The 228,673-nt window shown below is 66.4% G+C and carries 208 protein-coding genes, 2 tRNA genes, 3 pseudogenes and 2 riboswitches (1 of these 215 only partly in view); of the genes and pseudogenes, 111 read left to right on the top strand and 102 right to left on the bottom strand.

The window, feature by feature from the left end; translation table 11 throughout:
* Positions 1–152 precede the first annotated feature (152 nt).
* The 3 genes from AL755_RS21050 to AL755_RS21040 all read left to right on the top strand — a co-directional run bounded on the left by AL755_RS21050 (position 153) and on the right by AL755_RS21040 (position 2,455).
* On the top strand, positions 153–632 hold the full coding sequence (locus tag AL755_RS21050; protein WP_054012685.1) for a GNAT family N-acetyltransferase: 480 nt from the start codon (positions 153–155) through the stop codon (positions 630–632).
* A 17-nt stretch (positions 633–649) separates the two neighbouring features.
* Complete coding sequence (locus AL755_RS21045) at positions 650–1,312, top strand: GNAT family N-acetyltransferase (RefSeq protein ID WP_054012684.1); 663 nt, start codon at positions 650–652, stop codon at positions 1,310–1,312.
* Between the two features lie 114 nt (positions 1,313–1,426).
* Positions 1,427–2,455 (top strand): LacI family DNA-binding transcriptional regulator, encoded by a 1,029-nt coding sequence (locus tag AL755_RS21040; RefSeq protein ID WP_054012683.1) that lies wholly within the window; start codon positions 1,427–1,429, stop codon positions 2,453–2,455.
* Here the strand turns inward: AL755_RS21040 and AL755_RS21035 are convergent.
* Genes AL755_RS21035 through AL755_RS21020 form a run of 4 tightly spaced genes read right to left on the bottom strand, consistent with a single transcriptional unit; the run spans position 2,452 to position 9,951 of the window.
* Positions 2,452–3,930, bottom strand: a complete 1,479-nt coding sequence (locus AL755_RS21035) for a beta-N-acetylhexosaminidase (RefSeq protein WP_054012682.1) — start codon at positions 3,928–3,930, stop codon at positions 2,452–2,454. The two genes, AL755_RS21040 and AL755_RS21035, sit on opposite strands and share 4 nt — an antisense overlap.
* 2 nt (positions 3,931–3,932) lie before the next feature.
* The gene (locus AL755_RS21030; protein ID WP_054012681.1) at positions 3,933–5,516 is read right to left on the bottom strand and encodes a beta-N-acetylhexosaminidase; all 1,584 of its coding nucleotides are present in this window, start codon (positions 5,514–5,516) and stop codon (positions 3,933–3,935) included.
* Positions 5,513–6,856, bottom strand: a complete 1,344-nt coding sequence (locus AL755_RS21025) for a glycoside hydrolase 5 family protein (RefSeq protein ID WP_202813539.1) — start codon at positions 6,854–6,856, stop codon at positions 5,513–5,515. Before AL755_RS21025 ends, AL755_RS21030 begins: the two co-directional genes overlap by 4 nt.
* On the bottom strand, positions 6,853–9,951 hold the full coding sequence (locus AL755_RS21020; RefSeq protein ID WP_054012680.1) for an alpha-mannosidase: 3,099 nt from the start codon (positions 9,949–9,951) through the stop codon (positions 6,853–6,855). Before AL755_RS21020 ends, AL755_RS21025 begins: the two co-directional genes overlap by 4 nt.
* 303 nt (positions 9,952–10,254) lie before the next feature.
* Between AL755_RS21020 and AL755_RS21015 the strand changes: the two genes are divergently transcribed.
* Genes AL755_RS21015 through AL755_RS20990 form a run of 6 tightly spaced genes read left to right on the top strand, consistent with a single transcriptional unit; the run spans position 10,255 to position 17,707 of the window.
* Positions 10,255–11,328, top strand: a complete 1,074-nt coding sequence (locus AL755_RS21015) for an ABC transporter permease (protein ID WP_054012679.1) — start codon at positions 10,255–10,257, stop codon at positions 11,326–11,328.
* A 3-nt stretch (positions 11,329–11,331) separates the two neighbouring features.
* Entirely contained in the window at positions 11,332–12,258 is a 927-nt protein-coding gene (locus tag AL755_RS21010) for an ABC transporter permease (RefSeq protein WP_054012678.1), read from the top strand.
* The gene (locus tag AL755_RS21005) at positions 12,255–13,310 is read left to right on the top strand and encodes an ABC transporter ATP-binding protein (protein ID WP_054012677.1); all 1,056 of its coding nucleotides are present in this window, start codon (positions 12,255–12,257) and stop codon (positions 13,308–13,310) included. The genes AL755_RS21010 and AL755_RS21005 overlap by 4 nt, the downstream gene beginning before the upstream one ends.
* On the top strand, positions 13,303–14,334 hold the full coding sequence (locus AL755_RS21000) for an ABC transporter ATP-binding protein (protein WP_054012676.1): 1,032 nt from the start codon (positions 13,303–13,305) through the stop codon (positions 14,332–14,334). The genes AL755_RS21005 and AL755_RS21000 overlap by 8 nt, the downstream gene beginning before the upstream one ends.
* 52 nt (positions 14,335–14,386) lie before the next feature.
* Entirely contained in the window at positions 14,387–16,042 is a 1,656-nt protein-coding gene (locus AL755_RS20995) for an ABC transporter substrate-binding protein (RefSeq protein ID WP_054012675.1), read from the top strand.
* Between the two features lie 9 nt (positions 16,043–16,051).
* Positions 16,052–17,707 carry an ABC transporter substrate-binding protein gene (locus AL755_RS20990; RefSeq protein WP_054012674.1) on the top strand — a complete coding sequence of 552 codons (1,656 nt, stop codon included), beginning with the start codon at positions 16,052–16,054 and terminating at the stop codon, positions 17,705–17,707.
* A 75-nt stretch (positions 17,708–17,782) separates the two neighbouring features.
* On the opposite strand, the gene AL755_RS23365 is transcribed toward AL755_RS20990, so the two are convergent.
* Positions 17,783–19,015 carry an ROK family transcriptional regulator gene (locus tag AL755_RS23365; protein ID WP_054012673.1) on the bottom strand — a complete coding sequence of 411 codons (1,233 nt, stop codon included), beginning with the start codon at positions 19,013–19,015 and terminating at the stop codon, positions 17,783–17,785.
* Positions 19,016–19,250: 235 nt separating this feature from the next.
* Between AL755_RS23365 and AL755_RS20980 the strand changes: the two genes are divergently transcribed.
* Positions 19,251–20,561, top strand: coding sequence for a glycoside hydrolase family 125 protein (locus AL755_RS20980; protein ID WP_237762569.1), 1,311 nt, complete (start codon positions 19,251–19,253; stop codon positions 20,559–20,561).
* Between the two features lie 706 nt (positions 20,562–21,267).
* Here the strand turns inward: AL755_RS20980 and AL755_RS20975 are convergent.
* Positions 21,268–22,140, bottom strand: coding sequence for a glycosyl hydrolase family 18 protein (locus tag AL755_RS20975; protein ID WP_054012672.1), 873 nt, complete (start codon positions 22,138–22,140; stop codon positions 21,268–21,270).
* Positions 22,141–22,313: 173 nt separating this feature from the next.
* Between AL755_RS20975 and AL755_RS20970 the strand changes: the two genes are divergently transcribed.
* Genes AL755_RS20970 through AL755_RS20960 form a run of 3 tightly spaced genes read left to right on the top strand, consistent with a single transcriptional unit; the run spans position 22,314 to position 28,463 of the window.
* Positions 22,314–25,532, top strand: coding sequence for a GH92 family glycosyl hydrolase (locus tag AL755_RS20970; RefSeq protein ID WP_054012671.1), 3,219 nt, complete (start codon positions 22,314–22,316; stop codon positions 25,530–25,532).
* A gap of 34 nt (positions 25,533–25,566) precedes the next feature.
* Positions 25,567–27,309, top strand: coding sequence for an ABC transporter ATP-binding protein (locus AL755_RS20965; RefSeq protein WP_054012670.1), 1,743 nt, complete (start codon positions 25,567–25,569; stop codon positions 27,307–27,309).
* A gap of 35 nt (positions 27,310–27,344) precedes the next feature.
* Complete coding sequence (locus tag AL755_RS20960) at positions 27,345–28,463, top strand: serine hydrolase domain-containing protein (protein ID WP_054012669.1); 1,119 nt, start codon at positions 27,345–27,347, stop codon at positions 28,461–28,463.
* Positions 28,464–28,496: 33 nt separating this feature from the next.
* Here the strand turns inward: AL755_RS20960 and AL755_RS20955 are convergent, their stop codons facing one another.
* The 7 genes from AL755_RS20955 to AL755_RS20925 are packed head-to-tail and all read right to left on the bottom strand — an operon-like array spanning position 28,497 to position 34,305.
* On the bottom strand, positions 28,497–29,051 hold the full coding sequence (locus AL755_RS20955) for a dihydrofolate reductase family protein (protein WP_054012668.1): 555 nt from the start codon (positions 29,049–29,051) through the stop codon (positions 28,497–28,499).
* Between the two features lie 22 nt (positions 29,052–29,073).
* Positions 29,074–30,465 (bottom strand): dihydrolipoyl dehydrogenase family protein, encoded by a 1,392-nt coding sequence (locus AL755_RS20950; RefSeq protein ID WP_237762568.1) that lies wholly within the window; start codon positions 30,463–30,465, stop codon positions 29,074–29,076.
* Between the two features lies 1 nt (position 30,466).
* Entirely contained in the window at positions 30,467–30,763 is a 297-nt protein-coding gene (locus AL755_RS20945) for a DUF427 domain-containing protein (protein WP_054012667.1), read from the bottom strand.
* Between the two features lie 11 nt (positions 30,764–30,774).
* The gene (locus tag AL755_RS20940) at positions 30,775–31,734 is read right to left on the bottom strand and encodes an ABC transporter substrate-binding protein (protein ID WP_054013236.1); all 960 of its coding nucleotides are present in this window, start codon (positions 31,732–31,734) and stop codon (positions 30,775–30,777) included.
* Entirely contained in the window at positions 31,734–32,498 is a 765-nt protein-coding gene (locus AL755_RS20935; protein WP_054012666.1) for an ABC transporter permease, read from the bottom strand. The genes AL755_RS20940 and AL755_RS20935 overlap by 1 nt, the downstream gene beginning before the upstream one ends.
* Positions 32,495–33,193 carry an ABC transporter permease gene (locus AL755_RS20930; protein WP_054012665.1) on the bottom strand — a complete coding sequence of 233 codons (699 nt, stop codon included), beginning with the start codon at positions 33,191–33,193 and terminating at the stop codon, positions 32,495–32,497. Before AL755_RS20930 ends, AL755_RS20935 begins: the two co-directional genes overlap by 4 nt.
* A complete protein-coding gene (locus AL755_RS20925) occupies positions 33,193–34,305 on the bottom strand; it encodes an ABC transporter ATP-binding protein (RefSeq protein WP_054013235.1) in 1,113 nt (370 codons plus the stop codon). Before AL755_RS20925 ends, AL755_RS20930 begins: the two co-directional genes overlap by 1 nt.
* A gap of 286 nt (positions 34,306–34,591) precedes the next feature.
* On the opposite strand from AL755_RS20925, the gene AL755_RS20920 reads away from it, so the two are divergent.
* Positions 34,592–35,611 carry a glutathione S-transferase family protein gene (locus AL755_RS20920; RefSeq protein ID WP_054012664.1) on the top strand — a complete coding sequence of 340 codons (1,020 nt, stop codon included), beginning with the start codon at positions 34,592–34,594 and terminating at the stop codon, positions 35,609–35,611.
* Complete coding sequence (locus AL755_RS20915) at positions 35,604–36,878, top strand: CynX/NimT family MFS transporter (RefSeq protein ID WP_054012663.1); 1,275 nt, start codon at positions 35,604–35,606, stop codon at positions 36,876–36,878. Before AL755_RS20920 ends, AL755_RS20915 begins: the two co-directional genes overlap by 8 nt.
* 91 nt (positions 36,879–36,969) lie before the next feature.
* Here the strand turns inward: AL755_RS20915 and AL755_RS20910 are convergent, their stop codons facing one another.
* Positions 36,970–37,605 (bottom strand): NADPH-dependent F420 reductase, encoded by a 636-nt coding sequence (locus AL755_RS20910; protein ID WP_054012662.1) that lies wholly within the window; start codon positions 37,603–37,605, stop codon positions 36,970–36,972.
* 140 nt (positions 37,606–37,745) lie between these two features.
* Between AL755_RS20910 and AL755_RS20905 the strand changes: the two genes are divergently transcribed.
* From AL755_RS20905 to AL755_RS20870, 8 genes are all read left to right on the top strand, one after another.
* Complete coding sequence (locus AL755_RS20905; protein WP_054013234.1) at positions 37,746–38,237, top strand: MarR family winged helix-turn-helix transcriptional regulator; 492 nt, start codon at positions 37,746–37,748, stop codon at positions 38,235–38,237.
* 205 nt (positions 38,238–38,442) lie between these two features.
* Positions 38,443–39,468, top strand: a complete 1,026-nt coding sequence (locus tag AL755_RS20900) for an ABC transporter substrate-binding protein (protein ID WP_054013233.1) — start codon at positions 38,443–38,445, stop codon at positions 39,466–39,468.
* A gap of 12 nt (positions 39,469–39,480) precedes the next feature.
* The gene (locus tag AL755_RS20895) at positions 39,481–40,596 is read left to right on the top strand and encodes a FecCD family ABC transporter permease (protein WP_082369472.1); all 1,116 of its coding nucleotides are present in this window, start codon (positions 39,481–39,483) and stop codon (positions 40,594–40,596) included.
* Entirely contained in the window at positions 40,593–41,657 is a 1,065-nt protein-coding gene (locus AL755_RS20890; protein ID WP_445290485.1) for a FecCD family ABC transporter permease, read from the top strand. The genes AL755_RS20895 and AL755_RS20890 overlap by 4 nt, the downstream gene beginning before the upstream one ends.
* A 1-nt stretch (position 41,658) precedes the next feature.
* On the top strand, positions 41,659–42,552 hold the full coding sequence (locus tag AL755_RS20885; RefSeq protein ID WP_054012661.1) for an ABC transporter ATP-binding protein: 894 nt from the start codon (positions 41,659–41,661) through the stop codon (positions 42,550–42,552).
* On the top strand, positions 42,549–43,535 hold the full coding sequence (locus AL755_RS20880) for a siderophore-interacting protein (protein ID WP_054012660.1): 987 nt from the start codon (positions 42,549–42,551) through the stop codon (positions 43,533–43,535). The genes AL755_RS20885 and AL755_RS20880 overlap by 4 nt, the downstream gene beginning before the upstream one ends.
* A 104-nt stretch (positions 43,536–43,639) precedes the next feature.
* On the top strand, positions 43,640–44,059 hold the full coding sequence (locus AL755_RS20875) for a VOC family protein (protein ID WP_054012659.1): 420 nt from the start codon (positions 43,640–43,642) through the stop codon (positions 44,057–44,059).
* Between the two features lie 131 nt (positions 44,060–44,190).
* Positions 44,191–45,396, top strand: a complete 1,206-nt coding sequence (locus AL755_RS20870; protein WP_054012658.1) for a metal-dependent hydrolase family protein — start codon at positions 44,191–44,193, stop codon at positions 45,394–45,396.
* A gap of 27 nt (positions 45,397–45,423) precedes the next feature.
* On the opposite strand, the gene AL755_RS20865 is transcribed toward AL755_RS20870, so the two are convergent.
* Both AL755_RS20865 and AL755_RS20860 read right to left on the bottom strand, forming a co-directional pair.
* Positions 45,424–45,657, bottom strand: a complete 234-nt coding sequence (locus AL755_RS20865; RefSeq protein ID WP_054012657.1) for a hypothetical protein — start codon at positions 45,655–45,657, stop codon at positions 45,424–45,426.
* A 187-nt stretch (positions 45,658–45,844) separates the two neighbouring features.
* Positions 45,845–46,309, bottom strand: coding sequence for a MarR family winged helix-turn-helix transcriptional regulator (locus tag AL755_RS20860; RefSeq protein ID WP_054012656.1), 465 nt, complete (start codon positions 46,307–46,309; stop codon positions 45,845–45,847).
* 101 nt (positions 46,310–46,410) lie between these two features.
* Between AL755_RS20860 and AL755_RS20855 the strand changes: the two genes are divergently transcribed.
* Positions 46,411–48,303: an ABC transporter ATP-binding protein gene (locus tag AL755_RS20855; protein WP_237762567.1), complete on the top strand. Its 1,893-nt coding sequence runs from the start codon at positions 46,411–46,413 to the stop codon at positions 48,301–48,303.
* 14 nt (positions 48,304–48,317) lie between these two features.
* Here AL755_RS20855 and AL755_RS20850 read toward each other — a convergent pair whose 3' ends face one another.
* Positions 48,318–49,757, bottom strand: coding sequence for an MFS transporter (locus tag AL755_RS20850; RefSeq protein ID WP_054012655.1), 1,440 nt, complete (start codon positions 49,755–49,757; stop codon positions 48,318–48,320).
* A 104-nt stretch (positions 49,758–49,861) separates the two neighbouring features.
* On the opposite strand from AL755_RS20850, the gene AL755_RS20845 reads away from it, so the two are divergent.
* From AL755_RS20845 to AL755_RS20815, 7 genes are all read left to right on the top strand, one after another.
* Complete coding sequence (locus AL755_RS20845) at positions 49,862–50,647, top strand: SGNH/GDSL hydrolase family protein (protein ID WP_054012654.1); 786 nt, start codon at positions 49,862–49,864, stop codon at positions 50,645–50,647.
* 391 nt (positions 50,648–51,038) lie between these two features.
* On the top strand, positions 51,039–51,275 hold the full coding sequence (gene rpmB / locus AL755_RS20840; RefSeq protein WP_054012653.1) for a 50S ribosomal protein L28: 237 nt from the start codon (positions 51,039–51,041) through the stop codon (positions 51,273–51,275).
* On the top strand, positions 51,275–51,442 hold the full coding sequence (rpmG, locus tag AL755_RS20835; RefSeq protein WP_044574616.1) for a 50S ribosomal protein L33: 168 nt from the start codon (positions 51,275–51,277) through the stop codon (positions 51,440–51,442). The genes rpmB and rpmG overlap by 1 nt, the downstream gene beginning before the upstream one ends.
* Before the next feature lie 4 nt (positions 51,443–51,446).
* Entirely contained in the window at positions 51,447–51,752 is a 306-nt protein-coding gene (rpsN, locus tag AL755_RS20830; RefSeq protein WP_038465689.1) for a 30S ribosomal protein S14, read from the top strand.
* 234 nt (positions 51,753–51,986) lie between these two features.
* Positions 51,987–52,274, top strand: coding sequence for an HU family DNA-binding protein (locus AL755_RS20825; RefSeq protein WP_054012652.1), 288 nt, complete (start codon positions 51,987–51,989; stop codon positions 52,272–52,274).
* Between the two features lie 141 nt (positions 52,275–52,415).
* Positions 52,416–54,635, top strand: a complete 2,220-nt coding sequence (locus AL755_RS20820) for a cytochrome c oxidase assembly protein (protein WP_054012651.1) — start codon at positions 52,416–52,418, stop codon at positions 54,633–54,635.
* Complete coding sequence (locus tag AL755_RS20815; RefSeq protein WP_054012650.1) at positions 54,635–56,566, top strand: NHL domain-containing thioredoxin family protein; 1,932 nt, start codon at positions 54,635–54,637, stop codon at positions 56,564–56,566. The genes AL755_RS20820 and AL755_RS20815 overlap by 1 nt, the downstream gene beginning before the upstream one ends.
* A gap of 84 nt (positions 56,567–56,650) precedes the next feature.
* Here AL755_RS20815 and AL755_RS20810 read toward each other — a convergent pair whose 3' ends face one another.
* The 4 genes from AL755_RS20810 to AL755_RS20795 all read right to left on the bottom strand — a co-directional run bounded on the left by AL755_RS20810 (position 56,651) and on the right by AL755_RS20795 (position 62,248).
* Positions 56,651–57,637: a hypothetical protein gene (locus AL755_RS20810; RefSeq protein WP_054012649.1), complete on the bottom strand. Its 987-nt coding sequence runs from the start codon at positions 57,635–57,637 to the stop codon at positions 56,651–56,653.
* A gap of 59 nt (positions 57,638–57,696) precedes the next feature.
* Positions 57,697–59,283 (bottom strand): helicase HerA-like domain-containing protein, encoded by a 1,587-nt coding sequence (locus tag AL755_RS20805; protein ID WP_054012648.1) that lies wholly within the window; start codon positions 59,281–59,283, stop codon positions 57,697–57,699.
* 101 nt (positions 59,284–59,384) lie between these two features.
* Positions 59,385–61,205: an HNH endonuclease signature motif containing protein gene (locus AL755_RS20800; RefSeq protein WP_054012647.1), complete on the bottom strand. Its 1,821-nt coding sequence runs from the start codon at positions 61,203–61,205 to the stop codon at positions 59,385–59,387.
* Positions 61,206–61,318: 113 nt separating this feature from the next.
* Positions 61,319–62,248 carry an AEC family transporter gene (locus AL755_RS20795; protein ID WP_054013229.1) on the bottom strand — a complete coding sequence of 310 codons (930 nt, stop codon included), beginning with the start codon at positions 62,246–62,248 and terminating at the stop codon, positions 61,319–61,321.
* A 98-nt stretch (positions 62,249–62,346) separates the two neighbouring features.
* On the opposite strand from AL755_RS20795, the gene AL755_RS20790 reads away from it, so the two are divergent.
* Positions 62,347–63,273, top strand: coding sequence for an NAD-dependent epimerase/dehydratase family protein (locus tag AL755_RS20790; protein WP_237762566.1), 927 nt, complete (start codon positions 62,347–62,349; stop codon positions 63,271–63,273).
* 28 nt (positions 63,274–63,301) lie between these two features.
* Here the strand turns inward: AL755_RS20790 and AL755_RS20785 are convergent, their stop codons facing one another.
* The gene (locus AL755_RS20785; RefSeq protein ID WP_054012646.1) at positions 63,302–63,736 is read right to left on the bottom strand and encodes a MarR family winged helix-turn-helix transcriptional regulator; all 435 of its coding nucleotides are present in this window, start codon (positions 63,734–63,736) and stop codon (positions 63,302–63,304) included.
* A gap of 51 nt (positions 63,737–63,787) precedes the next feature.
* Between AL755_RS20785 and AL755_RS20780 the strand changes: the two genes are divergently transcribed.
* Positions 63,788–65,191 (top strand): DHA2 family efflux MFS transporter permease subunit, encoded by a 1,404-nt coding sequence (locus AL755_RS20780; RefSeq protein WP_054012645.1) that lies wholly within the window; start codon positions 63,788–63,790, stop codon positions 65,189–65,191.
* Here AL755_RS20780 and panD read toward each other — a convergent pair.
* The gene (gene panD / locus AL755_RS20775) at positions 65,188–65,598 is read right to left on the bottom strand and encodes an aspartate 1-decarboxylase (protein ID WP_082369471.1); all 411 of its coding nucleotides are present in this window, start codon (positions 65,596–65,598) and stop codon (positions 65,188–65,190) included. The two genes, AL755_RS20780 and panD, sit on opposite strands and share 4 nt — an antisense overlap.
* 60 nt (positions 65,599–65,658) lie before the next feature.
* Positions 65,659–66,534 (bottom strand): LysR substrate-binding domain-containing protein, encoded by an 876-nt coding sequence (locus AL755_RS20770; RefSeq protein ID WP_054012643.1) that lies wholly within the window; start codon positions 66,532–66,534, stop codon positions 65,659–65,661.
* Between the two features lie 127 nt (positions 66,535–66,661).
* On the opposite strand from AL755_RS20770, the gene AL755_RS20765 reads away from it, so the two are divergent.
* On the top strand, positions 66,662–68,020 hold the full coding sequence (locus tag AL755_RS20765; RefSeq protein WP_054012642.1) for an MFS transporter: 1,359 nt from the start codon (positions 66,662–66,664) through the stop codon (positions 68,018–68,020).
* 85 nt (positions 68,021–68,105) lie between these two features.
* Positions 68,106–69,200, top strand: a complete 1,095-nt coding sequence (locus AL755_RS20760) for a fatty acid desaturase family protein (RefSeq protein WP_054012641.1) — start codon at positions 68,106–68,108, stop codon at positions 69,198–69,200.
* Positions 69,201–69,222: 22 nt separating this feature from the next.
* Here the strand turns inward: AL755_RS20760 and AL755_RS20755 are convergent, their stop codons facing one another.
* The 5 genes from AL755_RS20755 to AL755_RS20735 all read right to left on the bottom strand — a co-directional run bounded on the left by AL755_RS20755 (position 69,223) and on the right by AL755_RS20735 (position 72,849).
* On the bottom strand, positions 69,223–70,395 hold the full coding sequence (locus AL755_RS20755; protein ID WP_054012640.1) for a N(5)-(carboxyethyl)ornithine synthase: 1,173 nt from the start codon (positions 70,393–70,395) through the stop codon (positions 69,223–69,225).
* Positions 70,396–70,567: 172 nt separating this feature from the next.
* Positions 70,568–70,638 (bottom strand) — tRNA-Gly (locus tag AL755_RS20750).
* 107 nt (positions 70,639–70,745) lie between these two features.
* On the bottom strand, positions 70,746–71,036 hold the full coding sequence (locus tag AL755_RS20745) for an SHOCT domain-containing protein (RefSeq protein WP_054012639.1): 291 nt from the start codon (positions 71,034–71,036) through the stop codon (positions 70,746–70,748).
* 132 nt (positions 71,037–71,168) lie between these two features.
* Positions 71,169–72,356 (bottom strand): cation:proton antiporter, encoded by a 1,188-nt coding sequence (locus tag AL755_RS20740; protein WP_054012638.1) that lies wholly within the window; start codon positions 72,354–72,356, stop codon positions 71,169–71,171.
* Between the two features lie 7 nt (positions 72,357–72,363).
* Positions 72,364–72,849 (bottom strand): cation:proton antiporter regulatory subunit, encoded by a 486-nt coding sequence (locus AL755_RS20735; RefSeq protein ID WP_054012637.1) that lies wholly within the window; start codon positions 72,847–72,849, stop codon positions 72,364–72,366.
* Positions 72,850–72,973: 124 nt separating this feature from the next.
* On the opposite strand from AL755_RS20735, the gene dcd reads away from it, so the two are divergent.
* Positions 72,974–73,549 carry a dCTP deaminase gene (dcd, locus tag AL755_RS20730; protein WP_054012636.1) on the top strand — a complete coding sequence of 192 codons (576 nt, stop codon included), beginning with the start codon at positions 72,974–72,976 and terminating at the stop codon, positions 73,547–73,549.
* Between the two features lie 69 nt (positions 73,550–73,618).
* On the opposite strand, the gene AL755_RS20725 is transcribed toward dcd, so the two are convergent.
* Positions 73,619–74,950: an MFS transporter gene (locus AL755_RS20725; protein WP_054012635.1), complete on the bottom strand. Its 1,332-nt coding sequence runs from the start codon at positions 74,948–74,950 to the stop codon at positions 73,619–73,621.
* Between the two features lie 203 nt (positions 74,951–75,153).
* On the opposite strand from AL755_RS20725, the gene AL755_RS20720 reads away from it, so the two are divergent.
* From AL755_RS20720 to mnhG, 6 genes are read left to right on the top strand one after another with little or no spacing between them, the layout of a single operon-like run.
* Positions 75,154–78,135: a Na+/H+ antiporter subunit A gene (locus AL755_RS20720; RefSeq protein WP_054012634.1), complete on the top strand. Its 2,982-nt coding sequence runs from the start codon at positions 75,154–75,156 to the stop codon at positions 78,133–78,135.
* Positions 78,132–78,656 (top strand): Na(+)/H(+) antiporter subunit C, encoded by a 525-nt coding sequence (locus tag AL755_RS20715; protein ID WP_082369469.1) that lies wholly within the window; start codon positions 78,132–78,134, stop codon positions 78,654–78,656. Before AL755_RS20720 ends, AL755_RS20715 begins: the two co-directional genes overlap by 4 nt.
* Positions 78,653–80,278, top strand: a complete 1,626-nt coding sequence (locus tag AL755_RS20710; protein ID WP_054012633.1) for a Na+/H+ antiporter subunit D — start codon at positions 78,653–78,655, stop codon at positions 80,276–80,278. The genes AL755_RS20715 and AL755_RS20710 overlap by 4 nt, the downstream gene beginning before the upstream one ends.
* The gene (locus AL755_RS20705) at positions 80,275–80,907 is read left to right on the top strand and encodes a Na+/H+ antiporter subunit E (protein WP_082369468.1); all 633 of its coding nucleotides are present in this window, start codon (positions 80,275–80,277) and stop codon (positions 80,905–80,907) included. Before AL755_RS20710 ends, AL755_RS20705 begins: the two co-directional genes overlap by 4 nt.
* Positions 80,908–80,912: 5 nt before the next feature.
* Positions 80,913–81,179, top strand: coding sequence for a monovalent cation/H+ antiporter complex subunit F (locus AL755_RS20700; protein ID WP_054013227.1), 267 nt, complete (start codon positions 80,913–80,915; stop codon positions 81,177–81,179).
* On the top strand, positions 81,176–81,568 hold the full coding sequence (gene mnhG, locus AL755_RS20695) for a monovalent cation/H(+) antiporter subunit G (RefSeq protein WP_054012632.1): 393 nt from the start codon (positions 81,176–81,178) through the stop codon (positions 81,566–81,568). Before AL755_RS20700 ends, mnhG begins: the two co-directional genes overlap by 4 nt.
* On the opposite strand, the gene AL755_RS20690 is transcribed toward mnhG, so the two are convergent.
* The gene (locus AL755_RS20690) at positions 81,565–81,825 is read right to left on the bottom strand and encodes a DUF4235 domain-containing protein (RefSeq protein WP_054012631.1); all 261 of its coding nucleotides are present in this window, start codon (positions 81,823–81,825) and stop codon (positions 81,565–81,567) included. The genes mnhG and AL755_RS20690 overlap by 4 nt on opposite strands.
* Positions 81,826–82,107: 282 nt before the next feature.
* On the opposite strand from AL755_RS20690, the gene AL755_RS22685 reads away from it, so the two are divergent.
* From AL755_RS22685 to AL755_RS20650, 8 genes are all read left to right on the top strand, one after another.
* Entirely contained in the window at positions 82,108–85,296 is a 3,189-nt protein-coding gene (locus AL755_RS22685) for a beta-N-acetylglucosaminidase domain-containing protein (RefSeq protein WP_107503900.1), read from the top strand.
* Positions 85,297–85,446: 150 nt separating this feature from the next.
* Positions 85,447–85,564, top strand: a riboswitch (TPP riboswitch).
* 46 nt (positions 85,565–85,610) lie between these two features.
* A complete protein-coding gene (locus AL755_RS20680) occupies positions 85,611–86,237 on the top strand; it encodes an ECF transporter S component (RefSeq protein ID WP_054012630.1) in 627 nt (208 codons plus the stop codon).
* A 2-nt stretch (positions 86,238–86,239) separates the two neighbouring features.
* The gene (locus tag AL755_RS20675; protein ID WP_082369467.1) at positions 86,240–87,817 is read left to right on the top strand and encodes an ABC transporter ATP-binding protein; all 1,578 of its coding nucleotides are present in this window, start codon (positions 86,240–86,242) and stop codon (positions 87,815–87,817) included.
* Positions 87,814–88,611, top strand: a complete 798-nt coding sequence (locus tag AL755_RS20670; RefSeq protein WP_082369466.1) for an energy-coupling factor transporter transmembrane component T family protein — start codon at positions 87,814–87,816, stop codon at positions 88,609–88,611. The genes AL755_RS20675 and AL755_RS20670 overlap by 4 nt, the downstream gene beginning before the upstream one ends.
* 226 nt (positions 88,612–88,837) lie before the next feature.
* The gene (locus AL755_RS20665; RefSeq protein ID WP_082369465.1) at positions 88,838–90,232 is read left to right on the top strand and encodes an extracellular solute-binding protein; all 1,395 of its coding nucleotides are present in this window, start codon (positions 88,838–88,840) and stop codon (positions 90,230–90,232) included.
* Positions 90,233–90,321: 89 nt separating this feature from the next.
* Positions 90,322–91,176, top strand: coding sequence for a carbohydrate ABC transporter permease (locus tag AL755_RS20660; protein ID WP_054013225.1), 855 nt, complete (start codon positions 90,322–90,324; stop codon positions 91,174–91,176).
* A gap of 11 nt (positions 91,177–91,187) precedes the next feature.
* Complete coding sequence (locus tag AL755_RS20655; RefSeq protein WP_054012628.1) at positions 91,188–92,078, top strand: carbohydrate ABC transporter permease; 891 nt, start codon at positions 91,188–91,190, stop codon at positions 92,076–92,078.
* A gap of 55 nt (positions 92,079–92,133) precedes the next feature.
* Entirely contained in the window at positions 92,134–93,402 is a 1,269-nt protein-coding gene (locus AL755_RS20650) for a glycoside hydrolase family 32 protein (RefSeq protein ID WP_054012627.1), read from the top strand.
* 30 nt (positions 93,403–93,432) lie between these two features.
* Here AL755_RS20650 and AL755_RS20645 read toward each other — a convergent pair whose 3' ends face one another.
* On the bottom strand, positions 93,433–94,494 hold the full coding sequence (locus AL755_RS20645) for a LacI family DNA-binding transcriptional regulator (RefSeq protein ID WP_054012626.1): 1,062 nt from the start codon (positions 94,492–94,494) through the stop codon (positions 93,433–93,435).
* Positions 94,495–94,751: 257 nt separating this feature from the next.
* Here AL755_RS20645 and AL755_RS20640 point away from each other — a divergent pair, with 257 nt between their 5' ends.
* Positions 94,752–96,284, top strand: coding sequence for a UDP-N-acetylglucosamine 1-carboxyvinyltransferase (locus tag AL755_RS20640; RefSeq protein ID WP_054012625.1), 1,533 nt, complete (start codon positions 94,752–94,754; stop codon positions 96,282–96,284).
* A 143-nt stretch (positions 96,285–96,427) separates the two neighbouring features.
* Here the strand turns inward: AL755_RS20640 and AL755_RS20635 are convergent, their stop codons facing one another.
* From AL755_RS20635 to AL755_RS20625, 3 genes are read right to left on the bottom strand one after another with little or no spacing between them, the layout of a single operon-like run.
* Entirely contained in the window at positions 96,428–97,639 is a 1,212-nt protein-coding gene (locus AL755_RS20635; RefSeq protein ID WP_054012624.1) for an O-succinylhomoserine sulfhydrylase, read from the bottom strand.
* A 57-nt stretch (positions 97,640–97,696) separates the two neighbouring features.
* Positions 97,697–98,089, bottom strand: a complete 393-nt coding sequence (locus AL755_RS20630; protein ID WP_054012623.1) for a rhodanese-like domain-containing protein — start codon at positions 98,087–98,089, stop codon at positions 97,697–97,699.
* Positions 98,086–98,358, bottom strand: a complete 273-nt coding sequence (locus AL755_RS20625; RefSeq protein ID WP_192841643.1) for a DUF1737 domain-containing protein — start codon at positions 98,356–98,358, stop codon at positions 98,086–98,088. The genes AL755_RS20630 and AL755_RS20625 overlap by 4 nt, the downstream gene beginning before the upstream one ends.
* Before the next feature lie 77 nt (positions 98,359–98,435).
* Positions 98,436–98,556, bottom strand: a riboswitch (SAM riboswitch).
* Positions 98,557–98,682: 126 nt separating this feature from the next.
* On the opposite strand from AL755_RS20625, the gene AL755_RS20620 reads away from it, so the two are divergent.
* A complete protein-coding gene (locus AL755_RS20620) occupies positions 98,683–99,348 on the top strand; it encodes a Pr6Pr family membrane protein (RefSeq protein ID WP_054012622.1) in 666 nt (221 codons plus the stop codon).
* A 14-nt stretch (positions 99,349–99,362) separates the two neighbouring features.
* On the opposite strand, the gene AL755_RS20615 is transcribed toward AL755_RS20620, so the two are convergent.
* Positions 99,363–100,280, bottom strand: a complete 918-nt coding sequence (locus tag AL755_RS20615) for an aminodeoxychorismate lyase (protein WP_054012621.1) — start codon at positions 100,278–100,280, stop codon at positions 99,363–99,365.
* A gap of 54 nt (positions 100,281–100,334) precedes the next feature.
* Positions 100,335–100,949 carry an HdeD family acid-resistance protein gene (locus AL755_RS20610; protein WP_054012620.1) on the bottom strand — a complete coding sequence of 205 codons (615 nt, stop codon included), beginning with the start codon at positions 100,947–100,949 and terminating at the stop codon, positions 100,335–100,337.
* Between the two features lie 128 nt (positions 100,950–101,077).
* Here AL755_RS20610 and cls point away from each other — a divergent pair, with 128 nt between their 5' ends.
* Entirely contained in the window at positions 101,078–102,589 is a 1,512-nt protein-coding gene (gene cls, locus AL755_RS20605) for a cardiolipin synthase (RefSeq protein ID WP_082369462.1), read from the top strand.
* A gap of 494 nt (positions 102,590–103,083) precedes the next feature.
* On the opposite strand, the gene pabB is transcribed toward cls, so the two are convergent.
* The 6 genes from pabB to AL755_RS20575 form a co-directional block, all read right to left on the bottom strand.
* Positions 103,084–105,174: an aminodeoxychorismate synthase component I gene (gene pabB / locus AL755_RS20600; protein WP_054012619.1), complete on the bottom strand. Its 2,091-nt coding sequence runs from the start codon at positions 105,172–105,174 to the stop codon at positions 103,084–103,086.
* Positions 105,175–105,327: 153 nt separating this feature from the next.
* Entirely contained in the window at positions 105,328–105,657 is a 330-nt protein-coding gene (locus AL755_RS20595; RefSeq protein ID WP_054012618.1) for a hypothetical protein, read from the bottom strand.
* A gap of 28 nt (positions 105,658–105,685) precedes the next feature.
* The gene (locus AL755_RS20590) at positions 105,686–106,306 is read right to left on the bottom strand and encodes a LysE family transporter (protein ID WP_054012617.1); all 621 of its coding nucleotides are present in this window, start codon (positions 106,304–106,306) and stop codon (positions 105,686–105,688) included.
* 128 nt (positions 106,307–106,434) lie between these two features.
* Positions 106,435–107,034: a TMEM175 family protein gene (locus AL755_RS20585; RefSeq protein ID WP_054012616.1), complete on the bottom strand. Its 600-nt coding sequence runs from the start codon at positions 107,032–107,034 to the stop codon at positions 106,435–106,437.
* A 34-nt stretch (positions 107,035–107,068) separates the two neighbouring features.
* Positions 107,069–107,887 carry a methyltransferase domain-containing protein gene (locus AL755_RS20580; RefSeq protein ID WP_054012615.1) on the bottom strand — a complete coding sequence of 273 codons (819 nt, stop codon included), beginning with the start codon at positions 107,885–107,887 and terminating at the stop codon, positions 107,069–107,071.
* Between the two features lie 151 nt (positions 107,888–108,038).
* A complete protein-coding gene (locus AL755_RS20575) occupies positions 108,039–108,890 on the bottom strand; it encodes a MerR family transcriptional regulator (RefSeq protein ID WP_054012614.1) in 852 nt (283 codons plus the stop codon).
* Positions 108,891–109,149: 259 nt separating this feature from the next.
* On the opposite strand from AL755_RS20575, the gene dnaK reads away from it, so the two are divergent.
* The 5 genes from dnaK (at position 109,150) to AL755_RS20550 (ending at position 115,805) form a co-directional block, all read left to right on the top strand.
* A complete protein-coding gene (gene dnaK, locus AL755_RS20570; RefSeq protein WP_054012613.1) occupies positions 109,150–111,009 on the top strand; it encodes a molecular chaperone DnaK in 1,860 nt (619 codons plus the stop codon).
* Between the two features lie 2 nt (positions 111,010–111,011).
* Positions 111,012–111,569 carry a nucleotide exchange factor GrpE gene (locus tag AL755_RS20565; protein ID WP_054012612.1) on the top strand — a complete coding sequence of 186 codons (558 nt, stop codon included), beginning with the start codon at positions 111,012–111,014 and terminating at the stop codon, positions 111,567–111,569.
* A gap of 93 nt (positions 111,570–111,662) precedes the next feature.
* Entirely contained in the window at positions 111,663–112,640 is a 978-nt protein-coding gene (locus AL755_RS20560) for a DnaJ C-terminal domain-containing protein (RefSeq protein WP_054012611.1), read from the top strand.
* A gap of 103 nt (positions 112,641–112,743) precedes the next feature.
* On the top strand, positions 112,744–113,178 hold the full coding sequence (locus tag AL755_RS20555) for a heat shock protein transcriptional repressor HspR (protein ID WP_054012610.1): 435 nt from the start codon (positions 112,744–112,746) through the stop codon (positions 113,176–113,178).
* A 227-nt stretch (positions 113,179–113,405) separates the two neighbouring features.
* Positions 113,406–115,805: a glycoside hydrolase family 38 N-terminal domain-containing protein gene (locus tag AL755_RS20550; protein WP_054012609.1), complete on the top strand. Its 2,400-nt coding sequence runs from the start codon at positions 113,406–113,408 to the stop codon at positions 115,803–115,805.
* Positions 115,806–115,849: 44 nt separating this feature from the next.
* On the opposite strand, the gene AL755_RS20545 is transcribed toward AL755_RS20550, so the two are convergent.
* From AL755_RS20545 to trmB, 3 genes are all read right to left on the bottom strand, one after another.
* The gene (locus tag AL755_RS20545; protein ID WP_054012608.1) at positions 115,850–117,208 is read right to left on the bottom strand and encodes a fibronectin type III domain-containing protein; all 1,359 of its coding nucleotides are present in this window, start codon (positions 117,206–117,208) and stop codon (positions 115,850–115,852) included.
* Between the two features lie 147 nt (positions 117,209–117,355).
* On the bottom strand, positions 117,356–120,790 hold the full coding sequence (locus tag AL755_RS20540) for a DEAD/DEAH box helicase (RefSeq protein WP_054012607.1): 3,435 nt from the start codon (positions 120,788–120,790) through the stop codon (positions 117,356–117,358).
* A 128-nt stretch (positions 120,791–120,918) separates the two neighbouring features.
* Positions 120,919–121,842 carry a tRNA (guanosine(46)-N7)-methyltransferase TrmB gene (trmB, locus tag AL755_RS20535; RefSeq protein ID WP_054012606.1) on the bottom strand — a complete coding sequence of 308 codons (924 nt, stop codon included), beginning with the start codon at positions 121,840–121,842 and terminating at the stop codon, positions 120,919–120,921.
* Between the two features lie 465 nt (positions 121,843–122,307).
* Here trmB and AL755_RS20530 point away from each other — a divergent pair, with 465 nt between their 5' ends.
* Complete coding sequence (locus AL755_RS20530; RefSeq protein ID WP_054012605.1) at positions 122,308–124,017, top strand: DEAD/DEAH box helicase; 1,710 nt, start codon at positions 122,308–122,310, stop codon at positions 124,015–124,017.
* On the opposite strand, the gene AL755_RS20525 is transcribed toward AL755_RS20530, so the two are convergent.
* Entirely contained in the window at positions 123,923–125,290 is a 1,368-nt protein-coding gene (locus AL755_RS20525) for a cation:proton antiporter domain-containing protein (protein WP_082369460.1), read from the bottom strand. The genes AL755_RS20530 and AL755_RS20525 overlap by 95 nt on opposite strands.
* Positions 125,291–125,474: 184 nt before the next feature.
* Here AL755_RS20525 and AL755_RS20520 point away from each other — a divergent pair, with 184 nt between their 5' ends.
* Positions 125,475–125,678, top strand: a complete 204-nt coding sequence (locus tag AL755_RS20520; RefSeq protein ID WP_054012604.1) for a hypothetical protein — start codon at positions 125,475–125,477, stop codon at positions 125,676–125,678.
* 49 nt (positions 125,679–125,727) lie between these two features.
* On the opposite strand, the gene AL755_RS20515 is transcribed toward AL755_RS20520, so the two are convergent.
* From AL755_RS20515 to AL755_RS20495, 5 genes are all read right to left on the bottom strand, one after another.
* Positions 125,728–126,348 (bottom strand): HutD/Ves family protein, encoded by a 621-nt coding sequence (locus AL755_RS20515; RefSeq protein WP_054012603.1) that lies wholly within the window; start codon positions 126,346–126,348, stop codon positions 125,728–125,730.
* Entirely contained in the window at positions 126,348–126,581 is a 234-nt protein-coding gene (locus tag AL755_RS20510) for a hypothetical protein (RefSeq protein WP_054012602.1), read from the bottom strand. Before AL755_RS20510 ends, AL755_RS20515 begins: the two co-directional genes overlap by 1 nt.
* A 25-nt stretch (positions 126,582–126,606) precedes the next feature.
* Complete coding sequence (locus AL755_RS20505) at positions 126,607–127,212, bottom strand: histidine phosphatase family protein (RefSeq protein ID WP_054012601.1); 606 nt, start codon at positions 127,210–127,212, stop codon at positions 126,607–126,609.
* Positions 127,213–127,327: 115 nt separating this feature from the next.
* On the bottom strand, positions 127,328–128,809 hold the full coding sequence (locus tag AL755_RS20500; RefSeq protein ID WP_054012600.1) for an amino acid permease: 1,482 nt from the start codon (positions 128,807–128,809) through the stop codon (positions 127,328–127,330).
* 87 nt (positions 128,810–128,896) lie between these two features.
* A complete protein-coding gene (locus AL755_RS20495; RefSeq protein WP_054012599.1) occupies positions 128,897–129,298 on the bottom strand; it encodes a YccF domain-containing protein in 402 nt (133 codons plus the stop codon).
* A 155-nt stretch (positions 129,299–129,453) separates the two neighbouring features.
* On the opposite strand from AL755_RS20495, the gene AL755_RS20490 reads away from it, so the two are divergent.
* Both AL755_RS20490 and AL755_RS20485 read left to right on the top strand, forming a co-directional pair.
* Entirely contained in the window at positions 129,454–130,032 is a 579-nt protein-coding gene (locus tag AL755_RS20490; RefSeq protein WP_054012598.1) for a hypothetical protein, read from the top strand.
* Complete coding sequence (locus tag AL755_RS20485) at positions 130,019–130,549, top strand: PspA/IM30 family protein (protein ID WP_150117195.1); 531 nt, start codon at positions 130,019–130,021, stop codon at positions 130,547–130,549. The genes AL755_RS20490 and AL755_RS20485 overlap by 14 nt, the downstream gene beginning before the upstream one ends.
* Here the strand turns inward: AL755_RS20485 and AL755_RS20480 are convergent.
* Genes AL755_RS20480 through AL755_RS20470 form a run of 3 tightly spaced genes read right to left on the bottom strand, consistent with a single transcriptional unit; the run spans position 130,546 to position 134,036 of the window.
* Positions 130,546–132,159 (bottom strand): sialidase family protein, encoded by a 1,614-nt coding sequence (locus tag AL755_RS20480; RefSeq protein ID WP_054012596.1) that lies wholly within the window; start codon positions 132,157–132,159, stop codon positions 130,546–130,548. The two genes, AL755_RS20485 and AL755_RS20480, sit on opposite strands and share 4 nt — an antisense overlap.
* A gap of 48 nt (positions 132,160–132,207) precedes the next feature.
* The gene (locus AL755_RS20475; protein WP_054012595.1) at positions 132,208–132,834 is read right to left on the bottom strand and encodes a response regulator transcription factor; all 627 of its coding nucleotides are present in this window, start codon (positions 132,832–132,834) and stop codon (positions 132,208–132,210) included.
* The gene (locus tag AL755_RS20470) at positions 132,831–134,036 is read right to left on the bottom strand and encodes a sensor histidine kinase (RefSeq protein ID WP_054012594.1); all 1,206 of its coding nucleotides are present in this window, start codon (positions 134,034–134,036) and stop codon (positions 132,831–132,833) included. The genes AL755_RS20475 and AL755_RS20470 overlap by 4 nt, the downstream gene beginning before the upstream one ends.
* A gap of 146 nt (positions 134,037–134,182) precedes the next feature.
* On the opposite strand from AL755_RS20470, the gene AL755_RS20465 reads away from it, so the two are divergent.
* Positions 134,183–134,656: a small multi-drug export protein gene (locus AL755_RS20465; RefSeq protein ID WP_054012593.1), complete on the top strand. Its 474-nt coding sequence runs from the start codon at positions 134,183–134,185 to the stop codon at positions 134,654–134,656.
* Between the two features lie 78 nt (positions 134,657–134,734).
* Here the strand turns inward: AL755_RS20465 and AL755_RS20460 are convergent, their stop codons facing one another.
* The 5 genes from AL755_RS20460 to AL755_RS20440 form a co-directional block, all read right to left on the bottom strand.
* Positions 134,735–135,718 (bottom strand): aldo/keto reductase, encoded by a 984-nt coding sequence (locus tag AL755_RS20460; protein WP_054012592.1) that lies wholly within the window; start codon positions 135,716–135,718, stop codon positions 134,735–134,737.
* Between the two features lie 130 nt (positions 135,719–135,848).
* Positions 135,849–136,508 (bottom strand): pentapeptide repeat-containing protein, encoded by a 660-nt coding sequence (locus AL755_RS20455; RefSeq protein ID WP_054012591.1) that lies wholly within the window; start codon positions 136,506–136,508, stop codon positions 135,849–135,851.
* Positions 136,509–136,729: 221 nt separating this feature from the next.
* Complete coding sequence (locus AL755_RS20450) at positions 136,730–137,053, bottom strand: cold shock domain-containing protein (RefSeq protein ID WP_054012590.1); 324 nt, start codon at positions 137,051–137,053, stop codon at positions 136,730–136,732.
* Between the two features lie 28 nt (positions 137,054–137,081).
* The gene (locus tag AL755_RS20445; protein ID WP_054012589.1) at positions 137,082–137,951 is read right to left on the bottom strand and encodes a DUF4031 domain-containing protein; all 870 of its coding nucleotides are present in this window, start codon (positions 137,949–137,951) and stop codon (positions 137,082–137,084) included.
* A 100-nt stretch (positions 137,952–138,051) separates the two neighbouring features.
* Positions 138,052–138,810, bottom strand: coding sequence for a MerR family transcriptional regulator (locus tag AL755_RS20440; RefSeq protein WP_054012588.1), 759 nt, complete (start codon positions 138,808–138,810; stop codon positions 138,052–138,054).
* A 160-nt stretch (positions 138,811–138,970) separates the two neighbouring features.
* On the opposite strand from AL755_RS20440, the gene clpB reads away from it, so the two are divergent.
* Positions 138,971–141,592, top strand: coding sequence for an ATP-dependent chaperone ClpB (gene clpB / locus AL755_RS20435; protein ID WP_054012587.1), 2,622 nt, complete (start codon positions 138,971–138,973; stop codon positions 141,590–141,592).
* 106 nt (positions 141,593–141,698) lie between these two features.
* Here the strand turns inward: clpB and AL755_RS20430 are convergent, their stop codons facing one another.
* The gene (locus AL755_RS20430) at positions 141,699–143,327 is read right to left on the bottom strand and encodes a septum formation family protein (protein WP_054012586.1); all 1,629 of its coding nucleotides are present in this window, start codon (positions 143,325–143,327) and stop codon (positions 141,699–141,701) included.
* Between the two features lie 324 nt (positions 143,328–143,651).
* Between AL755_RS20430 and AL755_RS22680 the strand changes: the two genes are divergently transcribed.
* A complete protein-coding gene (locus AL755_RS22680) occupies positions 143,652–143,882 on the top strand; it encodes a DUF3073 domain-containing protein (protein WP_082369458.1) in 231 nt (76 codons plus the stop codon).
* A gap of 240 nt (positions 143,883–144,122) precedes the next feature.
* Here AL755_RS22680 and purM read toward each other — a convergent pair whose 3' ends face one another.
* From purM to AL755_RS20400, 6 genes are all read right to left on the bottom strand, one after another.
* On the bottom strand, positions 144,123–145,268 hold the full coding sequence (purM, locus tag AL755_RS20425; protein ID WP_054012585.1) for a phosphoribosylformylglycinamidine cyclo-ligase: 1,146 nt from the start codon (positions 145,266–145,268) through the stop codon (positions 144,123–144,125).
* A gap of 22 nt (positions 145,269–145,290) precedes the next feature.
* On the bottom strand, positions 145,291–146,856 hold the full coding sequence (gene purF, locus AL755_RS20420) for an amidophosphoribosyltransferase (RefSeq protein WP_054012584.1): 1,566 nt from the start codon (positions 146,854–146,856) through the stop codon (positions 145,291–145,293).
* 51 nt (positions 146,857–146,907) lie between these two features.
* Positions 146,908–147,246 carry a hypothetical protein gene (locus tag AL755_RS20415; protein WP_054012583.1) on the bottom strand — a complete coding sequence of 113 codons (339 nt, stop codon included), beginning with the start codon at positions 147,244–147,246 and terminating at the stop codon, positions 146,908–146,910.
* Positions 147,247–147,280: 34 nt separating this feature from the next.
* A complete protein-coding gene (locus AL755_RS20410) occupies positions 147,281–147,634 on the bottom strand; it encodes a sterol carrier family protein (RefSeq protein ID WP_054012582.1) in 354 nt (117 codons plus the stop codon).
* 195 nt (positions 147,635–147,829) lie between these two features.
* A complete protein-coding gene (locus AL755_RS20405; protein ID WP_054012581.1) occupies positions 147,830–148,834 on the bottom strand; it encodes an asparaginase in 1,005 nt (334 codons plus the stop codon).
* A gap of 91 nt (positions 148,835–148,925) precedes the next feature.
* Positions 148,926–149,456, bottom strand: a complete 531-nt coding sequence (locus AL755_RS20400) for a hypothetical protein (protein WP_150117194.1) — start codon at positions 149,454–149,456, stop codon at positions 148,926–148,928.
* 141 nt (positions 149,457–149,597) lie between these two features.
* Between AL755_RS20400 and purD the strand changes: the two genes are divergently transcribed.
* Positions 149,598–150,890, top strand: coding sequence for a phosphoribosylamine--glycine ligase (purD, locus tag AL755_RS20395; protein WP_054012579.1), 1,293 nt, complete (start codon positions 149,598–149,600; stop codon positions 150,888–150,890).
* A gap of 14 nt (positions 150,891–150,904) precedes the next feature.
* Positions 150,905–151,858 (top strand): phosphoribosylaminoimidazolesuccinocarboxamide synthase, encoded by a 954-nt coding sequence (locus AL755_RS20390; RefSeq protein ID WP_054012578.1) that lies wholly within the window; start codon positions 150,905–150,907, stop codon positions 151,856–151,858.
* A gap of 71 nt (positions 151,859–151,929) precedes the next feature.
* On the opposite strand, the gene AL755_RS20385 is transcribed toward AL755_RS20390, so the two are convergent.
* Positions 151,930–153,183 carry a helix-turn-helix domain-containing protein gene (locus AL755_RS20385; RefSeq protein WP_054012577.1) on the bottom strand — a complete coding sequence of 418 codons (1,254 nt, stop codon included), beginning with the start codon at positions 153,181–153,183 and terminating at the stop codon, positions 151,930–151,932.
* Positions 153,184–153,463: 280 nt separating this feature from the next.
* Between AL755_RS20385 and AL755_RS20380 the strand changes: the two genes are divergently transcribed.
* Positions 153,464–154,639: an ROK family protein gene (locus AL755_RS20380; RefSeq protein WP_160318942.1), complete on the top strand. Its 1,176-nt coding sequence runs from the start codon at positions 153,464–153,466 to the stop codon at positions 154,637–154,639.
* A gap of 27 nt (positions 154,640–154,666) precedes the next feature.
* Here the strand turns inward: AL755_RS20380 and AL755_RS20375 are convergent, their stop codons facing one another.
* The 3 genes and pseudogenes from AL755_RS20375 to AL755_RS24420 all read right to left on the bottom strand — a co-directional run.
* Positions 154,667–156,676, bottom strand: a complete 2,010-nt coding sequence (locus AL755_RS20375; RefSeq protein WP_054012575.1) for a DUF6541 family protein — start codon at positions 156,674–156,676, stop codon at positions 154,667–154,669.
* Positions 156,677–156,709: 33 nt separating this feature from the next.
* The gene (locus AL755_RS20370; protein WP_337589566.1) at positions 156,710–156,985 is read right to left on the bottom strand and encodes an alkylphosphonate utilization protein; all 276 of its coding nucleotides are present in this window, start codon (positions 156,983–156,985) and stop codon (positions 156,710–156,712) included.
* Positions 156,986–157,005: 20 nt separating this feature from the next.
* A pseudogene (locus tag AL755_RS24420) lies at positions 157,006–157,065 on the bottom strand (alkylphosphonate utilization protein); the annotation flags it as partial.
* 514 nt (positions 157,066–157,579) lie between these two features.
* Here AL755_RS24420 and AL755_RS20365 point away from each other — a divergent pair.
* Positions 157,580–158,311 carry a hypothetical protein gene (locus tag AL755_RS20365; RefSeq protein ID WP_150117193.1) on the top strand — a complete coding sequence of 244 codons (732 nt, stop codon included), beginning with the start codon at positions 157,580–157,582 and terminating at the stop codon, positions 158,309–158,311.
* A gap of 157 nt (positions 158,312–158,468) precedes the next feature.
* Here AL755_RS20365 and AL755_RS20360 read toward each other — a convergent pair.
* From AL755_RS20360 to AL755_RS20340, 6 genes are all read right to left on the bottom strand, one after another.
* Positions 158,469–158,545: transfer RNA gene (locus AL755_RS20360), tRNA-Pro, on the bottom strand.
* 129 nt (positions 158,546–158,674) lie between these two features.
* Entirely contained in the window at positions 158,675–158,815 is a 141-nt protein-coding gene (locus tag AL755_RS23555) for a hypothetical protein (protein WP_160318941.1), read from the bottom strand.
* Between the two features lie 28 nt (positions 158,816–158,843).
* Positions 158,844–160,688 carry an ABC transporter ATP-binding protein gene (locus AL755_RS20355; RefSeq protein ID WP_054012573.1) on the bottom strand — a complete coding sequence of 615 codons (1,845 nt, stop codon included), beginning with the start codon at positions 160,686–160,688 and terminating at the stop codon, positions 158,844–158,846.
* A complete protein-coding gene (locus AL755_RS20350) occupies positions 160,685–162,520 on the bottom strand; it encodes an ABC transporter ATP-binding protein (RefSeq protein ID WP_054012572.1) in 1,836 nt (611 codons plus the stop codon). Before AL755_RS20350 ends, AL755_RS20355 begins: the two co-directional genes overlap by 4 nt.
* A gap of 190 nt (positions 162,521–162,710) precedes the next feature.
* A complete protein-coding gene (locus AL755_RS20345) occupies positions 162,711–163,658 on the bottom strand; it encodes a metallophosphoesterase (RefSeq protein ID WP_054012571.1) in 948 nt (315 codons plus the stop codon).
* Positions 163,659–163,671: 13 nt separating this feature from the next.
* Positions 163,672–165,864, bottom strand: coding sequence for a transglycosylase domain-containing protein (locus AL755_RS20340; RefSeq protein ID WP_160318940.1), 2,193 nt, complete (start codon positions 165,862–165,864; stop codon positions 163,672–163,674).
* Positions 165,865–165,970: 106 nt separating this feature from the next.
* On the opposite strand from AL755_RS20340, the gene AL755_RS23055 reads away from it, so the two are divergent.
* The 3 genes from AL755_RS23055 to AL755_RS20330 are packed head-to-tail and all read left to right on the top strand — an operon-like array spanning position 165,971 to position 167,542.
* On the top strand, positions 165,971–166,126 hold the full coding sequence (locus tag AL755_RS23055; protein WP_107503899.1) for a DUF4177 domain-containing protein: 156 nt from the start codon (positions 165,971–165,973) through the stop codon (positions 166,124–166,126).
* 2 nt (positions 166,127–166,128) lie between these two features.
* Positions 166,129–166,614 (top strand): RidA family protein, encoded by a 486-nt coding sequence (locus AL755_RS20335; RefSeq protein ID WP_054012569.1) that lies wholly within the window; start codon positions 166,129–166,131, stop codon positions 166,612–166,614.
* Positions 166,598–167,542 (top strand): NUDIX hydrolase, encoded by a 945-nt coding sequence (locus AL755_RS20330; protein ID WP_054012568.1) that lies wholly within the window; start codon positions 166,598–166,600, stop codon positions 167,540–167,542. Before AL755_RS20335 ends, AL755_RS20330 begins: the two co-directional genes overlap by 17 nt.
* 271 nt (positions 167,543–167,813) lie before the next feature.
* Here the strand turns inward: AL755_RS20330 and AL755_RS20325 are convergent, their stop codons facing one another.
* Positions 167,814–168,491 (bottom strand): Crp/Fnr family transcriptional regulator, encoded by a 678-nt coding sequence (locus tag AL755_RS20325; protein WP_054012567.1) that lies wholly within the window; start codon positions 168,489–168,491, stop codon positions 167,814–167,816.
* Positions 168,492–168,718: 227 nt separating this feature from the next.
* On the opposite strand from AL755_RS20325, the gene AL755_RS20320 reads away from it, so the two are divergent.
* The 7 genes from AL755_RS20320 to AL755_RS20290 all read left to right on the top strand — a co-directional run bounded on the left by AL755_RS20320 (position 168,719) and on the right by AL755_RS20290 (position 176,947).
* Positions 168,719–169,903, top strand: a complete 1,185-nt coding sequence (locus tag AL755_RS20320) for a MarP family serine protease (RefSeq protein ID WP_054012566.1) — start codon at positions 168,719–168,721, stop codon at positions 169,901–169,903.
* Positions 169,904–170,075: 172 nt separating this feature from the next.
* Positions 170,076–171,248 (top strand): ROK family transcriptional regulator, encoded by a 1,173-nt coding sequence (locus AL755_RS20315; protein ID WP_054012565.1) that lies wholly within the window; start codon positions 170,076–170,078, stop codon positions 171,246–171,248.
* Between the two features lie 167 nt (positions 171,249–171,415).
* Entirely contained in the window at positions 171,416–172,744 is a 1,329-nt protein-coding gene (locus AL755_RS20310) for an ABC transporter substrate-binding protein (protein WP_054012564.1), read from the top strand.
* The gene (locus AL755_RS20305) at positions 172,744–173,739 is read left to right on the top strand and encodes a carbohydrate ABC transporter permease (protein ID WP_237762565.1); all 996 of its coding nucleotides are present in this window, start codon (positions 172,744–172,746) and stop codon (positions 173,737–173,739) included. The genes AL755_RS20310 and AL755_RS20305 overlap by 1 nt, the downstream gene beginning before the upstream one ends.
* Before the next feature lie 3 nt (positions 173,740–173,742).
* Positions 173,743–174,621, top strand: coding sequence for a carbohydrate ABC transporter permease (locus tag AL755_RS20300; protein ID WP_107503898.1), 879 nt, complete (start codon positions 173,743–173,745; stop codon positions 174,619–174,621).
* A gap of 2 nt (positions 174,622–174,623) precedes the next feature.
* The gene (locus AL755_RS20295) at positions 174,624–175,895 is read left to right on the top strand and encodes a 6-phospho-beta-glucosidase (protein WP_054012562.1); all 1,272 of its coding nucleotides are present in this window, start codon (positions 174,624–174,626) and stop codon (positions 175,893–175,895) included.
* Complete coding sequence (locus AL755_RS20290) at positions 175,892–176,947, top strand: N-acetylglucosamine kinase (protein WP_237762564.1); 1,056 nt, start codon at positions 175,892–175,894, stop codon at positions 176,945–176,947. The genes AL755_RS20295 and AL755_RS20290 overlap by 4 nt, the downstream gene beginning before the upstream one ends.
* A gap of 51 nt (positions 176,948–176,998) precedes the next feature.
* On the opposite strand, the gene aroQ is transcribed toward AL755_RS20290, so the two are convergent.
* The 5 genes from aroQ to AL755_RS20265 form a co-directional block, all read right to left on the bottom strand.
* The gene (gene aroQ / locus AL755_RS20285; protein WP_054012561.1) at positions 176,999–177,460 is read right to left on the bottom strand and encodes a type II 3-dehydroquinate dehydratase; all 462 of its coding nucleotides are present in this window, start codon (positions 177,458–177,460) and stop codon (positions 176,999–177,001) included.
* 65 nt (positions 177,461–177,525) lie between these two features.
* Positions 177,526–178,317 (bottom strand): DeoR/GlpR family DNA-binding transcription regulator, encoded by a 792-nt coding sequence (locus tag AL755_RS20280; protein WP_054012560.1) that lies wholly within the window; start codon positions 178,315–178,317, stop codon positions 177,526–177,528.
* An 82-nt stretch (positions 178,318–178,399) separates the two neighbouring features.
* Entirely contained in the window at positions 178,400–179,329 is a 930-nt protein-coding gene (locus AL755_RS20275) for a carbohydrate ABC transporter permease (RefSeq protein ID WP_054012559.1), read from the bottom strand.
* Positions 179,329–180,303, bottom strand: coding sequence for a carbohydrate ABC transporter permease (locus AL755_RS20270; protein ID WP_054013220.1), 975 nt, complete (start codon positions 180,301–180,303; stop codon positions 179,329–179,331). The genes AL755_RS20275 and AL755_RS20270 overlap by 1 nt, the downstream gene beginning before the upstream one ends.
* A gap of 83 nt (positions 180,304–180,386) precedes the next feature.
* On the bottom strand, positions 180,387–181,709 hold the full coding sequence (locus tag AL755_RS20265; RefSeq protein ID WP_054012558.1) for an ABC transporter substrate-binding protein: 1,323 nt from the start codon (positions 181,707–181,709) through the stop codon (positions 180,387–180,389).
* A gap of 439 nt (positions 181,710–182,148) precedes the next feature.
* Between AL755_RS20265 and AL755_RS20260 the strand changes: the two genes are divergently transcribed.
* A complete protein-coding gene (locus AL755_RS20260) occupies positions 182,149–183,351 on the top strand; it encodes a Gfo/Idh/MocA family protein (RefSeq protein ID WP_054012557.1) in 1,203 nt (400 codons plus the stop codon).
* Positions 183,352–183,365: 14 nt separating this feature from the next.
* Positions 183,366–184,385, top strand: coding sequence for a LacI family DNA-binding transcriptional regulator (locus tag AL755_RS20255; RefSeq protein WP_054012556.1), 1,020 nt, complete (start codon positions 183,366–183,368; stop codon positions 184,383–184,385).
* Between the two features lie 84 nt (positions 184,386–184,469).
* Here AL755_RS20255 and acs read toward each other — a convergent pair whose 3' ends face one another.
* Positions 184,470–186,446, bottom strand: a complete 1,977-nt coding sequence (acs, locus tag AL755_RS20250) for an acetate--CoA ligase (protein WP_054012555.1) — start codon at positions 186,444–186,446, stop codon at positions 184,470–184,472.
* A 329-nt stretch (positions 186,447–186,775) separates the two neighbouring features.
* On the opposite strand from acs, the gene AL755_RS20245 reads away from it, so the two are divergent.
* Genes AL755_RS20245 through AL755_RS20235 form a run of 3 tightly spaced genes read left to right on the top strand, consistent with a single transcriptional unit; the run spans position 186,776 to position 189,723 of the window.
* Positions 186,776–188,212 (top strand): hypothetical protein, encoded by a 1,437-nt coding sequence (locus AL755_RS20245; RefSeq protein WP_054012554.1) that lies wholly within the window; start codon positions 186,776–186,778, stop codon positions 188,210–188,212.
* 3 nt (positions 188,213–188,215) lie between these two features.
* Positions 188,216–189,046 (top strand): endonuclease III, encoded by an 831-nt coding sequence (gene nth / locus AL755_RS20240; RefSeq protein WP_054012553.1) that lies wholly within the window; start codon positions 188,216–188,218, stop codon positions 189,044–189,046.
* Positions 189,043–189,723: an NUDIX hydrolase gene (locus tag AL755_RS20235; RefSeq protein ID WP_054012552.1), complete on the top strand. Its 681-nt coding sequence runs from the start codon at positions 189,043–189,045 to the stop codon at positions 189,721–189,723. The genes nth and AL755_RS20235 overlap by 4 nt, the downstream gene beginning before the upstream one ends.
* On the opposite strand, the gene AL755_RS20230 is transcribed toward AL755_RS20235, so the two are convergent.
* Positions 189,720–191,444, bottom strand: a complete 1,725-nt coding sequence (locus AL755_RS20230) for an amidohydrolase (protein WP_082369455.1) — start codon at positions 191,442–191,444, stop codon at positions 189,720–189,722. The genes AL755_RS20235 and AL755_RS20230 overlap by 4 nt on opposite strands.
* Before the next feature lie 26 nt (positions 191,445–191,470).
* Complete coding sequence (locus tag AL755_RS20225; protein WP_054012551.1) at positions 191,471–193,171, bottom strand: bifunctional 3'-5' exonuclease/DNA polymerase; 1,701 nt, start codon at positions 193,169–193,171, stop codon at positions 191,471–191,473.
* 191 nt (positions 193,172–193,362) lie between these two features.
* Here AL755_RS20225 and ssd point away from each other — a divergent pair, with 191 nt between their 5' ends.
* The 7 genes from ssd (at position 193,363) to AL755_RS20190 (ending at position 198,754) form a co-directional block, all read left to right on the top strand.
* Entirely contained in the window at positions 193,363–194,553 is a 1,191-nt protein-coding gene (gene ssd, locus AL755_RS20220) for a septum site-determining protein Ssd (RefSeq protein WP_082369454.1), read from the top strand.
* Between the two features lie 53 nt (positions 194,554–194,606).
* Complete coding sequence (locus AL755_RS20215) at positions 194,607–195,824, top strand: TadA family conjugal transfer-associated ATPase (RefSeq protein ID WP_107503897.1); 1,218 nt, start codon at positions 194,607–194,609, stop codon at positions 195,822–195,824.
* 3 nt (positions 195,825–195,827) lie between these two features.
* Positions 195,828–196,688, top strand: a complete 861-nt coding sequence (locus AL755_RS20210) for a type II secretion system F family protein (RefSeq protein ID WP_054012548.1) — start codon at positions 195,828–195,830, stop codon at positions 196,686–196,688.
* Positions 196,689–196,864: 176 nt separating this feature from the next.
* On the top strand, positions 196,865–197,281 hold the full coding sequence (locus tag AL755_RS20205) for a type II secretion system F family protein (protein ID WP_237762563.1): 417 nt from the start codon (positions 196,865–196,867) through the stop codon (positions 197,279–197,281).
* 196 nt (positions 197,282–197,477) lie between these two features.
* A complete protein-coding gene (locus AL755_RS20200) occupies positions 197,478–197,675 on the top strand; it encodes a hypothetical protein (protein ID WP_054012546.1) in 198 nt (65 codons plus the stop codon).
* Positions 197,676–197,703: 28 nt separating this feature from the next.
* On the top strand, positions 197,704–198,321 hold the full coding sequence (locus AL755_RS20195) for a hypothetical protein (RefSeq protein WP_054012545.1): 618 nt from the start codon (positions 197,704–197,706) through the stop codon (positions 198,319–198,321).
* Complete coding sequence (locus AL755_RS20190) at positions 198,290–198,754, top strand: hypothetical protein (protein WP_054012544.1); 465 nt, start codon at positions 198,290–198,292, stop codon at positions 198,752–198,754. Before AL755_RS20195 ends, AL755_RS20190 begins: the two co-directional genes overlap by 32 nt.
* 106 nt (positions 198,755–198,860) lie before the next feature.
* On the opposite strand, the gene AL755_RS20185 is transcribed toward AL755_RS20190, so the two are convergent.
* Positions 198,861–199,190: a hypothetical protein gene (locus tag AL755_RS20185; protein ID WP_054012543.1), complete on the bottom strand. Its 330-nt coding sequence runs from the start codon at positions 199,188–199,190 to the stop codon at positions 198,861–198,863.
* Between the two features lie 315 nt (positions 199,191–199,505).
* On the opposite strand from AL755_RS20185, the gene AL755_RS20180 reads away from it, so the two are divergent.
* Positions 199,506–200,213, top strand: a complete 708-nt coding sequence (locus AL755_RS20180; RefSeq protein ID WP_054012542.1) for a DUF3800 domain-containing protein — start codon at positions 199,506–199,508, stop codon at positions 200,211–200,213.
* 129 nt (positions 200,214–200,342) lie between these two features.
* Here the strand turns inward: AL755_RS20180 and AL755_RS20175 are convergent, their stop codons facing one another.
* Positions 200,343–201,011, bottom strand: coding sequence for a recombinase family protein (locus tag AL755_RS20175; RefSeq protein WP_054012541.1), 669 nt, complete (start codon positions 201,009–201,011; stop codon positions 200,343–200,345).
* A gap of 126 nt (positions 201,012–201,137) precedes the next feature.
* Between AL755_RS20175 and AL755_RS20170 the strand changes: the two genes are divergently transcribed.
* Positions 201,138–201,455 carry a hypothetical protein gene (locus AL755_RS20170; protein ID WP_054012540.1) on the top strand — a complete coding sequence of 106 codons (318 nt, stop codon included), beginning with the start codon at positions 201,138–201,140 and terminating at the stop codon, positions 201,453–201,455.
* A gap of 73 nt (positions 201,456–201,528) precedes the next feature.
* On the opposite strand, the gene AL755_RS20165 is transcribed toward AL755_RS20170, so the two are convergent.
* The 8 genes from AL755_RS20165 to AL755_RS20140 form a co-directional block, all read right to left on the bottom strand.
* Positions 201,529–201,990: a hypothetical protein gene (locus AL755_RS20165; RefSeq protein ID WP_054012539.1), complete on the bottom strand. Its 462-nt coding sequence runs from the start codon at positions 201,988–201,990 to the stop codon at positions 201,529–201,531.
* Complete coding sequence (locus AL755_RS22675) at positions 201,983–202,126, bottom strand: ribbon-helix-helix protein, CopG family (protein ID WP_160318939.1); 144 nt, start codon at positions 202,124–202,126, stop codon at positions 201,983–201,985. The genes AL755_RS20165 and AL755_RS22675 overlap by 8 nt, the downstream gene beginning before the upstream one ends.
* A 12-nt stretch (positions 202,127–202,138) precedes the next feature.
* Complete coding sequence (locus AL755_RS20160; protein WP_160318938.1) at positions 202,139–202,558, bottom strand: hypothetical protein; 420 nt, start codon at positions 202,556–202,558, stop codon at positions 202,139–202,141.
* Positions 202,559–202,839: 281 nt separating this feature from the next.
* The gene (locus tag AL755_RS20155; protein ID WP_054012537.1) at positions 202,840–203,043 is read right to left on the bottom strand and encodes a hypothetical protein; all 204 of its coding nucleotides are present in this window, start codon (positions 203,041–203,043) and stop codon (positions 202,840–202,842) included.
* Complete coding sequence (locus AL755_RS23360) at positions 203,040–203,828, bottom strand: hypothetical protein (RefSeq protein WP_150117191.1); 789 nt, start codon at positions 203,826–203,828, stop codon at positions 203,040–203,042. Before AL755_RS23360 ends, AL755_RS20155 begins: the two co-directional genes overlap by 4 nt.
* Positions 203,825–204,133, bottom strand: coding sequence for a hypothetical protein (locus AL755_RS20150; RefSeq protein ID WP_054012536.1), 309 nt, complete (start codon positions 204,131–204,133; stop codon positions 203,825–203,827). The genes AL755_RS23360 and AL755_RS20150 overlap by 4 nt, the downstream gene beginning before the upstream one ends.
* Positions 204,134–204,651: 518 nt before the next feature.
* Positions 204,652–205,107 (bottom strand): hypothetical protein, encoded by a 456-nt coding sequence (locus AL755_RS20145; protein ID WP_150117190.1) that lies wholly within the window; start codon positions 205,105–205,107, stop codon positions 204,652–204,654.
* A gap of 47 nt (positions 205,108–205,154) precedes the next feature.
* Entirely contained in the window at positions 205,155–206,603 is a 1,449-nt protein-coding gene (locus tag AL755_RS20140; protein ID WP_054012534.1) for a recombinase family protein, read from the bottom strand.
* 18 nt (positions 206,604–206,621) lie between these two features.
* Here AL755_RS20140 and AL755_RS24220 point away from each other — a divergent pair.
* The 5 genes and pseudogenes from AL755_RS24220 to AL755_RS24205 all read left to right on the top strand — a co-directional run.
* Positions 206,622–206,738 (top strand): annotated as a pseudogene (locus tag AL755_RS24220) (DUF4244 domain-containing protein); the annotation flags it as partial.
* Between the two features lie 47 nt (positions 206,739–206,785).
* A complete protein-coding gene (locus AL755_RS24325; RefSeq protein WP_054012533.1) occupies positions 206,786–207,286 on the top strand; it encodes a TadE family type IV pilus minor pilin in 501 nt (166 codons plus the stop codon).
* The gene (locus AL755_RS20130; protein ID WP_082369634.1) at positions 207,273–207,635 is read left to right on the top strand and encodes an Rv3654c family TadE-like protein; all 363 of its coding nucleotides are present in this window, start codon (positions 207,273–207,275) and stop codon (positions 207,633–207,635) included. Before AL755_RS24325 ends, AL755_RS20130 begins: the two co-directional genes overlap by 14 nt.
* A 232-nt stretch (positions 207,636–207,867) precedes the next feature.
* Positions 207,868–208,464 (top strand): DUF6318 family protein, encoded by a 597-nt coding sequence (locus AL755_RS20125; RefSeq protein ID WP_160318937.1) that lies wholly within the window; start codon positions 207,868–207,870, stop codon positions 208,462–208,464.
* Between the two features lie 200 nt (positions 208,465–208,664).
* Positions 208,665–209,357: a PKD domain-containing protein gene (locus tag AL755_RS24205; protein WP_237762562.1), complete on the top strand. Its 693-nt coding sequence runs from the start codon at positions 208,665–208,667 to the stop codon at positions 209,355–209,357.
* Here AL755_RS24205 and AL755_RS20115 read toward each other — a convergent pair.
* Positions 209,354–211,680, bottom strand: a pseudogene (locus AL755_RS20115) (DEAD/DEAH box helicase). The gene AL755_RS24205 and the pseudogene AL755_RS20115 sit on opposite strands and share 4 nt — an antisense overlap.
* Positions 211,681–211,775: 95 nt before the next feature.
* A complete protein-coding gene (locus tag AL755_RS20110; RefSeq protein WP_054012530.1) occupies positions 211,776–212,486 on the bottom strand; it encodes a GNAT family N-acetyltransferase in 711 nt (236 codons plus the stop codon).
* 97 nt (positions 212,487–212,583) lie between these two features.
* On the opposite strand from AL755_RS20110, the gene trhO reads away from it, so the two are divergent.
* Complete coding sequence (gene trhO / locus AL755_RS20105; protein ID WP_054013218.1) at positions 212,584–213,477, top strand: oxygen-dependent tRNA uridine(34) hydroxylase TrhO; 894 nt, start codon at positions 212,584–212,586, stop codon at positions 213,475–213,477.
* Positions 213,478–213,517: 40 nt separating this feature from the next.
* Here trhO and AL755_RS24200 read toward each other — a convergent pair whose 3' ends face one another.
* Positions 213,518–214,045 (bottom strand): flavin reductase family protein, encoded by a 528-nt coding sequence (locus tag AL755_RS24200; RefSeq protein WP_054012529.1) that lies wholly within the window; start codon positions 214,043–214,045, stop codon positions 213,518–213,520.
* Complete coding sequence (locus AL755_RS24195; RefSeq protein ID WP_082369449.1) at positions 214,045–214,473, bottom strand: ester cyclase; 429 nt, start codon at positions 214,471–214,473, stop codon at positions 214,045–214,047. The genes AL755_RS24200 and AL755_RS24195 overlap by 1 nt, the downstream gene beginning before the upstream one ends.
* Positions 214,474–214,772: 299 nt before the next feature.
* Between AL755_RS24195 and AL755_RS20090 the strand changes: the two genes are divergently transcribed.
* The 9 genes from AL755_RS20090 (at position 214,773) to AL755_RS20050 (ending at position 222,555) form a co-directional block, all read left to right on the top strand.
* Positions 214,773–215,906, top strand: coding sequence for an LLM class flavin-dependent oxidoreductase (locus tag AL755_RS20090; protein ID WP_337589565.1), 1,134 nt, complete (start codon positions 214,773–214,775; stop codon positions 215,904–215,906).
* On the top strand, positions 215,890–216,549 hold the full coding sequence (locus AL755_RS20085; RefSeq protein ID WP_082369448.1) for an amino acid synthesis family protein: 660 nt from the start codon (positions 215,890–215,892) through the stop codon (positions 216,547–216,549). The genes AL755_RS20090 and AL755_RS20085 overlap by 17 nt, the downstream gene beginning before the upstream one ends.
* Complete coding sequence (locus AL755_RS20080) at positions 216,546–217,097, top strand: amino acid synthesis family protein (RefSeq protein ID WP_054012526.1); 552 nt, start codon at positions 216,546–216,548, stop codon at positions 217,095–217,097. Before AL755_RS20085 ends, AL755_RS20080 begins: the two co-directional genes overlap by 4 nt.
* 3 nt (positions 217,098–217,100) lie before the next feature.
* Positions 217,101–217,832 (top strand): alpha/beta fold hydrolase, encoded by a 732-nt coding sequence (locus tag AL755_RS20075; RefSeq protein ID WP_054012525.1) that lies wholly within the window; start codon positions 217,101–217,103, stop codon positions 217,830–217,832.
* On the top strand, positions 217,822–219,309 hold the full coding sequence (locus AL755_RS20070) for an aldehyde dehydrogenase (protein WP_054012524.1): 1,488 nt from the start codon (positions 217,822–217,824) through the stop codon (positions 219,307–219,309). Before AL755_RS20075 ends, AL755_RS20070 begins: the two co-directional genes overlap by 11 nt.
* A 2-nt stretch (positions 219,310–219,311) precedes the next feature.
* Complete coding sequence (locus tag AL755_RS20065) at positions 219,312–219,512, top strand: tautomerase family protein (RefSeq protein ID WP_054012523.1); 201 nt, start codon at positions 219,312–219,314, stop codon at positions 219,510–219,512.
* 179 nt (positions 219,513–219,691) lie between these two features.
* On the top strand, positions 219,692–220,372 hold the full coding sequence (locus tag AL755_RS20060) for a GntR family transcriptional regulator (protein ID WP_054013216.1): 681 nt from the start codon (positions 219,692–219,694) through the stop codon (positions 220,370–220,372).
* Positions 220,373–220,537: 165 nt separating this feature from the next.
* Entirely contained in the window at positions 220,538–221,986 is a 1,449-nt protein-coding gene (locus tag AL755_RS20055) for a purine-cytosine permease family protein (RefSeq protein ID WP_054012522.1), read from the top strand.
* Entirely contained in the window at positions 221,986–222,555 is a 570-nt protein-coding gene (locus AL755_RS20050) for a cysteine hydrolase family protein (RefSeq protein ID WP_054012521.1), read from the top strand. Before AL755_RS20055 ends, AL755_RS20050 begins: the two co-directional genes overlap by 1 nt.
* A gap of 100 nt (positions 222,556–222,655) precedes the next feature.
* Here the strand turns inward: AL755_RS20050 and srmL are convergent, their stop codons facing one another.
* Entirely contained in the window at positions 222,656–223,789 is a 1,134-nt protein-coding gene (gene srmL / locus AL755_RS20045; RefSeq protein WP_054012520.1) for a PheS-related mystery ligase SrmL, read from the bottom strand.
* Between the two features lie 177 nt (positions 223,790–223,966).
* On the opposite strand from srmL, the gene AL755_RS20040 reads away from it, so the two are divergent.
* The gene (locus AL755_RS20040) at positions 223,967–225,613 is read left to right on the top strand and encodes a DUF7059 domain-containing protein (protein ID WP_054012519.1); all 1,647 of its coding nucleotides are present in this window, start codon (positions 223,967–223,969) and stop codon (positions 225,611–225,613) included.
* Between the two features lie 49 nt (positions 225,614–225,662).
* Here the strand turns inward: AL755_RS20040 and AL755_RS20035 are convergent, their stop codons facing one another.
* Positions 225,663–226,907 (bottom strand): MFS transporter, encoded by a 1,245-nt coding sequence (locus AL755_RS20035; protein ID WP_082369446.1) that lies wholly within the window; start codon positions 226,905–226,907, stop codon positions 225,663–225,665.
* 69 nt (positions 226,908–226,976) lie between these two features.
* Here AL755_RS20035 and AL755_RS20030 point away from each other — a divergent pair, with 69 nt between their 5' ends.
* Together AL755_RS20030 and topA are read left to right on the top strand one after the other, a co-directional pair.
* Complete coding sequence (locus AL755_RS20030) at positions 226,977–227,624, top strand: ArsR/SmtB family transcription factor (protein ID WP_054012517.1); 648 nt, start codon at positions 226,977–226,979, stop codon at positions 227,622–227,624.
* Between the two features lie 191 nt (positions 227,625–227,815).
* Positions 227,816–228,673: the beginning of a type I DNA topoisomerase gene (topA, locus tag AL755_RS20025; protein ID WP_054012516.1), read on the top strand. Its footprint extends 1,896 nt past the window's final position; 858 of the gene's 2,754 nt are visible here — the first part of the coding sequence; its start codon is at positions 227,816–227,818; its stop codon lies off the right edge, out of view.

Raw genomic sequence — 228,673 nt, 5'->3', positions numbered from 1 at the left:
CTCGTTTCCGCCGGCAGCGTCAACGAACAGTTTTCATGGCCGGCAGTGGATGTGAAACCCCGTGATGACTTGATGCTACCCGCCGGTAGCGGTGGCGGCTAGGGGTTGCGCACGGCTGCCACAGCTTCACCGGATCGAGTAAATTCGATTCCATGATTCGCATTGAGATCGACGACCCCGCCCGGGACGATGTCCGCCAATTGCTGAGCGAGCATTTGGCGGACATGTTGGGCACCTCGCCCGCCGAGAGCGTGCACGCGCTGGACCATGATGCGCTGTCCGGGCCGGACATCACGTTCTGGACGGCCCGCGAGGACGGGCTGCTCCTGGGATGCGGTGCGCTGAAGGAACTCGAGCCGCACGACGGCGAGATCAAGTCCATGCGCACCACCCCCACGGCGCGTGGCAGGGGTGTCGCCACCCTTGTGCTCACCCACATTGTTGAGGAGGCACGACGGCGGCACTACGGCCGGCTGTGGCTCGAAACGGGAAGCGACGAGTTTTTCGCGCCGGCGCGGCGGCTGTATGACCGGCACGGCTTCATTGAGTGCGCCCCGTTTGCCGACTACGTCCTCGACCCGCACAGCGTCTACATGGCCCGCCCGCTGGTGGTTCGCGCACCCTGGGCGTAGTTTCGTTAGACTGCAGGATGACCAGTCCCGCCCAGTTTTGGCCCCCTTTCGCCCTGACCCTAGTGACGCCGCGGCTGACCCTGCGCCCCATCCGTGACGAGGACATTCCGGCGGTCGTCGCCTCGGTGTTGAGCGGAATCCATCCACCCGAGGTGATGCCCTTCTCGCACCCCTGGACGCAGGCGAGTCCCGAGGACCTCCCGGCCAATTCGGCGCAGCACATCTGGCGGACCCGGGCCGAGGCCGGCAGGGACAAGTGGTCGCTGCAACTGGGTGTCTGGCACGGCGATGAATTGATCGGCTGCCAGGACTTCGGCGCCGCGGGCTTTGCCAACCTCAAGACCATCACCACGGGTTCCTGGCTGCGGCAAAGCGCCCAGGGTAAGGGGTTCGGCAAGGAGATGCGGGCGGCCGTGCTCCTCTACGCGTTCGACTGGCTGAAGGCGGAGGTGGCCGAATCCGAGGCGGCCGCCTGGAACGAGGCATCGCTGGGCGTATCCCGGTCCCTGGGCTACGAACCCAACGGCGTATTCCGGCATGCCTGGAAGCCCCATGAAATGACGGAGGTCCAGTACGTGCGCGTCACCCCGGAGACGTTCAAGCGGCCCGATTGGCTGTTGACCGTGGAGGGAAGCGAGGCCACGGCGAGGTATCTGGGCATCGGCGTGCCCGGAGAGTGACCCGGCAGGCCTTCAAGGGGCGTAACGATGTCCACATTAAGCGCTTTACCCTATAAAATGGGGAGCTGAAGATCCGCAAAATCGTTGCCGCTTTCAACCCCATCGAAGGACACCATGCCCCGGCCCACCATGCGCCAAATCGCCGAAGTCACGGGACTGTCCGAGGCCGCCGTCTCCTTTGCCCTGAACGGGAAGGCCGGGGTGTCACCGGCCACCGTGCGGCGCGTCCACGAGGCCGCCGAAAAGCTGGGCTGGCGCCGCAACGTGGCCGCGGCCGCCTTGTCCGGGGCCAAGGCCGGCGCCGTCGGCCTGGTGCTGGCGCGCAGCAACGAAGGCCTGGGCAACGACTCCTTCTTCCTGCGGCTCATCGCCGGCATTGAATCGGTCATCAACGCCGAGTCCCAGGCCCTGGTGCTGCAGATCGTCGAAACCATCCAGGAGGAGCAGGAAACGTACCAGCGCTGGTGGTCCGAACGCCGCGTGGACGGCGTGTTCGTGGTCGACCCGCGCGTGGATGATCCCCGCCCCGCCCAGTTGGGCGCCCTGGGACTGCCGGCCATTTTCATCGGGGCCTGTTCCGAAATGGGCCTGCCGGGCGTGAGCATTGACGACGGCGCCGCCATGGGCCTGATCGTTGAACACCTGTCCGGGCAGGGCCACACGCACATTGCCCACGTGGCCGGCATCAACGACCTCCTGCACACCCGCCGCCGGGTGGAGGCCTTCGCCCGCGTGTCCAAGGACCTGGGGATGCGCGCGCACAGCAGCTACCTGACTGACTACTCCCAGCACTCGGGCATCGAGGCCACCGAGGAGATCCTGGCGCTCGCCGACCGCCCCACGGCCGTCATCTACGACAACGAGGTCCTGGCGCTGGCCGGGCTGGCCACGTTCAACGAACACGGCGTGGTGGTCCCGCGCGACATGGCCGTGGTGGCCTGGGAGGACAACATCATCTGGACGGCCGTCCGTCCGCAGCTCACGGCCCTGCGCCGCGACCCGGCTGTGCTGGGTGCCAGGTCCGCCCACAGCCTGCTGGAACTCATCGCCGGCAACGTGCCCGCCGACGTCCAAATGCCGACGCCGGAACTCGTGGTGCGCGATTCAACAGTGCTCGGGGCAACCTCGAAGCAAGCCCGCTAGGCGGCCGGCGGCAGGCCCACCGGGCCGAACAGCGTGCTGAATTCCGCGTAGCTTGCCGCCGGCTTGGGTGAGCCCCACAGCTGCTGGCTCAGGGATCGGATCCAGTCGAGGGTTTGCCCGGCCACCTGTTCCTCGCTCATGGCCGGCGGGTGGTCGCACCAGATGGACATGACGGCCCCGGCCACGGGCACGGACGGGTCCAGGTCGAGGTCCGCCGCACCGCCGGCGGCCCCCATAAAGCGGTGCGGATGCCACAGTTCGTAGATGCCCTGCGCGGATTTCCGCCCCGACGCGGCCGGTACCGAATCGCTGGAGAGTACGAAGTACAGGTGGTCGCCGTTGCGGTTCACCAGCGTGTAGCCGGCGTCGTGGAGGTCCCGGGCGCTGGGGTAGGAGGTGTTCCAGCGGATCCACACCTCGACGTCGACGTCGAGGTCCAGCGCCACCCCGATTCCCGGATGGATGTGGTCGTTCCAGACCCGCGCCCGCTTCCCCTGCACCCGGAGCAGCGCATTGAGCCGGTTCAGGTACAGCACGTAGCCGTCCAGCGGCGTGGCCGGGGCGCCCGTCGCGGCCTCCGCAAAGCGGGTCAGGCTGGGGTAGCGCAGCGGGTGCCGGTGGTCCTCCGGCTCCCACGGTGCGGCAAAGAACTCGTCGCCGCCCAGGTGGAAATACGGTCCGGGGAAACGCTGCGCCCATTCCAGGACCACGTCGGCCACCAAGTCCTGTGCCTCGCTGCGGGCCACGTCGAGCTTGTCGTTCTCGACGGTCCCGTGCCGGTCGGTGATGGCAAGGTCCGGGTGGGCGGCCACGATGGCGGCCGCATGCGAGGGGGTGTCGAATTCCGGGACCACCGTGACGTGATGGGCTGCGGCGACGGCCAGGATGCCGTCAAGCTCCGCATAGGACAGGTGTTTTTCACTGACGATTTCCGGGTGGCTGGCGCATTCAAGGCCCACGCCGACGTTGTCGTTCAGGTGTAAATGCAGGTGGTTCAGCTTGAACCAGCCCATGTTTTCAATGAACCGGGCGAGCCACTGCGGGGAAAAATACTTGCGGCCCACATCCACCATGACCCCGCGCTGGGCGTAGTTGGGCCAGTCGGTCACGGTGCCGCGGACGGGCTTGCCGGTGCGCAGCCACTGCAACAGGGTGCGGGTGCCGTAGTACAGCCCGGCCTCGGTGGGTGCGGTGATGGTGAGCACCGCGCCGGCAGTCAGCCGATAAGCCTCGGCTGACTGCGCGGCCAGCGGCTCGAGCCGGAGCTCGATGTCGCCTGGTCTCGACAAGCTCGACCACCGGGGCCCCAAGCTCGACCACCGGATGCCCAGCTCGCCGGCCAGGCGCGCAGCCAGTTCCCCCAACGGGAGCGCATCCCGTGCCTGCAGCACCACACGGGTCCCGGGCGTCGGCACCCAGGCGGGGCCGGCGTCGTCGTTCCAATGCTGCACGGCAGGCACGGTTTGCAATCCCATAACTAGCTGCGGCCCGCCTTCGCCGCGATGTCCGGGCGCTCCTGCCAGGCATGCGGCCCGTCGAGCGGACGGAAGTCCACCCCGGCGGCCGAAAGCCGGTCAAGGTGCCCGTCCGCCAGGCGCTCCAGGAAGTCCGCATAATCGCGGTCCTCGCTCCAGGCCAGCTCGGCAAACGCGCTCAACCGCGGGTACGTGTTGTAGTCCCGGATCTCGCGCGTGTCCAGGTATTCCGTCCAAACCTGGGCCTGGATGCCGGTGATGGCAGCCCCCGTGGATTCGGCGGCGGCCAGCACCCTCGGCTCCAGCGGCTCAAAGTTGTACAGCTTTTCCGTGGACAGCAGGGGGCTGCAACCGCTGGGTTCGCGGGGATTGTCGTTCTCCCGGAAATCCAGGTACAGGTGCGAGCAGCAGGAAATGGTGGTGTCGTAGCCGGCGGCCAGGCTGTGCACCACGGTGTCCAGCCCGCCCCAGGCGTTGACGACGGCGGTCGTGGGCATCGTGGAGCTGACGGCCTCATGCCACACCCCGGCCCGGCGTCCCCGGCTCTCCAAATGCGCGGCGAGCTGGCCCAGGAACCAGCCGTGCAGCAGTTCCACGGACTCCAGGCCCAGATCGGCGGCGCGCTGCCGCACGGTTTCGGAGGCGTGCCAGCGCTCGTACGGGACCTCGTCGCCGCCCAGGTGGATGACGGGGGCGTCAAAAACGTCCATCACGGTGTCGAGCACGGTGCGGAAGAAGTCCAGCGTGTAATCGGAGGGGTCCAGGATGCAATCGTTCACGCCCCACCCCGTCCACACCTCCACTTCGGGTGCCCCGACGCCCAGCTGCGGGTACGCGGCAATGGCCGCCACGGAGTGCCCGGGCAGGTCGATCTCGGGAATGATCACCACGCCGCGGTCCTTCGCATACGCAACGGCCTCGCGCAGCTCGTCCAGCGAATAGCATCCGCCGTGCGGGCGGCCCTTCATGAACCGGCCGTCCTCCGTGTACACCTCCATGGTGTCCTTGCGCCAGGAGGAAACCTCGGCCAGCCGCGGGAACGCGGGGATCTCCATGCGCCAGCCCTGGTCGTCGGTCAGGTGCAGGTGCAGCGCGTTGAGCTTGTGCGCGGCGGCCAGGTCGATGAACCGCAGCAGCTCGTCCTGGGGCACGAAGTGCCGTGACACGTCCAAGTGCACGCCGCGGAACGCGAACGACGGCGCGTCCTCGATGCTCACGTTGGGAAGTTCGACGCCGGCGCCCCTCACCGGTGCGGGCGCGAACCCCCGGGAGCCGACCAGCTGGCGCAGTGTCTGGGCCGCGTTGATGACACCCTCCACGCCGGCGGCGGACACCGTGATGCCGGTGGGGTTGATGCCCAGGCGGTAGGCGCCGGCCGGAAGGGCGGCGTCCTCGGTGATGCGCAGCCACGCCTCGCCGGTGGTGGATACGGGCTGGATGCGAGCGTCGAGCCAATCCTCCAGGGAGCGCAGCAGCCAGCCGCCCACGGGGATGAAGGATTCGATGCCAAACGCCTCGGGGACGGCCGTCCAGCCGTGGTGCTCGGTCACCGATGTGGGTGCCGGGACCAGGTTCAATGCGCTCATGCTTCCACCGTTTCCGCCCAAATGTTTGCTTCGCTGACCACGGGGACATCGCCCACCCCGGCGGGCCGGGCGCCAACCGCCTCAGCCGTGACGACGTTGTTGATGCCGCGGGCGGCGAGGTAGCCGGCGTCGGCCAGCTTGGCTTCGCGCACCAGGGTGGGCTTCTCGCCGCGGGCGGCAAGTTCCAGCCAGGCCGCGAAGACTTCGCCGGAGGGATCGGTCACGGAGCGGCCAACGCCCGTTGCCTCGTCGCCGGAGTCGAAGGACAGCGCCGTGCCGCGCTGCACCGGAGCGGTGGGGTTGCGCTTTTCTTCCTGGATCATCTCGGCGAGGCGCCGGCCGGCGGGTTTGACCTTCCGGTCCGAGTCCAGCAGGCCCAGCGTGTATTCCAGTTCCGGGAAGTCGGCCAGCTTGCGGCTGACGTCGTGCGAGCACCACCAGGTGGTGCCCCACAGGTTCGGCGTATCCATGAGCGGGCGCAGGCTCGCCTCCAGGAAGTCCGCGGCCTGCTCCTTCGGCACGGCCGGGTACGGCGCGCCGATTTCCTGCAGCCAGATGGGGCGGGTGGGGGTTTCGGCCCACGAATCGGCCAGCTGCACCAGGTAGTCGGCAAACAACGTCCTGGCCGGGTGGCCGGCCGGGAACAGCCTGGACACCGAAGTGAAGACCCACGAGTGCACGGTGGTCGCATCGCCCAGCGACGCCGCATGGCGCGGGGTCACGGGGGAGGAGTCGATGAACCACACGTTGTCGTCGAAGCTGTGCTGGTGCATGCCCTGAGGCCACACCTTCTTAACCGTGTCGATGAGGGTGTTGATCCACTCGCCCATCTGGGCCGGAGTCGTTTCATGCTTTTCGGGGTGGCGGGCCACCGCGAACTGGTTGGTCTCGTTGCCCAGGGTCATGCCCAGCACGTTGGGTCGCGCAGTGACCTCGGTGGCGAGGGCCGTGACGAGTTCGGCCTGGGCGGCAATGACGTCCGGGTCGGTGAAGATGTTCCGGCGGTGCCAGCTGGTCACCCAGGACGGCAGGTAATCGTAGCTGGAGAGGTGCCCCTGCAGCCCGTCCACGGAGACGTCCAGGCCGAACTCGGCGGCGGCGTCCACCACCTTGCCCACGTCGGCAATGCCCGCCGGGCGGATCAGGGTGCGGTTGGGTTGCAGCAACGGCCACAGCGGGAAGATCCGCACGTGGTCGAGGCCGATCGAGGCGATCGACTCCAGATCGGCCTTGACGGCGTCAATGTTGAAGTCCTGCCAGGAGTGGAACCAGCTCTCGCTGGGGGTGTAGTTGACACCCCAGCGCAGCGGCGCCGTGCGAGCTGTGGGAGCGGAGCTCATTTGTTGCCTTTCTTGAGACGGAGGGTGACGATCTGGAACGGGCGGAGCACCACGGTGGCGACACCGTCGGCAAAGGTGAGCGAACCGCCGTCGTGCGGCTGCTCCAGCAGGTTGTTCTCCGCGGCGGAGACCACCTCGAAGGAGGCGTTGAGCGTGACCTTGGCGCGGGCGCCCAGAGGCTCGTACAGGCGCACGATCACATCACCGCTGCGGTCATCGGCCAGCTTGACGGCCTCAACCAACGCGGCCGCGGAACTCGTGGTGACCAAGGGCGCCACCGGGGCGCCGGTGAGGGCGCGCTCGGGCAGGTTCAGGGCGTAACCGGCGGCCACGGCGTCGGCCACGTCCGCGCCCACCACGAAGGCGTAGTTGAAGGTGTGGTTGCCCTGGTCGGTCTCGGGGTCCGGGAACTTCGGGCCGCGCAACAGGGACAGCCGGACGGTGGTGAAGGAGGAGCCGTCCCCGCCCAGATGGCGGGAGACGTCGTGGCCGTAGGTGGAATCGTTGATGACCGCGGCACCGAAACCGGGCTCGCTGACGTGGACCCAGCGGTGCGCGCACACCTCAAAGCGGGCGCTGTCCCAGGACGTGTTCTCGTGCGTGGGGCGCTGGATGTGGCCGTACTGGGTCTCGAAGCGGGCCGAATCGGCGTGCACGTCGATGGGGAACGCGGCCTTGAGCAGCGTCTCCTGTTCGTGCCAGTCGATGTCGTTGGCCACCGTGACGGTCTTCGAATCCGGGGCGATCCGCACCTGCTGGCGCACCACCGAGTTGCGGAAGGAGCGCTTGATCGAGACCACAACGGTGCCGTCGGCTTCCGTGGCGGTTTCCAGGGAATCGAGTTCGCGCACATCGGTGACGGTGTTCTTGTAGAACTCGTCGATGTCCCAGGCGTCCCACATGTTCGGGAAGTCGGCGTGCAGCTGGAGCAGGTTGGCGCCCTGGCCGGCCGGCACCACGTCGCGGTCCGCGGCCACGTCCACCATGGAGGTGGTCACGCCGTCGGCGTCGAAGCGGACGGTGATCAGGCCGTTGCCGACGACGACGTCGGAGCCGTCCCGCTCCACCGTCACGGGGGCCTTGGCTGCTGCCGCAACGCCGGCCGAGAACGCCGCCACGCCGTTGCGGGCAAACGGGGAGCCGTTGAACACGAGGTTCGCGGTGGTCGAGCTTGCCGAGACCTCGACAGGCTCGGTCACCGATGCCGCGAGTGCCTCCTGGGCGCGGGCGATGATCACGTTCAAGTCCGCGGTCATTTCCGCGTGGCGTTCGGCCGCTTCGCGGTGCACCCAGGCGATGGAGGAGCCGGGCAGGATGTCGTGGAACTGGTGCAGTAGGACCAGCTTCCAGATCCGGTCCAGTTCCTCGTACGGGTACTCGATCCGGCCGCGGGCGGCGGCCGTGGCGCTCCATAGCTCGGCCTCGCGCAGCAGGTGTTCGTTGCGGCGGTTGCCCTGCTTGGTCAGCGCCTGCGAGGTGTAGGTGCCGCGGTGCAGTTCAAGGTACAGCTCTCCCTTCCAGACGGGGGCGTTGGAGTATTCCGCCTCGGCCGCCGTGAAGAACTCCTTCGGGGTTTGGATGGTGACCTGGGCCGAGCCTTCGAGGTTCTTGGTGCGGCGGGCGTGGGCGATCTGCTCACGCGTGGGTCCGCCACCGCCGTCGCCCCAGCCAAACGGTGCCAGCGAGTGGTTGGAGGCCCCCTTGTCGCGAAAGTTGCGCACGGCGTGGGCCAGCTGGCCGCCTGAAAGGTCGGAGTTGTAGGTGTCGACGGGCGGGAAGTGGGTGAAGACGCGGGTGCCGTCGATGCCCTCCCAGTTAAAGGTGTGGTGCGGGAACTTGTTGACGGTGTTCCAGGAGATCTTCTGGGTCAGGAACCACTTGGCGCCGGCCAGCTTCACGATTTGCGGCAGCGCGGCCGAGTAGCCGAAGGAGTCGGGCAGCCAGACTTCCTCGCACTGGATGCCGAAGTTCTCGGTGAAGAACCGTTGCCCGAAGGTGAACTGGCGGGCCATGGCTTCCGAGCCCACCATGTTGGTGTCGGATTCCACCCACATGCCGCCCACGGGGATGAAGCGGCCGCCGGCCACGGCCTCCTTGACCTTGGCGAAGACCTCGGGGCGCTGTTCCTTGATCCATTCGTACTGCTGGGCGGAGGACATGGCGAACTGCATGTCGGGATATTCGGCCAGCAGGTTCACCATGTTGGAGCTGGTGCGGGCCACCTTGCGGACGGTTTCCCGCACGGGCCAGAGCCAGGCCGAGTCGATGTGGGCGTGGCCGATCGCGGTGAGCTGGTGGGCGCTGGCGTTGGCCGGCTGGGCCAGGACCTTTTCCAGCTTCTCGCGGCCGGCCGCGGCGGTGCCGGAAATGTCCTTCAGGACCACGGCGTCCAGGGCGCGTTCGATCGCGTACAGGATGTCCCAGCGGCGGGGGTCGCCCAGGTCAAGCTCGTGCTGGAGCTGGTACAGCACCTCGAGGTCCTGGACCAGTTCCCAGACGCCCTGGTTGAAGACATTGATGTCGGCGCGGGCCACCTTGTACCGGGGCTTGTCGCCGGCCGTGGACTTTTCGCCGAGCTCGGTGGGCGCAAACGGGTTGTGGTCAAGGATCAGCGGGTTGGCGGCCGCCTCAAGGTAGAAGTCGATCTGCTCGCCCCCCTTGGCGTCCTTGGTGACGGGAAGCCAGGAGTTGAAGGGGTTCAGCGCCTTGATGACGCTGCCGTCCGGGTTGTACGCCAGACCTTCGGCCTGGAATCCGGGGGAGTGGCGGTCCCAGCCTAAGTCGATGACCATTTCCACGGCCTTGCCGGCCGCCTGTGCCGGTACGACGCCGGTCACGTGGATCCAGCTCGTGCCCCAGGCCGGTCCCCACTCCTGGCCGACGGCGAACGGCTGGTAGTCCACGCCCGCTGTGCTCTTGACGGCGGCGTCTCCGCCGGGCAGTGCCACTGCGGGGTCAACGGGTTCGCCCAGGCCGCCCTCGACGTGCCACGCCGTCATCTCAAGATCGGCCAGGTGGGTGTAGATGGACGGAATGATCCGTTCCTTCAGGACTCGCTGTAACCGGTTCTCGATCAAGCTGTGGTTGTCATGCATGGGGGCTCACCTTTCGGGCGGGATCTTCGTCTCCGGGATGTTCTCTTCATCTAGAAGAAGCATATGTGTTGGTGGGCAACATCACTTAGGCGCTTAAGCTAGCATCATCAATGCAACCACTTTTTTGCTTCGTATGCCAGCGCAAAGGCAGAACTTCATTCGATTTTCGTCTAAAGAGTGTCTTCATGTTTAATCAATCGAACGAAGTAGCTGTTGTTTATTTGAAATCTAATGTAGCGTGGCTCACAGTTTGCGATTACTTGGGAGGTAAATGTGTCCGTTGATGTACAAGATCGTCCGCCCTTGGATAAGGGGGAGGGGGCCGGAGCGGACTCGCGTGTCCGGAAGCGGCCCCGCTTCTCCTACCGGTCCCGCATCCAGGGACTGCGGTACCTGGGCAAGCGGCTTCTCACATACCTGATCGTGGCCCTGATCTCGCTGGTGGCAAACTTCATGCTGCCCCGGTTCATGCCCGGCAATCCCGCCGACCAGATGATCCAAAGCATCGTCGCCAAGACCGGCAACATGCCCAGCCCCTACGCGCTGGCACAGATTTACGCCCGCTACGGTGATCCGAACCAAAACGTGTTCGTGGCGTTCTGGCACTACCTGGTCCAGACCCTCTCGGGCGACCTGGGCTTGTCCATCCAGTACTACCCGGTCCCGGTGGCCGACCTTATTGGCCGGGCCCTGCCGTGGACGCTGTACCTTGCCATCTTCTCCACCATCATCGGCTGGATCATCGGCACCTGGGCCGGCGCCAAGCTTGGCTGGAAGCCGGGCCGCAAACTTGATTCGATCATCACCCCGATCGCCATGTTCTTCAGCTCCATCCCGGCCTTCTGGCTGGGCCTGCTGCTGGTCTGGTTCATCAGCTACAAGCACGGCTGGCTGCCGCCGCAGGGCGCGTACAACGAAAGCCTGCCGATCAACCTCCTTGATCCGACCTTCCTGGCCAGCGTGGCGATCTATTCCATCCTGCCCATGGCCACCCTGGTTCTGGTGGGTTTCGCCAACTGGATGTTCACCATGCGCAACATGATGATCACCACGGTCAACGAGGACTACGTCCAGCTGGCCCGCGCAAAGGGCCTGAAGCCGAACAAGGTGCTGAAAAACTACGCCGCCCGCAACGCCCTGCTGCCCAACTTCACCGGCCTGGCCCAGTCCATCGGCGCATCGCTGACGGCGGTGATCCTGGCCGAGAGCGTGTTCATCTACCCCGGCGTGGGCTCCCTGCTCTTCGCCGCCCAGGGCACCCGCGACTACCCCGTCATGCAGGGCATCATGTTGCTCATCATCCTGGTCAGCCTGGTCTTCAACTTCATCGCCGACTCCGTTTACGTACTGCTCGATCCGCGGACCAAGGAGAAATAAGCCATGTTCGCCAGATTCATGTCACTGCGCAAGGTCCAGATCGGCCTGGTCATCATGGCCGTCTTCCTGCTCGCCGCAGCCTTCGGCCAGCCGTTCAGCGAGCACGTGCTCGGCTGGACCCCCTACATGTTTGACGAAAACGCCATGGGCCAGGCACCGTCCGCCCAACATTGGATGGGCACCACGAGCTCCGGCCAGGATGCGCTGTCCTGGCTGCTGTACGGAGCCCGCAGCTCCATGCTGGTGGGCCTGATGTCCGCCGTCATCGGCACCGCCCTCTCGGTGGTCATCGGCACGATTGCCGGTTTCTCCGGCGGCGCCGTGGACAGGTTCCTCAACGGCGTCATCCTGGTGGTCCAGAACATCCCGTCGTTCGCGATCCTGTTCATGATTGCCGGGCTGTTGCAGAACGCCAACGTGCTGCTCGTCTCCATCATCATCGGCGGGCTGGAATGGACGGGCGGCGCACGCGCCATCCGCGCCCAGGCCATGTCGCTGCGCGGCCGCGACTTCACCGCAGCCCTGCGCACCATCGGCGAACACCCGCTGCGGGTCATCATGGTCGAGGTGCTCCCGCACCTCTCGGGCATCATATCCCCCATGTTCCTGCGCCTGATCGCCGCCGGCGTCGGCATGCAGGCCTCCCTCGCCTTCCTCGGCATTGGCAGCGCCGCCCAGCCCAGCTGGGGCCTGATGATCAACTACGCCACCACCCAGAACGCCCTGTTCAACGGACAGTGGTGGTGGTTCGCGCCTCCCGGGCTCTGCCTGGCGTTGATCGGCTTCGCCACCACCATGATCAACTTCGGCCTGGACGAAGTCACCAACCCGACCCTGAGCTCCAAGCGCATGACCCTGATGCGCAGGTTCCTCAAGCAAAAGTCACGCCAGGATGCCGCAGAGCAGGCCAAGATTGGAGCACTGGTATGAAACTGGAAACCGTAGCCGAGATTGCCGAGCGCATCGCCACCTCACCGCCGCTGCTGGAGGCAAAGGGCTTGTGCGTCGACTATGTGACGGAAGTCGGAAACCTCCGCGCCTGCGACGACATCAACATCACCTTGCACCGTGGCGAAATCCTCGGCATCGCCGGCGAATCCGCTTCCGGAAAGTCCACCCTGCTGGCGGCCCTGGGCCGGCTGCAGCGGGCACCCGCGGTGACCAGCGCCGGGCAAGTGGTCTTCCACGCCAAGGGCAAGGCCCCCGTCGACCTGACGAAGCTTTCCGAAGAGCAGCTCGTGGACTACCGCTGGAGCGGCATCTCGATCGTGATGCAGAGCGCCATGGCGTGCCTGAACCCGGTCAGCCGGTTGAAGGCACAGTTCCTGGACGTCCTGCTGGCCCACGACCGCGAACTGACCAAGGCCTCCGCCACGACCCGCGCCGAGGAACTGCTGCAAATGGTGGGGATCCCCTCACACCGCATCAACGCCTTCCCGCACGAACTCTCCGGCGGCATGCAGCAGCGCGCACTCATCGCGCTGTCCCTGGCCTGCGACCCGGAACTGGTGTTGATGGATGAGCCGACCACCGCCGTCGACGTCGTCATGCAACGCCAGATCCTCTCCAAGGTCCTGGAACTGCAGGAAAAGCTGGGCTTCGCGATCGCCTTCGTCACCCACGATCTGTCCCTGCTCCTGGAAATCTCCGACCGGATCGCCATCATGTACGGCGGAAAGATCGTGGAGGTCGGCACGGCGGCGCAGCTGTACGAGGCGCCCCGGCACCCCTACACGCAGGGCCTGCGCAACGCGTTCCCCCCGCTGACCGAACCCGTCCGCAAGCTCACGGGCATTCCCGGTTCGCCGCCCAACCTGCTGAACCTGCCCCAGGGCTGTGCGTTTGCGCCGCGGTGCCCGCAGAAGATTGCCCGTTGCGAAAGCGAAATCCCGGTCCTGCTCGACATCCCCGGCGGCCGCGCTGCCTGCCACCTCGTCACCCCGGAAACCCTGTCAGTCATCAAGGAGGAACTCCATGTCTGAGACACCCGAACAAGTCCCGGTACTGGAAGCCCGCAACCTCAAATTGCACTTCGACGTCCACGTGGGCGGGGAACGCAAGACCATCAAGGCCCTGGACGGCGTCGATTTGAAGCTGTACCCCGGCCAGACCATGGCACTCGTGGGGGAGTCCGGCTCCGGCAAGACCACGATTGCCCGGGTCTTCTCGCTGATCTACAAGCAGACCGCCGGCGAGGTGCTCTTCCGCGGCACCCCGATCAAGGTCTCGCCCCGGCATGAACGCGAGTACTTCAACAACATCCAGCTGATCTTCCAGGATCCCTTCGCTTCGCTGAACTCGCTCAAGAAGATCAGCTACATCCTGGGCCGCGTGCTGAAGATCCACGGCCTGGCCAAGAGCCGCAAGGACGTGCGGGCCAAGTCACTGGAACTGCTCGAACGCGTGAGCATGTCCCCGGCCGAGGCCTACATCGACCGGTACCCCACGGACCTCTCCGGCGGCCAGCGCCAGCGCATCGCCATCGCCCGGTCCCTGGCGGTGTCCCCGAGCGTCATCCTGGCCGATGAGCCCACCTCCATGCTGGATGCCTCGATCCGCCTGGACGTGCTGAACCTGTTGTCCGATCTCCGCGAGGAGGAGGGCATGGCCGTCATGTACATCACCCATGACATTGCCAGCGCCCGCTACCTCTCCGACAGGATCTCGGTCATGTACGGCGGGGTCATTGTGGAGTCGGGGGCCACCGAAGAGGTGATCGCCAACCCCAAGCATCCGTACACGAAGCTCCTGCTGGCCGCCGCGCCGAACCCGGCGCGGTTCAAGGGATCGGGCATTGAGATCCCCAGCGAAGCCTCCGCCGGCACCGGCATGGACAACAGCAAGATGCACGGCGGCTGCCGCTTTGCCTCACGCTGCCCGGCCGTCATGGACCGGTGCCTGAGCGAGGAACCCAAGCTCCTGGAGCTGGGCGGCCGCCAATCGGCCTGCTGGCTTGTCGAGGATGAGGCCAAGGCCGCGACAATCGGGCACCTGGTCAGCAACTAGACGTTTTTAGCTTTTCAACCACTTCAACAAAATCACTTTGGAAGGAATACCCATGAAGGACTTTGGACGCAGGAATTTTCTGGGCGCGATCATTGCCGGTTCGGCATTGACCATGGTTGGCTGCAAGGGTGCGGTGGGCGGCGGCGATGCCGGCAACGGTGTCCTGACCCTGGGGGCCGACGCCGGCGCCTCGAACCAGTTCCCGGAAAACTTCAATGCCAACGGCGGCGGCGACGGCGGCCCGGGCATCGGCTTCTTCTACGAGACGCTGTTCCGGGTTTCCACCCGCAACGGCGGCAAGCTCGAGCCGGCACTGGCCGAGAAGGTCGTGTACTCCAACGGCGGAGCCACGGCCACCTACACCCTCCGCAAGGGCGTCACCTGGAGCGACGGCAAGCCGTTCACGGCCGACGACGTCGCCTTCACCTACAACTTCGTGTTCGGCACCCCCGGGCCCGACCAGTTCATCAAGGAGCCCGTCAAGGCCCTTGACCCGCTGACCGTTCAGGTGAACTACACGAGCCCGAATTACCAGCAGGACACCAACATGTCCATGTACTACCCCGTGTACCCCAAGCACATCTACGGGCAGCAGGCGGACTACGGCAAGTACGTCGACAAGAAGCCCGTTGGCACCGGCCCGGGCGTGCTCAAGTCCTTCTCCGGCCAGCAGGTCCAGATCACGCTGCGCGAGGACTACTGGGGCGGCAAGGCCAAGGGTGTCAAGGAGGTCCACATCATCCCCACCGGAACCGTGGGCAACATCCAGTCCTCGATCTCCTCCGGAAAGGTTGACTGGGCCGACGGCGGCGGTGCCGGCGTCCTGACCCAGTTCCTGGGCATGAACAAGGACAACAACTACGAATACTTCCCCGACGGCTCCTCCCGCGGCGTCATGTTCGGCTGCAACTATGCGCCGCTGAACGACCCCGCGGTCCGTCGCGCCCTGCGCGACTCGGTGGATTTGACCGCCGCCACCAAGGCCGTGGGCATTGGCTACACGGTGCCCTCGATCACCGGCCTGAACATGGAACTGTACAAGGACGCCCTGCTTCCCGAGTACGCCAAGCCCCTCACCCCGAACGTGGAGCAGGCCAAGGCGGACCTGGCCGCGGCCGGTTTCACCGTCGTCGGCGGCAACCTGACCAAGGCCGGCAAGTCGTACCCGCTGCGACTGTTCGTGAACCTGGGCCAGGCCACCGACATCGTGGTCGCTCCCATGATCATCGACCAGTGGAAGAAGAACCTCGGCATCGACGTGGCGTACATGCCCACCCCGGACACCGTGTTCCAGGCCAAGATCCACGACTACGAAATGATGGTCTGGACCACCAACCTCAACGGCTCCGCCTACAACGCGTACCAGGGCTACAGCTGGTCCAACATGAGCGAGAAGGCGCAGAAGAACGGCGCCGGCAACCAGGGCCTGTGGAAGATGCCCAAGGCCGCCAACGATGCGCTCATCGAGCTCTCCAGCGTCCCCATGGAGCAGACCGCCCAGATCAACAAGCTCCTGCAGGTCATCCAGGCCGCCGTCGCGAACGACGCTCCGTACATGTCGTACATGAGCGGCGGTTCGGGCGAAATGTGGACCACCAAGAACTGGAAGGGCTTCCCCACCATGGCGGATGCGGAGTTCAACTACCGCTCCAGCATTGGCGGCTACAACAACGTCAGCCTCACCACCGTCAACCTGACCAAGGCGTAGGGGACCGGCATGGGGGATTTTGGCCGCAGGGGTTTCCTGGGCGCGATCATTGCCGGTTCGGCGCTGACCATGGTGGGTTGCAAGGGTGCGGTGGGCGGCGGCGACGCCGGCAGCGGGGTCCTGACCCTGGGGGCCGACGCCGGCGCCTCGAACCAGTTCCCGGAGAACTTCAATGCCAACGGCGGCGGCACGGGCGGGCCGGGGATCGGCTTCTTCTACGAGACGTTGTTCCGGGTTTCCACCCGCGACGGCGGCAAGCTCGAGCCGGCGTTGGCCGAAAAGGTCGTGTACACGAACGGAGGCCGCACGGCCACCTACACCCTCCGCAAGGGCGTCACCTGGAGCGACGGCAAGCCGTTCACGGCCGACGACGTCGTCTACACGTACAACTTTGTGCTCGGCGATCCCAGCCCGGACGGGTTGGTCAGGGAGCCCGTCAAGGCCCTCGATGAGTACACGGTGCAGGTCAACTACAACCTGCCGAAGTACCAGCAGGACACCAACATGTCCATGTACTACCCGGTCTACCCGAAGCACATCTACGAAGCCCAGGGCGACCACGACAAGTACGTGGACAAGAAGCCGGTGGGCACCGGCCCGGGCGTGCTCAAGTCCTTCTCCGGCCAGCAGGTCCAGATCACCTTGCGTGATGATTACTGGGGCGGCAAGGCCAAGGGTGTCAAGGAGGTCCACATCATTCCCAGCGGTACCGTGGGCAACATCCAGTCCTCGATTTCCTCCGGCAAGGTCGACTGGGCCGACGGCGGCGGGGCGGGGGTCCTGACCCAGTTCCTGGGCATGGGCAAGGACAACCACTACGAGTACTTCCCGGACGGCTCCTCCCGCGGCGTGCTGTTTGGCTGCACCTACCCGCCCTTCACGGATGCGGCGGTGCGCCGGGCGTTCCGCGATTCGGTGGACCTGACGGCGGCCACGAAGGCCGTGGGTACCGGCTATACGGTGCCATCGGTCACCGGCCTGAATCTTGAGCTGTACAAGGACGCCCTGCTTCCCGAGTACGCCAAGCCCCTGACGCCGAACGTGGAGCAGGCCAAGGCCGATCTGGCATCGGCCGGCTGGAGTGTGGAAGGCGGGAACCTGAGCAAGGACGGCAAGTCCTACCCCGTCCGCCTGTTCGTGAACCTGGACCAGCCCACCGACATCGTGGTGGCGCCCATGATCATCGCCCAGTGGAAGAAGAACCTGGGGGTGGACGTGGCGTACATGCCCACTCCGGACACCGTGTTCCAGGCCAAGATCCACGACTACGAAATGATGGTGTGGACGGCCAACCTCAACGGCTCCGCCTACAACGCCTTCCAGGGTTACAGCTGGAAGAACCTGGAGCCTGGTCCGCAAAAGAACGGCTACGGCAACCAGGGCCTGTGGAAGATGCCCAAGGCCGGCAACGACGCGTTGGCGGCGTTGCAGGCATTGCCCCGGTCGAGCACCGCGGAGATCACCGCGCAGTTGCAGATCATCCAAAAGGCCGTTGCCGAGGGTGCCCCGTACCTGGCCTACATGAGTGGCGGATCCGGGGAGATGTGGACCACGAAGAACTTCACGGGATTCCCGACCATGAAGGATGACGCATTCGACTACCGTTCGAGCATTGGCGGCTACAACAACGTCGCCATGACGACGACGGCGCTCAAGGCGGCGTAACAAGCACCAAGAGGACTTGGGGTGGCGGCCCGTGCGGGCCGCCATCCCAAGTAGTCAGGTACCTTTCCCGAGGGGCTAGATCCCCGAGGGCACCAGCGTGCTGGTCCGCAGCACCTCGCGCAGGCTCAGCACGCCAATGCCGATCATGCCGGCGTGGGGGCCGGCCAGGGACTTTTCAATGGTCAGGTTCTTCGTGGCCAGGGGGTGGCAGCCCTCGTAGAGCTGGCTCCTGATCGCGGCCACGTACGGCTCGACCTGGGCCAGCGCCCCACCCAGCACCACATAGTCAGGATTTACGAAGTTGACGATGCTGCACAGCATTTCGCCCAGCAGGCGCCCGGCCCCGCGGATCTGCGTCGTGGCCACGGCGTCGGCGTTGTTCGCCAACTCCACCACGGCGCTCAGGTCCGCCACGTCCACGCCCGCGGCCACCAGGTCGGCAACGATTGCCGAACCGCTGGCGACCGTCTCGAGGCAGCCGAGGTTTCCGCAGCTGCAGGCCCGCTCGCCCGCCGCGCGGACCCGCACGTGCGTGATGTCGCCGGCCGTTCCGGTGGAGCCGCGGTACACGAGGCCGTCCGCGATCAGCCCGCAGCCGATCGCGGCGCCGGCCTTGATGAACAAGGTGTTGCGCGGCTTCTTGGCGTGGTCGGCGGAGGTTTGGCGCAGCGTGTGTTCGGCCAGGGCCATCATGTTGGCGTCGTTGTCGCAAAAGACGGGGACGTTGTAATGTCCGGCCAGCCAGTCCCTGATGGGGAAACGGTGCCAGCCGGGCATGCGGGCGGGGGAGTCGACGCAGCCGGCGTCGTAGTCCACGGGCCCGGGAAGGGCGATGCCCACGCCACGCAGCGTGCTGGAGCTGATGCCGGCGGCCAGTTCATCGAACAGGCCGGCGATGACGGCCAGGGATTTTTCCGGGCCCTGGGCAACGTCAAGTTCAATGGCGTCGGAGGCGAGCAATGCCCCGGAGAGGTCCATGACACCCACACGGACGTGGTGCGCGCCGAGGTCGGCCACCAGCACGTGCCCGGCCGAGTGGTTCAACTGCAGGCTTCGCGGCTTCCGACCACCCGTGGAGTTTCCGTCTCCGGTTTCCACCAGCAACCCGGCGCTGAGGAGTTCATTCACGCGCAGGGACACGGTGGACGGCGCCACCTTCAGCACGCGGGCCAGCTCGGCGCGCGAAACGGCGGATTCGGTGGCGACAAGTGCCAGCAGCTCCAACGCGGGGTCGCTGACGGATTGCTGGACCGGGGCTGCTGCGCCGCGGTTGCCGGGTCTGGCGAACGGGATGTGGTCGACGTCCATGGTGGAGCTCCTTGGATGACTTTGTATAAGAACGGATGGCACTTCATTTGAAGGAAGTTTCATCTCTAGAATACTGGGCAGTAGCTGTGAAAGTCCATGGTTTTTGGCCCTCATTACGATCCGTTTACGGCATGAGTCAAAATAAGTTTCAAATTGCCGCTGAAAGTTCACGATCTTTATTCGATCGTGCTGATATTCCTTAAAAGGTTCCAACGACGAAGTGGAGGTGGGCGTTGTGACGTCCAACGGTTTGCAGGAAAAAGTGGGGTCCGCCGCGGGCTTCCTCGAGGCGGAGTTGCTGCGCAGCGCAGCGGCCATTCGCGAGGTCACGGGCGATGAAAAGTTGTCGGAAATGTTCGTCGCCTGCATGCGCAACACCCTGGACACGACACTCACCCGGGAGCCGGACGGCACCACGTTCGTCATCACCGGCGACATCCCCGCCATGTGGCTGCGGGACTCCTCGGCCCAGATGCTCCCGTTCCTGAGGTTCGTGGAGCCCGATGGCGAACTTTACGACGTGCTTGCCGGGCTTGTCCGGCGCCAGTTTGGCTGCATCGCGCAGGATTCCTATGCGAACGCCTTCAACCAGGAGCCCAACGGCGCCTCCTATGACCCCGAGGATGCCTGCGAGGATCCCTGGATCTGGGAGCGGAAGTACGAGATCGACTCGCTCGCGTTCCCCATCCAGCTGGCACACCAGCTCTGGCGCCGCAGCAACCGCGTCGACATCTTCACGGGCCCCGTCCACGAGGCACTCAAGACCGTCGTGGCCCAGTGGCGGCTGGAGCAGGACCACGAGGCCAACTCCGCATACCGCTTTGTCCGCAACACCACGCTGGCCAGCGAGACGCTCTCCCGCGACGGCCTGGGCCCGGCAACCGCCGTCACGGGCATGACGTGGGCCGGCTTCCGGCCCAGCGATGACGCCTGCGTCTACAGCTACAACGTGCCGGGCAACCACTTCGCCAAGGCGGCGCTGCTGCAGGTGGCCGAGATCGCCCGCGAGGTGTACGCCGACCCGGAGCTGGAGGCCGGCGCACTGGCCCTGGCCGCCGAGATCGCTGCCGGCATCGCCACGCACGGCGTGGTCAACCACCCCGAATTTGGTTTCATCTACGCCTACGAGGTGGACGGACTGGGCAACGCCCTGCTGATGGACGACGCCAACATGCCCAGCCTGCTGTCCCTGCCGCTGACCGGTGGCGTGGACCTTGCGGATCCGCTGTACCAGACAACCCGGAAGTTCATCCTCAGCGAGGGCAACCCGTTCTTCCACCGCGGCACCCACGCCGAAGGGATCGGCAGCCCGCACACCCCGCCCGGCTACATTTGGCACATTGCGCTCGCCGTCCAGGGCCTGACGGCGGACACGCGGAAGGAAAAGTGGCGGATCCTCCAAATGCTCCGGGACACCGACGGCGGGACCGGATTCATGCACGAGGGATTCCTCCCGGACGACCCTTCACAGTTCACCCGGCCCTGGTTTTCCTGGGCAAACTCCATGTTCTGCGAGCTGCTGCTGGACTACTGCGAAACGGCGTAGCGAGGCTTTCGGGGGTCTCGACAGGCTCGACCACCGGTGGTCGAGCCTGTCGAGACCCGGAGTCCAGCCGCCGGGACCAGTTAGACGCTGTCGCGCAGCTCGTTGATCTGTTGAATGAGCTGCGCCGGGTCTCCTGCATACTCCGTGGCACCCTCATCGGACGCAGGCACATCGAACCGTGCAAAGAAGTCGCCCAGCGCCTCCGGCGTCACCGCGAGTACTGGACACGCTCGAGGTTGTGCTGCCCGGCTGGGTCGGAGGCCGCCTCACCCCCGGTGACGGATCCGGCATTCCCTCGGTGACTATCCGACCGACGGCCGCGGGCGGCCTTACGGTCTCCTTTACGTCACCTCCGGGAACACCAGATCCGTCACCTAGGTGCAACTTCCGGCCGCCGACGAAGCTCAATCCACGCGGCGACGGAGCCGGCGTTTTTTGTAGTCCGGCGTAAAGGAGGCCCTGAGGCCGCCCGTGCGCGCGGAACACCTCCTCGTCGACCGAGACCCGGGCCATTCCGTGCCCAACAAGCGCCTTGGCGAGGGTGGTCTTTCCCGAAACGGTCACTCCCGCCAGCAGGATTGCGACGGGCGTGCCGTTCATGGTTCTCCTTTGGGTGGCTGCGGGCCGGGTCTCGACAAGGTCGACCACCGGGGCTTGCTCGACCACCGGGGGTTGCTCGACCGCCGGTGGTTGTTCGACCGCCGGGTTACGCTGTGCGGCCGCGCTGCATGGCCGCAGCCATGGATTGCGCCCACTCCCACGGGGCTGCGACGCCGCCGGGCTCGGAGTTGAAGTACTCCCAGGCGGACATGCCGCCAAAGTCGGGGTACTTGGCGGCCAGTGAGGCCACGGTTTCGTTCAATACCGCGGGCTCCACGTATCCCTTGCCGTGCATGGGGTGCGTGGTGGTGCCGGCAACCACCTTCGACGCCGGGAAGACGCCGCGGGAGATGATGGCGTCGTATTCGCCCGTGCCGTCGAGGACGCCCCAGCCGCAGTAGAACTGTGTGTTCATCCACGCGATTTCCGCCCCGTGGCTCTTGAACAGCTCCTCGTAGTCGAAGCCGGAGAGGTTGCCGCCGCCTGACAGGGCCGTGGCCACGGGGGCCAGCGTGATCAGGAAGTCCGGGCCAAAGTCGGCGCGCAGCGCCTCGATCAGGTGTTGGGCACCTTCGAGGCTCATGTCCTCCTCGACGTCCAGGTCCAGGCCGTTGAGGCGGTACTTGGTGACCAGCTCGCGCAGGTGCGGGTAATACGTGGCAAAGTTTGCCGGCTCCAGCCGTTCAAAGCTGCCCATCGCAGCGCCGCCGAGCATGCCGATCACCGCAACGCCCTGTTCCTGCACGGCAGCCAGCTCGGCCCACATCGAATCGTTCCCGGGATGGTCCGCGGGATCGTCGTTGAGCGTGATGTCCCCGGGCTCGGCATTGACGTGGATGGCGCCAACGATGATCGCCGTCAGCGACGGGCTCCGGCGCACCAGCTCCACGGGCGAGACCAGGGTGCCGTCAACATGGTGTGTCTGGTAGTAGACCACCACGCGGGCGGGGGCGGCCGGGTCCTGGGGCAGAGCTGTCATGTGCATATTCCTTTGCGCAAGATGGTGTGTCATCCGGGTTTTCGGATGCGCAACTAATGCGCTTAAGTATAGGATGTTTATGTTGCACATCACACTTAGCGCCCACTGTTGTGACGGGACGCGGCACCGCCCTCCCGCCACCTTCGACGCACATGCCTCCCCCTAGGAATCCCATGGAATTGCTGCCCCACACAGGCCCGTCCCTTGCCCCCAGCTCCCGCCCGGACCAGGGCATGCGCACCTCCACCCCCTGGCGGTACGCCGTTTCCGCGGCGGATCCGGCCGCGAACAAGGTGGACCGCGTGGAACGCGCCGTCCTGCGCGAGGAATCGCATGTGATTGGCCCGGGCAGCACTCTCAGTTACTTCATCTTTCCGGCGTTTGCCGGAAACGATTCCCACCCCGCGGCCGGCTACGGGGCCTGTGCGGCCGCCGTCGACCTCGTCCTGGACGACGGCGCCCGGCTTTCGGACACTGCTCTGGCGGATCAATACGGTTTCGGCGCCTCCGCCCGGGCGCAGGGGGAGTCCAAGGGGCTGGTTCCCGACCAGTGGAACATCCGCACGATCGATCTGTCCCCGCTGGCCGGACGCACCGTGACCGCCATCGAGGCCGCCGTGCACCTGCCCGCGGAGCTGGTGGACGCCACGCTGGAAGGCTGGCTCGACGACGTCGAACTGCGCACCGTGGCTGCCCCGCCGGAGCACCGGCGCCCCAGCGAGCACGTGCTGACCACGCGCGGCACGCACTCCTCCGGCGGCGTATCGCGCGGCAACACCCTGCCCGCCACCGCCGTGCCGTACGGCTTCAACTTCCTCACCCCGTGCACGGACGCCCGCACCACCCAGTGGGTGTACGCCTACCACCAGCACGACGTCGCGCCCGGCGTCAGCGCATTGCAGGCCTTGAGCATTTCCCACCAGCCCAGCCCGTGGATGAACGACTACAGCGTGCTGCAGTTCATGCCCGGCAGCTCCGCCGGCACTCCCAACGCCGACCCCGCCGCCCGCGCGCTCACGTTCCGGCACGCGAACGAGGAAGCCACGGCGCACCGCTACCGCGTGGCCCTCGACAACGGCCTTGTGGCCACGGCGGCGCCCACCGACCACGCCGTCGCGCTGCGCTTTGAGTACCCCGGCGAGGACGCCACCTTGCTGTTGGACCAGTTGGACAACAACGGCTCGCTGACCATCACCACAACCAGCGACGGCCTGCCCGTGCTCAGCGGCTACGTGGACGGCAGCGAAAACTCCACGGCCCTGCGCATGTACTTCTACGCCACCGCCGACCGGCCCGTGACGGACTCCGGCATGCGCAACGGCGGCCACGGTGACGTTGCCGGCTGGGTCCGGTTCGCCCTCGGCGGGGACAGGACGGTCAACGTCAGGGCGGCCACGTCCTTCATCGGCATCGCCCAGGCCCGCCACAGCCTGGAACTGGAAATCCCGGCCGGGGACACCGTGGACGAGGTTTCCGCCCGCGCCCAACAGCTGTGGGATGACAGGTTGGGCGTAATTGCGGTCCAGGGCGCCAGCGCCGACCAGCTCACCACGCTGTACTCCAATCTGTACCGAATGTTCCTCTACCCGAATTCCGCAGCCGAAAACGCCGGCACGGCAACGGAGCCGAAATGGCAGTACGCCAGCTTCCTCAAGCCCGCGGACGCCCATGGCAGCGAATTCACGGGGGCACAGATCAACCCCGGCAGCACGTACGTGAACAACGGTTTCTGGGACACCTACCGCACGGAGTGGCCCGCCTTGTGCCTGCTGGACCCCGAGCAGGCCGGGAACATGCTGGACGGATTCGTGGAGCACTACCGCGACGGCGGCTGGACCCCGCGCTGGTCGGCCCCCGGCTACTCGGACTGCATGGTGGGCACCAGCAGCGACCTGGTGTTTGCCGACGCCGCCATCAACGGCGTGGGCAACTTTGACCTGGCCGAGGCCTACGATTCGGCGCTGCGCAACGCCACCGTACCCTCGGACGCCTCCGCCGTGGGCCGCAAGGGCCTGGACGTGGGCATCTTTGCCGGCTACATCCCCAGCGACGCCACGCACGAGGCCATGTCCTGGTCGCTGGAAAACGCCATCAGCGACTACGGCGTGGCCCGGTACTCCGAACTGCTGCTGGAGCGCGCCTCGGTGACTGATCCGCGCCGGGCCGAATACGCCGCCAATGCCGCCTACTTCGCGAACCGGGCCCGCGGCTACCGGCTGCTGTTCGACCCGGCCGTGGACTTCTTCCAGGGCCGCGACAGCGCCGGCGCCTTCAGCCACACCCCCGACACCTTCGACCCCCGCGTGTGGGGCCACGACTACACCGAAACCAACGCCTGGGGCATGGCCTTCAGCGTGCCGCAGGACGGTGCCGGCCTGGCCGAACTGTACGGCGGGCGCAAGGGGCTTGAGGCGAAGCTCGACGCATACTTCGGCACCCCGGAAACCGCCCGGCACGAATTCAAGGGCTCCTACTGGGACGTCATCCACGAGATGGTCGAGGCCCGCAACATCCGCATGGGCATGTTCGGCATCTCCAACCAGCCGGCCCACCATGCCCCGTTCATGTACGCGTTCACCGACGCCCCGCACAAGCTCCAGGCGATCACCCGCGAATCCGTGGCCCGGCTCTTCACCGGCAGCGAGATCGGCCAGGGCTACCCGGGGGATGAGGACAACGGCGAAATGTCCGCCTGGTACGTCTTTGCCGCACTCGGCTTCTACCCGCTGAGCCTGGCCTCGGGCGGCTTCATTATCACCTCCCCGCTCTACGAATCCGCCACGGTCCGGCTCGCCACGGGCACCACGATCGGCATCAAGTCGCTGAACCACGGCGCCGGGAACGTCTACATCCAGTCGCTGAGCGTCAACGGTGCCCCGTGGGAGAGCACGTTCATCGACCACGCCACCCTGGCCGCCGGCGGCACGCTGGAATTCGTCATGGGCGCCGAACCGTCCGCCTGGGGATCCGCCCCCGGGGAAGCCCCGCCGTCACTTGACGCGCCGGGCGCAAGCCGGGCACCGACGTCGGACCTCACCAGCCCGGGCGGCGCCTTCAGTGCGAGCGTGAGCGGCGCGGAATTGCTGTTCAACAACACCTCCGCCGACGCCCTTTCGATGCCCGACGGCGGCTGGGCGGCCTATGCCTTCGACGCCCCCACCGCGGTGTCCCTGTACACGGTCACGGCCGGGCCCGAACTGACGGACTGGGTCCTGGAGGGCTCCAACGACGGCGACGCCTGGAGCGTGCTTGATTCACGCAGCGGCGAAACGTTCCGGTGGGAGCGCCAAACCCGGCCGTTCCAGCTGCCCGACGCTGATTTTGCAAGCTACCGGCTGCGCGTGGCGGGCGCGGCAACGCTGTACCAGCTGGAGCTCTTCGCCGGGCTGTAAACGCACTGGTTTTGCACTATCAATGGGGGATTTGATGAAAACGTATTTGCGCAGTTCCTGGTTCATTCTCAGTCAGACGTATGCGGCGTCGCCGGGGCGGACCGTGATCACCATAGCGCTGTCGCTGGTCATGGCCGCGATTCCGGCCGCGCAGGTGCTGGCGATTGCCGCACTGGTCAATTCCCTCACGGGCGCCAACGGGCTGGGCGAAGTCATGGTGCCGTTGCTGTGGGTGGTGCTCATCGTCGGTCTGAGCGGGCCGGTGCGGGTCTCCTGCGCCAACATCCGTTCCATGGCCATGACCCGGTCGTCCGCCGCCCTCCAGACCCGGTTGGCGCGCCGGATTGCCCGCATGCGCCCCTCGGAGCTCGTGAAACCGGCCACCACCACGGCCATTGAAAAGCACAACCGGGCGATTTCCGAGCAGGTGAGCTACCAGTTTGAGGTGCTGGTGGCCGGCGTCCTGGAGCAGACGCTGGCCGTGGTGGGCGTGGTCATCACGCTCTTTGCGTTCAGCAAGCTGGCGGGTCTGCTGGTCATCCTGGTCTTGGTTCCGCCCCTGGTGTCCGCGAAAATCCTGGGCAAGGTCCAGGTTGGCATGTGGGAGGGCCTCGGCAAGCTGTTTGGCCGGGAACGCTACCTGCGCGATTTATTGGTGCGGGAGAAGACGGCCACCGAACTTTCCGGGCTGGGCACCAGCGATCGCGTCGCCGACATGGTGGAGGAGAAATGGCGCGAAGTGGTTGTGGTGCGGGACAAGATGTCCAAGGCCATGATCGCCCACGACTGGATCATCGGCATCATTTCCACCGTGCTGCTGGTGTGTGCCATGGGGGCCGTGGTGGTCGGGCTGGACTACGGCCCCGACGCCGTGGCCGGCGTGTACGGCGTCATGGCCGCCATGGGCTCGGTGGGTGCTGCGGCATACTCCCTGGGAGACACTGTACAAAACTCACCGCAAAGTGAGGAAGTTCGAGTGTTCTTCGCCGCCGGGGACAGCCGCGCGAGGCAGCGGCAGGTCATTGTCCCGACCGCCGGCCACCTGATGGGGCGGGACCTGCGGCACCGCTATTCGGGCGCCGACGACGACTCGCTGCGCGGTATCACGGTGGAGGCCCGGAACGGCGAAATCATTGCCCTGGTGGGCGTCAACGGCGCCGGAAAGACCACCACCGTGAACGCGCTGCTGGGACTTGCCGAACTCTCCGACGGCACGGTGTCCATTGACGGCCGGACCCAGGCCGAACTGTCTGAGGACGCCTGGTTGGGCCACTTCGGCCTGCTGACCCAGGAGTTTGGCCGTTACGAGATGACGGTCCGTGAATCGATCTGCCTGGGCACACCGCGCACCGATGTATCGGACGAGGAAGTGTGGGCCGCCCTGGAATCGGCCCGTGCCGCCGAGCTGGTGCGGAAGTTCCCGGACGGGCTCGACACCCAGTTGGGCGAACAGTGGGGCGGTTTGGGTGTCTCCGGCGGCCAGTGGCAACGCCTGGCCCTGGCCCGGATCTACCTGCGCAACCCCGCCATCTGGGTGCTGGACGAGCCGACGTCGGCCATCGACGCCGAGGCCGAACAGGAGATCTTCAACGAACTCCAGCGCACCCGGCACGACAGGATCACCATCGTCGTCTCGCACCGGGCCTGGACGCTGAAGGGCATGGACAGGATCTACGTGATCGACGACGGCGCCGTGGTCCAGCAGGGATCGTACGAGGAACTTATGGACGATTCGGGCCGGTTCAGCGAAATCTTTGCCGAACAACTGACCGCATGAACGGAACCCGGGCCGGCGGATCTTAGGGTGGAGTCATGACTTCACTTGCCGCAGGCTTCACCACACCCCAGTTCGCCCCCATCCGCGAGACCTTCGACGCCATGCTCGACGCCGATCCCGGCTACAGCGCGCAGCTTGCCGTTTACCGCCACGGCGTGAAGGTGGTGGACCTGGTGGGCGGGCCGGACTCGGCCGCCGACTCCCTGACGGGCGTGTTCTCCTGCTCCAAGGGCGTCTCGGCGCTCGCCTTCAGCCTGCTGGTCCAGGACGGCCTGATCGACGTCGACGCCGCGGTGGCAACGTACTGGCCCGAATTTGCCCGCCACGGCAAGGGTGGCATCACGGTTCGCCAGCTGCTCTCGCACCAGGCCGGCCTGGTGGGCGTGCAGGGCGGCTTCGCCATGGAGGACTATAACGACCTCCCGGCCGTGGCCGAAAGGCTTGCCGACATGGCGCCGCAGTGGCATCCGGGCAGCGGCACCTTTGGCTACCACGCCCTGACCATGGGGGTGTTCCTGGAGGAGCTGTGCCGCCGGGTCACGGGGGAGCGGCTGCAGGACATGTACAACCGGCGCATCCGGGTGCCGTACGCGGCCGACATGTTCCTGGGCCTGCCCGAATCCGAGGAACCGCGCTTCCGCCCCGTGAAGTACGTCGACTCCCCGGCCGCGGGCTTTGTGGATCCGGGCTCCATCGCCGGCATGTCCGGCAACGTCCAGGCCGGCCAGCTGCTGGAGCTGCCCAACATTCGCAGCGTCCGGGCCGCGGGCAGTTGCAGCGGCGCCGGGGTGGGCTCTGCAGACGGCCTGGCCCGCGTCTATGCCGGCGCCATCACGGGCATTGACGGCCTGCCCGCCTACCTGACCCCGGAAACCATCGCCATCATGGCGCAGGAACAGATCTGGGGCCTGGACAGGGTATTTTGCGACACCAGCGCCTTTGCCCTGACGTTCATGAAGCCCAACCCGCGCATGGACTTTGGCAGCGCCGAGGCGTTCGGGCACGACGGCGCCAACGCTTCCCTTGGCTTCGCCGACCCTCTTTACGGGATCGGCTTTGGCTACGTGCCCGCCTGGAACGAGGAAGGCGCCACGGGAGGCCGGGCCATGCAGCTCAGCGCCGCGGTGCGCAGGGTGGTCCTGGCCGGCGCCTAAAAGCAGTCCGGCGCCTGACCTGCCCGCGCAGGGTCACAGCATGCCGTAGCGGACATACACCGTGCCGTTGGCGAAGGTGTGCTGGTCCAGCAGCTGCAACCCGCGGCGGACGTGCGCGGGCAGGGCCGGGGCTCCGCCGCCCAGCAGATGCGGGGTGACCACCAGATGGATCTCGTCCACCAGCCCGGCCGCGATGGCCTGGCCCGCCAGCTGCGCGCCGCCCACCGTCAGGTCCGGGCCCGTGGCCTCTTTCATTAGCCGGACGGCGGCGGGGTCGAACGTGCGCTCAATCCGGGTCCTGGGGGTGGCCGCCGCGGCCAGCGTGGTGGAGTAGACCACCTTGTCGGCGCCACGCCACAGCTGCGCGAAGTCCAGCTCCTGCGGGAAGTCGGGCGGGGCGTCAAGCGTCTCCCAGACGGCCATGGCTTCGTAGAGGCGCCGCCCGTACAGGTACGTTCCGACGGGGCGCACCAGATCGGTGATGAAGCGAAACACCTCCTCGCTGGGGCTGGTCCAGTCGATGCGGCCGTCCTCATCCGCCATATAGCCGTCCAGTGAGGTATTCACGATGTAGATCAACTTTGCCATGGCAGGTCCCGTACCTTTGTGGTTATTTGATGGCGCGCACGGCCGCCTCGATGGCGCGGTGGAAGGTGGGGTACGCGTAGACCATGGTCTTCAGGGTGGCCACAGGGACGCGGGCGTGCACGGCCAGGGCCAGGGCGGAGAGCACTTCCCCGCCGTGCGGCCCCACGGAGGTGGCGCCCACCAGCACGCCGGTGGCGGAGTCCTCGATGACCTTGATGAAGCCGTCGTTCCCGCTTTTGTGGATCCAGCCGCGGGTGGAATCGGCCAGCTCGACGTACCCCGTGCGGACCGCGAGACCGGCGGCTCGGGCCTGGCGTTCGGTCAATCCGACGGCGCCCGCCTCCGGATCCGTGAACGTCACGCGCGGGACCGCATGGGATTCGGCCGTGCCGCGGTCCTCGCCCAACACGTGCCCGGCCACAATGTTCGCGTGGTACATCGACATGTGGGTGAACGCCCCGGCGCCGACGGCGTCGCCGATCAGGTACAGGTTGTGGCCCAGTTGCAGGTGGTCGTCCACGGCGGGCGGGGTCCTGCCGTCGTAGGCGATGCCGGCCTGGTCCAGCCCCAGCTTCCCCAGTTTGGAGGCGCGTCCCGTGGCGACGAGGAACTTTTCCGCGGCCAGGGTGGTGGCTCCGGGGCCGTCCAGCGCAAGGGTGAAACCGGCCGCGGAATGCTCCACGCCGGTGATGGTGGTGTTGGTCAGCACCTCGATTCCCTCGCGGGCAAACACGTGCTCCAGCAGTTCCGCGGTCTCCGGTTCCTCGCGGGATGCCAGGTGCGCGCCGCGAACCACCATGGTGACCTTGGTGCCGAAGCGGGCGAACGCCTGCGCCAGCTCCATGCCGATGGGTCCGGCGCCCCAGACGGCCAGCGATTCCGGCGCCAGGGTGGCCCGCACCGCCTCCCGGTTGGTCCAGAAGGGGGTGCCGGCCAGGCCGGGGACGGACGGGATGGCCGGGTCGGTGCCGGGATTGAGCACCACGGCGCGGCGGGCGCGGAAGGTGAGCTCCCCGCCGTCGTGCGTTGTGATGGTGACATGGCGGACGCCGGTAAGCCGGCCCGTGCCGCGCACCAGCCGCCCGCCGGCGTCGGTGAAGCGTTTCGCCGCGGCTGCGTCGTCCCAGTTGTCGGTGGCCTCGTCGCGGATGCGGGCGGCCACGGGCGCCCAGTCGGGGACCACGCTTGCGGTGCCGGCCAGCCCGGGCACGCGCCGGGCCTCGGCCAGGGCGTTGCCGGCGCGGATCATCATCTTGGACGGAACACAGCCAAAGTACGGGCATTCCCCGCCCACCAGCCCGGACTCCACCCCCACCACGGAGAGCCCGGCGGCGGCCAGTTCCCCGGCGACGGATTCGCCGCCGGGGCCCATGCCAACCACGATCGCGTCGACCACCTCAATCGCGGGAACCACCTCAGTCCCCGGGGACCTTCTCGACGACGACGCCGCGCCAAAACGCCAGGTAGTCCCGGATCTCGGCGGCCGCAGGCTTGGGGTCCGGGTAGTACCAGGCGGCGTCCGGGTTGCTTTGCCCGTTGGCCGTGACCGTGTAATAACTGGCCAAACCCTTCCACGGGCACACGCTCGTGGTGGGGGTCTCCGTCAGCAAGGTACGGTCCACCGAGTCCGGCGGAAAGTACTGGTTGCCCTCGATCTCGATGGTCTTGGCGGATTCCGCGATGACCGTGCCGTTCCAGCTTGCCCTGTACATGGATTCCTCGATTACTTGGTGATGCCCTTTTCCTTCAACCAGGCCGCCGCGGCGGCGGCCGGATCCATCTTTGCCGAGCCGCTGACCTCTTCGTTGAGGGCGATCAGGTCCTCCGTGGTGAGCAGCTTGGAGACGTTGTTCAAGGCCGTCTTGGCGGCGTCGTTGACCGTGCTGGTCTTCACGAGCGGCACCACCTGCTGGGCCAGCCAGTTGTTCTTCGGGTCCGTCAGCACCACCAAGTTGTTGTCCTTGATGGCCGGGGTGGTCGTGAAGATGTCGGCCACCTGGACCTCGTTGCTCAACAGGGCCTTGACCGTGAGGGGGCCGCCGCCGTCGTTGATCGGGGTGAACTTGGCCGGCACGCATCCGTACTTGCCCTTCAGCCCGGGCAGGCCCTCGGGGCGGGTGGCGAACTCCGGCGGTGCGGCCAGGGTCAGCTTGTCGCAGACCTTCGCCAGGTCCTCGATGGACTTCAGGTTGTACTTGGTGGCGGTGGCGGAGGTGACCACCATGGCGTCCTTGTCCTCGGCCTTGGCCGCGTCCAGGATGCCCAGCCCGGAGGGCAGCGCGGCCGGGAGGGCTGCGATGATTGCCGCCGGGTCAACCGCGGTGCTCTTAGGGTCGACGTAGCCGAGCAGGTTGCCGCTGTAGTCGGGAACCACGTCGATCGAGCCGTCCTCGACGGCCTTGACGTACACCTCGCGGGCGCCGATGTTCAGCTTGGTGGTGGTCTTGATGCCGGCCGCGTTCAGGGCGCCGGCGTAAATTTCGGCGACCGTGGCGCTTTCGGGGAAGTTGGCGGAGCCCACCACCAGCGAACCGCCGGCGGAGCCGCTGGTGTTGGAGCCGCTGCTGAGCGGGGAACTGCTGCCGCAGGCGCTCACGGCGAGCAGGACGGAGACGCCGGCGGCCACGCCAAGGAAAGAGCGGCGGACCACGGCGGTGCGGGAAAGGTTGCGCGAATGGTTCATCATGAGGTTCCTCCTTGTGCGCCGACCGTGAGGGTTTCACGGCCGGTCGGTGTGTCGTCCGGCTTGAGCCGGCTTTCTTTCAAACCCGGCGAGATGGAGAGCCGTTGCAGGGCCGCCAGGATGCCGTCGATGCCGATGGCCAGCACCGCGATCACCACGGCACCGCCCAGGACCTGGCCGTAGTCTTGCACGGACAGCCCGTCGATGATGAACCGGCCCAGCCCGCCAAGGCTGATGAATGCGACCACGGCCACCGTGGCCACGACCTGCAGCACCGCGGCCCGGAACCCGCCCAGCATGACGGGCAGGCCGTTGGGGACCTCCACGCGGAACAGGATTTGCCGTTCCGTCATGCCCACCCCGCGGGCGGCATCCACCGTCTCCCGGTTGACCGAGGAAATGCCGGCGTAGGTGCCCGTCAGGATGGGCGGCACCGCCAGGATGACGAGCGCCCAGATGGCCGGCATGAGCGAGAGCACCGAGGTGGCCATGAGGGCGAACAGGGTCATCACACCCAGGGTGGGCAGGGCGCGCAGCATGCCGGCGAGGGCGACGACGACGACGCGGCCCTTGCCCGTGTGCCCCACGTACAGCCCGATTGGCACGGCGATGGCGGCCGCGATCAGCAGCGTCAACGCCGAATAGCCCAGGTGTTCGGCGACCCTGGCCGGGATGCCCATGGCCCCCTGCCAGTTGGCCGGTTCGCTGAGCCATTGCACGCCCTGTGCGAACGGGTTGCTGGAGGTGTAGTCGGCGGCGCTCATGCGGCCTCACCCACTGCGGCGACCGGGGCCGCCGTCGTCGTTTGTGACGTTTTGCGGCGGCCGGGCGTGCGCAGCCACGGGGTCAGCAAGCGCTGCGCCAGCACCAGGGCCGTGTCCATCAGCAGGGCCAGCACCAGGGTGCCGATGATGCCGATCACGATCTCGGTGGGGAAGTCGCGTTGCAGGCCGTCGGTGAACAGGAAGCCCAGGCTGGGGACGCCCAGCAGCGCCCCGACCGTCACGAGCGAGATGTTGCTGACGGAGATCACGCGCAGCCCGGCGAAAAGCACCGGCATGGATAGCGGAAGATCGACCGTCAGGAAGCGGTGCACGGGTTTGTAGCCCATCGCGACGGCGGCCTGGCGGATGGTGTCATCCACGGAGTTCAACGCATCCAGCGTGGAGCGGACCAGCAGCGCCACGGCGTAGATGGTCAGCGCCACGATGATGTTCGTGAGGTCCAGGATCTTGGTGCCGAGAATGCTGGGCAGGATCACGAACAACGCCAGCGACGGCACCGTGTACAGCAGCGAACCGGCCGACAGGATGAACGCGGCCACGCCCTTGTTGAGCCGGGCCAGCTGCGCCAGCGGGATGGCGATGATGACGCTGAGCACCAGCGGGAGCACCGCCTGGAACAGGTGGTAGCCGGTCAGCGACATGACCATGGGGAAGTTCGCCAGGAACCAGTCCATCAGCGGCCGTCCTGGCGTGCCTGCCGGGCGGCCTCGATGGCGGCCAGCACCTCGGCGGCCTTGACCACTCCCGTGACCACGCCGTCGTCGTCCACCGTGACGCCCAGGCCGGACGGCGAGGACAATGCGGCGTCCAGGGCTCGGCGCAGCGACTCGCCCTCGTGGAACAGCGAGCCGCCGGGCACCATGGCGGCGCCGCGGCCGGGCGGAATCCAGCCCTGCGGGTGGTGTTCGGCGTTGACGGCCAGCGTCCAGCCGGCACTGCCGTCCAGGATGCTGCCGCCCAAGGTGTGCCCGGCCGTTCCGTCCGGACCGGCGGCGGGCTGGTTGATGGGCGCCGGATGGATGGGCACGGACGCGCCGGAGCTGAAGGAGAGGTGCCTGAAGCCCCTGTCCCGGCCCACGAACGCGGCCACGAAGTCATCCACGGGCGCCCGCAGGATCTCCTCCGGGGCGGCGTACTGGGCCACCCGGCCGCCCGTGGCGAAGACGGCCACCTTGTCGCCAAGGAGCGTGGCCTCGTCGATGTCGTGGGTGACGAACACGATGGTCTTGGCCAGGTCGCGTTGGAGCCGCAGCAATTCCTGCTGGAGTTCGGCCCGGACCACCGGGTCCACGGCGCTGAAGGGCTCGTCCATAAGGAGCACGGGCGGGTCCGCGGCCAGTGCGCGGGCCACGCCGACGCGCTGTTGCTGACCGCCGGAAAGCTGGTTGGGGTAGCGCCGGCCCATGGCGGCCGGGAGGCCGACGACGTCGAGCAGTTCCGCGGCACGGCGGCGGGCCTGCGCGCGCGGGACCCGGTTGAGCCGGAGCACCGTGGTCACATTGTCCGTCACGGTCCGGTGCGGCAGCAGCCCGGCGGACTGCATGACGTACCCCATGGAGCGGCGCAGGGCCGGGGCCGGGACGGAGCTGATGTCGCGGCCGTCCACCGTGATGGTGCCGCTGGAGGGCTCCACCATCCGGTTGATCATGCGCAGCGAGGTGGTCTTGCCACAGCCCGACGGGCCGACGAAGACGGTGATTTTGCCCCTGTCGATGGACAGCGAGAGATTCCCGACGGCCGGCTGGTTCCCCTGGTAGACCTTGCTGACCTGGGCGAACTCGATCATGGCAGGCTCGGGAACACCGCCGTCGGCCGGCGCATTCCCGGTGGCGGTGGCAGTTGTAATTGCAGTTTCTGGCCCGAGCATTGATGCTTCCTTACTGTTGGCGGCATATGTGCGGAACATCCAGTGACTGCTTCCCCAATGGTGCTGCGTGGAACTTTGGAACGGCGGAACCCGCAGGATCCGTGAAAGCCAAGGTAACTCGTGACCTCGATCATAAGCAGGGTATTTTTCGGCTGTAAAGCCGATTGCGCTCTAAGCCTCACAACGGCGGGTCTACGCTTAATTCATGGAAGCAGAGCCAGCGGCACAGGACGCACAGCAATACAGCACCAAGGGCATCTACGTTACGGGCAATGAGTACACCCGCGACACCCACTACATTGAAACGCGCATCACCCGGGACGGCGCCGACGGCTACCCGGTGGAGGCCGGCCGCTACCGCCTGGTGGTGGCGCGCGCCTGCCCATGGGCGCACCGTTCCACCATTGTGCGCCGGCTGCTGGGACTCGAGGACGCCATCTCGATCGGCGTGTGCGGGCCCACCCACGACGTCCGCTCCTGGACCTTTGACCTCGATCCGGGCGGCGTTGACCCCGTGCTGGGCATCGAACGCCTGCAGGAGGCCTACTTCAAGCGCACCCCTGACTATCCGCGCGGCATCACCGTCCCGGCGGTCGTCGATGTCCCGACGGGCGCCGTCGTGACCAACAACTTCCCGCAAATAACGCTGGACTTCTCCACCGAGTGGAAGGAATTCCATCGCGCGGGCGCCCCGGATCTGTACCCGGAAGCCCTGCGCGAGGAAATCGACACCGTGGCCAAGCGGATCTTCACCGAGGTCAACAACGGCGTGTACCGGTGCGGCTTTGCCGGCAGCCAGGAGGCCTACGACGCCGCCTACGACCGCCTGTTCACGGCGCTGGATTGGCTGGAGGAGCGACTCGCAACGCAGCGCTACCTGGTGGGGGACACCATCACCGAGGCCGACGTCCGGCTGTTCACCACGCTGGTCCGCTTCGACGCGGTCTACCACGGCCACTTCAAGTGCAACCGCAACAAGCTCAGTGAAATGCCCGTGCTGTGGGCCTACGCCCGGGACCTGTTCCAGACGCCCGGCTTTGGCGACACCGTGAACTTCGAGCAGATCAAGAAGCACTACTACGTGGTGCACGAGGACCTGAACCCCACCCGGATCGTGCCCAAGGGCCCGGACGCCTCCGGCTGGGTCACCCCGCACGGCCGCGAGGCCCTGGGCGGACGCCCGTTCGGCGACGGCACGGCACCCACAAGGGACGTCGATGCCTGAGATTTTGCGATCGAACCCGGGGGAACGGGCCGACATCCTGATTGACGCGGAAATCGACGAAGTCCCCGCCCCGCAACCCACCAGCATTTCCCCGGGCCTCGGCCTGGCCTACATTGCCGTGGCCCTGATCCTGTGCGGGCTGAACCTGCGCACCGTCTACTCCAGCTTCTCGGCCGTGCTGACCGAGATCACCGCGGCCACCGGCATGTCCGGGTTGGCCGTACTGCTCATGACCACGGTCCCCGTGACCTGCCTGGGCATCTTCGCACCCTTCGCGCCAAGGCTGGCCCGGCGCTTCGGCGCGGAGCGGACCCTGCTCGGGGCCATGGTGGTCCTGACCCTGGGCCTGACGGCGCGCGGATTGGGCGGCCTGCCGGCCATGTTCGCCGGTGCGCTCGCCGCGGGTGCCGCGATCGCCGTCGTCAACGTCCTTTTGCCGTCCCTCGTCAAACGCGACTTCGCCCACCGGCTGGGCCTGATGAGCGGGCTCTACACGATGTCCATCTGCGCCGCGGCGGCGCTGGGGGCCGGATTCACCCACCCCATATTTGATGCGACCGGGTCCTGGCAGTTTGCGCTCGGCTTCTGGGCGATCCCGGCCGTGATCGCGACGCTGATCTGGGCGCCGGTGGCAATCCGGCAACGGCACGTCCCGCCGGCGACGGCGGCCTCCGGGCCCAGCGTCTGGCGGTCCCGGACGGCCTGGCAGATCACCGCGTTCATGGTGCTCCAGGCCATGATGTCCTTCAGCGTGTTTGCCTGGCTGGCGCCGATCCTGCGCGACCGCGGGACCGACGGCGGCACGGCCGGGCTCATGGTGGCCGTCTCGATCGTGCTGCAGATGGGCGGGTCCCTGTTGGCACCCGCGCTCGCGGTCAAGCTGCGCCGGCAGAGCACGCTGAATGCCGCGGCCGCGCTGATGACGGGGCTGGGGTTTGCGCTGAGCATTTTCGGGCCGTTGCAGGGCATCTGGCTCTGGACCTGCCTGCTGGGCCTGGGCCAGGGAGCGCTGACGGCGCTGGCGCTGACCTCGATCATCCTGCGCACCCGCGACTCACACACCGCAGCCCACCTCTCCGGCATGATGCAGGGGGTGGGCTACGGTGTGGGGTCCGTGGGCACGCTGCTGGTGGGGCAGCTGCACCAGGCGACCGGCGGTTTTGTCGCGGCCGGGGTCATGTTCCTCGTGATCGGCTCCGGCGCCGCCGTGTTTGGCTGGCTGGCCGGACGGCCCCGGTTTGTCGAGGACGACCAGCCACGGGGTTGACGGGGTCTCGACAGGCTCGACCACCGGGGGTCTCGACAGGCTCGACCACCGGGGGCTCGCTCGCGAGCCGCCGTTCGGGAGGGCGTGGGGACTAGTCGACGATCTTCAGGCCCGTGTTCCAGTTGAACGTCTCGAAGGCCGGGTTGGCCTGGAGGGTCATGACGAGGAACTGGAAGCCCTCAAGTTCGCGTGAGCGCTTCAGGGCGCCGGCAACGATGGGGCGCATGCCGCCGTCGGCCACCAGGGATGCCACGGCGGCGGTGGAGTCGGCGTCGTCGCCGGCGATGAACACGTCCAGGGCCTGGCCGCTGGTCTCTCCGGCCACGAGGGCGCCGGCGAACGTGGTGTTGAAGGCCTTGACGACGTTGCCGGGGGTCAGGGCGCCGATTTCCTCGGCGGCCGAGCTGCCCGGTGCCACGACCAGGGAGTCGAAGGTTTCAAAGTTCACCGGGTTGGTGATGTCCACGACCGTCTTGCCGGCCAGGGTGGCGCCGTAGGCAGTGACGATTTCCTTGGCGGCGTCGAACGGGACGGCCAGCACCACGATGTCGCCGGCGGGGGCCTGGGGCAGGGTTCCGGTGGTCACGGCGCCGTTGAGCTCGGCGGCCAATGCCTGTGCCTTGGCCTCGTCGCGGCTCAGGAGCTCGACCGTGCGGCCGGCGGCGAGCGAGCGAACGGCGATGCCGCGGGCCATGTTGCCGGTGCCGATGATGGTGATGGTGCTCATGGTGTTCCTGCTTTCGTTGGGGCGCTGGAAGTCTTTACTTGAAGCTACAACTAAATGTAAACCCATTTGGTTGACGTGTCAAGCATTATTTTGGCTACCCCGCGTGGGGCCTAAATCCCGGACATGGAAAGATGTTGGGCATGAGTGAATCGGAGCCGCGCTGGCTGACGCCCAATGAACGCGCCGCATGGCTTGCCCTGCTGTCCACCACCACCCTGCTGCCCGGGGCCTTGGATGCCTCGCTGCAAAAGGCCGCCAAGCTTTCCTTGTTCGACTACAACGTCCTGGCGATGCTCTCCGAGGCTGAGGACCGCACGCTGCCCATGAGCGAATTGGCCGCCCGGACCAGTGCCTCGTTGTCCCGGCTCTCCCATGTTGTGACGAAACTGGGAGCGCGCGGACTGGTGGAACGCGCCGCCCATGCCGGCGATGCCCGGGTGACCGCGGCCAGCGTGACCGCGGACGGCGTCGAACTCATCGAGGAGTTGGCGCCACTGCACGTGGCGTCGGTGCGCGCCCTGGTCTTTGACCATTTGGATGAGCGGGACGTGGCGGATTTGGCCCGGATCGGCCGCAAGCTCATGCACGGCATGGATGCCGGGCACTGGATCCTGCGCACGCCCGCGCCCTAGGGGGAGTCTCAGGGACTCCTTGCGGGCACCATTTTTCGGCGCCGTTGCTGACATTTTTACGGAAAGTGTCAAATACCTCACAATAATGTTCTCTATTGCGTTTTCAATCCGCTAGGGTAGGTAAGGCTTGCATAACTAAGGCAAGCGTTATCTGGGGTTACCGTAAGGAAGCATTGTGGAATTTTCGCGTCGTGAAGGTCTGAAGATGGGCTTGTTTGTCTCCGTGGCGGCCATGGGCGTGGCCCTGGCCGGCTGCTCGACCGGCGCAGTGGGCGCCGAGTCTTCGGGCCAAAACACGGCGCCGGCGGACGCCTTCCCCGTCACCGTCAAACACGCTTACGGCACGACGGTCATCAAGTCCGCCCCGCAGCGGATCGCCACAGTCTCCTGGGTCAACGACGACGTCGCCATCGCCCTCGGCGTGATCCCGGTGGGCATGCCCAAGCACGCGTGGGGCGGCAACGCACAGGGGTCCACCCCGTGGAAGGACGCCGCCCTGGCCAAGGCCGGCGCCGGGATTGGCAGCGCCAAGGCGCCCGTCCAGTACTCCGAGGCCGACGGCGTGAACTTCACCGAAGTTGCCAAGGCGAATCCGGACATCATCCTGGCCGCCTACTCGGGATTGAGTAAGGAGGACTACGACAAGCTCAGCAAGATCGCCCCCGTCATCGCCTTCCCGAAGGTCGCCTACGGCACGTCCTGGCAGGATTCCACCACCATGATCGGTGCGGCCCTGGGCAAGTCCGCGCAGGCCACCGCGCTCATCACGGCCACCGAGAAGACCATCGCCGAGAAGGCCGCCAAGTACCCGCAGATCAAGGGCAAGACGTTCATCTACGGCAACCTGGAGCCCGATTCGAGCACCGGCGTCAACGTCTACACCGCCGAGGACAACCGCCCCCGCTTCCTCTCCAGCATCGGCATGGTGGAGGCCCCCGTGGTGGTGGCGGCCGAGAAGAAGGCCACCGGCTTCTACATTCCGTGGTCCGCCGAGAAGGCCAACGAACTGGCCTCCCAGGTGTTCGTCAGCTGGGTTCCCGACAACAAGACCAAGGCCGCGATCATCGCCGACCCCTTGCTCGGCCAGATCCCGGCCGTCAAGTCCGGGGCCTTCGTCGCCGACCCGGACACCACCTTGACCCTGGCCATTTCCGCCTCCTCCCCGCTGAGCCTGCCCTGGGCGCTGGATGCGTTCCTGCCCGAGCTGGGCGCCGCGGCCGACAAGGCCTAAGCCAAGCACCTCATGACGACCCGGACGGCCTCCATGGCGGCAACACAAAGTACGACGGCGGCCCCCGCCGCCGCGATCACGGCACCCAGTGTGGCACCCAGTGTGGCCGGCACAGTCACGGCCGGCCGGTTTTCCGGCCGCTCACGCGCGCTCTGGACCGTGGTTGCCGTGGCCGTGCTGGTCCTATTGGTGCTGGCATCGCTGGCCATCGGTGCCCGTTACGTGCCGCTGCCGGTGGTCCTGGACACGCTGGTCAACCCCGATCCGTCCAACGGCGACCACGCCGTGGTGCTGTCCCGGCTGGTCCGCACCGTGGCCGGCCTGGTGGTGGGCGCCTCGCTGGGCCTGGCCGGGACGTCGATGCAGGGGGTGGCCCGCAATCCGCTGGCCGATCCCGGGATCCTGGGCATCAACGCCGGCGCCTCGCTGGCCGTCGTGGCCTCCATTTTCTTCCTGGGCGCGAGCAGTGTCTCCAGCTACCTGTGGTTCGCGTTCGCGGGCAGCGCCGTGGCCGCCGTCGTCGTTTATTCGGTGGCGAGCCTGGGCCGTGACGGCGCCACCCCGGTGAAGCTGGCGCTGGCCGGCGCCGCCATGGCCGCCGGGATGGGATCGCTCATGAGCGCCATGCTGGTCACCAGCCAGGCCTCGCTGGAGCTGTTCCGGACCTGGCAGGTGGGCGCGCTGGCCGGCAAATCCTGGGATTCCGTCACCGCCGTGCTGCCATTCGTGGCCGTCGGCGCCGTGATCCTGCTCGGCACCGGAAAGCTGCTGAACAACCTGGCACTGGGCGACGACGTGGCGCGCGGCCTGGGCGTGCGGCCGGGCCTGGGCCGGGCCGTCTCCGCGATCGGGATCGTGCTGCTGTGCGGCAGCGCCACGGCGTTGGCCGGCCCCATCGGGTTCATCGGTCTCGTGGTGCCGCACATGCTGCGCGGAATCTTCGGCCCGGACTACCGGTGGCTGCTGCCGCTGTCCCTGGTGGCCGCCCCGGCCGTGCTGCTGTTCGCCGACGTGGTGGGCCGGGTCATCCTGCTGCCGGGCGAGGTACCTGCCGGGATCGTTGCCGCCCTGATGGGTGCGCCCGTGTTCATCGCCGTGGTGCGCCGCGGAAAGCGGGCGGCACTGTGAGTGCCGGGATCGCGCAGGCTGTTGAGCACGCAGCCGAACCCGCCGCCGCCGCGGCGGTGCGGGCGCTGCGCGGGCGGCCCCGCCGTCGCCGGCGCCTGGTCACCGCGGCGCTGGCCCTGCTGGTGTTCGGCCTGCTGGCCGTGAATATCCTGCTGGGCAGCTACACCGTCACCATCCCCGACTTCCTCCGGCTGCTGGCCGGCGCGCACATCCCCGGCGCCAGCTTCATCGTCATGGACAACAAGCTGCCGCAGGCCCTGACGGGGCTTTTGGCGGGGGCGTCGTTTGGCGTGGCCGGCGCCATCTTCCAGTCCATGCTGCGCAACCCGCTGGCCAGCCCCGACATCATCGGCATCAGCTACGGGGCCAGCGCCACGGCCGTCGCCGCGATCGTGATCTTCGGGATCAGCGGCGTGGGCGTGTCCCTCGCGGCCGTGATCGGCGCCCTGGTGGTGGCCCTGCTCATCACCGTGCTGGCCCGGGGCCGGGGCGGTTCCGGACTGATCCTGATCGGCATCGGCGCGGCCGCGTTCATGCAGGCCGCCGTCACGTTCATGCTGGCCCGGGCGGACATCAACAACGCCCAGGACGCCATGGTGTGGCTGACGGGCTCGCTGAACTCGGCCGACTGGGGGCGGGTCATCGTGCTGACCGTGGCCCTCGCCGTGCTGCTGCCGGTTGTCGCCTTCGCATCCCGCGGGCTGCAGGGCCTGCAACTGGGCGAGGACACCGCCGCCGGGCTCGGCTTCAACGTGCCCCGGACAAGGATCCTGCTGACGGTGCTGGGCGTCCTGCTGGCCGCCCTGCCCACCGCCGCGGCCGGCCCCATCGCATTCGTGGCCTTCCTGTCCGGGCCCATCGCCAAACGCCTCAACGGGGGAGCGCCAAGCCTGGGCCTGTCCGCCCTGGTCGGCGCCGGCATCGTGCTGGGCGCCAACTTCCTGGCCATCAACGGAATACCCGGCACGTCCCTGCCGGTGGGCGTGGTGACCGGTGCGCTGGGCGCGCCGTTCCTGCTGTGGCTGCTGATCTCGACCAACCGCAACAGCCAAGGAGGCTGACATGAGCGCAAAGACTTCCACCCCGGCATCCGCCCTGGGCGCCGAGGGAGTATCCCTCGGCTACGGCGACCGCAGGATCGTCGATTCACTGTCCGTGGAGCTGCCCGCAGGCCGGGTGACCATCATCGTCGGCGCGAACGCCTGCGGAAAATCCACCTTGCTGCGCGGCCTGGCCCGCCTGCTCAAGCCAAGTGCCGGCGTCGTCCAGCTCAACGGCACCGACATCCACAAGATGCCCACCAAGACGCTGGCCCGGGAGCTGGGCATCCTGCCGCAGACACCCACCGCACCCGACGGCATCACCGTCGCCGACCTTGTGGGCCGCGGCCGCAGCCCGCACCAGGGCTGGTTCCGGCAATGGACCGCCGACGACGACGCCGCCGTCGCCGAGGCGCTCACGGCGACCGGCACGCTGGAGCTGGCCGAGCGGAGCATCGACGAACTTTCCGGCGGGCAGCGCCAGCGCGTGTGGATCGCCATGGCACTGGCCCAGCAAACCGACATCCTGCTGCTCGACGAGCCCACCACCTACCTGGACCTGGCGCACCAGGTGGAGGTGCTCGACGTGGTGTCCGAACTCAACGCCCGGCGCGGCATCACGGTGGCCATTGTGCTGCACGATCTGAACCTTGCCGCCCGGTACGCGGACCACCTGATCGCCATGAAGGCCGGGCGGATCGTGGCGCAGGGCGAGCCGTCGGCCGTCATGACCGCGGAGCTCGTGCAGGAGGTTTTCGGACTGGAATCGGTGGTGGTGCCGGATCCGGTGGTGGGTTCGCCCATGGTGGTGCCCGTGGGGCGCCGGGCCGCGGCGTTCGCGGCGGCCGCAAAAAAGAGCGACCCGGCAGTTCCCACAATTTCGGCAATATCCGCGATGGAAGGTGTGCAGGCATGAGTGCAGCAACGATTGAACGGCCCGCCGAGGTCATCCGGCCCATCCGGGTGTTCAACGGAACCGTGGGCGCCGTGCGCCAGCTGACCCCGCATTTCCTCCGGATCACGGTGGTGGGACCCGAGCTTGAGCACTTCGGCACGAACGCCGACGGCCACACCCTGGACCTGCGGATCAAGGTCATGATCCCGGTCCCGGGGCACCCGCTGCCCGACTTTGGCGCCGTGGAGGGCGTCCTGGATGACGGCTGGTACCAAACCTGGCTGGCCATGGACCCGGACACGCGCGGCTACATGCGCACGTACACGGTCCGGGCGCTGCGCCCCGCCGTCCCGGCCTCGGGCGGCCGTGCCGCCGTGTCCGCCGAGGTGGACCTCGACTTCGTCATGCACCTCGACGGCGGCTCCGGACCGGCCGCCCTCTGGGCATCCCAAGCGCAGGTGGGGGACCCCATGGTGCTGATCGGCCCCGACGCGCGCTCCGGCGACTGCCTGGGCATCGAGTTCGATCTTGGCGCGGCGAACCGGGTGCTGCTGGTGGGCGACGAGACCGCCGTTCCGGCCATCGCCGGCATCCTGGCGACCCTGCCCGCACACGTCACGGGGCACGCCGTTTTGGAGGTCCCCGCCGCCGAGGACTTCCTGGACCTGCCCACGGAATCGGGCGTGGAGGTGCGCTGGCTGGCACGCGCCGGGGGTTCGGCCGGGGCTGCGGCGCACGGCGGGCTGATGTCCGCCGACGTCCACCGGATCATCGCGCCGTCGGCCTGCAGCCGCGGCGAGGAGCCCGACGACGTCGACATCGACGCGGACATCCTGTGGGAGACGCCGCTGATGGAACCGGGCGAGGGCTTCTACGCCTGGATTGCCGGCGAGGCCGCCGCCGTCCGGGAGCTGCGCCGCTACCTGGTGCGCGACGTCGGCGTGGACCGCAACGCCGTCGCCTTCATGGGCTACTGGCGGCTCGGCAAGGCGCAGGCATCCTGAGCCGGCACCTCCTGATACTGCACCTCCTGACAGTGCACCTCCTGACAGGGGGCATGATTCGGGGCATAATGCTGTGCATCCACACTTTTCCTAAGGAGACCGGCATGACGACTCGCCTCAACCCGTACCTTGGCTTTCGCGGCAACGCAAAGGACGCCATGGAGTTTTACCAGAGTGTCTTCGGCGGCGAATTGACGCTCAGCAGCTTCCGCGACGGCGGCGGCGGCGTCGAGGAGGCCGAGCTGGACCAGATCATGCACGGCGCGCTCCTCACCGATGGCGGCCTTTCGCTGATGGGCTCCGACACGCCCAGCCACATGGAATTCACCCCCGGCACCAACCACCAGGTCTCGCTCACCGGCGAGGATGAGGCCGAACTCCGCGGCTACTGGGACAAGCTGTCCGCCAGCGGCACCGTCACCATGCCGCTCGAGAAGGCGCCGTGGGGCGACACCTTCGGCATGTGCGTTGACGGTTACGGGATCCCCTGGCTGGTCAACATCTCGGGCGCCCCGCAGGGCTGATCCGAACGACGGCGGCTGTCACTTTTCGCGCGAAAGGTGACAGCCGCCGTCGTCGTTAAGATGGAAATGCCACAGCTTATGACCACCACCCAATCCGGACGCTGCCATCCGGGGAAACAGGAGATTCCGCCATGTCCAACGCCGCCACCGGGACGCTGACCATCACCAACGCGCTGATCTTTGACGGGTCTTCACCGGAGCTGGTGGAGGGCTCGATCGTGATGCGCGACGGCGTCATCGAGGCCGTGGGCGACGTGGCGCCGGTGGGTGAGGTGGTCGACGCCGGCGGGAAAGTGGTGGTTCCCGGGCTCATCGACGCGCACTTCCACGCCTACGCCGTGGGGCTGGGCGGCTTCGAGGTGGAAAAGGGCCCGTTGAGCTATGCGGCGCTCGTGGGTGCGCAACGCCTGGGGTCGGCGCTGAAGCGCGGCTTCACCACGGTGCGCGACGTGGCCGGCGGCGACATCGGCCTGGCCAAGGCGGTGCGCGGCGGCGTGTTCGCATCCCCGCGCTACCTGTTCACTGGCCCGGCCATGAGCCAGACCGGCGGTCACGGCGACCCCCGGGCCGAGGACCTGGACCTGTGCTTCAGCCATGGCCACATGTGCTCCGTCATCGACGGTGTGGACGATCTCCGCAAGGCCGTCCGCGACAGGTTCCGCACCGGCAGCCACGCCATCAAGATCATGACCTCCGGCGGCGTCGTCTCGCTGACCGATCCCATCCGGGTTCCGCAGTATTCGGCCGCCGAAATCCAGGCCGTCGTGGAGGAGGCGGGCCGCCGCAACAGCTATGTGGCCGCCCACGCGTACTCGCCCGAGGCCATCAGGCATTCCGTGGAGAACGGGGTGCGGACCATTGAACACGGAAACCTCATGGATCAGGAAACCGCCGAACTCATGGCCCGACACGGCAGCTACCTGGTACCCACGCTGGCCGCCTACGACGCCATGAACCGCCGCGGCGAGGCGCTGGGCCTGCACCCGGTTTCGCAGGTGAAGAACGCCGAGGTGCTCTCCGCCGGCAAGACCGCCATCGCCCTGGCGTTGGCGGCCGGGGTCAAGGTCGGCTTTGGCTCGGACTTGATGGGCGAGCTCGAGAACGACCAATTGGTGGGCGTGCGCCTGCAAAGTGAATCGGCGGGCATGTTTGAGACGTTGAAGTCCATGACATCCGTCAACGCGGAGATCATCCAGGACGCCGGGCTCGGCCGAATTGGCGCCGGGGCGCATGCCGATGTGGTGATCCTGGACGGCAACCCGTTCGACGATTCCGCCGTCCTGTGGGACGAGGCCCGCCCGCGCGTGGTCATCCAGGCCGGCCGCATCGTGGCCTAGTCCGGGTGCTGCGGGCAGGCCCCGCGCTCAGGCAGCGGGGACCAGCCAAAGGCTGAAGGTGTCGAGCGGAATGAGCTTCCGCCGCCCCGTGTCCTCGGAGATGATCCACAAGACGCGCGCCTCGGGTGCCACGTCGTCGACGAAGCCGCGGTGCACCACCATGTCGAGCACGCGTGCCTCCACCCGGTTGCCGCGAATCAGCGGCATCAGGCTTCTGACCCGGGTGGCCCGGGCGGATTCGGCTGAAACTTCCAGTGACATGGTGTGCCTCCTTGGTAGACCGTCATTTCCTGGCCGCGTATGGCCATGAAACAAGTCTGCCGGGGCAATGTTGCGCCCGTGTTGCGGGCCGGTAAGAAGTTTGTGGCGATCGTCGGTCGAGCTTGTCGAGGCCCTGGATCTCGAGGCCCTGGATCTCGACAAGCTCGATCACCGGGGCCCTCCTCGATCAGTGGCCCAGCTGTCCCAGGATCCGGGCCAGGTCCGCCTGGTCGTCGGCGCTGAGCCGGCCAAAGTATTCGTTGGCCTTCTCGCGCCGTTCCGCGCCCGCCTTCGCGAACAGTTCCTCACCCTCCGCCGTGGCCCGCACCAGGGTGGCGCGCCGGTCGGTGGGGTCCGGTTCGCGGCGCACCAGGCCCTTGGCCTCGAGCTGGTCCACCACCTCGGTGGCGGAGCGCGGGGCAATGCGGAGCCGGTCCGCCAAATCCTTCAGGCGCAGTCCGCCGCCGTCGGACAAGTTGCCGGAGCAGGCCCCGGAATAGCCGCCCCCGCGCAGCAGCGTGGACAACGCCCGCCACTGGTGCGGGGTCAGGTCCCATGGGGAGAGCTGATCGGCCCACGTGCGGCGCAGCCCGCGGAAAGCGGCATGGAAAAGTTCGCCGAGGTCGGCCGGGTCTGCTGGCTGGGATCGCATTCCACCATTCTAGCAATTTGACCGGCAACCACATAGTGAGGTAACCTCTGTATTAATTGGTGCGAGTCCCGCACCCCCGCACACCACTGGAGGTGGTGCTTGTGACGGAGAATATCCTCACTCAGAATCCCGGCCGGCCCGGCGCTCCCGGTAACGGAAATCCAAACCGCCCCGGCGCCGGAAACCGCGCCGGCGGCCGTGGCCTCGGCCGCGTCAACCCGGCGGACCGCACGCAACTGGAGCGGCAGCCCGTCAGCCTCAAGCGCGTCGCGGCCCTCTTCGCCCCGCACAAGGTGACGATCGCCGTCGTCGTGCTTTTGCTCAGCGCGTCCAGCATTGTCAGCCTGGCCCAGCCATTCTTGGTCCGCCACATCATCGACACCGCACTGCCGCACAAGGACGTGCGCCTGCTCCTGTGGCTCACCGGCGGGCTGGTTGCCGTGGCTGCCGCGACGTCCGTGATCGGCGTCCTGCAGACGTGGATGACCACCGGCATGGGCCAAACCATCATGCACAAGCTGCGCACCCAGCTGTTCACGCACCTGCAAAAGCAGTCGCTGGGCTTCTTCACCCGGACCCGCGGCGGCGAGGTGCAATCCCGGCTGAACAACGACATCACCGGCATGCAAACCGTCATCACATCCACGGCCACCGGCATCGCCTCGAACGTCACCACCACGGTCGCCACGGCCGTCGCCATGGTGGCGCTTTCCCCCAAACTTTCGCTGCTCTCGCTGATCGTGCTCCCGCCGGCCATCTGGTTCACCCGTCGCGTGGCCCTGCTGCGTCGCGACATCACGAGCACGCTGCAAAGCGAACTGGCCACCATGAACACGCAGGTCGAGGAGGGGCTGAGCATTTCCGGGGTCCGGCTCGCCAAGACGCTCGGCACCACCGGCCGCGACGCCAGCCGCTACACCACCAGCTCGGCGCGCCTCATCGATTTGGAAATGCGCTCCCAACTGGCGGGCCGCTGGCGGATGGCCGCCATGGGCATCATCTTCTCCGCCATCCCCGCGGTCATCTACCTGGCCGCCGGCCTTCCCGCCACGAGCGGCGGCATGACCATCGGCACCCTGGTCGCGTTCACGGCGCTGCAGGGCACCATCTTCCGCCCTATCATGGGCCTGATGAGCCTCGGCGTCCAGTGGGTCACGGCCATGGCCTTGTTCAGCCGCATCTTTGAATACCTCGACCTCAAACCCGAAATCACCGCACCCGCCAATCCGGCCAAGCTGGACCCGGCCACGGTGCGCGGCGAGGTCCGCTTCGAGGGTGTCCGTTTCGCGTACGACGACGGCACGGACGTCCTGCACGGCATCGACCTTGCGCTTCCCGCCGGGGAAACCACCGCCGTGGTGGGTCCCACCGGCTCCGGGAAATCGACCATGGGCTCGCTGGTCTCCCGCCTGCACGACGCCACCGCCGGGCGGATCACCATTGACGGGGTGGACGTCCGGGACATCGCCCCGGAGGACCTGACCCGCATTGTTGGGGTCGTGTCCCAGGAAACGTACCTGATCCACGACACCATCCGGGAAAACCTGCTCCTCGCCAAGCCCGACGCGGACGACGCCGAACTCTGGAGCGCGCTGGCCTCGGCCCAGATCGCCGACCTGATCGCCGGCCTGCCGGACGGGCTGGACACCATGGTGGGTGCCCGCGGGCACCGATTCTCCGGGGGAGAGCAGCAACGCCTGGCCATCGCCCGGACCATCCTGCGCAACCCGAAGGTGCTGGTCCTGGACGAGGCAACCTCGGCGCTGGACAACACCACCGAGGCCCTGGTGCAGTCGGCTCTTGACCGGCTCGCCGTGGGCCGGACCACGCTGACCATCGCGCACCGGCTCTCCACCGTGGAGAAGGCCGAACAGCTCGTGGTCCTGGCCGGCGGAACCATTGTGGAGGCGGGCTCGCCCGCCGCGCTGCAGGACGCGGACGGCGCCTATGCGCGGCTGCGCGAGTCCCGCGAGGAGGAACCGGCAGCAGTCTAGCGAGCTGGCACTGCCTAGTTCGCCGCGGCCCGCCGGGACACGACCGCAGTGGCCAGTGCGAGCAGCAGTGCCACGCCAAATGCCATGACGTAGCCGGACTCACCGAACAGGAGCAACGCCGCAAAGACCGCACCCACCACGCCCAGCGCGGCCGCCGTCGTCAGCGTTTCACTCAGCTGGAGGGCGGAGGCGTTGGTGCCTTGTTCGTGCAAGGCCGACGTCTCCAGCACCAGCACGGACTGCGTGGGGTAGGCCAGACCAATGCCGAAACCGGCGGCGATCCAGCCAAGCCAGGCGATCCACACGGGTGATCCGGGCACCAGCACGAAGGCCGAGACCAGCATGCCGGCCAGCATGAAGGCGGCACCCAGGCGCAGCGACCGGGCCGGCTTCAACCTGCCGCGGCCCGCCAGCCAGGCGCCCACGGCCCAGGTCACTCCGCCCACCGTCAGCGACAACCCGGCCAGCCAGGCGGGCAGGCCGCGCTGGTCGATCATATACAGCGGCAGGTATACATCGGCGATCGTGAACGCGGTCCCCATGAGCCCGCGCATCAGGATCAGCGACGGCAGCCCGCGGACCATCCGCCACGTCCCCCGCGGCAGCAGCTTGCTCACCGACACGCACAGCAGTACGACGGCGACCCCCAGTTCCACGGGCCACCACGGCTGGGCACGGGCGCTGGCATCGCCCAGGGCCAGCACGGACGCCGAGGCGGCAACGGCCCACAACGGCCTCCGCCAGATTGGCGGCTCGGTCTCGACGCGCTCGACCACCGAAGCGGTGATCGAGCCTGTCGAGATCCCGTGCCCGGTGGAGGCCGGCTCGGTCTCGACGCGCGCGACCACCTTGGCCGGGGCCGCTGCGCGTTCGTTCATGCCCGCGCCCCGGGTGCCCCGGTACACGATTACGGCGGCAATGACGGCCAGCACGGGCACGGTGGCGAAGACCCAGCGCCAGCCAAAGTGGTCGGTGATGATCCCGCTCAGGGCCGGGCCCACGATCGAGGGCAGCAGCCATGCTGCGGCGAGGGCGCCGAACATCTTGGGGCGCAGGTGGTTGGGGAACACGCGGGCGATCGCCACATACAGGGCCACGCCGTCGAGCCCGGTCCCCAGGCCCTGCAGGGCGCGGGCGGCCACGAGCCATTCCATGGTGGGCGCCGCGGCGGCGCAGGCCAGGCCCACCACGTAGATGGCAACGCCGGCCAGCAGCGGTTTTTGGGGTCCGGACTTATCGATCCAGATGGCCGCCAGCGTCATCGAGACGACGGAGGTGGCCATCGTGATGCCGAACGCCAGGCCGTAGAGGGCCAGGCCGTCCAGTTCCCCGGCGGCGGCCGGCATTGCGGTGGTGATGGCGGCCGCGGAATACGCCACCATGAAGGCCAAGCCGAAGAATCCAATCGTGGCGCCGCGGTACTGCGCGCTCCAGATGGTTACGGGGGCGCTCACCGGCGGGCGGAGTGGATGGCAGTCATAGGATTAGCCTAGTGACAATCCGGTGGCCGCCCATGACGCGACGGCCCGGCACCGCACGGGCGGCAAGGAGACTAGGCGTGGAATTTTCGGCACGGTACGTGGCATTGGGCGACTCGTTCACGGAGGGGCTGGGCGACACCGACGCGTCGCTGCCCAACCAGGTGCGCGGCTGGGCGGACAGGGCCGCAGAGCAGCTGGCACTGCACCACCCGGACGGGCCCGGCGCTTTCGGTTACGCCAATCTGGCGATCCGCGGCAAGAAGATGAAGCAAATCCTGAGCGAACAGGTCGATGCCGCCGTGGCCATGAATCCCACACTCGTCACCAGTTACGCGGGCATCAATGACATCCTGCGCCCCAAGGTGGACATCGACGCCATGGTGGCCGGCTACGGGGAGGCGATCGGGAAGTTGCGGGCCACGGGCGCGCGGGTGCTGATCTTCACCGGTTTTGACGCCAGCAGCTCCAAGGTCTTTGCGGGCATCCGCGGCCGTACCGCCGTCTACAACGAACTGGTCCGGGAGGTCGCCGAGCTCCACGGCGCCGAACTCGTCGACTACTGGCGTTTCCGCGAGTACAACGACTGGCGGTTGTGGGGCGTCGACCGGATGCACATGTCCACGCCCGGGCACATCAACATGGCCAACCACCTCCTGGAAACCCTCGGCGAATCCGCCCGGATCCCGATGCCCGAACTGCCGCCCATCCCGGTGCGGACCACGGCGGAAACGCTCAAGGACAATGCGGCGTGGACCAAGGAATACGTGGGTCCGTGGATCAGCCGGCGCCTGCGCGGCGTGTCCTCCGGCGACAACCTCGACGCCCGCTGGCCGGAACTGCGCTCCCCGCTGCAACAGCATTAAGCAGGCGGCACTCAGCAGGCGGCCCTAAAGAGTACGACGCCGGCCGCCGCCGGTGGGGGACGGGCGCGGAAAGGAATTCCCGGACCCTGCTTCCCTGTTCAAGGGGGCCGTGATAAAGGGCCAATTGGCGTTAAACGGCTCCCTGCAACTAGACTGGGTAGGCGCTAGGTGGCGCGGAGCGTGTGCAATTGCTCCGGTTTGCGGTGATTACCCTCCCGCGGGCCGGTAGTTAGGGGCTCAAGTTGCGTGCCTTCGAAGTTTTAGCCGGACCGGCCGTTGGTCCCATTCATCTTGAAAAAGACGAGTGGAATCATGCTGTCCAAGGGCGAACGCCGCCTAACCGCACGGTTTACATCAGTGAACCGTACCCATTTATTTACTAGGAGTGATCATGGCAGCACACTGCCAGGTGACCGGAGCCGAGCCGGGCTTTGGACATAGCATTTCGCACTCGCACCGCCGCAACAAGCGTCGGTTCGACCCGAACATTCAGAAGAAGCGCTACTGGGTTCCGTCCCTGCGTCGCAACGTGACCCTGCAGGTTTCTGCCAAGGGCATCAAGACCATCGACGTGCGCGGTATTGACTCCGTTGTTGCCTCGATCCTGGCTCGTGGGGTGAAGCTCTAATGGCAAAAGACAAGGACGTACGTCCGATCATCAAGCTGAAGAGCACCGCAGGTACCGGTTTCACGTACGTTACCCGCAAGAACCGTCGTAACACTCCGGACCGTCTGGTCCTGAAGAAGTACGATCCCAAGATCCGTCAGCACGTCGAATTCCGAGAGGAGCGCTAAGACTATGGCTAAGAAGTCCATGATCGCGAAGAACGAGCAGCGCAAGGTCATCGTCGAGCGTTACGCTGAGAAGCGCCTCGCCCTGAAGAAGGCCCTCGTTAACCCGGCCTCCACCGACGAAGAGCGCGAAGCAGCCCGCCTGGGCCTGCAGAAGCTCCCCCGCAACGCCTCGCCGGTGCGCGTTCGCAACCGCGACGCCATCGACGGCCGTCCGCGTGGAACGCTCCAGAAGTTCGGCATCTCCCGTGTACGCTTCCGCAAGATGGCGCACGCCGGCGAACTGCCCGGTATCAAGAAGTCCAGCTGGTAATCACTGATTGTCAGTACTGAAAGGGCGGTGACCGTTACGGTCACCGCCCTTTTTGCTGCCCGCGGCGTCGGCTGAGAGCGAAATAACCGGCAAAAGGCTCAAAAGTGGCCCAGAAAACGCCGGAAAGTAGCGAAATTTGCGCCGAATCCCGTGCAATAACTGGTAAGTTTCCTAGCAGTGGTTGACACGCAACCGCGTGGAATTGAATTTTCTTGATCGTCCAGGAGGACAAACATGGCTAAAAATCGTAGCGAACTGGTTGCCGAAGTTGCCGCAAAGGCTGAGACCAGCCAGACCGCAGTAAACGGCGTTCTGGATGCACTCTTCTCGGTATTCGAGAGCTCCGTTGCAGCCGGCGAAAAGATCACCATCCCGGGCTGGCTCTCCATCGAGCGCACCGACCGTGCAGCTCGCACCGGCCGCAACCCCCAGACGGGCGAGACCATCCAGATCGCAGCCGGCCACAGCGTCAAGCTGTCCGCAGGCTCGAAGCTGAAGGCTGCTGTCTCCACCAAGAAGTAGTCTTTACAAACACTTCACGTGTTGGCGGTCCGCGGTTGCGGGCCGCCTTCACGCATTTAACGGCCCACTTTCAAAGCGCGACGCCAATCCTGAGAACTCCCTGATTAGCCCTATTCCGTCCGGGTGAAAGACAATGGAGAGGTGCCACCCGTAGACTCAGCCCCCACCACAGCCCAACGCCCGGACAGCTCCGCGGCGAATCCCGGCAAACCCGGAACCTTCGCGGACGGAATTCGCAGCCGCTGGTGGTGGCTGGCCCTTGCCGCCGCGGTCCTCGGCGTCGTGGGCGCCCTGCTGTGGACGGGCGCCGCGGGCGTCACCGATCTGGCCGATCCGGGCGCCTTCACCCGGTGGGGATTGCCCGTGGCCACCACCATCCACAACATGGCACTGGCCTCGGTGGTGGGCGCCCTGGTGTTCGCCGTCGTCATCCTGCCCAAGGACCTCAAGGCGCGCCGCCCGCACAGCGGCAACCACAAGTCCCAGGCGGAAAAACGGGCGCTGATGCCCGAACATCCCGCCTTCACGCGCGTCATGGCCCTGGCCGCCGTGGCCGGCTGCGTGTGGACCATGTCCGCGATTGCCGTGCTGGTGCTGACCTATTCAAGCATTTCCGGGCTTCCGCTGGCCGCCACGAGCGACTACGCCAACCAGCTGGTCTTCTTCATGACCGAGCTCCCCGTGGGCCAGGCCTGGCTGACGGTGGTCATCGCCGCGGCCGTGGTCACCACCATGGTGTTCGGCATCCGCTCCGTCAGCGGGCTGGCAGTGCCGCTGGTCCTGGCCCTGCTCGCGTTCATCCCGCAGGCCCTCATTGGCCACTCCGCCTCCAGCGCGGACCACGACGGCGCCGTGAACTCACTGTTCCTGCACATCACCAGCGTCTCCCTCTGGCTGGGCGGCATCGTCGTCCTGGTGGTCGTCTCCGGCGTGTTGGGCAAGCTCACCGCGCCCACTCTCAAGCGCTTCTCGGCCCTGGCCATCTTTGCGTTTGTCGGGGTGTCGGGTTCGGGCGTCCTGAACGCCTCCATCCGCATCACCAACTGGCACGACCTCTTTTACTCCACCTACGGCCAGCTGATCCTGGCAAAATCCGCCGCGACCATCGTGCTCGGCGTGATCGGCTACATGCACCGCAGCTGGATCATTCCCCGCCTGTCCGGCGGCGAGAAGAGCTCGACGGCGAGGAGCACCCGCCGCCTCCTGTGGCAGTTGGTCTTCGGCGAACTGCTGATCATGGGCATCACGAGCGGACTTGCCGTGGGCCTGAGCCGCTCGGCCCCGCCGCAGTCCACCGAACTCGTCGAGGCCGCCCTGTCACCGGCCCAAACCCTCACCGGGTACGCACTGCCCCCCGAACTGACCTTCTCCCGCTGGTTCACCGAATGGCGCATGGACTGGCTGTGGGTGGCGTTTGCCCTGGTGGCCGGCACCGCATACCTCTCGGGGCTTTTGAAGCTGCGCCGCCGCGGCGACAAGTGGCCCGTGCTGCGCAGTATTTCCTGGTTCATCGGCTTGCTGGCCCTTGTCTACATCACCTCGGGCGGCACCGCCGTCTACGGCGCCGTGCTGTTTAGCGCCCACATGGTGGAGCACATGTCCCTGATGGTCATTGCCCCGCTGTTCCTTGCCCTGGGATCGCCCGTTTCGCTGGCCCTGCAGGCGTTGACGCCCCGGCGGGACGGCAGCCGCGGCATCCGGGAATGGATCCTGGTGCTGGTCCACTCCAAGTTCTCGCAGGTGGTCACCCACCCGCTGTTTGCCGCCGCCAACTTCGCCGGCAGCCTGGTGTTGTTCTACTACTCGCCCGCGTTCGACCTGGCCATGCGTTACCACGTGGGCCACGAGCTGATGATCATCCACTTCACGCTCACCGGTTACATCTTCATCATGAGCATGATCGGCAGCGACCCGCTCCCGCGCCGGGCGCCGTTCCCGCTGCGGCTCGTGCTGTTGCTGGCCACCATGGCCTTCCACGCCTTCTTCGGCGTGACCTTGATGATGGCCACCTCCCTGTTGAACGGCGAGTACTTCGGCAACATGGGCCGGGCCTGGGGCGACTCGGCGCTCGTGGACCAGCAGACGGCCGGCGGCATCGCGTGGGGCGTGGGCGAAGTGCCCACCCTGGCCATCGCCATGGGCGTGGCGTACATGTGGTCCCGATCGGACGCCCGCGAGACCAAGCGCAAGGACCGTGCGGCGGACAGGAATAAGGACGCCGACCTCAACGCTTACAATGACATGTTCGCCCAGCTGGCCGCCCGCGACGCCACGATCGACCCGGCCCGCCAAGGCGCCCGCCAGCAGACCGCCCCACCCGCCCCGGAAGCCCCGGCCGCCACCCAAGGAGAAAAGCACTAGTGGAGTCCACACTTTCAACCTCATCCACCGTGCGCGTGCGTGCCTCGGAACTGGAAGGCCGCGGCTGGTTGAACACCGGCGGCGCCGAACTGGGCCTGGAAAAGCTGCGCGGCAAGATCGTGCTGCTGGATTTCTGGACGTTCTGCTGCATTAACTGCCTCCACGTCCTCGACGAACTGCGTCCCCTGGAGGAGCTGTACAAGGACGTTCTGGTGACGGTGGGCGTGCACTCGCCGAAGTTTGAACACGAGGCCGACCCCGTGGCGCTGGCCGCGGCCGTGGAGCGTTACGACATCCACCACCCCGTCCTTGACGACCCCGAACTCCTCACCTGGCAGGCATACTCCGCCCGCGCCTGGCCCACCCTGGTGGTCGTCGACCCCGAGGGCTACATCGTGGCGCACCTTTCCGGTGAAGGCCACGCCGCCGGCCTGGCATCACTGATCCCGGAAATCATCGCCGAGCACGAGGCCAAGGGCACGCTGCATCGCGGTGACGGCCCCTACGTGGCACCCGAGCCGGTGTCCCGCGACCTGCGCTTCCCCGGCAAGGTGCTGCCCCTGCCCGGCGGCACGTTCCTGGTCTCCGACACCGGCCACCACGCCCTCGTGGAAATGGCCGCCGACCTGGCCACGGTTGTCCGCCGGATCGGTTCCGGGGCCAAGGGCTTCACCGACGGCGCCGCAACCGAGGCCGAATTCAACGAGCCCCAGGGCCTGGCCCTGCTCCCGGCCGAGCTGGCGGCGGCAGTGGGGTACGACGTCGTCGTGGCCGACTCCGTCAACCACCGCCTGCGCGGCGTCACCCTGGCCACGGGTGCCGTGCGCACCGTGGCCGGCAACGGCGTGCAGCGCCTCCTGGACGCCGGCCCCGCCCGCGTGAACGACGACGGCGCCAACGCGTCCGAGACGTTCCTGGGCAACGCGCCCCTCGACGTGGCGTTGTCCTCGCCGTGGGACGTGGCGTACTCCTCCGTGCTGAAAACCGTGGTGGTCGCCATGGCCGGCACGCACCAAATTTTCGGCTTCGACCCCGCCACCGGCGCCGTCACGATCGTGGCCGGCAACGGTTTGGAGGGCCTGCTCGACGGACCCGCCGACCAGGCCTGGTTCGCACAGTCGTCCGGCGTGACCGAGGACGCCCAGGGCAATATCTGGGTGGCCGATTCGGAAACCTCGGCGCTGCGCGTGCTCAAGTTCGCGCAGGACGGCTCCGTGACCGTGGAGACGGCGATCGGCGAGGGCCTGTTCGACTTCGGCTTCCGCGACGGCGACGCCGACCAGGCCCGCCTGCAGCACCCGCTCGGCGTTGCAGTGCTTCCCGACGGTTCCGTGGCCATCGCCGACACCTACAACGGTGCCGTGCGCCGCTACGACCCCGCTACGAAGCAGGTCAGCACGCTGGCCCGCGGCCTCGCCGAGCCGAGCGACGTGTTGCTCGACGAATCCGGCGACGTCCCGCTGCTCATCGTGGTCGAGGCCAACAAGCACCAGCTGATCCGGCTGCCGCTGCCCAAGAACGCACTTCAGGTGGACGAGGGTGCCGTGCAAACGCAGCGCCCCAAGACGCCCGTGGCGGCCGGCGAGCTCGCGCTGACCATCCGCTTCAAGGCGCCCACGGGACAAAAGCTGGACGACCGCTGGGGCGACCCCACCCAGCTGAAGGTCTCCTCCACCCCGCCGGAACTGCTGCTCGACGGCGCGGGCACCTCGGTGGGCCTGTCCAGGACGCTGCGGCTCTCCCCGGACGTCCCCGAGGGCGTGCTGCACTTTACGGCCCGCGCGGCCGCCTGCGACGGCCCCGAGGACGCCAACGGCGAGATCCCGGACCACGCAGCCTGCCACCTGTACCAGCAGGACTGGGGCATCCCGGTGCTGTTGGACGCCGACGGCGCCACGGAACTGGCGCTGGACCTTCGCGGCATGGACTGATCCCCAGCTGCCGGCCCAGAATCGGGTCAAAGATGAACGCCGGCTGCCAGGCCCACATCGCTGTGGGCTTGGCGGCCGGCGTTTTTAGTAGCTGACGACCGGGGTGACATCCACGGTGCTGCCGTCGATCGACAGCTTGGCCGTGAAGCCAAAGTCCTCGGCGGTCTTGACGTCGGAGATGAGCCCGGTGAACAGGTCTTGTTCCTGGTAGGCCACCTGGGCCTTGACGGTCAGCGGTGCCAGGACCCATTTGCCGCCGTACGGTGAAATGTTCACGTCCGGGTATTCCACGACGGTCCAGGTGACGGCCGAGGTCACGCGGTTGTCCGTGGCGGCGCTCATGGGGCAGTTGGACGGCATCAGCACGGCCTGCTTGGCACAGGCGTCGAGGTATTTGTGGATGGTGCCGTCCACCTGCGCCAGCAGCTCGCTGGTGGGTCCCGTGGCCAGTGCGACGGCGGGAACCGAGGTGAGCGGGTTGCTGACGGTGCGCGTCACGGGCGGCGCGGCAAAGAGGGCCGAACGGTATTCCACCTCGTACGAGCCGGGGTAGAACACCGTGAAGGAGTTCTTGCCGTCGGGCATGTTGACGGCGACGCCGTTGATGGAGGCCTGGTTGGCGTTGACCACCGAGACGTTGACCGTGGGCAGCGTGGTGGGGACCATGGTCCAGCTGTCAAAGAACAGCCAATGCTTGGGCCCGGGCGCCAACTTGAAATCGGTGGCCAGCGACGTTCCGCCCACCGTGTAGCTGACGTGGACGGACTTCTGGTTGTTCGCGGCATTGACGGGGTCGTCAATCTTGACGTCCTTCACGGCCTGCTGCGACTTGGCCAGCCCGGGGCCGTCGAGCACGGCGGCGTTTCCGGCCGGCACCCGGGCCTGTAAAAGTCCCAGAGCCTTGGCGCCGTTGCCGTCCTTGAGGGCGGTCAGGTAGTTCTGGACGGTCTTCTGCGGCCCGAACGACGACGAATTGACCATGGTGATGGTGACAATGGCGGCGGCGATGGCCAGCATCAGGATCAGCAGCCACGCGGCCCCAATCTTGATGAGCTGGGTCCCGTTCTTCACCCGTTCAACTGTACCGGCTCACGCGCCGGCGGCCTGAATCGCCCCCGGCGCGCGCGGTTCTAGCGGCGTTTTCGCGGCGCGGTGCCGAACATGTCCCGCATCAGGCTCCTGCCCAGCTGTGAGCCCATGGAGCGGATCATGCTCTTCACGCCGCCGCCCAGGGCCCCGCCCAGGGCGCCCATGACCTCGGAGGCCACGCCGCCGCCGTCGTTCTTGGGGGTGGGAAGCGCCACGGGAGGAGGCGGGGGCAGGGGAGTGCCCACGGCCGGACCCGTCGCGGGCGTCGGGGCCGCAGCGGGGGCCTGCAGCTTCTCGTAGGCGGAGACGGGGTCGACGGCGGTGCCGTACGTGGGCAGGAGGGCTGAGGCGGCGATGACGGCCTTGACGGCGGCATCGGTGCTGGGGCCCATGAGGGAGCCGGGTGCGCGCATGCGCGTCAGGGCGACCGGCGTGGGCGCGCCGTTCTCGTTCATGACGGTCACCACCGCCTCGCCGATGCCGGCGCTGGTGAGCACCTCCTCAAGCTCGTAGTCGCTGACCGGGAAGGTGGAAACGGTGGCCTTGAGCGCCTTGGCGTCGTCGGGCGTGAATGCGCGCAGGGCGTGTTGGACCCTGTTGGCCAGCTGGGCCAGGATGTCGCCGGGGACGTCCTTGGGGGTTTGGGTGACGAAGAAGATGCCCACACCCTTGGAACGGATCAGGCGCACGGTCTGGGTGATGGCGTTCAGGAACGCCTTGCTGGCGCCGTTGAACAGCAGGTGCGCCTCGTCAAAGAAGAACACGAGCTTGGGCTTGTCGGCGTCGCCCACCTCGGGGAGGTCGCGGAAGAGATCGGCCAGCATCCACATCAGGAAGGTGGAGAACAACAGCGGCTTGTCCTGGACGCTGGGCAGTTCCAGGCAGCTGATGACGCCGCGGCCGTCGGGCGCGGTGCGCAGCAGTTCGGCGGTGTCGAACTCGGGCATGCCGAAGAATTCGCTCATGCCCTGGGCGTCCAGCGTGATCAGGTTGCGGAGTATGACGCCGGCCGTGGCCTTGGAAAGCCCGCCCAGCTCCTCCAGGTCCGCCTTGCCTTCGTCGGAGGTCAGGAATTGGATGACGGCGCGCAGGTCCTTCAGATCATACAGTTCCAGGCTCTTGGTGTCGGCGTAGTGGAACACGAGTTGCAGGCTCGACTCCTGCGTTTCGTTCAGGCCAAGCACGCGGGCCAGCAGGATGGGCCCAAACGAGGTGAGCGTGGCCCGTACCGGCACGCCGTTGCCGGCGCCCCCGAGCGCCAGGAACTCCACCGGGAATGCCTTTGATTCCCACTGCTGGCCCAGGGCCTGGGTCCTTGCCGTGAGCTTGTCGCTGCCTTCGCCGGCCGTAGCCAGGCCGGAGAGGTCGCCCTTGATGTCCGCCATGAAAACGGGCACCCCGGCCGTGGAGAGCTGTTCGGCCATCATGTGCAGCGTGACGGTCTTGCCGGTGCCCGTGGCGCCCGCCACGAGTCCGTGCCGGTTCATCATGGCCAGGGGGAGGCCGATCTGCGCCTCCGGATGGACCGCGCCATCCACGATTGCCGCGCCAAGGGCGATGGACGAGCCGGTAAACGTGTAGCCGGCCTGGAAGGTTGCAATGATCTCTGCTGGAGTCTTGGTAGCCATAGCGAAAGAGTACCGTGCGTCACATTCGGATGGCAGGCATTTCGGCAAGGGGAATCCGGTGGCGATCCTCAAAGCTGGTTCCGACCCGTTTTATCCGGGATTCAGGCGGCGTGCGGAGACTCGTATTCGACGAGTATTTGTTCAAAGATGCTCGCTTTTACGCCGTTTGCCGGGGTGGCCGGTCCCGTCGGGGCGTCGTCGGCCGTGGTGTCCCGCAAATCGGTGGCGGCGGCGTTGTTGAGGGTTTTGTCGATGTGTCTTTTCAGCCAGGCTGGGTAGGCAGACGGCGGGATCTCCCTGGGCAGTGGCGGGTGGTACTTGCCCGACGGCGACCGCCAGCCCACGCCTCCATCCCGGGTCGACACCGGTGTCCAGCCGCGGAGCCGGATGCCGGCACGGTCGGGATCCCTGTCCGTCCGGTATCGGCCGTGTTTGTCCTTGTCATCCTTGAAATGCTTGAGCAGGTGGTGGCGTTTGCAGGCCGGCCGCTGGTTTTCCGAGGTTGAGGCGCCACCGTATTCCCACGGCGTGAGGTGGTCCGTTTCCGTGTCGAGGACCGGATTGGTGCAGTTGGGGAAGTAGCAGCTCCCCGCCGTGGCGCGCAGCACCGCCCTTTCGGACTCCCGGATCCAGTACCGCTCGGGGGCCGTGTCCAGCGGTTCGCCGCTGACCGGGTCGGTGAGGATACGCAGGAAGGTGTCGGAGCTGGCGAGGAGTTTGCGGGCCACCGTTTCCGGAATCGGCCCGTAACCGACGAGGTTCGCAGGCTGGTTGGTGTTCCCCAGCAGCCCCAGCGCCGGGACGGTGACGAGGATCTGGGCCTGCGGCATGGGCGGATCGGCGACGGCCATGCCGTCCCGAACGGCATCCAGCTGGTCCAAGTACTCCCGGAGCGGGTCCTCGGCAACCCCGTCGACCAGACCGTCCACGTAGCCGTCCGCTGCCCACAGGGTGTGGCAGCCGCCAAATCCCGTATCGGATTCAGCGCCGATTCCCGCTTCTGCCGCCAGTTCGGATTCGGCGTTCCTGGGAAGCTGCTGCCCCAGCAGGAGTGCGGCGGCGATGTCGGCGCGCAACTGCATCAGCGTCCGGTTCTCCGAGGGACCTTGCAGCTTGCGGGCCTCGCGGGTGCAATGAACCCAAATGCCCTCGGCCGCCGGGGCCGGGAGGTGCAGGGTCAGCCATGACATGCCGTCCCGCCCGGGTTCCATGCGGATGTCGCGTTTGAGGAATGCCTCCTTGGTGCGGACGGGCAGGGACTCCGGATGCGTGCTTTCCCGCAGGCGCCGGGCCTTGGACTTGAAGGCGGAGGGCGTGGTGTGGAGCGCCGCCTTGAGCAGGCGTTGCTCGAAACTCCGCAGATCCTCCGCGCTCATCCCGGGCGTCTGGGCGAGCGTGGACGTTTCGTCGACGATGATCCCGGCATGGCGCCACGACAACGCCCCCGCCGACAAGGCGTCGAGGGCCGCCGGGTGGGATTCGAGCAGTTCGGTGGAGTGGTGGGCCAGGATCGCCGCGGTGCCTTCGGGGATGCACAAAACCGTCGCAATCTCCACCCGGGCCGATACCTCGGCCATGTCGGACTGCCAGGGGTCCAGCGACAATGCGGTGCCTTCCACGGCGGCAGCGTTCATGAGCCGGTCAATCAGGGAGGCCCCGCACGCGGCGGTGGCATCCTCGAGCCGCTTGAGGGCGGACAGCGCTGCAACGGCGTCGTCGTACACGCTGCGGGCCACCAGGGCGCGTGACAAGGGCTCGGGAGTTGGTGCGGGGCAGGGTGTGTAGGGCGGCAAGCCGGCCAGAAGCGGACTGTCTGAGGTGAAGCGTTCAATCGAGGGAAGGACAATCGCAGAGAGGATCGCCGCCACATCCGCTGTGGTGTTGCCACCCCGGCTCCCGGGGTCATCGACCCGATTGCTCATACCTCCATTTTCCTAGAACATAAAGAGCATGTCAATGATCCATATTTGATTTTTCAGGTAAATGTATTCCCATCACAAGCCGGGAAATCCGCGGATTCTCGCTATGTAAGCAGTCACGATCCGAGCAGGAATGCCACCACGAACATGGCCGGAATGGCCAGGATGGTGGTGGCCAGCACGGTGTCCTTCGCCACGGCGAGGCCCACCTGGTAGCGCTGCGCCGTGACGTACACGTTTTGTGCCGTGGGCAGCGACGCGGCAACGACGACGGCGAACAGTCCCGCGCCGTCCATTCCCAGCGCAAAGTGCCCCAACAGGTAGGCAACAAGGGGGTGCAGCACCAGCTTGAAGCCCGTGGCCAACAGCGTGTCCGCTCGCCGGCCGTCCGTGGCGGCGAGCGGCTTGCTCGTGGCCAGCGACATGCCAAAGGCGATGAGGATCGCCGGAATGGCGGCCCCGCCAATCAGATGGATGGGTTCAGCCAGCAGGTTCGGCAGCTGCCAGCCCGTCGCGGCCAGGATGAGCCCGGCGACAGTGGCCAGGATCATCGGGTTGCGGAAGATCTGCAGGAAAACCCGCCAGGGGGTGGTCCGGCGACCACTCGTGAGGCTGTCCAGCAGCAACAGATAGGTGGGTGTGTAGAACGCCAGCTGGAAAATCAGCACGGGCGCTATGAGCGCCGCATTTCCCAGCACATAGGCCGCGATGGGGATGCCGAGGTTCGCGGCATTGGCTGTGGAGGAGGACATCGCCGAGAGCAGGGCTTCGGCCAGGGGTCGTTTCAGCCAGAACCTGGCCACCAGCAGGAACACCCCGCCGGTAAACACGGCGCTGGCTGCGGCCACCAAGAGGGGCTCGGCGAACACCGAAGCGAGGTTCGCCCGGCCGAGGGTTTCCACCAGAAGTGCCGGGCTTGCCACGAAGAAGGACAGCCGGCTGAGCACCTGCTGCGCATTCTCGCCCAGCACGTTGCGCCGCCCCACGAACCAGCCCACCAGGATGATGATCCAGACAACGGAGAACCCCTCGATGACCGCTAGCACGGCGGGGGTAGGCTGGGCATATTCACGGCTGGCACGTCCCAAGCTTAGGCGGGGGAGGTGCATCCGCAGCAGCCGGGCCGTCATCAAAAGGAGCAAATGTGACCTCCCGCCCCACCGAGACCCGCACCGAGACCCCCATCAGGACCCGCGGCAAGGCCCCCATTAGGACGGTTGCCGTGACGGGCGCACACGGCAAGGCCGGCCGGGCCGCCGTGGCCGAGCTTTTGACGCACGGCTACGAGGTGCTGGCCTGCGACGTTGCCGGGCCGGTGGGCCGCAACTCGGATTTGGGCTGCCCCACGATGCGTGCGGACCTGACCAGCTACGGGCAGGCGGTGCAGGCGCTCAGCGGGGCCGACGCCGTCGTACACATGGCCAACATTCCCGAGCCCGGCATGTTCCCGCCCGCCGAAACCCTCAACCGCAACACCGCCATGAACCACAACGTGTTCCTGGCCGCGCAGTCGCTGGGGCTGGCGCGCGTGGTGTGGGCCTCGAGCGAGACCACGCTTGGCCTGCCTTTTGCGGGCGACGGCGGGACCTTGCGTTATGCGCCGGTCGACGAGGCCCATTTCCCGCACCCTTCCTCGACGTACGCGCTGTCCAAGGTGCTGGGGGAGGCTGCCGCGGCACAGTTTGCGGCGTGGAGCGGCATTCCGTTCGTGGGATTGCGGCTGACGAACATCTTCACGGAGGCCGAATATTCGCGGGTGCCCGGATTCTGGGCGGACCCGATGTCCAGGGCATGGAACCTGTGGGGATATGTGGATACCCGCGATGTGGGCGCCGCCTGCCGGAACGCGATCGAGGCGGACAGTACCGGATCGGAAAACCTGATCATCGCCGCAGCGGACACCCTCATGGACGTCCCGTCGGCGGAACTGCTGGCAAAGTTCTTCCCGGAGCTGGAGCGGCGCACGGAGATCGCCGGATACGAGACACTGCTGGCCATCGACGCCGCACGCAGGGTTATTGACTATGCCCCGGCGCACTCGTGGCGGGACAGCGTGACCGGCGCCCGGTGAACAGGCTGCCCGAAATGGGCCGCCAGGGCTACGCCCGTCCGTGTTCCTGGACGATGGCGTAGGCCTCCGCCAGGAGCGCCTCCATGCGGGCCAGGGTATCCGGGTCCGCCGTGGGGAGCGCCTCGGCGAGGGTGGCAGTGATGGTCCGGGCCCCGCGTTCGGCGAAGACCTCCATGCGGGCCTGCGGGTCAATGCTCACCAGGGACTTGCGGCCGTCGTTCGGGTCCGCCTCGGTGACGAAGATTCCGCCCTCGCGCATGAGGGCGACGGTCTTGGAGACGAGGCTCTGGGCCAGCCGGGTGCGTTGGGCGATGTCCTTGATGGGGCTGGCCGGGTGGCGTGAAACGTCCTCGATGACGGCCAGTTCGCCGGCGGAAACGGGGTACTCCCCGGGGTCCGCACTGGTGGCCAGGGCGACCTCCCGGAGCCCCCGGGCCAGCCTGTACAGTTCAAATCCGCGCATGGCTGCAGACTATATGAACAAAGATGCATCTGGAGTAATGTATCTCTTGTGATGGAAATTGCACATGGGACTGCGAGGTCCCGCCAGCTTGGCGCCACGGTCCAGTTCGCATTGCAGGCGGGCCCGCTGCTGTCCATGGTGGACTCGAGCATCGTCAACGTGGCGCTTCCCTCGATCGCCCGGGAGACGGCGTCGGGCCTGGCACAGGTCCAGTGGACCGTCAGCGGCTACCTGTTGGCGCTCGGCGTGGGACTGTCGCTGACGCCGTATCTGGCGCGGAAGCTCGGCGGGAAGAACCTGTACATCGCGGCGATGGCCGGGTTCACCCTGGCGTCCCTGATGTGTGCCACGGTCCCGTCCCTGGAGCTGCTGGTCGCGGCCCGGGTGCTCCAGGGCATCTGCGGTGCGCCGCTGGTGCCGTTGGCCATGGGCATGCTGCTGGGAAATGGCCGGGGAGCCAAGTCTGTCTCACCCGTGGCGGGGGTCCTGCTGTTCGCGGCGCCCGCGTTTGGCCCGTCGTTGGGCGGACTGCTGATCGGTGCGGGTGGCTGGCGCTGGATCTTCCTGGTCAACGTGCCCATCGGCATCCTGGCCGTGGCGTCGGCGCGGCGGATTCCGGCGGAAGTGGCGCCCGCGCGGCAGGAAGGTGCCGGGTTCGACGTCGTTGGTTTCGTGTTGCTTGCGGCGGGACTCGTGGGCGTGCTCTCCGGGGTCGACGCCGGCAGCAGCCGCGGCTGGGACAACCCGCGGACCGTGTTGTTGCTGGGCGGGGGAGCGGTGTTGCTGGCCGCCTATGCGTGGCATGCCCTGCGCCGAAGCAATCCCGTGGTGGACCTCGCCGCGCTGCGCAGCCGCGGCCCCACCCTGTCGATCGTGCTGTGCGGGCTGGCTTCGGTTTCCACGTATTCGGCCATCCTGCTGGTGCCGACCTTTGCACAGGCCGTGCAGGGGCACTCGGCCGTCGCGACCGGGCTGGCCATGCTGCCGGCGGGGATCATGACGGGGCTCGGGGCGAGTCTGGGCAGCTGGCTGCAAGGCCGGATCGGCGTGCGGGTCATGGTCCTGGGCGGCCTGGCGCTGCTCGGTGGCAGCACGCTGCTGTTGCTACTGGTCACCGCGGGTACGCCGCTGGCGGTAACGGCCATCATCCTGACGGGGCGGTCGGCATCGATCGGGCTGGTCAGCACCCCGCTGCTGCTCGCCATGAGCTCGCGCCTGACCGACACCCAGGCGACCGACGCCAATACGCTGTTCAACATCGTCCAGCGGGTTGCCGGCTCCCTGGGCGTGGCGCTCGTGGCAACGCTCTACGCCTCCGGGGCGGCGTCCGTGGGGCCGGTTGCGGCGTTGCACCACGTGGGCCTGGTGCTGACCGCGCTGACGGTGGTGGCACTGCTCGGGGCGCTGTGGTTGCCGAGGAGCACGGACAGCGAAAACCCGCGTGGCGAAAACTAAAGTGCCAGGGCGGGGCGCAACAGGCCCTCGGTGACGGCCTCGGCCGGATCGGTGCCCAGCTGGACAATCCTGTTCCCGGCATCCACATGGACCACGGAGGGCACGAACTCGCGCGCTTCCGCCGTCGTCATTTGGGCATAGGTGATCAGGATGACGAGGTCGCCCACGCCCACCAGGTGCGCCGCGGCGCCATTGATGCCGATCACGCCGGAGCCGCGCTCGCCGGCAATCGTGTACGTTTCCAGGCGGGCACCATTGGTGATGTCCACAATGGAGACAAGCTCGCCCGGCAGGATGTCCGCGGCGTCCAGCAGATCCGCGTCGACGGTGACCGAGCCAACGTAGTGGAGGTCGGCGTGGGTCACGGTGGCGCGGTGGATCTTGGACTTAAACATGGTTCGGTTCATAACGGCACCAGTCTACCGCCGCCCCGCAAGCGGCCGCCGCGGATGTTACCGCCGGCGCAGTTACCTCCGGCTGAGCGGGGTGAGCTTGCGCCCCATGATGGCCTGGGTCAGCGCGTCGATCACCTCGGTGTTGGCCAGCGGGTTGCGGATCAGCGTGAAGTCGACGTCGCCCACGGCCGGCAGGTCGAAGCGGCGGGTGATGATTTTCAGGTCGTCCGGCACCAACGACGTCGGCATGACGGCGATCCCGATCCCCGCCCGCAGCGCCGCCAAGACCCCGCTGATCTGCTTGGTGGTGCACGTGACCCGCCACGTGCGTCCGGCCTCCTCCAGTGCGTCGAGCGCCAGTTTCCGGCTCAGGCTCGGTGCGGGGTAGGCGATCACGGGAACCGGCGCCCCGGGTTCCAGCACGGTCTGCTCCAGGCCCACCCAGGCGAAGGTGTCCTGCTTGACCACCTCGCCCTCCTGCGCGCCGTTGACCCACTTGACGAACACGAGGTCCAGCTGGCCGGCCTTGAGCCGGCGGTGCAGCTGGTCGCTCTGGCTGACCGTTAGTTCCAGGTTGATCTGCGGGTAGAGCTGGCGGAATTCGCGCAGGATGCGGGGGAGCCCGGTGATGGCGAGGTCGTCCGCCGTCCCAAAACGCAGCCGGCCGCGCATGGCGGCGCCGGAGAAGTACCGGCTGGCGGCGTCGTTCGCGGCCAGGATGGTGCGCGCAAAACCGGCCATGGCGTCGCCGTTGTCGGTGAGCCGGACGTCCCGGGTATCCCTGGCCACGAGGATTCGCCCGGCCGCCTGCTCCAGTTTGCGCACGTGCTGGCTCACGGTGGGCTGGCTGATGCCGAGCCGTTCCGCGGCCCGGGTGAAGTTCCGGGTTTCGGCCACGGCCAGGAAGCTTTTGAGCTGGACGGGATCGAACGTTGGGGTGTCATGCATGCTGGTGCTCCGCCTCACTATTGCAATTCGCAATGGTACTTATAATCACCATACCCTTTCGGCATGGATCGGGCGCGCCTAGGGTTTTAAGGGACGAACCCCAACCCTTCCAGCCCAGGACTACGCGTTGACGCCCCCTCCAGCAACCCAGAATGCTGCCCTGACCGCCCCGATGAACGTTGTGACCACGCGCCCGCCGTGGAACCAGACTTTTTCCTCACTCAAGATCCGCAACTACCGCATCTTCGCCTCCGCCAACCTGCTGGCCGTCATCGCCGTATGGATGCAGCGAGTGGCGCAGGACTGGATGGTGCTTGAACTCTCCGGCTCCGTCACCGCCGTCGGCATCACCGTGTTCATGCAGTTCATCCCGTCCCTGGTGCTCATGCCCTTTGGCGGCATCCTGGCGGACAGGTACTCCAAACGGCTGATCCTGATGATCAGCCAAAGCGCCGCCGGCATCCTGGCCGCCGTCATGGCCGTGCTGGCATTGACGGGACACCTGCAGGTCTGGCACATCTACGTCATCGCGTTCATCCTGGGCCTGGTGGTGGTGGCCGACCAGCCCGCCCGCCAGGTCTTCGTCAACGAACTCGTGGGCCCCGCGCAGCTGCGTAACGCGATCAGCCTGAACTCCTCGATCTTCCAGATGGGCGGCATGGTGGGTCCCGCCGTCAGCGGCATCCTGATCACGGCCGTCGGCGGAGGATGGGCGTTTGCCGTGAACACCCTGGCCTGCGCCGTCACCGTCACCTCGCTGATCTTCATCCGCCCGGGCGAGCTGGTCAGAATGGCGCCGGGGAAGCGTGGCAAGGGCCAGCTCATGGAAGGCGTCCGCTACGCGCTGAGCAAGCCCACCATCTTCTGGCCCGCGGTCATGGCCGCGTTCTTCGCCGTCTTTGGTTTGAGCCTGGCCGTGCTGATGGCCGCCTATGCCAACAACGTGTTCGACGCCGGTGCCAGCGGCTACGGCCTGCTGAACACGCTCGTTGCGCTCGGGGCCCTGGCGGGCGCTCTGGCCTCGACCCGGATCGCCACGCTGCGGCTGCGCTCGGTCATGACGGCCGCCGGCGCCTACGGCGTGGTGCTCATGATCGCCTCGCTGGCGCCGAGCATGGCCAGCTTTGGGGCCGTCATGGTGGTGGCGGGATTCTGCTCGCTGCTGTTCCTGACCGGAGCCAACCAGTTGGTGCAGATGTCCACGAACGTGCTCATCCGGGGTCGCGTCATGAGCCTGTACATCATGGTGCTCATTGGCGGCCAGGCCCTGGGCGGGCCGCTCATGGGCTGGTTTGCCGAGCATCTCGGCGTGCAGTGGGCCATGCTCATTGCCGGTGGTATGCCGACCCTGGCCGCGGGCGTGATCGCCCTGGTCCTGGCCAAGCGCGGGCAGCTGACCCTGAAGGTCAACCTGCGCAGCGCCCGGCGGCCGCTGTTCATTGTTCCCCGGCCGGTTTCGGGGGCTGCAACACCGGAGCCTTCTTAAGCCTGCGGGGCTAAAATTGAAGGACGTAAAACTTACGGTTTCCAACGCCGGCTTACTAGGTCGACCCTGATCTGCCGGTGCCACCATGCAAAACCCCATCCCTGTCTCCGCCGAACCCGGGCCGGTGTCCGGCCGGGTCGTGCACACCAATCCCGTCATCGAAAGTTATGCCGTGCTGCTGAAAACCGCACGGTCGGCGGGACTCATGCGACGGCGTCGAACCTTTTACGCATTGGTCTTCGGCATCCTGTTGCTGGTCCTCGGATCGGCGGCCACGGGGTTTGTGCTGCTCGGCAGGACCTGGTTCCAACTGCTGATCGCCGCGGTGCTGGGGATCCTGTTCACCCAGTTCGCGTTCCTGGCGCACGAGGCGGCGCACCACCAGATCTTTGCCTCGGGCCGGGCCAACGACTGGTCGGCGCGGATCCTGGGCCCCCTGCTAGTGGGCATGAGCTACGCCATGTGGGTCAAAAAGCACACGGCACACCACCAGGATCCCAACACCAAGGGCAGGGATCCGGACATCCACACCGGAATCGTCGCCTTCCATGAGGAGGGTGCGGCACAAAAACGCGGTTTCGCGGCCGTCATCACCCGCCATCAGGGCACCCTGCTGTTCCCGCTGATCCTGTTCCTGGGCTTCAGCCTGGTGCTCGATTCCGCCAAGACCTTGTTTGGCCGGCGCGGGGTGCGGTACAGGTACGTGGAGATCGCCCTGCTGGTGCTGCGTTTTGGCGGTTATATGACGGTGCTGTTCCTGCTGCTGCCGTGGGGCATGGCACTGGCGTTCGTGGGTGTCCAGATGGCGGTATTCGGGTTCTATATGGGGGCGTCCTTTGCCCCGAACCACAAGGGCATGCCGATCCTGGAGGCCGGCAGCCGCGTGGACTTCCTCACCCGCCAGGTGGTGACGAGCCGCAACATTCGCGGCGGCGTCGTCATGGACACTCTCATGGGCGGGCTGAACCGCCAGGTGGAGCACCATCTGTTCCCGGACATGGCCCGCCCCGAACTGCACCGTGCCAACGCCATGGTCCGCCGGGCGTGCGAGAACAACGGCATTGTGTTCACCGAAACCTCGCTGCTGCAGTCCTACGCAATCGTCGTGGCCTACTTGAACCGGGTGGGGCTGTCGGCCGCCGACCCGTTCGAATGCCCGCTGACCCGGCAGTACCGTTAGGGCATGGGAATTACTGCGGCCGCTACCCCTCGGCCAGCGGCAGGTGCGGGTAGCTTTCCTGGCGGCCCTGGAACTCAAGGATCGCCGGGTTGATGATCACGCCGTCGTTGATCTCGATGGCGCGCTGGATGGTGTCAGTGGCCTTCCACGCCTCGGGACCGGCGAGGACGGGCTCGATGAACGGCAGCAGCGCCTCGCTGATTTCCCAGGTGGAGGAATTCCACAGATAGCTGGGGCTGTGGTCCACGGCGTAGTAGTTGATGTTCTCGCCCACCGTGAACATCGGCTCGGTGAAACTCGTGTTGCGGGCCCAGCTAAAGCCCATGCCCTCATCGCAGGAGACATCCACGATCAGGCTGCCCGGCCGGAACGCGTCCAGATCCGCCTCGGTCAGGTACGTCATGGGCGCGTTGGGGTCCTGCAGCGTGCAGTTCACCACGATGTCGGCCTCGGCCAGGAACCAGCTCAGGGGGACATCGCCGTCCTCCGACATCACGAAGCCGGCATGCGGGGGCTCCGGTGCAAAGTCGAACTGCACCATTTCGGCGGCGTGGATGGGGGCTGCGACGGCGGCCACGCTGCGGCTCGTGAGGACCTGCACATCCTGGATGCCGAGGGCTTGCAACGCCGTCACCGCGCCGCGGGCGGTGGCGCCAAAACCAATCACCACGGCTTTCATGCGGCGCCCGTAATTTCCCGTGGACCCCGTCAGTGCCAGCGAATGAAGAACGGAGCAGTAGCCGGCGAGCTCGTTGTTCTTGTGGAAGACATGCAGGCCAAAACCGCCGTCGCTGGTCCAGTGGTTCATGGCCTCGAAAGCGATCAGGGTCAGCTTCTTGTCAATGGCCAGCTGGGTGATGGCCCTGTCCTGGACACAGTGCGGCCAGCCCCAGAGGACCTGTCCGTCCCGCAGCTCAGCCAGGTCCGAGGCCTGCGGCTTGGGCAGGAGCACTACGTCGGCCTGCGCAATGACCTGCTCACGCGGGGCCACCTGACCCACCAGCTCCGCCAGTGCGGCATCGCTGACGCCGAACTTCAGCCCGTACCCTGACTCAACCACCATCCGGTCACGGATGTCGCGCTCAATCCGGGAAAAATGTTCCGGGTGGATGGGGGCCCGGCGCTCGTCGGGTTTGCGCGAACGCCCCAAGACGCCAAGCCGCAGTTCCGGTCGCAATGCTGAATTCTCGCCCATGCCAACTCCTAGAGTGGGGCCACAATGTCCCCTTAGGGCTGACCCTACACGCATTGTCGAGGCCGCCGGTACGCCCCGGGGCGCGGAAAATACGACGCCGGCCCGGGTTGCGTTCCCTTGGGCCGAGGCAAAAAAACACCCCGCTCCAAGGGAACGGGGTGTCACAAAACGGAGCGGGCGACGGGAATCGAACCCGCGTATCGAGCTTGGGAAGCTAGCGCTCTACCATTGAGCTACGCCCGCATGAGACACCACTTGACCGCAGGCGCAAACCCGATGGCGTGGTGCTTCGTTGAAAAGTCTAGCCGATGAAAAGCCGCTGTCCGGACACCCCGGAACGTGGCGATCCGCTAGCCGATCAGGGAGGCCTTGACGGTCGCAAACTCGGCGTCGGTCAACGCACCAGAGCTGTGCAGGGCGGCCAGGCGTTCCAGTTTGCTCAGCAGGTCCTCGGCCGGCGCCGGCACGGGCTGCGCAACGGGAACGGGCTGCACGGCGGGAGCCTGGGCGGCGTTCGCCTGCTGCGCCGCCGCCGCTTTGGCGTTGACTGCGTTACTGGCCGCCGTGGCCGTGCCGGCGATGACGGCGGTCCGGGCCGCGGTGCCCAACAGGGACGGGCGGTTGCGCCTGCCAAAAGCCATGGTGTTCTCCTCAGGAAGATGGTGGGAGCGGCAATCGTCCCCATGAGCCCCATCCTAGGGCGGTGGCTCCCAACCGTCGATACCCGCCCGTGGTGAGCCACGGCGTCGAACATCCCGGCAGGCAGGGGAGGCTTAGAAGGAGGGCTCGGGTTCGGGCGACTTCTTGCCCTGGAACAGCCGCACAAACGGCTCCACATAGCGGGCGGCCACGGGGCCAAAAACGGCCATGATCAACACATACGTGGTGGCCAGGGCGGCCAACTCCGCCGGGACCGCGCCCGAGGCCACGGCCAGGCCGGCAATGACAATGGAGAACTCGCCGCGGGCAATGAGCGCCGCACCCGCACGGGCCCGGCCCATGGTGGCAATGCCCTGGGATCTGGCCGCCCACCACCCCGTTGAGACCTTGGTTGCCGCGGTCACGACGGCGAGGATCAGGGCGAAGCCCAGCACGGGCGGGATGGTCCCGGGATCGGTGTTCAGGCCAAAGAGCACGAAGAACATGGCCGCGAAGAGGTCACGCAACGGCTCCAGCACGCGGGTGGCGTTCTCGGCCGTACCGCCGGAGATGGCGATGCCGAGCAGGAACGCGCCCACGGCGGCGGAAACCTGCAGCGCCGACGCAACACCCGCCACGAGCAGGGCGGCGCCCAGCAGCTTGAGCAGGAACGATTCCCTGTCCGGGCTGTCCAGGGCACTGGAGACAATGTGGCCGTATCGCAGGGCGCCCACCAGCACGGCGGAGATGACGGCCAGCGAAATACCCAGCGCCGTCAGCCCGCCCAGGAACGACACTCCGGCCAGGACGGCGGTGAGGATGGGCAGGTACGCGGCCATGGCCAGGTCCTCGATGACCAAAATGGCCAGCACCACGGGGGTCTCCCGGTTGCCGAGCCGGCCAAGATCGCCCAACACCTTCGCGATGATGCCCGAGGAGGAGCTGTAGGTGATGCCGGCCATGACCAGTGCGCCCACGGGGCCCCAGCCAAGAATCAAGGCGACGGCCACGCCCGGCAGCATGTTCAGTACCAGGTCAAGCAGGCCCGCCATCCAGGACTGGCGCAGGCCCGTGACGAGTTCGCGGGCCGTATATTCCAAACCAAGCATCAAGAGCAGGAGGATGACGCCGATCTCGCTGGCTATGTGGGCAAAGTCCTCAATCCCGCCAAGGTTGACCAGGCCGCCCTCGCCGAAAGCCAGCCCGCCCAGCAGGTAGAGCGGCACGGGGGACATGCCAATGCGTCCGGCCAGACGCCCCAAAAAGCCCAACCCGAAAAAGACGATTCCGAGTTGAATCAGGGACAGGGTGGTCGGGTCCACTGCGCGGCTACGTTCGGGACTGCAGGATCAGGGCCGCTTCCGCAAGGCCCTCATCCGTGCCGACGATGACGGCCAGGTCCCCGGGCTCCAGGAGCTGGTCCGGGCGCGGTGAACCGATGACGTCGCCGCCGCGCAGCAACGCCACGATGGACGTGCCCGTCCGGGTGCGCATATGGGTGTCCCCGAGCGGGCGGCCGGCATACTCGGAGCCCTCGCGGATCAGGATCTGGTGCGTGGTGACGCCGGGGACGTCCTTCTGCTCCGCCGAGAGCTGGGCAATGAGCTGGGTGGCGCCAAGCAGGGCGCCCAGCGCCGAGGATTCCTCCGCGCTCAGCGGGATCGACGCCGCACACGCGTCCGGATCGTCCCGGCGGGAAATAATGAGTTCGGTCTGGCCGTCCCGATGGGTCACGACACCCATGCGGCGGCCGTTGGCGAGTCGCAGCTCCCGGCGGACTCCAATGCCGGGAAGCGGAGTCTCTTCAATATTCATGGTCCTACCTTAGTCCCAGGGCGTCTGTCGCCCACGATTGAATTCAACGCTCGCGGAGGTCAAAAAAGTCCCGTCCGGCCGCCCCGCGCCGGGTCACCAGCGGCAAGTGCGCTATTTTTAGAGGGTGCTGATCTCTGACCGCGACATACGTGCCGAAATTGACGCCAAGCGCATTGTCTTGGACCCCTACGACCCCGCCATGGTGCAGCCGTCGAGTGTCGACGTGCGCATCGACAGGTTCTTCCGGCTTTTTGACAACCACCGCTACGCGCACATCGACCCCGCGGAGGAACAGCCCGAGCTGACCCGCATGGTGGAGGTGGACCCCGACGAGGCGTTCGTCCTGCACCCCGGCGAGTTCGCACTGGCGTCCACCTACGAGACCGTCACGCTGCCGGACAACGTTGCCGCACGCCTGGAGGGCAAGTCCTCGCTGGGCCGCCTGGGCCTGCTCACGCACTCCACGGCCGGCTTCATCGACCCTGGCTTCTCGGGCCACATCACCTTGGAGCTTTCCAATGTGGCCACCCTGCCCATCAAGCTGTGGCCGGGCATGAAGATTGGCCAGCTGTGCTTCTTCCAGCTCAGCTCCCCGGCGGAGAACCCCTACGGGACCGGCCCGCACCAGAACCGCTACCAGGGCCAGCGCGGCCCCACGGCCTCACGGTCCTTCCTGAATTTCCACCGCACCAGCATCTAGGTGGACCAACGTTGAGGGGCGGAGATCCGCCCCTCAACGTTTTTAACGGTCCCTACGGACCTGGCGCTCCTAATGGCCGACGGCGCCGGCGTGCGGCGGGGCCTTGACCGGCAGCAGGAGCAGCAAACCGGCCAGCAGCACCACCAGGATGCCCAGGATGCCCCAGCGCTGGGAGTCGAAAATGCTGATGAACAGCGCGAACAGGCCCGGGGCAATGAAGGACGCGGCCCGCCCCGTGGTCGCGTAGAGCCCAAACAGCTCGCCCTCCTGGCCCTCCGGGGCCAGCCGCGCAATGTAGGCCCGCGCGGACGCCTGCGCCGGACCCACGAACAGGGTCAGGATCAGCCCGAAGACCCAGAACGCGGTCTTGCCGTGCAGGAACAACAGCGCCGTGCCGGAGCCGAGCAGGCCGATCAGCGACACCACGATGACCGATTTCGGACCGAATTTGTCGTCAAAGAACCCCGCGGACAGAGCGCCGATCGCCGCCACCACGTTGCCGGCGATCGCGAAGATCAGCACGTCGCCGGTCTTGAAGCCGAAGGAGCCCACCGCTACGACGGCGCCAAACGTGAAGATGGCGGCCAGGCCGTCGCGGAAGATGGCGCTGGAAATCAGGAAGAACAGCGTGTGCCGGGACGTCTTCGCCAGCCGCTTGATGGTCCGCCACAGTTCAAGGTAGGACCGGAAGAATCCCACGCGCGGCATGTCCGGGTTTACCGTCGACTCCGGAATCGCCAGCAGGACGGGGATGGAGAAGATGATGATCCAGATCGCGGAGAACACGGCCACGGCGCGGTAGGTCATGCCGTCGGCGCTCGTGATTCCGAAGATGCCGACGTCGGGCTTGATGAGCGTGTAGAACACGATGAGCAGGGCCACGATGCCGCCCAGGTAGCCGGCCGCCCAGCCGAAGCCGCTGATCTTGCCGATGCTGTGCTTGGTGGAGATCTGCAGCAGCATGGCGTTGTAGCTGACGCCGGCAATCTCGAAGAAGACGGTGCCGGCGGCGATCAGGATGCAGCCCAGCAGCAGGAATGATTCGTGCGGCTGCACGAAGAAGCAGGCCCCGGTCAGCAATGCCACGAGCAGGGTGTTGATGCCCAGCCACAGTTTGCGCCGGCCGCTGTGGTCGGTGCGCTGCCCGGCCACGGGCGCCAGCAGGGCGATGGCCAGGCCGGAGACGGAGAGGGTGTAGCCGAGCACGGCGGTGGCGTGTTTGGCCCCGCCGAAGGCGTCGGTGGTCAGGTACAGGGCCGTAAAGATGAACGTGGTCATGACGGCGTTGAACGCGGCCCCGCCCCAGTCCCACGCAGACCACGCAACAACCTGCCAGAGCGTGCCGGGCTTTTTGGCTGCGGTTGCGGGCGGAAGCGCGGCAGTCGGGGGATACTCAGTCATAACGCACATGCTATCCGGCTGCCGCAATACAAAGGTGAACATGAAGCAGCTGTACCGGACTACGTGATTGCCGCCACATCGGGGGTGGTATGCGCCGTGCCGCTGATGGATTTTCGCGCCCTCTTGATAGGCTGGGGTGGTCGGAATCCGACGCCTTTCTCCTGCGCTTCAGACGTCCCAGCCCGAACAATGCGGAGCCCACTGTGCTGATTGTCCTCTGTGTACATTTCATCGTGGCCATTCTCGCGCCCCTTTTGTTTTCCAGGTTGGGCCGCGCCGCCTTCTATGTGCTGGCCGCCGTCCCCGCGGGAAGCTTCATCTGGCTGCTGGCCCAGTACGGTGCCGTATATTCCCCCACGGCCATAAGTCCCGTCATCGACATCCCCTGGATCCCGGTCCTGGATCTCAACCTCACCTTCCGCATGGACCAGCTCTCGTGGCTGATGTCCCTGCTGGTGCTCGGCGTCGGCGCCCTGGTCCTGGCCTACTGTGCCCGCTATTTCAAGACGGCCGACGCCGGCCTGGGCGGCTTTGGCGCCCAGCTGCTGGCTTTCGCCGGGGTCATGTTTGGCCTGGTCACGGCCGACAACCTGATCCTCTTGTTCGTGTTCTGGGAACTGACCACGGTGCTCTCCTACCTGTTGATCGGTTACGCCCGCACCCGCATCGCGGCCCGCCGCGCCGCGCTGCAGGCGCTCATGGTGACCACCTTTGGCGGCCTGGCCATGCTGGTGGGCCTGATCATGGTGGGCGAAAGCGCCGGCACGTACAGCATCTCCGGCGTACTGGCCAAGGCCCCCGCGCTGGTGGCTGCCACAGGCACTCCCGGGATGGTCCTGGACATCGGCATCGCCCTGATCCTGGTGGGCGCCGTGACCAAGTCGGCGCTGCTGCCGTTCCACTTCTGGCTTCCCGGCGCCATGGCCGCCCCCACCCCCGTCAGTGCCTATCTGCATGCGGCGGCCATGGTGAAGGCCGGAATCTACCTCGTGGCCCGGCTGGCGCCCGGCTTCTCCGGCACCGAATACTGGCAGGTGCTGATCACCGTCCTGGGCCTGGCCACCATGCTGGTGGGCGGCTGGCGGGCCCTGCGCCAACACGACCTCAAGCTCATCCTCGCCTACGGCACCGTGAGCCAGCTCGGCTTCCTGATGCTGATCGTGGGGCTGGGCAGCAAGGAAGCCGCCCTGGCCGGCATGGCCATGGTGCTGGCGCACGGCCTGTTCAAGGCGGCCCTGTTCCTGGTGGTCGGCATCATCGACCACCAAAGCGGCACCCGCGACATCCGCAAACTCTCCGGCGTGTTCCGCAGCGCCCCCGCACTGGGCGTGGTAGCCCTGATCGGCGCCGCCTCCATGGCCGGCCTGCCCCCGCTGGCCGGCTTCGTGGCCAAAGAATCCGTGTTCGCCGCCTTTGCCGCGAACGCGAGCTACGGGCCCGCAGGCCACCTGATCGGCGTCGTGGTGCTGGCCGGTTTGGTGCTGGGCTCGATCCTGACCTTTGCCTACAGCGCCCGGTTCATGTGGGGCGGATTCGCGCGGAAGCCCGAGCTGTCCGCGACCCCGTTCAAGTCCGTGGGCTGGCTGTTCCTGGGCGCCCCGGCCCTGCTGAGCGTGCTGACGCTGGCCTACGGGCTCTTCCCCAAGCCGGTCGAAGGCTGGATTGCCCCCTACAGCGCACTGTTCCCGGCCTATGACCCGCACGCCCTGCACCTTTCGCTGTGGCACGGCTTCACGCTGCCGCTTGCGCTCAGCGCCGTGGTGGTGGTGTGCGGGCTGGCCCTGTTCCTGGCCCGCCGCCGTTTCGAGGCGTTCCAGGGGAAGCTGCCGGCCGTCGTCGACCTGGAACGTGGGTACCGGCAGTCGATCGTGGTGCTGGACCTGGTGTCGATCTGGGTCACGGGCCGCACGCAGCGCGGTTCGCTGTTCTTCTACCTCGTGGTCATCCTGGGCACCGCGATCGCCTCCATTGGCGCCGTGCTGATCCTCACGGAACAGCACTGGAGCGACAAAACATACTTCCTGGACCCCGGCTCGCCGTTCCAGCTGGTGGCCGCCGTGGTCATCCTGGTGGGCGCCGTGGCCGCGGCCCGGGCCAACAAGCGCTTCATGGCGGTCCTCATGGTCTCCGTGACCGGCTACGGAGTGGCGCTGATCTTCGCGCTGCAGGGCGCACCCGACCTTGCCCTGACGCAGATGCTCGTGGAGACCATCATCCTGGTGGCATTCGTGCTCGCCATGCGGTCGCTGCCGCCGGGCCTGCAGGAACGGCGTGCCGGCAGCCACAAGGTGCTGCGCATGATCCTGGGCCTCGGCTTCGGCGCCGTCATGGTGGTGGTGGGGATCGTGGCCATGGGCTCGCGGATCGCCGTCCCCGTCAGCCTGGAACTGCCCCAGCTCGCCTACGACGGCGGTGGCGGACTCAACGTGGTCAACGTGACCCTCGTGGACATCCGCGCCTGGGACACGTTTGGGGAAATCTCCGTCCTGGCCATCGCCGCGACCGGCGTGGCCAGCCTGATCTTCGTGCGCGGGCGGGGCCAGCGCCTGGCCCGGGCCGAAACCGTGGCCACCGGCAGCATCGGCAGGATCGGCGAGGAGGGAATGTCGCCCAGCCCCGTCGTCGAACTGGCCAAACGGTTCGCCGACGCCCCGGGCAACCCGTGGCTCGTGGCCGGGCGGACGCTGGCCCCGGAACGGCGCTCCATCATCATCGAGGTGGTGGCCCGGCTCGTGTTCCACAGCATCATCGTGCTGTCCATCTACCTGCTGCTGGCCGGGCACAACGGCACGGGCGGCGGCTTTGCCGGCGGCCTCGTGGCCGGGCTGGCCCTGACCATCCGGTACCTGGCCGGCGGCCGTTTCGAACTGGCCGAGGCCACACGGATCTCCGCCGGAACGCTGCTGGGTCTTGGCCTCGCCGCGGCCGCGCTGACCGGAATCGCGCCCCTGTTCTTTGGCGGTGAAATCTTCCAAAGCGCCATCCTCACGTTCGACCTACCCGTGTTTGGGCACGTCAAGTTCGTGACCTCGACCCTGTTCGACATTGGCGTCTACCTGGTGGTGGTGGGCCTGGTGGTCGACGTGCTGCGCAGCCTTGGCTCCGAAATCGACCAGCACGAGGAAGACGGCATCGGCGCCATCACCATGATTGAAGACGACGAACCCCTGGAGGTGGGACGGTGAGCATCAACCTCACACTGCTCCTGGTGATGGGCGTGCTCTACGCCATCGGCATCTACCTGCTGCTGGAACGCAGCCTGACCCGGGTGCTCCTTGGCCTGATGCTGCTGGCCAACGCCACCAACATGCTGCTGCTCGCGACGGGCGGATACTCCGGGCTGGCGCCGATCTTCAACAAGAACATTCCGGCAACGGAATATAACGATCCGCTGCCGCAGGCCTTCATCCTCACCTCGATCGTGATCTCTTTCGCCGTCACGGCGTTCATGCTCAGCCTGATCTACCGCTCGTGGCTGCTGAGCAGGGCCGACCACATCCAGGATGACCGTGAGGACCGCAGGGTGGCCAACCAGGCGCTCTTCGACGCCGAGGAGGATTCGGAGATCGCGGTGGAAATCTCCGATTTCCACGAAAACAACCAGCCCGCCGCGAGCCGGGAAATGATCCCCGGGATCACGTTCAAGAAACCCGCCGCAGACCGCAATCAGGCAGACCGCCCCGCCACCGGAAAGGACACCGCATGAGCATCGCATCCCTTGCCCCGCTCGCCGTCGCCCTTCCCTTCCTGGGCGCCGCGCTCGCGTTCGTGCTCATCCGCCACCCCCGCGCCCAGCGCCGGGTCAGCCTGGGCACGCTGACCATCACGCTGGCCCTGGAGGTGTGGGTGCTGGCCGTGGTGTGGAACGCCGGGCCCATAGCCGTCCACCTGGGCGGCTGGGCGCCGCCGTTCGGCATCGTCATGGTGGCCGACCAGTTCTCCTCGCTGCTGTTGGTGATCTCCTCCGCCGTGAGCCTGGCCGTGCTGGCCTACGCCTCCGGCCAGGGCGCGGCCGACGGCGAAAGCGGCCCGGTCTCCGTCTTCCATCCCACCTACCTGATCCTGGTGGCCGGCGTATCCAACGCCTTCCTGGCCGGGGACCTGTTCAACCTCTATGTGGGCTTTGAGATCCTGCTGACCGCCAGCTACGTGCTCATGACCCTGGGCGGCACGGGCTCGCGCATCCGCGCCGGCATCACCTACGTGGTGGTCAGCGTAGTGTCCTCGCTGCTGTTCCTGATCGCGATCGCCATGGTCTACGGAGCCACCGGAACCGTCACACTGGCCGACCTGGCCATCAAGCTGGGTCAGCTGGATCCGGGCACCCAACACCTGCTGCACGTGCTGCTGCTCGTGGCGTTCGGCATCAAGGCGGCCGTGTTCCCGCTGTCCTTCTGGCTTCCCGACTCCTACCCCACGGCCCCCGCGCCCGTGACGGCGGTGTTTGCCGGGCTCCTCACCAAGGTGGGCGTCTACGCGATCATCCGCACCGAGACGCTGCTGTTCCCCACCGATCATTTCAACGCCGTGTTGATGTGGGCGGCCCTCTTGACCATGCTGGTGGGCATCCTGGGCGCCGTGGCCCAGACGGACATCAAGCGAATGCTGTCCTTCACGCTCGTCAGCCATATCGGCTACATGATCTTCGGCGTGGCGCTGTCCTCGGTGATCGGGCTGGCCGCCACGGTCTTCTACGTCATCCACCACATCACGGTCCAGACCAGCCTGTTCATGGTTACGGGCCTGATCGAACGGCGCGGCGGCACCTCCGCGATCGGGCGCCTGGGCGGGCTGGCGAAACTCTCGCCGATCCTGGCCGTGCTGTACTTCATCCCGGCCATGAACCTTGCCGGCATTCCGCCGTTCTCCGGATTCCTGGGCAAACTGGGGCTGCTGCAGGCCGGCGTCGCCAACGGCACCCCGCTGGCCTACCTGCTGGTGGTGGGCGGCGTCGTGGCCAGCCTGCTGACGCTGCTGGTCATGGCGCGCGTCTGGAACAAGGTGTTTTGGCGCAGCACGGCCGACGCCGAGGACCCGGACCCCGTGCTGCTGGCCACCGCGCCGGACTCCACGGGCGGGGAAAGCATGCGCGCCCTGCGCACCAGCAAGCACGTCGACGCCACGGAAGGGCGGTTCTCCGGTGAGAATGAGGTCCCGATCCTGCCGCGCATGATGGTGTACTCCACGATGGGCCTGGTGGCCCTGGGTGTCGCCATGAGTGTCTTCGCCGGGCCGCTGTTCGACTTGAGCCAACATGCCGCCGAAAGCATGGTGGCCCGCACGCCCTACATCGAAGCCGTCCTGGGCAGCGGGGCGGGTGCCCCGTGAGTGCACGCACCAGCCCCGCAACCCGCTCGGGCCGATGGCAAAAGCTCCCGCTGATCATCTGGCTGATCTTTATCTGGGGCGCCCTGTGGCAGGACTTCAGCCTCGGCAACCTCGTGTTTGGCGCCCTCATCGCCGTGGGTGTATCCGCGGCGTTCTACCTTCCGCCGGTGGAACTGAGCGGCCGGTTCAACGTTCCCCGGGCCGTGGTGTTCGCGCTGTGGTTCCTGAAGGAGGTCACGGTGGCCAGCGTCCAGGTGTTCTACCTGGCGGCCGTCCGCGGCCCCCGGATCCGCAACGCCGTGATCGCTGTGCCGCTGCGCACCACCTCGGACTTGATGATGACGGCCGTGGGCCACGTGTTGTCGCTGATCCCGGGGTCGCTCGTGGTGGAGGTGGACCGCGGCACCTCAACGCTGTACGTGCACGCATTGAACGTGAAGAACGCCGAGGACTCGGCAAAGGTGCGGGCCGGCATCCAGGACATCGAAGCCAGGCTGATCCGCATCATGGGCACCCGGGACGAACTGGCGGCGCTGCGGACGGAATCCTCCGCACCCGGCGTCAGGCCCGGCAACGGCACTGGTCCCATCAACGGCACTAGCGGCCCCAACGGCAAGGAGGCGTCATGACAGGCATGCAGATCGTGGTGGTGATTGTCGCCGTCGTGCTGTCCCTGGCGGCGGCCGGCACCATTTACCGGATTGCGGCCGGGCCGTCCTTGTTGGACCGGGTCATCGCCGCCGACGTCCTGCTGGCGATCTTTGGCGCGGCGCTGGCCACCGAGATGGCCCTGAACCGGCACACCGACAACCTGGCCCTGTTGGTGGTGTTGAGCGTGATCGGTTTCATTGGCTCGGTCACGGTGGCACGGTTCGTGGCGCATCGGAAGGAGGAGGCATGAGCGTGGACGGCATCCTCGATGTCCTCAGCGGCGTCGCCCTGGTGCTGGGCTCGCTCATGAGCCTGGCCGCGGCGATCGGCCTGCTCCGGTTCCCGGACCTCATGAGCCGGATGCACGCCGCCACCAAGCCGCAGGTGCTGGGCTTGTTCCTGATGCTCACGGCCGTTGGCCTTCAGTTGCGGCTGTGGTCGCTGCTGCCCGTACTGCTCGTGGCCTGGCTGTTCCAGCTGCTCACGGTGCCCGTCTCGGCGCACATGGTGGGCCGTGCCGGCTACCGCACCAAGCACCGCCGCCCCGAACTGCTCAGCGTCGACGAGCTCAACGACGTGGTGGCCGCGGCGGTCGACCCGCCGCACGGGACGCCTTCGCACGGGACGCGGGGCAGCTAGACCTCTTCGGGGTGCTGGTTGAAGCGGGCGATCGCCTTTTGCGTGGTGCGCCCGGCCAGGACCTGGATGACGGCGGCCACGGCCGAGGAGACCAGGGCAAACGTCAGCGCCGAGCGCAGGCTGTTCTCAAGGTCGGTACCGTCCTTGGGGGGCTTGTTTCCGGTACTTTTTTCCCACGCGGTGTCCACGATCTTGCTGGCCACGAACCCGGCGCCGAGACTGACGCCCATGCCGAGCAACTTGAACACAATATTCACTGTTTTCTCCCCTTGCTTCGCGGCCGGATCCGGCCCTGCGTTTCCTGCTGCCAGCCTATCCGCTTGCGTGGCTTCGGCAACCGGGCTGATGGGTGTTTTCGGAGGTGGCTGCGCGCCGACCGCCGCCTCCGGCCAGCCGCAATTGAAGGTTTCTGAGTGGAACGTAATCATTTGACGCACTAACTGCCGCGTAACTAGGGTGGCAGCAACTGTCCCGCGATTTTGTGATCCATAACACGAGCTGTGCGGGCGCTTGCATTTCAACTGAGGGGAACCAGCAGCATGAGGCGTGTCATCAAGAATGCGGCCACCGGGGCCTTGGCCCTGGCGATCGTTGCGGGGGGCGGGATGATGGCATTGTCGCCGCAGTCCCTTCCGGCGGCGGAGGCCGCCCCGGCCGTTCCACAGATCCTGCCCGCACCACAGGAGATCAGCACCGACGGCGTGCCCGTCCCGCTGACCGGGACCGTCAAGGTCGCGGCCGGTGCCGGCACCGACGCCTCGGCCAAGGCCCTGCTGGCCCAGGTCATCGCGAAGGCGGGCGGCACGGCCAGCTTCGTTGACGCGGCCAACCCGGCGGGCGCCACCGTTTTCCTGGGCACGACGGCGGACAACGCCGCCCTGCCCGCCGCCCTGACCGCCGTCGGCGCCGGCAATGCCGACGCACTGGCCGCCAACGGCTACGTCATTGCCACCGGAACCGTTTCCGGCAAGCCTTCACTGGTGCTGGACGGCAAGGACGCCACTGGCACCTACTACGCCGTGCAGAGCCTGAGCCAGACCGTGAAGTCCGGCGTCGTGCCCGCCATGAAGGTCAAGGACTGGCCGCTCATGTCGATTCGCGGCGCCATCGAGGGCTTCTACGGCATCCCGTGGTCGCACCAGGCCCGGCTGGACCAGCTGGCCTTCTATGGCAAGCACAAGATGAACACCTACATCTACACGCCCAAGGACGATCCCTACCTGCGCTCCCAGTGGCGGGACCTGTACCCGCCCGCCGAACTGGCCAAGCTGAAGGAACTCGTGGACGCGGCCAACGCCAACCACGTGAACTTCACGTTCGCACTGTCCCCGGGCAACGACGTCTGCTATTCCAGCGACGACGACTATGCCAAGACCACGGCCAAGTTCGACCAGCTGCGCTCCATTGGCGTGAGCAGCTTCTACGTTGCCCTGGACGACATCCCGCTCAACCTCCGGTGCCAGTCGGACATTGACAAGTTCAAGGCGGCGGGCTTCCTGAAGCTGGCCGACGCACAGGCGTTCTACCTCAACCGGATCGTCAACGGCTATATCAAGCCGAACAACCTCCAGCCGCTGCAGACCGTGCCCACCAACTACAACGGCTCCGGCGCCGACCCCTATAAGGGCGAGTTCGGCCTCATGGTGGACAAGTCGGTGCTGATCCAGTGGACCGGCGAAGGCGTCTTCTCCGACCAGATTACCGAGGACTCCGTCACGAAGGCCTCCGTCAGCTACAACACCAGCCACCTGTACATCTGGGACAACCTGCCGGTCAACGACGGCCAGCGCGGGCGCCTGTTCCTGAACCCGGTGGAGGGCCGCGACCCCAACCTGTACAAGCACATCGACGGCATCACCTCCAACCCGATGATCGAGGCCTACGCCTCCATGATCGATCTTGCCGGCTTTGCCGACTACTCCTGGAACGGCCCCGCCTATAACGCGGCCACGACGCAGAGCTCCATCATCAGCGAACTTGCGGGCCCCGACGCCGCCGTGCGCAACGCTCTTGAGGTGTTCGTCGACCTGAACCAGAGCTGGAAGCCGTACCGCCCCACCTCCCAGACGGCACCGGCCCTCAGCGCCGACATCGCCGCCTTCTGGACCGCGTACGACGCCGGCAACACGGCCGGAATGAAGCCGCTGACCGACCGGCTGGCCGTCATCAAGGCGCTCCCGGCAACGCTGTCCGCCATGTCCATGAAGGGTTTCTACGACGACGCCAAGCCGTGGATCGACGCCGCCGCACACTGGGCCGACGCCATGGACAAGCAGATCACCATGCTCACGGGCATCAAGGCCGGCCACGGCTCCGTCGCCACGGACGCCGTCCTGGCCGCCGGCGACGCCAAGGCACAGGCGCTGGCCGCCACCGTTCCCGACCTTGACGGAAACGGCGGCATTGCCCAGAACGTCATCGTCCCGTCCGTGGGCGACGGCGTCTTCCAGACGTTCATTGACGCCGCCCAGGCACGCTACAACACCTGGTTGAACGTCACGGCAGCGCCCGCCGCCGGCAAGTACGCGGCCACGGCCAGCTCCTCGCTGGGCACCTACTCGAACAATACGGCCAACAAGATGACCGACGGCGACCCCGCCAGCCTCTGGTGGTCAAGCGCCCCGCCGGCCGTGGGCTCCTCCGTCACGGTGGACCTGGGCTCCGTGAAGACGGTGGGCAAGGTCCTGATCCAGCAGTCGGATTCGGACACCACCACCGGCGACATGATCTACCACGCCCGCGTGGAGTACTCGGAGGACGGCACCGCCTGGACTGCCGCCGGCACCTTCGACACCAAGCCGCGCATCGAGCAAAGCTTCGCCACCCCCGTACAGGCCCGCTACGTGCGCATGGTGGCCGCGGCCGTCAACTCCGGCGGCCAGTGGGTCAAGGTCCGCGAGTTCCAGGTGTTCCCGGTCATCACCGACCTGAGCAGCGACCTCGCGGGCGCCAACGGCACCGGCCCGGCCAGCGCCTTCGACGCCGACATCTCCACCGCATTCGAGGCGGCCACGGCACCCGTTGCCGATTCAAACCTGACCCGTACGCTGCCGAGCGCCCAGGCCATCAAGTCGATCGTCGTGGTGGGCCACGCCGCCGGCGAACTCCAGGTCCAGACCGGCGACGGCTGGACCACCCTGGGCACGCTGGACCCCTCGCTCAGCTTCCAGGAGGCGGCACTGACCCAGGACTCAATCACGGGTGCGCGGATCCTGTTTTCCGCAGCTGCGGCCCCGGCACTGGCCCGGGCTGCCGTTGAGAAGCCCGTGATCTACGAGCTGGGCCTGCGCACCACCGGCGTGGTGGGCAGTGATCGGCTGATTGGCGCCGCACCGGAACCGACCGAGACGGCGACGCCGACGACCGACCCGACCACGGGTCCCACGGCGACGCCGACGACCGACCCGACGACGGATCCCTCCGAGACGGCGACGCCGACCACTGACCCGACTGGCTTGGCCACGGCAACGACGGATCCGAGCAAGACGGCAACGGCGACGATGGATCCGAGCGGGTCCGCCGCCCCGACGGCCTCGGCTAGCTCAACGACGTCGGCCGCTGCCTCCTCCATGGCGCCGGCAAGCGCCGCGGCAACCACGACGGCACCTGCCGCCGGTGGAAACCTGGCCAGCACCGGCTTCAGCCTGGGTGCGGCCGGCGGCATCGCCCTGCTGCTGATGCTGGGCGGCCTGCTGCTGGTCCGGCGCCGCTCGGCACGCCAGCACTAGGCGCGCCGGTACTGGCAAAAACGGCCCGGCGCTGACCGCGTCCGGGGCGTACCCAACGGGAGTCCACCTGTCATGGTGGGCTCCCGTTGGGCGTTTGTGACCACGCCCATTCACCCCGCAGGGGGCTTCGCTGTAGACTGAAGCCGCAATTCAACACGACAGGGGAGCGTCTACCCGCCTTGGGTACCGGCGCTGAGAGTGCGGTTCGCCGCAGACCCTCGAACCTGCTCCGGCTAGTACCGGCGAAGGGAGTCGAGTTCTCTTCGGCTGCGCGGAAATACCGCCGCGGCCGCCCCTCCTGCAAAGGAGGACACATGAGCAAGTCATTCGCGGGCGCGCCCGCAAACCCCAAAGCAACACCCACCAGCACCTGGCGCGTGGTGGACATCGTGGTGGCGTCGGTACTGGCCGTCGCCGTCGGCGTCATCTTCTGGCTGTGGTCCGCCGGCTACGGCGTCATCGCCGCCGTCACGGTCGCCTTCCCGCCCCTCGGCGGGCTGTACGGCGGCGGCTGGCTCATTGCCGGCGTCATCGGCGGCCTGGTGATCCGCAAACCCGGCGCAGCCCTGTATTGCGAACTGGTCGCGGCCGTCGTCGAAAGCCTGCTGGGCACCCACTTCGGCTTCACCGTACTGCTGTCCGGGCTGGTCCAGGGCATCGGGGCGGAAGCAGCGTTCGCGCTGTTCCGCTACCGCAAGTTCTCGCTGCCGGTGGCCCTGTTCGCCGGCGCACTGGCCGGCGTGGCCATGGGCCTGAACGACTCCCTCGTCTACAACGTGGAGTGGGCGTTCGGCTGGAAGGCCGTCTACGTGGTGCTGGCCGCCATCTCCGGCGCCGTCATCGCCGGGCTACTGTCCTGGCTGGCCGTCCGCGGACTGTCCCGCACCGGAGCCCTGGCCAACCTGCCCTCCCGCGGCGCCGCCACCGAACCGGTGATGTAAGCGTGCCAGCCGCGAACCATCGCGGGGCAGTTCCGGCACGGATCACGGCCAGGGGGTGGGGCTGGCAGCACTCCGGCCGCGCCAACAAGGCCATCCACGACCTTGACCTGGACATCGCCCCGGGCGAACGCGTGCTCCTGCTGGGCCCCTCGGGCGCCGGGAAGTCAACGCTTCTGCACGCCCTGGCCGGGGTGCTGGGTGCCGACGAGGAGGCCGACGAGTTCGGCAGCCTGCTCATCGACGGCCGGCCCGTGCCCGAGTCACGGGGCCGTGCCGGGCTCATGCAGCAGGACCCCGACGCCCAGGTGGTGCTTTCCCGCGTGGGCGACGACGTCGCCTTCGGCGCCGAAAACCTCGCCGTGCCGCGGGAGGAAATTTGGCGCCGCGTGCCGGCCGCGCTGGACGCCGTGGGGCTGAAACTGCCCTTCGACCACCCCAGTTCGGCCCTGTCCGGCGGACAAAAGCAGCGCCTGGGCCTGGCCGGCATGCTGGCCATGGAGCCCGGACTGCTGCTGCTCGATGAACCCACGGCCAACCTTGACCCGGCCGGTGTGGTGGAGGTCCGCGACGCGGTCCGCCGCAGCCTCGATGCGACGGGGGCAACCCTGGTCGTCGTGGAGCACCGGGTCGCCGTCTGGCTGGACGTGGTGGACAGGATCGTGGTCCTGGCCCCGGCCGCCGCGGGAGAACCGGGCGGCGTGCTGCTGGACGGCCCGCCCGAAACCGTCCTGGCCCAGGCCGCGGGCATGCTGGCCGCGGCCGGCGTGTGGGTGCCCGGCCACGTGCCGGCCACGCGCCCCCGTGCGCCCCAACAGAAGTCCGACGCCGGTCCGCAGCTCCTGCTGGAGGCCTCGGACCTCGCCGTCTCACGGCTCAAAAGCCGGCGGCGGCACCCCGCCGCGCCCGCCGCAATCGTCCCGTCGGTGCGGATTTCGGCCGGCCGGGCGCTGAGCGTGACGGGCCCCAACGGTGCCGGCAAGTCCACGCTGGCCCTGACCCTGGCGGGTTTGCTGCCCGCCGCGGGCGGCCACCTGGCGGCAACGGAACTGCTGGCGCGCGGCGCCGGTGGCTCGCCGCTGAAGTGGCGGGGCCGGGAGCTGATTGAGCGGATCGGCACCGTATTCCAGGAGCCTGAACACCAATTTGTCACCGGCAGCGTGCGCGACGAACTGCTGTTCTCGCCGAGGCTGCTGGGCCGTGGCGGCGACGGGGTGGATGATCTGCTGGCCCGGCTGCGGTTGGAACACGTGGCCGACGCAAATCCATTCACGCTCTCCGGCGGGGAAAAACGCCGGCTCTCCGTGGCCACCGTGCTGGCCGCAAGCCCGCAGGTGCTGGTCCTGGACGAACCTACCTTTGGCCAGGACGCCAACACCTGGGCCGAGCTCGCGTCGCTGCTGACCGAGCTGCTCGACGCCGGCACGGCCGTGGTCTCCGTGACCCACGACGAGCTCTTCACCCGCGTCTTGGGCGGCGATCGGCTGGTGCTCGGCGACGCCGCCGACGGGGCGGATCCCTCCGAGCTCCTGGTTGAGGGCCCCGTTGCGGGGACCCGGCACGCCAAGGCGGTGCAGCGATGAGCGTCGACGTCATGGCCGCCCCACGGTCCACCGCCTGGCTTGCCGGGGCAAACCCGCTCGCCAAACTGGGTGCCGGGATTGCCGTGACAGTCGTGCTGCTCGTCAGCGTCGACTGGGTCTCGGCCACCGTGGCGCTGGTGCTTGAATGCCTGCTGCTGCCGCTGGCAGGACTGGGCGTGCGGACGCTCCTGCGCCGCGGCTGGCCCATCTTGTTCGCGGCGATCGTTGGCGGTTACGGGACGGCGCTGCTGGCTCCGAAGACGGGCGAAATGCTGCTGGCCCTGGGTCCGGTGACATTTACCAGCGGTTCCGTGGCGGCGGGTATTGCGATCACCCTGCGAGGCCTGGCGATTGCGCTGCCCGGCATCATGGTGCTGGCCAGCACGGACCCCACCGACCTGGCCGACGCATTGGCGCAAAAGCTGCGCCTTCCACATCGCTTCGTGCTCGGGGCGCTGGCCGCCATGCGCCTGGTGGGGTTGCTCGTGGCCGAATGGCAGACCCTGGGCATGGCCCGGCGCGCCCGCGGCGTGGGTGGCGAGCCGGGTTTCCTCAGCGGCCTAAAGGCCTCGCTGGGCCAGTCCATGGCACTGCTGGTCCAGGCCATCCGCCGGGCTTCCCGGCTGGCCGTCACCATGGAGGCCAAGGGCTTTGGCGCCGGTCCGCGTACCTGGGCCCGGGAATCGACGTTCGCGCCCCGGGACCTTGCCGTCGTGGCCGGGGGAGTGGTGATCGCCGCGGCTGCGGTGGGTGCCGCCGTCGCACTGGGCAGTTGGAACCCCGTGCTGGGCTGACCTCCTGCTGAAGGGACACCTCACCCCCAAAGACGTTGAGAGCCCAGATAATCCCCAGGATTATCTGGGCTCTCAACGTCTTTGGGCGGATTATCTGGGCCCTCAACAGCGGGGGATGGGTCTCCCCAGCGGCCGATTCCACCGTGTGAGCTGCATCATGCTTGACACGTGTTAGGTGCGTCTGTCATGCTTCCTAACACGAGTTAGGAAGTTGCGAGGAGGCAACATGAATGACGTATCAAGGCGGGCCATGCTGGGTTTGCTCGGCGTGGGTGCAGTAGGCGCCGTCGCGGCCAGCTGGCCACGGCTGACAGGGGCGGACATTCCCGGGAGGGGTACTGACGCCCTGAACGTGGCCATCCTCGGCAACGCCCAGGACGCCGCCAGCCGGACCAAGCTGGTCCAGGCGTTCAGTGCCGCCAACCCCGGCATCAAGGTGCGCATCCAGGCCATCCAAGGGGCCGACTGGGGTGACTTCTTCGCCAAGATCCTCACCATGGTCGCCGCCGGAACGTCCCCCGACGTGGTGTTGGTGGCCACGGAAGGCGCGCAGCTGTTCGCGGACCGCCTGGCGGAGCCCCTGGACGGCTATGTGAAGCGGGACCGGGCCGATCTGCAGGACTTCTTCGATGACGTCCACCCGTCGCTCGTGGAGGCGTTCATGTACCAGGGCAGCCTGTTCCAACTGCCGTTGGATTTCAACAGCGCCAATATGTACCTGAACACTTCAGCCTTCGCCAAGGCGGGCCTGGCCCGGCCGTCGGACAACTGGACGCACGACGACTTCTACAATTCGCTGACCGCCATGAAGCGGACCAGCGGCAAGCAATTCGTGCCGTACTACTGGACCAACCGCCTCTTTGGCGGCGTGGTGCCGTGGCTGTACGTCAATGACACCAGCTTCCTGAAGGAGACGCGCAGCACCGGCGGCAGCTGGCTCTGGGACTCCTTCTACGCCAAGGACCCCAGCCGCGGCATGCGCTCGGGCGGCTACCAATGGCTGGAACCCAACGCCGAGGACCCCAAGGTGGCCGAGAGCTTCGACTTCCTGCGCAACCTGGTCGCCGAGGGACTGGGCACCAGCCCGGCGCAGGGCGGCGGCAACGAGCTCGTGGCACAGTTCGCCTCCGGCCTGATCGGCACCACCCCGGCCGGCGGCTACTGGGTGGAGGGGCTCAACGAGGCCGGCATGAAGGAGGACGCCTTCGACGTGCAGTTCTTCCCGAAGTGGCGCACCCAACGCCACCAGTTCGGCACCGAGGGCTACGCCATCATGAAGACCTCCACCCGCAAGGACGAGGCCTGGGAATGGATCAAGTTCTGCGCCACCAAGGAGGCCATGGAACTTGCCATGCCCAAGCCGACCACGACGCCGGCCCGGCGCTCCATGGTCAACGAGGCGCTGTACTCGGGCAGGGGGCCGGCGCACTGGCAGGTCTTCTACGACACGCTCGACAAGTTCCCCACCTCCGGCCCCATTCCGGCACCGCCGCAACAGGCCGCCGTCGAAAGCGCGCTCATCAAGAACGTCCTGGGTGCCGTGACAGGCTCCGCCGCCAACATCCGCCCCGCCATGTCCACGCTGCAGCGGGACCTTGAGCTGGCCCTGAGGAGGAACTAATGACCGCCACCACCATCAAGGACACCACGGTGCCCGCCCTGGCACATGCCACGCAGCGCGTGCCGGGCAGGGACAAGGGGCACAGGCGGATGGCCGCACTGTTCCTGGCGCCCACCGTGATCGGCCTTGCCGTCTTCACGCTCATCCCGATCCTTGCGTCCCTGACGCTGGCGTTCTTCCGCTGGGACATCATCAGCCCGCCCCAGTTCGTAGGCGTGGACAACTTCGTCTCGATCAGCCAGGATCCCACCATCAGGACGGCGTTCCTGAACACCCTCGGCTTCGTCGTCGTCGCGGTGTCCTTGCAACTGGCCGTCTCGATCGGGTTGGCCGTGCTGATCCAGTCAAGGATGCCGTCCTGGCTGCGCACCTTCTTCCGGTCGGCATTCTTCTTCCCCCTGGTGCTGTCGGCCTCCAGCGTCTCGATCATCATGAGCTACCTGTTCAACCAGAACTTCGGCCTGGTCAACAAGGTCATCGGCCTGATCGGCATCCCGGCCGTGCCGTGGCTGACCTCGCAGGCCGGCGCCATGGTGGTGATCATCCTGGTCTACGTGTGGCAAAACTTCGGCTTCACGTTCCTGCTGATCATCGGCGGACTCAGCTCCATCCCCACCGAAATGTATGAGGCCTCCTCGATCGATGGCGCCACCGGGTGGAAGCAGTTCAAGAACATCACACTGCCGCTGCTGAGCCCCACGCTGCTGGTGGCCAGCGTCATGGCGATCATCTCGGCCCTGCAGATCTTCGACCAGCCCTACGTCATCACCCGCGGCGGCCCCGGGGACTCCACTCGCACCGCCGTCATGGTCATCTACGAGACGGCCTTCAAGCAGCTCGACTTCGGCCGCGCCTTCGCCATCGGCATCGTGTTGACACTGCTGATCCTGCTGGTCACGGCCATCCAATTCCGCCTTTCCCGACGCTTCGTGCACTACAACTAGGAACACGTGCCATGACTACGATTTCCGTGAAAGAAAGCACCGCGCAAGGGCGCACCACGCCGCCGGCCCCCCGCAGGAAGGTCCGCGCCTCCGGCCGGACCGCAAGCCGCGCCGCCGTCCTGGTGGTCGCCACCTTCCTGACCCTGGGCCCGGTGGTGTGGACGGTGCTGACCTCCATGCGCCCGCCCACCGAGTCCCTGGGCTCCGGCGGCTCCATCTTCTCCGGAGGCCTGGACTTCAGCTCCTACGCCGACGTGTTCAAGCAAGTGAACATGTGGCTGCTGATCTGGAACTCCGCCCTGGTCACGGGCATCATCGCCGTCGGCCAGATGCTCACCTCGGCGCTGGCCGGCTACGTCTTTGCCCGCATCGACTTCAAGGGCCGCGGCGTGCTGTTCAGCATCGTGCTGGCCACCATGATGGTTCCCGTGCAGGTCACGATCGTGCCCGTCTTCATGCTGATCCGCGGCATGGGCCTCTCCGACACCCTGCTCGCGCTGATCCTGCCCGCCCTGCCGACGGCGTTCGGCACGTTCCTGATGCGCCAGTTCTTCATGGGGCTACCGGGCGAGCTGGCCGAGGCCGCCGCGATCGACGGCGCATCCCCCTTGCGCACCTTCCGTTCCGTCTACCTGCCGCTGGCCTGGCCGGGGCTGGCCATCGTGGGGATCCTGGCGTTCAACTTCCACTGGAACGAGTTCTTCCGACCGCTCATCATGACCATCAGCGAGCAAAATTTCACCCTGCCGCTGGGCCTGGTCTCGCTCCAGGGCAACATGGGCACCGGCTCCGTCGCCACCGTCCTGGCCGGCGTGGTGCTGTCCATGATCCCGGCCCTGGTGGTGTTCCTGTTCGGCCAGCGGTACCTGCGCGAAGGCCTCACCGCGGGCATCAACAAATGACCACCCTCGGCTTCGTCCACTACATCAACTGCAGAACCATCAAGGAGAACCGCCTGTGAGCACCATCGACCCCGCCTTCCCGGCCCTGCACGGCCGCCCGGATCAGGGCTGGATCAACGATCCCAACGGCTGCGTCTATGTGGACAGCGTCCACCACGTCTTCTTCCAGTACAACCCGGACGCTCCGGTCCACGGCAACGTCCACTGGGGCCACGCCACCTCCACCGACCTGGTCCGCTGGACACAGCAGCCCATCGCCCTGTTCCCGCGCCAGGGTGCGGCGGATGCGGCGGGCGCCTGGTCCGGCGTCGTCGCCCTGGACGGGGACGTGCCCACGGCCTACTACTCGGGCATCGCCGAGACCGAACACGATTCCCAGGTCATGACGGCCACCTCGGACCGCAACCTCATCGAGTGGAAGCAGGAGCAGCACGGCATCATAGGCATGCCCGAGGAACCGGGCATCGGGGATGTGCGTGATCCGTTCCTGTTCACCTTCGACGGCCGCCAGTACGCCATTCAGGGTGCCGGCTACAAGGACGGCACCCCCCTGATCCTGCTGTACCGCTGCCACACCATGACCGATTGGGAGTACCTGGGCCCGCTGGTCACCGGCGGCTCCGGCGTGGCGGCGGAATGGGCGCCTGCCCAGATCTGGGAATGCCCGCAGTTGTTTGAGGTCGACGGGCAGTGGATCCTGATGCTCTCGCTGTGGAACCGCGACGACCACGCCCTGGATCGCGTCACCTACCTGACGGGCGAGCTCAGCGAGGGCGGCGTCGGGCTGAAGTTCCTGCCCACCGGCGGCGGCCTCGTGGACCACGGCCCGGACTTTTACGCACCCCAGGTGGTGGCCGGAACAGCCGCCGAGCCGCGCACGCTCATGTGGGCCTGGAGCTGGGAAAAATCAAGGTCCGACGCCGACGTCCTCGCCTCGGGCTGGGCCGGCGTGCTGACGTATGCGCGCTCGCTGGCCTTCCGCGACGGCGTGCTGCGCTCGGAGCCCGTCACCGAGGTGAAAACCCTGCGCGCCGGTGTGCTGTTCGGCGGCTTGCCCGACGGCACCGGGTCCTTCAGCGTGCCCGTCGCCGAGCGAGCCTTTGAGGTGGTATCCGGCGGCGGTGCCGAACTCGTGCTGCTGGACGGCGGTGCGGAGACCGTGGTTGCCACCCTCGGAGCGGGCCGGATCCTGGTGGACGGCTCGCTCGTGGAGGCGTTTGTGGACGGTGGCCCGGCCACCACCGTGCGGGCGTATCCCATGGAGACCTCGCACTTTGAAGTGCGGGCAACCGGCGCCGTCACGGTGCACCGGCTGGCACTTTAGCGCCCAATCCGTGGCGGTTTCCGGCTTCGGCTACGTTACCGGGGCCGCCACGGAGCCGCGCATCACCACGGGGCAGGGCAGGAGAAGCTGCGCGGGGCCGCCCTTTGCCGATGCGGCCCGGGCGGCGCCCTTGCTGCGGCCCAGATCCGCGAGCAGGAACTCCATGGCGGCCTCGCCCATCTCCCGGTGGGGCAGGGCGATCGTGGTCAGTCCGGGGACCGTGGTGCGGGCCAGCGGCTCGTCGTCGTCGTAACCCACCAGGCTCACGTCCGCCGGGACCCGCAGGCCCAGGGTGCCGCAGGCAAGCATGGCGCCCACGGCCACCCGGTCGTTGGCGCACACAATGCCCGTGGCGCGGTCCGCCCGCGGCGTGCGGCCGTCGTCGCTGAGCAAGCGGAGGGCCGCGGCGTAGCCGTCGTTGATCTCCCAGCCCGTGGGGATCGCGGCGGGGGCGGGAAGGCCGGCCGCGGACAGGGCCTCGTTGAAGCCCTGCGTGCGCCGGGCCGTCGCCACCAGCTCTCCCGTGCCGGAGAGGTAGGCGATGTCCCGGTGGCCGGCGTCGAGCAGGACCTGGGCCGCGGACCGGCCGCCGGCAACCTCATCGGGAATGATGGAGCGGATGGTCCCGGCCGGGTCGAAGCAGTTGGCCAATACGGCCGGCAGCCCCGCCATGGCCGGGTGGGAGACGTGTTCGCGCAGGCTCATGGCCGCAAAGACAAGTGCGTCGACCTGCCGGTTCACCAGCGTGGTGAAGGCGCTGTCCTCGCGGACCTCCTCGCTCTGGGTGTCGATGACGAGCAGCAGGTAGCCGGCACGGTACGCGGCATTGCTGGCGCCCTGGAGCAGCTTTCCGGCGAAGGGGCCCCCGGCGATGGAGTCGGTGACCACGCCGATCGTGTGGGTCCGTTGCGCCTGCAGGGACCGTGCCACGGCATTGGGTGTGTAGTTCAGCTCCCTGGCCGCGGCAAGGATGCGTTCCTGCTTCTCCTTGGCGATGTTGCCGTCGGCACGGCCGTTGAGGACAAAGCTGACGGCGCTGCGGGAGACGCCCGCGCGATCCGCGACGTCCTGGGAGGTGGCTTTCCGCGTCATTCGGGCTCCTAAATCGTGTGAGGCTAGCGTATCCCACCGCCCTTGCGCAGTTTGTACGGGACGCCACGAAAGCAGTACGGCGCGCGTGATGCGCCCCCGCCGCAAATCGGGGTACCGTGGAGGTGGATGCATCCGTGAATATGACCGGGGAATTGATTTATCGCATCCGGTGGTTAAATTAACCAAATATTGAGGCGAATTGCCCAACACGTCACCATATATCAGCAAAATATGCTTCTCATGATATAAAAGTTGTTATGACTCAAGTGGCTGCAGAAACTGTTGGTGTATTGGTGCGCGACGCCCGGAATGACAAGGGCTGGACGCAGCTGGAACTGGCGGCCCAATTGGGAACCAGCCAAAGCGCCGTCGCCCGCATGGAACAGGGCAAACAAAACCTGAGCCTGAAAATGATCCAGCGCATGGAATCGCTGCTGGGCCGGAGCATCGTCAACGTTGGCGGCATCCCCAAGAACACCGTCACCCACCTGCGCGTCCACGGCGGGCGTGAACTCTCCGGCAGCGTGGAGGTCAACTCCAGCAAGAACGCCGGCGTCGCCCTGCTTTGCGCCAGCCTGATCAACCGCGGCACCACCACGCTGCGCCGGCTGGCCCGCATCGAGGAAGTCAACAGGATCGTTGAGCTGCTCAGCAGCATCGGCGTGGAATGCAAGTGGCTCAACGCCAACGACCTCCAGATCCGCCGCCCCGCCCGCCTTGACCTGGGCGCCATGGACGTCGAGGCCGCCAAGCGCACCCGCTCCGTCATCATGCTGCTGGGCCCGCTGCTCGACGAGCAGGACGTCTACCGTATCCCCTACGCCGGTGGCTGCGACCTGGGCACCCGCACCGTGGAGCCGCACATGCAGGCGCTGCGCGAATTCGGCCTGGCCGTCACCGCCCACGCCGGCTTCTACCAGGTGCAGGCTCCGCAAAGCGATGCCACGGACCGCACCTTCGTGCTGACCGAGCGCGGGGACACGGTCACCGAAAACGCCATCATGGCCGCCGCGCACCGCGAGGGCGTCACCGTGATCCGCAACGCCAGCCCCAACTACATGGTCCAGGACCTCTGCTTCTACCTGCAGGGCCTGGGCGTGCAGGTGGAGGGCATCGGCTCCACCACGCTGACCATCCGCGGCAAGGCCCGGATCGACGTCGACATCGAGTACGCGCCGTCCGAGGACCCCATCGAGGCGATGAGCCTGATCACCGCCGGCATCGTCACCAAGTCCGAGGTCACGGTCAAGCGCGTACCCATCGAGTTCATGGAAATCGAACTGAAGGTCCTGGAGCAGATGGGCTTCCGCTACCTCAAGAGCGCCGAGTACGTGGCTCGCAACGGCAAGACCCGCCTCGTGGACATCACCACGCTGCCGTCCGAGCTGCGCGCCGCCCCGGACAAGATCCACCCCATGCCGTTCCCGGGCCTGAACATCGACAACCTGCCGTTCTTCGCCGTCATCGCCTCCTGCGCCGAGGGCACCACCCTCATCCACGACTGGGTGTACGAGGGCCGCGCCATCTACCTGACGGAACTGAACCGTCTGGGCGCCGGCGTGCGGTTGCTGGATCCGCACCGCATCGACATCACGGGCCCCACCGCCTGGCGCGCGGCCGAGATCGGCTGCCCGCCGGCACTGCGCCCGGCCGCCTGCATCCTGCTGGCCATGCTGGCCGCCAAGGGCACGTCCGAGCTGCGCAACATCTACGTGATCGAGCGCGGCTACGAGGACCTCGCCGAACGTCTGAACACCATTGGCGCGGAGATCGAGTACTTCCAGGACTAAAAAGTACGACGGCGGCCGGTCACCTTTCACCTGAAAGGTGACCGGCCGCCGTCGTTGCTCGAGCTGGTCGAGACTCGGGCGTGCTGGCTCGGCCGGTGATTTCGACACGCTCAATCACCGGCCGGCAAGCCCACCCCGGCCGGCTACAGGCCGGCCAGGGCCTTGCCGAGGTCGGTCCGCAGGTCCTCGAGATCCTCCAGGCCCACGGACAGGCGCAGCACGCCGTCGGAGAGGCCGATCGCGGCCCTGCCCTCGGCGCCCATGGCCCGGTGCGTGGTGGTGGCCGGGTGGGTGATGAGCGACTTTGAATCGCCCAGGTTGTTGGAGATGTCGATGACCTGCAGCGCGTTCAGGAGCGCGAACGCCGCATCCTTGGCCGTGCCGTTGGCGGGTTCGGCCAGTTCAAAGGTCAGCACGGTGCCGCCGGCCTTCATCTGCTTCTTGGCCAGCTCGTACTGCGGGTGGGAGGGCAGCAGCGGGTACTTGACCCAGCGGATCTGCGGCTGCGCCTCCAGGAATTCGCCCAGCGCCAGCGCGTTGGCGCTCGAGTGGGCCACGCGCAGGCTCATGGTCTCCAGGCCCTTCGTGAGCACCCACGCGTTGAAGGAGGACAGCGCCGGACCGGTGTGCCGCATCAGGTTCTTGACGGGACCGTCAATGAACTCCTTGGTGCCCAGGATGGCGCCGCCCAGCACCCGGCCCTGGCCGTCGATGTGCTTGGTCCCGGAGTACACGATCACGTCCGCGCCAAAGTCGCCGCAGCGCTGCAACAGGGGAGTGGCGAACACGTTGTCGGCCACCACCTTGGCGCCGGCCGCATGGGCCAGATCGCACACGGCCTGCAGGTCCACGATCTCCTGCATGGGGTTCGACGGCGACTCGAAGAACACCGCCGTGGTCGGCACGGAAAGCGCCTCGCGCCACTGCTCCAGGTCCGGGCCGTCCACGAACACGGTCTCCACGCCCCAGCGGGGGAGCAGTTCGTTCAGGATCACGAAGCAGGAGCCGAACAGCGACCGGGACGCCACCACGCGGTCCCCGGCGGCCAGCAGCGCGCCGAGGGCAGTGAAGACGGCGGACATGCCCGACGCCGTTGCGAAGCAGGCTTCGGTGCCCTCGAGCAGGCGCAGCCGCTCCTGGAACGTGGCCACCGTGGGGTTGCCATAGCGGGAGTAGACGAAGCGGTCCACCTCGCCCGTGAAGGCCTGCTCGGCGGCCTCGGCGGATTCGTAGACGAAGCCGGAGTTCAGGAACAGGGCCTCGGAGGTCTCCTGGAAGTTGCTGCGGTCCAGCCCGCCCCGGACGGCCTGGGTGTCCTCGGCCCAGCTGGCGGCGTGCTCATTAAAGTTGCTCAAGTGCTTGTGTTTCCTTAGCTTTCGCTGATGGTGGTGTGGAGGGGGCGCCGGCGGGCGTTATTTCCAGGGCAGCTTGCGGTTCTTCCAGCCGTTGACCACGCGGTCGCCGTAGGAGTCCGGGACGCCCTCAAAACCCTCAAGGACGTTGAACGCCGTGTAGCCGGCGGCCGTGGCGGCCTCGGCCGCCGCGATGGACCGGGCGCCGGAGCGGCACAGCACCACCAATGGTTTTTCGGCCGGAACGGCGGCGGCCAATTCCTCAAGGAACGCCGGGTTCGGGGCGCCGGAGGCGAGGTTCCACTGGATGAAGACCGGCTCCGTGCCCAATGCGGATACGTCCGGGACGCCGATGTGCGCCCATTCGCCCTCGGTGCGCACGTCCACCAGCACGGCGCCGTTGGCGAGTTTTTCCCAGGCGGTTTCGGGGGCGAGGTCCCCGGCGTAGCTCACGCGATTCCCTCGCCGTCGAACTCAAGATCGGCATCCAGCGCGTCCACGGCGTCGGCGACGGCGGCGTCGGAGGTGGCCACGGCTGCCGGGAGGATCACGGCCTGCGCGCAGATCACCGAGGTGCCGTTGAACGTGACGGCCGGGTTGCCGTGCAGCACATAGCCCTCGGCGAGGGCGGCGGAGATCCGTTCACAAAAGGAGCGGTCGTCGGGGCCGGTGATGAGCCGGTAGGCCAGGGGGAATCTTCTGCGGACATGTGTACTCCTCAAGTGCAGGCGGACGGCCCTGCAAGCGGGTGCTCGTTCCGTGCCCTCCGCAGCCAACACGGAGGGAGCAAAAGAGGCGCATGTCTCGCTTGCAAGCCGCGGCCGCTGGTCGCCGGGTTTGCCGAGTAGTCACCTGAGGCACCCCGCCGAAAAGAGGGTTGCCGTCCAGCAAGTCAGGGCTTGGCGCTGGAACTCGTTACTCACTTGAAAAATAACACATCCCCAGCGCCCGGCGGGCAACCATGACGGAGAATGTGGCGCAACATGACAGGCTGCATTTACATTTCAAATACGCATTTCGGGTACTCGCAATGGCAGGATGTTGCCATGACAACACGCCGCACCCTTGCCGCCCTGCGATTCCTGCTCGGTGCCGTCACCCTGATCGCCATGGGCACCCAGCTAAGCATCCACATTTCAAATGGTTTCCCGGTGGTGAACTTCTTCAGCTACTTCACGAACCTGGGGAATTTGCTGGCCGCCGTAGTGCTCATGGTGGAGGCCGTGCTGATCTGGCGCGGGAAGGAACTGGGCCCGCTGTGGCAGGTGCTGCGCTGCGTGTCGGTGGTCTGCATGGCCCTGGTGGGGATCGTCTTCAGCGCCCTGCTGCGCAACGTCGACCTCGGCTCGCTGCTGCCGTGGATCAACACGTGGATGCACTACGTGATGCCCATTGCCGTGGTGCTGGACTGGCTGGTCCAGTCCCCGCGCCTGAGGATCCCGCTGAGCCGGCTCGGCGTCGCCGTGGTCTTCCCCCTGGCGTACCTTGCCTACTCGCTGATCCGCGGCGCGGCCATCAACTGGTACGCGTACCCGTTCCTGAACCCGGCCAACGGCGGCTACGGCTCAGTCGCGGTGACCTGCGTGCTCATTGCGGTCGCGTTCATTGCCACCAGCACGGTGCTGATCCTGCTCGGCAACAAGCTCCACCCCCTGGTGCCGCCCGTGACACCCGCCCACTCCGCGCAGCGCCGGAGCGCGGCCGTCTCGTAGCGGGCCTTCGACGCCTAGTGGGTTTGGGCCAGCAGGGCCGCCAGCTCGGCGGTCAGGGCGGCCCTGACACCGGCCGTGCCGATTTCGGCGCCGTCGATCGTAGTGACGGGCGCCAGCAGCCGGATGCTCGAAATAAGCCATACGGCGTCGGCGTCGAGCAGATCCGCCGGCAGCAGCGGTCCGTAGCCCAGCTCCCAGCCGGCGTCCCTGGCTGCGGCAAACAACGCGCCCTGCGTGGTGCCGGGCAGGATCCCGCTGTCCAGGTTCGGCGTGATGAGGCGCTTGACGGGCGTGCCGTCGTCGTCCTTGATGTGCGCCAACAGGACTGACGACGTCGGCCCCTCCAGCACGTGGCCGTCGCTGCTGGTGAAGATGACGTCGTCGGCGCCCTGCTCGTGGGCGTGCCGGAGGGCGGCCATGTTGACGGCGTAGGAGAGCGTCTTGGCGCCCAGCAGGAGCCACGGCGCCCGGGCGGCGACGGTGCTGTCGTAGCCGCGGTCCAGCAGGATCACATCAAGGCCCTTGGCGCGTTGCTCGGCCAGCAGCGCCGGCACGGGCGACGCCTGCACCCACGCGGTGGGGGAGTTGGCACCCTCGGGACCGCGCGTGACGATCAGTTTCAAGATGACGTTGGTGTTGCCGTGCTCGTCCGGTTGCTGCGGCGAGGCGGTTTCAAAGGTGGCCACGGCCGTCGCGATGGCGCGGAGCCAGGCGTCGTCCGCGGGGAGGTCCAGGCTCATGGTGCGCGCGGAGGTGGCGAGCCGGTCAAGGTGCGCCTGGACCTTGCGGGGTGCGCCGTTGACGGCCAGCAGGGATTCAAAGATGCCGTCGCCGCGGGTGACGCCCTGATCGGTGGCCAACAGCACGGGGGCGTCGGCGTCGGCGATGCGCCCATCCGGGCGCGCGGGATCAATAAACACCAAAACAGTCATGCCTTAGAGCTTAGTCCCCACCCGCACCCCCAACCTTGTGCCTCCCCAAGCGCATCAGCCCAGCTGGGTCAGCACGCCGCGGCCAAAGGTGAAGGCGCGCACAAGGCCCAGCAGGCCCAGCACGATCAGCAGGATGGCCGTCATGGTCAGCAGCCACAGGGCCGACCACACCGGGACGGCCAGGATCACGACGCCGGCAATGACGCTGATGGCGCCGAACAGGATGGCCCAGGTGCGGGAAGAGCCTTTGCCGGATTCCACCATGGCCAAAACGCCTTCAATAATCCAGCCAATTCCGATGATGATGACGGTAAAGATGAGCAGCGCCTCGCCGGTGGCCGCGGAATTCTTGATGGCCACAATTCCGGCAATCATCAGGAAAACGCCAAACAAAATGTCGAGGATTCGCAATCCGGCGCTCAAACCGCTGCTAAAGATTCCCAGGCAAAGTTTCACGGCTCCCGTGATGAGGAAGTTCAGTCCCAGGAATACGGCCACTACGGCAAGGGTCTTGGACGGCCACAACAGCAGTACCACGCCCAGGATCAGGGCCACCGCGCCGCTGGCGGCAAAGGCGATCCGCAGCCAGGAGATCGCGGACTTGGTCAGTTTCACCGGGTCCAGCGCAAAAACGTCGAGTGTCGGGCCGGCAGGTTGTGTTGTACTCATGGTTTTCAGTCCCCAAATGGTGCGGTGAATATCGTTAAATCACAGACTATCCGTTGCCCGCCCGGCCCGGAATGTATTTGTGTTTCAAATGTGCACCAGTAAATGCGGCGACGGCACCCGGTAGGCTAATGGCACCCGCAACCACCCTCAAGGAGATCTGCGTGATTTGGACCGCGTTCAGCATTCCCACTTCCAGTGTCTGGCTGTCGGTGGTGATTGCGTTGGTGGACCTGGTCATCCGCGTCGTCGTCTTGGGCGTGATCCCCGGCAACCGGCGCCCCACCACGGCCATGGCGTGGCTGCTGTGCATCTTCTTCCTGCCCTACATCGGCCTGGCCCTGTTCCTGATGTTCGGCAATTTCCGGCTCTCCCGGCGCCGGCGCGAAACCCAGGCCGCCGTCAACGAACGCATCGTCGAGGGAACCCGGGAAATCGCCGCGCAGGTGCCTCCCTACGACGGGCCGTCCTGGGTCAATTCGGCCGTGGAACTCAACCGCAACCTGGGCTTCTTCCCGGCACTTGGCGCCAATTCCGTGCAATTGATCGAGGGCTATCAGGAATCCCTGGACGCCATGGCGGCGGAAATCCGCACCGCCACCGACTACGTCAACGCCGAGTTCTACATCATGAGCTCCGACGCCTGCACCGACAACCTGTTCAAGGAACTCGAGGCCGCGGCTGAACGCGGCGTGCGGGTGCGCGTGCTCTTCGACCACATCGGTTCGATCCGGGTGCCCGGTTACCGGCAGATGATCCGCCGGCTGAAGGCCAGCGAGATCCAATGGCGGCGCATGCTTCCGCTGCTGCCCGTGAAGGGCCAGTGGCGCCGCCCCGACCTGCGCAACCACCGCAAGATCCTCGTCGTCGACGGCCGCGTGGGCTTTACCGGTTCACAAAACGTCATTGAGCCCTGGTACCGGAAGAAGAAGAACCACAAGGTGGGGCGGCAGTGGGTGGAGCTCATGGCCCGGTTGGAGGGTCCCATCGTGGGCACGCTGAACGTCATGTTCGCCACCGACTGGTCCTCCGAGACTGAGGAAAACCTCGAATCCCAGCTGGCCGTGCATCACTGGGACTCGTTCACAGGCGGAGTCCTGTGCCAGGTGGTGCCCAGCGGCCCCGGCTTCGTCACGGAAAACAACCTGCGCCTGTTCAACACGCTGCTGTATTCGGCCGAACGGCGCATCACCATCTCCAGCCCCTACTTCGTGCCCGACGACTCCCTGCTCTACGCGATTACGACGGCGGCCCAGCGCGGGGTCCGCGTGGAATTGTTCGTCTCCGAATCCGGCGACCAGTTCCTGGTCCACCACGCCCAGCGCTCCTACTACGAGGCGCTGCTGAAGGCCGGGGTGCGGATCTTCCTCTACCCCAAGCCGCTGGTGCTGCACGCCAAGCACTTCACGGTCGACGAGGACGTGGCCGTGATCGGCTCCTCCAACATGGACATGCGCAGCTTCTCCCTCAACCTTGAAGTGTCGGTCATGATGATCGACCAGGCCGTCGTCAACGAGATGCACCGCGTCGAGGAACAATACCGTGCCGTCTCCCGCGAACTGCTCCTGGACGAGTGGATCAACCGGCCCGTCCTGGCCCGCTACATCGACAACGTCGCCCGGCTCACCGCCACGCTGCAGTAATCCCCGCCCGGTGGTCGAGCTTGTCGAGACCCCGGCTGGCTCTCGCGAGGTGGGCGGCGCCGAAAACTGATTCCAGTGCCGAGAACTGCATTCATGCGCGGCATGCCGTGCACAGAAGCAGTTTTCGGTGAGGAAATCAGTTCTCGAGAGCCGGTGGAGGCGGTGTTTTCGTAGCCGACGTAAAGGAGACCCTAAGGCCGCCCGCGGCCGTGGGTCGGATAGTCGGCGAGAAAATGCCGGTTCCGGTGGCGGCGATCCACAGCCGGCTGCCACAGGGCGTCGACCGCCGACTCCGGGAAGGCGGAGTCGACGGCAATGGCTCCGCCCACGCCGAGGCAGAGGTGCGTGTCACCGTCGAAATCGATGGTGCACCTCCTGCGGGTTCCAGAGACTGGTCTGAACCGGCGGTGCAGCTCCTGTGACCTTGAGCGTTGCGAGCCCGCAGAAGCTGCACCGCCAATCCGCTGGAGCAGTGGCGGGCCGCAGCCGGACAGCTACTCCGGGAAGGCGGAGCCGAGGGTCGAGAGCACGCCGTAGGCCTTCGCCTGGATTTCCTGCCACTCGGCGTCGTCGTCGGAGTCGGCGGTGATGGCCCCGCCCACGCCGAGGGAGAGGTGCGTGCCGCCGTCGTCGGCGTCGGTGAGGACCAGGGTGCGGATCGTGACGGAAAGGTCCATGGCCGCGTTGAGCGAGAAGTAGCCGATCCCGCCGGAGTAGATGCCGCGCGGCCCCGCCTCCAGCTGGTCGAGGATGGCCATGGTGCTGATCTTGGGGGCGCCCGTCATGGAACCGGCCGGGAACGCGGCGGCCAGGGCTTGCGCGCGGGAACTGCCCGGGGCCAGCTGCGCCTCGATGGTGCTGACCAGCTGGTGCACGGTGGCGTAGCTTTCGATCCGGCACAACCGCGGCACCGTGAGCGTCTCGGGGAGGGCAAAGCGGCTGAGGTCGTTGCGCAGCAGGTCAACGATCATCACGTTTTCCGCCCGGTCCTTCGGCGACGCCGCGAGGTCCGCCATGAGGGCGGCATCCACGGCCGGATCGGCGTCCCGGCGCCGGGTGCCCTTGATCGGCTCGGCCCGCATCAGCCCGGCGGAGTCAATGCGCAGGAACCTCTCGGGGGAGGTGCTGCACACCGCCACGGGCCCGAAACGCAGGAAAGCGGCAAACGGCGCGGGGCTGCGGCGGCGCAGCGCCCGGTAACAATCCCACGCGTCGACGGGCTCGGCCGTGTGCGCCCGAAGCTGCGTGGTCAGGCAGACCTCGTAGGAGTTCCCCTCCCAAATCTCGTTCAGGGCCGCGGCAATCATGGCCTTGTAGCGGGCCTCGCCGTCGAGCACGGTGAACGTCGGAGCCGGAAGCGCGGGCGCCGCCGGGGCCGTCAGTTGGGGCAGCACGTCCCGGACCTGGGCCGTCCATGCGGCGGCCTCGTCCCGGCTCGCCGGGTGGTTGGCCTCGGCCAGCGTGAGCAGGAACAGGCACTTTTCCTGATGGTCGACGACGACGGCCCGGCCGGCAAACAGCAGCGCGGCGGTCGGCGGGGCACCGGGACCGGCGGGCGGTGCCGACACTGCGCCGCCCGTCTCGCCCTTGAGCTCGTAACCCAGCCAGCCAAGCCAGCCCAGCGTGAAGTCGCCCGGGTAGTGCTCGGGTGCGCGCACGGCCTTCCGGCCCCAGACGCTGTCCAGCCAGCGGAAGAACGGGGCGCGGATATGGGTGGTGACCTGCCCTGAGCGCAGCGTGGTCAGGCCCGCGGTGTGGGCGGCCGTGCGGCCAAACCAGCCACCGGCGTCGGCCATGATGGAAAACCGTGACCTGCCCGGCGGCAGATCGGACGCAGCCAACCCGGATTCTGAAGCCTGGCCGCTCGTGTCCGCGATGGAGCTGTCCAGCCACACGGCGTCCGGCGACTCTGCGTACAGGGCGGCGAAAAGTGCCGGCCCGTCCGGATAGGCGTCGACGCGCTCGGCAGAGAATTCCAGGCCGCGGCGGCGGGCCAGCTCCGGCGCCAGCAGGTGTTCCAGGGCCGGCAGCTCGGCCAGCGCCGAGAGGACCAGCTCCGGTGCGGCCGCCACCCCCCGCGAGCCGTCCACCACAATGTCGGGCACGGCCGCCGAGCCGTCGTCGGCAAAAAGCGTCTCCTCCTGCGCCGCCCACCGGTCCCAAAACGGCGCATAGGTGTCGCCGTCGCGGTCCAGGGCGCGCTTCTTCCGGGCGGGGGTCGGTGCGTCCACCCGGATGGTCGCGTCAAGGAAGGGCAGGGCGTCGGGATGGGCGGCACCCACACCCTCCACCAGCACGACGTCGGCCGCGGCGGTGGTGCGGGAGTCGCCGTCGTTCCCGGTGGCCCAATCCCATGCGGTCCATGTGGCGGGCAGGCCGCGGTGCAGAGGCGTCAGGACGGTGTCGACGTAGCGGCGCACGCCGTCGGCCAGGCCGTCCCAGCCGGGGTAGATGTCCTCGAGGTGGAACAGCGCCACGGTGCGGTGGCGGCGCAGCAGGGCGGCCAATTCCAGGGCCACGGTGGTCTTGCCCGCGCCGGAGCGGCCGTCGACGGCGATGATGACGGGCCGCGGAGCGTCAGCCACGCAGGTGGTCCATGGCGCCCGGCGCGATCCGGTGGAGGGAAGTCATGGTGCAATTCTATCGACGGCGGCGGGCCGGCCGCGGCGGTTGCGGATCGGAACGCCGGCAGGAACGCCGGCAGGAACCCCGGCAGGAACCCCGGGATGAACGCCGGTTTAGAACGGCGGGTGGCCGTGGACCTGGATGTACTTGCGGTACCAGGGCAGCCGGATGGCGGCGATCACGATCAGCCACACGCCAAGGCCCGCCGCGACGGCGAAGAGGAGCCAGCCGGTGACGGCCGCTCCGACGTCGGCCGCCGTCAGCAGGGCCGCAACGCCCAGGGCCAGCAGGACCAGCCCGTAGATGAGTGCGCCGAGGGGACGCTTGACGCCGGGCAGGGCCAGGGAGCCGCCGGTGCGCCCGCGGCTCATCCAGGGCATCGGCTCGCGCAGATCGGCCTCGCGTTGGGCGGGTTGCGGCTGTTGGAAGCCGGGAGTCGTCATGGGGAAAGTGTAGCGAGGGCGGGCCGGGTCAGATGAACGCGAGCAGGATGCCCACGCCGATGAACAGCAGGCCAAAGATCCGGTTCAGGATGAGCTGGCCGCGCTCGCTGGTGGTCAGGTGCTTGAGCTGTTTGGCGCCGGCGGCAAAGATGAGCCACATGACGATGATGTCGATGACCACCACGGTGGCCGTCAGGACCACGTATTGCGGCACCAGGGGCCGGTCGGTGCGGATGAACTGCGGCATGAACGCCAGGAAGAACACGATGGCCTTGGGGTTGAGCAGGTTCACCCAAAAGCCGCGTCGGAACATGGAAAAGCCGTGCTCCTGGACGGCCTCGGACTCACCGGCGTCGGGGTGTTCGGCCTTGGCCAGCAGTTTCCGCACGCCCAGGTAGACCAAATAGGCGGCGCCCGCGTATCGGATCAGGTGGAACAGGAACGGCGAGCTGGAGACCAGGATGCCCACGCCGGCCGCCACGATGATGACGTGGATGACAAGGGCCAGCTGTTGGCCGAGGATGCCCCAGATGGAGCGCTTGAATCCGCTGGTCAGCGCGTTGGACATGGTGTTGATGGCGCCCGCGCCGGGGGTCAGGCTGATCATTGCGCCGGCGCCGGCAAGGGCCAGCCATAAGGAGAAATCCACCCGCCAAGCATACGGGGGCGCGGCCGTCCCTTTGAGGTCCAATTCCCGCTTACCGGCCCTTTCCGGGCTTATAGGGTGGCAGGGAACCACCTATGAGCCCGGAAAGCGCCGTTATGCGATCAAACCGCCTACGATGCCGGGCTGCCTGCGGCGCCGTCGCGGATGGCCCGTTCCAGGCGGCGGTCCGGGACCAGCCAGATGGCGGCCACCACGGTGTAGGCGGCCAGGCCAATAAACGGGGACACGAACGTCAGGGCGCAGCCGGCCACGTAGATGAACGGGGAAAGCCGTCCCTTGGTGTTCCTTCCAAGAGCGGTGGCCAGCGGTCCGTCCGGGCCCTGTTGGCGGACGAATCCCGTTTGCAGGATCGTGTACGCGATCGCAGCCAGCATCAGGTTCACGCCGTAGATGAACACCGGGACCATGGCGAAGCCGGATTCGTCCATCCACCGGGTCATGAACGGCACCAGTGACAGCCAAAAAAGCAGGTGCAGATTGGCCCAGAGGATGCCGCCGGTCACCTCGTTGGCCAGCTTGATCATGTGGTGGTGGTTGTTCCAGTAGATGCCGATGTAGATGAAGCTCAGCAGGTAGCTCAGCAGGGTCGGGAAGATGCTCGCCAGTCCCGCCCAATCGGCGGTGGCCGGCGTCTTGAACTCGAGCACCATGATGGTGATGATGATCGCCAGCACGCCGTCGCTGAGTGCTTCAAGCCGGTTCTTGTCCATCCGGGCCTTTCGCCAAATGTTGGAATGTGCGCCCCTAGGCCCGGGCCAGGATCTCCCCGTTGGGCATCAGGAACCAGCCGTCGGCCGCGGCGCCCCATTCCCGCCAGCCCGCGGCAATCCGGGCCAGCGCGGCGGCATCCGCCAAGCCGTAGGACAACGCCTGTTCGGCCAATGCCGACTTTTCCACCCGGTCCGCCCAGATCCCCGAAATCCAGGCGCGCTCGTCCGCCGTCGCGTACAGCCAGTTGGCGCTCGACGGCGACACCTCGGTGAAGCCCGCATCGCGGGCCCAGTGGATCAGCCGGCGGCCGGCGTCGGGCTCGGCCTGGTTGTGCCGGGCCACCTTTTGGTACAGCTCCATCCACTCCGCCATGGCGGGCAGCTCCGGGTACCAGGACATGCCGTGGAAATCGGCGTCGCGCACGGCCACCAGGCCGCCGGGCTTTGCCACCCGGCGCATCTCCCGCAGCGCCGCGACGGGATCGGTCAGGTGTTGGAGCACCTGGTGGGCGTGCACCACGTCAAAGGTGTCGTCCGGGAAGTCGAGGGCGTAGATGTCCCCGGTGTCGAAGCTCAAATTCATCAGGTGCGCTCCGGCGGCCAGGGCGGTTGCGGCGGCCACCACGTCGGGGGACCTGTCCAGGCCCAGCACCTCGCCGGGCGCCACCAGGCGGGCAAAATCGGCCGTGATGGTGCCCGGGCCGGACCCCACATCGAGCACGCGCAGCCCATGGCTCAGGTGGGGGATGAGGTAGGCGGCGGAATTGGCGGCCGTCCGCGCCGCATGCGACCGCAGCACGCTCTCATGATGCCCGTGGGTGTAGACGTCGCCGGAACCGGATTGCTCGCTCATAGAACGGAGCGTACGCCGCCGTCATCCCGTGCGCCACAGCTTCTTGCACCCCGGACGTGGGGGAGGAACGACGGCGGCGCTCGCCGCAGCGCCGCCGGCGCACCTCGCCGTAGCGCCGCCAGCGCACCTCGCGGCGTCCCGGCGTTCGGGGCTACCCCGCCCGGGTCACGGGTTCCTGCAGCTCGGTCACCCACTGGGCCGGGTCCTCGCCCATGCCGTAGTCCAGGTAGAGCTCCCGGTTGTAGCCGGTGGACGCGTAGCCGTTTGCCTCGATCCACTGCGCCAGGGCCTGCACGGACGGCATGACGTCGTCCATGGGGCCCCGGTGGATCAAGGTGGCCGCCTGCTCGATCGCCGGCAGGTCAACGATCGCGAAGGAGGCTTCCGGAGCCGATTCGGTGCCGGCGCCAGGGGAAACAGTGTTCGCGGGGACCGGGAATCCGGCGTGGACCGTGATCCGGCCGTCCTCGAGGGGGTCGTAGTAGGCAACGCCCGGGCCGATCGGGATGACCCCCGCGGCCCGCAGGGCCCCGATCAACCGGTCGAACAGCGGGGTGATGACGGGGGTGATGGACGGCGGCTCAAAGCTGTCGGCGGTGGCGGACAGCTCCGCCAGCCGCACGGCCGGGACGCTCTTGATGGTGACATCGTTCTCGGGCATGACGCCCTCGCTTTCAATGACGTGGAGTCTCGCCTCGACCGCCGCCAGCCGGGCCGAATCGGCGGCCAGCTGCTCCCGGAGCTCGCTGCGGCGCAGCCGCAACATGCCGCGCAACTCGGCCGCGCTCAGGCTCGTGTCCAGGATGGCGGCCACGGTTTCCAGCGTGAAGCCGAGGTCCTTCAGCGCAACGATCCGGTTGAGCCGGGCCAGCTGGGTTGCCTCGTAGAGCCGGTATCCGGTGGTGTCGACGTGGGCCGGGCGCAGCAGTCCGATGCTGTCGTAGTGGTGCAGCATGCGCACGGATACGCGGCCCGCCCTGGCGAAATCTCCTATTTTGAACATGACATCTTCCGTTCTACGGCCTCACACGGTGTCAGGGTCAAGCGTAGGCGCGGAGTGGCTTCCGCAGGCCCACCGGAGTCGTTCCTGTCCGCCCAAAGCGAAAGTTGAGCCTCCTGCGCTCAACTTTGTTTGACTTAAATTCCGGCGTGAGTAGAGTTGAGTGCAGAACGCTCAATACACCGCTGGTTGAGCGAAACGGCCGCGGAGAATGCCGCAGGCCGAACACCTTGAGCAGCGGATACTGAAAGGAAATGCCCTTATGTCACGTGCCGTAGGTATTGACCTCGGAACCACCAACTCGGTTGTATCCGTCCTGGAAGGTGGCGAGCCCACCGTTATCGCCAACGCAGAAGGCGGCCGCACCACGCCGTCCGTCGTGGCGTTCTCCAAGAGCGGTGAGGTCCTGGTCGGCGAAATCGCCAAGCGCCAGGCCGTCAACAACATCGACCGCACCATCGCCTCCGTCAAGCGCCACATGGGCACCGACTGGTCCATCGCGATCGACGACAAGAAGTACACGGCGCAGGAAATCTCCGCCCGCATCCTGATGAAGCTCAAGAACGACGCCGAGGCGTACCTGGGCGAGAAGGTCACCGACGCCGTCGTGACCGTCCCGGCCTACTTCAACGACGCCGAGCGCCAGGCCACGAAGGAAGCCGGCGAGATCGCCGGCCTGAACGTGCTGCGCATCGTCAACGAGCCCACCGCGGCCGCACTGGCCTACGGCCTGGACAAGGGCAAGGAAGACGAACTCATCCTGGTCTTCGACCTCGGTGGCGGAACGTTCGACGTTTCCCTGCTCGAAGTTGGCAAGGACGAGGACGACTTCTCCACGATCCAGGTCCGCGCAACCTACGGCGACAACCGCCTCGGCGGCGACGACTGGGACCAGCGCGTCGTCGACTACCTGCTGAACCAGCTCAAGGTCAAGGGCATCGACCTGTCCAAGGACAAGATCGCCCTGCAGCGCCTGAAGGAAGCAGCCGAGCAGGCCAAGAAGGAACTCTCCTCCTCGTCCTCCACGAACGTTTCCCTGCAGTACCTCTCCGTCACCCCCGACGGCCCGGTGCACCTGGATGAGCAGCTGACCCGCGCCAAGTTCCAGGACCTGACCAAGGACCTGCTCGAGCGCACCAAGAAGCCGTTCAACGACGTCATCAAGGAAGCCGGCATCAAGGTTTCCGACATCGACCACATCGTGCTCGTCGGTGGATCCACCCGCATGCCCGCCGTGACCGAACTGGTCAAGGAACTGGCCGGCGGCAAGGAGCCCAACAAGGGCGTCAACCCGGATGAGGTCGTGGCCGTTGGTGCCGCACTGCAGGCCGGCGTGCTGAAGGGCGAGCGCAAGGACGTTCTGCTCATCGACGTCACCCCGCTGTCCCTGGGCATCGAGACCAAGGGCGGTGTCATGACCAACCTGATCGAGCGCAACACGGCCATCCCCACCAAGCGTTCCGAGACCTTCACCACGGCCGATGACAACCAGCCGTCCGTGGCCATCCAGGTCTTCCAGGGCGAGCGCCAGTTCACCCGCGACAACAAGCCGCTGGGCACGTTCGAGCTGACCGGTATCGCTCCGGCTCCGCGCGGCGTCCCGCAGGTCGAGGTCACCTTCGACATCGACGCCAACGGCATCGTGCACGTGTCCGCCAAGGACAAGGGCACCGGCGTCGAGCAGTCCATGACCATCACCGGCGGCTCCTCGCTGTCCAAGGATGACATTGAGCGCATGGTCCGCGAAGCCGAGGAGCACGCCTCCGAGGACAAGGCCCGCCGCGAGGCAGCCGATCTGCGCAACTCCGCCGAGCAGCTGCAGTACTCGGTCGACAAGATCCTTGCCGACAACGACGACAAGTTGCCCGAGGAGGTCAAGACCGAGGTCAAGGCCGACGTCGACGCCCTCAAGACGGCCCTGGCCGGCGAGGACGACGACGCAGTGAAGACCGCGTTCGAGAAGCTGCAGGCATCGCAGTCCAAGCTGGGCGAAGCCATCTACGCCAACACCTCCGCCGAGGGTGCACCCGCATCCGACGCCGGTGAGGCCACCGATGGTGCGGCCGACGAGGACATCGTCGACGCCGAGATCATCGACGAAGACGCAGACGAGAAGAAGTAACCATGTCTGAGTCCGTAAACCCCGAAGAGGGCGAGCCGGCGGTAGAACCCGCCGAGACCCCCGAAGGCGACGCGCTCTCCCAGGCCGAGGACATCCTCAACGGTGTTGAGGTCCCGGCCGAGGAGGCCGTGGCCCAGGGTGCCGGCGACGACGCTGCCGAGCTGAAGAACGACCTTCTTCGCCTGCAGGCCGAGTACGTCAACTACCGCAAGCGCGTTGAGCGCGACCGGGCAGTGGCCGGCCAGATGGCCGTCATCGGCGTGCTGAACTCGCTGCTTCCGGTCCTCGATGACATTGACGCCGGGCGTACCCACGGCGACATTGTTGAAGGTCCGTTCGCCGCGATCGCCAGCAAGCTCGAAACCGCGCTGACCACCTACGGATTGGAGAAGATCGACGCCACCGGCATCCCGTTCGATCCGACCGTGCACGAGGCGCTGATCCAGCAGCCGTCGGCCGACGTCGAGGTTGACACCGTCAGCCAGGTGCTGCGCAATGGTTACAAGTCCGGCGAGCGTATCCTGCGCGCCGCACAGGTGATCGTCTCCGTACCGGAGTAACACTGCAAACCGGTGGTCGGGCTTGTCGAGACCCTTCGTCTCGACAAGCTCGACACCCGGCTTTAACATACAAACTTTAGAAAAGGAGGCGTCTTGGCAAGTCAGGACTGGGCAGAGAAAGACTTTTACAAGATCCTTGGGGTGTCCAAAGATGCGTCGGACGCCGACATCAAAAAGGCTTACCGGGGGTTGGCGCGCAAGTTCCACCCGGACAAGAACCCCGGCGATGCCAAGGCCGAAAAGACTTTCAAGGACGTCTCCGAAGCGTATTCCGTGCTCTCCAGCAAGGACGACCGCGAGCAGTACGACGCCATCCGCGCCATGGGCGGCGGTGCCCGGTTCAGTGCCGGCGGCGCCGGCGGCCAGGGCGGCGGAGCAGGCTTCGACGACGTCTTTGGCGACCTCTTTGGCGGCGGACGCGGCGGACGCCGCAGCTCACCCGGCTTTGGCGGCTCAGGCCTGCCACCGGAATTCGCGGACCTCTTTGGCGGTGGCGGCGGCTTTGGCGGCTACCAGCAAACCCCCACGAAGGGCGCCGACCGCTCGGCGGCCACCAGCATCTCCTTCGCCGGTTCCATCCACGGCACCAAGATCGCGCTGCGCGAACCCAACGGTGACGTGATCGACGTCCGCATCCCCGCGGGCATCAAGGACGGCCAAAAGGTCCGGGTCAAGGGCAAGGGCCAGTCCGGCGCCGCAGGTCCGGGCGACCTCGTGGTGACCGTCAACGTCAAACCCCACGACTTCTTTGTCCGGGACGGCAACAACATCCGCATCCACGTTCCCGTCAGCTTTTCCGAGGCTGCGCTGGGCGCCGATATCAGCGTCCCCACGCTGACCGGCGACACCGTCCGGCTGCGTGTCCCCGCGGGCACCCCGTCGGGCCGGACCCTGCGGGTCAAGGGCGCGGGCGTGAAGTCCGCCAAGGGCGACGGCGACCTGCTGGTCACGATCGACGTGGCCGTTCCGCAAAAGCTCTCCAAGGAAGCCGAGGCCGCCGTGCGCGCGTTTGCCGCCGCGACTGCCGACGGCGACCCCCGGGCGGGCTTGAAGGAAAAAGCCAAGCTGTAGCGACATCCGGTGATCGAGCCCGGCTCGGTGATCGAGCTTGTCGAGATCCACGGTTTTGCTCCCCAGCCGCTCAACCACCGGAACAGTTAGATAGGAGATCACCATGAATGTTGACCCCTACGCGCCCATCTTCGTGATCTCCGTGGCTGCGGAGCTTGCCGAGATGCATCCGCAAACGCTGCGCCAGTACGATCGGCTCGGCATCGTCAAGCCCAGCCGGGCCCCCGGCCGGTCGCGGCGGTACTCCCAGCACGACGTCGAGATGCTGCGCGAGGTCCAGCGGCTCTCCCAGGAGGGTGTGTCCCTGGAGGGGATCCGCCGGATCATGGAGCTGGAAAACCAGGTCGAGGCACTCCGCAGCCGGGTTGCCGAGCTGTCGGCGGAACTGGCCGCGGTCACGGCCCAATCCCGGCCCCTGCGGCCCAACGGACGGGTGTTTGCGGCAGGCCTGGCGGGCGGGGACATTGTGGCCCTGGCCCGGGGGCAGCGCCCGCGCGCCCGCAGCCAGGCCGTCGTCGTCTGGCGCCCGCGGCCCTAAGCGGGCCTGGCAGTCAGCGGGAGCGGTGCCAAACCGCGCCCCAGATACTGAGAACGGGGCCAACTCGCGAGAAAGGTGGGAACTTCCCACCGTTCTCCCGAGTTGGCCCCGTTTTCGTGGAAAATGCTTGACTCGCCGCGTTGGCATCGATAACTTGGAGCGCTAGCCGACTCTCTCGTCGCGACATCCGACAACCACTCGCAACCGCTGAACAGCACTGGAGCATCGTGGCAGCCAATTTCACCCTTTACGTCCTTCACACCACGCACACGGATATCGGGTACACCGATACGCAGGAGAAGGTGAAGTCGCATCACATCGCGTTCATTCGCGAGGCACTCGAGCTGGTTGAGCGTGAGCCGCGTTTCCGCTGGAACTGCGAGGGGTACTGGGCCGTCCACGAATTCCTGAAGGTCGCCGACTGCGGCGAGCGGAACCGTTTCGTGAAAGCCGTCCGTGACGGGCGCATCGGCCTGTCGGCAAGCTATTTCAACCTCACCGACCTGATTCCCGGGTTCGTCCACCACCGGATCATGGACGAGGCGAAGGCCGAGAGGGACGCCCTGGGGCTGGCGGCCGTGAGCGCGCTGACGGCCGACGTCAACGGATACAGCTGGGGATTCGCCGACATCCTTGCCCGCCAGGGCGTCAAGCACCTCATGTCGAACATCCATACCCACCACGGCTACTACCCCCTGGGCCGCAAACAGACGGCGTTTTGGTGGGAGTCGCCGCTCGGCGAGAAGATCCTCGCCTGGTCTGGCGATCACTACATGCTGGGCAACGAGCTCGGCCTGGCCGGGACGCCGGCCTACGAATACGTGCTCCGGAACGGGCAGGCGGGGACCCGGATCGACAGCCATGAACTCGCCGTCCAGCGGGTTGTCGACTATGTGGACAGTTTGCAAGCGGAGGGCTACGAGCTGCCGTTCTCGCCGGTGAGCGTGTGCAGCTACACCACCGACAACGCCTCACCCTCGCTGAAGACCGTTGAGTTCTGTGAGCGCTTCAACGCGGAGGGCCACGGGATAGAACTAAAGCTTGCCACCCTCGACGAGTTCTTTGGCGCCGTCCTCGCCTCCGGCATTGAGATTCCCACGCACCGCGGCGACTGGACCGACTGGTGGGCCGACGGGATGGCCTCGACACCGGCTGATGTCACCCAATACCGGGCGGCCGCCCGGAGCCTGCACCTGGCGGGGAAGCTTGACCCGCAGGAACAGCTTGCCGCTCCCGGCGACTACGCATCTGCCTACGCCAACCTGATGTTCTACGGCGAGCACACCTGGGGGCACTCCGCCTCGATCACCGAACCGTTCCACCCGCAGGTCAACAACCTTGACCAGTGGAAGCGGCTCTATGCGCTCAAGGCCTCCGAATCCGCCACGATCGTGCGGGAAAGCATCCAGGCACATTTCGGCGAGTCCGCCCCGTCGGCCCAGCGCGAGCTTTCGTTCCGAGCGGTCAATCCGCATGACCGGCCGGTCTCGACGATGGTGGTGTTCGACGTCGAGCACTTCTATGGCCACGAGCACTTCGAGATCGTCAATGCGGCGATGGGCAAGAGCGTGCCTTTCCAGCTGGGCAGGCAGTCGCGCGGCCCGGCGGTGTGCCTGTGGACGGACTTCAATCCCGGGGAAGTGGTCAAATTTGTGCTTCGCGAGGTGCCCGCACCCACGAAGAAACTCGCCAGTCTGCGGGCTTCCGCCGGCGTGGACGGCGTCGAAGACCTGGGCTGGGACGTCGAGGAGAGGCGCGCGGCCGGCGGCGTCGCGACCACCGGGGAGATCGACAATGAATTCCTCAGGATCCGCTACCGGGTTGGTGGGGGAATCACCTCGATTTTCGACAAGAAAAACCAGCGTGAGCTCATCGCGGAAGGGCGGCCCTATGGCGCCTTCACCCCCATCTACGAGGTCACGCCGCGCCGCATGGGCGAGGATTACGCCAGCGTGCGGCGCAACCTGGGCCGCAACCGCAAGGCGGCGCGCACCCAGCGAAGCGCCGGCAAGCTCGTCGACGTCCAGGTGCGCGAGGACGGCCCGCTGTACTCAAGGGTTGAGCTGGGCTACGAGCTCGACGGCGCGCAGGACTGTGCGGTGATCCTCACCGCCTACAAGTCAGCCGCAAAGCTCGACATCGACCTGCGACTGCACAAGACCAGCGTGTGGGAGCCCGAAAACCTGTATCTCTCGCTGCCGTTTGTCGCGGAGGAAACCCACCTCGACAAGGCCGCTGCCATCATGCGGCCGCGGATCGATCAGCTCCCCGGCAGCTGCGTCGACTTTTACGCGTTGCAAAACGCCGTGGTGTTCAACTCGGCCGCGCCGATCGTCCTGGTGTGCGCCGATGCTCCGCTGGTCGCGATGGGCTCACTGGAGGCGGGCCCGGTGCGCCTCATGGGGGAGGGTGCGCCGAACGTCGACGAGGTCTACTCCTGGGTCATGAACAATTTTTGGGAGACCAACTTCAAGGCAAGCCTGGGCGGCTTCCACCAGTTCCACTACGAACTTGCCGTGCTCGACGAGGCCCCGGTAGCGGACGCGTTTGCGGTCGCCGAGTCCATGAACGAGGGCGTGCTGCAGTTTTGCGTGTTCGACGGCGAGCCGTTTGACCAGGCGCGCTAGGCGGCGAAGCTAATCGCTGAACAACACCGAATGTTCCGTTGCCGTCAGGCGCGCCGGCGACGTGCCGTGAGGCGGCCGGCGAGTCCGAGCAGGAGAAGCAGCGCCCCAGCAGGCAGGAGCCACGGCTGGGATGACATCCCGGTGGCGGCGAGGCCGTCTCCCGGCGCCGATGCGGACGTTGACACCGCGGCGGTGGCGATTGCCGTGCTGCCGCTGGATTTGCTCGGCACCGCGGCCGGGGTCTTGGGCGAAGCAGCAGGTGCTGCACCGCCACTTGCGCGGGGTGTCGGAATGACGGGTGCGGGCGAGCTGGGTGTCGGAGTGCCGGAACCGTTTGACGACACCGTGAAGTAGACGGTGTAGTCCAGGAACGTGCTGCCGGGGTACGTCAGTTCGCTGGTGATAGAGGCCTCACCGCCGGGGAAGGTGGCCGGGATACGGGTCAAGAGCCGCACGTTGCCGTCGGGATCGACGGTTGCGGTGCCCAGTACTTCTTCGACGTTGATGGGGTGCGCCGGCTCGGTGGCCGTGCGGGCACGCCAGAGGGTGACTCTGAGTTTGGCGCCCGGCTGCAAGCCCGACTGCGACACGAGGACCTCCATGCCCGGCTTGATGGTGTTGCCATGGAGCGCGGAACCGTCGCCCTTCGTGACGGTGGGGCTGAAGGAGTTGAACCGCGGGGCCTGGGGGTATGCCTGTGTGAACTGCCAGTCGGGAGACGGACCCTGCGCATTGACGGCTCGAACCCGAAACGCGTACACGGTATCGTTCGCCAGGCCCGTCAACGTGTACGGCGACGTCGTCGCGGGCGGAGCACTGATCCAGTTCTCCTCAAGCACCTCCCATGGGAGGCCCGTGGCGGCCGTGTATTGCACCTGGTACCCGGTGACAGGTGTGCCGCCGTCGTCCGGGGCGCCCCAGCTGAGGGTGGCACTGTGTGGACCCGATTTGGCCATCAGGGATTTGACGTTGCTGGGGTACGTTTGCGCCACCATGCTGGTTGCCGCCGAATAGGGGCCGACGCCGGTGCTGTTCTCCGCGGCCAGGCGATAGTAGTAGCTTGTCCCCACTTTGAGGCCGTAGTCGTGGAAGTTCCCGTTGGCGACATCGACAGCCAACTCACCGTAGTCAGCCCAGTGGACGCCGTCGGTGCTCCTTTGCAAGGGATAGCCGCGAATCCCGGAGCCGCCGGTGTCAACAGGATCTGTCCACGAAATGATTGCGCTGACCGATGCGGGGTCCGGAGTGGCCGTCAGTCCGGTCGGGGCACCCGGCACGGATGCGACGGCACAGTCCATGACGCACACGGCGGGCTGCGGAGCCGCCAACGCCGGGGTGGCGAGCCCGGCGGTTGAGGCGAGAAGGAGCGCGGTGGCGCTGCCCAGGGCAAGAAAACGACGCATGGGAATCCAAATCGGGAGCGGTTCGGTGCTCGTTCGAACGGTCCCCCGGTCGTCCGTGCCGGAGCCAAAACGGACCCCTTATGGGGAGAATCCTACCGGAGGATTTCAGGGCGGAAACAACTGTGACACCCTCCGTCGGCACCGGCGCTAGTCGCTGAACAGCCCCGCAAGGTCCGTTGCCGTCAGGGCGCCGCCGGCCAGGGAATCGCCGCTCATCACATCGGAGAAGAGCTGGGACTTCTTGGCTTTCAGGGCCATGACCTTTTCCTCGATCGTGTCCTTGGCAACCAACCGGTACACCATGACGTTCTTCTTCTGGCCAATGCGGTGGGTACGGTCCACGGCCTGCGCCTCGGAAGCCGGGTTCCACCACGGGTCAAGGATGAACACGTAGTCGGCCTCGGTCAGGTTCAAACCGAAACCACCGGCCTTGAGACTGATCAGGAACAGCGGTGCCGTGCCGGTCTTGAAGTCCTCGACGACGGCGGCACGGTTGCGGGTGGAGCCGTCGAGGTAGGTGAAGTCGATGCCCTCGGCGACCAGCCGGTCCCGGACCTTGCCCAGGAAGCCGGTGAACTGGCTGAAGATCAGCGCCCGGTGGCCCTCCTTCACCACGTCCTCCAACTGTTCAAACAAGACGTCCAGCTTGGAGGAGCGCACGCCGGCCTGGCCCTCGTCCACGAGCGTGACGTCGAGGCTGAGCTGGCGCAGCAGGGTCAGTGACTGGAAGATCGTGAACCGGTTCTTGTTCACGTCCTCCAAAAGGCCCAGGATCTTGGCCCGCTCGCGCTGCAGGTGGGTCTGGTACACCTTTTGGTGGCGCGGGTTCAGCTCCACCTCAAGGATTTGTTCCTGCTTGGCGGGCAGGTCCTTGATGACCTGTTCCTTGGTGCGCCGGAGCATGAGCGGCTTGACCCGGGCGCGGAGCTTGGTCAGCAGCTCGTTGTTGCCGTTCTTCTCAATGGGCCGCTGATAGAACTCGGCGAAGCGCTTGGGGCTGGGGAACAGTCCCGGGGCCACGATCGAGAGCAGCGTCCACAGCTCCATGAGGTTGTTTTCCAGCGGGGTACCTGTCACCGACAGCTTGAACGGGGCGTTGAGCTTGCGGGCGCACTGGTACGCCTTGGACTGGTGGTTCTTCACGAACTGGGCCTCGTCCAGGATGAGCCCGGCAAAGGGCTGCATCCCGTATTCGGCAAAGTCGATCCGGAACAGGGCGTAGGAGGTGATGACGATGTCGGCACCGGCAAAGAAATCGGCGGAATCGAAGCCGCTCTTGGCGAAGGTCTCCGAAACCGTCACCACCTTCAGGCCGGGGGCAAACTTGGTGCTTTCACTGGCCCAGTTGCCCACCACGGAGGTCGGCGCCACCACCAGGAAGGGCTTGTCGTTCTCGCCGTCGGCCTTGACCTGGGTGATCAGGGCCAGCGACTGGACGGTCTTGCCAAGGCCCATGTCGTCGGCCAGTACGCCGCCGAGCCCGTGCGTGTACAGGAAATGCAGCCAGTTGAAGCCTTCCAGCTGATACGGGCGCAGCGTGGCGTTGAGCGTTTCGGGAGTGGGCAGCGGCACGGGCGGGCCGCCGTCGAGCAGGCCGGAGACCGCCTTGCGCCAGGCCTGGGCCTGTTCGTCCACGATGCCCAGCTGGGCCAGTTCGTCCCACAGCCCGGCCTGGAAGCGGCTGATCCGCAGCTGGCCGTCCTTGTTGTCATTGAGCCCGCGGGCTTCGTCGATGAGCGCCCGCAGCTGGTGCAGTTCGGGGCGGTCCAGGGAGAAGTACGCGCCGCTGGGCAGCAGCATGCGCGACTGTCCGGCGGCGAGGGCGGAGAACACGGCCGCGAACGACACGAACTGGCCCTCCACGGTGATGACGATGCCCAGGTCGAACCAGTCGCGTTCGTCCGTGGCGTGCGTGGAAATCGTCACGATGGGCGCCTCGGTGACCTCGCGGTAGCTGGCGATGTCGCCACTGGTTTCCACCGTGACGCCGGGCAGCTCGCGCAGCCGGGGCAGCACGGTCTCGGTGAACGTCATGGTGTCAAGGCCCGTCAGCGTGGCCGAGCCGGCCAGTTTCGGCTCGCCCCAGGCGCTGTTGGCGGCCACGCCCATGGCCGTGATGTCGTCCCACGGCGTGCCCACGACGGCCACGATCCGCTCCTCGGCGGCGGCGTCGCGCACGGCCGATTCGCCGGGTTCGGGCCAGAGCGGGCGCGAATTCATCCGGTTGCCCACCTGGTAGTGCCACTCCCAGTGCAGGCGCAGCGTGTGGTCGTCCCCGTACGCCGCCAGCAGCGACAGCGTGGGTTCGACGTAGGCGGGCAGCTCCACGGACTGGTCGGCGGAGACCACGGGCGCGGCCTGTTTGAGCTGCGGGTAGAACTGGGTGAGGAATTTCTCCTCCCCGTCCGCCGGCACATGGACCACTTCCTTGCGCAGCGCAAAGTCCAACATCTGTGCCGAAGTTCCGGCGGCCAGCGGGACCAGGGTGATGGTGCCGCGGACCACGGCGTTGCGCCCCGAGGTGCCGCTGGCCACGTTTCCGCCGGCATCGGGTACGTCGGCGAAGAAGAGCCCGTGGGCGGGAGAACCGATGGTGCCGACGATGGCCTCGTCGATGGGGTCCCCGGCCGTCTCGATCAGCGGGCCGACGTCGAGCCCGCCGGATTCGGCCCGGGATACGTCAAGCTGGACGGTGGCGTCGGCGGGGGAGATCCGCACGGGGTCTCCCGTGCTTGACTGCACCAGGGACACGCCGTGCTTGTGGGCGTCCGCCAGCAGCGACCACAGGTTGCGGCCGGCAAAGTCGTTGATGGCCAGCCAGGAAGCGGCGCTGCTGTGGCTGTACTGCCGGGGGCTGTGGGAGGACAGGAATTCGCTCAGCCACTCCAGCTGGGCGGGATCGTGCTGGCGGCCGTAGCTGAGGTACCCCAGCGTGTTCCAGCTGATGCCGGTCTTGACCCATTTGCCGCGGGCGCCCATGACCACGGGGCGGACGTTGAGGATGGGGGCCGAGGGCACCTTGCCGCCGGTGCCGCGGTAGGAAAAGCGCGGCGGCGGGACCTGGAGCTCGAATTGCAGGCCCAAGGCGGGTGCATCCTCGGCCGGGACGGCGACGGCGGCCGGCAGCAGCTCCTGCAGGCTGGTTTCCCAGCTGGGCGCCTCGCTCGGGGCGGCCGGCCCGGCGGGGGCCTTGCCGGCCTTGGCACCCTTGGCGTTGGCCAGCAGGGTCTCCAGGAACGTCGGCTCCGCGGGCGCTTCCTCGGGGACAAAGAAGTCCTGGAAGTTGGGGTCCGCCTCGGCCGCGGCAATCAGGGCCACCACGTGCTTGCAGTTCTGCCGCACCGGGCAGCTGCAGATGCCCACCCGGCAGGCCACGACGCCGTCGTGCTCGCGGACCAGCTTTGCCGTGGAACGGTAGGCCATGGTGCCCATGACTTTTCCGGACAGCAGGCCGGTGGCGGGCTCGAGCATGATCTCGCGCACCCGGCCGTCGTCGGCATACGCGACGCCGGCGGCAATGGAGTTATCGGTGAACTCGGCGATCCGCGTCAACAGTTGCGAACCGGCGGAGGAATACGTCACAGAGCGCTCTTCCTAACGGAAATGTGCGGTCCCAGTCGGTGAACCACATCTAACCAATCTTAGGCGGGATTGGTGCGCAGTTTCACCTTGGCAATTCCCCACGCGCCATGTTGGCTCCGTCGGGCGCCCTAGACCCGCCGGAATGTCAGGTCGAAGATGACCCGGCCGGCCTTGTGCGCCTTGTTTTCAAAGCTTGTCAGGATGCGCCCGTCGAAGCGCGGCGACCAGCCGCCGGCGGTGTCGAGCTCGTCGCTGACCTCGCAGTCGACGCCGCTGCGCCGCGCCTCGGTCAGCGGGCTGTCGACGCCGGTGCGTTCGCCGTCGTGCACGTTCACGAAGTCGCTCGACTCCGCACCGACGTCGCGCATCTGCTCGGCATAGGTGGACCAGTCGGTGGCCAGGCGCCACAGCCCACCCTCCGCCAACACCCGGGCGACGAGCGGCGCGAAGGTGTCCTTGACCATGCGGCGCTTGTTGTGTTTGGCCTTGTGCCACGGGTCCGGGAAGAACACCCACACTTCGCTGACGGAACCGGCCGGCAGCATGGTGCTCAGGACCTCGGGGGCGTTGGCCTGGACCACGCGGACGTTGCTGATTCCGGCCGCGACGATCTTTTGGATGGTCTGGGCCAGGCCGGGCGTGTAGACCTCCACGGCCAGGAAATCCTTCTCCGGGTTTTCCTTGGCCGCGTGGACCACGGCGTCGCCCAGGCCGGAGCCGATCTCCACGACCAGCGGTGCCGTGCGGCCAAACTCGGCGGCGGCGTCAAAAACAAATTCGGGGTGCACGGAGGTGTCCGCGATGTGGCGGGGTACGTCCACGGCGAGGGCATCGGAGTGGTCGTCCCAGGCCTGCTGACGGCGGCCCTGCAAACGGGTCCCGCGGCGCACGAAGGAAACGGGCTGGGCGCGGTAGGTGCCCTCGGCCGCCTGGCTGCCGGGCGTGACCGGGCGGGCCGTGCCGTCCGTGGTGCGCGGCGCCCGCTCCTCTGCCGGGGATGCGTCGGCGGGCGTTGCGGGGGAATCGGGGGCGGAGGCTGGGATTTCACTCATCGACGTTAAGCGTACCGGGCCAGGGCTGAGCTGACGCCGTCGGGGCAGGGAACGCAGAGCGGCCGCTTACCTCCATGCGCCCAACCCGCCGCGAGTCCGGCGCAAAAGGAAACTGTCCGTAGCTTATGCGTGAAACCTGCGGCCAGTCCGGCGCCAGTGACCACGCTGCGCCCAACTCAACATGAATCCGGCGCATAAGGTACGGGGCCGAGGCGTTCGGAGCCGCACCGCGCGGAACGTGAGATGGGGCACCCGGTCCGTTCCCGGCGTCGTGCGCCTGTTAGAATGGCAATACTTAATGCGCGTAGGTGCGCATTCTGCGTCGATGAACGCATTCAACGGCTCCCGCAGGGATTTTGCTTCAAGCAATCCGCGGTTGAGACGCTCTGGCATTGAATCGGCGAACCCGTGGTCAAAACTGATCGTGGGACGTTGAACCGCCTTAAGAAAGATTCCATACTTTTTATGACAACTTTTGCTGCCCTTGGTGCGCCCAAGGAAATCGTTGCTTCACTCGCCGCCCAAGGCATTGAGGAAGCATTCCCCATCCAGGTCAAGACCCTGCCGGACACCCTGGCCGGTCGCGACGTCCTGGGCCGTGGACGCACCGGCTCCGGCAAGACCATCGCCTTCGCCATCCCACTCGTGGCCCGCCTGGCCGAGCGCGAGGCACCGTACTTCCGCAAGCCCGGCCGCCCCATGGGCCTGGTCCTTGCACCGACCCGCGAGCTGGCCACCCAGCTGAACAACACCATTGAGCCGCTGGCCAAGGCCATGGGCCTGAACACCACGGTCATCTACGGCGGCGTCTCCCAGGCCCGCCAGGAAAAGGCCCTGCGCGCCGGCGTCGACATCGTCATCGCCTGCCCGGGCCGCCTCGAAGACCTCATGAAGCAGCGCATCGTGTCGCTGGAAAGCGTTGAGATCACCGTCCTGGACGAGGCCGACCACATGGCCGACCTCGGCTTCCTGCCCGTGGTCAAGCGCCTGCTGGACACCACCCCCACGCAGGGTCAGCGCATGCTGTTCTCCGCCACCCTGGACAACGGCGTGGACAAGATCGTCCAGCGCTACCTTTCCAACCAGCTCACCCACTCCGTGGACGAGCCCAAGGCCGCCGTGTCCACCATGGAACACCACGTCCTGGTGGTCAACGACCAGACCGTCAAGAAGCAGGTCATCGTTGAGCTGGCCTCCGGTGCCGGCCGCCGCATCCTGTTCATGCGCACCAAGCACCACGCCCGCAAGCTGGCCAAGACCCTGACCGACGCCGGCATCCCCGCCGTCGACCTGCACGGCAACCTGTCGCAGAACGCCCGCGACCGCAACCTGGCCGAGTTCGCCACCGGTGACGTCCGCGTCCTGGTCGCCACCGACGTCGCCGCCCGCGGCGTGCACGTTGACGACATCGAACTGGTCATCCACGTCGACCCGCCCACGGAGCACAAGGCATACCTGCACCGCTCCGGCCGTACGGCCCGTGCAGGGTCCGACGGCGTCGTGGTCACCCTGACGCTGCCCGAGCAGCAGGGCGACGTCAAGAAGCTCATGCGCGCCGCCGGCGTTGACGTGAACTTCGAGCGCGTCACCACCAGCTCACCCGTCATCGCCACCCTGGTGGGCGAGGTTGCCGACAAGATCGACCCGCGCACCCGCGCCGCACTGCTTGCTGCCAAGCAGCCGGCACAGGGTGGTGGCACCTCCACGGGCGCCAACGCCCAGCGCAAGCGTTCGGCCCGCAGCGGCGCAGCCCCCACCGCCGGTGGCCGTGGCGGTCGCGGCGGACGCGGTCGCGTTTCCGCCGACGCACCCGCAGCGGGCAACCGCACCGAGCGCCGTGAAGGCCAGCCGCAGGCTGCCCGCTTCGGTGGCGAGGGCCGCCGCCCGGCACGCGCCGCCGGCGAAGGCCGCCCCGCCCGCGACGGCGACGTGGCCCGCGGCAAGCGCGCCCCGCAGGGCTCCAGCCACCACAACGACGCCCCGCGCAGCACCTCGCGCGGCGCCGGCCAGGGCGGCGGACAGCGTTCCTCCGGCGGAGCCGTCTGGTCCTCCAACACGGGTGGCGAATCCGGCGGCAGCTTCAACGCCAACGGTGGCGGCGCAGGCCGCTCGGGCCGCTCCGGCGGACCCCGCCGCGCCTCGGCCCCCGCGTCGAACCAGCGCCGCAGCCGCTAGTCCCCACGCCCTCCCAGAGCTCGTGCCTCGGTCCGGGTCCCTCGGGCGCGTGGGCCCATAGGGGTTGATCCCTCAAGTACGACGCCGGCACCCGCCTTGGGTGCCGGCGTCTTGCTTTAACGAGTGGGTTCCCGGCGGGGGAGGATGTGGCCGTTGATGCGGCGAACCGTCCGGCCGCCGCGGTGGCTGCCGCAATGGTGATGAGCGCGCCGAGCACCAGGGCAGCCGGCTCCCCGGGTGAGAGCAGGTTTTGCTGGATGCCGATCGTGGCCGCGGCAACGGGGACACCCAACTGGGACGCGGCCAGCACGCCCAACGGCAGCGGCTGGCCAAAGAACCGGGTGACGCCGTGCACGGCGATAGCGCCCGTCCCGAGCGCCAGCCCCAACAGGATCATGCGGGGATGCCCGGCGAGTTCGTGCAGGTTCAGCGAGGCCCCGAGCCAAAGGAAGAACAACGGTCCCAGGAATCCCTCAGTCACGGCGAACAGCTGGCGGGCCAGCCGGCGTGGCTCGCCGGAGGCGGACACCACCAACCCAAACGCGAACCCGGCCAGCATGATCGAGACATGGCTGTAGACGGCCAGCCCGGCCAGCGCGAAGAGGATGGCGAGCTGGATCCGCAGTTCCAGCGCGAACTTCCGGGATTCAGACACCCGGTGGAATCGTTTCCGCACACCGCTGCGTTCCCCCTGGCGCAACACCAGGAAGATCACCCCCGCACAAGCCAGCACGGCCAGCGAACCCCAGGCCGCCCGGCCGGCAGTGGCCGGATCCAACGCGAGCGGCAGCGCAATGATGGCCAGGGTATCGGCGAGGGCCACCTGGGCCGTCATGGCCAGCACGCCCTGCCCGGCCAGGCCCAGGGACGCGACGATGGGCAGCACCAGCGCGGCCGACGACGACGCCAGCAGCACCGTGTACAGCGCGGCATGGCCCGTGCCAAAGACGGCGGCCAGCCCGATTCCCACGGCCGCGGCGGCCGCCGCCACGGCCAGGAGGCACAACGCCCCGCTGCCCAGTGCCCGGCGGATGGCCTTCTCACGCACGGGGACATGGGTGCCGGCAACGAACATGACCAGGGCAAAGCCCATGTCGGCCAGGAACGTGAAGGTGGGTTCCGCCGGATCAACCAGCATCAGGCCCGTCCGGCCCAGCAGCAGCCCGGCGAACAGTTCACCCACCACCACGGGGATGTGCCACTTTTGCGGCAGGGCCAGCAGCGGACCCAGCAGTGCCGCCACACAGATCAGGGCCAGGACGGGAAACGTCATGGGCGCCGCCGTGCCCGGAATTGCTGCTTCATAGCCTTATTCTGCATGCCCGGGGCGCCTTGTCACGGTTAGGGCAGCCGGATTCTTCGCCGCCGGATCTCTCTTGCCCCGGTGCGTGGATGGACTTAGCGTTGTGCTTACGGCCGCCCGGCCGGGAGCAAGCTAGCGAATAGGGATTGCGGCAATGAGCTCAGAAGACGTGGAAATTTCGACCCGACTCCGTCCCGGCGAGTGGACGGAGGAGACCTTGGCCGAGCTGGTCAAGGAATACCAGCACAAGATCTCGGAGATGGGTGCCAAGCCCGATGAGATCAAAACCCACATTGAACACACGGAGGCCGGCGGCGTAAAGGTCCGCGTGGAGTGGGAGAGCGCCCAGCAAGGCTAGGCGCGGCTGCTTCCGGTGATTTCGAGAAGCTCAATCACCGGAAACCGGTCTAGTCCCCGGCGGGGTCGATGCTCAGTACGGCGAGGAAGCCGCGTCCGGAAATTTCCGGTGCCGCCTCGGAGCCCACCACGGCGTCGTACCTGCCCAGGGTGACGGGCGCGCCCGGCTCAGAGCCGCCGTCGTCCGCGGCGGCATCAGCGGCGGGCGCGGCCGTGGCCTGGCCCTGGAGCAGTACGGCGAACTGGCCGGCAAAGACGGGGTGTGGGCGCTTCTTGGACAGTTCCAGAATGGTCGCGTAGCCCTTGAAGGCGCCGCGGCGGGTCATGACGTTCAGGTCCATGAGCGCGCCCGTGGGCAGGGAGGCGGAGGTGTCGGAGTCGCCGGAGAACTTGAAGGTCCGGTACTTTTCCAGCGCATGCTCCACGCCGTCCACGGTCAACGCCACGAGGTCGCCGTCGATGATGGTCAGGACCCGGTCGATCCCGGGCAGCGGCGAGAACGGGCCGGCCTTGGCCACCTCGGCGATGCTGATCCGCCAGTCCCAGGCGTCGCCCTTGGCCCCGGAGCCCAGCGTCACGGCGGTGCCCAGGCCGGCCGCGAGCTGGCGGGTCACGCCGCCGCCGTTGGCCCACGGGGCAGCCTTCAGGTCCGCATACCGAATGATGTCCATCAGTTTTCGTCCACGTTCTTGACGCTGTAAACGTGCATGCGCTTGGGTTCGCCATGGTTCTTGATCCGCTGGCGCTTGAAGTAGGCCCACGACGCGGAGATGGCGATCGAGACGCCAAAGGCGAGGACAATCTTCACGGGCAGTCCAAACCGGGTCAGGGACAGCACCAGGCACATGGCCGCGAAACTGGCGAACTGGACAGCTATGTCCAACCAATTGGTTTTTTTGCGCATGCGACCAGCTTACGCGGCCCGTGGGCTATGCCGTGGCGGCCATCGCGTCGCAGGCGGTGGCGCCGCTAAGTTGGTGGCCGCCGCACAGCCGGCCGTCGTGCAGTGCAAGCCGGGTGATGGAGCCGTTGGCCGCCGGCCCGCCAAAGTCGTGACCGGCCAGGTCCGGATGGCCCGTCAACGCCTTGATGACCCCGCCGTGGGTCACCACCACAACATTCGCCGTGGTTTCTTCCGCGTGGGTGTCCGCGATGGCCCGGAGGCTGTCCAGTGCGCGGCCGCGCACCTCGTGGGCGCTCTCCTGCCCGGCCGGGCCGTCCGGGAACCGTTCGGCAAAGCTCGCCCAATCGGACCCCTCGGCCTCGCCAAACGTTTGTTCGCACAGCTCCGCCACGGCGGCCCCCAGCGGCAGGGACAGCTCGCCGGCAATGATGGCGGCAGTTTCCTTGGCGCGGTCCATGGTGCTGGAGACGATGCTTGTGCAGTCGTGAAAACCGAGGACGCCGGCGGCACGCCGGGCCTGATCGCGGCCCAGCTCATTGAGCGGGATGTCGGTGCTGCCCTGGATGATGCCGGCCCGGTTCCAGTCTGTTTCGCCATGCCGGACAAGGGTGAAGAGCGTGGTGTTCGGCATGGCGGCCCCTTACGTTGTAGCGGCCACTGCGGCCGTCTCCATGCTAAGGGTGCACCCGGCGGCAGGGTCAAACAGGGCCCAATGGCTGGGACGGAGCCGGCGCCGGCGGCAAGGGTCAGGCGGCAGTCTCCGGGCCGGCGTCGGCCTTGTTCAGGGCATGCCGGGGACTGTCGGGGTTCATGAGGGAATGCTTGCGTCCGTAGAGGAAATAGATGAACAAGCCGATCACGAGCCAGATGACGAACCGCAGCCACGTCTCCCAATGCAGCTGTGTCATGAGGAAGAACGACGCCAGCACACCGAAGGCCGGAACCACTGGCATGAACGGCAGCTTGAACGTCCGGGGCACCTCCGGGCGGGTGCGGCGCAGCACGATCACGGCCGCGCACACCACCACGAAGGCGGCCAGGATGCCGATGTTCGTCAGGTCCGCGACGAGCCGGATGGGCAGCACGCCGGCGAGGATGGCGGAGGCGACGCCGGCAATCCAGGTCACCCGCTGCGGCACGCCCCGCTTGGCGTCGGTCTTGGCGAACCACTTGGGCAGCAGGCCGTCGCGGCTCATGGAGAACCAGACCCGGGTCACGCCCAGCAGGAACGTCAGCATGACCGTCAGGATGGAGATGACGGCGAACGCGGAGATGATGGTGGCGATGGTGGGCATGCCCACGGAGTCGAAGGCCGAGGCAAATGCGCTTTCGGGGTTGATCTTGGCGTAGTTTTGCATGCCGGTCAGCACCAGCGTGGCCATCACGTACAGGGCCATGGCGATGACCAGGGACAGGATGATGGCCTTGGGCATGTGCTTCTTGCCGTCCTTGGCCTCCTCCGCAGCGGTGCTCATGGCGTCATAGCCAAATACGGCAAAGAACACCGTGGCCGCACCCGTGAGCACGGGCCCGAAGCTGTTGGGCATGAACGGCACGAAGTTTTGGGTGTTGATGTGGAAGACGCCGATCCCGATGATGCCCAGCACCAGCAACACCTTGATGCTGACGGCGATGAGCTCAAAGCGGCCAAAACTCTTCGAACCGCGGCTCAGGATCCAGGTGACCAGCAGGCAGACGGCCACGGCCGGGATGTTGATGAGTCCGTGCGGGGTGTCGGGCGTCCAGGAACTGGACATCCAATCCGGCACCACCACGCCAATGCCCTGCATGAACGCGCTGAAGTAACCGGAAATCCCGATCGCCACCACGGACACGATGGCAATGTATTCCAGCAGCAGGTCCCAGCCGATGAACCAGCCCACCAGTTCGCCCAGCGCCACATAGCCGTACGTGTAGGCGGAGCCGGCGCGGGGAATCATGCCGGCAAATTCGGCGTAGGAAAGCGCCGCTGCACCGCTGGCCAGGCCTGCAATCAGGAAGGAAATGACGACGGCGGGACCCACCGCCGGGTTTTGCGAGTCGCCGTGCGCCACCACCCCGGCGAGGGTGAAGATGCCGACGCCGATGATGCCGCCGACGCCGATGGCCGTCAGCTGCCACAGCCCCAGGCTTTTGAAGAGGCCGCTACCCCCTTCCTCGTCGTCGCCCTCGATCGCCTTGCGGCGCAGTACCGAATAGGGGTTGGCGGACTTGGAGACCTGGCTCATGGCAACCTCGCAAAACGTCGTCGTTTGTGCTGTTGCCCGCCAGTTTAGACCCGTCCCTTGCCGGGCGGGGCGGTGCGGCGCGGAAAGCTACCGGTAGGACCCCGCGAATGGCCGGTTGGTGGGCACGATTTCCTTGCCCAGCGGCATGAGGGAGACGGGGATCATCTTGATGTTGGCGATGGCCAGGGGGATGCCGATGATCGTGATCGCCATGGCGACGGCCGTGGTCACGTGACCGATGACTATCCAGATGCCGGCTACCAGGATCCAGATGACGTTGCCCAGGGTGCTGGCCACGCCGGTGCCGCCGGGCTTGTCCACCACCGTCCGGCCAAACGGCCACAGCGCGTACCCGGCAATGCGGAAGGATGCGATCCCCCACGGGATGGTGATGATGAGCAGGCAGCAAACGATCCCGGCCAGGAAGTAGCCAAGGGCCAGCCACAGCCCGCCAAATACCAGCCAGATCACGTTCAGGATTGTCTTCATGCTGTCATTCTGCCCTGCCTGCACGGCCGCACGCATCGGGGATGACCCTGGGAAGAACCCTGAGGTTGCTCCCCAGCCGCCGGTGCTACGCTGATCTGCACACAAGAAATGCGGGATTTGGCGCCTATTGCAGGCGGTAAGGAACTGGTTGCCCCATGGACTTTGGCACGGCTTTTTTGATCATCATGTTGGTGATCATCCTGGTGGTTGTGGGTGCGGCCGTGACCGTGGGCGTGCTGGTCTCCCGCGGCGTCCTGAGCCTGGTGAAGGTTTCCAAGCCCAAGTACGAGATGGCCCGGCGCAGCGCGCTGAAGGTGCGGGCGCAGTCCACGGGTGGCCCGCTGGGCGAGATCATGAAGTCGCGGATCAGCCTGCAGGAATCCCTCGAGGCCACGGCGCGCAGCCTGTCCGCGGCCCAAAGCACGCGCCAATACACCGGCAACCTCGAGTCCATCTTCCGCACGCTGCAGCAGGCCGGCGCCGTGGTGGAGACCCAGCTCCAGGTGGCCCAGGCCGATCCCGACCCGGCCGTGCAGGGCATCTATGCGAAAACGCTGGGCACCCAGGTCGGCCAGATCACCCAGACAGCCCAAGGCATCCGCAACGCCCTGGCGAGTGCTGCCACCCCCATGGCCGACGTCGACCTGGCCGACCTCACCCGCACCCTGGAAATCGAGGCCACCATGCTGAAGAACTGGTCCAGCACCTACACCGACCTGGGTGACGGAGCCTAGCGGCGCCATGGGCTTCCTGGGCCGGATGACGGGCCGCTCCAAGCCCGGACGCGATTCCGGGAAGAACGACGCCGGTGCCGGCTCCGGCGGTGAACTCACCCTGGCCGACGCCCAGCTCAAGCAGCTCGCGGCCGTGCAAAAGATGCGCCGCGGCGTGGCGGACGTATCGGTCAGCCGCCAACGCCTGGATGTCCAGGCCGCCGACCTGCAACGGGCCATCGACGTGCTGGGCGCGCAGGCGGAGTCGTCCGCGGCGGCGGGGGACTCCGGCGCCGCCCAAACCGCGATGGGCCGCCGGGTCATCATGGTGGAGCAGCGCGCGGACCTGTTGAACCAACGCGACGCCCTGGCCGAACAAGAGACCATGCTGATTGCCGCCCTGACCCAGCTCCAGGCCCGTGTGGCCGGCTTCAACGTCACGGCCGAGACCCTCAAGGCCGCCCAAACCGCCGCGGAAGCCCGCCACACCATTGCCAAGTCGATGGACGAGCTCGGCGACCAGCCTGGCGGCGGCTAGCTTTCCGTGACGTCCCCCGTGGCCACGTCAAAAGCGAACCTCTTCGCGACGGTGCCGGCCCCGGAATTCAGTGTGAACGTGGCGGTGGCGGAACCGGCAGTGATGTCGGCGTCCGTCACGGTGTAGGTGGCCGTGAAAGCCAGGGAATCGCCCGGGTCCAGGGTGGCCGTTTCGGCTACTGCGTCCGTGCCGGCGGCCGTTGCGAGGGTCACCGCAATCTCGGCTTCCGGTGCTTGGCCACGGTTCGCCACCCGGCCGCCGAACGCCAGCACATCGCCGGCTTTGTACCCGGGGACCACGGCGCCGTAGTTGAGGTCCTGCGACTCGCGGTTGGACAGCACCTGCGGCGCCTCCTCCGAGTATCCCTGGCCCACTTCCTTCCACGCGGCCGGGTCCCAATCGCCGTCGGTCTGGGTCAGCGTGAAGCTCTCGCCAACGCTGCGCCACACGGCCGGGCGGCCGGGGGTGATGGAACGCAGCACCACGTCCAGAGCGAGGCCGCCGGTGAAGGCGGTGCCGCCGTCGTGCGTCAGGGAAGCAAGGGGGGAGCCCAGCAGTTCCTGCGGGTCGAGGGCGGCAAACACGATCTCCTGGTAGCCCTGGCGTTCGTACAGCACGCCGATCCGGCCATCGGGGAGGCGGACGGCCGTGGAGTATTCGGAACTGCCGGGGCACAGGACGATTCCGAACGGCCAGGTGGCGCCGTTGTCCTGCGAGAGCTTCAGGACGGTGTTGCGGCGCAGCGCCGAATCGTGGTTGTGCGTGGCAATCAACCAGTGCTCCGTCTCCGGGGCGGCGAACGTGGTGACGTTGGGGAGGCCGTCGAAGCGGGCCACCGAACCGTTGTCGCTGGGGTCCGGCAATTCGGGGTGCGGCTCCGCGGGGGAGTAGCTGTGCCCGCCATCGGTGGAGACGGCAGTCAGCCGGTGCGGCGTGGCCCGCGAATGCAGCAACAGGCTGCCGTCGGTGCGGCACACCACCTTGTTCTCATTGGCGCCGGACACCAGCTCGCCCAGCGTCCAGGTCTCGCCGTGGTCGTCGCTGTAGGCGCTCGCCGCCATGATCTCCCCGCGGAACAGCACCACGAATTGCTGCACCAGCCGGCCGGTGAACGGGCCGGTGTGGATGCGGATTCCGGCGCCCGCCGCGGCGAACAGGCCCGTGATGCCGTCCCGTTTGAGCATCGGGGTGAGGCGGCGGTGCTGCCAGGTGGCGCCGTCGTCGTCGGAGAAGCTGAGGTCGGCATGTTGGATGTCGTCGCTGGGCTCCAGGCCCTCGGCGGCCTCGAAGAAGCCCGCGTGCGTGCCCGCCGCATGGAAGAAGAAGATGCGCCCGGTGTCCGTGTCCACGAGCAGGCTCGGATCGCCGTAGCCGTCCAGGCCGGTGCCCGTGCGCACCGTCTGCTGCGGGCCCCAGCTGCGCCCGTTGTCGGTGCTGCGCCGGATCAACAGGTCGATCGGATTTGGCAGGTCATCGAGGTTCGGGCGGCCGTCATAGGCTGCCAGGATGGTGCCCTTCACGGACACCGCCAGGGCCGGAATGCGGTATTGGCGGTGGCCGGCAACGCCGCGGCGGGCCAGGACTTGTTGGCAAGAGGTGGGACGTAGCATCACGTGACGAGTCTAGCGGTGAAACGGTACGACGGCGATGGAGTCCGCCTAGATCCAGCCTTCCTGCCAGGCTTTCTCGGAAGCATCGTGCCGCGAGGTGGCGTTGAGCTTCATCATGGCTGCGGAGAGGTAGTTCCGCACGGTGCCCGGGGCCAGGTGGAGTTCCTGGGCGATCTGGGCCACGCTGGTGGTTGACCGGCTGATCCGCAGGGCGTCGAGCTCGCGGTCGGTGAGCGGGCAGCGCTCGGCCGCCAGCGCGGTCGCGGCGATCTCGGGGTCGATGTAGCGCTTGCCGGCCGCCACGTCGCGGATCACATCGGCCAGATCCTCGGCGGGGGTCGATTTCGGCACGAACCCCGCGACCCGGGTGGCCAGCGCCCGCCGCAACACCCCGGGGCGGGCATGCCGGGTGACGATGATGACCCTGGTGTCCACGGTGGCCAAGATGCGCGTGGCGGCCTCAATCCCGTCGGCGCGGGGCATCTCAAGGTCGAGCAGGCAGATGTCCGGCTTGGTGGTCAGTGCGAGTTCGGCGGCGGTCACGCCATTGTCGGCGCTTGCCACCACCTCGATGTCGGGTTCGAGTCCCAGGAGAGCCTCAAGGGCGCCCCGAATCAGATGTTCGTCGTCGGCAATCAGCAGCCGGATGCGTCCCGGCGTTGCAGACCCGCTCATGTTGCGGCTCCAATCCGAGTGGGCACCCATACCGCGAGCTCAAAGTGGTCACGCCCGGCGTCGAGGATGGTGTCCAGGCTGCCGCCCAATGTTTCGACCCGGCCGCGCAACCCGGCCAGCCCGGAACCGGGGGTCTTGCCGGAGGGTTCCCGGCTGGTCAGCCCGTTGTTGCTGATGGTCAGGGTGCATCCGTCGGCCGAGGTGCCCAAGGCGATGCGGGCCCGGGTCGCCTCGCTGTGCCGCAGGATGTTGGTGGTTGCCTCACGGACCGTCATGGCGAGTGCCCGGTGCACGGCCGGATCGGCGGGGAGCGGACCCAGCGTCAGTTCGCAGTGCGCACCGGTGGCGGACAGCACTTCGCGGGCGTTTTGAAGCTCATTGTCGAGGGCTATCTCCCGGTACCCGGACACCAACGAGCGGGTCTCCTCGAGGGCCTGTTTGGCGATGACGCGGGTTTCGTGGACGTGTTCCCGCGCCGCCTCGACGTCAATCGTGAGCAGCCGTTCGGCGAGTTCGGCCTTGAGGGCAATCACCTGCAGGTGGTGGCCCTGGATGTCGTGCAGATCGGCGGCAAACCGCAACCGTTCCTGAGTGACGGCCAGCTCGCCCGCCAGGCGCCGGTGCCGGTCAAGCTCCACGACAATGCGCCACCACCAGAGGCTTGTCAGCAGCATGAAGGGCATGAAAGCCGCGAAGACCAGGAGGAACCGGGTGCCGGAGTCGGGTGCCAGATCGTAGCGTTGCCCGAACACGGCTGCGGCAAGCCCAACGTGCAGGGCGGTCAATGCCAGCCCGGCGCCCAGCAGCACCCATCGATTCCGCCGGGACGCCAGGCAGGCCAGCAGGCAGATGGCCAGCCAGAGGGGAACGGCCGCCAGCCACCGGTTGTCAGGGGAGTAGAGCCCCGCCACCCAGCATGCCGCCGCCGGACCAACAAGCGCCAGCGTCCAGGCTGTGCCGGGCAGCCCGCCGTCGAGCCCGGCCCGCAGGAACCAGCAGTAGCGCACGTTCATTGCCGAGGACAAGGCAAGCAGCGCAAGCAGCACGCCGTCGAGAATGCCGGTCGAGCCGTTGAATGATTCCAGGGCCAGCAGGATGAGCGAGGCGTCCAGGACCACCAGGACCAGCACGATCGAGCCGAGCGTGTAATTCCACGTGGCTTGCACGCTGCGCCCGGGCCCGGCATCGGCAGAAATGATCATATGGCCCAGTCTAAAGTAGTGACATTTTGTCATGTCCGGGCAGGCAAAAGCCCACATGATGCAGTGACATCGGGGCACTACGCAGCGGGTTTTCGGCGCGACAGGATGGAGTATTACCTCATCCGGGACCAGGAAAGTAGAACCCCATGATTGAACAACTGCAGGCCTTCACCACCTCGCTCCCGCCGCTGCTGCAGTGGGCCGGGGTGCTGCTCATTGCGGCGATCCCCTTCGTGGAGTCCCATTTCGGGGCCGCGGTGGGCGTACTCACCGGATTGAACCCGGCACTGGCCATCGGGGTGGCCGTGATCGGCAACATTGCTTCGATGCTTGTCTTCGTCATGGTCGCGCACCGCATGCGCTCCAAGGTCGTCGGAGCCAGGGAGCCCAAGGTGCTCTCACCGCGCCGGGAGAAGGTGCGCGCCAAATTCGACAAGTACGGAGTGGCGGGGGTCAGCCTGCTCGGCCAAACGATCCTGCCCAACCAGTTCACCTCGGCCGCCATGGTCTCGTTTGGCGCAGCCAGGAACACGGTAATCCTGTGGCAGTGCATCTCGATCATTGTGTGGGGCGTCGGCTTCGGGGTGTTGGCCTCCCTGGGCTTCGCGCTGATTCGCTAGACAGTTGTAAGTCCAGATGGGCCGCCGGCGCGGGTGCCGGCAGTCCATCGGGCGGGCGTCAACCACGACGCCGCAAAGCTACTTGTACAGCGACTTCAGCCCGGCCTCGTCGTAGCGGGTGCCCGCCGTGCTGCCGGCCGGGGCGGCGGCGTCGAGCGCGGCGAGGTCCGCGGCGGAGAGCTCGATGTCTGCCGCCGCCACGTTTTCCTCAAGGTAGCTCCGGCGCTTGGTGCCGGGGATGGCACAGACGCCCTGGGCCAGCACCCAGGCCAGGGCGAGCTGGCCGGCCGTGACGCCCTTCTCCGCGGCCAGGGCCTTGACCCGGTCCACCAGGACCAGGTTGGCGGCGAGGTTCTCCGGGGAGAAGCGGGGCAGCGCGCGGCGCCAATCGCCTTCCGGGAGATCGTCCGGGGTGCTGATCTTTCCGGTCAAGAAGCCCCTTCCGAGCGGCGAGTAGGCCACGTAGCCGATGCCGAGTTCGCGGACGGTGTCCAGGACGCCGTTGCCCTCGGGTTCGCGCTCAAAGATGGAGTATTCGGTCTGCAGGGCCGTGATCGGGTGGACCGCGTGGGCCCGGCGGATGGTCTCCGGCGCCGCCTCGGACAGGCCCAAATAGCGCACCTTTCCCTCCTTGACGAACTCGGCCATGGCGCCCACGGTCTCCTCGATCGGGGTGTTGGGATCCACGCGGTGCAGGTAATACAGGTCGACCGAATCGGTGCGGAGGTTGCGCAGGGAACGCTCCAGGGCCTTGCGCGCGTAGGCGGGGCTGCCATTGACGGGGCCGCGTTCGCCGCCGTCGGTGACCTCGCTGCCAAACTTCGTGGCCAGGGCGTACTCGCCGCGCCGGTGCCCGATCGACTCCGCGATGAGCTGCTCATTCAGGAACGGCCCATAAATCTCGGCGGTGTCGATCAAGGTGACCCCAAGGTCAAGGGCGCGGTTCAGCGTGGCGGAGGATTCGGCGTCATCCCTGGCCCCATAAAACGCGCTCATGCCCATGGCGCCGAGTCCCTCGGTGGAGACCTCGAGGCCCTGGCTTCCCAATTTCATCGTCTTCATCGTGTCGCTGCCTTCAGTGTGGACGGCTCGCCGGAGAGCTCCGGGCGGTTGGTTTCACAAGAATGCTCCTGCAGATGCGCGCGCGGGGCAAGGGGTGCCCGGCTGGCAGTTCGCTGGCAGTCCCCGCCGCTCAGGCCACCGTGATGCCCAAATGAGCGGCGAGGATGGGGGCCAGCAGGTTCAGTTGGAAGTCGTCAATGACGACGCCGGCCATGGAACCCACGCCATTCAGGGTGCGGAACTCCGTGCTGCGCAGGTCGACGTCCTTCAATGTTGCCTGCTGGATGTCCAGCGTGCCGATCCGGCAGTTCCGCAACGCCAGGCGGGTGACGGTGGCGCCGCCCAGATCCAGTTCGCCAATGATGCAGTCGCTGATTTGCAGGTCCGTGATCTTGGCTGCGCGCAGGTTCAGGAAGTCCAGCTTGCCGCCGTCGATCCGGGCGGACTGCCAGGTGCTGTCATACAGTTCGGCCGAACCCCAGCGCGGCGCGGTGATTTCAACGTCGCGCCAGCTGGTCCGGGAGGCCTTCAGGATGGGGGCGAAACTGTCGGCGATGATCGTGTCGCGGAACCGGGTACCGCGCAACTCGGCGTCGTTGAGGGTGGCGCCCAGGAGCTCGCATTCCAGGAAATCCGTTGAGGTCAGGTCGGCGCCGTCGAAAGATGGGCGGTCAAAGCGCTGGCCGTCGTAGGTGTCGCCCGGGCCAAAGAACCTGTCCTCGTTGTCCGCCAGGTTGCTCAGCTGGACGGGGGTGAGACGAGGGGCGCGCGGGGCGGATTTCGAAGCCATTCCACAAGCCTACCCAGCGGTGCGGACCAGCGGATTGTCGATAACGCCGGGAGTCACCGGTGGCGCTGCCAAATGGTGCGGATGCCGCTGTGGTGATTCGCCCATGGCCGGCCGGGGGCGAATCACCACAACAACCCCCGCACTCGCTGGATTTGTCCACAACGGCCGCGGATGACCACAACGCCCCGCCAGGGCGCCGTGAAGGCGCTCGGCGTGGAAGGCTATTCGGCAGTACGCGGAGTGTGGCTTCCGGCGTCATAGGTGATCGTCAACGAAGAGCTGTAGATGCCGTCCGGGTTCTGATCGGGGGCATCATCGACCGGTCGCCTGTCAGAAGGCCAGACCCGCGTGGCCCGAAAAGCGTAGCCGTCCTGGTCCGCAACCTCCCACCCCAGGTGGACCGTTTCACCCGGCGTCAGCTTCCTGTACCCGGCCACAGCCACGTTGCTGAAGTGCGCCCAGCAACCGCCAGGCGTCTGGGGCGAGTCGACCACACCCCAGCCCTCGTCGTCGTGCCAAAAGCGAACTGTGCCCACTGTGTTCATGAGTCCTCCCAGGTGCCCTAAAAACTATTTAGCCCAACTGCGCCAATTCCTTGGACAGGTTCTCCCGTGCTGCGGGCGCCCACAATGCGCGGCCATTTTCCGTGTGGAACAACGGGTTCAATGCCAGTAGTTGGCGGAGCACTGCAGCCCGGCCCGCGTTGAAATCCGCGTCCGCAACGTGCGCGTAATCCTTGCGAACATTGGCCACGTAGCGGGCGTAGTCGTCGGATGCCCCGCCCAACACGGCGAGATCGGCGTCGCATAGAAGTGCGCCGTCGACGTCGTCGGCCGCGGGGGAGTGGCTTGCCGTCAGGCGCACCAGGCGGGCCACCTCGGCACTTTCGGATGGCGCCAAAAGGCCGTTGAGGCACGTTTGTGCCAAAACGGCGGAATCCTCCTCGTCAACTCCCGCCACGCCGTTGTAGACGGCGTCGTGGAACCAGGCGGCGAGGGCCACGGTCCGTGGAGGATTGCCGTCCGTGAGCAGGTCCAACGATTCCAGCATGGCCAGCAGGTGGGTGGCCGAATGGTAGTGCCGGTGCGGTTCATTCCAGCGCCCCAGCAGTTCCGCACCCAGGTCCGGTTGTTCCGGCATGAGGGTGTCCCAGCGGTATTGCAGGGCCGAGCCGGTGGATTTGGGCCGGTGCCGCGCCTTGACGCGCAGCCCGGACGCCACCAGCACCCGCACCAGCTCCTTGCCGGACACGGGCACCGCCCCGGCGGCCACGAGCTTCGCGTAGATCCGCTCCGGAACGTCGTAATGGTCCAGGTCGAAGGCGCGCTCAGTGATCCCGGCCGCAGCGGCGAAGGCGTGGAGTTCGGCCACGGACGTGTCGGAGACCAGATGCGAAAAGACCGTGCCGTGGGCCGGCCAATAGGGTGGATCGATGAAGATCATGGGCTTTAGTGTAGGCCCGGCGCGCTCGGCGGGAGTTGTCGATTTTCGCGGGTGGTGGGCCACCCGCGAAAATCGACAACTCCCGCCCGGATGCGCGGTGCTACAGCTCGCGCTCCGCATAGGCTGCCAGGGCATCCCGGACGAACGCCGCACCCTCCGGTCCGCCGTAGTTGGCGCCAAAGCGCGGATCCGCCACATACATCCCGCCCAGCCCCAGGACGTAGCCCTTGACGTTGCCGCCCGGGGCCGACGCCGGCGTCCCCGGAACGGAGGTTAGCCAGGCCACGTGGCGCCGCGCCAGCTCCTGCGCTTCCGCCGAATCCGCGGACACCCCGCTCGTGGACGCCGCGACCCAGTCAGCGTTCAGTGCGGCAACCTTGTCCTTCCAGGCCTGCTTCTCGGCGGCATCCGTGCCGCTCCACCAGGCGTCGCCGCGGGCGTAGGCATCCTTGCCCCAGCGCTCCTCCACCTCATCCTTGTATTGGGTGTGGTCGAAGCCGTCAAACATGTTCTCGGCCATGATTTCTCCTCCTTCTAAAACTGTTGCAATGGTTCTTTCCACGGAAACGATCTGCCTCCCCAGCCGTGCCTGCTCGGCCCGCAACCAGGACACGTGCGCCTGCAGTGCGGTGGCCGGCGGCGTCTCGTGATCGAGCACCGCGGCTATCGCGGGCAGGCCCAGACCCAGCTCGCGCAGCAACAGGATGCGTTGCAGCCGCACCAGGGCGTCCTTGTCGTAATGCCGGTAGCCGTTGCCGGCGATCCGGCTCGGCGCCAGCAGGCCGACGTCGTCGTAGTGCCGCAGCGTGCGGCTGGTGGTGCCGGTCAGTGCCGCCACCTGCGCTATTGAGAGGTCCATCGCTTCCATGACTTCAACGGTAGAGGTTGACGCTGCGTCAAGGTCAAGGGCAATTTCGCCGAGGGAAAAACTTGGCTCCGGGGTTCCGCTTTTGAAGTTGAGCGTACTAGACTCAACTTTGATGACAATCCGTCCCCGACCAAGTACGAAAGGACACCTCTTGGACGCGAAATTCACCACTAAGAGCCAGGAGGCTCTTTCCGCCGCCGCCATGAACGCCTCCACCGCGGGCAACCCCACGGTGGAACCGGCGCACCTGCTCAAGGCCCTCATGGACCAGCGCCAGGGCGTCGCGGTGGCCCTGCTCAAGGCCGCCGGCGTGGACCCGGATGCCGTGAGCGTCGCCGCCAGCACCGCCATCCGCAACCTCCCGGCGTCGTCCGGGGCATCGGTGGCGCAGGCGCAGTTGGGTCGGAACACGCTCATGGTGGTGCAAGCCGCCCAGCAGGCTGCCGACTCCATGGGTGACAGCTTTGTCTCCACCGAGCACCTGCTCCTTGGCCTGGCCAACGACACCGGCGCCACGGGAATCGCCCTGCGCGAGGCCGGTGCCACGAGGGCCGCGCTCGACGCCGCCCTGCCCACCGTGCGCGGCGACGGCAAGGTCACCACGGCCGATCCTGAAAACACCTTCCAGGCGCTGGAGAAGTTCGGCGTGGATATGACGGCCGTGGCTCGTTCCGGAAAGCTGGACCCCGTGATCGGCCGCGACTCCGAGATCCGCCGCGTCATCCAGGTGCTCAGCCGCCGCACCAAGAACAACCCCGTACTCATTGGCGAGCCCGGCGTCGGCAAGACCGCCGTCGTCGAGGGTCTGGCCCAGCGCATGGTGGCCGGCGACGTGCCCGAATCGCTGCGCGGGAAAACCCTCATCAGCCTCGACCTGGCGGCCATGGTGGCCGGCGCCAAGTACCGCGGCGAATTCGAGGAGCGCCTCAAGGCCGTGCTCGAGGAAATCAAGTCCTCCGACGGCCAGATCGTCACGTTCATCGACGAGATCCACACCGTGGTGGGCGCCGGGGCCTCGGAGGGCTCCATGGACGCCGGCAATATGCTCAAGCCCATGCTGGCCCGCGGGGAGCTGCGCCTGATCGGTGCCACCACGCTGGACGAATACCGCGAAAACATTGAAAAGGACCCCGCCCTGGAGCGCCGATTCCAGCAGGTCTACGTTGGCGAACCCAGCGTGGATGACACCATCGGGATCCTGCGCGGGCTCAAGGAACGCTACGAGGCCCACCACAAGGTGGCCATTGCCGACTCCGCCCTCGTGGCCGCCGCAACGCTGTCCAACCGCTACATCAGCGGCCGCCAGCTCCCGGACAAGGCGATCGACCTGGTCGACGAGGCCGCATCCCGGCTGCGCATGGAGATCGATTCCGCCCCGGAGGAGATCGACCAGCTGCGCCGCGCCGTGGACCGCCTCACGATGGAGGAACTGGCCCTTGCCGGCGAGAGCGACGCCGCCTCGGTGGAACGGCTGCACGCCCTCCGCGCCGACATGGCGGACAAGAAGGAGGAGCTCGCCGGGCTCAACGCCCGCTGGGAGGCCGAGAAGGCCGGGTTGAACCGGGTGGGCGACCTCAAGGCAAAGCTGGACGGGCTGCGCTCCGTGGCGGACAAGGCCCAGCGCGACGGCGACCTGGAGCAAGCCTCGCGGATTCTGTACGGCGAAATTCCGGCCCTGCAGCGCGAGCTGGAGGCGGCCGCCGCCGAGGAGGAGTCCGCCGACAAGCCCGAGCTGATGGTGGCCGAGGAGGTCACCGCCGACGACATCGCCGAGGTCATCTCGGCCTGGACCGGCATCCCGGCCGGGCGCATGCTGCAGGGCGAAAGCCAGAAGCTGTTGCAGATGGAACACGTGCTGGGCTCTCGCCTGATCGGCCAATCCAAGGCCGTCACGGCCGTTTCCGACGCCGTCCGGCGCGCCCGGGCCGGCATCAGCGACCCCGACCGACCCACCGGATCCTTCCTGTTCCTGGGACCGACGGGTGTGGGCAAGACGGAGCTCGCCAAGGCCCTGGCCGACTTCCTCTTCGACGACGAACGCGCCATGATCCGCATCGACATGAGCGAGTACTCCGAGAAGCACTCCGTCTCGCGGCTGGTGGGCGCGCCTCCCGGCTACGTGGGCTACGACGAGGGCGGGCAGCTGACCGAGGCCGTGCGCCGCCGCCCGTACTCGGTGGTGCTGCTCGACGAGGTGGAGAAGGCTCACCCCGAGGTCTTCGACATCCTGTTGCAGGTGTTCGACGACGGCCGGCTCACCGACGGGCAGGGCCGCACGGTGGACTTCCGCAACGTCATCGTGGTGCTGACCTCCAACCTGGGATCGCAGTTCCTGGTGGACCCGACCCTGTCCGAGGCCGCCAAGCACAAGGCCGTCATGGCCGTCGTCGAATCCTCCTTCAAGCCGGAATTCCTGAACCGGCTCGATGAGATCGTCATGTTTGACGCGCTTACGGTGGACGAGCTGTCCCGGATCGTGGACCTGCAGGTTCAGTCCCTGGCCGGGCGGCTGCACGACCGGCGCCTGACACTGGAGGTCACGGATGCCGCCAAGGCGTGGCTGGCCCTGTCCGGCTACGATCCCGCGTACGGCGCCAGGCCGCTGCGACGCCTGGTCCAGCGGCAGATCGGCGACCGGCTGGCCAAGGAGATCCTCTCCGGGTCCATCACCGACGGCGCCACCGTCCTGGTGGACACGGCCGCGAACTTTGACGAGCTGACCATGGACGAGGTCCCCGCCGGCGAGTCGGGGCTCACGGTGGCACGGAAGTAGCGATGGCCCGCACGGGCGGCTGGTGCCGAAAGTGAAGAGGGGCCGTGAACGTGGAGGAATCCACGCTCACGGCCCCTCTTACATGCCCGCCGCCTGTTTGCTCAGCCTATTTGGTCAGCGAGGCGTTCAGGTTGTTGCCCGAGGGGTCGGAGACGATGCAGTCAACGCGACGGTCGCCGAGCTCGTTCCAGGTGGCCTCGGAGGGGTACGCCTTGAAGGACTTCAGGCCCTTGTAATCCTTGGCGGCGTCGGTGTATTGCACGGCGTTGCACACGTCCGTGCCCTTTGCCTTGAGCGCGTCCTCACCCGGGTAGGTGTCGCTCTTGGGGAATTCGAAAGTGCCCACGAGCTGGGCCGAATGCGGGCTGCTGCACAGCACCACATCGGCGGCGGCTCCCGCGCTGGTGAATCCGCGCAGGCAGTCACCCGCGATCCAATCAAGCGGTGAGGCGGCGGCAACGATCACGGTGCCGGCCTCGAGGGTGGTCCGCCCGGTCGCGGAGGCCACGGGGCTCACCGTCGCGGCTGCGCCGCTGGTCGGTTTCGTGTTTGTTCCGGAGACCAAGCCGATGACCAGCCAGATCAAGAGGCCCAGGAGGACGACGCCGACCACCACCACGCCGAGGACAATGAGCAGCTTGCCCTTGCTTCCCGATTCGCCGGGCGACGCCGGCCCGCTTGCGCTTCCGGGGCCGGCCGGACCACCGGGACCGCCGGGGTAGGCCGGATTTCCGGGAACTGGCGGAACCACGGGCAGATTCGCGTCCGGTGTGGGTGCCGGAGCCTCTGCCGGAGTGGCAATATCGCCCGGTGCAGGTGCGCCGGCGGGTCCTTGAGCAGTCGGCTCGAAGGGTTCCGAAGCGGGAGGTTCACCCTCCGGGGTGGATGCGGCCAGGGCGGCTGCGTCGGCAACCCCCTGGGCCACTTGTGCGGGGGACTGCCAGGCGTTGGCCCGCGGCTGCCATTGGGTTCCGGATTGCTGCCACGGGGTTTCCGGACGCCGCCAGCCGGAGCCGTCGTCAATGCCGTGCCCAAGCCGGGGAGCCGGGGTATCGCCTGCGGGTGCCTCGGGTGTGGGTGCGGCATCGGCCTCAGCGCCGGCGGGTGCCTTGGCCACGGGTGCCGCGGTCTCAGCGGCGGGATCCTGGGTTTTGGCGCTCGGGGCTCCGGGCTCGGATTCGGGCGTAGCTTCGGTGCCGGACTCCGCAGCCTGGTCCTGCAGGGATGCTTCTTCGGCAGGTTCAGTCGCTTCGGCGGCGGTCACCTCGGCAGCGCCGCCGGACAGGAAGTCGGCGGCGTCGTTTTCGGCAGACGGGGACGCAGCGTCGTCGGCCACGCTCTCCTCGGAAAGTTCCGGAACGGCCAGCACGGGCTCGGCGCTGTCTACGCCGGCGCTGTCTGTGTTTGAACTGTCCTCGTCGATCACAACACCGGGTTCGGGAACCTTGAAATCGAGGGCGGGTGCCGGAATCGCGGAAATGACTTCCGACGCCGGCAACTGGGCGGAGCGCTCGGCCTCGGCGGCAACGGCGGCCGCCTCGGCCTCCACCTTGTCCAGGTCCACGCTCTCGGCAACATCTTCGCTGATTTCCGCAGCGCCCAGCTCGGGTTCGACAAAGTCAAAGTCGGTGTCGTCGATTGCCGGCTCCTCCGGGGGCTTCGGCAGGCCATCACCGGCGGGCCCGTCGGACGGGACAGCCGGGTCCAACTCGCTTGCGTCGTCGTGATCGTTCATGAAGAACTGGCCTTCCCTGCCATGCCCGGAGGGCACTAAATTTGTCGCCTGAAATGGGGGATGTCCCATGCCGTGCGGGCTGATCCGCCGCGTCATTGGTGCCTCACCACGGGAAATAACTCCCCGTACATGTGACTCTACCGAATTTTCGAGTCTCGGCCGTGGAAAATCTTTGCCCCCGCACAAAGCGAACACCAAGCGATCGGGCGCAGGTGGCGCAGAAACCATGTAATCTAGTAGTACGACAAATTGACCGAATATTCCGGAGCCTCGCTCTTAGCCCGAGCGACCACCTCCGGTCCAAGTGTAAAAGGGGGTCACGCCATGGGGCGCGGCCGTCAAAAGGCGAAGGCAACCAAGCAGGCTCGGGACATTAAGTACTACTCCCCGAACACTGATTATTCAGCTCTGCAAAAAGAGCTCGGTGGAACTACTCGGCGAGCCCCGAGCCATCATGTTGAGGTTCCCGCAGAGCCGGACTACTCGGCATATGAAGACAAATATGCGGATCAGTTTGAAGACGATGACGAAGTGGACTCCCGCCGCATTGGCTAGGACCGCTTAGGCTTCTATAACGCAACAAACCCTGCACGACGCACAGCTTGGAGCTGATGCGACGGGCGGGGATTTTGTTGTTCCCCACGCCCTCCCGGCAGAAGGCTCGCGGGCGAGCCTTCTGCCGGGTCCCTCGGGCGCGGGGCCCCACCCATGCACCCCGGATGCAAAAAAGACGGCGTTTGCGTAAAAGGCCGGTGGTAAACCACCGGCCTTTTACGCAAACGCCGTCCGAATCCTCTAGGAAGCGTAGTTGCCCACCAGGCGGACGGCGCCGCCGTCAACGCCCTTGGCGCCCTGGGTGTAGTCGGTGCCGGTGCGGTCGGCGTCGGAGGCTTCCTTCGCCACGGTGCCCATGACCCACGACGGCAGGCCTCGGGAGTTCAGGCGCTCGACGGCGGCGTCGGCGGCGTCGGCCGACACCACGGCCACCATGCCAACACCGAGGTTCAGCGTGCGCTCCAGGTCGGCCAGCGGCACGTTGCCCAGCTGGGAGACCAGGTTGAAGATGGCCGGCAGGCTCCAGGTGGAGCGGTCCACCGTGGCCACCAGGCCCTGCGGCAGCACGCGCGCCAAGTTGGCAGCCAGGCCGCCACCGGTGACGTGGCTGAAGCCGTGGACGGCCTTTTCCTGCGTGACCGGCAGGTAACGGGTCAGGTCAAGGCAGTCGGCGGCGTATACGCGGGTGGGCTCCAGGAGTTCCTCGCCCAGCGTGCGGCCCAGCTCGGAAACCTGGCGGTCCAGGGCCCAGCCGGCGTGGTTGATGACGCGGCGCACCAGCGAGTAACCGTTGGAGTGCAGTCCCGAGGAGGCCATGCCGATGATGACGTCACCGGCGCGGACGCGTTCGGGACCCAGCAGCAAATCAGCCTCGACGACACCCGTGCAAGCACCTGCGACGTCGTACTCGTCCGGGGCCAGCAGGCCGGGGTGCTCGGCGGTTTCGCCACCCACCAGGGCCGTTCCGGCAACCTTGCAGGCGCCGGCGATGCCGCGGACGATGTCCGCCACGCGCTCCGGGACAACCTTGCCCGTGGCGATGTAGTCGGTCATGAACAAAGGCTCGGCGCCCACCACCACGATGTCATCGACCACCATGCCCACCAGGTCGTAACCAATGGTGTCGTGGATGTCCATGGCCTGGGCGATGGCAACCTTGGTGCCCACGCCGTCGGTGGACGTGGCCAGGTACGGCTTCTTGTACGTGAGCAGCTTGGAGACGTCGTAGAGCCCGGCAAAGCCGCCGAATCCGCCAATCACGGACGGGCCGTGCGTGGCCTTGACGGCTTCCTTCATGAGTTCGACGGCGCGGTCCCCGGCTTCGGTGTCAACACCGGCGCTGGCGTAGGTGATGGCTGTTGCGGGTTCCTGGGAGGCGTTGGTCATGGCGTCTCTTTCCTGCGTTTTCTTATGAGCCGTCTGCGGCGGTGCGGTCTTGATCGGTCAGGAGGTTTTCCAGTTCCGCATCAGGTCCCGGATCGCAACCGGTGGAGGTGGTGTTGTTCTCGGGCTTGGTGCGCTCGAGCAGGTTCTTGCCCAGACGGTCGCTGGAAGGCAGCTCGATCGGGTAGGTGCCGGTGAAGCACGCGGTGCACAGGCGTTCGCGCGGCTGCAAGGTGGCATCGATCATGCCGTCCTCGGAAATGTAGGCGAGTGAGTCGGCGCCGATGGACTTGCCGATCTCGTCGATGGCCGCGCCGTTGGCGATCAGCTCCGCGCGGGAGGCGAAGTCGATGCCGTAGAAGCATGGCCAGCGCACGGGCGGGGAGGAGATCTTCACGTGGACCTCGGCAGCGCCGGCTTCCTTGAGCATGCGAACCACGGCGCGCTGGGTGTTGCCGCGGACGATCGAGTCATCGACCACCACGATGCGCTTGCCGCGGATCACGGACTCAAGGGCGTTCAGCTTCAGCCGGATGCCGAGCTTGCGCAGGGTCTCGCTGGGCTGGATGAACGTGCGGCCCACATAGGCGTTCTTGACGAAGCCGTGTGCAAACGGGATGCCGGATTGTTCGGCGTAGCCAATGGCGGCCGGGGTGCCGGACTCGGGGACCGGAATCACCAGATCGGCCTCGGCGTGGTTTTCACGGGCCAGCTGGCGGCCCATTTCAACGCGGGATTCGTAGACGGAGCGTCCGGCAATAGTGGCGTCCGGGCGGGCCAGGTAGACGTACTCGAACACGCAGCCGGCCGGGGTGGCCGGGGCGAAGCGCTGGGTGCGCACGCCGTCCTCGTCGATGGCGATGAATTCGCCCGGCTCGATTTCGCGGATGAAGCTTGCGCCCATGGTGGCCAGGGCGGCGCCCTCGGAGGCAACCACCCAGCCGTTCTCCAGCCGGCCAAGCACCAGCGGCCGGACGCCGTGGGGGTCGCGTGCCGCGTACAGGGTGTGTTCGTCCATGAAGACGAAGGAGAAGGCGCCGTGGACCTTGGGCAGCAGTTCCATGGCGGTTTCCTCGAGGGAACCGCCGTCCTCGCCCTGGAGCAAGGTGGTGACAAGTGCTGTGTCGGTCGTGTTGCCCTGCGCCATTTCGCCGGAGGTGGGGACGCCGTATTTGGCGATCACCATCTCATGGAGCTCGGCGGAGTTCGTCAGGTTTCCGTTGTGCGCCAGGGCGACAGTGCCGGTACCGGTGGCGCCAAGGGTGGGCTGGGCGTTGGCCCAATTGGCCGCACCAGTCGTGGAATAACGGCAGTGGCCCACGGCCATGTGCCCGGTCAGGGTGTTCAGTGTGGGTTCGTCAAAGACCTGGGAAACGAGCCCCATGTCCTTGTATACACTGATCCGCTTGCCATCGCTCGTCGCGATGCCCGCCGATTCCTGACCACGGTGCTGTAGTGAATACAGCCCGTAATAGGTTAGTTTTGCAACCTCTTCACCGGGTGCCCAGATGCCCAGAACGCCACAAGCATCCTGGGGTCCCTTTTCGCCGGGTAAAAGATCATGGGATAGTTTTCCGTCTCCGCGTGCCACGAAAAAATTATCTCACGTAATGGCGGCGGCCTCTAACCGCATCCGCGGGAGTTAGTGCGCGGAGGTGTCCTCGTCGGACTCGGGCACGGACTCGACCACTGCCGTGCGGGCCTTGCGGACGCTCTGACGATCGATCACGAGGGCCGCGACCGCGCCAAGGCCCAGCCCCGGGAGCACCAGCAAAACGCTGAAGAAACCGAACACGCTGCTCGGTTCAAAGTCCTCGGTGCTGGGGGAGAGCAGCGTGAAGATCCCTGCGGCCACGACGCCGAGCAGGGCGCCGACAATCATGAACGGCACAAACTTGGGGGCGCGGCGGACTGTTAGTTCGCGACGCTCGCCGGGCCCGCTTGTGGCGGCGGCGGAAGGGTCAACAGGCTGGGAAGTCATGCTTTAAGGGTACCCGCACCGGACCGGGGGTGGCTCAGAGGGGCAGTTGCTCCGACAAATCGGCCCGCAGGCCTGACGCCGCCACCGCGCCGCGTTCGACGGCGTCCGCCCAGTTTGTCTGTCCGGTCACCAGCGCGAGCCACGTCCCGGCGTCACACTCCACCACATTGGGCGGGGTGCCGCGGGTATGGCGCGGGCCGGCAATGCACTGGGTGACGCCAAACGGGGGCACCCGGACCTCCACCGAGTTGCCGGGGACCCGGGCGGAGAGTTCCTCCAGGGTGAACCGCACGGCCATGGCGGTCACGGCCCGGGGCACCTCGCCCGCGCGCCATGCCGCCAGGGCTGCCCGGCCCTCGGCGATGTCGATGCGGCGGCGGGCTGCCATGGTGTCTCCTTGCGGTTTCGGTGGGTGGGGCTCGGTGATCGAGCTTGTCGAGATCCCCTCAGACCGGGGAGCAGTTGGGTGGGGCCATGACTGCGAGGGACCCCGGCCGAGGTACGAGGCACGGGGAGCAGTTGGGTGGGGCCACGACTGCGAGGGACCCCGGCCGAGGTACGAGGCACGGGGAGCAGTTGGGGATTAGTCCAGCAACGCGCTGACGGCCGATCCCAGGCGCAGGCTCCCGGCGGGCCGGCCGCCGCCCATGACAGGGGGAACCACCTTGGCGAGGACTCCGGCAACCTCGGGCACGTCCAGTGCGCCGGCGGCGGCCAGCAGCGTCAGGCCCACCAGGGTTGCCGCCCGGCCGTTGCCGTCGAGCATCTTCACGGCGACGCTGGCACCGGTCGGGGTGGCCATGGCGATGACGCCCTCCGCGCCAAGCTTGGCCAGGACGCCCAGCTCCTCCATGACCACGGTGTTGGGCCGGCCGTGGCCCTCCACAGCCCACGGGTAGTCGAGCATGGACGTGGCGATCGTTGCAGCCCGGGCGTTGGCGTTCTTGTCCGACGGCGCCTTGGCCAGGGTGGTGAACGCGCGGGCCAGACCGGTCAGGGTGACGGCCATGACGGGTGCACCGCAGCCATCCACGCCCGTGTGTTGGACGGGCTGTCCGGTGTATTCCTCGATCACGGTCCGCACTGCGCGCTGCATGGGGTGGTTGGGTTCGAGGTAGCCGGCGGTGTCCCAGCCATTTTCCGTGCACGCCCACAGGAACGCTGCGTGTTTGCCGGAGCAGTTCATGGCGAGCCGGGACTTGCCCCGTTCGCTGCGGACCAGCCACGCCCGGGCCGGCGGGTCGGCCGGCCACGCGTGCGGGCAGCCCAACTGGTCTTCGGTGACGCCGGCGGCCTTGAGCATGCCGCTCACCACGTCCATGTGGTCGAGCGAGCCCGTGTGGCTGCCGGCCGCAATGGCCACCTGCGCGCCGCGCAGCGGGACGCCGGCCTGCATGGCGGCCAACGCCTGGAACGGTTTCACGCTGGAGCGCGGGAAGACGGGGGAGTCAATGGCGCCCAGCGACGTCACCACCGAGCCGTCCCCGGCCACGACGACGGCGGCACCCACGTGCCTGGATTCAACAAATCCACTGCGTTCCAGGACGGCGAGTTCTACGGCGTCGTGCGCCCGGAAGGTCTGGATCATGCTGTCATCATAGCGAGGATCGGGTGGCGGGCAGGCTGGCGCCCGCGGCGGTTCAGCGAGCATTTTGCCGCCGGCACCGGTTTCTTGGGGTTTAGGCGCCGGGGCGTCGGCGGAACAGCACGAAGGCGGCGCCGCCGAGCAACAGGCCGGCGGCCGCCCCGAGTGCGGGGCGCATGGCCGCCGTCACCGCTGCGATGGGGCCGGGCCGGTCGGCGTCGGAGCTCTCGGGGTCGGAACCGGCGGGCAGCGACTGGCCGGCCGGCGTCGAGCTTTCAAGAGCCGGGCTTTCAACAGCCGAATTTTCAACCTCGGGTGCGGAGGGGCTTTCCTCGGTGACGGTGATCCGGAACTTTGCCGATGCGGAACTGCTGAAACCGTTCTTGGCCTGGGCGGTGAGCGTGAAGTGGCCGCTGGTGTCTGGCGCCGCGAGCCACCACTCGCCGTTGGATGCCACCGCTGCCAGGGTGGTGACGCCGTCGAGGGTGGCGTTGACGGTGGTGCCGGCCGGTGCGCCGGCGACCTTGCCGGCGATCCGACCTTCCGGGGGCACGGCGGCAAAACCCGCGGCCAGGACCGGCGGGTTGAGGAAGATCTTCGCTGTATAGCCAACTGTTTGTTTCAAGGCGTCCTTCACGTCTGCGCCGAACGTGGTGGTCTTTTTACGTCCGGTCCTTCCATGATGTCACCGATAGGGCCCCAGATGCCCGCGGCGTCGGCGACGTCACTTTACTGACCCGACCCCCGGGCCAAGTACCCTTGAAACGTGAAGGTTCTAGTGATTGGCCCCGGCGGCCGCGAACACGCCATTGTCCGCTCCTTACTCAGTGACCCGAATGTGACGGAAGTCCATGCGGCTCCCGGCAACGCCGGCATCGCTGAAATTGTGCCCACGCACAGCATTAACGCCAATGATCCGGCGGCCGTGACGGCCCTGGCGCTCAAGCTGGAATCGGACCTGGTGGTGGTGGGCCCGGAGGCTCCGCTGGCCGCAGGCGTGGCCGACGCCGTCCGTGCGGCCGGGATTCCCGTGTTTGGTCCCAGCCGCGAGGCTGCCCAGCTGGAGGCCTCCAAGGCGTTCGCGAAGGCGATCATGGCCGAGGCCCAGGTTCCCACCGCCATGGCTAGGGTGGCCACCAACGCCGCCGAAGCCGCCGATGCCCTCGACGCCTTCGGGGCACCCTATGTGGTCAAGGACGACGGCCTGGCCGCCGGCAAGGGCGTGGTGGTCACGAACGACCGCGACGAGGCCCTGGCCCACGCGCAGGGCTGCTTTGACGTGGGCGGCACCGTGGTCATCGAGGAATTCCTCGACGGCCCCGAGGTCTCGCTCTTCGTCCTGGCCGACGGCCGCACCGTGGTCCCGCTCGCCCCCGCCCAGGACTTCAAGCGCATCTTCGACGGCGACGAAGGCCCCAACACCGGCGGCATGGGCGCCTACTCGCCGCTGGAATGGGTTCCCGCCGGCCTGGTGCAGGAAGTCATCGACCGCGTCGCCCAGCCCACCATCGACGAAATGGCGCGGCGCGGCACCCCGTTCACCGGCGTCCTGTACTGCGGCCTGGCCCTGACCAGCCGCGGCACCCGCGTCATCGAATTCAACGCCCGCTTTGGCGATCCCGAAACCCAGGCCGTCCTGGCCCGCCTGAAGACCCCGCTGGGCGGTGTCCTGCTGGCTGCCGCCAAGGGCCAGCTCGAGGAAATCGACGAGCTGCGCTGGGCACCCGAGACCGCCGTCGCCGTCGTCCTGGCCAGCGAAAACTACCCCGAGGCCCCGCGCACAGGGGACAAGATCCGCGGCCTGAAGAAGGCCAACCGCCTCGACGGCGTGCACGTGCTGCACGCCGGCACCGCCTCGGACGACGACGGTAGCACCGTCAGCGCCGGCGGCCGGGTCCTCGCCGTGGTTGGTCTGGGCGCCGACCTGGTGGACGCCCGCGAACGCGCCTACGCCGGCATTGAGCTGATCTCCCTGGAAGGCGGCCAATACCGCACCGACATCGCGGCCAAGGCGGCCCGTGGCGAAATCACCGTGGCCGGCTCCGCCGCCCAGGCATAAGGAAAACCAAGCACATGACTTCCGCAGCAATCCCGGCACCCGTCCTTCCCGGCTGGGAGCACGTCTACTCCGGCAAGGTCCGCGACCTCTACGTCCCGGTTTCGACAAGCTCGACCACCGGGTCGGTGGTCGAGCTTGTCGAAACCCCGTTTGCCGGCCGCACCGACGTCGTCCTGGTGGTGGCCAGCGACCGGATCAGCGCCTTTGACCAGATCCTGGCCAGCGAAATCCCGGACAAGGGCCGGATCCTGACCCAGCTGAGCCTGTGGTGGTTTGAGCAGCTCAACGTGCCCAACCACGTGGTGGCCACAACGGTGGAGAACGGTGTGCCCGCCGCGGTGGCCGGCCGCGCCATGGTGTGCAAGAAGCTCGAAATGTTCCCCATCGAGTGCATCTCCCGCGGCTACCTGACGGGCTCGGGCCTTCTTGAGTACCGCCAGTCGCAGACCGTGTGCGCGCTGCCGCTGCCCGCCGGGCTGAGCGACGGTTCACGGTTGGAGACGCCGATCTTCACGCCGTCGGCCAAGGCCGAGGTTGGCACGCACGACGAGAACATCACGTTTGAAACCATGGTGGAGACCGTTGGTGCGGAGTCCGCGGAGCAGTTGCGGTCGCTGACCCTGGAAATCTACTCGCGTGCCGAGGAGATCGCCCGCGAACGCGGCATCATCCTGGCGGACACCAAGGTGGAGTTCGGCACCGACCCGGCCACCGGCGTCATCACGCTCGGCGACGAGGTCCTGACCCCGGACTCCTCACGGTTCTGGGACGCCGCTCTCTGGGCGCCCGGGCAGGCGCAGCCCAGCTTCGACAAGCAGTATGTGCGTGACTGGCTGGCCGGGCCGGAATCCGGGTGGGACAAGAACTCGGACACCCCGCCGCCCGCACTGCCCGCCGACGTCGTCGAACGGACCCGCGCCCGCTACGTGGATGCCTACGAGCGCCTCACCGGCGCCACGTTCAAGTAAACCAAAAAGGCCGGCTTGAACAATCGCACACGCGATTGTTCAAGCCGGCCTTTTTGATACCAAATTGGCGATCAGCGCGCGGTGGAGCGCCTGAGGGACTCGATCTCAACGATGCTTTCCAGCGCCACGGAGATCCTGTCCGAGGCGCCCGAGAGGGCAAAGAGGTCCTTGGCGTCGTTGAACGCCGTGAGGGCGTCGTCCATGCGGCCCTCGGCCTTCAGCACCCGTCCCAGGAGCAGGGCAGTATCGCCGGCAATGTGCGTGGCCAGGTGTTCCTGCTGGGAGCGGATGCTCTCCAGGAGTGTCAGGGCGGCGGGCATTTCGCCGTTCAGGTAGAGCCAGCGGGCGCGCAGCAGGGAAACTTCCAGGGCCTCGGTGGGGGTTGCGCCCACCACCGAGTGTGCCAGTTCGCTGCGTTCGATCGCCTGCAGGGTTGCCGGTTCCACGACTCCCGCGGCCAGCCGGACCCAGGCGGTGGCCTTGTTGAACTGCGCCCACCGGGAGAGGTCGGCGGTGGGGGAGAGTAGCCGGCCGGCCTTGGCGTGGTGGTTCAGGCCCGTGCTGATGTCCTGGCGGATGAAGGCAACGTTGCCGATGACCCAGTGCATTTCGCCGGCCACCTGTGACGGGGTGGAGTCGGTGACGGCGTCGGCGAGGGTCAGGCAGTGGCGCCAGGCGTCGTCGAGCCGGCCGGCCTCCGCCAGCGCGCCAATGAGTGTTTGCATGGCCGTCAGGTAGGCGGAGTATTCCTCCTCCGTGTCCCCGGAGCCGATTTCCACGGCGAGGGTGGCCTGCTCGATGGCCTCGGGCAGCCTGCCCAGGCCCAGCAGGGCCGCAGCCATGATCTGGCGGGTCCGCAGTGACAAGGCGTCGCTCTCCGCCGTCAGGGGATGTTTGAGCAGGCCGGTGAGGACGTCCAGTGATGCGCCGTCGTCGCCGTTGCGCAGCAGGGCGTTGGCCTCGAGGTACGTCATGTTCCACCACGTGACGGTGTCGTGGCTTGCGCTGGCCTTTTGCGCCGCCGAACGGGCGCTCTGTGCGGCGCCGGCGTAATCCCGGGTGTCCCAGCACTGCCGGGCATACAGCGAGGCGAGCAGGTATTCGCTCTCCTCGGGGGACACGGGCTGGTTCCACTCCTCAATGGAGTGCGGGGCAAGCTGAAGCTGCCGTGAGAGCTGCTTGATGATCTCCACAGTGGGCTCGCGGCGGCCGTTTTCCAGCAGCGAGATGTAGCTTGCCGAGTAAAGAGCGCCGCCCAGCTCGGCTTGGGTCAGGCTCCGTGACAGGCGTTCCTGCCGTAGTCGATCCCCAAAACTGCTGCCCACTATGCCGCTCCTCTTGAAAACCGCCATGAATACGCGAACCGTACGTTCAACTCTATGCTCTGTGACTTGATTGTGAAAACTGTTTAACAACAGTTGTCAACGCAACGCCTGCCCAATATTGTCTGTGCGGGGCCCCGGCATTGCCCAAGGAAATGCGTCGATGACGCAAATACGCATTAAAGGCAATAGACTTTACATAAGTGTTCGCTGTACACCAATAATAAGCGATGCGGGCACCAAATGGCGCAATCGCACCATGGTAATAACGGGAGGATCGTGCGTGCAGACACGCGATGACAGTGCACTCCAGGCAGTGCGCCGCCGCCATGAGCTCCGGGTGCTCGAATCCCTGGTGACCCATGGCAGCCGGACGCGCCGGGACCTTGAGGCGGACACCAAGCTTTCGCGCACCACCTTGTCCGCGATCGTGGGCGAACTGCGGTTGCGCGGCGTGCTGACGGAAAACGATCAGGCCAACTACGGCACGGGCCGCAACGGACGCCCCACCAAGGTGTTGGCGCTGAACCCCGGTGCCGGGGCCGCCGTCGGAATTGAACTGGGACGGCGCCGCATCAGCATCTCCGTCATGGGCTTTGACGGCTCTGCCGTGGCCGCCGAACACCGGGAGTTGCAGGACTCCCCGAGCCTGCCGGAAAAGGTGGGGCAGGCCGCACAAATGCTGGCCGGCATGGTCCGGGACGGGGCCATCCGGCCCGACACCGTGGTGGGCATGGGTGTTGGAATCGCCAGCCGGCACGCCGATCCCCGGTCCCTGGCCGACGCCGACAATCAGCAGGGGGACCCGCAGGGCGCCACGCTGGCGCCGCTGCGCGACGTCCTGGCCGTGCCGCTTTTGTGGGACAACAACATCCGCCTGGCCGCCATGGCCGAGGCCACCGAATACGGCAAACCCAGCGACGACCTCCTCTATGTGGTGCTGTCCGCGGGGATCAGCTCCGCCGTGGTGGTCAACGGCGCCCTGTTGCGCGGCGGCAACGGAATCGCCGGGGAGCTGGGGCACATCAGCGTCGACTTTGCCGGACCGCAATGCTGGTGCGGGCGCCGCGGGTGCCTGGAGCGCTTCCTGAACGAAGCCAATGTACTGACCGAAGCGGCGGAGCGGGGCGGGGTCTTTGAGTCCATCCGGGCCATCGCGGAGGCCGCCGACGACGGCAACCCGGTGGCGCTGGACGTCGTGGCGTGGGCCGCGGAACTGCTGGGACGCGCCGTCGTCAGTGCCTGCGTGCTCATTGACCCCAACAGGGTGGTGATCGCCGGGGAGCTGGCACAGTTCGGCGAACGGTTGCTGGGACCCGTGCGGGCGGCGCTTGCCGAACAGCACCTGGACATTGGTCCGCGCACCACCACCATCAGGACGGCCACCTTTGTGCCCACGGCGGGCAGCGGCGGCGCGGCGCTCATGGCCTTGCGGCACTGGGCGCTGGCCACCGTCTAAGGCGCTGGCGGCGTACCTGCGCCGGTTTTACTGCACCGATTTTTCGGGCACCGGAACCCCGGCGCACAGCGTCAGCTTGTAGAGCGCCGCATGGCCGTCCCGGGCCACCAGGGTGAAGCCGCGCGAGCCGCCGGCGAGGGTCACGCCGGGGTAGATCGAGACGGGGTTGTCGAACGCCGGGATGTAATTGGTGCCGAAGTCCAGCAGATAGGTCACGCCCAGGCGTTTTGCGGCATCGCACACCGCCTGGTCGCTGCCCACCCGGTTGAGCCAGAACCGCAGCGTGTACTGGTCGGTGCTGAAGCTGGTCTGGGAGCTGTACGGAAACAGCATGTCCCGGCCGGCAAGCGACATGGCCAGCGCCGAGCCGTTGTACGGGTTGTTGGCAATCACGTCCCGGGGAGTCGTCAGCTGGCCCAGGCGGTGGATCAACGCCAGTTCGTCCGCATCGATCTGCGCCACCCCGTTGGGCTTGGCCGGCACGTTGTACATGGTGGCCACGGCGCCGGTCATCTGCCACAGCCCCGGGTTGGAGAAGGCGACGACGACGGCGAGTCCCATGACCGCCGTCGTCCGGGCACGGCGGGGTGCGGCAAAGGCCAGGCCGCGCGGGTATTTCGCGATCAGGAACTTGATCAGCCAGGCGAGGCCGATTGCGGCCAGCGGCACGGCCACGAGCGGCATCAACGCGGCGATCCGCTCGGGGTTGTCCCACCACGGGGCCATGACGGCGTTGGCGAATTCCTGGTTGGTGCCGGTGGCCAGCGGGTAGGTGAAACTGACCAGGATCAGCGAGAACAGCGGCCAGCGCAGCTGATGGACCCGGAACGCAGCCCAGGCGCCGATGATCATGAGCGCCGTGAGGGCGATGGCCGGGAACCAGGTGGGTGCCGGGGCCTGGGTGAAATTGCGCAACAGGGCCAGCGGGAAGAACAGGAACGCCGGGCTGGTGTAGTTGAACAGGCTGCGGATTTGCGGCACCAGGAACAACGCACCCGTGGACCCGGCCAGGATCACCAGCAACAAGGCGATCCGGCCCCAACCGCGGCGCTTGCCACGTCGAAAGCCGGTCCGGAGCCAGGCAAAGACAAGAAATGCGAGCAGCGGGGTCAGCACCAGCAGGATGCTGAAAACCCCGTTGGGCTGGGACATGACGGCGCCCGGCAGGAACAAGGCAATCAGCGCCAGTGCCATGGCCGGCTCAAGCGGGGAACGGGCCGAGGGTCTGATGATCAGCAACACCAGCGCAATGCCCACCGGCACCATCGCATTGGACAGGCCGTTGGGGTAGGCGGAACCGTACTGGAGCAAAATGTACGGGAAGGCGGGGAACGTGGCGGCGAGGGCCGCGGCCGCCACCAACGCCGTGCGGTTGGCACCCACAAGCACGCGGGTGAGGAACACGCAGCTCAACGGCCAGACCACACCGGCCACGGCAAGCCACAAGATGTTCGTGGCTGCGGGAATGCTGATTCCAGTCAGGATCACCAACAGGCTTGCCAGTCCGTGCCAGGCCGCCGGATAAAAGACTGTGTTTCCGGCCGGCAGGATGAATCCGGAGATCGCGAAGGACGACGCGTTGGAGGTTCGCACGGCGTTTTCGGTCGCGTTCAGGTGGAACACGGAATCGTAGCCCTGGGTGAATTGTTCCGGACTGCCCGCCGTCAACACCAGGATCGTGGTCGTGATGGCCAGCGCCGTCAGGGTGCCGGCCACCACGGCGGCAAGCGTGCCCCTGTCCATGGCCGGACGGGTTTCGGCAGCCGCGGTCCGCAGGGCGGGGATGAAGCGCCTGGCCAGGTAGGCGGCGCCCGCTGCGATGGCCGTGCCAAGCAACACCACGGGCCAGTCCCAGCCCAGATGGATCAGCGGTGCCACCACGGCGGTGACGGCGAGGATCGAGACCGAAATGGCGGGGGCAAGGCACACCGCGGCAAGCCCGCGGATGCGCAGCGCGGCCATGACCGCGGCGCCGGGAAGGCCAAGGATCAGCAATGCGGCCGTGAAGGCAGGCAGCGCCTCGAACCAAGAAGTCACAAACGTGTCCTGTAGTTAGGGATTTTTGGCAGCCTAGATCTTCTTGACCACGCTGGATTTGAGCTTCATGGGCCCAAATCCTTCAATCTTCGCGTCGATGTCGTGGCCGTCCACGGGCGTGACGAGGCGGATGTTGCGCACCTTGGTGCCGGCTTTCAGGCCCTGCGGGCTGCCCTTGACCTTCATGGTCTTCACAATGCTGACGGTGTCGCCGTCGGCGAGGACATTGCCCACGGCATCCTTGATGACGGCCTCCGCCACGTCCCCCGAAACCTCCGCGTCCCGGCCGGGGCCCATTCGTGGGCGCACTCGGGGCACACCAGCAGCTCGCCCATCTCATAGGCGTACTCGCTGGCGCATTCGGGGCACGGGGGAAGTGGCTGACTCATGTGACTATTCTATCCGGTGGGTCTGCGCCGGGACTTGGCGGCCGGTTCCGGAAACGGCGCCCGGTTCCGAGTGCGGCTGCCGATTCCGGCTTCGGCGCACCGTGGACGGGGCGCGCCGGACGGAACCGGGAGCGCGAACCGGAACGGGGCGCACTCCTCCGGACTCTTGGGGCTGCGTTATCCACAATTGGGCAAGTGCACCTTTCGCCCAAGAGTTGGGGGTGGAACCCTGAAATCCATGAGAAGCCCACACCTGATCCACTCGGGAGACCTGCAAAGAATCGGGCGCGACCCCCGGGAACTTGCCGCCCGGCACAAGAGCGGCGAACTCACCCGCGTTCGTCGCGGCGTGTATATCGATTCCGGGGACTGGGCCGGGCTCAGTCCGAGAGCCCGTTATGGATTCAACGCCATGGCATTTCAACAGATGGCCGGCAGCCGTCCCGTGTTCTGCCACGCGACCGCAGCCCTCCTGTGGGGACTGTGGATCGTGGGCACGCCCCGGAAGCTTCACGTGGTCACCGAATCCACAGCCGGAGGGCGCAGCCGCAACGGGATTGTGCGTCACATTGGCTCCCTGCGCAACGGGGTGGTCCACTGCGGCCCGTTTGCACTGACCGATAAATTGACCACAACGGTCCAGCTCATCAACGCCCTGGCTTTCCCGTATGCCGTGGCCGTATGCGACTCCAGTCTGCGCATGCCAAGAACCGGATGCGCCGCCAATCCCTTCAGCGCCTGGGATGCCGGAGGCGACTTCCAGAAAACCCCGGTTTGGGACACGGACGTGCCACAGGGCAATCCACTGAAGATCGCTGATCTTCTAGAGGCCACACAGAATCTGCCCAGCCGGGCGGCCAGGGACCGGGCGTTGGCGGTGATCAACTTTAGTTCGGAGTTGTCCGGCTCGGCAGGAGAGTCGTTGAGCAGGGCCGGCATGCACATCCTTGGGTTTCCGGCGCCCACGCTGCAGAGAAGGTTCATCCTTCGTGATGGCAGCGATGCGTTTGTCGACTTCTGGTTTGAAAGAGCGAAGGTGGCGGGGGAATTTGACGGATACGGGAAGTACCTTCGACAGGATTGGGCCGGCGGCAAATCCATTCAAGAGCGGGTCATTGCCGAAAAGAGGCGCGAAGACCAAATTCGGGCGCAGGGAGTTGGATTTGTCCGCTGGGTCTGGGACGAAATGATGGATCTGGAGCAGTTCCAGCGACTCCTGCGTGAAGCGGGATTGCCACAACGATAAGTGGCCGCCGGACATCGGCGCCCGATTCCGGATTCGGCGCACCGTGGACGGGGCGCGCCAGCCGGAAACGGGTGCGGGGCCTGCGTCCCGTTTCGGATGTGACAAGCGGTTAAACAACAGCAGCGACATCCACAATGGATGTCGCTGCTGAAATATTTGGTCGGGGTGACAGGATTTGAACCTGCGGCCTCGTCGTCCCGAACGACGCGCGCTACCAAGCTGCGCCACACCCCGATCCATTGTTTTCCCCGACCAGTGCAGGTCTGGAAAAGCAACCTCTCAAGAATAGCGGACGGATGCCGCTAACGCGAAATCGACCGCGGCGTGCCCCGGAAAGAGAGCCAGCCGGCGCCGATGATCGGCCTAATACGGCGGCGAAGCGGTCAGGCTCGGACTGCCAAACGCCTCCCTGGCCGGGAAGTCGTAGATGATGGCACTGCGAATTTCGGGCAACGTGGACGCCGGCAGATCCACCACAAAGTGGCCCTCCGGGTCCTTCGTCATGGTCCCCCTCATCGAAACAACGCCCACCCTAAACGAGCGAGTCCTTCCACGCACCGTGCAGGGCCGCGAAGCGTCCGCCGTCGGAAATCAACTCGGCGGGCGAGCCGTCCTCCACGACCTTGCCGTCATGGACCACCAGCACGCGGTCGGCGATCGCCACCGTGGAGAGCCTGTGCGCAATGATCAGCGCCGTGCGGCCCGCCCCGGCACCGTCGGCGCCCAGGAGTTTTTGCAGCCCGGCCTGGACCATGCGCTCGGAGGGAATATCCAGCGAGGACGTGGCCTCGTCAAGGATCAGCACGGACGGGTTGGCCAGGAACGCCCTGGCAAAGGAGAGCAGCTGCCGTTGCCCGGCCGACACCCGCCCGCCGCGCTTGTTGACGTCGGTGTCGTAGCCGTCGGGCAGTGCGCGAATGAATTCGTCGGCGCCGACCTCCCGGGCCGCGGCCTCTATCTCCGCCCGGCTGGCCTGCGGGTTGCCGAGCGCAATGTTCTCCGCCACGGTGCCGCTGAACAGGAACGCCTCCTGTGTCACCATGACCACGGCGCGGCGCAGGTCGGTCGTGGACAGCTGGCTCAGTTCCACGCCGTCGAGCGTCAGCGAACCGGCACTGACGTCGTAGAAGCGGGCAATCAGCTTGGCCAGGGTCGACTTTCCGGCACCGGTCTGGCCGACGACGGCGACCCTCTGGCCCGCGGGGATGTCCAGGTCCAGCCGGGGCAGGATCACGGGGCCGTCCCCATAGCCGAACTCCACGTCCTTGAACACTATGTGCCCTTCGGGGTGGGGGAGCGGGACGGGATGCTTGGGCGGCCGGACGGAGGGCTCCTCCTCCAACAGGCCGGACACCTTCTCCAGGGCGGCCTGGGCGGATTGGAAGGAGTTGTAGAACATGGCCATCTGGTCCACGGGCTGGAAGAACCGTTTGGTGGCCAGCAGCAGGGCCAGCAGGGCACCCACCGCCAGGCCGCCGTCGAGCACGCGGAAACCGCCGGCCACCAGCACCACCGCCACCGCGACATTGCCAATGAGCACCAGCCCCGGCTGGAAGACGCCGTTGAGGTTGATGGAACGGACGGTCACCCGGCGGTAGTCCTCGGCGAGCTCGTCGTATTTGGCGGCATTGTCGGCCTCGCGGCGGAACGCCTTGACGGCGCGGATCCCCGTCATGGTCTCGATGAAGTGCACGATCAGCGACGCCGACACCACCCGGGAGGCCCGGTAGGCGGCCTGGGAGCGCTTCTGGTACCAACGGGCCAGGAAGAACATGGGCACACCGGCGGCCAGCACGATGAAACCGGTGATCCAGTCCAGCGAGAAGATCGTGACGGCCGTGAACAGCATGAAGATGATCCCGGAGGCCAGCGAGGAGATACCCGAATCCAGCAGCTCGCGCAGCGCCTCAAGGTCTGAGGTCTGCCGGGAGATGATGCGCCCGGAGGTGTACTTTTCGTGGAATTCCAGGCTGAGGCGCTGGGTGTGCCGGAAGACGCGGATGCGCAGGTCCAGCAGCATGGCCTGGCTCAGCCGCGCCGTGGCCGTCAGATAGGCGGCCGTCAGGGTGGAGGCGGCCAGTGCGGCCAGCACGTAGCCGCCGCCGGTCAGGATCAACAGCAGCGGGTTGGCGGCGGGCGCCGTCAGTGCCGGTAGCGCGTTGTCGATGCCAAAGGCGATCAGCAGCGGTCCGGCGACGCGGGCGGCCTGGGAGAGCACCACCAGGATGACCGTCCAGATGAACCGGCCCCTGACCGGGCGGACCAGCGAGCCCAGCAGCCGCACGGAACGCTGCCGCACGGCCTTGCTGTCGGCCCGGCTCAGATCGACGTTGTCCTCGTTGGCCGTGCCCTGCGTGCTTTCGGGAGCCTGGCTCATGCGATGGTCTCCTCAAAATCGTTCTCAAAGTCGTCGTCGAGCTCGGAGTCCAGGTCCTTGGGCTCGTCGTCCAGGCTTGCCAGGACGTACCGGTAGTGCTCGTTCGTGGCCAGCAGTTCCGTGTGGGTTCCAACGGCGGTGATGCGCCCGTCCTGGAGCACGGCCACCCGGTCCGCCATGGCCACGGTGGAGGGCCGGTGCGCGACGATCAGCGTGGTGGTGCTCTCCAGCACCGAGCGCAGGCGCGCCTCCACGCGTTCCTCGGTGTTGACGTCCAGGGCGGACAATGGGTCGTCCAGGACCAGTACGGACGGTCGGGCGGCGATGGCGCGGGCCAGGGCCAGGCGTTGCCGCTGGCCGCCGGACAGGCTGAGCCCCTCCTCGCCGATCAGCGTGTCGACGCCGTCGGGCAGGGAGTAGGCGAACTCGGCCTGCGCCACGTCCAGCGACTGCGCCAGGACGTCGTCGTCGGTCTTGCCGGGGTGCGGCGCCGCACCCAGGAGCACGTTCTCGCGGATCGAGCTGGAGAACAGCGTGGTGTCCTCGAACGCCACCGAGACGTGGGTGCGCAATTCCTTCACGGCCAGCTCCCGCAGTTCCACGCCGTCGAGCATGATGGAGCCGCCGGTGACGTCGAAGAGCCGGGGGATGAGCTGGAGCAGGGTGCTCTTGCCGCAGCCGGTGACGCCCACCAGCGCCATGGTCTCCCCGGCGCGCAGGGCAAGGTCGACGCCGTTGAGCAGGTCGGGGGCCGACGCCGGCGTGTCCGGGTAACGGAAATGCACGTCGCGGAACACGAGTTCGCCGCGGACGGTGCGCAACGATTTTGGCTGGGCGGGGTCCTCGATGGTGTCGGGGGCGTCCATGACCTCGTAGTGGCGGTCGATCGCCGTCTTCGCGGCAAGGGTCATGGCCATGAGCGGGCCCATGGCCTCAACGGGCCCGGCCACCACGGCGGCCGTGGCGAAGAACGCGACGAGCGTGCCCACGTTGAGCTGGCCGTTGGCCACCAGCAGGATGCCGGCCACCAGGCCCGAGCCCAGTGCGAGTTCCGGCAGCAGCGTGACCACCAGGGAAAATACGGCCAGGGACTTGGCCTTGTGGATTTCGGTGGCGCGGAGCTCCTCGGCCTGCAGCGAGAAGGCGTCCAGCGCCTCCCGGCCGCGGCCAAAGGCCTTCAGCACCCGGATCCCATGGACGGACTCCTCCACGGCGGTGGCGAGGTCGCCGGCCTGGTCCTGGCTGAGGCGGCTCACGCGGCCGTAACTTTGCCGGAACCGGAACCCGAAGATCACGATGGGCACGGCCGCGGCCAGGAAGATCAGCCCCAGCTGCCAGCTCATGGAGAACATCAGGCCCACGCCGATCGTGACGGTGAGCGTGGTGACCACCATCATGATGGCCCCGAACGCCATCCAGCGGCGCATGAAGTTCAAATCGCTCATGGCCCGGCTCAGCAACTGCCCGGAGCCCCACCGGTCGTGGAACTCGACGGCCAGCGACTGCAGGTGCCGGTAGAAGCCGGTGCGCATGGTGGTCTCGACGGTGGTGGCCGGGACAATCACGAACTGCCGGCGCAGGAACACGAACGTGACCTCCAGCAGTCCCAGGACAAGGACGACGCCGGCCGCGAGCCATACGTCCGTCCTTGCGCCGCCGGGGTGGAGCGCCGAGTTGATCAGGACCCGGTAAACCTGTGGGATCAGCAGGGCCACGATGCTGGCGGCCAGTGCGCTGAGGAGTCCCAGCAGGAGCCGGGGGAGTACCGGCTTGAGGTGGGGTGAGAGTTTGCGGAGGGAATCGAACAAGGTGGTGTTTGTAGTTTGCGCCATGCCACTTCTTTGGCCGTGCGTAACGGCCCTACTTGGTACCGGATTGCGGACGGGGCGCCACCATCAGCCGCGGGTGCCGACGATGCGGGACCCAAAGCATGGAAGAAAGCGTTTCCCCGAAAATCCAGCCTACGCCGATGCGACCGCGCAGACCCGCCTATTGCGTTGGTTAACTTGTTAACCCGAGCAATTATTTTGCGGTGAGGGTCAGAACCACGGCTTCCGGGCGGCAGGCGAAGCGGAAGGGGGCCGTGCGGGCCGTGCCGATGCCGCCGGAGACGTTGACCGGCGTCGAACTGCCGTTGGCGTCCCAATCATGGAGGCCCTTGGCGCGCCAGGTGGGCAGGTCGCAATTGCTGACCAGGGCGCCGTAACCGGGCAGGCAGACCTGGCCGCCGTGGGTGTGGCCGGCCAGGATCAGGTCCGCGCCGTCGGTGGTGAAATGGTCCAACACGCGCTGGTAGGGGGCATGGGCCAACGCGACCTTCACATGCGGTGCGCTGGCCTGCGAGGCGGAGCCCTGCGGCCAGCCGGCATAGCGTTCGCGGTTCAGGTGGGGATCGTCCACGCCGCTGAAGTCGAAACGGATGCCGTTGAGCACGATCGACTGCGCCCGGTTGCTCAGGTTGACCCAGCCGCCCAGGCCAAAGCCGGCGTGCAGGGCGCCGGTGTCCAGGATGAGCGGGCGGTGCCGGGGGCCGGAGGGCTGCTTCGACGGGCCGGCAAAATACGCGAACGGGTTCTTCATCCGCGGCGCGAAGTAGTCATTGGAACCGGGTACAAAAACGCCCGGGAAGTCCATGAGCGGGGCCAGGGCGTCCAGGAGGGGTGCCACGGCATCCGGGTGGCTCAGGTTGTCGCCGGTGTTGACCACCAGGTCCGGCTTGAGCTCTGCCAGGCCCTGGAGCCAGCGGGTCTTCTTCAGCTGGCCGGGGGCAAGGTGGATGTCGGAGAGGTGCAGCACGGTGAAGGGCTGCGACCCGGCCGGCAGGATGGCCAGCGTCTCTTCCCTGATGGTGAACCAGTTGCGCTCGATCAGCGAGCCGTAGGCCACGCATCCGACGCCGGTGGCGGTCGCCAAGCCCGCCGCCCAGCCGAGGGCGGCGAGGCGGGGACTGGCTTGGCGACGGCTGCTCATGGCGGTTACTTGCTTAGTCCTTCTTCTTGGGCTGGGCGGGCGCGTTGTTGCTGTTGCCCTTGTTGTCCTGGGTTCCCTTGGTTTCCTTGGATTCGGGAGCGGTGCCCTTGTCCTTTTCAGCGGCGGGCGGCGGTGCGACCACGATCGGGTTGAGCATGCTCGACGGCGGTTCCGGGAATCCGCTGGTGTCGTAGTTGCCGGCAATCTGGTTCATGTAGCCCTGCCAGGCCTTGCCGGCGTAGGTGGAACCGTCGACGTAAGGGATTTTCTGGCCGGCGATGAGCAGGTTGTTGTTGCTGCGGTTCTTCGTCTCGGGGCTGCCGAGCCAGGAGGAGGTCACCAGGCCCTTCGTGAAGCCGGTGGTCCACGTCTGCTGGGAGTCGTTGGTGGTACCGGTCTTGGCGCCCGCGGGGTACTGCAGCGGGATCTGGTAACCGGAGCCGTTGACCAGCACCTGCTGGAGCGTGTGGACCACGCCGGCCGCAACGTCGGGGTTGACGGTTTGCTTGCAGTTGGCCTTGGGCACGGGAAGGGGGTCACCCTTGGCCGTCTTGATGGAAAGAAGTGCCACGGGGTCGCAGTGGATGCCGCCGGAGGCGAATGTGGCAAAAGCGGAGGCCATGGTCAACGGTGCAACTTCGCCGCTGCCCAGCAGGCTGGAGACGTTGGTGAGGTCGTAGGGCTTGTTCGGGTTCTCGCCTAGGTGGATGCCGGTGGCCGTCATCATTTTCTGGACGTTGCAGAGGTCCAGTTGGGCTGCCTCGGCAAACGTCGCCGTGTTCAGTGACAGCACCAGGCCCATGTGCGCCGTGGTGCGGCTGTAGCGGCCGTCCTCGGCGTTTTGGAGATCCGTGGAGCCGGGGTAGTTGTTGTCGTAGATACCGCTCGAGACGCCGCAGGAGTTGCGCCACGGGAAGCCCTCCGGGTACTTGCGTACCGAGGCATCGACCATGTCGTTGATCTTGTGCCCGGAGTTCAGCCATTCGGCATAGGTGAAGGGCTTGATCGTGGAGCCCACGTCAAAGCCGCCGGAGCCGCCGAGCGAATTGCCCTTCTTGTCGAACTTGTCGACATTGAAGTTGTATTCGGTGCTCCACTGGCCCTTGGGTGCGGAGAGTTTCGTGTTTTGCGCCATGGCCAGGATCTTGCCGGTCTTCGGCTGCACCGTCACCATGGACTGGCCAACCTTGTTCGGGTTGTCGTTCATGGGCGTGAAGTTCGCAAACTGGGCCTGCGCCGCGTCCTGCAGCTTCGGATCCAGCGTGGTCCTGATGGTCAGGCCGCCCTGGTAGAGCAGCTTTTCGCGGTCGGCCTTGGTCTTGCCGTAGCTCGGATCGTTGGTGATCAGGTTGGTCACGTATTCGCAGAAGTACTCGCCGCGGGTGGCCGTGGTGCAGCCGTTCTTGGCCGCATGGACGTTCAGGTTGATCTTGGCCTTGACGGCGGCGTCGTACTGCTTCTTGTCGATCATCTTCTGGTCGAGCATGTTGGCGAGCACCATGTTGCGGCGCGAAATGGCGTTTTCCGGGTGAACCACCGGATCGTAGAATGTGGGGCTGTTGACCACGCCGGCCAGCAGGGCGGACTGCGGCAGCGTCAGGTCCTTGGCGTGAACGCCGAAGTAGTAGGAGGCCGCGGCTTCAACGCCGTAGTTGCCATTGGCGAACAAAACCCAGTTCAGGTAGCCCTGCAGGATCTCATCCTTGGAATACTTCTTCTCCATGGCGATGGCCAGCTTGATCTCGCGGACCTTGTCGCCGGCGGTTTTGTCCCCGCCCAGCTTGATCTTGTCGTATTCGCCGTTGGCCGCATACGTCTGGATGATCACGTTGTTCACGTACTGCTGGGTGATGGTGGACGCGCCCTGGCGGTCACCGCCGCGGGCCATGGACGTCACCGCGCGCAGCAGGCCCTTGGTATCGATGCCGCCGTGCTGGTAGTAGCGGGCGTCCTCGATCGCCACCACGGCCTTTTTCATGAAGGGGGAGATGGCGGCAAGCTTGACCTCGGTGCGGTTCTGGTCCCAGAACGTGGCCAGCTCGGACCCGTCGGACGCCAGGATCTTCGAGGACTGCGCGGGGACACCGACGTTCATCTCATCCGGGAGCTGATCGAAGAAGTCGATCGATGAAGTGGCGGTGTTGCCCGTCAAAGCGACGGCCGGAACCATGATTCCGGCCACCAGGACACCACAAATTGCGCTCACGCCAAGGAAGAGCATAAGTTTTCCAAGGGTAGTGGCGGTATCGAAAATGGGGTGTTTTTTTGCTGCCATTTTTCCAGTTTACCGGCTTGGGGATACTCTTTGATGCATGACCAAATGGGAGTACGCCACAATTCCGCTCATAATTCACGCCACGAAGCAGATCCTTGACCAGTGGGGCGAGGACGGCTGGGAGCTGGTCCAGGTTGTGACCGGACCCGATGGAAACGGCCTTGTTGCCTACTTGAAGCGAGAGAAGGCCTAGCCATGGAATCCGTGCAAAATCAGGGAACTTCCCGCATTGAGGCCCGTCTGGCCGAGCTTGGTTTGACCCTCCCCGGCGTGGCAGCCCCCGTGGCCGCCTACGTGCCGGCCGTGGTGACCGGCAACTACGTCCACACCTCGGGCCAGCTGCCGTTTGTTGACGGCAAACTCACACTCGAAGGCAAGGTCGGCGCCGGCGTTTCCGCTGAGGACGCAAAGAAACTGGCCGCAATCTGCGCCGTCAACGCCCTGGCCGCCGTCAAGAGCGTCATTGGCGACCTTGACCGCGTGACCCGCATCGTGAAGGTCGTGGGCTTCGTGTCCTCCGACCCCTCCTTCACCGGCCAGCCCGGAGTGGTCAACGGCGCCTCCGAGCTCCTTGGCGAAGTCTTTGGTGACGCCGGCATTCACGCACGCTCCGCCGTCGGCGTTGCCGTGTTGCCGCTGGATTCACCCGTTGAGGTTGAGTTGATTGCAGAATTCCAGTAATACCCCCGCGGGTTTCCGGCCCGCAGGCAAGCGGACCTTTCCGCTGAATGCCGATCAGCTCGAGGCCGCGCAGGCATGGGTTGATTTTGGCGAACGCACGCCCAGCAAGCCCCGCATGGCATCCTCGGTGGTGCTGTTGAAAGACAGCCCCACCGGGTTGCAGACCTTTATGACGTACCGGCCCGGCGGTTCCCCGCTGGGCATTGTGGCGTTTCCCGGCGGCACCATCGAACCCGCGGACGACGACGTCACCGACTGGGTGGGCCCGTCACCCGTGGAGTGGGCCAAGCGCCTGGGCACGGACAATGTTGACCTGGCGAAACGCCATGTTGTGGCGGCGATCCGGGAAACGTTTGAGGAAACCGGCATCCTGCTCGCCGGACCCGACGCATCGAACCTGGTGGAAGGCGTCTCCGGCCCGAAATGGATGAAGGCGCGCGAGGCCATCGCCGCCCAGGACGACACCTTTGCCGCACTGCTGGCCCGGCGCGGCCTGGCGCTGCGGACCGACCTGCTCACGCCGCTCAGCCACTGGCTCAGCCCGGACTTCGCACACCGCCGCTTCGACACCCGGTACTTTGCCGCGGCCCGTCCCGTGAACCAGCAGCCGACCCTGCTCTCCAGCAAGGGCGTCTGGGGCCGGTGGGCGTCTGCGTCCGACATCCTGGCAACCCGGTCGACGTCGGCCCTTGGCGACGAGATCGGCCAGGACCGCACCGTGGGCCTGGCCCTGGGTGAACTGGTGGTGCCCGGGGTGGAGATCATCCTTGAAAAGTTGGCGGCAGCCCGCGGCTGCATCGCCTACCTGAACCACAAGCGGCCCATCAACGAATACCGGCCGCAGCTGGTGACCGCCGCCGGCGAAGACTTCGCCCTGGAGGTCCAGGCATCCCCGGCCTCCGAAGGCGCAGCCTGCCGCGAGCGGTAACCCCAACGCCGTATCACTTTTGGCGCCTTTTCCCCCGACGCCGTATCACTTTTGCTCCACTTTTCCGGAACGCGGTATCACCAAGATCCGCACCATCCGAGGTGGCCTGCCGGAAGTGATACGGCGTTCCTGAAATCGACGCCAAACGTGATACCGCGTCGCCAGGAATGGCGCCAAAAGTGATACGGCGTCAGGGGCGGGGCGTCATTCGGGCAAAGCAGAGGGGGCGGATCACCATCATGGTGATCCGCCCCCTCTTGCTTTGTGCAGCTTAGCGTGAGCGCTGACGCAGGCGGTTGACGTCGAGAATGACGACGGCGCGGGCCTCAAGGCGCAGCCAGCCGCGCTGGACGAACTCGGCCAGGGCCTTGTTGACGGTTTCACGGGAGGCGCCGACCAGCTGGGCCAGTTCTTCCTGCGTGAGCTCGTGTGCCACCAGGATGCCGTCCGTTGCGGGGCGGCCGAAGCGGTCAGCCAGGTCAAGGATGGCCTTGGCCACGCGGCCGGGCACATCGGAGAAGACCAGGTCGGAGAGGTTGTCGTTGGTGCGGCGCAGGCGGCGGGCCAGGGCCTGCAGCAGTTGCATGGACACCTCCGGGCGCTGGCGCAGCAGGGCGTTCAGGGACTCGTTCTTCAAACCGGCCAGCCGGGTCTCCGAGACGGCCGTGGCGGTGGTGCTGCGCGGTGCCGGGTCAAAGAGTGCCATTTCGCCGAACAGCTCGCCCGGGCCCAGGATGGCAACGAGGGACTCGCGGCCGTCGGGGGAGGTGCGCCCCAGCTTCACCTTGCCGGAGACGATGAAGTACAGCTGGTCGCCTTGGTCGCCTTCGCGGAAAACTGACGCGCCGCGTGAGAGATCCACCTCTGCCAGTTCGTCGGTCAGCAGGCGGAATGCCTCGTCGTCCAGCGTGGCGAATAGGGGGGCCCGGCGCAGTACCTCGATGTCCATGAAATCTCCTTCAGTATGTAGCTAAATTATTGGGACCTATTACTGATTCTTTCAGAACTTTGGCCTTTTTGTGACCAATTTGGCATCCGCGGTGTCCTTCGTGGGGATTCTACTCGATTCCACCTCAGGGAATGCACGGTTTTGCCCGGTAATATGGCCAGCGCAGGTGCCGTCCGGTCCCTGCGCCTGTTGGCTTGGGTTTCCTATTGAGGAGGGCGGGGACAAAAGTGTTCGGTTTCTCCTGGTTGGATGCAGTACTGATGCTGTGGTTGCTGTGGCAGCTGATCTACGGGCTAAATGCCGGGTTGCTGGTGAGTTTGGGCGGGCTGATCGGCTTCGTCGCCGGTGCCGTGGCGGCGTTTTTTGCCGCCCCGTTCGCCAACCAGTACGCCCCGGGACCGGGGTGGCGGACCGCTTTTGTCATCGGTGCGACGGTGATCTTGATTGTCGCCGGCCATGCCGTGGGCATCCGGCTTGGCCGGGCCATTGGCAAGACTGTGAAGTCGGGCTCAATCCGCTCCGTGAACCGCATTCTGGGTGGGGCGCTCAATGTTGCCGTCGGTGCCGCGGTCATTTCCATCCTGGCCGCCGGCGTCACAAACCTGGGCATCCCCGCCGTCTCCAAGCAGCTGGGCGACTCCGTCGTCATCTCCAAGATCGACACGTGGACCCCGGACCCCGTCAAGGTTGCCGCCGCGCAGCTGCGGTCGCTGGTATTGGATGAGGGGATCCCGCAGATCCTCAACCCGTCCGGCGCGAACGCCCAGGTGCCCGTCCCCAACGCCAGCACCGACACCCCTGCCTGGAACGCCGCCGCCGAATCGGTGCTGAAGATTTCCGGCACGGCCTTCCAATGCGGGCAAAGCCAGACCGGAACAGGATTCGTGGTGGCGCCGGACAGGGTCATGACGAACGCCCACGTCGTCTCCGGGGTCGCCATGCCGATTGTGCAAACCCGCGACCAGGGTGCGTTGCGCGCCCGCGTGGTGTACTTTGACCCGGTCAAGGACCTCGCCATTCTCGCCGTCGACGGTCTTAACGTGGCACCACTGAAGACTGCGGCGAACCTGCCCTCGAACTCAACGGCCGCCTTTGCCGGCTACCCCTTGGGTGGGCCGTTGCAGGTCCGTCCCGCCACCGTGGTCAGCTCGGGTCCCCTGCTGATCCCCGATATTACCGGGACCTCAAAGTCGTTGCTGGATGTCTACCAACTGGCCGGCAACGTGCAATCCGGTAATTCGGGCGGGCCGTTGCTGGACACCTCTGGCCGTGTGGTGGGCGTGGTCTTTGCAAAGTCGACGACGCCGGAGCCGGTCGGTTTCGCGTTCACGATGGGCGAGGTGAACCCCGTCATCGAGGCCGCCCCACTACTGAACTCCACCGTGGGATCGGGAACCTGCAGCGTCAAGTAATAGCCTCAGGTACCCTGTTGCTTTGCCCGGGACCCGTTGTTCCCAGTGGGCAGCTACCCCTTTTTGAAATCTTTCGCCAAACACTGTTGCGTGCGTCACTGTCCGTGTTAGCCTCGTTTTATTCGATTGGAAACTTACCAGTCGATTAAATCGAACTCAGAATGCGGAACACATGGCTATCGGTGCACCCAGCAAGTTGCGGATCCTCAACGACCAAACCGCGTTGGCGTTCATCCTCGAGCAGGGGATGCTTTCCCGCGCTGACCTGGAGCAGCTCACGGGCCTCTCCAAGCCGGCCACGGCTGAACTGCTGATCCGGCTTGAGACGGCCGGGCTGGTCGAGAAATCGGGAAAGCGTGCCGGCGGTCCCGGACCCAAAGCCCAGTTGTGGCGGGTCCGTCCGGAAGTTGGGTTCGCCGCGGGAATCGACGTGACCCGGTACGGCCTCGAAGTCCAGATCTGCGACTTGGCGGGGGCGGAACGGTCCCGGGTAAGCCGTGACTGGACCGCAGAGGGAGCGCCAAAACAGGTCCGCCGGGCGTTGGACGCCGCATGCGCCGAAGCGAACCTTGACCGGAGCCAGCTCCTTCACGTGGTCATTGGCCTTCCTGGCGCACTGAACCCGCAGACCGGCTTGCTCAAGTACGCTCCCCACCTTCCGCTCTGGGAGGGGATAGACGTCATCTCCACGCTGGTCGATGAACTCGGCATTGCCGTGGACATTGAAAATGACGTCAATTTGATGGCTCTGGCCGAAATGGCATCCGGCGTCGCGGCCGGCGTCGAGAACTACGCCCTCGTGGTGATTGACGACGGCGTCGGCGCGGCCATCGTGGTCCGCGGCGAATTAATCAGGGGCTTTACCGGGGGCGCCGGGGAAATCGACTATGTCCCCGTGCCTGACAGGGCCAACGCTTCTACCGGTACCGGACGGTTCGGCTCAAAACTCGGGGACCTGCTCAGCCCGGCCGGAATCGGCGCGCTGGCGAGGGCGCACGGCCTTGCTTTCAACGATCCGCTTGAGGTCATGCAATCGGGGCCGGCCGGAAAGGAATTCCGCGAAGATCTGGCCATGCGCATCGCGACCGGGCTGGCGTCCATTGTCACCGTCATTGATCCGGAACTGATCATGCTGGGCGGAAAGTTCGGGGCCGCCGGCGGCACTGAACTTGCCGCCCTGGTGAAGGAAAAACTTGCCGAGGTACTGACGGCGCCGGCAGCCTCAATGGCCGACATCGTCGCCTATCCGGTAACGGCCGGGGCCTCATTGGCGGGTGCGGTCCGCGCCGCGCTTGTCCGGGCCAGGGAAAAAGCGTTTGAAACGGGATCGGTCATCGGGGACTGATCCCTTAGCCAACCCGGGAAAGTAATCGCATCATCCGTCCACCTGCGGTGGTCGGCGGCGACGCCATACCTTTTTGGCGGAAATTGCATGACAAACCCACTCATAGCGGCAGCCCCAGGGCCTCACCGCCATTTCGTCATACGGAAATTGAACAGTTTGGAGACATCATGAGGAAAATGACAACCGCAGTTGCGCTTGGCCTGGCAGTGGCGCTGGGAACAAGTGCGTGTGGCGGCGTGGGAGGCTCGTCCAGCGCGGGCCCGGCCGCCGCACCCGCAGCCGACCAGAACATCACCTTGACCGTGTGGAGCGGCTTCCAGGACCGCGAGCTCAAGGACGTGGAAGCAGTCTTCGCCAAGTTCCATGAGGCCCACCCCAATATCACCATCAAGAGCCAGGGCGGCCAGGACGACGACAAGATCACCCAGGCCATCCGGGGCGGAAACGCCCCCGACGTGGCGATCTCGTTCTCCGCGGACAACATTGGCAAGTTCTGCGGATCGGGATCATTCCAGGACCTTGATCCCTACATCAGCCGTGACAAGGTCGACATGGCACAGATCCCGGACGCAACGAAGTCCTACACGGCCTATGACGGCAAGCGTTGTGCCATGCCCATGCTGGCCGACGTCTTTGGCCTGTACTACAACAAGAAGATGTTTGCCGACGCCGGCATCACCAGCCCGCCGAAGACCATGTCGGAGATGGCGGCGGACGCCAAGAAACTCACCAAACTCAACGCCGACGGCAGCATCAAGGTTGCCGGCTATGTTCCGACCCCCGGCTACTACGCCAACAAGGCCAAAATCCTGGCACCCCAGTTTGGCGCCATCTGGCAGGACGACAAGGGCAAGTCGAGCCTGGCCGCGAGCCCGGGATGGTCAGAGATGCTCAACTGGCAGAAGGACCTGACCGGCTTCTATGGTGCCGAGAAGCTGACCAAGTTCACGGCCCAGTCCGGGCAGCAGTACTCGCCGGACCATGACTTCGAAATTGGCCGGGTCGCGATGATCCTCGACGGCGAATACCGGGCCGCGTTCATCGACAACGAAGCCAAGGACCTGGACTACGCAACAGCGCCGTTCCCGGTTTCGGACAGCCACCCGGAATTGTACGGAACTGCGTACACCACGGGAACCATCGTTGGCGTCCCCAAGGGTGCGAAGAATGCCGGGGCCGCCTGGGAGCTCATCAAGTACCTGACGACCGACACCGCGCCCCTGGTGCAGCTCTCCAACTCCCTGAAGAACGTCCCGACCACCATTGACGCGATCAAGTCCCCGGACCTGACGGCCTCCCCGCAATTCAAGACGTTCCTCGATCTGTTCGGCGACGGCAAGCTGGTCACCAGCCCGGCCTCCAGCAACGGCGGAGCCTACGCCAAGGTCTTCCAGGACTTTGCGCTGAAGTACGTCAACGGCGACACCACCGACCTTGCCACCGGCCTCAAGCAAGTCGATCAGCAGATCGACGACGGCGCAGCACTGGGCCACTGATGACAGCCATTGACTCCAAACCCAAGATGGCGGCGCCCCTGAAGGCCGCCCTGCGTCCCGCCACCCCCAAACGGACGAAGCTCAAGGGCCGGCTGGTTGTCCTGGCCTTCATGTCCCCCTGGCTCATCGGCATCTCGGTGTTCTTCGTCTACCCGTTGCTTGCCACCATCTTTTATTCGTTTACCAACTTCGACCTCATCAACGATCCGACGTGGGCGGGTTTCTCAAACTTTGTCTTCATGTTCACCAAGGATCCGCTGATGTGGACGGCCATCGGCAACACCGTGTGGCTCACCATCGCCATCACGGTGGGCCGGGTGGGCTTCGGCCTGCTCACGGCCATCGTCTTGTCCAAGATCAAACGCGGCTCCGGCGTCTTTCGGACCTTGTTCTACCTTCCGGCGCTGGCCCCGCCGGTGGCCGCCGCGCTGGCATTCGTTTTCCTCCTGAACCCGTCCACCGGGCCCATCAACCAGGTCCTTGACCTGTTCGGAATAGACGGACCGCTATGGTTCAACGACCCGGCCCTGGCCAAGCCGTCACTGACTGTCATGGCCCTGTGGAGCTCGGGCACCGTCATGGTCATCCTGCTCGCGTCCCTGCTCGATGTCCCCGGCGAACTGTATGAGGCGGCCGGGCTTGATGGAGCAAGCGGCTGGAAACAGTTCGTCCACATCACCTTGCCGAGCATTACCCCCGTGCTCATGTTCTGCATCGTCAATTCCGTGATCGTCGGCTTGCAGTTCTTCACCGAGGCGGTGGTGGCCGGGTCGGTGGCCTCGGGAAACGCAAGCGTTGCCGGTTCCAGCGAAACCCTGGGCTATCCGAACAACTCGACGCTGACGTTCCCCATGTGGCTCTACGAACAAGGATTCCACCAGTTCCACATGGGGTATGCGTCCGCAATGGCGATTGTCCTATTCCTTGTCTCAGCCCTGTTCACAGTCATATTGGTTCGCCGCATGCGCGCATCCGGCATCGGCGAGGAGGAGTAAAGCGTGTCTACAGCAACCAAGATCCTTGCCGGCCCCGCGCGTCGTGCGCCCAGCAGGGCAAGGCAAAATGCACTGTCGTGGATCGGGCTGCATTCCGTCGCGATCGCCCTGGCGGTGGCATTTATCGCCCCGATCGTCTTCATCTTCCTCACGTCCGTGATGAGCGACCAGCAGGCACTGACCAAGAACCTCTGGCCAACGTCCTGGCATTGGGAGAACTTTGTTGAGGTGTTCAACAAGGCCCCGCTGATTCGCTACTTCCTCAACTCGATCATGTACGCGGGCCTTGCCACCATCTTCATGCTGGCCTCCAGCATCCCGGTGGCGTATGCGCTGGCACGGATGAAGTGGCGCGGGCGGAACCTCATGTTCTACCTGGTGATCGTGGCGATGATGCTTCCGCCGCAGGTCATGGCCGTCCCCATGTACGTGATGTGGGCGAAGCTGGGGCTGACGGGCACGCTGTGGCCGCTGGTCATTCCCAACCTGTTTGGCGACGCGTTCAGCATCTTCTTGCTGCGCCAGTTCCTGATCACCATCCCCAAGTCGTACTCCGAATCCGCCCGCATCGACGGCGCCTCGGAACTGGGCATCCTCACCAAGGTCATCCTGCCCATGGCCAAGCCCGGGATCGCGGCAGCGGCGCTCTTTAGCTTCCTGAACGCATGGAATGACTACTTTGGGCCGCTCCTGTACTCCGGCGAAAATCCGGACAACTGGACGCTGTCACTGGGGCTGGCGTCATTCCGCGGGGCGCAACAAGTGCAATGGAACATGACCATGACGGCCACCGTTTTGGTGATGATGCCGGTCATCATCCTGTTCTTCTTCGCACAAAAGTATTTCATCGAAGGTATCAAGTTCTCAGGAGTCAAGGGATAAAAATGAAGGTAGTAATAGTTGGCGGCGGTTCCACGTACACCCCTGAACTGATTGACGGGTTCGCGCGGCTCAGGGCGACCCTGCCCGTCGAGGAGCTGTGGCTCGTTGATCCGGATCCGGTCAGGCTTGAACTCGTATCGGGGATATCGCGGCGAATGTTTGCCCGGGCCGGACACACCGGACGGATCATGACAAGCAGCAGCGTTGCCGAAGGTGTCACCGACGCCGACGTCGTCCTGCTCCAGTTGCGCATTGGCGGCCAGGAGGCACGGCACGGAGACGAGACCTTCCCCCATGAAGTCCACTGCATCGGCCAGGAAACCACGGGTCCGGGCGGTTTCGCCAAGGCATTGCGCACCGTTCCGGTGGTCCTTGAAATTGCCGAGATAATCCGCCAACGGGCCAAACCCAATGCATGGATCATCGATTTCACGAACCCCGTGGGCATCGTGACCCGTGCGTTGCTGCAGGAAGGCCACCGGGCCGTGGGCCTGTGCAACGTGGCGATCGGCTTCCAGCGCAAGTTCGCGGCGTTGATGGATGTGGGCCACCAGGACATTTCCCTTGACCACGTGGGCCTGAACCACCTGACCTGGGAAACCGGCGTCAACCTCCGCCAGGACGGCGCCACCCGGGACATCCTGCCGGAATTGCTCAAGAACCGCCTCGACGAACTCGCTGCCGACGTCCGGATGCCGGCGGGACTGCTGGAACTCCAGGGCGCCGTGCCGTCCTACTACCTGCGCTATTTCTACTCCCACGACGTGGTCCTCGGAGAGCAATTGGTAAAGCCAAGCAGGGCCGCGGAAGTCACCAAGATCGAGAACAGCCTCCTGGCGAAGTACGCGGATACGTCCCTTGACACCAAGCCCGCGGAACTGGCGGAACGGGGCGGCGCCTTCTATTCCGAGGCCGCCATCGACCTCATGGCCTCACTGACCTCCAACCGGGGGGATGTGCAGGTGGTCAACGTCCGCAATGACGGCACCCTGCCGTTCCTCCCCGACGACCACGTCATCGAGGTGCCGGCCGCCATCACCTCCGAAAAGCTCATAGTCCAACCCGTCAAGGCGCTCCCCACCGAAATGGCTGCGCTCATCGGCCATGTGGCCGGCTACGAGCGGCTCGCCCTGGATGCCGCCATCCACGGTGGACGGGACCGGGTATTGAAGGCAATGCTGGCCCATCCCTTGGTGGGGCAGTACGAGAAGGCCGAGAAATTGACCGACACGCTGCTGGCCGCCAACCGAAACCATTTGGAGTGGGCAAAGTGAGCGTGCTTGAAGCCCCGGCCCGCCCCAGTGGTGTCGAAGAGGCCCTGGAGCGCGAACAGCTGCCGGCCGACGGCGTTGTCGTTGCCGTCGACGGCGGCGGATCCAAGACCGACGTCGTCGTGCTGGGGGTGGACGGGGAACTACTGGCCCGGACGCGCGGGCCCGGATCCAACCTGGACGCCTTGGGCGTGGCCGGATCGCTGGAAGTCATTGGCAAGCTGGTCACCGAGGTCCTGGCCCTGGTACCGGAACGAACCGTCCTCCACACGGGCATCTATCTCTCGGGAATTGACCTGCCGGCCGAGATCGAGGCGTTCTCGGCGGCGCTGGCCAAGGAATCCTGGGCCGTGCCGGGGACGACCGCGAGCAGCGTCGTTGACAACGACCTCTTCGCGCTCCTGCGGGCGGGTACCAACGAGCCCGACGCCGTCGCGGTGGTGTGTGGATCGGGCATCAATGCCGTGGGTGTCCGGCACGACGGCGCGAGTGCCCGGTTCCCGGCGCTGGGCCTGGTGTCGGGGGACTGGGGTGGCGGCGGATGCCTGGGCCGCCAGGCGTTGTGGCATGCCGTCCGGGCCGAGGATGGGCGGGGTCCGGCAACCCTCCTGCAGGAACTGGTCCCGCAGGCTTATGGGTTGTCCACGGTGACCGAGGTGGTTGAGGGGCTCCATTTCAACCGACTTGCGGCCCGATCCGTGCTGAACCTGACCAAGACGTTGTTCGATGCGGCGGAGCGCGGCGACGTGGTCGCGCAGGCCGAAGTGGACCGGCAGGCGGAGGAGATCGTCACTCTCGTCCGAACGGTGATCCGGCGACTGGACTTGTCCGACAAGACGGTTCCGGTGGTCCTGGGCGGCAGTGTCCTGGCCGCCAACCGGCCCACCCTGATGCGTGCCATTGCCGAGGGGCTGCGGGAGCACGCACCCAATACGCAGATTGAACTCGTGACGGCACCGCCAATCCTGGGTGCCGGGATGCTGGCCCTTGAAGCGGTCTCCGCGCAGCGCTCAGCCGTCATGCGGGCCCGCGGCGAACTCGACCGCACACAGTAGGACCATGGGGTGGGGCCGTCGCGGGCCCGCCCCATGGAGGGGCAGCGTCTTTTAGGCGAGAACCTTGTCCAGGTAGCTGACGGCCAGTTCGTAGCCGTGGATGCCGGCGCCCACGATCACGGCGTCGCACACCCCCGACAGGTAGGAGTGGTGGCGGAATTCCTCGCGCTTGTGCACATTGGAGATGTGGACCTCCACGGCGGGCAGTTCCGCGGCGACCAGCGCATCCCGGATGGCCACCGAGGTGTGCGTGTAGGCGCCGGCGTTGATGATGATGCCGACGGCGGTTCCGCGGGCAGCATGGATCGCGTCGATGAGGTCGCCCTCATGGTTGGATTGGATGCACTCGGCGCTGAACCCCGCGGCCTGGGCGGCCGCAATGGTGAGGTTGGCGACGTCGTCGAGCGTGGCCGAACCGTAGATGGCCGGCTCGCGGGTGCCCAGCAGGTTCAGGTTGGGGCCGTTGAGGACCAGCAGTTCGCCGCGGTCTGATGCATCGGTGGTGGAAGTCATGGCTTAATCATGCCGCACAAATCCGCCCGCGACCGGACGCCGCGGCGCCCGATCGCGGCCGGGGCCTAGGGGGCCGGGGTGTGCGGGGTGACGCTGACCAGCCGGAGCCGGGCAACGCGTTCCCGCAGGATGCGCTGCGCCTCCACGCCCAGGGCGTCGTCGCTGATGACCTCGTCCACGTCCTCTATGCCGGCGATGGTGCTGATGCCCACGGTGCCCCACTTGCTGTGGTCCGCCAGCACCACTACCTTGCGGGCCGCCTCGATGAGCGCCCGGTCCATCTCGGCCTCGAGCAGGTTTGGCGTGGTGAAGCCGGCGTCCGCATCCACCCCGTGCACGCCCAGGAACAGCAAGTCCAGATGCAATGAGTGCATCGACTGCGTTGCGATGGGCCCCACCAGGGCGTCCGACGGCGTGCGCTCGCCGCCCGTAAGGATCACCGACACCCTGGACCCGGCCTCCTGGAAGACGTCGGCAATCTTGACCGAGTTGGTCACCACGGTGAGGTTGCTGCGGGAACTGAGCTCCTTGGCCAGCGCCCAGGTGGTGGTCCCGGCACTCAGTCCGATCGCCATGCCGTCCTTGACCAGCAGTTCCGCTTCCCGGGCAATGGCCCGCTTCTCCAGGGTTCCCAGGGTGGACTTGAGCTCGAAGCCGGGTTCGTGGGTGCTTGCGCCGCCGGGAAGTTTGGCGCCGCCGTGGATCTTCTGGACCAGGCCGGCGTCGTCCAGGGCCTCGATGTCACGGCGTACCGTGACCAGGGAGACGCCGAACTGTTCGGCCAGGTTCGAGACCCGGACCACCCGCTCCCGGGATACCGTGGCCACGATGGCGCTGCGCCGGGCGTCGGCCAGCATGGGCCCGTCTTCCGTGCGTTCGGCGCGCAGGAAGGATCACCGTTTCCGGGTTTGAGGTTCTTGTCGCTTCTCACGTGACCACTCATCCCTTGCTGGAGCCGAGGGTCAGCCCGGCGACGAAGTGGCGCTGGAGGACCAGGTAGACGATCAGGGTGGGGATGACGGTGATCGTGGCACCGGCCGCCAGCAGGTTGTAGTTGGAGAGGAAGGTTCCCTGCAGGTTGTTGATGGCGGTGGTGACCGGGAGCCTGTCCCCGCTCTGGATGAAGAGGAGGGGCCAGAAATAGTCGTTGTAGATGAAGATCAGTTCCAGCGTGGCCAGGGCGGCGATGGCCGGCCGGCATAGCGGCATGATGATGGAGATGTATTGGCGCCAGATTCCGGCTCCGTCCACGAGCGCCGCCTCCGTCAGGTCCGCCGAGAGCGCCTTCATGTAGTTGGAGAGCACGAAGGTGCAGAAGCCGATCTGGAACGCGGTGTTGGCGATGATGACCGATAGGTAGGTGTTCAGCAGGCTGCCCGAATCGCTGAACCAATATGGCAGCGGGATCAGTTTGAACATTTCAAACAGCGGGGTGGCCAGCACCTGGGGTGGGAGCAAATTGCCGGCGGTGAACATGATGAGCAGGGTGATGTTGAATTTCCAGCTGACCCGGCTGACGGCGAAGGCCATCATGGAGGAGAACAGCAGGACCAGGATGATGGTGGGGATGGTGATGATCAGGGAGTTCGCGAAGTAGCGTGGGAATCCGCCCTGGTTCCAGGCCGTGACGAAGTTGTCGAAGTTGAAGGCGCCGCCGAGGCTGAAGTAGCCGTATTTGTCGGTGTCGGCTTTGGGGCGCAGTGCCGTGAAGAGGGCCCAGCCGAGCGGGACCATCCACATGATTGCCATGACTGTCAGGAAGATGTGGGTGCCGTAGTGCGGGCGGCTGCGGCCGTGGCCCAAACGTGGCGCGGCGGGGCCGCCGTCTTTGGCGTGCCCGGGGCGTCGGGTGGCGGTGGAAGCAGACATCAGAACTTCTCCTTCCGGAAGGTGCGGGACAGGTAGATGGTGATGGGCACCAGGGAGATCACGAGCAGGATCACGGCGAAGGCGGAGCCGATACCGATGGATTGGCCTTCACCGATCAGGTAGCTGATGACCAGGGCGCTGATGAGTTCCAGGCCGTTGGTGCCTTTGTTGATGACCCAGACGACGTCGAAGGCTCGCAGGGATTCGATGATGGTGATGACCACGATGACGATGTTGATGGGGGCCATGGCGGGAAAGACGATCCGGAAGAACGTTTGGGTTGCGTTGGCGCCGTCAAGTGACGCCGCCTCCTTCAGGGACGCGTCCACGCCCTTCAATCCCGCTAAGTACAGGATCATGACGTAGCCGGCGTGGCGCCAGGTGGCCGCGACGAGGGCTGCCCAGATGTTGACGCTGGAATTGCCGAACCAGTCCACGGCGGCCGGTGTGCCGGCGGTGCCGAGCAGGAAGTTCAGCAGGCCGTTGTCCTTTTGGTAGAACAGCTGCCAGATGATCCCGACCAGAGCCAGGGACAGCATGACCGGGACAAAGAAGATGCTTTGGTAGATCTTGGATCCGCGGATCTGCTGGTCCAGCAGGACGGCCAACAGCAGACCCAACGGTGTGGCGATGACGGCGAGGAACACCAGCCAGAGGATGTTGTGCTGCACCGCCGGCCAGAACGCCGGGCTGTCGTTGAACACATAACTGTAGTTGGCCAGCCCCGCGGCACGAATGTCGGAAAGCGCCAGCCCGTTCCACCGGGTGAAGGACAACAGGACGGACAGTACGGTGGGAATCCAGACGAAGGCCAGCTGTACCAGGGTGGGAATGCCCACCATGAAGCCCAGGACCACCTTGTCCCGCTTGGAGAGCCGCTTGACTCCCTTGGGTTTGGTCCGGCCCCCTGGAGTGTTTCGGCCGGCCCGTGAGCCGGGGGCGGCTGAATCGGAAAGCTCGGTAGGCGTGCTCATGTCGGCAAACTCGTTTTCTCGGAGGGGGCGGTTGCGGGTGCGGTGGGAGCGCGGCGGCCGGACAGGGCCGGCCGCCGCACAACTCACTGGGCGGCGTAGAGTGCCTTGGCCTGGGCTTCGAGGTTCTTGACGTCGATGGTGCCGTCCTTGATGAAGCCCTGCAGGGCCGGGATCATCACGTTGTTCGCCATGGCCGGAAGGGCGTCGCGGTCGAAGAACTGGCTGATGCTCTTGGCGTTGGCAATGGTCTCGGCACACTTCTTGGTCAGCGGCGAGAAGGTCGAGGTATCGGCGCCCTTGGCGGTGGCGATGTTGGACGGATCCACCTTCGCGTAGGCGTTCTGCCCCTCGGGGGTGCCCATGAAAGCCAGGAAGTCGCGGGCTGCCTGGTTGGTGCCGCCCTTCTTGGAAAGCAGCAGGCCGTCGATGGGTGCCTCCACGGCATCCTGGCCCTCCACGGCGATTTCCGGGAACGGGAAGAAGTCGATGTCGTCCAGGGTGGCTTTGTCCGTGAACTGCTGGGTGACAAAGGAGCCCAGCAGGTACATGCCGGACTTCTTCTTGCCCAGGTTGATGGCCGAATCCTGCCAGGTCATGCCGAGGGCGGCCGGGTTCTGGTAGGGCAGCAGGGCCTTCCAGGTGTCAAAGACGTCGCTGACCTTCTTCTGGTCCCAGGATTCCTTGTGGGCGGTGAGGTCCATGTGGAACTGGTAGCCGTTGAGGCGCATGTTGATGTAGTCGAAGGTGCCCATGGCGGGCCAGCCGTCCTTGTCGGCAAACTCGATCGGCACAAGGCCGTCGCTCTTCATCTTCTTGGCGAGGGTGGTGAGCGCATCGAAGGTCGTGGGGACTTCGTAGCCCTTGTCAGCCCAGAGGCTCTTGCGGTAGAAGAAGCCCCAGGGGTAGTTGTAGTTGGGTACGAAGTACATCTTGCCGTCGGGGCCGGTGGAGGCCTTCTTCATGGCGTCGGAGTAGTTGGCGCCGATCTTTTCCCAGACGTCGTCGATGGGAGCGAGCAGCCCCTTGCCGGCGTAGTACTGCATGCGGTAGCCGGCGAACCAGGTGAAGGCGTCGTCCGGGCTGCCCTGCAGGTAGGTGGAGATCTTGTTCTGGAAGTCGTTGTGGGGCACCACGTTGGTGGTGACGCTGATCTTTGATTTTGCGGTGAACGCGTCGGTCACCGCCTGGTAGGCGGCCTTGGGAACGTCATCCGAGGAGCCCGAGCCAAAGGTCAGGGACGTCGAGGCCGAGGCCGAGGCGCCGGGGCCGGATCCTCCGGTGCAGGCGGCCAGCAGGGGGATTCCTGCTGCGCTGACGGCGCCGACGCCCAGGGTCTTAAGTAACGTGCGGCGGTCCATGCCAGGGCGGAAGGGGCTGAACGGGGACCGGTCTTCATTTGGTGACATGATCTCTCCCTTGAGATGCAAGCGGTGTGAGTTGGTTCACATACACACATCATGAATCCCTCAAAAAAGAACGTCAAGATGCAAAAGAGAATAATTTCGATCGTTATGCGAAAGTCACCATGGCCGGGCATCCCTCGTGCGGGCCACAGCCCGGACCGATCGCAGTCATCGCACGGCTTTTCAGTTAAGTTCAGCTGATCGTCAATGTTGATCGAAAAGGTGCACAAACGATCATCATCCGCCCTGGCCACAAGCCTGCCCCGCGTGCGCATGCCGGTCAAAGCTGACCGAACAATCTACGCGAGTAGCCGCTGGCTAAAGCAACAAGCGGCGCCTTATTGATTCATGACTGATCTGAGTAACTGGGAACCGTTGACTCGAGTAGATTTGAATGCAAGACTTCAGCGACACGCAATTTACGCCACTTGAAGGGACCACCATGTCGATCACCCTGGGCATCGTCGGCGCCGGCCAGTTTGCCGGCCAGTTTGCCAAACTTTTTGCCCTGCATCCGGACGTCGAGGCCATCGCCGTCACCGACGTCGTGCCCGAACGCGCCGCCGAACTCAATGAACGGCTGTCACTTGGCGGGACGGTCGAGGATTTTGACGCAATGCTGGCCTCCGACGTCGACGCCGTCGCAATCTTCACCCAGCGCTGGACCCACGGCCCGCTGGTGCTCAAGGCGCTGCGGGCCGGGAAACACGTATACTCCGCCGTGCCCATGGCAGTCTCCGAGGAAGAGATCGCGGCCATCATCGAAGCCGTCCGGGAGACGAAGCTGACTTACATGATGGGCGAGACGAGCTACTACAACCCCGCCACCGTCTATGCGCGCGGCAAGGCCGCCGACGGTGCGTTCGGCCGGGTCTTCTACGCCGAGGGCGACTACGTCCACGACATGGACCTGGGCTTCTATGAGGCCTACCAGTACAGCGGCGGCGAGCAGTGGAAGAGCACCGCCAGCTACCCGCCCATGCTGTACCCGACCCACTCGGTGGGCGGTGTCCTGGGCGCCATCGATGCGCACGCGGTCAGCGTCAGCTGCATCGGGGTCAAGGACCAGCGCGGGGACGGCGTTTTCGACAAGGAAGTCAGCCAGTTCAACAACGACTTCTCCAACGCCACGGCCCTGTTCGAGCTCAACGATGGCGGCGCCATGCGGATCAACGAGATGCGCCGGGTGGGCTACCCGTCCCACATCCGTGAGTCCCGGTTCCGCTACTTCGGCACCGAGGCCAGCATGGAGCAGCTCGCCGAGACCAGCGTCTGGCAGGACAAGGAATCCGTCACGGACATCTCCTCCGAGCTTGCCACGCACGCCACCATGTCGGCCGACGACGAGTCGCTGGCCCATGTTGCCCCGGCCCTGCGGGATGCCTTCATGTCCGGGCACGCCCCCGTGCACGACGTGGCCCGGCTGCCCGGTGAATTCACCGGCGCCCCGAACGGCCACGAGGGCAGCCACCACTTCTTGGTGGACGACTTCGTCCGCGCCGCCAACAACGGAACCCTGCCCCCGGTCAACGCCTGGGTTGCGGCACGGTTCACCCTGCCCGGCATCATCGCCCACCAGTCGGCGTTGCGGGGCGGGGAGCGCCTGGCCATCAGCGACTTCGGCGATGCGCCGGCGGAAATGTAGCTAGCATTAGCCTCATGAACGAACCGGCGGTGCGATCCCCGAAAATGGCCGTGACACGCAAGGACGTGGCACGCTACGCGGGGGTCAGCACCGCCGTCGTCAGTTATGTGGTCAACGGCGGGCCCAGGAACGTTTCGCCGGCCACCGAAGCTCGCGTGCGGGACGCCATAGCGGTGCTCGACTATCGGCCCAATGCCGCGGCGAGGGCGCTGAAGCTCGGCTCCAGCCGCCTGCTCGGATTGATCTTGCCGGACAACTCGAACCCGTTCTTCACCGAGTTGGCGCACGCAGTCGAACAGGAGGCGGAGGCCCTCGGATACGCGGTCCTGCTGACCAATTCGGATGGCAGCCAGGCCAGGGAGCAGGCCCACGTCCGCAACTTGGCGGCCCGCCAAGTGGACGGCGTGTTCCTGGCCAGCGTCCAGTTCGACCCCGATGTGGCGGCGCTTGAGGTGGCCGACATCCCCGTGGTGCTCCTCGCCACGAACAAGGCAGCACCCGGATTCGCATCCGTCGGCACCGACCTGCGCGAGGGCGCCAGGGCCGCCGTGAAACACCTCATTGGGCACGGGCACACCCGCATTGCCCTGGCCATGGGCAACACGGCGGCCGGCGGGGTGGACGACCGCGAACTGGGGTGGCTCGATGCCCTGACGGACGCCGGGCTCGGCGAGGGGCCGATTGTCCGGAGCCTGTTCACCCGCGCCGGCGGCTACGCGGCCGGGCAGCGCCTGCTGGCCTCGGCGGAACGGCCCACGGCGGTGTTTGTCAGCTCGGACATGCAGGCGATCGGGATCCTCCGGGCCCTCCATGAAGCAGGCCTCACGTTGCCGGAGGACATGGCGATCGTGTCCTTTGACGGGTCAACCGACGCCGAATACAGCTGGCCGGCACTGTCCACCGTCAAGCAGCCGGTCCGGGCCATGGCGCAGGCCGCCGTCAGCGCACTCGTGGGCCAGGACAAGGGCACGCCCTCGCGGCACGGCGTCATCGCCTCCGAGCTGGTCCTGCGCCGTTCCTGCGGCTGCCCTTAAACAAGTCTGTGTTGCAGTTGTTGGACCAGAAACGCCGAAAATCGGCGAATTCGGTCCAACAACTGCAACACAGATGCGGGGTAGTTACTTCTTCAGGGACTCCGCGATCTGGTTCATCACGGTGTTGTCCGCCAGGGTGGACGCATCGCCCACCTCGCGGCCCTCGGCAACGTCCTTCAGGAGCCGGCGCATGATCTTCCCGGAGCGGGTCTTGGGCAGCTCGGGGACCACCAGGATGGTCTTCGGCTTGGCGATCGGACCGATTTCCTTGCCCACGTGGTTGCGCAGGTGGGTGACGATGTCCGGATCGTCCACGGCGGAGCCGCGCAGGATCACGAACGCCACCACGGCCTGGCCGGTGGTCTCATCCGCGGCACCAACGACGGCGGCCTCGGCGACCGACGGGTGGCTGACTAGGGCGGACTCGATCTCCGTGGTGGAGAGCCGGTGGCCGGAGACGTTCATGACGTCGTCCACGCGGCCCAGGAGCCAGACGTCGCCGTCCTCGTCCTTCTTGGCGCCGTCGCCGGCGAAGTACATGTCGTCGAAGCGGGACCAGTAGGTGTCCTTGTAACGGTCTTTGTCACCCCAGATGCCGCGCAGCATGGCCGGCCACGGCTCACGGATCACCAGGTAGCCGCCATGGCCGTCCGGCACGGACGCGCCGACCTCATCCACCACGTCCACGGCGATGCCGGGCATGGGGACCTGGGCGGAGCCGGGCTTCGTGGCGGTGACGCCGGGCAGCGGGGCGATCATGATGGCGCCGGTCTCGGTCTGCCACCAGGTGTCCACGATGGGCGCCAGGTTGTTGCCAATGACGCGGCGGTACCACATCCAGGCTTCCGGGTTGATGGGTTCGCCCACGGAACCGAGCAGGCGGATCGAGGAGAGGTCGTACTTGGCGGGGATGTCCTCGCCCCACTTCATGAACGTGCGGATCGCCGTGGGCGCCGTGTACAGGATGGACACCTTGTACTTTTCCACGATCTCCCAGAAGCGGCCCTGGTGCGGGGAGTCCGGGGTGCCCTCGTACATGACCTGGGTGGCGCCGTTGATGAGCGGCGCATAGGTGACGTAGGAGTGGCCGGTGATCCAGCCGACGTCGGCCGTGCACCAGAAGACATCCGTCTCCGGGTGCAGGTCGAAAACTGCCCGGTGCGTGTACGCGCCCTGCGTGAGGTAGCCGCCGGTGGTGTGCAGGATGCCCTTGGGCTTGCCCGTGGTGCCGGAGGTGTAGAGGATGAACAGCGGGTGCTCGGCGGCGTGGCCCACGGCCGTGTGCTCGGTCGATGCGGCGCCAACGGTGTCCTCCCACCAGTTGTCGCGGCCCTCGACCCAGTTGACGGGCTCGCCGTTGCGCTTGACGACGACGACGTTCTCCACCGAGTGCCCGGGGGCAACCAGGGCCTCGTCCACGGCCGGCTTGAGGGAGCTGGGCTTGCCGCGTCGGAACGTGCCGTCGGCGGTGACCACCAGCTTCGCCTGGGCGTCGTCGATGCGGGAGCGCAGGGCGTCCGCGGAGAAGCCGCCGAATACCACCGAGTGGATGGCGCCGATGCGGGCACAGGCCAGCAGGGTGATGACGGCCTCGGGGATCATGGGCAGGTAGACGGCCACGCGGTCGCCCTTGGCAAGGCCCAGGGACTCGAAGGCGTTGGCGGCCTTCTTGACCTCCTCGGTCAGCTGCGCATACGTGTAGGTGCGGGTGTCGCCGGGCTCGCCCTCGAAGTGGATGGCCACGCGGTCGCCGTTGCCGGCCTCGACGTGGCGGTCCAACGCGTTGTAGGCGGCGTTGATTTCGCCGTCTTCGAACCAGGTGGCAAACGGGGGATTGGTCCAGTCAAGGGTCTTCGTGAACGGCTTGCTCCAGGTGAGCAGCTCGCGGGCCTGCTTGCCCCAGAAGGCGGGGCGGTCGGCGTCGGCGGCGTCATATTCGCCGGCCTTGACGATCGAGTTCGCCGCAAATTCTGCGCTTGGCGGGAACTGGCGGTTCTCCGTCAGGAGATTTTCCAGTGCGTCGCCGGTGTTTTGACCCGCCGTGGTGGTGTCCTCGGACATCTTCGTAACCCCTTCATTCCTTCTTTACGGATGCCGGCACACCCCCATAATTTGCGCGCGGATTTGCGGTTCTGAGGGGAGGTGGCGGCACAACGTTGTGTTCCAGCTTTTACTGTATAGCCTTGTCGGCGCAAACGTGTCTGCGATCACAGCGAATGCGGGCCAACGGGGTCATATCTGCGCCCAAATGCGCGGCAAGCCGCAAGATTGTTGTAGGTGAACGTTTCCCCATCCCCGGAGTTTGTGTCGCTCGTTGGCTGTGGCTGGCTAGTGTTGCTCCCAGGCGTTCACTAGGCTGTAACAGAATCGTGACTTTGAGGAGTGACTTGATGACAGAGCAAAATGCGTCCACCACCACGGTGGCGCCGGACCGCAAGAACGCGGGAATCAGCAAAGCCGTATTTGGCCCCTTGACCGCCCGCGATGTAACCGTGCTCGGTGCCGTCCTGGTGATCTTCGTGGCCTCCGTGCTGCCGATCGTCTTCACCTACGGGTTGACAGGCAATCTGTGGAACGTGGCCGGCCTGTACTTTACCGGCATCGGCGTCATCCTGCCGCTGGTGGTCGGCGCCCTGTTCGGCATTCGCCGGATGAGCCCGGAACTCAAGCTCCGCGTCGGCTCGCTGTCCGTTGACCAGTTCGCCTCCGTTGTGGCCAGTTTCGCCACCGCCTTCTTCTTCCTCGGGACCGTCACCAACTTCAAGGTGGCCTACCTGGTGGGCCTGATTGGCGCCCTCATCCTGCTGGCCGCCACCGTCCTGGCCCAGTGGATCCCCGTGTTTGCCGCCGACTATGCCAACCGCGCCGAAGTCACCGCCCACCCGGCCGCGCGCGACGCCGTTCCCGCGGTTCACCGCCCGGCCGCCCCCAAGCCCGCGCTCGCCCTGCCCGCCGGTGCGGGCTCCGCTTCGGCATCAACGTCCGGAACGGCCGCAACGGCCGCGGCGGCTGCGGCGGCTGCGGCGGCAAAGCCGCAGTACGGCCAGAAGGCGCCCGGCAAGGATGCAGCCGACAAGCCCGCCGCCGGTCAGGCCGCAGCCGGCCAGCCCGGCTTTGGCTGGAACGCCGGCCCCCAGGCTGCCGGGCACACGTCCGCAGGACAGATCTTCACCCCCGCCGATGCCTCCGCGACCCAGCAGGCAACCGCTCCTGCGGCTGCCGCAAGTGCAGCAACTTCGGCTCCCGCGACGGCCGCGACTGCCGCAGCCGGTGCCGAAACCGCGGAGCCCCAGGGCGTCAAGACTGCCGGAGTCTCCGCCGGTGACGCCAATTTCACGGCCGAAGCCGCCGAGGCCGCGCCCGAAACCCGGGTGACCCCCGAGGTCCCCTCCGCCTCGACCGCCCCGGAAACCGAGGAAGCTTCCGCGGAATCCGCGATCCCGGCCGAAGCAGTCGCCGAGGAAACCGCGGACGCGGGCACCGGCGTCGAGCCCGTGCAGGAAGCGGCACCGGCAACCATGCTGCATCCGAAGGTGACCGAGTCTGAGCCCGTACGGGAGGCCCCGGTCCGCGAGAGCATCGGCGCAACCGTCGACCCGCAGGCCGCCAAGGCCGCCGTGGTTGCCGATCCGTTCTGGTTTGCCGTGGACCGGCCGCAGAACGTGGTCGATGAGCACAGCCGCCAGTTTGTGTTCAAGCTGACCCCCGGCTCCTGGATCCTGGCCCTTGAGGACCGCGGCACCAGCTTCCTGGTCCAGGACAGCCACGGAAAAACCGGCGTACTGCTGGACCTGGTGGGGATTGAGCGGGCTCCGGAAGGCTCGTAACCCGTGAAACCGGTGGAGAACGAATCGGCGCTGGCGCTCAAACGGCGGGCCCGGAAAATCAACCGCGAGCTGGCGGAGCTTTATCCGTACGCCCACGCGGAGTTGGATTTCCACAACCCGTTTGAGCTGCTGGTGGCCACCGTTCTCTCCGCACAAACCACCGATGTGCGCGTCAACGCCATCACCCCGGCCCTGTTTGCGCGCTACCCCACGCCCCTGGCGCTGTCCGAGGCGCAGGTCATGGAGCTGGAGGAACTCATCCGGCCCACGGGCTTCTTCCGGGCCAAGGCCGCCAACCTGCTGGCCCTGGCCACCCGGATCGTTGACGAGTACGACGGCGAGGTGCCGGGAAAGCTTGAAGCCCTCGTGACGCTTCCCGGGGTGGGGCGGAAAACGGCGAACGTGGTCCTCGGGAATGCGTTCGGCGTCCCCGGGATCACCGTCGACACCCATTTCATGCGGCTGGCGCGCCGGTTTGGCTGGACCGTCTCCAGCGATCCGGTGCGGATTGAGGCCGACGTTGCCGCCTTGTTCGAGCCCAAGGACTGGACCATGGTCTCGCACCGGGTGGTATTCCATGGCCGGCGCATCTGCCACGCCCGCAAGCCGGCGTGCGGCGCATGCCCACTCGCCCACTTGTGCCCCGCCTATGGTGAGGGCGAGACGGACCCGGCCAAGGCCGCCAAACTGCTCAAGTACGAGATGGCTCCCGGCCAGGAGGCCCTCCACGCGCGCATGCTCGCCGATGTGGACAACGCCGCGCAGTTCCGCCAGGAATCCCAACGCGCCGACCGGCTCGGCGTGGTTTCACAAGGTACCGATTCTGCCCCATGAGCGCCTATGAGGACTTGGCTGGCCTTGCCCGCCGTGCCGCCCACGACGCCTTTCGCCTGGGCCGGCCCGCGATGTGGGACACGCCCCTTGACAGGAACTCGGCCCGGCAGGCCGCCGTGCTGCTGCTCTTTGGCACCCTTGACGGCAGCCCCGCGCCGGCCGGTGTGCCGTTGGTCCCGGCCGACCTCGACATGCTGTTCCTGGAACGGGCCACCACGCTCAGCGCCCATCCCGGGCAGGTTGCCTTCCCTGGCGGCGGTGTCGACCCGGGCGACGCATCGATCATCGCCGCGGCCCTTCGCGAGGCCAAGGAGGAGACCGGCCTGGAACCGGACGGTGTGGAAATCCTGGGGGTGCTGCCGGAAGTCCCCATGCCTGTCAGCAACTTCATCGTGACACCCGTGATCGGCTGGTGGACGCGGCAAACACCCGTGGCAGTGGTGGACTACGGCGAATCCGCGCAGGTATTCCGGGTGCCCGTACGGGAGCTGTTGGACCCGGCCAACAGGTTCACCGCCGCCCTGAACCGCGGCGGCCGCAGTTACCGTGGCCCGTCGTTTCTGGTCAACGGCGTGGTGGTGTGGGGCTTCACCGCGGGCATCCTGGATCACGTCTTTGAGGAGCTCGGCTGGACCGTGCCGTGGGATGTTTCCCGGGAGATTCCCGCACCGATCTAGGGTGCCGAGGCTTTGGGTACTTGGTCCGCCTCGCCTGGTTGGTCGGCCCGGTCCGCTTGTTCGGCCCGGTAGATGGTGGCGCCTTCCTTGATGGTTTCCAATACCTGCAACTCCTTCACCTCGTCGACGCCCACCCGTGTGGGATCCGCGGAGACGATCACGAAGTCGGCCAGCAGGCCCTCGGCGATCCGGCCCTTCCGGTTTTCCTCGAACATTTGGTACGCGGCCGACGTCGTAATCGCCTGCAGCGCCTGGTAAGCGTCAATCCGTTCGTCCGGCCCCAGGACCCGGCCCGAGCGGGTGGTGCGGGCCATCGAGGTCCACAGAACGAAGAAGGGGTCCAGGGGCGTAACGGCAAAGTCCGTGTGGTTGGACGCAACCAGCCCCCGTGCCGCCGCGGATTTGAGCGGACTGATGAACGCCGCCTTTGGATAACCCACATTGGCCACGTGCACGTCACCCCAAAAGTAGCTGTGGTTCGTGAAGTAGCTGGGTGTGATGCCGAGCCTGGCGTAGTCCGCAAGCTGCTCGGGGCGCTGAAATTGCGAATGAATCACTACGCTCCGCCGGTCGTCCGCCGCAGTGGTTCCCGTCAACTCCAGTGCCTTGATGACGTCGTCGATCGCGGCGTCGCCATTGGCGTGGACAAAGATCTGGACGCCGGCGTCAATTCCGGCTTTCACGACCGCGGCAAACGTCTCGAAGGGGGTGGTGGGTTCGCCGCACCAGTCCTGTTGCCCGTCCGGGCCACCTTGCAGGTAGGGCTCGCTCATATAGGCGGTGCGGCCCTGCGGAGAACCGTCCTGCAGGATTTTCATGCCGGCAATCTTGAAGCCGCCATTGTACGAGCCGGTGGGGAAGTCGGTGTTGCCCGCCCAGGCGCCAAATTCCAGGAACGATCCCAGGGCCGCGACATCCAGATACAGCAGCCCGCGGGCGGCGGCAGCCTGGTAAAAGTTGAGGTCCGTGACGGTGGAAAAGCCGTCCTGCGCATGGGTGTAGCCGTGGGAGGCATACATTTGAAGTGCGTCGTCGAGCAGCTCCAGCCTTCCTTCCTGGTCGGGGCGCGGCATCTTGTTCGCCACCAGGAAGATGTAGGCCGTTTCCATGAGCAGGCCCGTCGGCTCACCCGTCAGGGGTTCGCGCGAGATGACGCCGCCGTCGGGGGTGGGGGTCCCGGCATCGACTCCCGCCCAGGCCAGTGCGGCCGAGTTCAGCACCGCACCATGGCTGGACACATGGATGAGCATGACCTTGTGCCGGGGGAAATGGGCGTCCAGATCGAATTTGGTGATGTGCCGGTTCTCCGCCAGCGTCTCCTGGTCATAGCCGTAGCCAACAATCCATTCCCCCTCAGGGACGGAGCGGCTGGTCCGGAACTCCTCCAGCGCGGCCACCACGTCTGCGATGTCGCGGCAGGTGCCCACGGGAGGTGCGCCAACGTTGACCTGCCCGGCCAATTCAAAGGCGAAGGGCAGATGGCTGTGCGCATCAATGAAGCCGGGCAGCAGCGTCGCGCCGCGAAGGTCCCTGAAGTTGGCATCCGGATGGCGTTCCCGAGCCTCCGACAGCGACCCAACATGGGCGATCCGCCCGCCGCTGACAGTCACCGATTCGGCATACGACGCCGTGGGACCGTCCATCGTGAGAATCGGTCCGTTGCCAAACGTCAGGTCCTGACGGATTTCACCGGTGCGTGGGATGGCTGTCGAGTTGGTCATGGGGCCCTTCTGGATGTCAGTGAGGCTTACTTGGCGTCCGCATACGATTGAACCACTGTGACATTGACGGGAAATTCCAGCGGGATCTCGCCGAATATCAAGCGTGTCGCAGACCTGGAGGACTCGTGCACCATCTCCGTCACGACCTCCACCAGCTCGTCGGGGCAGTGCACGATGACCTCGTCGTGGAGAAAGAACACCAACGCCGGAGCGGACCCGGTGCCGGCGGCGGATCCTGCGGCCGAGGCGGATCCTGCGGCCGGCAAGGCCCGCAATCGGCGCCGCAACTCGGCCAACCAGCAACAGGCCCATTCCGCCGCCGTGCCCTGCACCACGAAGTTGCGGGTGAACCGCCCTCTCGACCTGGCTGCCGACTCCGCCCGGCGCTGCTCCTCAGCCGTGCTGCTGCGCTGGCCCGCCTGCCACTGCGCCGACACCGGGGGAGTGCTCCGACCCAGCTTGGTGGACACGGCCTTGCCGAGTTCTCCGGCCCGTGCGGCATCCTCAACGTAACCCACGGCGCGCGGGTACATGCGGGTCAACTGAGGCATCAACCGGCCCGATTCGCCCGAGGTGGAACCATAGATGGCACCCAGGAGTGCCACCTTGGCCATCGCCCGCTCGCCGCCAAATCCCTGGGCCGCGATGCCGGCATACAAGTCCTTGTCGCGACCGGCCGCCGCCATGGAAGAGTCCTGGGCGAGTGCTGCAAGCACCCGGGGTTCCAGCTGGGCGGCATCCGCCACGATGAACTTGTGCCCGGGGTCGGCGCACGCCGCGCCCCTGATCTGTTTGGGAATTTGCATGGCTCCGCCCCCGCGCGACGCCCACCGTCCCGAGACCACCCCGCCCACAATGTATTCGGAGTGGAACCTGCCATCGCGCACCCACTGTTCAAGCCAAGACCACCCGTTGGTGGTGAAGAGACGGCTCAGCTTCCTATACGCCAGCAATGGCTCAATCGCCTGATGCTTGTACTCCTGCAATTCCCAGGAGCGCGTTGACTTCGCATCGATTCCTGCCCGGTGCAGGGCCCTCATCAGCTCCTGTGGGGAGTCGGGATTCAAGGCGGGTGCGTCCAGCAAGGCGCGAAGTTCCACGGCACGCGCCTCCAGTTTTGGCGGCCGCGCGTGGCCGGCCGGCTCGACTCCCAACAGATCATCCAGCAACCTCCTATGCAGGTCCTCACGCCAGGGCATACCTTCATATTGCATCTCCGCGGCCACCAGGGCGCAGGCGGATTCCGCACTGAGGAGAAGTGCGAGGCGGGCAGGGTGTGTGGAGGAGGCAATGGCCATTTTCTGGGCCCGCAGTTCCCCCGCCACTGCTTGGACATCCCAGCCGGTCGCCGCCGTCGGCTGGTCAAAAAGGCTCTCCTGGGCCGCGGATGCCCCGGGGTACGCCGCCTCCACTTCTGGCGGAAGGATGATCGTGCGCTCGCGGTAGCCGGTGTTTGCGGCGAATTCTGAGTACAGCAGGATGCTTTGGCACAAGGCCAGGTCATGGCAGCGCTCCAGGCGAACCTGGGCTGCCAGCAGCTCCGGGTACCAGTGCTGGGCCCGGTCCCACACCCAGCGCGGCTGGTGCTCTTGTTCCAGGGAGCGGACGACGCCGGCCAGGGCCTCGCGGGCAACGGTTTGCGCCGGTGCCGGGGGCGTTCCATCGGCGGCCAGCAGCTGGACCGTCACGAAAGCACTTTCCTGTGCCAAGGCCAATAACGCGTACATGCATCCATTGTCTCCCGAGCCCCTGAAAAGCTTCGAATATATGAGCGATGCAGTGTTATGTCCTTGGAAAATAGTCGAAGTCGAGCGTGGAGGGGCTAGTTGGTCCTCCACAATCAGCCGATCCATCGGGGTTGTGCACATTGGACCGGTTGCCCGTGTCGGTCGGTAACTCGGGGGCGAAGAGTGGAGCCATGACAAATCGAAGCGGCGCCCGGCACGGTCCGGGACCAGGAACCGCGCCTGCCCCGTCGTCGGGCCCGGCAGGACAATCGCGGCAGGCCTGGGTGCCGGAGCCGGGAACCGTCGTCATGGTCATTTCCGGTTCTCCTGCGCTCCACGGCGAGGTCGGCCGCGTCAGTGCCGCAGCCGCCGTCGGCCTGGTCATTGCGGAGACGGTGGAGCAATGCGGAGGGCGTTGGGACGGCATTGCGGCAATCCTCATTGGCAGCGACGTGGAGGGAGGGCTCCCGGGATGGCGCGGCCCCACAGTGGTGGTGGGGCCGGCCGGCGATTCGGGGCGCATGTGGCTGCAGGCCTCACAATTGAGCGCGGACAGGGTTGCCGTTCTTCCCGACTCCGCCCAATGGTTGGCCAACTACCTGACCAGGCTTCGGGATCCTGGGAGCGGCGCCGGGATCCTCGGGGTCGTGGGCGGGTGCGGCGGCTCGGGTGCCTCGACGCTTGCGGCCCTGCTGGCGGCGGGGGCAGCCGTGCGCGGAACCCGGACGCTGCTTGTTGACGGCGATGAATGGGGCGGCGGCCTCGACGTGGCAATTGCCGCCGAGGGAGCCGCCGGCCTGAGATGGCCTGATCTCCGCAACGCCTCCGGGGCCATCAACCCCGAACAGCTGGCCGCATCGTTGCCGCAGGCGGCCGGAATGTCCCTGTTGTCCTGGGGCCCGCAATCCGGAGCAAGCCAGGTCCGTTCCCCCGGAGCCACGGGAACCAGCGAGGCGATGCACGCAGCCCGGGAAGCGTACGGCCTGGTGGTGGTGGATCTGGGCAGGTCGCCGGACTCCGTTGCTGCATTGGGCGCACATTGCGACAGCTTTGTTGTTGTGGTGCCCGGCCGCTTGCGGGCGGCGGCCGCTGCCGCCCGAGTGCTGGCGGAACTGCCCGCCGCTCCCGTGGGGTTGGCGATCAGGGGGCCGATGCTTGACGGCGTGGATGCCGCGTTGGTGGCTGCCACCGTGGGTGCCCCGCCCATCGGTGAATTTCCGCGCTTGCGCCGGGTCGGCGATGCCCTGGAATCCGGTCGTCTAAGGGACGTGGCCCGAGGCCGGAGGATGCGGGCGCTGATCACGGGCGTGCTGGACTGGATGGCGATGGAGGGCGGGCCAGCGACCGAACAGGCGCGCCGAACTGAACGGGGAATCCCATGACACGGCATCTGGCCACCGCAGCCTATTCTGAACCGGCGCGGATATCGCCGCCCATGGTTTCAGCAGTGGATCCGGGACTGTTGGAATCCGTCCGCCAAACGGTCCTCTCCGAATCCGGCCCCCTTACCGATCTCCGCGTGGCGGCGGCCGTTCGGGATAGCGGACGCCTGCTGGGGGCGGCCGGTTCGCTGCTCGCGATGGACAGGATCAGTGCCGAGTTGAGTGGATTGGGGCCGTTGCAGCCACTCGCGCTGGACCCGCAGGTTACGGATATTTTTGTCAACGCCCCAAACTCCGTGTGGCTGGATCGAGGTAACGGCCCCGAACGCGTCGACGCAGGGTTTGAAAGCGAGGGCGCCCTGCGCGCATTGGCGGTCCGGCTCATCGCCTCGGGAGGGCGCCGGCTCGATGAGAGTTCGCCGTGCGTCGACGTCCGGATTGCCCCGGGATACCGTATCCACGCCGTATTGCCGCCCATCTCGTCCGCCGGCACGCTGCTTTCAGTGCGCATCAAACGCCGGCAGGTCTTTACACTGGCCGAGCTCGAGGAAGCCGGCTGCGTCCACCCGGTGATGGCCGGAGTACTGCGCAATATTGTGGGTGCCCGGCTCAGCTTCCTGATCAGCGGTGCCACGGGAGCCGGCAAAACCACGTTGCTTTCGACCTTGCTGGGGCTGTGCCCGGCCACTGAACGGCTGGTGTTGATCGAGGATGCCGCGGAGCTGGAACCCGACCACCCGCACGTACTGACTTTGGAGGCCCGGCATGCAAACGCCGAAGGTACCGGGGTTGTGGATCTTCAGGAGTTGGTCCGTCAGGCGTTGAGGATGAATCCGGGCAGGTTGATCGTGGGCGAATGCCGGGGCTTGGAAGTGCGTGAACTCCTTATGGCGCTCAATACGGGGCACAGTGGGGGCGGCGGGACCATCCACGCCAACAGTGCCGCCGATGTTCCTGCCAGGCTTGCGGCGCTGGGCGCCCTGGCCGGCATGAGTCCTCAGGCGGTGGCGCTTCAGGCGGCAAGTGCGCTGGATGTGGTCGTTCATGTGGACCGCTCCGCCTCCGGGCGGGTTGTCTCCGAAATTGGCACCGTGACCCTGCAGGATGGGCAGCTGGCAGTGGTGCCGGCACTGCGGCTGGGGCGTCCCGGCCCCGGCGGCACTGACGGACATGACTACGCGTTATTCGGCAGGGAAGTTCTTGCGGGCGCCGCTTGGAAAGCGTTGTCGTCACGGCTGGGGATCGACCCCGCAGCGCTCGGTAAGCAGTAGCCCATGATGGCGGCAACCGTGTTCCTCTTGACGGCGGCGGCCTGCATCGCCATGTCCCTTCGACGCCGTCCGTGGCCGCCCGAGGACAAAGCGGCCGGTCTCGAAAACGCCCGGGATCCTGCGGGCTGGTCAGGGCGGGGGCGTAGGCGCGGGCCGGATATGGGCATGCCGAGAATTGTGCGCCAGCTGGCAGCGCTTCTGGCCTCGGGGCGGAACGGTCCCAGCGTGTGGGGTGCTTTGGCCGAAGTCCTCGCCGCCGAATTTGGGCCGGCCGGACGAGTCGCCGCCGGGGGAGCGGCAGTATCGACGGGTCCCACCCTGGCCCTTGTTATCGCCGTCGAGAGAGCCTGCCTTTTGGGGTTGCCGGTTGCAGAGGCCTTGCGGGCGGCGGTCCTGCAGGCGGCATCGGCGCCGCACCCGCTTCGTTGGAATCCCGGTACGGTCCGGATGAGTGGGCAGCAACGCCGGATGTGGCTGGAAGTGGCGGCCTGCTTTGAAATCTGCGAGGCGAGCGGGGCACCGGTTGCGGCCGTGTTGGCCCGTCTGGCCGGCAGGCTTGAGGCCGAACAAGATGCGGCAGCCCTTCGCGAAACGGCCCTGGCCGGCCCCCGTGCCACGGTGCGCCTGCTGACCTGGCTGCCTTTTGTGGGTTTGGGACTTGGCATGGCCATGGGGGTGAACCCGGTGGGGGTGCTGCTGGGTGGGCCGTTGGGGTGGGCGTGCCTGGGACTTGGGCTTGCCTTGGTGGCTGCCGGGAGGTGGTGGTCCAACCGCTTGATCGCGGCCGCTTCCCGGCCCGCAGGAGTTCGCCCGGCCGGCCTCCGCCGTGGACCCGGTCCGTTGAGTGGTTCGAGAACCAGATGACGGCGGCCATGGGAATCTTTGCGCTGTTGGCAGCGGCATGTTGGCTCTTGGGGCGGGACCGCGCCTACCCTTGGCGACGTCGCTCAGGCCCGGAGCGCGGTCGATCCGGACGGTCCCCGGATGACAGATCCATTGAGCGCCGGGCTGATTCCCGTCATGATGGAGGCGTTTCGGACGTGCCGCTGCTATTGGAGCTATTGGGTGCATGCCTTGACGCCGGGCTTTCCATACCGTGGGCACTTCGGCTGGTGGCCGGGATCGCTGACCCGGAGATTGGCCAGTGTTTGTCCCGGGTGGTGGCCGGCCTGCAAATCGGTGCGTCGTGGCAACATTCCTGGGACGGCGTTCGCCACATTGAACCGGTGGCCCAACTGCACGCTGCATTGAGCTTCGCGGCGCTGACGGGCGCCCCGGCGGCACCGCTGCTCTACGCCGAAGCCGATCAACGCCGCCGCCAGTTCAACCGTGACGCGGAAAAGCGGGCAGCTGCGCTTGGGGTCAGGCTTGTAGTGCCCTTGGGGCTCTGTTCCCTTCCGGCCTTTGTCTGCCTGGGAATTGTTCCGGTGGTGGTGGCCATGATCCCGATCTTTTGAACCCTGGAGCCCGCGCACCACCACGGATTCAACCCTTTGGCTCCTCCACAGGAATGCCTAACAGTCTGATGGTCCACGATTGCCGCAGATGGCCTTTTGTAGCCACACCAAAGCGGGAAGGGTTGGAGACAAGCCGACAGAATGCTGGCGGCGAGAAGTGAAATGGGAAACGGCAGTATCTAGTCAAGGAGTGAAAATGTACACCAATGACAATCCCGGTGCGGCGGCGCAGGCCAGTACCGATCCCGGCGTTTTGGACAACGTGCGTGAGATCTTTCCCGGCGCAACGGCCCTGCCATCGGTACGGAACGCAACACCGTGGAGGAAGTTGCGAAACCTCGGCTCTGAGACGGGAATGGCGACCGCCGAATATGCGAATGTCATGTCAAGTTAGCAGATTGTAACCACCGTAGGATTGACCCATGACAACGGGACAATACGGCGACAGACCTCCCTCAGATGACGGGTCAGCCGTGCCCGAGAATGCAGAGACAGCTGCGAGAATCGCAGCAGAGCAGGCGCTCGAAACGGCGACGGCTTCGGCCGAGGCTGCCCGACGAGCGCAGCGAATCAAGATCGTGGAACTGCTTGATTCGACCGACAGCTTGCAGAGTCGCCAACATATCATCGAGCAAAGAGTGTGGATCTTATCGCTCTATTTGTCTATTCTGATCGCCGTTACCGGCCTGTATTTTGGCTACTTCTACAGAAGCTACATCTTCGAGACTCCGAGGGATTGGATCCTCCACGGGCTTCTCTGGCTGTCCATTGTGTCAGGAATGGGGGTAGTCCTTGCAGCTTGGCGCAAGAGTATGAGCAACGGCCGGGCGCTCTTTGAGACCGCAGTTTCGCTGTTTCAGAGCCAAATTTCGCATGCTTGGCATGAGTTGGACGTGGCTGAAAGAGACTTGCTCAAGGCGCGCAACGATGCACTCCATGAGCAGGCGTCCCGCGACGATGAGGCCGATTCCATATGGAACTACCGCGCCATAGTCGACGACTACGTTGATGACGAAGAACGAGGCAACGATGACGCCTGAGGAAAGCGTGTCAGGTGTCGCCGAACCAAGCGATCCGTCCATGTTCAAGGCTCGCGAAACAGAACTATCGCAGCCTGCGGGGGAACTGCTCGATAAGTATCTAGCGGACTTCAGGATTCAACTAGAAGCGCGGGCCCGAGTCAAAGCTGACGGCTTCGACAACGTTCAATCGAAACATGTCACGGATGCTCGTGCAGAACTGCTGGCGTCGCGCCTTGACGAGATCGCAAACATAGGCATGATGATCGTCCTGCCCATCGGGCTTTTCCTTTTCGGGATTGGCATCAACGAGCTTCTTCGGCCTTCGAACGTCCAAGGTATCAGCCCCGGATATGTGTGGGTGCTATTGCTCGGCGCAGCTGCTGTCTCTTTCTCGCTTGGGGTGTACATTTCAAAGTCCGTACTCAAGCGATTGTTTGGTCGACGAAAGTAGCGCCGCCGCGTCGACTTAGCACCTGCCGAGTATGCGGATGTCCGGAAAAGTTTGCTAGGTCTTGGGGTGTTTAGGCTAAGGCTGACTTGCCTTTCGCCGTCGACAACTAATCCCAAACCAGCCCGTCGATCGAGCCTGCGTCATTGGACGCTCGCAGCCCGGTGACTAGCCGAGCTACGACGACTTGGCTGTGCCCGCAGGTGCACTCTTCGGGTGCTGCCCACTTCGGCCTATACGGAGGCGGGGCTTTGGGGTTCATGTAGGCAAGCTTTTCGCTACCGCGCAGGGAAAGCTGGCGCCAGAAAAGGCCAACGACATCCTCGACTTTGCCATGTCCGGTGGCTGGGTTCAGCACGGCAAGGACAGCGACATCGTCGCCGGCCTTCCATGCGTGCTCATAGGTGATCAGCCACGCCTTTTTGCCCTCTTTCGCCATGGCTCGAGTCTATGACCACGGCGTTCGCGGGAACGAACTCCGATTAGGTGTCAAGGTTCTCCACAAGTTGGGCTTCTAATTTAGTACAGGTGTGTGCAGAAGTAGCGTCTCTTTATCCACAGGCCATAGCACCTCGAATTTGAGTTCGAAGCGCGAGTTTCTAGGGATTTTCGGCAGGCGTTCCAAGAAAAAATATGGTTATCCACAGTCAGTTCACAAGCTGTGCACAGAAATTGTCTACTTTTGCACAACTTATCCACAGATTGTGGGCGTAGTCGAGTAGTTTCCCCCGTCCCAATGTGCCTTAATGATGGAATGCTTGTTGCCTTCGTAGATGAGTCCTATCCAGACCAAAAGAACAAATACTGTGTGAGCGCCGTCGTGGTCGACATGATCGGCCTTTTCGACCTCGCCGCCGGGTTTCGGGGGGTCATGTCCTACGCTCATTCTGCATTCGGCGTTGACCCTCAGACTGAGCTGCACGGGCATGAGATCATGCAGCAGCGGAATGGATGGGAGCCGATCGCGGGCAAGCATCGCGCGGCGGCCAGCGTCTACGGCAAGGCTCTTACTGCCATTGTCGACAGTGGGGCAAAAGTCTTTCTGCAAGGGATGGACGTTGAGCGGCAAAATGCTCGCTACTCGAATCCGCACGATCCGCATGAGGTCGTGCTGCGGCATGTACTCGAAAGGGTGGACGAGTATGCGCGGCAGAAACAGCTTGACGTGTTGGTCATGGCTGACCAGGAACCGGGCCAAGCCCAGCATGCCGCCATGATCGAACTTTTCAGCCAAACCGGTACTCCGGGTTATCGAAGCAGCACGCTGTCAAGAATTATCCAGCCGGTTCGTTTTGATGATAGTCACTATCACGCGGGCCTTCAGGCGGCCGACCTTGCCGCCTACCTCTACAACAGAAAGTGCTGCGACAGGGGTGCGCATCCGAGGGCACTGAAGGCCCGCAAGGACTTGTCAGCAAAGTTGTCGCCGGCCGTCCATCACGAACGCTTTTGGATGCCTTAAGCACTGAGAGCCCCTCAATGAGGGGCTCTAGGCGGTCAACGTGGCCGGCGCATTCGCCGATCTCGTCGTGCCACACACGTTACGCGGTGCTACAGATTCTGACAAGTTCCCTGTGGCTTTTACTTGCTATTACTTGTTGCAAAGTGTTGCAAAATCGCGCGCTTTGGCGCTCGTGAGTACCTGACGAATGGTTGACGCGTACCATGTCTTCCCGGTCGCCGTTGGGATGCCGTCGGCGTTGAGGCCGGCGGCGATGCGGGCCAATGAGAGGCCGTCCGCGCGGTCGCCGGAGATGCGCTGAACGGTGGCGACGTCGAGCACGCTACGGCGGCCCATGTGTTGCCCGGCTGCGGCTTTGACTCGCATGGCGGCGCTCGTGCGTTCCGCGATCTTCTTCCGTTCCATCTCAGCGAATGTGCAGGTCACCTGAGCCATGGCCGCACCCGTGATTGTCGAAGTATCGATGCCCAAGTCAAGGCAGATCAGCGCCCAGCGTTGCCGGTTCGCTGTTTCGAGCATGGCGGCGAAGTCGGCAACGCTGCGGCTGAGTCGGTCGAGCTTGGACACGGCAAGCGCGTCAAAGCGGCCGGCTTTCAGCTGAGCGAGTGCATCAGCGAGTATCGGCCGGTTCTTCAGGCTCGTCGCTGACGCGGCGTTCTCGCGGTAGATGGTGAGCGCCCAGCCGTGCCGCACTGCTTCGGCTTCGAGGGCGGCCTGTTGCACTTCGGGGCTGACGTCTTGCTTGGACGTGGATACTCGGATGTAGCCGACGACGGCGAGCGTTTCAGGCGTTCTCATAGCTCGATCATACATAAAGGGTTCCGTTTATGTATGAACAGTTCGAAACAAGTCCCATGGACAACGGCAACGGAACCTGACAACGTGAGCCAATTGGAGCCACTACGACGAGAGCGAGAGAGCGCCGTGACCGACCGCAGCCAGCACCCGCCCGTGACCTTCGAGGCTGCGCGCCAGATCGTCGCCAGCGCCCGCCGTGGCAGCAGCCGGCCGGGTCACTACATGGTCGCCGCCTACGGCTACGAGAGTCCGCGCCACTGGCAGATCATCGACGGCTCGCGTGATCTGCTGATCGACAATGACTATGCGTTCCAGCCTGTCGGCGAAGGCCCGGTGCTCGTCGACAAGATCACCGGCGAACTGATCGAGCTTCCATCGCTCTACAACTTCGCCTATTTGAACACCTTCACGCCCGTCGGCGACGTTCCCAGCGACGAGGAATAGACAGCAGGGAGCGCCCGGCAGATTGTCCGCCGGGCGCTCGCGTGTCCTGCCCTATGTGTGTCCTGCGAGCTGGTCACAAAAGGTCTGGCTCATCGATTTCCAGCGTCGCCGCCTGCATGCCGTGACGTTGCGGCGCGAGTGCAGCACTGAATACGACTTCGATCGTGCCGGTGTTGCTTGTTTCCGTCTTGATTGGTGCATAGAGTCCGAAGAGTTTGGCGATGCTTTCGGACACTCTGACGGCGGCGTTGATCGCTTTGATCTTCTCGTCGAAGCTGGCGGCTTCGCTGTTGATGATCTCGGCTAGCGTCTGATTCATGCCTTCGAGCCGCAGGCCTTCGACTTCTCGCATTTGGTCGACGCTCTCGGCTGGCCGGCGGTTCAGTGCCCGCACGACGGCCTTGTGGGCTGCGCTGCGGTTCGAGTAGCCGACTGCCACCGCAATGTCGTCGTAGCTGTACCCTTCGGTCTTTAGCTGGACTGCGCGGGTTTCCTTTTCGAGCACGGACAGATCGACGGGGAGCCGGCTACTCATCGTCTGTGCCTGGACTCGCGACTGCGCCGGCGAGCAGCGTGCGAATGGTTGCGGCTCGGCTGAGTCCTGATGCCGCGCCCAGCTGGTCGAGGGTGCTGATCAGTGACTCGGGGAGCCTGATGTCAATCTGTCTCATGCGAGTCATTTCCTAGATGCCCGCTGCGTCGGCAAGGTGGAGAAGGTCGATCTCGGCATCGGTCATGTCGCCGTACTTCTCTTTGTGGAGACGGATGGTTTCCGCGTCGCGGATTTCCTTTGCGCGTGCGCCTACGGGGTCGTAGCTGCCGCTGCCCGCATTGAAAAGCACCTGCCCGGACATCTTCACCGCCGGGGCCGGCGCGGCGACCGCTGCGGCTGCTGCGGCGGCCTTGTCGCCGGCCTTGATTCCCATCTTGATGAGCGCGACAAGATCGTCCGTCGATGTTGGTTCGCTGAGTTCCTTGTCGGTTGCGCGCGCGAAGAACAGGTGCAGCATGACGCCGACCTTCTGAGCCTGCGCGGCGGTAAGCATTTCGGGGAGTCCGGTCTTGGTGTTGAGCGGTGCGAGAGTCACTTTATTGCCTTCCATATGGTGGCCGCGTTGTGCGGTTGCTTTAATTCTTTCGGCGTTTTGAGGGCAGTTGTGGGACGGTGCCCGTGTCGTGCATTTGCCGTGAGTGTGCCGTCTTTACCGTGATTTGCGAGCTTGTATCAGCCGTTGAATCATTCTTTGCTCGACCCTGTCGAGGTGCTCGCGAGCGATACGTGACGAGTAGCCCGTGTGCTCGCTCGTGCGTCGCCTGCGGGCCTTTGCGCGGTGTGTGGGCCAGCTGTCGGCGGTGCGGCTCGTGTCCGTTAGCGGCGTCATGGTCAGCCCCTCCCGGTCGCGGCACGCGTACCGGCGTCGTAGCCCAGCAGGAACAGATCTAGGTCAGCCCTGAGCAGGCCGTCAGTGGCGCTCCTGCCGTCCTCTGGCAGTCCTGCGAGCATTCCCCGCAACTGCTCGACAGCGGCCGCCGTATCGACAGCACTGAGGCCGGCAAGAGCCGCCCGAATCTTGTCCATCGTGTTCATGCTCTTACCGCCCCGCTCTGCTCGCGCTTCATCATGTCTTCGAGCTTCCGCAACTGCCACTGTCGATTTTGCTCTTCGGACAGCCCCTTTCCATCCCCGCCCAAATCATCCATGGAATCAATCTCCAATCCGTCGCGGTCGTCAGCGCCGCGAGCCTTGACGTCTCGCGCGCTGGTGACGGTCACGCTAGGTGACGAAGGAGGAGGTGTTAAGTGTGTAGGTGGTAAATGAGTAGGTGGGTCGTCCTGGGTGACGGATGATTCATCGCTAAATGACGGATGATTCAGCTCATTTGACGGATGATTCACGTCATTTGACGGATGATTAATCGCTAAATGATCCCGCACCGATGACGGGTCATTAGCAGAATCAACCGTCACAGGTGACGGATCATTGCCGGCCGCCGGGGGATGCCCAGGGACGCACAGCACCTTCTCATCTGGATCGAGCATGGCGACAGATTCCATGAGGTCACTTGGCAAAGTCAGGCGGTACACGGCAGCCAGTCCGCCGCCGTTCCTGCCGCGTGAGCGTCCGGGTGCTACCTCTTCGATCAGGCCAATCGAACGCAGCGTCTTGATCGCCCGTTCCACTGTGCTCTTGCTGGCGCAGGCCACGGCTGCCAGCTTGGTATGCCCGGGATAAATACTCTCGCCTGTTGGCGTGTCCGAATACGTTGCGAGCAGGAGAGCTATTCCCTTCGTCGCCAGAGGCATCTGCACGCGGCGGACGATTGTTTCCCAGTCGAAGCGGTGAATGCCTTCGAGAGTCCGCTCGCCCGTCATGACGCACCACCTGAAAGCTCAGTGCAGCCGGCGCTCGCGGTGCCGCACCACTGGCGGACGAGCTGCTTGGTTCCCGTCTTGATGCGGTGTTCCTGCGCACCCACGACAGTGATGAGGCCGGCGTTGCTCATGACGGCGATGAGCGCGCCCCAGCGTTGCGGGATGTCCGGGTCAGGGATGCCGGCGCGGCGTACGTCGTCGACGGTGAACACCCGGCCGGACTGTGCGAGTTCCAGCACTACGGCTTCGGCGTCAACCCGCCAGTCTTCGGGGCAAAACGCGTGAGCGGCCTGCACGCCGTCCATGAGGCCAGCTAGGATGTCAGCATCAGATAGTTTTAGTAGCTGTTCGAGTGAGTCCCCGCCTGTTGCCAGACTGGCGGGGATTTCTGTTTCCAAGTGCACGGCTACGCACCTGCCTTAACGCCGGTCATGATCGGCATCAGCAGGCGGGCAAGCTCTTGCGCTTGCTCAGGTGTTGGGAGTGGTGCCGTGGCTGCGACGGCGGCAATGTGCGCGGCGAGCTTCGCCGTTTCGAGATCGCGCTTGCGCTCTGGCAGGTCTTGGTGACCCCAGCGCGTAGAGACTGCGAGAGATGCGCGTGCGGATCGCACGGACTTGATTGCTGGCATGGTTCAGAAACCCCTGTTAGGAATTACTGAACTTGCTCAAGGTTTCAGGGTGGGATGTTGCATGCGCCGTTGCTCCGCATGTCCGTAAATCCCATTCAGTCAGGTTTCCGCCGTAGCGGGGAACTGCCGGTTAAAGCGCCCCTAGCCTGCATCAAAAGCTTCAATATTTGCTTACGAGTTAAGCATATCTGCTCACACCGACAGTGGCTGAACCTTGAGGATCGCCTTCGGCTGGCTGCCGTCGTCACGGCCGAACTTCCGGCCGTCGCCCTTTTGCAAGCCAGAGGAAATCGCCCGCACCAAGTCGCGCGGGTGCGGCAGCACACCGTGATGTTTGCACTTCACCGCGACCTTTGGAGACGCCCAGAACGCGTACCGTGCAATTGCCGCATGGTTGGCGGCCGGCGTGCTCTTGGAAAGGAAGAGTTTCGAGGCAATTTCACCGCAGGCACCGCAGCGCGCCGTAAGGACGACGTCAGCTCGAAATCTGTATTCCATAGGATCGACATACGCCACCATGTCACCGTCAGCTGACATCGGGACTTGTCCCGTGCTATCCATATAGCGCAGCTGAGCGGCTTCATAAGTGTCCTCAGGGTCGATCTCCCAACCATTGCGCCTAAGATCAGCTGTTTGCTGATCAGTCATCCACTTGGCTGTGAGCGTCTTAGTCCGGTTGTTCCGTTTCCTGGGCATCAGTTGGCCCCCTTCCATGTGATTGCAATGAGTTCGGGATTGAAGACGCCGGGCGTCGACTTCCCCTGAAGAATCTGGACATCCGCGAGCGCCCGAATGACGCCGCGCTGCACGCCCGTCTCAGCGCCCCTGAAGGCTTCGCCAGGGTCAGCAGCCATGAGCACACCTATTAGCTCGCTGCTGCCACCGTCCTGCACTGCCTGCCGCTCGATGTCAGCGAGTTCAGAGCGAATCTGTGCCGTACCTTCGATCAGCTGTGACTCTTCGATCACGCCAGCGGCGAAGAGCCGCGCAAGGTCTTGCTTGCGGGTGAGCAGCGCCCCAGTGTCGAGCGCCTTCGCCGGCGCACTGCTGACGGCACTGTCGGCGATGTCGGCGGCGGCCGAGAGGACGGCGGCCTTCAGGTCTGGGCGTTGCAGGTAGGCGGCGATGACGTCTGTCACGTAGCCGTCCAAGCGGTTCATTTCGCGTGTCGAGTGGCCCGGCACGTAGCGCCCGCCTTGCTGGTGGACACGGCACCGGTACATGCGCCGGTATTCCGGGTGCTCGGCCGTGGCGGCCGCACCGAAGCCGGTCATGTACTCGCCGCAATGGCAGGCAACGATGCCGCTGAGCAGGTACTTGAATTTCGAGGCCGATTGGCGGGGGATAGTGCGGTCGTTCAGCTTTGCTTCCATGGCCCGGAAGTCTTCGACGCTCAGCAGTGCCGGCCAGTCACTTGAGACTGGTTCGCCGTGATGGGTGACGATGCCGGCGTTGCGCGAGCGCGTCAGGACACGACGCACCTGAGTCGTATTCATGCGGTTGCCGGCAAGGCTGCGAGCGCCGGCATCAGACCATCGCCGCGTGACTTCAATCAGGGAATGGCCGTCGAGGATCGCCTGAACGCCGGCGCGGATAAAGTCAGCGGCGGCCGTGTCTTCGACGATCACGCCTTCGTCGACACGCCAGCCCCACGGCACCCGGCCGCCAAGGTAGCGCCCAGACTGTGCGGCCTGTCGCTTCTGGCGCTTGATGCGCTCGCTCTTCAGCTCTGACTCTTGCTGTGCGATGGTGCCGAGAATCTTCGCGACGGCGCGCCCGTTCGCCGAGTCAAGGTTGATGTGCCCAGCCTTGACCGAGTGAGTCTCGACGTCGAGCGGCTGGCAGATGTCGATGTAGCGTTCCAGCTCAGATGTGCGGCGGTGCAGGCGGTCAGTGTTCCATGTGAGGACGGTCTGAACTTCGCCGCGCTGAATGGCCGCGAGTAGCCGCTCATAAGCCGGCCGGGTCTTGCCTGAGTATGCACTGACGTCGTTGTCTGAGTACGTCTCGACGACCGTGAGGCCCATGCTCGCCGCGAGCTTCTCGCAGTCCTCACGCTGACGCTCCACGCCCCAGCCGGTGCCCTCGATGTCGCGGCTGATGCGGGTATAGATCGCTGCTCTGCGTGCGGTTCGACTAGCCATGCTGACATACTATCCGCATACGCCATCGCAACCTTGGCGGCCGTGGGTTTTGCCGGTTTGCTGGTGGTGATTCTCAAGAGCGACGAGGTCCGCGGGTTCTTGTTGAACATCATCCGTACCGCGCTGAGCATGTAGCGACCGAGCAGACCCGGTTAGCCGAACGATCCAGAAAGTGGGACACCATGCGTAGCCAGCTATCTAGCAAGATGCGGGGCTCCGTTACCGCGGAATTTGCCGTGGTACTGCCTGCCATCACCGTATTGCTGGCCCTGCTGCTTCTAGGCGGGAGCGCCGCCATTTTGCAAATCAGGCTTGAGGAGGGCGCCAGGGCAGGAGCCCGGTCACTGGCCAGGGGTGAATCGTCCGCCCAGGCGGTGGATGCTTCCTCACGGCTTGCGGGGGAGGGTGTCTCCGTGAGCGTCGAGCTGACTGATGGGTATGCCACTGTCACGATTTCTGGGCATACTGCAGGGCCGTTCGCCGCCGTGCTCGCGTGGCAACAAACGGCACGCGCCACCGCGAGGGTTGAAAACTACGAGCCCGGAGCCGATGTTGGCATGCCGCGGGGCAAGCCGGAGCAGCTTGCAGCGGCCAAGCAGTTCGCAATGGCAGGCATCGGCGTCGTCGCGAGCGAAGAGCCACGATATGGATGCTGGATTGGCTGGCAACGTGGACTCGCGTGAGGGCGGCGCCGGAACTGTCGTGGCGGCAGGACTGGCGATTGCGCTGCTGATTCTGCTGATGGGCATCTTGTCCCTTGCCGAGGCGGCCGTGGCTGCCGGCAAAGCGGCAACGGCGGCCGACCTTGCCGCACTTGCTGCCGCGGACGCGGCCCGAGGACTGGCCACGGGAGACCCATGCCAGGTGGCATCGGATCTGGCATCGCGCCACGGTGCCGTGATCGCGTCCTGTGCAGTGCTGGGGTCGGCTTCCGACACCGTCCAGGTAGAAGTGGTGGTGCATACCCGGTTGCCGTGGCCGGCTCGCGGCATTGCGAGGGCCGGACCGCCGCCTGCCGGTGCGACGCCATGACCAAGTAAAGGGTGTGGACAACTTCTGGCGGGGATTCTGTCGCTGGGGTAGCTTAGTAACCAGCTGAATGGGGGACCTTCAGGACGGGTCCTTCGGATTGTTGATGGCGGGGGCTCTTATGAGGACCACAGGGTTGTATCCACAATCGAATCCCGGAAACGACCGCCGACGCCGGCGGGCTCGGTTCTTGCCAGCTGCGGGCTTCGCGATTGTCTTGGCGACGGGACTTGCCATGGCTAGCTGTTCCGGTGGCGGACCGCCCATTGCGGTAGATACGACGCCGGCCGCCTCGGCGGCAGCTTCAAGCCCGGCGCCACCCACCACACATGCGCCAACACCGACACCCAAACCGGTGTACAAGCCGGCCACGGCCGATGGTCCCGCGCAGAACGTTCCGGTGCCTGTCCTCCCGGCCAAGGCCAAGGAATTCTCCAAAGCCGGCCTGGAAGCATTCGCCACCTACTGGTACTCCACCCTCGGCTACGCCTATGAAACAGGTGACGCGACTCCGATGATGGCCATAACCGACACGGAATGCACGACTTGTACTGGCGTCAGGGACATGGTGACAACTTGGTATGGAGAAGGCGGCTGGATCAGGGGTGGTCAGATGATCGTGTACTCATCGACCAGTACGTTCTATAAGACTCCAGATGATACTTACCAAGCCGTTTTGATGATTCAGCAGAAGCAGGTGACTTCTTACAAAGCCGACAAGACAATTGACTCAGACTTGCCTAAGACTGATGCCCGCGCAGACATATTGGTGGCTACCTATGAACAGGGTCACTGGACTACTCACAAGGCTGAGCACCTCACGAAAGACTAGCCATGCAATTCCTTCAAAAACTAATTGCAGGACTTGGCGTTCTAGGATTCACTTTTGGCTTCGTTGTCTCGGCTGCGTACGCAGATGGTGGCTTCATCCAGGATTGGAAGGGCAAAGGAGTGCAGTCTGAGGCCTGGCAGAAGTCCCCGGACGGAAAGTATTTTGGTGACCTGCCACCTATGGCCACTGAAGATCCATATATGTATAAGTTCTCGCTGGCCTGCTCTACCATCAACGCGGGTCACCCCACGAGCTGCCTGCCGGATCGTGAAGCCTGCAAGGATGGGAAGAACGGGAAGCTCGTCGACTGGTTCCGGTCCCTGAAACCACCGAGCCCAGTGGAATGGACACTCATCTCAGGGTCAACCTGCATCTACACGGCGAAACCCGTTGACGTCCTCGCAGAGATTGCCGCGCAGATCGGCCGCGCGTTCCAGGAGTCCCCGATCCAGCCCGCCACGATCGGCTCCCAACCCGGCCCCCACACGCTCCGCGGCCAGGACACCAACTTCTACGCGGACGCCCACCAACAAGACTTCGACGTCATCCTTCTGGGCCAAAAGGTCCACATCACCGCCACGCCCGTCGCCTACACCTGGAACTACGGCGACGGCACGGTCATCGGACCCACTGTCAGCTCCGGCGCCCCACTGCCCGAAGACCGGATCGGCGAACAAACCAAAACCAGCCACGCCTATGGCGCCACCGGCAAATACGCCATCACCGTCACCACCCACTTCAACGGCAGTTACAGCGTCAATGGCGGCCCCACCCTGCCCATCGCCGACCAAGGCCACTTCACCTCCGCACCCCTGGGCCTGACCGTCTGGCGCGCCATCACCCTCAACTACGCCGATGACTGCAACACCAACCCCAACGGAGTCGGCTGCTAAGCGGCGTGTTTGAGTAGCGTGTTGAGCAAGGTGACGGCCCCGGCCTTGTCCAGGGGGTTGTTCTTGTTGCCGCACTTGGGGGATTGCACGCAGGACGGGCATCCCGATTCACATTCGCACGCCCTGATGGCATCGCGGGTGGCCGCCAACCACACCCTGGCCATGGCGAAGCCGCGCTCGGCAAAACCCGCGCCGCCGGGGTGGCCGTCGTAGACAAAGATGGTGGGCTGGCCCGTATCGGCATGGATTGCCGTGGAAACGCCGCCCACGTCCCAACGGTCGCTGGACGCCACCAGCGGCAGCAGGCCAATGGCCGCATGTTCGGCCGCATGCAAGGCGCCCGGGAACTGCGGCTCCACGAGGCCGCCGTCGATCATGGTGCGGTTGTCCAGGGTGAACCAGACGGCCTTGGTGAACAGGTCCCGGGCCCCCAACTCCAGGGGCTCCTCACCCAGCACCTCGTTGGACACAAAGGCTTTGCGCTGGAAGGAGACAACCTGGGTGGTGACCTGCACTTCACCAAAGTGCATCTCCACCGGACCCCACACTTCATGCCGGAGCGATTCCAGCACGGCGATCTGGGTGACGTCGCGAGCGGTCGTGTAGTAATCGGGATTGCCGCGGCGGACCAGGGCGCAGTGGTCTTGTTCGTTGAGCTCCGCCACCACATACGGTTCGCCCTGATGGACGTAGACCGCCCCCTGGTGGGCCTGGTAGTGGGACTGCGGGGAGTCCATGGTCCCCAGCAGCGCCCCGGTATCGGCGTCGATGATGTTGATGGGCCCGCCGCCGTCGGCCCGGAGATTGACCATGGCCGCGGCACTTTGCGGATGCGTCCAAAACCAGCCGGCGGGGCGCCGTCGCAGGTAGCCGTCGGCCACCAACTGATCCAGCAGGGCTGGGGTGTTCGCCGGGAAAAGCGCCAGGTCCTCGTGGGTGAGCGGCATTTCGGCCGCCGCCGCACAGAGGTGGGGTCCCAAAACGTAAGGGTTCGAGGGGTCGAAGACGGTCGCCTCCACCGGAACGTCGAAGATCGCCTCCGGGTGGTGCACGAGGTAGGTGTCCAGCGGGTCGTCGCTGGCGACAAAGGCCGCCAGCGCATCCTGCCCGGCGCGCCCGGCACGCCCGATTTGTTGGAACAGGGAGGCCCTGGTTCCCGGCCAACCCGCCACCAGGACGGCGTCGAGCCCGGAAATATCGATCCCCAGCTCCAGGGCGGACGTGCTGGAAACACCCAAAAGTTCCCCCGCCCGCAAGGCCTTCTCCAACGCCCGGCGCTCCTCCGGCAGATAACCCGAACGGTAGGCCGCAACCCGCCCGGGCAGGCTGGGATCCACGTCATCCAACAACCGCTTTGTCACGCTGGCAATGGTCTCGGCCCCGCGCCGGGACTTGATGAAGGCGATGGTGCGCACCCTGGCGGAGACCAGATTGGCCAGGAGATCCGAGGTTTCGGCGATCGCCGTCCGCCGTGTCTTGGCACCGTTTTCACCCTTGAACTCCGTCAGCTCCGGTTCCCAAAAAGCCACCGTGGTGGCGCCGTGCGGCGAATCGTCGTCCGTGACGGTTTCCGCGGGAGCGCCAATGAGCCGGGAAAACGACTCGGCGGGGTCGGAGGAGGTGGCGGACGCACCAATGAAAACCGGGTTGGAGCCGTAGTGGGCGCAGATTCGCCGCAAACGCCGCATCAGCACGGCCACATGCGAGCCAAAAACTCCGCGATAGCTGTGCGCCTCGTCGATGACCACATATTTCAGCCGCTTGAAGAACCGGGCCCACCACGTGTGGTTGGGCAACACGCCAAAGTGCAGCATGTCCGGATTGCACAGGATGAAGTTCGCGTGGTCACGGATCCAGCGACGGTCCGCGGGGGAGTGTCGCCGTCGTACGTTGCCGCCCGCAACGTGGGCAGGTGCAGGGAGGTCAATGCCGCCAGCTGGTCCGCGGCCAGCGCCTTGGTGGGGGAGAGGTACAAGGTGACGGCGCCGTCGTGCTCCAAACGACCGGGGTTCGCCAGGACCCGCAGCTCTGCACGGTGAACGGCGTCGACGGCGGGCAACTGGTAGGCGAGCGACTTTCCGGACGCGGTGCCGGTGGCAATGACCACGTGCCGGCCATCATGCGCGGCCTCGGCCCCGGCCACCTGGTGCCGCCACGGCGACGCAACACCCAAGCGCGAGTATGCCTCCACCAGATCGGAATGCGCCCAGTCCGGCCACGGCACCGTCACGGCCTGGCGCGCCGGGATGCGGCGGACATGCTGAAGCTGGGCAGGGCTCTCACCCCGGCCAAGCAGGGAGATCAACGAATTGTTGGCGGACACCCCATCATTGTGTCACCGCCCGGGAAGACCGACGACGGCGTCCAACGGCGCGTGCCCCGGCGCCCCGCCAGGCACAACCCGTTCGGGCCGGTCCCTCAGGCCAGGCCGCGCTCCAAACGGGCCCGCGGCACCAGCACCGTCACGGCAGCCACGCTGCGCCACCCCATCTTGTAGTACAGCCGCTGCCCGTCGGTGCTGGCCAACAACAGACCCGTCGTCACGGGATACTCCTTGGCGTGGGCCGTCAGCGATTGCATGATGAGCCGGCCATAGCCGTGGCGCCGGTGCTCCGGGTGGGTTTCGACCTGGTCGAAAATGGCGTATTCGCCGTAGATCGCCACCTTGCCGCTGGCCAGCACCGTCGTACCGTTCACAATGGCTCCGGAAAATCGCGCATCGCAGGCACTGGCCACCCGGCGCCCGCCAATACGGGTCACCTGGAGCTCCAATTCGGGCTCCACGAGGAACGGGTCCTGGTTGTCCTGCATGTCCATGTCGACCGTCATGACTTGTTCCGACACCGACAGCATGCCCAGCCCGGCCTCATGGGCCTGCTTGACGTAGCGGTGGATGTCCGGGCCAAGCACGCACATGGCCCGGTTCGTGGAGCGGGCCACCTCGGCGGCAAGCAATGCGAAGGGCGCCGGTTGCGGATCGCAGATGAAGTATTCCCAGTCGCCGCTGCGGTCCAGGCGCAGGGCGGCGGGATAGCCGGTGTCAAAGGCGGTTTTGTAACTTCGAAGCGCTGTCCAACCGGCAAACCAGGCGTCTAACAGTTCCTCAAGTTCAGTGGAACCAGATGTCATGCACCAAGCCTATGCCGCACCGGACCCCCTTGCCACGAACAGCCCGGGCGATCCACGCGCGGGCCCGCATTTGGCGGCACAAAGTACGCTTAAATACGTGGCTTTGAACAAGATTGTGCTCTTTTACGGTTTTACCCCTGTCCGGGACCCGGACGCGGTGCGGCTCTGGCAGCGGGCCCTGTGCGAGAAGCTCGGGCTCAAGGGCCGGATCCTCATCTCCAAGGACGGCATCAACGCAACCGTCGGCGGCGACATCAAGGACCTCAAGCAGTACCTGAAGACCACCCGCGAATACGCCGGCTTCAAGGACATCGACATCAAGTGGTCCGACGGCACGGGCGACGATTTCCCGCGCCTGAGCGTCAAGGCCCGCGATGAAATCGTGAGCTTCGGCGCCCCCGGCGAACTGAAAGTCGACGAAAACGGCGTCGTCGGCGGAGGCACGCACCTCAAGCCCGAGGAACTTCACGAGCTCGTCGCAGCCAAGAAGACCGCCGGCGAGGAGGTCGTCTTCTTTGACGGCCGCAACGCCTTCGAAGCCCAAATCGGCAAATTCAAGAACGCGATCGTCCCCGACGTCGCCACCACCCACGACTTCATCACCGAACTCGACTCCGGCAAGTATGACGACCTCAAGGACAAGCCCGTGGTCACCTACTGCACGGGCGGCATCCGTTGCGAGGTCCTCAGCTCACTCATGGTGAACCGCGGCTTCAAGGAGGTCTACCAGATGGACGGCGGGATCGTCCGCTACGGGGAGACGTTCAAGGACAAGGGCCTGTGGGAGGGCTCGCTGTACGTGTTCGACAAGCGCATGCACATGGAATTCAGCGACGAGGCCGCCACGATCGGCCGCTGCATCCGTTGCGAAAACCCCACCAACAAGTTCGAGAATTGCTCCAACCCGAGCTGCCGCAACCTGAACCTGTACTGCGCCGACTGCTCCGCCGACCCGGCCACCCTGCAGTGCCCCCAGGGTTGCACGGACTAGCCAAAGAACGACGACGGCGTCCCCGGCCGGGTGCGCCCGGCTACTCCGGGGGCAGTTCCTGCAGGCTGTCGCCGTCGTAGAAACGGGCGGCCTTGTAGACCATGGGCGCTTTGTCGTTCACGTCGGCATGGCGGACCCGGCAAATAAACACCGTGTGGGTCTTGGCCTGGAACCGTTCACGGATTTCCGCTTCGAGCATGGCCGCCGAACCGTCAATCAGCGGGGAGCCGTGCGGCCCCTCATGCCAGTCGATCGTGGCAAATTTGTCCTCCGCCTTGGAGGAGAACACCGAGACGACGTCGCGCTGGTCGTTGGCCAGGATGTTCACGCCGAGGTGGGTTGCCGCGTGCAGGGCCGGGTAGGTCGATGAGGTGCGCTGGATGCAGACCATGATCAGCGGCGGGTCCAGGGACACCGTGGCGTAGGAATTCACGGCCAGGCCGCGTGCCTTTTCCCCCTCCCGGGTGGTGACCACGGTGACTCCCGTGACGAATTGGCGGTTGAAGCCCCTCATCATGGCGGGGTCGGGATCGTTGAGCTGCGGCGGGGTAAGCATGGTGTCGGTCATTAGTCGTCTCCCAGTGATGTGATGCCCAGGGCGGTCAATAGTTGGCGGGGGTCCCAGGTGACGCGTTCCTTGCTGAGCCGGCCGTCGGTGAACGTGCAGAAATTCGAGCCGTAGGTGTTGACCTGGCGGTTCGTGGCCGGGACGCCGAAGAATTCGTTGCGGTGGGTGCCGGTGCTGCTCCAATAGATCGCCAGATGACCGTCCTGCTCGATTAGGTCCTCAACCGTGGTGGTCAGGTCCGGGAACGCTTCGCGGGTGGTGCGGACCGCGTCCTTGAACTCCGCGGCGCTGAGCGGATGGGTCGATCCATGGGCGGTCCGCTCAAAATCGTCGGCCAGCAATGAGTCCAGGGCGTCGACGTCGCCGTCGTCCCAGACGGCGTGCCACACCTGGCGTACGCGGGTTTTCAACTCTGATTCCTGTGGCATGGCCAAACATTCTCCTCATTGAGCGTTGTTGTATGGTACTCACCGTAATCCAGCTCACATGCCAGCGTCAAGATTGTGTGACGCGTGGCGGCCCGGGCCTTGGATGTTTTGAGGCGCAACCCCGCAAGATCATTGAATTATGACGCGCATGGGAGGACTTTCGCGTCAGGGCGTTGACGATGTGAAAAGCGAGTGGTTATAGTCTGTACCATGCAACAAGTGGTGACAGTGAGGTCATCGCCCGCAGGCCGGCCGCACCTCTTCGTACAGAGCGGCACGGCACAGATCGAAAGGCTTCAATGATGCGCTTCTCCATCTTCCACGCCCTTGGGGCGCCCGGTGACCTTAAAAACTACAACCAGCACATGAAAGATGCCCGTGAATACGCCCAGGCAGCCGAATCCTATGGTTTCTGGTCCACCTGGTACACGGAACACCACTTTGGCCACGAGGGCCAGGAGCTCACACCGAACCCGGTCTTGATGGGCACGGACATCGCCGCCCGCACCTCCTCCATCCGGATCGGCCAGGCCGCCGCCATCGCCACCTTCTGGCATCCGCTGCGCCTGGCCGAGGACCTGGCCCTGCTGGACCAGCTCTCCGACGGCCGCGTTGAAGTGGGCGTGGGCCGCGGACTCTACGGCCGCGAGGCGTTGAACCTGAACGAACTTGCCGACCCCCGCGACCAGGAACAAAACCGGGCACTCTTCGAGGAAACCGTTGAGGTCATGCGCAAGGCCTGGACCGAGGACTTCTTCAGCCACAAGGGCCAGTTCTTCGAATTCCCCAAGCCCGGCGTGAAGTGGAGCCACCCGATGTCTCCGTCTACGCCCGACTTCACCGACGGCGACGGCGTCATCACCAAGATGTCGGTGGTACCCAAGCCGTTCCAAAAGGAAATGCCGCTCTGGCAGGTCATCGACACCCCGCGCTCCATCCAAAACGCCGGCCGCGACGGCATCCAGGGCATCTTCTGGCTCCCGCCGGTCTCCGCACTCAAGCCGCGCTTTGAGATGTACAGCCAGTCGGCGTCGGTCGCGCAGGGACGCAACGTGCCGCTCGGCGAAGGCATCGCGCTGGTCCGCGACCTCTATGTCGCCGACACCATGGAGCAGGCCCGCGAGGAATTCGAGGAGGCCGTCATGAACTCCTACAAGTGGATCACCCACTGGCGCGGACTGGGCAACATGATGGAGGACGGCGAGGAACTCACCGCCGCCCACAAGCTGGACTTCGATTTCCTCATGGATCGCAACATGCTGGTGGGCACCCCGGACTTCGTGGCGGAGAAGATCGAGGAACTCCGGCGCGAGGTGGGGCTGGAGCACATGATGCTCTGGACCACCCACCCCGGACTGGACCACAAGAAGGCCATGCGCAGCCTGGAGCTGTTCTCCGAACACGTAAAGCCGCGCTTTGACTCCGCCAACTAGCCCCCGGCCCGGCGCGACGCCGACGACGGCAAACTCGGGTGCGCTCGACGCCGTCCTGCGCAAGGTGGTCCTCTATAAAGAGGAGGTGCTGGCGGAAAACGGCACCCGGCCCGAACGGCCGGCACTGCGCGCCACCGTGGCCGCCGTCATCGCCAACCCGTGGCTGGGCACCGGCCCCGCGGCGGATTTGTCCGCCGCGGCCGAGGCCATGGCGCCGCATTTGGCCAAGCTGCTGACCGACCGGCTGATTGACTCGCTCGGAGGAGCCGCGGCCATCGAGGCCTTCGGCAAGGCCGCCATCGTGGGCACCTCGGGGGAGATCGAGCACGGCGGCGCGCTGATCCACACGCCGTTCTTCGGCAACCTCATGCGCGACTTCCTGCAAGGGGAATCGATCATTTGCTTCGCCGACTCCCGTGCCGAGGCGGGGGAGACCCTGGTGGTGCCCATGTGGCACAAGACCCAGGCCGCCACGCGCAGCCACTACCAAACCGTCTCGGCCCGGGTGTCCGACGGCCCCCGCGCCGGCGAAATCGTCATTATCGCCGCGGCCTCCACCGGCCCGCGCCCCCACGCCCGCATAGGCGACCGAAAAACAGACCCCGCCGTTAGGGCACAAGACCTGGAGAGCGTACTCGCATGAAAATTCGCAAGGTAGTCACCATCATTGAGGAAATCACCACGGAAGGCGGCCGCCCCGTAACGCCCGCCGCCCGGGTGGCAATTGTCGCCGCCGTGATCGAAAACCCGTGGGCCGGCCAGGGCTTCGTTGAGGACCTGGGCCCCGGCATCGACGCCACCGCCTCCGACGTCGGCGCACTGCTGGCCCCGGCCGTGCTGGAAGCCCTCGGCGCCACGGCGGAGGCCTACGGCAAGGCCGCCATCGTGGGGCTGAACGGGGAGGTCGAACACGGCTCCGCGCTGATCCACACGCTGAAGTTCGGCGACCACTTCCGCGACGCCGCCCATGCCACCACGCTGCTGCCCGCCGTCGAGAAGCGCGGCCCGGCCGGGATCATCTTCGACATCCCGCTCAAGCACATCACCGATGCCACCATCCGCTCCCACCACCAGACCATCGAGGTGCGCATCGCCGACGCCCCGCATCCCGACGAGCTCATCATTGCGCTCGCCGCAGCCTCGCAGGGCCGCCCCCAGCAGCGCCTGGCCGATTTCGCCCCCGGGCAATAGGCCATGGCCCTGCCGCGGCTGGTCCTGCTGCACGGCGTCGGGCTGGACCACACCATGTGGGAGCCCGCCGCCGCGCTGCTGGCCGGCAGCTTTGAGGTCACGGCCCTGGAATTGCCCGGCCACGGCGGCAGGGCGCCGGCCCGCGACGGCATCACCTTGGCCGAGATGGCCGACGACGTCGCCACGCAGCTTGCGCCCGGAACGCACCTGGCCGGGTTCTCGCTGGGCGCCTTGGTGGCCCAGCACATCGCCGTGCACCGCCCGGAGCTCGTGGCCAGCCTGAGCTCGGTGAGCTCGGTCTGCCAACGTTCGGATTCCGAACGGGAGGCGGTACTCGCCCGCCTCGCTGCGGCGGAAGCGGACTTTCCGGCCAGCGTGGCCGGCTCCCTGCAACGCTGGTTCCCCGATGGCGCGGCACCGGAACTGGCGGCCGCGACGGCCGCCACGCTGCACGCCAACAACGTGCGCTCCTACCTGAACTGCTATCGGGTCTTTGCCACGGCCGACGCCGAAATCGCGCCCGAACTCGGGCGGATCACGATGCCGGCACTGGCCCTGACCGGCGAGTTGGATCCCGGCTCCACACCGGAGATGACCCGCCGCCTGGCCGCGGCCATCCCGAACTGCGCCGCCGTCGTCGTCCCCGGGGCCAGGCACATGCTGCCGGCCGAACAACCGCGGGAGTTCGCGGCCGCCCTGACCACATTCATCGAAGGGACCTGCCATGACGAATGAGAAGAAATACCAGCACTACATCGGGGCGCAGTGGGTGGCCCCGTCCTCCGGCGAATACTTCCAGAGCACCAACCCGGCCACCCTGGACGTCCTCTACAGCGCCGCCCGCGGCAACGCCGAGGACGTCGGCAGGGCGGTCGACGCCGCGCACGCCGCGTTCGAGGACCCGCGCTGGCGGGACCTCAGCCAGACCAGGCGCGGGCACCTGCTGCGCCGACTCGGCGACCTGATCGGAGAACATGCCGAGGAACTGGCGCACATGGAGACCCTGGACAACGGCAAGCTGCTGCGTGAAATGCGCGGCCAGCTCGCCGCCCTGCCGGAGTACTACTACTATTACGCGGGCCTGGCGGACAAGATCCAAGGCGACGTCATCCCGACGTCGGACCGGCGCGTGCTCAACTACACCACCCGCGAGCCGTTGGGCGTGGTGGGTGCCATCACGCCGTGGAATTCGCCGCTGACCCTGACCACCAGCAAGCTGGCACCAGCACTGGCCGCCGGCAACACGATCGTCATCAAACCCTCGGAGTACACCTCCGCGACGGTGCTGCGGCTGGCCGAGCTCACGGCCGAGGCCGGCTTCCCGCCGGGCGTGGTCAACGTGGTGACGGGGTTCGGCGGCGAAGCCGGCGCCGCCCTGGTGGAGCACCCCAAGCTCGCCAAGGTCTCCTTCACCGGCAGCACCCTGACCGGCTCGCGGATCGCGGCCAGCACGGCGTCGCGGTTCATCGGCTCCACCCTTGAACTGGGCGGAAAGTCGCCCAACATTGTGTTCGACGACGCCAACGTCGCCAATGCGTCCATGGGCGTGGTGGCCGGCATCTTCGCGGCGGCCGGGCAGACCTGCATCGCCGGCAGCCGCGTCTTCGCCCACAAGTCCGTCTACGACGAACTCCTGGAACGCGTCACCGAGCGTGCCCGCAGCATCGTGATCGGCAACCCGCTCGACGACGCCACGGAACTGGGCCCGCTGGCCTTCGCCGACCAGCGCGAGAAGGTGGCCGGCTACGTGGACCTGGGCGTCAGCGAAGGCGCCACGGTGCGCACGGGCGGCCGCAGGAGCGACGGCGGCCTGGGCGGCTACTTTTACGAACCCACCGTCCTGACCGACGTCGACAACAATATGCGCGTGGTCCGGGAGGAGATCTTCGGCCCCGTGGCGGCCATCATGCCGTTCGAGAGCGAGGAGGAAGTGGTCCGGCTGGCCAACGACACCGAGTACGGGCTGGCGGCGGGCCTGTGGACCCAGAACCTCTCCCGGGCGCACCGCCTTGCCGGCCGCCTCGACGCCGGCACCATCTGGGTCAACACCTACCGGGCGATGTCGCCGATGTCCCCGCGCCAGGGGTTCAAGAACAGCGGCGTGGGCGTTGAGCATGGCACCGAAACCATCCGTGAGTACACGCGGCTCAAGAGTGTGTGGATCAACACCAATGAAGAGCCCGTGGCCGATCCCTTCATCATGAGAAGCTGATCATGCCGCTGGTTGAAGTCTCCGTATCCGCCGGGCGGACGCCGGAGCAGATTCGCGCCCTGATCCACGAGCTCCACGCCGCCGTGGAGCGCACCGTCAACGCCAAACCCGAACACATCAAGGTGATCGTGCGGGAGATCCCACGAGCCCACTGGGCCGCCGGCGACCTCACGCTGGCCGAGATGGATGCCATACCACCGTGATCTTGTATGGTACACAGTGAGGCCTTTAGCGCTTGATTTCAAGGGTCTTCACGCACGCCGTCCCGTGACATTGCCTTGTAGCTTGGCGAATATGTGTCAAAAAGGGCAAGTTTGGGGAAATCTATTGACTTCCCACCATTCGAATAAATAGAGTTCCTACCATGCAAGAGGGTATCGTGATGCACACCACAACAACTCCCACCCCGCTGGGCGGCTTCAACGACGTCGCCCTGCTGGACCGCATCCGCGAACTGGTCCTGGGCGGCGAATACACGCCCGGCACGGCACTCTCCGAAGTCAAGCTGGCCGACCACTTCGAGGTCAGCCGCACACCCGTCCGCGAAGCACTCAAGCAACTGCAAATTGAGGGGCTCGTGGAGATCCGGCCCAAGGTCGGCACGTTCGTCCGGGAGATTTCCCGGCGCGAAATCATTGAAATGTTCGAGGTCAAGGAAACCCTCGAAGGCATGGCGGCCCGCCTCATGGCCCGCCGCGGCAGCATTCCCGAACTGGCGGCCCTGCGCACCAATGTGGAGGCCTCCGAACAAGCCGTGCGGCACAACGACTCCGTTGCCTACGCCGAGCTGGTGCACGATTTCCACGAGACCATCGTCGCCGGCGCCGACAACCGCAAGCTGGCCGAACACTACCGGACCCTGATGAACCAGATGGCCTACCACCGGCTGGTGCTCAAGTCCGTCCAGCATCCCGGCCGGCTGGCCGTCTCCACGGCCGAACACCGGCGGGTCCTGGAACTCATCACGCAAAAGGACGGCGTGGGGGCCGAACTGGCGATGCGGGACCACGTGGTCATCTCGGCCAGGGAAGTCATGATGGATTCGGCCATCGACCGCAAGTAACGCTCTACCGCAAGCAAGGGCCCGCCGGCGCCAGGCACGCTCCACCGCCTCCGGCAGCCCCTCTATGACAAACCCCCAATTTCATGGCTGAACGCGCCCCCTGCTGGTGGACGTGACGCTGGGCAGCACCCTGCTGCCGAAATTCTTCGCGATAGGACAAACGCAATGGCGCGTATAGACGAATCGAGTACTGCCGACGACCGCGGGTACCGGGACAGCCTGACCAAAGTTGAACCGTACGGGGTGGAGCACATCCCCGAGGTGGAACGCCACGGCAAGGCCAGCTCCCAGTTCTTCATCTGGTTTGCCGCCGGCATGAACTTCCCCATCATCGTGCTGGGCTTCAGTGCCACCTACTTCGGCCTGTCCATGGCGGGGGCCGTCACGGCCATCGTCGCCGGCGCGTTCATCGGCTCGGCCACCATGGGCATCATGTCCCGCATGGGCGTCCGGCTGGGCGTGCCCCAGCAAATGCAGGCCCGCGGCCCCCTGGGCTTCATCGGAAACCTGTTCCCCGTGGCCTACGTCAACGTCTTTGCCGGCGTCGGCTGGGCCGCCGTGACGGTCATCCTCGGCGGCAAGGCCATCGCGGAAATGACCAGCCTGCCGTTCTGGCTTACGGCCCTGGTCTTGATGCTGCTGCAACTGGCGGTGGCCGTGATCGGCTACAACCTGATCCACTTCCTGCAACGGATCCTGGCGATCGTGCTGTTCCTGGCCTTCATCATGATCACCATCGTCACGGTGTCCCGCGGCGGCGTGAGCCTGGCCGCCAACCCGCACGCCGAGGGATTCCTCGGGGCGGGCAGCTGGATCACCTTCTTCGGCTACTTCCTGGCGTTCCTGGTGGCCTGGCTGCCCTTCGCCTCCGACTACTCCCGCTACCTGCCGGACACCCCCGTCACCCGCCGCAACGCCGGCATCTTCACCATACTGGGCAACTTCGTCACGGTTGCCTGGATGGGGATCGTGGGCGTCATCCTGGCCGGCACGGCCACCAGCTCGGACCCCATCACGGCGCTGAACCAGCTCATGGGCCCGTGGGCCGTCCCGGGCCTGTTGACCGTCGCCATCTCCTCCTTCTCGCAAAACTTCCTCAACGTCTACGGCGGCGCCATCTCCATCCAGACCATGGGCGTGCCGATCAAGCGAAGCACCGGCGTCGTACTGATTTGCGTGGCCTCCTACCTGGTGGCGCTGTGGGGGCAGAATGGCATCTATGAAGGCTTCTCGGTCTTCCTGAACCTGACGGCGTACTTCATCGCACCCTTTGCCACCGTCCTGATCTGTGACTACTACCTCGGTGTCCGGCAGAGCAAGCAGGGCATGGCGCAACTCTTCGACAAGACCCGCAAGTTCGAGTGGGGCTTCATCGCCTGGGCCGCCGGCGTGGTCGGATCCATGCCGTTCTGGGTGTCCTCCCTCTATACGGGGCCCTTCGCGGCAGCCTTCCCGAAGGCCGGTGACCTGAGCATGTTCGTGGCCGCCGCGATCGCCCTGCTGGTCTACCTGGCCACGTACAAGCTGCGCCCCTTGTCCCGGCTGAGCCGCGAGGGCCGCGCCGGGCATGACGCACACGAAGAACCCGCCGCCGAACCCGCCATGGAGTCCTGATGAACACCCCGCACAACGCCACCCTGGTGGTCATCGACATGCAAAGCGGCTTTCGCGACCTGGCCAGCCAGTGGGCCGTGCCGCGGTACGACGAGATCGTCCCGGTCATCAAGGGCTTGGCGGACCACCTGGCCGGGCCGGCCGTCTACACGCGGTTCGTCGCCGATCCGCAGGACGTCCAGGGCGCCTGGCAGGCCTATTACGAGCGCTGGGATGAGATGCTGCTGCCGCCGGACGCGCCCGCCTGGGACATCACGGTGGACGTGCCGCCCGGAAGCAGCATCGTTTCCAAGACCACGTTCTCCAAATGGGGGCCCGAACTTGCGGCACTGATCCCGGCGGGCGGGGAAATGGTGATCACCGGCGTTGCCACCGACTGCTGCATCCTCGCGACGGCGCTGGGCGCGGTCGACGCCGGCCGGTACGTCACCGTGATTGCCGACGCCTGCGCGGCGGTCAGTGACGAGGCCCAGCAACAGACCCTGGCGCTGCTCGAACTGCTGCAACCCCTGTGTAGGGTCATGGACAGCGCCGATTATCTGGCTGAAACGCCGCCGGCTGCAGGGTAGGCGCGTCAACGCAAACCGTGCGGGGGTTGATGTGGTGATCCGACGCCGGCCGGCCGGGGGCGAATCACCACACCAGCCCCCGCAGGCCGTCGTCGGCGCACTACACGGCGATCAGCTCCAGTTCCGGGCCCTCATGGAGCGCCAGGTAGACCCGGTTGCGCATGGCGTTCGACTCCGCGGTGGTGAGGGTCCGCTCCAGCGACTGCAGGGTCAGGCGCACCAGGACGTTGGCCTGGCCCGACCGGATGCCCAACCGGCCCGCGGCGGCGGCCGGCAAATGCGCGGCGGGGGTCGCGGCCAGCACCTCAAGCCCGGCCAACACCTCGGCGTCCTTTCCCAGCGCCGTGCGGGCGGCGTCACCCAAAACCTCGGCGTCGACGTCGTCCTTGCAAACCAGGGACAGGTCCCGACGCATGGGCGGCATGGCCGACACCGGCCGGTAGGGCGCCAGGTCGCCCATCTGCGCGGCGACGCGGGGATCGGCGGAGCGCAGCAGCCGGATGTCGTCGATGCCCTTGCGCAGCATCACTGCACGGTCCAGCCCCATGCCCAAGGCCAGCCCGCCCCACCTGCGGGGATCCAGCCCGGCGGCCCGCAACACCGACGCCGCCACCAGCCCGGCCTCCGCCAACTCCAGCCACGCGCCGCCAACCCACACGTCCAGCTGGACCCCCGCCGTCGTATAGGAATGTGCGCTGGCCGTGGCACGCCACCGCGCACCGGGCAGCACGGCGTCAACCACGGCACCCAACATGGCGTGCAGCTCGGCAACGCCCAGCAGTCCGCGCGACTGCAACCGCCACAAATCCACCTGGTGCGGGGTCCCCACATGAGTGCGGTCCACGGCGTCGCGCCGGTACACAAGACCGGGCAGCACGTGGAGGGTGTCGTAGCGGTCCTGGACCCCGCGCAGGGAATCCAGCAGTGCCGGCACGCCGGCCGAGGTGTGGCTGCGCAGCATCACGGTGGGGCTCACATGCCGGGAGTAGCGTGAATCCCGGGTGACGTCGTCCGGGCTGTAACCGAGCCGGTCGTAATTGTCCCGGGTGGCCACCAGCGGGCTGAGCCGGTGCGTCTCGACCGGGACGCCCCAGGTGCCGGCCAGGGCGTCGGTGACGTCCCGCAGCAGGGCGGCCATGGCGTGGCCGGAGCCGGGATCGCTCAGGTCCGGGATGGCCAGGGCCTGGTTGAGCTCGGTGAGGTTGAGTTCGGTGCGTGAAAGTTGGGTGTGCATGGGAAGTCCTTGGGGTTCGCGGCGTGGATGGGAATCAACCCCTCAGCCGCGGAACCGGATGGACCTAGCGCGTCAGCGAAGCAGCCCATGCGGCCGGATGCGGCCGAGGGCAGGTAAATCGCTGGATCTGTTCCATGCCGCCAGTCTACCCCGGCCTCCACTCGGTAGGCTGGTGCAATGACTGATTTTGCCGCCGTCCCGGACGCCCCGCGCAGTGACAACCCCGAACTGCTCAAGGCGCTCGCCGCCGACCTCACAGCACTGAACTACACGGTCGACGGCGTCGCGGAGCTCCTGGGCGACGACGCCCACCAGGCGCTGGGCCGGGACCAGACGGTGCCGGCGTCATTGGCGTTGCGGGAGAACACCAAGCCGCTGGCCGTCGTCGTGCGCCTGTGGCTGCTGGCCGAAACCGTCACCCCGGAAGCCCTGGCCGCGGCACTGCCCGGGATTGGCCTCGACGCGCTCGCAGCCCTGGGCCTGATTGAATCCGCCCACGACTCAGCGCTTTTGCGTGCCGCCGTGGACCTGCGCCCCTACGGCTGGCCCGCCGCCACTCCCGGTGAGAACGACACCGATCTGTGGGTGGCCAGCGACCTCGGTGCGCACCAGCGTCCCGGCGTGCTCCGCAAGGACCATGTGTTGGGGATTGGCCAGGCCTCGCTGACGCTGGCGCAGGGCACCATTCGCAGCGTGGTGGGCCGGGCGCTTGACCTTGGCACGGGGTGCGGAATCCAGCTCTTCCACCTGCTCCACCATGCCAGCACCGTGGTGGCCACCGATATTTCCATCCGGGCCCTGGCGTTCACCCGCTTCAACCTCATGCTCAACTCCGCTGCGCTGGGCCTGGTGGCCACCGATTTTGATCCCCACAACGAGGACGCCCGCATCTCCCTGCGCCTGGGTAGCCTGTTGGAGCCCGTGGCGGGGGAGCGGTTCGACCTGGTGGTCTCCAACCCGCCGTTCGTCATCACGCCCCGCCACGAGGGCGAGGGGTCCGGCGAGCAGTTCACCTACCGCGATGGCGGGCTGGCCGGGGATGTCATTGTTGAAAGCCTTGTCCGCGGCCTGCCGGCCATCCTTGCCCCGGGCGGCATGGCCCAGATGCTCGGCAACTGGGAGGTGGTGCGCGGTGACGACGGCGCCATCCGCGACTGGTGGGACCGCCCCCGGAAGTGGGTGCCCGAGGACACCCAGGCCTGGTTCATCCAGCGCGAGCAGGTCAGCCCGGGCGGCTACGCCGAAACCTGGTTGCAGGACGCCTCCCAGGGCAGGGATTCGGACGCCTATGCGAACGCCTACGCGGACTACCTGCGCGATTTCGCCTCCCGCTACGTGGCCGGAATCGGCTTTGGCTACATCCTGCTGCGCCGCCCGGAATCCGTGACCGCCGAGGGGGCGCCGGCGTGGAACTTCACGACGGACACCCGCTTCGAGGAAATCCTCTACCCGATTGAACAGCCCGTGGGCCCGCACCTGGCGGCCACCCTGGAGCGGGAAGCCTGGCTCGATGCCCGCGAATCCATCCTGGGGGAGCGGCTCGTGGTGGCCGAGGACGTCACGGAGGAGCGCCACCAAAAGCCCGGCGCCGAACATCCCGGGGTGATCCTGCTGCGCCAGGGCGCCGGGCTGCGCCGCACCAACCTGCTCAGCACCGAACTGGCCGGCTTTGTTTCCGCGAGCGACGGCGACCTTACGGTGGGCCAACTGATCCCGGCGCTTGCGACACTGCTGGAGCGCGAGGACAAGGAATTCGCCGACGCCCTGTACGGCGAGGTGTGCAACCTGGTCCGGGACGGCTTCCTGCTGCCCGCCGAGGACTGATAGCCGGACGGAAAACGTCGGCCCGGCGCGGGTCTTTCGCCGGGCGTCGCTACGCGCCGGTGCGGTAGGCCCGGGCAATGACGACGGCCGTCCCGACGGCCACTGCCAGGGTCGCCGCGCCACACACGGCGAAGCCCAGCCGGGGATCAAACACGCTGCCCAGGATGCCGCCGGCACCGAGCGCCCCGATGGACACGGCGCGGGTGAGCCCGTTGGCCATGGCGGACACCTGGCCGCGCTGCTGCTCGGGCGTGCGCAGGAGCAACAACGCGCCAAAGGTGGCGTTCAACGCCCCGACCCAGGCACCCACGGCAGCGGCGTAGACGTAGAGCAGTGCCAGCTGCGGCGCCGTCCCCATCAGGAGAAGCCCGGCGCCCGTGCCGGCAATGCTCAGCACAAAGACGCCCACGCGCACCTTCTCCGTGGTGATGCGCCCGGCGGCGAGCGAGCCGCCCACCATGCCGGCACCCATCGCCGCGGCCAGGAAGCCGTATTCGGCGGGCGAGGCGCCCAGGGCGACCCGTGCCAGAAAGACCTCCAGGACGTTGATCGCCTCGGCGGCCAGCACCACGAACATGGTTCCCCCTAAAAGTGCCCACATCAGCTTGTCCCGGTTGAGCAGGCGCAGGCCGTCGAGCAGTCGGGGGGCGCCGGCGTCGTGCTCCGGCGACGGCGCCCGGCGGGTGCGGATCATGCGGGCACCCAGCGCCAGCAAGCCGTAGCAGGCTGCGGCGGCCCAAAAGCTGGCGGCCAGGCCGCCGGCCCCGAGCAGGATGCCGCCAATTGCCGGGCCCGCAAGTTGCGCCAGCATGAGCGTGGCCTGCATGGAGCCCAGGGCCCGCGGCGTATTTTCCTCCCCGACAATCCGCGGCAGCAGGGCCGACCACGTGGGCGTGGAGATGGCGATGGCCGTTTCCAACACCAGGGTGAGGACAAACAGGGCCGGCACATAGTCGGCCAGCAATCCAACGCAGGCAGCCATGGCCGCGACCGCCGCGGCGGCAAGCAGGGACGAGGCAATGGCCAGCGTCCGGGAGTCGCGGGTGTCCACGAGCCGTCCGGCCCACGGCGCCAGCAACACCGTGGGCAGGGTGGACAGCAACAAATACGCCGTGACGGCCCACACCCCGGCCCTCCCGTTGAGCGTGGACTGCAGGTGCAGCATCACGGACACGACGACGGCGCCGTACCCGACCGCCGCCACGAACCGGGCCGTACCGGCCAGCACGAAGTCCCGGTTGCGCAGTAGCGGCACGGGAGGAGCGACCGCCAAGTTCTGAAGTGTCTGTTTCATAGTTATGAAGGTAGTCCTTCATAATTGCAATGTAAAGCATTCGTTTCAGATGGTGGCTATGCTGGTGCCATGAGCAAACAAAACCGGGGTGCGGAGGCTGCCGGCGGGCAGGACGGCCGGGACGGGTCCTCCGACGACCGCGTCGTCGTGAAGATCACCGACCCCCTGGCCATCCGGGCGCTGGCGCACAAGGTGCGCCTCGAGGTGATCGACGAACTGTTCAGCTCCAAGCGCGCCCACACCGCCACCGAGCTCGCCGGCCGGTTTGGTCTGACCCCCAGCGCCATGAGCTACCACCTGCGCGCCCTGCAGAAATGGGGCTATGTGGTGCGCGCCGAGTCAATCGGCGACGGCCGGGAACGGTATTGGAAGGCCGCGGGGGACACGCTGACAGTGGGCAGCCTGGCCGGTGCCTCGGACCTGTTGAACTCATCCTTCATCGACGTCACCCTGGGCACCGCCCGCGACCGGGTGGTGCGGGCTTTGAAGTACTCCCAGGAATTCGGCGAGGCCGACAAGCCCACCTTCGAGATCGCCTCCAGCAAGTTCCTGCTCACCAAGGAGCAGTCGGAGGAGTTTGCCGCCGAGTACCGTGCACTCTCCGACCGTTACCGGGCGCTGAGCGAGTCCGCGGAAGTCGGCCCCGCCGTCGCCGGGGCCCGGCACAGCTACGTGACGATGATCCTGGTGCCCGAGGTGCCGCCCGCGGGGGAGTAGGCGAAGTCGCGGGCCATTGCGGCCCTATCCGTGCGGGGATGAAAAAAGGAATGAACCGCGTCACAAAGCCTCCTCCACACGGTCCGAAAAGGTGGTTGCGTTTCACAAGCAATACGCGTTCACGGTAGAAATATGGTGAACTAGGCTCATGGGGCGCCGTTCGCCCATCTTTCATTCCCTGTAGGAGTACCGTGCCCACCAAGGCAGCCAGCAAGCCGAAAACCGGCAAAAAGCTCGTCATCGTAGAGTCCCCCGCGAAGAGCAAGACCATCGCCAAGTATCTTGGCGAGGGATTCGTCGTCGAGGCCTCCATCGGCCACATCCGTGACCTGCCGCAGCCTTCCGACCTGCCCGCGGAGTTGAAGAAGTCCCCGATCGGCAAGTTCGCCGTCGACCTGGAAAACGACTTCAAGCCGTACTACGTGGTCTCCCCGGACAAGAAGAAGAAGGTGGCCGAGCTCAAGGCGCAGCTCAAGGACGCCGACGAACTCTACCTCGCAACCGATGGGGATCGCGAGGGCGAAGCCATCGCGTGGCACCTGCTCGAGGTGCTCAAGCCAAAGGTGCCCGTGCACCGCATGACGTTTGCCGAAATCACCAAGGAGTCCCTGCAGCGCGCCCTGGGCAACCTGCGTGAGCTGGACACCGACCTCGTGGACGCGCAGGAAACCCGCCGTGTGCTGGACCGCCTGTACGGCTACGAGATTTCCCCCGTGCTGTGGCGCAAGGTCTCCCGCGGACTCTCCGCCGGCCGCGTGCAGTCAGTGGTGACCCGCATGGTGGTGGAGCGCGAACGGGAGCGCATGGCGTTCCGTTCGGCCAGCTACTGGGACCTGGCCGGCACCTTCACCCCCGACGCCGCCGCGGGCGAATCCTTCAGCGCCAAGCTGGCCGCCCTGGACGGCCGCCGCGTCGCCTCGGGCCGCGACTTCAACGACAAGGGTGAACTGACAGGCAAGAACGTGGCCCACCTGGACGAGGTTGCTGCCAAGGCCCTCGCCGAGAGCCTGCAGCAGGCGGACTTCACCGTCCGCTCCGTGGAGCACAAG

Source organism: Arthrobacter sp. ERGS1:01 (assembly GCF_001281315.1).
Lineage (GTDB): Bacteria > Actinomycetota > Actinomycetes > Actinomycetales > Micrococcaceae > Specibacter.
Note: the sequence above shows the minus strand (reverse complement) of the source record. Positions and strands in the feature narration are given on the sequence as shown.

Coding starts and splice junctions, on each gene's coding strand:
- AL755_RS21050 (WP_054012685.1), top strand. CDS start 153: ATGATTCGCATTGAGATCGACGACCCCGCCCGGGACGATGTCCGCCAA.
- AL755_RS21045 (WP_054012684.1), top strand. CDS start 650: ATGACCAGTCCCGCCCAGTTTTGGCCCCCTTTCGCCCTGACCCTAGTG.
- AL755_RS21040 (WP_054012683.1), top strand. CDS start 1,427: ATGCCCCGGCCCACCATGCGCCAAATCGCCGAAGTCACGGGACTGTCC.
- AL755_RS21035 (WP_054012682.1), bottom strand. CDS start 3,930: ATGGGATTGCAAACCGTGCCTGCCGTGCAGCATTGGAACGACGACGCC.
- AL755_RS21030 (WP_054012681.1), bottom strand. CDS start 5,516: ATGAGCGCATTGAACCTGGTCCCGGCACCCACATCGGTGACCGAGCAC.
- AL755_RS21025 (WP_202813539.1), bottom strand. CDS start 6,856: ATGAGCTCCGCTCCCACAGCTCGCACGGCGCCGCTGCGCTGGGGTGTC.
- AL755_RS21020 (WP_054012680.1), bottom strand. CDS start 9,951: ATGCATGACAACCACAGCTTGATCGAGAACCGGTTACAGCGAGTCCTG.
- AL755_RS21010 (WP_054012678.1), top strand. CDS start 11,332: ATGTTCGCCAGATTCATGTCACTGCGCAAGGTCCAGATCGGCCTGGTC.
- AL755_RS21005 (WP_054012677.1), top strand. CDS start 12,255: ATGAAACTGGAAACCGTAGCCGAGATTGCCGAGCGCATCGCCACCTCA.
- AL755_RS21000 (WP_054012676.1), top strand. CDS start 13,303: ATGTCTGAGACACCCGAACAAGTCCCGGTACTGGAAGCCCGCAACCTC.
- AL755_RS20995 (WP_054012675.1), top strand. CDS start 14,387: ATGAAGGACTTTGGACGCAGGAATTTTCTGGGCGCGATCATTGCCGGT.
- AL755_RS20990 (WP_054012674.1), top strand. CDS start 16,052: ATGGGGGATTTTGGCCGCAGGGGTTTCCTGGGCGCGATCATTGCCGGT.
- AL755_RS23365 (WP_054012673.1), bottom strand. CDS start 19,015: ATGGACGTCGACCACATCCCGTTCGCCAGACCCGGCAACCGCGGCGCA.
- AL755_RS20975 (WP_054012672.1), bottom strand. CDS start 22,140: ATGACAGCTCTGCCCCAGGACCCGGCCGCCCCCGCCCGCGTGGTGGTC.
- AL755_RS20970 (WP_054012671.1), top strand. CDS start 22,314: ATGGAATTGCTGCCCCACACAGGCCCGTCCCTTGCCCCCAGCTCCCGC.
- AL755_RS20965 (WP_054012670.1), top strand. CDS start 25,567: ATGAAAACGTATTTGCGCAGTTCCTGGTTCATTCTCAGTCAGACGTAT.
- AL755_RS20960 (WP_054012669.1), top strand. CDS start 27,345: ATGACTTCACTTGCCGCAGGCTTCACCACACCCCAGTTCGCCCCCATC.
- AL755_RS20955 (WP_054012668.1), bottom strand. CDS start 29,051: ATGGCAAAGTTGATCTACATCGTGAATACCTCACTGGACGGCTATATG.
- AL755_RS20945 (WP_054012667.1), bottom strand. CDS start 30,763: ATGTACAGGGCAAGCTGGAACGGCACGGTCATCGCGGAATCCGCCAAG.
- AL755_RS20940 (WP_054013236.1), bottom strand. CDS start 31,734: ATGAACCATTCGCGCAACCTTTCCCGCACCGCCGTGGTCCGCCGCTCT.
- AL755_RS20935 (WP_054012666.1), bottom strand. CDS start 32,498: ATGAGCGCCGCCGACTACACCTCCAGCAACCCGTTCGCACAGGGCGTG.
- AL755_RS20930 (WP_054012665.1), bottom strand. CDS start 33,193: ATGGACTGGTTCCTGGCGAACTTCCCCATGGTCATGTCGCTGACCGGC.
- AL755_RS20925 (WP_054013235.1), bottom strand. CDS start 34,305: ATGATCGAGTTCGCCCAGGTCAGCAAGGTCTACCAGGGGAACCAGCCG.
- AL755_RS20920 (WP_054012664.1), top strand. CDS start 34,592: ATGGAAGCAGAGCCAGCGGCACAGGACGCACAGCAATACAGCACCAAG.
- AL755_RS20915 (WP_054012663.1), top strand. CDS start 35,604: ATGCCTGAGATTTTGCGATCGAACCCGGGGGAACGGGCCGACATCCTG.
- AL755_RS20910 (WP_054012662.1), bottom strand. CDS start 37,605: ATGAGCACCATCACCATCATCGGCACCGGCAACATGGCCCGCGGCATC.
- AL755_RS20905 (WP_054013234.1), top strand. CDS start 37,746: ATGAGTGAATCGGAGCCGCGCTGGCTGACGCCCAATGAACGCGCCGCA.
- AL755_RS20900 (WP_054013233.1), top strand. CDS start 38,443: ATGGGCTTGTTTGTCTCCGTGGCGGCCATGGGCGTGGCCCTGGCCGGC.
- AL755_RS20895 (WP_082369472.1), top strand. CDS start 39,481: ATGACGACCCGGACGGCCTCCATGGCGGCAACACAAAGTACGACGGCG.
- AL755_RS20885 (WP_054012661.1), top strand. CDS start 41,659: ATGAGCGCAAAGACTTCCACCCCGGCATCCGCCCTGGGCGCCGAGGGA.
- AL755_RS20880 (WP_054012660.1), top strand. CDS start 42,549: ATGAGTGCAGCAACGATTGAACGGCCCGCCGAGGTCATCCGGCCCATC.
- AL755_RS20875 (WP_054012659.1), top strand. CDS start 43,640: ATGACGACTCGCCTCAACCCGTACCTTGGCTTTCGCGGCAACGCAAAG.
- AL755_RS20870 (WP_054012658.1), top strand. CDS start 44,191: ATGTCCAACGCCGCCACCGGGACGCTGACCATCACCAACGCGCTGATC.
- AL755_RS20865 (WP_054012657.1), bottom strand. CDS start 45,657: ATGTCACTGGAAGTTTCAGCCGAATCCGCCCGGGCCACCCGGGTCAGA.
- AL755_RS20860 (WP_054012656.1), bottom strand. CDS start 46,309: ATGCGATCCCAGCCAGCAGACCCGGCCGACCTCGGCGAACTTTTCCAT.
- rpmB (WP_054012653.1), top strand. CDS start 51,039: ATGGCAGCACACTGCCAGGTGACCGGAGCCGAGCCGGGCTTTGGACAT.
- rpmG (WP_044574616.1), top strand. CDS start 51,275: ATGGCAAAAGACAAGGACGTACGTCCGATCATCAAGCTGAAGAGCACC.
- rpsN (WP_038465689.1), top strand. CDS start 51,447: ATGGCTAAGAAGTCCATGATCGCGAAGAACGAGCAGCGCAAGGTCATC.
- AL755_RS20825 (WP_054012652.1), top strand. CDS start 51,987: ATGGCTAAAAATCGTAGCGAACTGGTTGCCGAAGTTGCCGCAAAGGCT.
- AL755_RS20805 (WP_054012648.1), bottom strand. CDS start 59,283: ATGGCTACCAAGACTCCAGCAGAGATCATTGCAACCTTCCAGGCCGGC.
- AL755_RS20800 (WP_054012647.1), bottom strand. CDS start 61,205: ATGAGCAATCGGGTCGATGACCCCGGGAGCCGGGGTGGCAACACCACA.
- AL755_RS20785 (WP_054012646.1), bottom strand. CDS start 63,736: ATGCGCGGATTTGAACTGTACAGGCTGGCCCGGGGGCTCCGGGAGGTC.
- AL755_RS20780 (WP_054012645.1), top strand. CDS start 63,788: ATGGAAATTGCACATGGGACTGCGAGGTCCCGCCAGCTTGGCGCCACG.
- panD (WP_082369471.1), bottom strand. CDS start 65,598: ATGAACCGAACCATGTTTAAGTCCAAGATCCACCGCGCCACCGTGACC.
- AL755_RS20770 (WP_054012643.1), bottom strand. CDS start 66,534: ATGCATGACACCCCAACGTTCGATCCCGTCCAGCTCAAAAGCTTCCTG.
- AL755_RS20760 (WP_054012641.1), top strand. CDS start 68,106: ATGCAAAACCCCATCCCTGTCTCCGCCGAACCCGGGCCGGTGTCCGGC.
- AL755_RS20755 (WP_054012640.1), bottom strand. CDS start 70,395: ATGGGCGAGAATTCAGCATTGCGACCGGAACTGCGGCTTGGCGTCTTG.
- AL755_RS20745 (WP_054012639.1), bottom strand. CDS start 71,036: ATGGCTTTTGGCAGGCGCAACCGCCCGTCCCTGTTGGGCACCGCGGCC.
- AL755_RS20735 (WP_054012637.1), bottom strand. CDS start 72,849: ATGAATATTGAAGAGACTCCGCTTCCCGGCATTGGAGTCCGCCGGGAG.
- AL755_RS20725 (WP_054012635.1), bottom strand. CDS start 74,950: ATGACTGAGTATCCCCCGACTGCCGCGCTTCCGCCCGCAACCGCAGCC.
- AL755_RS20710 (WP_054012633.1), top strand. CDS start 78,653: ATGAGCATCGCATCCCTTGCCCCGCTCGCCGTCGCCCTTCCCTTCCTG.
- AL755_RS20700 (WP_054013227.1), top strand. CDS start 80,913: ATGCAGATCGTGGTGGTGATTGTCGCCGTCGTGCTGTCCCTGGCGGCG.
- mnhG (WP_054012632.1), top strand. CDS start 81,176: ATGAGCGTGGACGGCATCCTCGATGTCCTCAGCGGCGTCGCCCTGGTG.
- AL755_RS22685 (WP_107503900.1), top strand. CDS start 82,108: ATGAGGCGTGTCATCAAGAATGCGGCCACCGGGGCCTTGGCCCTGGCG.
- AL755_RS20680 (WP_054012630.1), top strand. CDS start 85,611: ATGAGCAAGTCATTCGCGGGCGCGCCCGCAAACCCCAAAGCAACACCC.
- AL755_RS20670 (WP_082369466.1), top strand. CDS start 87,814: ATGAGCGTCGACGTCATGGCCGCCCCACGGTCCACCGCCTGGCTTGCC.
- AL755_RS20665 (WP_082369465.1), top strand. CDS start 88,838: ATGAATGACGTATCAAGGCGGGCCATGCTGGGTTTGCTCGGCGTGGGT.
- AL755_RS20660 (WP_054013225.1), top strand. CDS start 90,322: ATGGCCGCACTGTTCCTGGCGCCCACCGTGATCGGCCTTGCCGTCTTC.
- AL755_RS20655 (WP_054012628.1), top strand. CDS start 91,188: ATGACTACGATTTCCGTGAAAGAAAGCACCGCGCAAGGGCGCACCACG.
- AL755_RS20645 (WP_054012626.1), bottom strand. CDS start 94,494: ATGACGCGGAAAGCCACCTCCCAGGACGTCGCGGATCGCGCGGGCGTC.
- AL755_RS20640 (WP_054012625.1), top strand. CDS start 94,752: ATGACTCAAGTGGCTGCAGAAACTGTTGGTGTATTGGTGCGCGACGCC.
- AL755_RS20620 (WP_054012622.1), top strand. CDS start 98,683: ATGACAACACGCCGCACCCTTGCCGCCCTGCGATTCCTGCTCGGTGCC.
- AL755_RS20615 (WP_054012621.1), bottom strand. CDS start 100,280: ATGACTGTTTTGGTGTTTATTGATCCCGCGCGCCCGGATGGGCGCATC.
- AL755_RS20610 (WP_054012620.1), bottom strand. CDS start 100,949: ATGAGTACAACACAACCTGCCGGCCCGACACTCGACGTTTTTGCGCTG.
- cls (WP_082369462.1), top strand. CDS start 101,078: ATGGCACCCGCAACCACCCTCAAGGAGATCTGCGTGATTTGGACCGCG.
- AL755_RS20595 (WP_054012618.1), bottom strand. CDS start 105,657: ATGACGACTCCCGGCTTCCAACAGCCGCAACCCGCCCAACGCGAGGCC.
- AL755_RS20585 (WP_054012616.1), bottom strand. CDS start 107,034: ATGGACAAGAACCGGCTTGAAGCACTCAGCGACGGCGTGCTGGCGATC.
- AL755_RS20580 (WP_054012615.1), bottom strand. CDS start 107,887: ATGAGCGAGCAATCCGGTTCCGGCGACGTCTACACCCACGGGCATCAT.
- AL755_RS20575 (WP_054012614.1), bottom strand. CDS start 108,890: ATGTTCAAAATAGGAGATTTCGCCAGGGCGGGCCGCGTATCCGTGCGC.
- dnaK (WP_054012613.1), top strand. CDS start 109,150: ATGTCACGTGCCGTAGGTATTGACCTCGGAACCACCAACTCGGTTGTA.
- AL755_RS20565 (WP_054012612.1), top strand. CDS start 111,012: ATGTCTGAGTCCGTAAACCCCGAAGAGGGCGAGCCGGCGGTAGAACCC.
- AL755_RS20555 (WP_054012610.1), top strand. CDS start 112,744: ATGAATGTTGACCCCTACGCGCCCATCTTCGTGATCTCCGTGGCTGCG.
- AL755_RS20545 (WP_054012608.1), bottom strand. CDS start 117,208: ATGCGTCGTTTTCTTGCCCTGGGCAGCGCCACCGCGCTCCTTCTCGCC.
- trmB (WP_054012606.1), bottom strand. CDS start 121,842: ATGAGTGAAATCCCAGCCTCCGCCCCCGATTCCCCCGCAACGCCCGCC.
- AL755_RS20530 (WP_054012605.1), top strand. CDS start 122,308: ATGACAACTTTTGCTGCCCTTGGTGCGCCCAAGGAAATCGTTGCTTCA.
- AL755_RS20525 (WP_082369460.1), bottom strand. CDS start 125,290: ATGACGTTTCCCGTCCTGGCCCTGATCTGTGTGGCGGCACTGCTGGGT.
- AL755_RS20520 (WP_054012604.1), top strand. CDS start 125,475: ATGAGCTCAGAAGACGTGGAAATTTCGACCCGACTCCGTCCCGGCGAG.
- AL755_RS20515 (WP_054012603.1), bottom strand. CDS start 126,348: ATGGACATCATTCGGTATGCGGACCTGAAGGCTGCCCCGTGGGCCAAC.
- AL755_RS20510 (WP_054012602.1), bottom strand. CDS start 126,581: ATGCGCAAAAAAACCAATTGGTTGGACATAGCTGTCCAGTTCGCCAGT.
- AL755_RS20505 (WP_054012601.1), bottom strand. CDS start 127,212: ATGCCGAACACCACGCTCTTCACCCTTGTCCGGCATGGCGAAACAGAC.
- AL755_RS20500 (WP_054012600.1), bottom strand. CDS start 128,809: ATGAGCCAGGTCTCCAAGTCCGCCAACCCCTATTCGGTACTGCGCCGC.
- AL755_RS20495 (WP_054012599.1), bottom strand. CDS start 129,298: ATGAAGACAATCCTGAACGTGATCTGGCTGGTATTTGGCGGGCTGTGG.
- AL755_RS20490 (WP_054012598.1), top strand. CDS start 129,454: ATGGACTTTGGCACGGCTTTTTTGATCATCATGTTGGTGATCATCCTG.
- AL755_RS20480 (WP_054012596.1), bottom strand. CDS start 132,159: ATGCTACGTCCCACCTCTTGCCAACAAGTCCTGGCCCGCCGCGGCGTT.
- AL755_RS20475 (WP_054012595.1), bottom strand. CDS start 132,834: ATGAGCGGGTCTGCAACGCCGGGACGCATCCGGCTGCTGATTGCCGAC.
- AL755_RS20470 (WP_054012594.1), bottom strand. CDS start 134,036: ATGATCATTTCTGCCGATGCCGGGCCCGGGCGCAGCGTGCAAGCCACG.
- AL755_RS20465 (WP_054012593.1), top strand. CDS start 134,183: ATGATTGAACAACTGCAGGCCTTCACCACCTCGCTCCCGCCGCTGCTG.
- AL755_RS20460 (WP_054012592.1), bottom strand. CDS start 135,718: ATGAAGACGATGAAATTGGGAAGCCAGGGCCTCGAGGTCTCCACCGAG.
- AL755_RS20455 (WP_054012591.1), bottom strand. CDS start 136,508: ATGGCTTCGAAATCCGCCCCGCGCGCCCCTCGTCTCACCCCCGTCCAG.
- AL755_RS20450 (WP_054012590.1), bottom strand. CDS start 137,053: ATGAACACAGTGGGCACAGTTCGCTTTTGGCACGACGACGAGGGCTGG.
- AL755_RS20445 (WP_054012589.1), bottom strand. CDS start 137,951: ATGATCTTCATCGATCCACCCTATTGGCCGGCCCACGGCACGGTCTTT.
- AL755_RS20440 (WP_054012588.1), bottom strand. CDS start 138,810: ATGGACCTCTCAATAGCGCAGGTGGCGGCACTGACCGGCACCACCAGC.
- AL755_RS20430 (WP_054012586.1), bottom strand. CDS start 143,327: ATGAACGATCACGACGACGCAAGCGAGTTGGACCCGGCTGTCCCGTCC.
- AL755_RS22680 (WP_082369458.1), top strand. CDS start 143,652: ATGGGGCGCGGCCGTCAAAAGGCGAAGGCAACCAAGCAGGCTCGGGAC.
- purM (WP_054012585.1), bottom strand. CDS start 145,268: ATGACCAACGCCTCCCAGGAACCCGCAACAGCCATCACCTACGCCAGC.
- AL755_RS20415 (WP_054012583.1), bottom strand. CDS start 147,246: ATGACTTCCCAGCCTGTTGACCCTTCCGCCGCCGCCACAAGCGGGCCC.
- AL755_RS20410 (WP_054012582.1), bottom strand. CDS start 147,634: ATGGCAGCCCGCCGCCGCATCGACATCGCCGAGGGCCGGGCAGCCCTG.
- AL755_RS20405 (WP_054012581.1), bottom strand. CDS start 148,834: ATGATCCAGACCTTCCGGGCGCACGACGCCGTAGAACTCGCCGTCCTG.
- AL755_RS20390 (WP_054012578.1), top strand. CDS start 150,905: ATGACTTCCGCAGCAATCCCGGCACCCGTCCTTCCCGGCTGGGAGCAC.
- AL755_RS23555 (WP_160318941.1), bottom strand. CDS start 158,815: ATGACGAAGGACCCGGAGGGCCACTTTGTGGTGGATCTGCCGGCGTCC.
- AL755_RS20355 (WP_054012573.1), bottom strand. CDS start 160,688: ATGAGCCAGGCTCCCGAAAGCACGCAGGGCACGGCCAACGAGGACAAC.
- AL755_RS20350 (WP_054012572.1), bottom strand. CDS start 162,520: ATGGCGCAAACTACAAACACCACCTTGTTCGATTCCCTCCGCAAACTC.
- AL755_RS20345 (WP_054012571.1), bottom strand. CDS start 163,658: ATGAGCAGCCGTCGCCAAGCCAGTCCCCGCCTCGCCGCCCTCGGCTGG.
- AL755_RS23055 (WP_107503899.1), top strand. CDS start 165,971: ATGACCAAATGGGAGTACGCCACAATTCCGCTCATAATTCACGCCACG.
- AL755_RS20335 (WP_054012569.1), top strand. CDS start 166,129: ATGGAATCCGTGCAAAATCAGGGAACTTCCCGCATTGAGGCCCGTCTG.
- AL755_RS20325 (WP_054012567.1), bottom strand. CDS start 168,491: ATGGACATCGAGGTACTGCGCCGGGCCCCCCTATTCGCCACGCTGGAC.
- AL755_RS20315 (WP_054012565.1), top strand. CDS start 170,076: ATGGCTATCGGTGCACCCAGCAAGTTGCGGATCCTCAACGACCAAACC.
- AL755_RS20310 (WP_054012564.1), top strand. CDS start 171,416: ATGAGGAAAATGACAACCGCAGTTGCGCTTGGCCTGGCAGTGGCGCTG.
- AL755_RS20305 (WP_237762565.1), top strand. CDS start 172,744: ATGACAGCCATTGACTCCAAACCCAAGATGGCGGCGCCCCTGAAGGCC.
- AL755_RS20295 (WP_054012562.1), top strand. CDS start 174,624: ATGAAGGTAGTAATAGTTGGCGGCGGTTCCACGTACACCCCTGAACTG.
- aroQ (WP_054012561.1), bottom strand. CDS start 177,460: ATGACTTCCACCACCGATGCATCAGACCGCGGCGAACTGCTGGTCCTC.
- AL755_RS20280 (WP_054012560.1), bottom strand. CDS start 178,317: ATGCTGGCCGACGCCCGGCGCAGCGCCATCGTGGCCACGGTATCCCGG.
- AL755_RS20275 (WP_054012559.1), bottom strand. CDS start 179,329: ATGTCTGCTTCCACCGCCACCCGACGCCCCGGGCACGCCAAAGACGGC.
- AL755_RS20270 (WP_054013220.1), bottom strand. CDS start 180,303: ATGAGCACGCCTACCGAGCTTTCCGATTCAGCCGCCCCCGGCTCACGG.
- AL755_RS20265 (WP_054012558.1), bottom strand. CDS start 181,709: ATGTCACCAAATGAAGACCGGTCCCCGTTCAGCCCCTTCCGCCCTGGC.
- AL755_RS20260 (WP_054012557.1), top strand. CDS start 182,149: ATGTCGATCACCCTGGGCATCGTCGGCGCCGGCCAGTTTGCCGGCCAG.
- AL755_RS20255 (WP_054012556.1), top strand. CDS start 183,366: ATGAACGAACCGGCGGTGCGATCCCCGAAAATGGCCGTGACACGCAAG.
- acs (WP_054012555.1), bottom strand. CDS start 186,446: ATGTCCGAGGACACCACCACGGCGGGTCAAAACACCGGCGACGCACTG.
- AL755_RS20245 (WP_054012554.1), top strand. CDS start 186,776: ATGACAGAGCAAAATGCGTCCACCACCACGGTGGCGCCGGACCGCAAG.
- AL755_RS20235 (WP_054012552.1), top strand. CDS start 189,043: ATGAGCGCCTATGAGGACTTGGCTGGCCTTGCCCGCCGTGCCGCCCAC.
- AL755_RS20230 (WP_082369455.1), bottom strand. CDS start 191,444: ATGACCAACTCGACAGCCATCCCACGCACCGGTGAAATCCGTCAGGAC.
- AL755_RS20225 (WP_054012551.1), bottom strand. CDS start 193,171: ATGTACGCGTTATTGGCCTTGGCACAGGAAAGTGCTTTCGTGACGGTC.
- ssd (WP_082369454.1), top strand. CDS start 193,363: ATGACAAATCGAAGCGGCGCCCGGCACGGTCCGGGACCAGGAACCGCG.
- AL755_RS20215 (WP_107503897.1), top strand. CDS start 194,607: ATGGTTTCAGCAGTGGATCCGGGACTGTTGGAATCCGTCCGCCAAACG.
- AL755_RS20210 (WP_054012548.1), top strand. CDS start 195,828: ATGATGGCGGCAACCGTGTTCCTCTTGACGGCGGCGGCCTGCATCGCC.
- AL755_RS20200 (WP_054012546.1), top strand. CDS start 197,478: ATGTACACCAATGACAATCCCGGTGCGGCGGCGCAGGCCAGTACCGAT.
- AL755_RS20195 (WP_054012545.1), top strand. CDS start 197,704: ATGACAACGGGACAATACGGCGACAGACCTCCCTCAGATGACGGGTCA.
- AL755_RS20190 (WP_054012544.1), top strand. CDS start 198,290: ATGACGAAGAACGAGGCAACGATGACGCCTGAGGAAAGCGTGTCAGGT.
- AL755_RS20185 (WP_054012543.1), bottom strand. CDS start 199,190: ATGGCGAAAGAGGGCAAAAAGGCGTGGCTGATCACCTATGAGCACGCA.
- AL755_RS20180 (WP_054012542.1), top strand. CDS start 199,506: ATGCTTGTTGCCTTCGTAGATGAGTCCTATCCAGACCAAAAGAACAAA.
- AL755_RS20175 (WP_054012541.1), bottom strand. CDS start 201,011: ATGAGAACGCCTGAAACGCTCGCCGTCGTCGGCTACATCCGAGTATCC.
- AL755_RS20165 (WP_054012539.1), bottom strand. CDS start 201,990: ATGAGTAGCCGGCTCCCCGTCGATCTGTCCGTGCTCGAAAAGGAAACC.
- AL755_RS22675 (WP_160318939.1), bottom strand. CDS start 202,126: ATGAGACAGATTGACATCAGGCTCCCCGAGTCACTGATCAGCACCCTC.
- AL755_RS20160 (WP_160318938.1), bottom strand. CDS start 202,558: ATGGAAGGCAATAAAGTGACTCTCGCACCGCTCAACACCAAGACCGGA.
- AL755_RS20155 (WP_054012537.1), bottom strand. CDS start 203,043: ATGAACACGATGGACAAGATTCGGGCGGCTCTTGCCGGCCTCAGTGCT.
- AL755_RS23360 (WP_150117191.1), bottom strand. CDS start 203,828: ATGACGGGCGAGCGGACTCTCGAAGGCATTCACCGCTTCGACTGGGAA.
- AL755_RS20150 (WP_054012536.1), bottom strand. CDS start 204,133: ATGGACGGCGTGCAGGCCGCTCACGCGTTTTGCCCCGAAGACTGGCGG.
- AL755_RS20145 (WP_150117190.1), bottom strand. CDS start 205,107: ATGACTGATCAGCAAACAGCTGATCTTAGGCGCAATGGTTGGGAGATC.
- AL755_RS20140 (WP_054012534.1), bottom strand. CDS start 206,603: ATGGCTAGTCGAACCGCACGCAGAGCAGCGATCTATACCCGCATCAGC.
- AL755_RS24325 (WP_054012533.1), top strand. CDS start 206,786: ATGCGTAGCCAGCTATCTAGCAAGATGCGGGGCTCCGTTACCGCGGAA.
- AL755_RS20125 (WP_160318937.1), top strand. CDS start 207,868: ATGGCTAGCTGTTCCGGTGGCGGACCGCCCATTGCGGTAGATACGACG.
- AL755_RS24205 (WP_237762562.1), top strand. CDS start 208,665: ATGTATAAGTTCTCGCTGGCCTGCTCTACCATCAACGCGGGTCACCCC.
- AL755_RS20110 (WP_054012530.1), bottom strand. CDS start 212,486: ATGACATCTGGTTCCACTGAACTTGAGGAACTGTTAGACGCCTGGTTT.
- AL755_RS24200 (WP_054012529.1), bottom strand. CDS start 214,045: ATGACCGACACCATGCTTACCCCGCCGCAGCTCAACGATCCCGACCCC.
- AL755_RS24195 (WP_082369449.1), bottom strand. CDS start 214,473: ATGCCACAGGAATCAGAGTTGAAAACCCGCGTACGCCAGGTGTGGCAC.
- AL755_RS20090 (WP_337589565.1), top strand. CDS start 214,773: ATGATGCGCTTCTCCATCTTCCACGCCCTTGGGGCGCCCGGTGACCTT.
- AL755_RS20080 (WP_054012526.1), top strand. CDS start 216,546: ATGAAAATTCGCAAGGTAGTCACCATCATTGAGGAAATCACCACGGAA.
- AL755_RS20075 (WP_054012525.1), top strand. CDS start 217,101: ATGGCCCTGCCGCGGCTGGTCCTGCTGCACGGCGTCGGGCTGGACCAC.
- AL755_RS20070 (WP_054012524.1), top strand. CDS start 217,822: ATGACGAATGAGAAGAAATACCAGCACTACATCGGGGCGCAGTGGGTG.
- AL755_RS20065 (WP_054012523.1), top strand. CDS start 219,312: ATGCCGCTGGTTGAAGTCTCCGTATCCGCCGGGCGGACGCCGGAGCAG.
- AL755_RS20060 (WP_054013216.1), top strand. CDS start 219,692: ATGCACACCACAACAACTCCCACCCCGCTGGGCGGCTTCAACGACGTC.
- AL755_RS20055 (WP_054012522.1), top strand. CDS start 220,538: ATGGCGCGTATAGACGAATCGAGTACTGCCGACGACCGCGGGTACCGG.
- AL755_RS20050 (WP_054012521.1), top strand. CDS start 221,986: ATGAACACCCCGCACAACGCCACCCTGGTGGTCATCGACATGCAAAGC.
- srmL (WP_054012520.1), bottom strand. CDS start 223,789: ATGCACACCCAACTTTCACGCACCGAACTCAACCTCACCGAGCTCAAC.
- AL755_RS20040 (WP_054012519.1), top strand. CDS start 223,967: ATGACTGATTTTGCCGCCGTCCCGGACGCCCCGCGCAGTGACAACCCC.
- AL755_RS20035 (WP_082369446.1), bottom strand. CDS start 226,907: ATGAAACAGACACTTCAGAACTTGGCGGTCGCTCCTCCCGTGCCGCTA.
- AL755_RS20030 (WP_054012517.1), top strand. CDS start 226,977: ATGAGCAAACAAAACCGGGGTGCGGAGGCTGCCGGCGGGCAGGACGGC.